We start from the raw sequence: 227711 nt of genomic DNA, 5'->3' as shown, positions 1-227711 counted from the left end.
TGTAAGGGATTCCAAAGGGACTGTGTTCCTTTGGCGGAGTCCAGAGGCAGCGCCTCTGGTCGTCGCTTTCAGCTTTTAAGGCGACGAAATAAAACAAAGCGCTCCGCAAGGGGTGAATCAAAAAACAGTCCGGTGGACTGTTTTTTGAGAGGGGACGCCCTGCAAGTGAGGGCGTCCCTTAACGGCGGATGATATCCGCCCCTACAATACAAATTTCGTGGGACGTCGAGGACGCCGTCCCCTACATTTCCAATTTTTCGCGTATGCGCTAAATAATGATTTACATTAGTACCCAATATAACACTATGCACTGATCACTAACCTCTGCTAACCATTTTCGGTTGACAAATGCCCGTATAGGTAGTACAATAAAGATATAACATATAGTGGAGGTGTTTGTATGAAAAAGAACAGAAAAACTGCTCTTATGGCAGCTGTGCTCACAGGTGCGGCAATGCTCACGGGCTGCGATCCCGGAAGCGATGATGTACAGGACGTTTACGGTCCGCCTGTTACGGAAAATTCTTCCGCCGCCTACACGGTCCCTGCCGTATACGGACCGCCGCCCACTGATGAATTCGCTACCGACCCCATCACTCAGCCCGATACCACCGAATATGAACCTGCAAAGGACAGTATTCAGCTTGTATACGGTCCGCCTGAGTCATTCAATAACTGACAAAAAGGAGGAAACAGCCATGAACAGGGTGAAAGCTGCGCTTATTGCGGCTCTGCTTTCAGGGACGGTCTGCCTTTGCGGCTGTGATCTCCTGAGAGATAAGGAAGTGCTTGATACTGCAGACCCTTTTCAGACAGAGGAGGAAGCCGAGGCTCCCGATGAGACCGACGCCGACGATCAGCAGGGATTGGCGATAAAAGGCTTCCGCGACATGATAGCAGACAAGTACGGCGAAGCAGATAACAGCGGAGAAAACAGCGATGGAACGCTTGATTACGATTCGCCCGATCTGTTCACGGAGTAATACTGCACAAATCAGACTTCACAGCTTTGTGCAGGTCTACAAAGTTGAAAGAGAACGAAAAAAACTGCGCCCATTTAGGACATTTATTTTATAGCACTGTGGAACCGTGACAGCCGACCTTATATATAGATCACTTGCTAATTCGGCTGTCACGCCATAGATTATTGAAGGGAGTGTTTGATCATGAAAAAAACTTTACGAACCGTCGTCACCGCTGCAATGTTTGCTGCTGCCAATCTGTCAGCTCTTCCTGCAAATGCGGATGATAGCTTTGAGGCGCCCGATCTGAGAAACAACGTAGAAAGAGAAATATACAGTGAGTTCTACGGCGCATACGGTATGCCTCCTACGGAAAATGTAACTACAACTGCGGCAGACTTTGAGCAGACATTTACTACTATGACTACCACTGTCCGCCCTCAGCCTGTTTACGGTCCTCCTCCGACAACCTCGGAGCAGCTTGACACCACAACTTCAACAAGTCAGCAGATCGAGACCACTACTACAACAAGTCAGGAGCTTGAGGAGCTCTTTACAACTACCACCGCTGAGCCTGTTCCTCAGCCTGCTTACGGTCCGCCTATCGTACTTTGCTTCGGAGATGTAAATGTTGACGGCAATGTTGACAGCTTCGATGTGCTTGCCGTAAGGAAAATGCTCCTCAATAACGAGATAGATTACAGAAAGCTTCGCTATGAGCCTTACTACGGCGATATGAACGGCGACGGAAAGCTGGGTGTTTCCGACCTTATCCTCATTCAGAAGCTTGTTCTGGGCAAGGTTACGCAGAGAGAGCTCCAGAATGAGTTCGGTATCAGCTACAATATGAATGTTGAGATAGAGGGTATAGCTCAGCCACCTGCCGATCCCGATGACCCCAATGTGGCTAAGCCGATAGACGAGTACGATCCGGGCAAGGATATCGTTGTGACTCTTTACGGTATAAGACCCACGGATGATATAACAAAGGATATGCTGAATCCCAACGGTCAGGAGAAGTAATATGCTCAATGTTGATATGAAGCGCTCCCATCTGGAGCAGATGAGGGAGTACAGAAAAAGACTGATGGTAAAGCCTCAGCTTCGCAACCTCTTTCTGGAGCTGACACTGCGCTGCAACGAGAGATGTATGCACTGCGGAAGCCACTGCGGAGAGGTGTTCTCCGAGGAGCTCACCGTGGAGCAGTATCGCACATTCCTTCAGCAGGTAAAGGAGGACATGGGTACAGGCGGCAAAATGCTGGATATCACAGGCGGAGAGCCCCTTCTCAGGAAGGAGTTCTTCGATATCATGGGCGCCGCTCATGAGCTGGGCTTCAGCTGGGGCATGACCAGCAACGCCACACTCATAGACGACAGCGTTGCCAAGGACCTTAAAAAAGTGGGTATCGGCACTATCTCCGTCAGCATCGACGGTCTGGAGCAGACCCACGACGAGTTCAGAAGAACTCCCGGCGGCTATAAAAAGGCTATGGAGGGCATAGAGTCTCTGCTGCGCTGCGGCGGTCTGGAGCACGTTCAGGTCACCACCGTTGTTACCCACAAGAATATCGGCGAGCTTGACGAGCTTTTCAGGATATTCAACGATATGGACATCGACTCATGGCGTGTTATCAATATGGAGCCCATGGGACGCGCCAAGGAACACCCCGAGCTCATCCTTACTCCCGATGATTACAGAACCATGTTCGAGTTCATCAGGAATAAGAGAATGCAGGGCGAGCCCGTAAGCTACGGATGCAGCCACTACCTCGGTATGGAGTACGAGCGCGAGGTCAGGGACTGGTATTACCTCTGCACCGCAGGTCTGTATACCGCAAGCATCTGCGCTAACGGCGATATCATCGCCTGTCTTGACATTGAGCGCAGACCCGAGTTCATTCAGGGAAATGTGCTCCGCGACAGATTCAGCGAGGTCTGGAACAATAAATTCAGTATTTTCAGACGCGACCTCTCCGATGATAACGAGGTCTGTTCAAAGTGTGACCAGAAGGACTTCTGCCACGGCGACGCATATCACAGCTGGGACTTCGACAACAACCGTCCTCAGGTGTGCTTCAAGGACATTCTTTTCTGAGCACGATAATAATTCTTTTCTTTCAGATAAAGGTACGGGAGCAGTAGGCTCCCGTATTTTTCGTCTGTCTGGATAAAACCGCATAAATTATACCTGAAGGCTATTGAAAAATATGTGACTTTCTGATATAATATATAGTGATCTGTTTTATTCTGAGACGAAAGGAGTTAATGCAATGGATCTGAAAAATACCATCACTCAGCTGTCCGAGGCGTCGGGGGCGTCGGGAAGCGAGGAGGACGCCGCAGGACTTGCTCTGGCAATGCTCCGTGAATACTGCCCCGATGCAGCTGTTTTCGGCGGCAATGTCATCGGAAGCTTCGGCGTTCAAGCTGAGGGGCGTCCCAAGCTTGTTCTCGATGCCCATATCGATCAGGTGGGCTTTGCCGTGACAGCCATCACCGATGAGGGCTTCATCAAGGTGGGGAACATAGGAGGTCTCGACCGCAGACTTCTGCCCGCACAGCCCGTTGTCATTCACGGAAAAAGCGATATCAAGGGAGTTATATGCTCCGTTCCGCCCCATCTTACCAGCGGAAGTACTCCCGTGCCCGAAATAAGCGATATCGCCATCGACACGGGCATGACAAAAGCCGAGCTGGAGCAGACAGTCTCCCTCGGTGACAGTATCACATTTGACGTTACCTGCCGCGACCTCCTTGGCAGCCGTATCACAGGCGGCGCTCTGGACGACCGCTGCGGAGTTGCCTGCCTGCTCTACACCCTTGAACTGCTGAAAGGGCAGGAGACCGCCTATAACGTCACCGTTATCTTCTCCGTGCAGGAGGAGGTGGGGGAGCGCGGTGCCAAGACAGGCGCTTTCACCATCGATCCCGATATCGCGCTGGCTGTGGACGTCAGCTTCGCCTATGCCATAGGTGAGGACGAGAGCAAGTGCGGATATCTCGGCGGAGGTCCCATGATAGGAGTTTCACCCTCTCTGTCCCGCGAGATAAGCGACAGCCTTATGGCAGCTGCCGAGGCTGCGGATATCCCCTATCAGACAGAGGTCATGAGCGGTCTTACCTCCACAAATGCAGACCGCTATTCAGTCAGCCGTAGCGGTGCAAAAGCCTGCACTGTCTCCATACCGCTCCGCAATATGCACACTCCCGTTGAGGTCATAGACCTTACAGATGTGGAGCTTACCGCAAGACTCCTTGCGGAATTCATAAAGGAGGGCTGATCATGAAGGAGCTTCTGAAAGAATTATGCCTTACCGACGGCATTTCGGGCGATGAGGGAGCTGTACGCGACCTTATCATAAGCAAGGTCAAGGACTATTGCCAGTACAGCGTGGACGACCTTGGCAACCTTATCTGCTTCCGCAAGGGAAGAAAGTCCCCGAAGAAAAAACTGATGATATGCGCCCACATGGACGAGGTGGGCTTCATGGTAACATATATCCGCGCAGACGGAACTCTCCGTTTCGACTGCGTGGGCGGAATAGACCCCTCTGTCATCATCGGCAGACAGGTCCGCGTTGGAAAAGACCGTATCAGCGGAGTCGTGGGTTCTACGGCTGTGCATAACCTGAGCAAGGAGCAGCGCGAAAAGGCTCCCTCGGTGGACAGTCTCTACATCGACATCGGCGCCGCAGGCAAGGAGGAGGCTGAGAAGTTTGTCTCCCTCGGCGACTGCGTTTATTATGACTCGGAGTTCACCGAGCTTGGTGAGCACTGCGTAAAGTCAAAGGCTATTGATGACCGCGCAGGCTGCGCCATAATGATAAAGCTCATGCAGGAGAAGCCCGACTATGACACATATTTCGTCTTCAACGTACAGGAGGAGATAGGTCTCCGCGGCTCGGCGGTGTCCTCATTCTCCGTAGCTCCCGACTTTGCCATAGTGCTGGAAGCTACGACCGCTGCGGATATCGACGGCGTCACAGGCGAAAAGAGAGTCTGCGAGCTGGGCAGAGGTCCCGTTGTGTCCTTTATGGACAGGCGCACTATCTACGACAAGGAGCTTTATAAGCTCGCCTTCGACCTTGCTACCTGCCAGACCAAGACCATGATAGCAGGCGGCAATGACGCAGGCGCTATACATATAAGCGGAAAGGGAGTCCGCACCATATCCGTGTCTGTACCTTGCAGATACCTCCATTCTCCCTCATCTGTCATTGATATGTCAGACCTCATAAGCTCCTATAAGCTTGTGAAAAATCTTTCAAAAAGGATACCTTTATTATGATAACACTTATTGAACATGAATACGAGCTTGACCGCGTACTGCTGAACAAAACGCTGTCGGGCAAGAAAATGCTCGCCTATATGAGAGCATACGGTCCGAATTATGAATTCTGCCGTTTTTACAAGATAACTGACGAAACAGGCGTGGGCTTCATGTTCATCATCAACTCTACCCTGATAATCTGCGGCGACGGAAATCTTGAACCAAATCAGGAGATAGACCTGTTCGTCAGCATGAATGTGCCATTCCGTATAGAGGGCGACCAGAAGATACTGGAGGGTATAACCATCCCCGAGAGATATCAGGTCCTCAACCGCACTATCTTTGAGCTCATTCCCGATGATACGCCGCTTGAGGCTATTGAGGAGCACGTTGAGTTCAACCCCAATCTCCCCGATGTGTACAAGATACTCAGCGAGGGATTTCCCAATATCGCGGATTTCTCACTGTGGTACACCGATACCTCACACCGCTGCCGCCACGGTATAAGCAGAGTGTTCACCTACCGCAACTCCACAACAGCTTCGGCGGTATTCGATATCGGAAGCACCGTCCTCATCGGTCAGGTGGCTACAAATAAGGCTGCAAGGGGCAGAGGCTATGCAAGGGAGTTCCTGAAATGGCTTGCCAAGTTCTTCAACGGTCTCGGAAAGAGAGCCTACCTGCTGGCACTGGACGTCAGAGTCAGCTTCTATAAGGAGATAGGCTTCCGCGTTGCAGGCAGAGAGATAGTTCTCGAGCGTATCGACATCGAAAAGGACAGCGCTGCAAAGGGACGCCTTGAGGAAAGAAACTGAATTATGGAAAAGCCCGTGAGCTGTCACGGGCTTTTTTCTTATATTCCGATGTACTTTATGTACATCTCCGAGGGCTGTATCTCGGTTTCCGCAGTGATGATGTTGGTACCGATGAATGTGGGGATAGTGGTATGTGTGGACGAAAAGCTGACGGTGTCGTTCTCGCCGAGGAGGTTTTTCCCAAGGTCAATGGCGACTGCCGCAGACCGCTCTCCGCAGCGAACTGTCAGAGGGAGTACCATTTTATAGGGCTCCCAGCAGCTCTCGCCTGTTATCTCGGGCTCACCCGTTATTGGCAGAGTAACGCTGAACTGTGAGGTCGGCGTGTCCGCAGGCACTATCATGTAGCGGAATACAAGATAGGGTGTGATATTATCAACAGCGTAAGAGCTGTCATACTGGAACATCTTGGAGAATACACCCACGTCGGTATCCTCGGTCACTGTGAATACAGACTCCTTTCGGGTCCATCTCCGCTGATTTCCGCTTCCGAAGAAGTTCTCCCAAGTTACTTCTATGAGTATATTTCCGCTGCTGTCCACAAGGTCGTATCTGGGGATATGGTTCCCCGGCAATGCGCTGTCGTTGCGGTATATGCTGTCCAGATTGGGCACGCGGACCGTTATGCCATAGGGATTTGCACACTCTGCAACAAGCTTGTATGTGCCTGCCGTAAGCTTGGCATACCAGTTGCAGTTGGCATAGGTGGGACTTCTGTAATCGTCCACCCAGTTTCCGCCCTCGTTGATATTTGCGCGGAGCATATACCAGCGCTGATGGTCGGAGTCGGCAGGTGCTCCGTCGGGGATACTGACGGTGTTCATTGCAACACCTGCAATGGTGCCGCTGTCTGTATATGTGCCGCCGGGTCCCGAGCCCCGAGCTATGGGCTTGTAGTCCAGCTTGTTGGTGCCGACACAGCCCACGCCCCCTGCCGCGCCCTTTATGCGCCAGTCCGCAAGGGGAGTGCCGTCGGAGAAAAAGCGCAGGGGAACTGCCCCCGTGCGCTCATGATATCCCATAGCCCTGACTGCCAGCCTTGTGAAAAGGTCGTCCGCGATGCCTGTTCGGCGGACTTTCAGTATCTCAAAGAGCATGGTCATTCCTCCCCGGCGGGATCATAGACGTCGCCTGTGGTCTGGTTGACCCATTTGCCGTCACTGCCCAGTCCGTATAGCTCACCTGTGGTTATCTCCCATGCCAGTGTGCCCTGAGAGAGCACTCTGCCGCTTATGCCGTCAGGCACAGGAAGGTCGGTCTTTACGTCTACGGCAAGCTCCGCCACGACTACCGACTTACTGTCTTCAAAGCTGCGAAATCTCTCCTTTAAAATAGTTACCATTTTGGTTCCTCCTTTATAGATTTTTGAAAGCGCTTTCATAAGTAGTCCGTAAAGGGGGTATTTCCAACGGAAAACCGTTGTATATCACAGAAAGTTTACAAAAAAATTTGTTTCCGCCCGTTTGACAAACTCTCAGATATGGAGTATAATATTCTGTGAATCTGTAATTAGGAGATGTAAGAATGAATCCAGAGGTATACGGAAAATATGAGATAATCGACGCACATTCGCATATTTTCCCCGAAAAGATCGCGGAGACAGCTACAGTCAGTATCGGACATTTCTATGACATACCAATGAATAATCACGGCTTCAGCGAGAAGCTCATCGAGGCAGGAAGTAAGATTGGGGTAACAAAATACCTTGTATGCTCAACTGCCACCACACCGAAGCAGACCAATAATATCAATCACTTCATCGCTCAGGAATGCGAAAAGCACTCCTGCTTCTACGGCTTCGGCACCACTCACCCCGATTCCTCAGACCTTGAGGGGGATATTGAGCAGATAATCTCACTGGGACTCCACGGCGTGAAGCTCCACCCCGATTTCCAGAAGTTCAATGCGGACTCTCCCGAGGCGTTCAGGATATATGAGCTCATCGAGGGCAGGCTGCCCCTGCTCATACACTGCGGCGATGCAAGATACGATTACTCTGCGCCCCACCGCATAAAGAAGATAAACGAGAATTTCCCCAAGCTCCAGCTCCTTGCCGCTCATCTCGGCGGCTATCAGCAGTGGGACGAGGCTGAAAAGACTTTGGCAGGTCTTGACAATGTAAGGTTCGACGTCAGCAGCTCGCTGGCATTCCTCACCCCCGAAAGGGCTGCACATATCGTCAGAAAGTATGGTATCGAGAACTGCTTCTTCGGCTCTGATTTTCCCATGTGGAGCCACGAGGACGAGCTCATGCGCTTCCTGCAGCTGGGCTTCACCGAGGAGGAAAACCAGAAGATACTTGCAACTAATTTCAAGGAGTTCCTCGGACTCTGAGGAGGAGACTGAATGATAACCGATAACGGCGAGTGGATAATGCTGGGCACAACTCTGCGTGACCCCAACAGGCTCAGAAATGTTGATGACCTTGTCAGCTTCGTGGAAAAGGTGGGATTTGTTCCCCTTTTCAGCAACAATATCGAGGACTTCTCCGTGGAGGAGCACTGTGCCGCCAAGTCGTGGTGGACAGGCAATGCTGCCACCGACCCGTGGGAGTGGAGAGCCGCTGCTGCGGCAGGGGGCAGAGTCGCTTACGGTAAGTTCTTCGGCGGCAAGGCGGGTTTCATCTCAGCGGAATGGCTGCCTTATTTCGCTAACTACCGCAGGGACGGCTACGACTTCGACAGCCTCTGCGACGAGGGACGCGCAGGCCGCCGTGAGGCTAAGATTATGGAACTGTTTGACAGCCATGAGGAGCTTTTCTCCTTTGAAGCCAAGGAGCTGGGAGGCTTCGGCAAGGGCGGAGAAAAAAACTTTCAGGGCATTATGACACAGCTCCAGATGAAGACCTACCTCGTTGTCAGGGACTTCCGCTACAGGCGCAACAAGCGCGGCGAGGAGTACGGCATGAGCGTGGCAGTGTATACAACTCCCGAGAGGATATTCGGCTATGACACCATTAGTGCTGCCTATTCCGAGGAGCCTGCGGATTCCCGTGAGAGGATAGTCGCAAGGCTGATGGAGCTTTATCCCCATGCCTCCGAGAAAAACATTAACAAGCTCATCTGAGCGGAACTTATGACAGCAAGCTTCAATCAACGTAAAATATGTTACCGAGCCTGAAATGATGGCTCGGTAATTTTGTTCAGCGATGCAGCAGAGGGGCTTCCCTACGCTCTTTGCATTGACAGGAAAGGAAACAGTTATGGTAAAGGATATTGTAAGAGATGAAAAGATACTCAGCGTCAAGTCTGAGCCTGCCACAAGGGCGGATATGCAGACCGTCAGGGACCTTCTTGACACGGTGCAGGCTAATTCGGAAAGATGCGTGGGTATGGCTGCAAATATGATAGGTGTCCACAAGACTATCCTTGTAGCGCTTATAGGCGAGGAGTATATTGCTATGATAAATCCCCGTATCGTGGATAAGTCCAAGGAGACCTACGAGACCGAGGAGGGCTGTCTCTCACTGAGCGGTGTGCGCCCCGTCACCAGATTCCGCACTATCTGTGTGGAGTATCTGGATAAGAAGTTCAAGCGCCGCCGCGGTATTTTCCGCGACTATGAGGCGGAGATAATCCAGCACGAAATGGACCACTTTGAGGGAAAGATAATCTGAATTCACAGAAAGTGCCGCTCCTTCATATAATACAGCGAGGGAGGGAAGTCTCCCTCCCTTAATACGGCGGTATTCCGCCATATGGAGGAATCACTATGGCAACTTTCTATAATCAGGCAACACTGTCCTACAACGGAACGGTGGCAAGCTCAAATATAACCGCAGGTGAGATACTCGAGGTGCTCTCGGCTTCAAAGACTGCGGTGCCCGACAACTATTCACGGGGAAGTGATAACGTTTTTGTGGTAAGTATCGTGAATACAGGCTCTTCCTGCTATAACGGCATTACTGTCACAGACGACCTCGGTGAGTACAGCTTCGGTGAGGCTGGCGGTGCTGCTGTGCCCCTGACCTACAAGGAGGGCAGCCTCATATACTATGTGAACGGCGTTCAGCAGCCTGCACCTGTGGTGACTTCATTGTCGCCCCTTACCATAACAGGTGTCAATGTGCCTGCAGGCGGCAATGCCACACTCATTTACGCTGCCGAGACCAACGAATTTGCTCCCATGGGCGCAGATGCGGTAATAACCAATACCGCCACAGTCAGCGGAGCAGGCTTTGAGGCGGTGACGGCTTCTGCCGATATCGCTTACACCGAGGGTATCGACCTTGCTATCAGCAAGTCACTCAGTCCTGCGGCTGTTGAGGAGAACGGCGAGGTGACCTACACCTTTGTTATCCAGAACTTCGGTACAGTTCCCGCAGAGGCTGCTGATAATGTCATATTCAGCGACGCCTTTACTCCTGCGCTCAGCGGTATCACCGCGGAGTTCAACGGAGCGGCATGGGCTTCGGGCACAAACTACGCCTATGACCCTGCTACGGGAGTATTTACCAGCCTTGACGGCATGATAACCGTTCCTGCGGCTCAGTTCGTTCAGGACGAGACCACAGGCGAGTGGAGCTCTCAGGCAGGTGTAAGTACTCTCATCATCAGAGGCAGACTGGTATAAAAGCACAGCTAAAATAAAAACAAGCGGACACATTTGTGTCCGCTTTCTTTATACCGTGTATCCCATTGCTCTGAAGCTGTCTATCAGTTCGCCCAGTATCTCCGCATTTGTGGAGGATACCGAGTGAAGCAGCAGTATCTCGCCGCCGTGTGCAGCTTCCGTAAGCTTTCTGAGCCCCTCCTGAGGAGATGGCTGCTGATCGGTCTTCCAGTCCACATAGGCACTGCTCCAGAAAAGGGTCTTATAGCCGCACTGCTGCGCGGTCTCAAGCGCCTTTTCGGAGTATTCTCCGCATGGGCAGCGGAAGTACTGCATCTGATAGCCGTAGTTGTTCATGACGTAGTTGTGGAGCGACATTATCTCTTCCTTTGCGTTCTCATCGGAGAGGGTGGGCAGACTGGCATGAGTCATGCCGTGATTTCCGAGGACGTGTCCCTCGTCTATCATTCGCTGCACAAGAGCGCTCTCCGTTTTTGCATAAGGACCTGTCAGGAAGAATATCGCCTGTACGTCCTTTTCCTTCAGTGTATCCAGTATCTTTGCGGTATAGCCGTTTTCATAGCCCTGATCAAAGGTGATGATTATTCGCTTTTCATCCTCCGACAGGGCGAAGGCATCAAGGTCGCCGTATCGGCTGTTGAACTGCACTGCGTCAACGGGACGGTTTTTCTCGTCCGTTGCCGTTCCCTGACCGTAGCCGATCTTCGTGCTATCGGCAGCATATACCGCCGTACACGGCATTACAGCCGCAGTCAGCAGGGCAGCGTATGGTTTTATCTTCATAAGCATTTACCTCTGATTAAGTTGGTGCGGATCGCTCCGCAAATGTATTATGAGCATCTGCAGCTTCAAAAAACATGGATAATTCTGCATTTTTCGCAATTTTTTGCATAATATTTACCGAGGTGATCTTATGGACGAAACTGAGGAGCTGACTGCGGAGGAGGATACTGTTGAGGTGATAGCTGAGGAGATATCCCGTAAGAAAAAGGGAAAAGCCGATGATATCATTGCTTTTCAGGCAGTGGTGTGTATATTGCTGGCGGCGGCGTTTTTTGTGGGAAATATGCTTTATCCCGAGGTAACTGCTCCCGTTTTCGGGAAGCTCCGCTCCCTGACCGCAGACAGCTCCGACATCATGCCAAATCCCATAGACATAGGAGCTTCTCTGATTGATAAGCTTTAAGACTTGCGGCGTTACCGTCAGGGTGGACTTCTCTTTTCTGGTGTTCAATGCTCTTGTGTTCCTTTTCCGTGACAGCGCTCTGGTGCTGGCGTTTTATACCACCTGTGCGATACATGAATTCGGTCATATACTTGCACTGTGGCTGACTGGGGGAAGACTCTCCGCGGTCAGTTTCAGCGGCGCAGGCATCCGTATGGAGACTGTCCGTGCTGCCGCGGAGCCCGTAAGAAGGAGCCTTGCGGTGCTTCTGGCAGGACCTGCCGCAAACCTTCTGGTGTTCGGGCTCATGAGGCTGGCGGACTGCGGCGGTACCTTTCCTGTGCTGAACCTGCTGGCGGCGGCGTATAATATGCTGCCCTTCCGCTGCCTTGATGGGGGAGCGGTCATAGCTCTGTTCACTGTGGGGACTCCTCACGAACGCACCGCGGAGCTGGTGCTGAACGCTGTCCGGCTGCTTATTATCGTTTTTGCAGCGTTGGCGTTCTTTAAGTTGAGAGTTGTGAGTTGAGAGTTGGATTTAAGCCGTTAGCCCATAGCCATTAGCCGTTAGCCTGATGTAGGGGCGGCGTTCCGCCGCCCGATAATAAAGCGGCGAAGCCGCTTCCTAATGGCTAAAAGCTAAAGGCTAAGGGCTTCGGAATTTAACACCGAAGGTGTTAAATTCCGATTTACCATAGCAAAAAACATTGCCCCGAGGTGCTTTGAAGCGCTTCGGGGCAAAACTTCTGTATGTGAATCCTTTTCTTATATCTCATCATAGTCCAGACCATACTGGTCGGCGTAGTAATGAGCTCTTGCGTCGTTGGGAGCAAGATACTCGCCGCCGTATTTATAGCAGGCTGCAAGGAGCTCCGCTGCCTCCTTGTCACCGCCTGCAGCTGCCTTCTGGAAGCAATCTGCGGCGTTGGCGAAGTTCTTGGCGGTGCCTGTTCCGTTTGCGTAGCAGCAGCCCAGTGCCTTCTGTGCCGCTGTATGCCGCTGTGCAGCAGCAAGCTCATACATCTCCTTGGCGGCGATGGGGTCCTTTGCTGTGCCCTCACCTCGTTCAAGGCACCAGCCGCAGGAGTACTGACCGTTGGGGTCATCCTGCGAAGCGGCTTCACGATACCATCTGTACGCTTCGGCAGTATTTTTTGGGACGCCTGTGCCGTTGTAGCAGCATTCTCCGTAGTTGTACTGCGCCTTGGCGTGACCAAGCTCCGCAGCTTTTCTGAAGCTGTCCGCGGCTGCTCTTGGGTCGCGCTGTGTGCCCTCTCCGCTGAGGAGACAGCTGCCCAGATTGTTCAGTGCGTCAAGGTCGCCCTTTTCAGCAGCCTTTCTGAACATCATTACCGCAGTCACTCTGTCCTTGGTGACTCCGTTGCCCGAGTAGTAGCAGCAGCCAAGGTCGAAAAGCGCGGCTGCGTGACCGTTGTCAGCTGCCTGCTTGAGCCAGTATATCGCCTTGGGCGGATCGTGCTCCACACCTGTTCCGTTGAGATGCATACAACCCAGCCTGAACTGTGCATTGGGGTCGCCAAGCTGTGCAAGCTTCATTATTCCCTCGGGAGTATCATCGTCTGCGTATACTCCGTAGCGGCGAGAGTAGTACTCTGCCCTTGCATTGTCTGGAGGGAAGCCGCTTCCGCCTGTGAGATAGCAGCGTATCAGCGCCTTCTGGGAGTCGTAGTCGCCCTGCTCGGCTGCCTGCTCGTAGCGGTAAGCCGCCTTTGCGATGTTGCGCTCTGCGCCCTGTCCCAGATAGTAGCAGTCCGCCAGCTTTTTCTGTGAGCTGCAATCGCCGCGGTCTGCCGCGACGGTGTACCACTTGACAGCCTTTGCGTAATCCTGCTTGACGCCCCTGCCGTAGAAAAATCGCTCTCCAAGATTGAAGCCGGCGTCATTGTCGCCGTTCTGAGCGCGGCGGAAAAGGTCCTCGATAAGCGATGAGGAAGCCATATATGCCTGCTGAGCAGGCTGTGCGGTCTGCTGAGTCTGTGAGACTGTCATCTGCCAGCCGAGAGCACCTGCGATACTGCGTACCACCAGCTCTGCCTTTTCGTCGTTGAGGTATTCGGTTATATCCGACATAGCCCTGCCCACTATGGCTTCGGGCGTTTTGTTGCCGTCGGTGACAGCACTGTTTTCCTTTATGAAGATAGTCCCCACGTTTTCGCTGAGCGCAACGAAGAACGCCTTGTTCTCCTTGCCCAGTCGGGGAGCAAAGTCTGAAAATGCCGAGCAGAACCTCTTGTGGTCCGCAAGAATATCTATGCCGAAGCGGTCGATGACCTGCTTTACGGCATCGGTGGTCTCGGCGAGGAGCTTGTTGTCCATATATCCCTCCGTATGAGTTTACATTATTCTGTTTTCGCTGCTGTTAAAAAATGGCTGAGGAGAGGCTTTTGCCTGTGCAATGCGGCTGCTGAGCCTGTCAAGGAGCTCCTTTTCCAGCTCCGCCGAAGATGCGAGCGTGCCTGTCCACTCGCTGAGGGCGGCATATCCCTCGCTGAGAAAGCGCTCTGCTCCTGCGATATCGTTGTAGATGCCAAAGGCGTAATATGCCATGACTCTTCTGCCGTTGGGGTCTGTATCGGCGGTGATGGTTTTCTCCATCTTGTTGAATATCATATCTGCGAACTCTCTGTTTGGCTCAACTTCGGAGAAGAAGAACAGGAGATTGTTATAAACTGCCGCATCAGACTTCAAAAATTCGAGACCGATCAGCTTGTCCATCATACGATGAGAGGGTACGCGCATACTCTCGTAATCGCCTATTGCCGCAAGGTATCCCATATAAATATTATAGTGCCGCTTTTTATCGAGTTCGCTTACATTTCTGAAGCCGAGCTGCTCAAGGGGCTTTACGTCAAGAGAGCTGTAGCTCTCGCCGTTTCTTAAACGCTGGAACAGAGAGTCCAGATATTTGTTCGCAGGGCTTGCACTCGAAACGAGAACGTAAATGAGTATGACGATATTAGAAACTGCAAAAAACGCCATTCCGAATCCAAATCCGTATAATGCTGCCGCTGCATATCCGAAGTGCATCCCGAAGACGGAGTACGCTGTTAAACATATCGCTGCGGCTGCTCCCGTCTGTACGGCAAAGAGGATCACAATTAGAAGAAATTCTGTTTTTTTATTATGGGGCTTGCGGGTTTCCGGAACAATTCTGACTTGTATAATGGGAGTGTAGTCTCCCTTTGATATCTTCCAGCCGTCATCGCTGTGTTTGAGATCAAGCCGGAGAAAAGATACCTCTTTCAGCCGCGTTCCGAACATAGGTCCGAAAATCAGGAATACAAGTGTCCTCAGGATAGTTTGTATGTACAGTGCTGGGAGTATGCACAGAACAAAAAGCATGATCTTCATTTAGTGGTTCTCCTTATCAGAAAAGGGCGGAAGACCGCCCCTGTGTATCAGAATATATCAAGATATGTGATTAGTTCGGCGTTCATTATTGTGGTGTAGGAAAGATACCAGCGTCCGTCCAGCTCTACAAAGGCGCAGCCGTTTCCGATGAAGGAATGGTCATCGTTGCCGTCCTTGTAGTAAACATATCCGCAGTCGGCGGCAGCTGTGAATCCCGTATTCAGAGTCTTGTTGAAGTCGGCAAGCTCGTTGTCGCCTGTGGTCCTCAGCAGGTCCTCGGTAAGGGAAACTGTCCACTTATCAGGGGCAACATCGGATTTTTCCTTCATTATATCGTGTATTGCCTGTATGGACTGCTTTATGGCGTTGATAACATTTGAACGCTTGAATACCACCTGTGGATTTTTGCCCTCCAGCAGGTCTGTGGAGCGCAGGTATGAGTGATAGGCTTCTATCTCCTCCTCGCAGAGCATATCGTATACGGCGTCAGCATTTCCCGTGAGATAGGCGCTGTAGTACGCCTTTGCCGCCTCAAAGCTGCTGTCGTAGCCCTTTTTCACAGCCTTTGTGGGAGCCTGCGGTGCTTCTGTTGCCGCAGGTGCGGTGGTCTCCGCAGCAGATGTGGTAGTCGTCCCGGCGGAGGTGGTGAGAGTGGTGGACTCTGCCGTTGATGCCGATGATGAGGTGGTGGCAGCTGCTTCCGTGTTTTCCTGAGAAGCGGCAGCAGTTTCCGAAGTGGTCTCTGTAATGGCAGAGGAGCTTTCCTCTGCGGCTCCGCTCTGTGAGCTTTTCTTGTTATCGCAGCTCCATAGTGCGGAGGATAGCACGGCAGTAAGAATAACTGCCCATGCGCGTTTTGTGAGCTTCATATTTATCTCCTTATAGTCAAGATAGTAATATTATAGCTCCAAAATCACTTTCCGTCAATACAAAACTTGTCCTTTTGTCAAAAAAGCCGAAAAACACAGCCCGGGGCATAAGGGCTACACTCATATAGAATGCTATAGCAAATTATCGGGGAAAAACCTTTCTGAGGAAAGGTTCTCCTCTGACGGAGGCGCGCCCCTCTGTCACTGCGTGACATCTCCCCGCACTGCGGGGAGTCACCCCGAACCCCTTTTCCAAAGACTTTATAACTGAATTTAGCCCAGACAGGGCGCTGCACACAAAATGTGAAAACCAGTATAATACTGGGAGCGCCCTGTCTGGGCTAAATTAAATGCTGAAAGTTTTAGGGGAGGAGTTTGAGGAGAGACCCTTTTTCAAAAGGGTCCTCCTCAATAATAAACTGTAAATCTTCTATATTAGTACCGCCCTTAATGCCCCGGGCTGATGATGTACTTGATTTTCAACTTTAAACTTTCAACTCCTGACTTCTCAGTATCAGTAGTCCTTTTTCTTGCCGCAGACCTTGCACACCTTGCTCAGGAGCTTGAAGTCTCCGCCGCAGTATATGCACTTTCCTGCTGCCTTTCGGCTGGCGACTACGGTCTCGTAGTAGGCGGGGAAGCTGACTGCATTGTCGGCAAGGTTAGGCCATGAGATGGTGGTGAGCTTGGGACAGTCTGTAAAACCGCCGCTTACCTTTTTCAGTGACGCTGGCAGTCTTATGCTCTCAAGGTTGGTACAGCCGCTGAAATCTCCTATGGCTGTTACTCCCGATGGGATATCCAGAGCTCTTAGTCCCGTACAGCCGCGGAAGCCGTCCACGCTGAGGACTCCGCCGGGTATCTCTACATTTTTAAGTGAGATGCAGTTCTGGAATGAGGATGCGCCAATAGACTTTATGGTCTTGGGAAGCCCCACTGCGGCGAGGGCGGTACAGTTAGCGAAGGTACACTCCTCGATGAGCGATACGCCGTCGGGAATGACAACGCGCTCTATCTGCTCACAGCCCGAAAAAGCGTACTTTCCGATCTGCGCCACATATTTCGGTATTTCTATGGCTTTCAGGTTCTTGCAGCCCGAAAACGCGAATGCGCCTATCTCAGTGAGAAGGTCGGGGAGCTCAACAGATGTGAGTGATGAGCAGTCCGCAAAGAGACAGTCGGATATATGTCTTAGCTGCGGCGGCAGCACCAGCTCCGTAAGGGAGGTGCAGCCGCGGAAAGCCCATGGTCCCAGAGTTTTTATGCTGTCGGGAAATTTTATCTCCTCCAGTGCGGTGCAGCCGCGGAAGGCATAGCCGCCTATCTCCTCCACCTTGTCGTGGATCACGACCTTTTTCAGCGTGGTGTTGTTCTCAAAGACGTTATCGCCTATTTTATGGACGTTTCCTGGGATAGTCACCTCTGAGGAGCTGCCCTTGTAGGCGGTGAGTACGCCCTCACTTACCTCAAAGTCTGTGCTGTTCTTCTTTACGGCTTTGACCTTTTTTGCCACATCTCTGTGCTGAGAGCGGTATTTCTTAATTGCTTTGTCAACTACAAATGGCGTACTGCAGTGCGGACACACCCATGCGTCCTTTGTATTGTCAACTTCAACGGTCTTATTGCAGCTTGTGCAAATAGCATTTACTAATGGCATACAGATCCCCCTTATTATGTCATAATTTTATATTATAATTGTATCACTTTGCCTGTCTGATGTCAACGAATTTACCGCAAAAACGACAAAATAAACATACTATGTTATCTTGATTTGTGCTGAATGTATATTGCGGCATAAAAAAAGAGCTGCATAAAGCAGCCCTTTTGTGGTACAATTTTTATTAGAGCATGGAAGCTCTGAGCTCCTCGCCGCTGAGCTTTGAAAGGTATGCAGGCGGAACGTCGAATGCTGTCTTGCAGCCTGTTGCGCCTTCAGCCTTCATTCTTGCAAGTGCTCTTGCGAAGCAGATGAGAACGCTTGCTGTGAACTCGGGGTTGGACTCCAGCTTCAGTGAATACTCGATCATCTGGTGAGTCTTTTCGCCGTCGCCTGTGAGACCGCTTCTCATTACGAAGCCGCCGTGAGGCATCTTGTTGTGCTTAGCGTCGAACTCCTCCTCGGTGATGAAGTTTACAGTTGTATCGTACTGGTCGAAGTAGTTCTTCATGGTCTTGATATCGTTCTCGATCTTAGCCAGATCAGCTCCCTCCTCGGGAACTACCCAGCACTCTCTGAGGTGCTTCTGGCGTGTTGTCAGCTCGGGCTGGCTGCCGCTGCGGACAGCTTCCATAGCGGACTCAACGGGAACTGTGTACTGGATACCTCTCTTGACGCCCTCAACACGGCGGATAGCGTCTGAGTGGCCCTGACTTACGCCCTTGCCCCAGAATGTGTAGCTCTTGCCGTTGGGGAGAATGGACTCTGCGTAGAGTCTGTTCAGTGAGAAGAGACCGGGATCCCAGCCCAGAGAGATGAATGCAAGGTGACCGTTTTCCTTTGCAGCCTTGTCAACGTTTGCAAAGTGCTCGGGTATTCTTGCGTGTGTGTCGAAGCTGTCGATAACGTTGAACAGCTTAGCCATTTCGGGAGTCTGCTTGGGAAGATCGGTAGCGCTTCCGCCGCAGATTATCATAACGTCTATGTCGTTTGTCATTTTCTCAGCATCTGCAATGCTGTAAACCTTAGCACCTGCTGTGAGGGGCTTGACTGTGGAAGGATCGCGGCGTGTGAAAATACCAACGAGTTCCATGTCATCGTTCTGACGGATAGCAAGCTCTACGCCTCTGCCGAGATTACCGTATCCTGAGATACCTATTCTGATTTTTTCCATATGGAAATACCTCCTTTGAAATACTGTGCTCGCCATTGAACACAGCTTACATACATTATAGCACCTTTTTTCAGAGTTGTAAAGCATTAAATCAGAATTTTGCTTTGCAAAATTCTGATTTAAGCCATTAGCCGTCAGCCGTCAGCCGTCAGCTAATGTAGGGGACGCCGCCCCCGGCGTCCCGAAAAATTGGAGTTGTAGGGACGAACCATGTTCGCTCGTGTTAAAATTGATGTGTATTTGTAGGGGGCGCACATTGTGCGCCCCCTACAAATGTATATTATTATCTGCGCTTCTTCTTTGCCTTGTGTCTGAGCAGCACCAGTCCTGTCAGGGCTGCTGCCTTTGCAGCGGTGACTGCTACCTTTTTCGGGTCTATCTTTGTGCGTATGTTCTGCGGAACATCCTGTGCGGTGTCCAGAGTGCCCTTGCCGGCGGTCTTCATGGAGCCGCCCTCAACGTGCAGGACGCCGAAATCCTTGCTGAATTCCATTATTTTTCCTCCGTTATTGGCTCTGCGATAAGGAACTTTATCTTTTTGCCCTCATCGGTGAACATCTTCTCATGCTCGGTGACGAAGTTCTCGTAGGGGCTCTCTGCGTGGAGGTCCCATGTCTTGTACTTTATCCTGAAGCCTGCCTCCTCGAAGTACTCGAAGGACTCCTCGAAAAGCTCGTCGTCATCGGTCTTGAACCACAGCTCGCCGCGGAGGAACTTCTTGTAGTTCACCAGCTGACGGGTGTGGGTGAGGCGGCGCTTCTTGTGCTTTTTCTTGGGCCACGGATTGCAGAAGTTGATATATATGCGGTCTGCACGGTCGTTCTCGTCCCATGCCAGCTCAAGGCGCTCGATGTTCTGGATGGCTATGCGGACATTGTCGGGAGCTTTGCCCTTTTCCTCATAGGCAGCCTCCAGCTTGCGCTTTGCCAGCACCAGCATCTCGTTCTTGATATCCATGGCTATGAAGTTGACCTCGGGGTGGGCGGGAGCAGCCTGCGATATGAAGCCTCCCTTACCGCAGCCAAGCTCCACATAAAGCGGCTTGTCGGGCTCCGCAAAGAGCTCTCTCCAGTGACCTATCTGCTTCTGGGGTTCGTGTATGTAAAAGGGACAAGCCTCAAGCTCGGGCTTTGCCCATGGTTTATGACGTATTCTCATGACGTACCTCCCGTGAAAATATACACTATTATAACATATAAGTGCGAAAATAGCAAGATGCGCGGAGAAAAACTGCCGTTTTATGATTCTTCGCCGCGAAACAGCCTGCGGGGGCTCCCCGCTTATAACATAAAAGTTTGATAATAGCAAGGGGCGTTTTTAATAGTGATTAGTGGTTAGTGCTTAGTGAGCAGAGGGGAGTGAGTAGAAAGTAGTGAGTAGAAAGTAGTGCTTAGTGAATAGTGGATTGAAGGGAGACGGCATATTTAAATAGGTAAGGGAGAGGAGTTCTCCTGACAGAATGTGCGGCTTTGATAGATTTTTCATATTTTACTTGACAAACAAACGGATTTATTGTATATTTAATATGTATAGGTACGGCATGGTGCTGTATCTGAATAATATTTAATACGAGAGGGGTATTAAAAATGATCTTAAAAAAGCTAACAGCAGCGGTTTCTGCTCTGGCTATGTCAGCAAGTGTGCTGGCTTACGTTCCCACAGGCACTGAGGGCAATGTTGCAGCAGCAGATTCCAAGTACAACTACGCAGAGGCGCTCCAGAAGTCCATGTTCTTCTATGAAGTTCAGCAGGCAGGCAAGCTTCCCGACTGGAACTATGTAACATGGCGCGCTGATTCAATGGTGAACGAGGACGGCGAGGAGACAGACGTCTGCAAGGGCGGCTGGTTCGACGCAGGTGACCACTTCAAGTTCACTCTTACAAACGCTTATTCCGCTTCAGTTCTCGCATGGGGCTACCTTGAGTACAAGGACGCCGTTGACAAGCAGGGACTGGGCGAGGTCTACCGCAATAACGTGCAGTGGGGTCTCGATTACCTCATGCAGTGCGACAGAGGAAACAAGATCATCGGTACTATCGGTGACTTCAAGGGCGGTTCTACCGACCATAACATCTGGTGCAGCGCAGAGGTATACCTCCGCAAGCATCATCTCAACGGCGGCGACTGGGATCGTCCCTATGACGAGATAGCAGACTCTACCACAATGGCTCTTTCCGCAGCAGCTCTTGCTGAGGGTTATCTCATGTTCAAGGACTCTCAGCCCGACAAGGCTAAGGCTTATCTCGATCAGGCTAAGACCTATTTCAAGACTGCCGATACTATCAGAAAGAACGAAAACGGCGCTATGGCAGATATGTACAAGCCCTCATCATGGGTAGATGACTGTATGTACGCTGCTATCTGGCTCTACAGAGCAACAGGCGATCAGTCCTATATGGACAAGGTAAAGAGCGATTATCTTCCCAAGTTCCCCCTTGAGGATCAGTCCACAGACCGCAAGTTCACATGGGGCTTATGCTGGGACGATACCTCTCAGGCTGCTGCTCTCCTCTATGCTCAGGAGACAGGCGACAAGGAGTGGGTGGACCATGTTTCACATCACCTTGATTACTGGATAGACGGATACCACAACAAGAAGATAGATTACACTCCCGACGGTATGGCTTGGCTGTTCAGCTGGGGCTCCGCCCGTCATGTAAGTGCAACAGCTTGGCTGGCTCAGCTGGCAAGCGATACCATCTTCAAGGATGACAGCGCTCACGCAAAGAAGTACAATGACTGGGCTAAGGGTCAGATGGACTATATCTTCGGCGATAACGGTCTGAAGATGAGCTATGTTCTCGGCATGGGCGACAATCAGCCTTCAGCTTTCCACCACAGAACAGCTTCCGGTATCCACGACGACCACTGGAACGAGCTTGGACAGGAAACAGGCGGCGCAGAGGGCTGGCAGACAGAGTATGCTCATACTCTCTACGGTGCTCTCGTAGGCGGTCCCGACCAGTCAGGAAAGTATGTAAATCAGGTTTCAAAATATGAGTATTCAGAAGTAGCTATCGACTACAACGCAGGCTATACAGCTGCTCTTTGTGCTCTCGTTGACGATTACGGCGGAACTACCGATCCTTCATTCCCTCCCACAGAGACTCCCAAGTGGGCTGAGTGGGAGATCGCAGCTACTCTCAACGGCAGCGGCGACAGCTACACAGAGATCAAGGCTTGGGCTATGAACCACACAGCATGGCCTGCAAGAGTTGCCAAGGATATCGAGTATCGTTACTACTTCGACATCTCCGAGGCTCTCGAAAAGGGTCTCTCTGCCAAGGATATCACAGTAGAAGGCAAGTCACAGCAGTACAAGCAGGGCGAGCAGGGCTACGCAACTGTTTCAGGTCCTTATAAATATGAAGGCGATGCTTCGGGCAACATCTACTACGCTCTCATCAAGTTCGAGGACGGCAGAGCTATTCAGCCTACAGGACAGAGCGAGCACAGAGATGAAGTACAGTTCAGAGTTTCAATTCCCGATGCTATCGACGGTCAGTCCACAAAGGGCGCTTGGGACCCCACTAACGACTGGTCCTACAAGGGCGGTATCTCAAAGGATACAGACCTGAAGAAGGCTAATTCACTCAATAAGAACATGACCATGTATGTTGACGGCAAGCTTGTATGGGGTACTGAGCCCGACGGCACTGAGCCCGAGCCCTACACAGTTCCCGGAAAGGAGCCCGTGAGTAGTACAACGACCACAACAACAAGTACAACCACAACAAGCACAACAACTACCACCGTTACCACCTCAACTACTTCCACAGTTGACGACATCCTTTGGGGAGACACTAATTGCGACGGCACGGTTGAGCTGGCAGATGCTATTCTCATAATGCAGTCACTGGCTAATCCCGACAAGTACGGTGTAGGCGGCTCATTCGAGAAGCCCCTCACAGAAAAGGGACGCCTGAACGGAGATGTAGACCCCGATGTTAAGGGACTTACAAGCAACGATGCTCTTGCTATACAGGAGTATCTCCTCCACATAATTGACGCACTTCCTAAAAAGTAATAATCAATTCACAAATAAGAAATAAGAGGAAATTCGTTTCCTCTTATTTTTTTTAGCTTTTTGTCAATCTGCACAATTATGCTTACCTGCCATTAGGAAAATGAACGAATTTCCAGAAAACTATTTACTTTTTTTTCACGATATAATATAATATGATTGATGAGTTAGGATTAGTGCAAGTTCTCTTCGGACACCAAGCTCATTTCTCGAAAACACGGTATAACCGCAATGTTTGCACTGGCATTGCGTTATAAATTTATATTTAAAAAATCAGGGAGGGTATTCAAATGCACAAGAAAATTGCAAAAGCAGTCACAAGCAGCCTGATGGCAGCTTCAATGGTTGCTTCAAGTGTTGCAGCTCTCATTCCTATGAGCGCAGCAGCAGGTAACTGTCTTGGACAGAACGACTTCGATGACGGAATCGGTCTTCCTTGGCATATTTGCGTAACAAACCCCGCAGAGCAGAAGTTCGATATCTCAGGTGGTACATATAACTGTACTATCGTTAACCCCGGCGGAAAAGAGCGCGGCGGTGACTCAAGATGGGACTGCCAGTTCAGACACAGAAGCCTTCACATCGAGCAGGGTCATAAGTATACTATCCACTGGGAAGTTGATGCTACCAGCGCAGGTGAGCTCCATACTCATATCGCACCTCTTAGCGGTGTAGGCGGCGTATGGCAGAACAATTCCGAGCAGTGGGAGCAGGGTTGGAACAACGTTAAGATCTCTGAGGGTCACAACGAGTTCGACAGCTCATTCACAGCTAAGGAAACTCTGGAAGTTGCTGAGTGGGCATTCCACTACGGCGGAGCTGGCCCATACCAGCCCAGCGACTGCTTCCCCAAGGATACAACTCTGAGTTTCGATAACATGAAGCTCGAGTGCGAGACCTGTGGTTCTGAATTCGTAAGCGCAAGCAAGACACCTTGTCTCTGGGATCCTACAAACGAACTGGGCGTTATCACTCCCAGAAGTGACGTAAGAATCAACCAGGTTGGTTACTTCGTTGGCGCTGACAAGAAGGCTACTTACGCTACAAGCGAAGAGAAGAGCGCTGTAAGCTTCACAGTTAAGAAGAACGGTACAGCTGTATTCACAGGTAAAGGTAAGCCCATCGGCTTTGATAAGGATGCAGGCGACTACTGCCAGATCCTCGACTTCTCATCAGTTGACGAGCCCGGCACATATACTATCGAAGTAGACGACACTTCAAATACATTCCTGAACAAGAAGACAAAGGAAACATACAAGAAGTACATCAGCCACGAGTTCAAGATCGGCGCTGGTGATACATATAAGGGCATTCTCAAGGATGCTATGAACTACTATTACCAGAACCGTTCAGGTATGGATATCGAGGAGAAGTACATCACTTCCTACAATCCTAAGGACGACAAGTCCAAGCTCGCTCATAAGGGCGGTCACGCACCTAAGGATATGGCTTATGTTCAGTCTAAGTGGGTAAGAGCTTACGGTCAGGAATTCGACGGAGACAAGGACTATCAGATCGACTGCGTAGGCGGTTGGTATGATGCCGGTGACCACGGTAAGTACGTTGTTAACGGCGGTATCTCTGTATGGACTCTCCAGAATATGTATGAGAGATCAAAGGCTCACGGTACAGATTCCAAGTGGATCGACAACGAAGATACAATGCTCATTCCTCAGAGCTACAAGGTTGGCAATATCTCATTCAGCGGTTCAGGTACTCCTGACGTTCTCGATGAGGCAAGAGTTGAGCTCGAGTGGATGTTCAACATGATCGTTTCATCAAGCGATAAGTCATGGTCTGACTGTGAAGGTCTTGTATATCACAAGATGCACGACCACAAGTGGACAGGTCTTGCTACAAAGCCTTGGGACTACGCTGGCGAGAAGCTCGCTGACGGTTCAGACGGTTGGAACACAACTCGTATAGTTAAGCCTCCTACGTATGCTGCTACATTCAACATGATCGCTTGCGCTGCACAGGCTGCACGTCTGTGGAAGGGATACGATGACGCATTTGCTGATGAGTGTCTCGAGAAGGCTAAGACTTCATGGAAGGCTGTAATGGCTAAGGAGAAAAAGTGGCACGGCGTAGACAACGGCAAGGATGCTTGGAAGACGGATCCTCAGTTCGCTCCTCTCGATCAGGCTATCGGCGGCGGCGGCTACGGTGATACATACGTAGACGACGATGCTTACTGGGCAGCTTGTGAGCTCTACTCAACAACAGGTGATGACGAGTACTACAACTTCCTCAAGGATTATAAGAACATCCACGAGGGCGACGGCCACGATAAGGCATTTGATCTTACTTGCAGCCTCGGCGGCGGTGAGAACAACGGTTCATTCAGCTCCTTCAACTGGGGTTGTACAGCCGGTCTGGGTACTCTTACCCTCCTCCTCAGCGACAAGACTTCTGCTGCTGATAAGGCTACAATCGAGAAGAACATTCAGACAGCTGCTGATACATACATCGACTTCGAGAACGGCTCATCCAACGGTATGGGTATTCCTTACAAGGGAACTAAGTTCACTGATGATATCAACGCTCCCGGCGTAATCATCGAGGGTTATGAGTGGGGTTCAAACTCATTCGTAATCAACAATGCTATCGTTATGGCTTATGCTTACGATGTATCTAACCACAACATGAAGTACGCTAACGGTATGGTTTCAGCTCTTGACTACATCTTCGGACGTAATGGTCTTGGCTTCTCATTCGTTACAGGTTACGGTACATATCACTCTGAGAATCCTCACCACAGATACTGGTCTTACGAGCTTGACCACAGCTTCCCGATGGCTCCTTCAGGAGTTATGTCAGGTGGTTGCGGCGCAGGACTCCAGGATCCCTATGTTGGTGGTCTCGGCTATCAGCGTGGTAAGGTTGCTTCACAGAAGTGCTTCGTTGACTCTATCGAGGCTTGGTCTGTTAACGAGGTTACCATCAACTGGAATGCTCCTTTCGCTTGGGCTATGTCATTCTTTGATGATGAGGCTAAGAACTTCAGTGGAGATGTTCAGACAACAACATCTACAACAACTAAAGTTACAACTACAACTACAACCACAACAGCTACAACTCCTGTTAAGGATCCCGTATGGGGCGATACAAACTGTGACGGTACAGTTGAGCTGGCTGACGCTATCCTCATCATGCAGTACCTCGCTAACCCCAACAAGTACAGCATCACTGAGCAGGGTAAGCTTAACGGTGACGTTGACAAGACAGTTAACGGACTTACTTCTAACGATGCTCTCCGCATCCAGGAGTACCTCCTCCACCTCAGATCAACACTCAATCCTAACGCATAATTTTAGGATAGTAAATACAATAAAGCGGCGCTTCGGCGTCGCTTTGTTTTATAAAATCAGGAGGGGATATTCTGGCTAATATTCTTGATTATATGGACTGGCGCGGCGATGTGCCCTTTTCAGCCGATCCCTTCAATGAGATCGACGGTCTGATACTGTCCCAGTTCTGTTATGTCATACTCGACGGTGTCGTCCCCGAAAGCTTTAGTGAGGAGATAAGCTTCCCCGAAGCCTACCGCAGCTACAACGCTGATGACGTTGACCCGAAGTGCAGGATACTGACCTTTGAGCAGGATAACCTGCTGTTCAGAAAGCTCGCTGAGTCAAGGCGCTTCCGCGGAACTACTCTCTGCGGCTACGTCAGCGACACCGAGCACTCTGAGGATATGCAGTTTTCGGCTATTACCTTCCGACTTTGCGACGGCAGCGGTTTCGTTGCCTTCAGAGGCACCGACGGTACAGTTACGGGCTGGAAGGAGGACTTTAACCTCAGCTATATGCAGCAGACCGCAGGTCAGCAGAGAGCCATTGAGTACATCAACGAGGCTTTTGCCGAGGGTGAATGTCCCATTAGATTGGGTGGTCACTCCAAAGGCGGCAATTCTGCCATTTACAGCTCGCTTTTCTGCGATGAAAGCATAAGGCAGAGGATAACCAATATCTATTCATACGACGGTCCCGGATTCAGGGACGAGATAATCTCGTCTGAGATATATCAGAAGATGCTGCCCCGTATAAGAAGCTTCATACCCGAGGCTTCCATTGTGGGAATGCTGCTGGGAAGCGGCTCCGACCCTAAGATCGTCAAGACCTCAGTCAACGGCATCAAGCAGCATTACGCCTATTACTGGGAGCTGCGCCGCAACAGGTTCGTACCTGCGGACAGACTGAAAAAGTCGGGGGACGTTATAAACAAGGCGATATCGGGACTTCTTTCCGACTTCAGCGATACCGAGAGGGAGATATTCACGGACTCACTGTTCGAGATACTGAAGGCTCCCGACAAGGAGACTCTGAAGGAGATCACCAAGCTGAGCTCTTACCCTGCTATAATCAAGGCGATATCAAAGCTTCGCCCCGAACAGCAGGCGGTAATGAAGGAGGCTTTCAAAAAGATCGCTCAGAACGGCACAGGTGCGTTCTTCAAACCACAATAACAAAAAGGCTTCACATTTCTGTGAAGCCTTTAGCTTTATTATTCAGTGATCAGACACCGTACTTAGCTGTAGCAACGGGAACTCCGGGGCCCATTGTTGAAGTAACTGTGCAGCTCTTGAGGTAAGTACCCTTAGCAGCAGCAGGCTTAGCCTTAACAACTGCTTCCATAAGAGTATTGAAGTTCTCCTCGAGCTTAGCAGCACCGAATGAAGCCTTGCCGATAGGGCAGTGGATAATGTTGGTCTTGTCGAGACGATACTCGATCTTACCAGCCTTAGCCTCTGTTACAGCCTTAGCAACATCGGGAGTTACTGTACCAGCCTTGGGGTTAGGCATAAGTCCACGGGGACCGAGGACCTTACCGAGACGACCTACGAGACCCATCATGTCAGGTGAAGCAACAACAACGTCGAAGTCCATCCAGTTTTCCTTCATGATCTTGTCAACGAGGTCCTGACCGCCAACGTACTCAGCGCCTGCAGCCTGAGCTGCCTCATACTTGTCTTCCTTGCAGAATACGCATACACGAACAGTCTTACCTGTACCGTTAGGAAGTACAACAGCGCCTCTGACCTGCTGGTCAGCGTGTCTTGAGTCAACGCCGAGACGGATGTGTGCCTCAATTGTTTCATCGAACTTAGCCTTTGCGTTCTTGCAAACTAAGTCAAGAGCCTCTGCGGACTCGTACTGCTTTGCATAATCAACAGCCTTTGCGCTGTCAACATATTTTTTGCCGTGTTTCATTATATTTCCTCCTATTTAAGTGGTAATACCGGGAGCTTATAGCTTACCCGATTAGCGGAATTTTCCTCCCACCAATAGAACTCCGAACGGGGAATAGCTCCCCACTTCATCATTCAAAAAATTGATTAGTCAACAACTACAACGCCCATTGAGCGAGCTGTACCAGCGATCATGCTCATAGCTGCCTCAAGAGAACCTGCGTTGAGGTCAGGCATCTTTGTCTCAGCTATCTTCTGAACCTGTTCCTTTGTGATGTTAGCGACCTTAGTCTTATTGGGAACTCCCGAACCGCTGTTGATGTTGCAAGCCTTCTTGATGAGGACTGCTGCAGGGGGAGTCTTTGTGATGAACGAGAATGAACGGTCTGCATAAACAGTGATAACAACAGGAATGATCATTCCGATGTCGTTCTTAGTTCTCTCGTTGAATTCCTTTGTGAATGCCATGATGTTTACACCGTGCTGACCCAGTGCAGGACCAACAGGGGGGGCAGGAGTAGCCTTTCCTGCTGCGATCTGAAGCTTAATGTAGCCAACTACTTTCTGTGCCATGTATTCGCACCTCCATAAATGTGGTAAATGGCGAGGCAAGAATTATTTTACCTCTCCCACGGAAACCCATACCTTGCGGGTTTCTTTTGACCTGAACTAATCCTCCACCTTGATTACCTGATTGATAGGCAATGTTGTGGGGGTTTCACGACCGAACATTGAGACGAGAAGGTCTACTGAACGATCGTCGAGATTGATGTTCTGAACGACACCGATAAATCCGTCCATAGCGGTACCCGAGATACGGACATTGTCGCCCACCTTGAAGTTTACCGAAACCGATGAAACCTCAACGCCGAAGAGCTTCTGTACTTCCTCTTCCGAGAGGGGAGTGGGCTCTGAAGCGGGGCCGACGAAGCCTGTACAGCCTCTGGTGTTTCTTACGACGTACCATGAATCGTCGTTCATGATCATCTTAACGAGAACGTAGCCCGGATAGGTCTTGCGTTCTACTTCTTTGGTTTTGCCGTCGGTGATCTCTGTTGCCTTTTCGGTAGGAACTCTGACCTCTTGGATAAGTTCATGAAGCTTACGGTTTTCTACAACCTTTTCAATATTCTGAGCTACCTTATTCTCATAGCCTGAATATGTGTGGATAACATACCACTTTGCTGCTTCTGACATAATGATCCTCCTGATCTCCTAAGAATTAGCCTGCGTTATAGATGAGACGCATAAGGCCAAGGCAGAGCTGATCGAAAGCACCTACCATTACTGCCGATGCTACGATAACACCGAGAACAACTGATGTGTTGTTGATAACAGTCTTTTTGGTCGGCCAAACCACTTTCTTGAATTCGATTCTGAGGTCCTTGAACCACTTGACAAGCTTGTTGCCCTGTTTCTTCTCGGACTTCTCCTTCTTTGAAGTTGTATTCTTAGCCATAAAAATACCCCTTCCGATTACTTTGTTTCCTTGTGAAGAGTATGCTTTCTGCAGAACTTGCAATGCTTCATCATTTCAATTCTGTCAGGGTCGTTCTTCTTGTTCTTCTTGGAAACATAGTTGCGCTGTTTGCACTCTGTGCAAGCTAAAGTAACCTTTACTCTCATATCGGCACCTCCTGAATTAGTACTTCCTTCGTTACCGAAGGTAGGTTGTTTGCCTCCCTCGCACGGGGACAAAAAAATAAACCCCCAACGAGGTACTAAAATTATAACATACATAAACCGAAAAGTCAAGCATTTTTCGCGAAAAAACTGAAATTTTCTTTTATAATAGTATAATGAGGGCACTTCTATTGACCGCGGGGGGGAAAAGTGATATAATTTAAGAAATGACTGCACGGGAAGGAGGGGGCTCATGTCTGATAACATCAAGGTCTCGGTGATAGTACCTGCTCACAACGAGGAGAAGTATGTCGGACGGTGCATAGAGTCCGTAAAACAGGCAGCTGCAAGGGTGAAATGCGGCGTGGAGGTCATAGTGGTCTGCAACAGGTGTACGGACCGTACTGCGGAGATTGCTCTTGCAGGCGGCGCCCGTGTGGTGTATGACGAGAGCCGCTGCATAGCAACTGTGCGGAATGCAGGAATTGCTGCGGCAAAGGGAAAGGTCATCATGACCATAGACTGCGACAACCGCATGACAGAGGGCACTATCCGCGAGGTGCTGGGAATGCTGAACAGCGGCAGATATATCGGCGGCGGAGCTCCTCTGCGCTTTGAGAGGTATTCTCCTGCATTGTGGCTCAACGACCTTATGTGCCGTGCAGGGTTCGGGCTCACGGGGCTGTACTGCGGTATTTTCTGGGCGGAGAAGCGGACCTTCGACGCCATCGGCGGCTTTGCAGAGAAAAAGGCAGGAGAGGATATCGCTACGGCTAAGGCGCTGAGAGCCTACGGAAAGAAGATGGGTAAGCGCTACGGCTGCCTAAGACGCAATCACCTTATCAACTCCACGCGGAAATACGATGATATGGGGGACTGGCTGTACTTCAGGCTCGCTTTCAGGAACGCAGGCGCTCTTATAAAGGCGGCTTTCGGCGACAGCAGCGAATACGACAAACTCATGGACGAGATGTTCTACGATTACAACGACAACAGAGCGAAAAGCTCGTAAGGAGGATATATATGAAGCTTGCAGAAGCATTACAGGAAAGAGCTGACCTCAACCGCAATATCGAGCAGCTCAGGGCAAGACTGGTAAACAATGCAATTGTTCAGGAAAACGAAAAGCCTGCGGAGGACCCCAAGGCTCTCATAAAGGAGCTGGACAGCTCGGCAGAGCGCCTTGAGGAGCTCATGCACCGCATAAACCGCACCAACTGTGCAACAGTCTCCGACGGAAAGACCATCACTGAGCTCATCGCAAGAAAGGACGCTCTCAAGGTGAAAATATCCGTATACAAGGACCTTGTTGCCAACGCCAGTCAGACAGGAAGGCGCGCCCGTATGACCGAGATAAAAATACTCAGCACCGTTGACGTAAAGAAGCTCCAGAAGCAGATAGACGATATGTCAAAGGAGCTCCGTCTCACCGACAACACCATACAGTCACTGAACTGGTCCACAGAGCTTCTTTAAGCTTTATCGGTGTAGCTCCTGCAAGGGCGAATGCAGAAAAAGTCTTTCCGAAAGGGAAGCATTTTGTATGGCAATGCCAAGAGCGGCATAGGGTCCGACTCCCTGTTCATCGTTACGCTCAGATACCGTACAAACGTATCGTTACAGCTTATTCTGTTATTTACCGTGCATTGACTTGAGGGAGCGAGGGCGTGGATCGGGGATATAGAAAAAATCATACTTCACGGAGGTATTTATGAAGCTTAAAAAGCTCTTTTCGGCGGCAGCTGCCGCCATGATAACAGTTGCGGCTCTGCCATGTGTTTCCTTTGCGGGAACGCCTGATCACTCCACTGTTATCGCAGGCAATATCACATACTACAAGTATTCGGACCACGTCGAGGTGGGCAGCGCTTTTCCGGCAAGCGGCACCGTTGATATCCCTGAAAGGATATCGGGACTTCCCGTTACTGCCGTGGGCGAGAAAGCCTTTTCGGGCTCAGATGTGGAAGTTGTCAATATTCCGGATTCGGTAAAAAGCATTAAGTCAGGCGCATTTGAAGCCTGTCCATTACTGTCATATGTGGTTATCCTCGGTGCTGACTGCCAGATCGCCGACAGCAGTACTACCATATCAAATAAGCTGAAGTCCGACGGCAAGACAGGGGAGTTCGGCGGTACTATCGAGGGTTATGACTCGTCGACAGCAATGGCTTATGCGAAAAAGTACGGTTATATCTTCAATTCTCTTGGAAAAGCTCCCGAAGCTGTTACTACTGCGACTACGGCGGTAAGTACAACATCGTCCACGACTGCCACTTCAACGACTACTGCAAAGGTGACGACCTCGACCGCTAAGGCAACTACTTCAACGACAAAAAAGACCACCAGCACCACTACTTCAACTACTACCACAACAACTTCAACCACTACTACCACCACCACCACCGTACAGCAGGGCAAGCCTGTTTTCAAGCTCAACAGCACAGAGGTGTACGAAAGCCGCTCCAAGGGCAGCGAGCAGCAGATGACCCTGTCGGTGGAAGGAGCAGACGGTCTTTACTGCGATACTGTGGTGTATGTGTACTTCGACAAGCGCCTGAAGAATTTTACGGCTGAGGCAGGAAGCGCTGTTGAAACGCTTACCAAAGCACAGGCTATGGGCGATACCAAGGATTTCGTGGTGCTCACTACCGCAGGCAGCGAGAATGCAGGCAGGGACGGAGAAATGTGGCGCTTTACATTTGCGCTTCCCGATGACTGCATGGCAGGGGACGAGTTCGACATAGAGGTAGGACTGTCGAAATATGGCGAAATAAAGCCGCTGTTCACGAATTTCGAGTACGATGCCAAGGGAACTGCCATGACGGAGCATATCTTCACAAAGGGACTTGCCAAGGGCAGTATCATCGTAGTTGAAGACCCGCCATACAAGCTTGGCGACGTTACCAATGACGGACTTATCGACTCTGTGGACGCTTCCCGTGTTCTGGCTGAGTACGCTGCGATATCCGCAAAAAAAGCGTCTACCTTTACCGATAAGAGACAGTACATTGCCGCAGATGTCAACGGCGACGGCAGTATCGACGCAGTGGACGCATCTGCTATACTTGCCTTTTATGCTTATCTTTCGGGAAAAGAACCTGTTTACGGCTTTGAAGAATTTCTGAAGAAAATGTAACGATTTAAGCCGTTAGCCCATAGCCATTAGCCGTTAGCCTGATGTAGGGGCGGCGAAGCCGCTTCCTGATGGCTAAAAGCTAAAGGCTAAGGGCTTCGGAATTTAACACCGAAGGTGTTAAATTCCGATTTATCTCAGCAAATAAATAACACAATGCCCCTGAGCTCTTTGAAGCGCTCAGGGGCAAATTTTTGTATCGGCATCTTTTTCAGCTTTATTTTCTGCTCACGGTCTTGCAGCAGCAGGCGCAGCTCACGGATGCAGCGCCGCTTCCGAGAAGTTCGGCTGTCAGCTCGCGGAGAGTGCTGCCTGTGGTGCATATGTCGTCGATCAGGAGTATATGCTTTCCCCTGACCTTGTCTTTGTCAGCGGCAAAGGCGCCGCGGAGATTTTGCGCTCTGGCAAGCTTGTTCAGTTCCTTCTGCGCCTTGGTGCTTTTTATCTTGCGCACAGCCTTTTCCTCAACGGCTATTCCAAGTTCCCTGCCAACCTCACGGGCTATGAGTGCAGACTGGTTAAAACCGCGGCGGAAGGTGTCCCTGCGGTACATCGGGACGGGAACTATCATATCTGCGCCCTCGGCAGCACCTTCTGCGCGGAGCCTGTCCGCAAGAGCGCCGCCGAGAGCATAGGCGGCATTGCCGTCGGTACCGTCCTTCAGCAGTATTATCGCAGGCTTTATGCTGTCATCGTAGTCAAATGCCGCGGTAAAGCTGACAGCTCCCTCAACGGAGAAGCCGCCCTTATAGATGCTGAGCTTTGCTGTGCAGTCGCCGCAGAAGCGGTCCATTGCGCCTATAAGGGCTCCGCAGACGGGACACCGCGTGGGGAAGAAAATGTGGAGAAGCCTTCGCTTCGTAATATATCTCATATCATCACCTATGGGAAAAGCTCCGTTTGCGGCGGAGCTTTTTTATCAGAAGTACATATATAGCTGGCATTTTATCATGCCGTTATAGAGCTTTCTGCGCTTGCGGGCTTCTGCACCGAAGAACTTCTCGAACTCCTCGTGAGGGGAGATGATATAGCTCTGTCTGCCGCCGCCCTTTCCGAGAACTCTGCCCATTTTGCGGTAGATGTCCTCAGCCTCTCTCAGCTCGAGAAGTCTCTCGCCGTAGGGAGGGTTGCAGATAACAATGGAGTTTTCGGGCTGAACGAACTTTGTTATATCAGCCTGCTCGATCTTCAGCCTTGATTTTATGCCTGCTTTGTGGGCGTTGTCGAGGGTGAGAGCAACTGCTGCATCGTCGATATCTGCGCCGATACCGTGGAACTCTGCGCTCCTGTCAACGCTGTCTATAGCGCGTTTGCGCTCCTCCTGCCATATCTTTGAGTCAAAGCAGCTCCATTTCTCGGCTGCAAATCTTCTGTTGATACCCGGAGCTATTTTCAGTGCCTTCAGCGCCGCCTCGATAAGGAGGGTACCGCTTCCGCAGAACGGGTCGCAGACTATCGAGTCCGAGCGCACCCTTGCAAGGTCGATTATGCCTGCTGCGAGGGTCTCCTTAATGGGAGCCGCGTTGGAATTGCGTCTGTAGCCGCGCTTGTGGAGCCCCACACCGCTGGTGTCGAGGTAGATGGAAACAACGTCCTTGAGGATGCTGAACTTTATCTGTACCGTGGGACCTGTCTCGTCGAACCACTCTATGCCGTACTTGGATTTGAGTCTTTCCACGGCTGCCTTTTTGATGATGGACTGGCAGTCGGGAACGCTGTGGAGGGCTGAATTAAGCGAATAGCCCTTGACGGGGAATGCGTCCTCGGGACCGATATAGCGCTCCAGCTCTGTTGCCTTTACGCCCTGAAAGAGCTCCTCAAAGGTGGTCGCCCTGAACTCTATGAGCTCGATGAGGACTCTCTCTGCGGTGGACAGACAAAGATTTGCACGGGCGAGGATATTCTCGTCGCCCGTGAAGCTTATCTTACCGTCGCTGACCTTTAGGTCAGTTCCGCCTATTTTTTGTATCTCGTATTTGAGTACGCTCTCCAGCCCGAAATGGCACGGACAGCAAAGTCTTATCTTGTTGTTCAAAATATCACCTGTTATCAGTATTCGAGTACACCTGCATCGCCGCCTGCACTGCCGCCGCCTGTGTCACCGCCGCCGCCGACATCGCCGCCGCCTGTGTATCCGCCGGTATCACCGCCGCCGCCGCTAACGTCGCCGCCGCCTGTGTATCCGCCGACGTCACCGCCGCCGCTTACATCGCCGCCGCCTGTGTATCCGCCTGTGTCACCGCCGCCTGTTGCAGTGCCGCCTGCTGCTGTGCCTGTGTCTGTACCTGTTGCTGTGCCTGCTGCTGCGCCTGTGTCGGTGCCTGTGCTTACATAGCCGTGTGCGCCGTCGCAGTAGGGAGGCGAGTAGGTATCTGTTATCTCGGACTTCCAGTAGCCCGTAACGCCCTTGCTGCAGTACTGGGAAGCTATTCTGCCCGTAGACTGACACATAGGCATTTCTATTACAGTCTTTACAGGCTCGAAGTCGCGTCCCGTATCGGGGTACATGGTGTTAGCGTACTCACCGATGATGTTCTGCCATACCAGAGCGGAGATACCTGAGGTTACCTGTATACCGTCGACCTTGTATTTGAATCCGATAGTAACGCCGCTGACGAAGTCGCGTGTAAGACCAACGAATGCCTCATCGAACCAGTCCTGTGTAGTACCTGTCTTACCGCAGACTACCTTATTGCTGAGCCTTGCGGCAGTACCTGTACCGTTTTCAACAACATTCTTCAGGAGACGGTTCATTACCCATGCGGTCTCGTCTGAGACAGCCTGTCTCGGGTTTCCGTTGTTCTCGTAGATTATCTGCTGTGAGCTGTCCTCGATACGGGTTATGAGGTGGGCTTCGTTGTAGATGCCCTGATTACCGTAGGGGAGGTAAGCATTTACAAGGTTTTCAAGAGGAACACCTATTTCAAGAGCTCCGAGGCTGAGAGGCGACGGACCTGATTTATCGACTACTGTAAGCTGTAATCCCAGCTTCTCCTTGGAGAATTTGTATACTTCATCGACGGTGTATTTTTCTACCAGCTGAGCTGAGCAGGTATTGAAGGACTGCTGGAGAGCGTAGTAAGTCTTGACGTTTCCGCCGCTTCCTGCCTGTCTTCCGTAGTTGAGAGGCCATGGCTGACCGTCATCACCTGTTCTGGTAGGTGCGTCCTTTATATCAGAGCCCCATGAAATGTCGCCTGTTTCGATACCGTAGGCATATCCTGCCACGGGCTTGATGGTAGAACCTACCTGACGGGGTTCCTTTACTGCGAAGTTTGTTACAAATGAGCCTTCCTTGGGACCTACGTTACCTACTGCACAGAGCACCTCGCCGTCGTAGTTGAGAGCTACGAAGCCGACATGAGGGAAATAGGTCTCGGGCTTGCCGTCGGGGTGTCCCAGAGGCTCGATATCTGCGGTAAATCCATTTATCTCACGGGCATATGAGGGATAGAAGTTATAGAGGTCGGAAAGCTTGTCCTCGACGTACTGCTGCATATTGTCGTCGTATGAGGTGTATATCTTGTATCCGCCGTTGTCTATCTTTCTTCTTGCTGTTTCCTCATCGGGGATGTCGTACTTCTCCATGAAGATGTCCTGAGCTTCATAGTAAGCGGCATCGAGTATCCAGCTGTATATCTTCTGCTGTGCCTCCATGTCCTCAGCCGCTGTCTCGGGGTGGTTCTTCTTGTACTCCTCGGAGTCGGTGAAAACAAGGGGGGTAACGATATACTGCTGATATTCGTCAAATGAGATAGCGCCGTTTTCATAGAGCTTGTAGAGAACGTACTCCTGACGGGGCTTGTTGTTGGCACGGCCGTCAACTACAAGGGGCTGGTTCAGGTCGTCGTCCTTGTGGTAGTAAACAAAGGGACCGTAGTCCTCGGGGCTCTTGGGGATAGCTGCCAGAACAGCCGCCTCGGGGATGGTGAGCTCCTCGGAGTTCTTTCCGAAGTAACGGATGGAAGCCAGCTGTATGCCGTTTGTGGAGCCGCCGAAGCTGATGTAATTGAGGTACTCCTCAAGTATCTCGTCCTTGGAGTAGGACTTTTCCAGCTGCATGGCGGAGAATATCTCTCGTATCTTACGCTGAGGGGAGTGCTTGTTGTCTCCCGTCAGGTTCTTGATGAGCTGCTGTGTGATAGTCGAACCGCCCTGTTCCGTATCATAGAAGTGGAGGAACATATTGAGGAAGGCGGAGAATGTACGCTTGTAGTCAACACCGTCATGGACGTAGAAACGCTCGTCCTCGGTGTAAACGAAAGCATTGCGGACGTGCTGGGGTATCTTGTCGATAGTGACAGGGATACGCTGGAAGTCGTTCTTGTTCTGGTGGAGGAGAACGAGTTCCTTCTCGCCGTTTGCGTTGGTCTTGTTGCCGTAGAAGTAGGTATCGCTTCCCGATTCAAGCTGCTGAAGTGTTATGCTGGTGGAGTCGTCCATGAAGTTGAGGACGTAGACCGTCAGCGCGGTACTTACTATGGTTCCCGTGATGATGATGACCAGCAGCAGTGACAGCAGGGTGGTGGCTATGACCGTCATCAGCTTCTTGAAGATGATGAAGCCCTTGCTGTGTTTCTTCTTCTTTTTCTTATGCGCAGGATCGCTGCGCACCTCCTTTTCGGCGGAGGGAGTTAATTCTTTATCCTTCATTTTGTCAGAATGACCGCCATACGCGGCGGCAGCTCCTTTCAAAGATTTATATATATTTTCTTCTTGTATATATAAATATACATTATACATTATAGCACGTTTGACGCAAAATGTTAAGTCCTTTCCGAAAAAATCGGCAATTTGTATAATATAGAAAATTCGGGAGATATTATTTACAGATATTTCGGCAAAGGAGTGGTATTATGACGCGCAGGAGCGCAAAAAGAGTGTATTTTACCATAGTGGCGGCACTGACCGCATCGGGCTTTCTGACCGTGTGTACGCTGGGACAGGTGGTCCGCAGGCACAGGACGGAGGCAAGACTTGCGGCGGCAGCCATTGAGGAGGGTGAGCCCCGTTTTCTTGTCCGCGAGAGCGGAGGGCGCATCGCCGTTTTCAGGGACGGCGGCGAAAAGCCATATCTGCTCCTTGATATGCTGCCCTCACTGCTTTCGGAGCAGGACAGAGAGCTGCTTACCGAGGGACTTTACTTCTCCTCGGAGCAGGAGCTCAGGCAGTTCATCGAGGACATCTCCTCATGAGGACTTCTGCGGCTTGCGGTGCTTTTTCTTTTTTCGCACCGAGAAGCCGAAGTCGCCAAGCTTTCTGCCGAGAGCGAAGTATTCACCGTGGGCGAATGCCATGAGTCCGCTCTGCTGGAGGTTCAGCTTTCCCTTGCTGTCGAGGTACTTTTCGTCGGCGTCTATGCCCACTATCTCCGCAAGGAACATGGTGTGGGAGCCCAGCAGCTTTGACTCCGTGACCCTGCATTCAAGGCTGACGGGGCACTCCTCGATAAGGGGAGCCGATACCATTTTTGCAGGAACGGTGTGCAGTCCGCATACCTCTATCTTGTTGACGTCCCTGCCGCTTTTTACTCCGCAGAAATCGGTGATACGGCACATTGACGAGGTGGTCAGGTTTATGACGAATTCCCCCGACTCCTTTATGATGTCGTGGGAGTATCTCTCGGGACGGACGGATATATATGTCATGGGCGGACGGGTGCATACTATGCCCGTCCAGCCTATGGTGAGGACGTTGGGAGAGTCCATAGTGCCGCAGGTCACAAGAGCCGGAGGCACGGGAGCGAGAAGGGTGCTGCCCTTCCAGAATTGTTTAGCCATTTTTTCTCCTTTTGTAGTCGTGTTTCGGGGCACTGTCAGACCTTGCACCCGAGGTGAAGCGTTTGTCCTTCAGCACATCCCTGTGGTCGGCAAAGCTGTACTTGCCCTTGACCTTTGTTATCTCGCCGTACTCGATGGCGTCGGTGGGACAGTTGCCGATACAAGCCATGCAGTGGGTGCAGCTGGTGCCCCAGAGGGGCTTTTTGTCCGTGATGGAGATATTGTTCAGGGGACAGACCTTCTCACACTTGCCGCAGCCCACGCACTTCTCATTGGCGAAGAAGTCCTTGGTTGGCATTTTGTACTTCGCCCACACGGGGTTGAATGGCAGGGTGATGACCTTTTCAAAGAGGAATACATATCTCGCCTTCAGTCGTCCGCCGTTTCTTATGGTGGCGGCTATATCGTCAAGCTTGCTGTATGAGCTGAGTATGCGCCTGCGTATCTCCTCGCTGCTCTGTACCGGGTAGTGACCGATGTAGTAATTCCTCGGCATCACCAGCTCGGAATAGCCCATGAACTCCATTTTCTTTCTGCGGAAAAGCTTTTTTGCAAGGTATCCCGTGATACCGCTGTAGCCTGCGCTGTTTGAGATGAAGTAGACCCTGCGGCTGCCTGTGAGCTGTGCCTTTTTCAGATACTTGCTGAGAAAGCGCGGCATCTCGCAGATATATACGGGAGCGCAGACCACAAAGGGCTTTTCGGAGCGTATTTCCGAGTAGTCGCCCTTTTTTATCCTGCTGAGCAGGTCAACGCACTCGTCGTCCAGCTTCTTTGCCAGCTCTGTGGCGAGAAAGCGTGTATTGCCTGTGGCTGAAAAGTAAAGGATCATATTTTTTCCCCCTGATACAGAAAAGACATCTTTCATATCCGTATGATGACATACACTATCATTATACCATCAGACCGCTTTTTTTGCAATCCTTTTTGAAAATTTGCTCAGCCGACGGTCTGCGACATTTTTTGCGGCTCGTTGGTGGTATCATAAGGCATGAAAAGGCTGCGCGGTGCAGCAAAAAGGAGGAAAGGACATGAATATTGACATAAAAAACGACAACGGAGCGGCAGTTGCGAGGCTCAGCGGTGAAATTGACCACCATAACGCCAAGGAGCTCCGCGCGGAGCTGGACCGCTTTATCGTAACGGCTCAGCCCAGAGAGCTTGCCATAGATTTCGGCGGCATCACCTTTATGGACAGCTCGGGCATAGGGCTCATAATGGGCAGGAGCAAGCTCATGAAGGAGTGCGGTGGAAGGCTGGAGGTACGCAATCCACAGCCATATATACGCCGTGTGCTGAAGCTTGCAGGCTTGGAGCGTATCGTCAGAATAAGATAAAAGGAGAATGACTATGGAAATACTCAACGAAATAAAATTCATCATGCCGTCCCTGTCGGTGAATGAGGGCGCGGCAAGAGCGGTGGTGTCCTCATTCCTGATTCAGGCGGACCCCACCGTGGAGGAGCTGTCCGACATACGCACGGCGGTATCGGAGGCTGTGACAAATGCGGTAGTCCACGGATACAGGCACCAAAAGGGAAACATCGAGCTTACGGTAAGGCTCCTCCCCGACAGGGTCATATACATAAAGGTCAGGGACAAGGGCTGCGGCATTGCAGATGTGGAGCAGGCTATGGAGCCTCTTTTCACCACCGCTCCCGAGGAGGAGAGGTCGGGGCTGGGCTTCTCGGTCATGCAGTCCTTTATGGACAGGCTGACCGTCAGGAGCGCTCCCGACAAGGGCACTACTGTCACCATGAGAAAGAGGCTGTCTGCCAATGGAGACTGAAGTCAGGAAGCCCCTTGCAGAGGAAAATCTGGGACTTGTCCACCTCTGCGCCAACCGTTTCCGCGGACGGGGCATCGAGTACGATGACCTTTACTCCGCAGGCTGCATAGGGCTGCTGAAGGCGGTAAAGGCTTTCGACAGCAGCAGGGGAGTTAAGTTCTCCACCTATGCCGTACCCGTCATACTGGGGGAGATAAAGCGGCTTTTCCGTGACGGCGGCGCGGTCCGCGTCAGCAGGAGCCTCAAGGAGCTGTCCATGCGCCTGAGCCGTATCTGTGAGGACTTCCGACAGCGTGAGATGAGGGAGCCCACTGTGGCGGAGCTGTCACAGCTTTCGGGAGAGACCGAGTCTGCCGTGGCGGAGGCGCTTTGCGTAAGTCAGCCCACTGTGTCCCTTACCGCAGGGGACGATGACGAGGGTCAGACCGATATCCCTACGGAGTCTCCCGACGAGAGCATAACCGACCTGCTGGCACTTAGACAGATAATGGCACGGCTGCCCCATGAGGACCGCGCCCTGCTGGAGCTCAGGTACTTCCGCGGACTCACCCAGACAAAGACCGCTAAGGCGCTGGGAATGACTCAGGTGCAGGTGTCAAGGCGCGAAAAAAAGCTCCTCACTCAGATGAGGGAGGAGCTTCTAAGCTGATATTTACTGTGCCATCGATAAGAACTGCTCGATGGTGAGTTCGTTATTATTTTTATTTGATGAGATAAATGCGTAGTAGGAGAGCACCTTGGAGGCGTCAACTGCGTCAACGGTACCGTTCTTGTCGATGTCGCCTGCCCGTCTCTGAGCGAAATCCATCTCCGGTTCCTTGTTTGTTGAGGTGCGTGAGTATTCCGCAAGGATATGGGAAGCGTCAACTGCGTCTATCTTGGAGTCTCTTGTGACATCGCCTGTTTCCTTTATGTAGGAGCCTGTGAGAAGAACTATCCGGAGAGCTCTGTTATCTGCCCATTTGTATGCGGTGGAGTCCATGTATGCCATGATAACGCCCTTGTATGTGTTCAGCGGAACTTTGGGATCATAGCTGTTGCAGACGGTGCATTCCGTTTTTTCGTTCATTATACGGGCTTCACCATTGTAAACGGAGACCTCTTTAAGTGCGGGGCACTCCGCGAATGCGCCCTCGCATATGGTGTTGACCCATTCGGGACACACGATGTTCTCTATGTAGGCATTGCCTGTGAAGGCATTGGGCTCGATCGCCTGTATACCATTGGGGATGGAGAAGAATGTGTTCTTTTTGCCCGAGGGATATACCGCAAGGTCACCCATATCCGTACGGTAGATCACGCCGTCCACGATCTTGTATGTTTTATAGATATTTGAGCTGTCCATGCCTGTGAATGCCTCAAGAGAGGTACAGCCTGCAAAGGCTCTCGGACCGATACGTCCCGGATCTCCTGTGAACTTCACTGTTTTCAGGTCAGTGCAGTTTTCAAACGCGCTGTTCTTTACATCGCGGATATTCTTTCCGATAGTTACCGAGACTAAGTTTTCGCTGCCCTTGAAGGCGTTCTGTTCAATTTCGGTAACAGGGACATCGCCTATGGAGTCGGCAATGGTGAGACTGAGATCTTTCTGATTGGTTGATGCGCCGATAGCGGTGTAATGGTCAAGGAAATATGAATAGATAACATTGTCCTTTTCTGTGTCCAGAGCGTCCAGCTGAGTCTTTCTGCCGTGGGCGATGAGCTCCATGTGGTCGTACTTTTCTTTTTCCTGAATGTATTTGGTCTCGGAAACTTCCTTGCCGTCGATCATGTATACGATATTTGTTTCGCCCATTTCTTTAAGCTCGGAATTGTCATTGAAGGATATCTCTCTGGTGAAAACTCCCTTTTCAAGCTTGAAATATGTGAGGCTCACTTCGCCCATGTGCCTGTCATAGTTAACGAGGTAATGAGCGTTGGGATCGGCAAAGGCGTTGCCGTAGGTGCCGAGAACAACGGGCTGTGACAGCTTGTTGTTATAGAACGAGTAGACTACACAGCGTCCGCTGCGTCCCCCATTCTGTGAGACAAAAAGCTCGGGCACTCTGTCGTGGTCGATGTCGTACAGCTCGAAGCGTGAGCCGGAAGTAATGTCCTTGTCGGTGAAGTCGAACTCCTCCGAGCCGAAAAAGTCCGAGAGCACCACATGGTATGCCGCCTGCCACGAATCAAAACTGATATTGTCATAGTTTTTTGTCTCGATAGCCTGTGCTGTCAGTGGTAATGCTGCTGTGAGCAGCGCTGCTGCGGAAAACGCAGCTGTGATCTTTCTGATCTTCATGGAAAGTCCTCCTGAATAAATATTACTGCCATAAGGCAGCCCCTTAATGTAAATAATTATACATCATGCACACGGAATAATCAATGCTTTTTTAAAAATTTTTCAGGCACACTCAGTAAAAAATTCCCCATTTATTGCTGAAATCGACAAACGGCGTTGACAAGGTATGTGAAAAGATGTATAATAATGATGTTAATAAACTCGTAACAATGCCAATATTTAATAAGAGAGGGGTTTCTTGATATGGCAAAAAATCTATTCAAAAGAGCAGCTGCTGTTGTATCGGCTGCTGCCGTGCTACTTGTTCCGTCAGTGAACAAGCTGCCAAAGGAAAAAGCAGTCGCAGCTCCCGACGAGTATCATGACGACTGGCTCCATGTCAACGATAAGGCACAGATCGTTGATATGAACGGCAATGAGGTCTGGATGACAGGCGTCAACTGGTTCGGCTACAACGTAGGAAGCCAGATATTCGATGGCGCATGGTCGGCTAACGTTCACCACTGTCTCGACCTTATCGCAGACCACGGCTTCAATCTTCTCCGTGTTCCTATGTCAACGGAGATACTTCTCCAGTGGAAGGCAGGCAAGCCCGACCCGATCATCAAGCTCAATGAGTACGAAAATCCTGAGCTGACCGTTGAGGGCGTTGAGGGCGGTACTCCCATGTACAGCTTCGACATCTGGAATCAGGTAGTCAAGTGGTGCCGCGAGAACGGTATCAAGATCATGATGGACGTTCACTGCGCTACAACCAATGCCGCAGGTCATAACTACGCTCTGTGGTATGACACAAACTTCAGCGAGAAGGACTGGCTGGACGCTCTGGCTTGGTTCTCCGACTACTACAAGGACGATGACACCATCATCGCTATCGACCTGAAAAACGAGCCCCACGGCAAAAAGGACGACGGTATATTTGCGAAGTGGGACGGCTCAAAAGATGCGAATAACTGGCGTTATGCCGCTGAGAAGGGCGCTAAAGCCTGCCTCGACCAGAATCCCAACCTGCTCATCATGGTAGAGGGTATCGAGGTATATCCCAAGACCGAAAAGGGCTTTGACTGGAATTCACCCTCCACTGACTACGGTCATTATGGCGATCCCGAGTATCAGCCCTATTACGGCGCATGGTGGGGAGCTAATTTCCGCGGCGTAAGAGATTACCCCGTTGACCTTGGCGAGCATCAGAGTCAGCTGGTATACTCTCCTCACGACTACGGTCCCGAGGTATACAAGCAGACATGGTTCTATCTTGAAGATCCTTCCAAGACCTTCAGCAGAGAGACTCTCCTTGACGATTACTGGAGAGATACATGGGCATTCCTCGTTGAGGAGAACATCTCACCCCTGCTCATGGGCGAATGGGGCGGCTGGGTCGATGAGGAGCACGACAAGACCGGTGAAAATGTTCACTGGATGCAGGAGCTCCGCGACTATATGATCGACAAGCATATCCACCATACATTCTGGTGCTTCAATGAGAATTCATCTGATACAGGCGGACTTGTTTACGATAACTTCCAGAAGTGGGACGATGTCAAGTACGAGTTCATCAAGCCTGCTCTCTGGCAGACCACAGACGGCAAGTTCGTAAGCCTTGACCACACTATCCCGCTGGGACGCGCAGGCAACGGTATCTCGCTTTCCGAGTACTACGGCGGCGCTTCAACTCCCAGACCTACGACCTCTACAACTACAAGCACTGCCACATCGTCAACAACTACCACTTCTGTTACAACTACAACAACTGCCGATACAACAACTACCACCACTGCTACATCAGGTCCTACTATCCACCCCGGCTATGACTTCAAGGGCGTTGATTCCTACCCCGAAAAGACAGTTTATGAGCAGGGTGAGGAGCTCGACCTCAGCGGTCTTATGTTCGGCGGTACTCCACAGAGCGGTGCAGGCTCAGGAGGCGGAAGGTATACTGACGCCGATGTCAGCGACAGCATCGTGACCATTAAAGACAGCAGCGGCAAGGAATACACCAAGGATAAGTTCAAGACACTTCCCGCAGGCGAGTACACTGTAAATATCAAGGGCGGCGTTGGTAACTATTACAAATACACCTACTGCTACGGCGTGGATATCTCCTATAAGGTGACTATAAAGGGCGGCAGCAGCGAAGCAACAGTCTGGGGCGACACAAACTGCGACGGAACAGTTGAGCTTGCAGATGCTATCCTCGTAATGCAGTGCCTTGCAAATCCCAATAAGTACGGCGAGGGCGGAAGCTACGAAAAGGCTCTTACCGCACAGGGCAGAATAAATGCCGATGTTGATAAGTCCACAGTGGGACTTACTTCAAATGACGCTCTCAGGATACAGGAATTCCTTCTCAAGAAGAGAACTACTCTCGTTCCCGAGTAATGAGCGGAATATAATACGATAAAACAGTTCAGCCATATGCATTAGATCTCCTTTGATATCTGTGCATATGGCTGATTTTTTGCAGCAAAAACTCTTTACAAACCGCGGCGTTTCTGATATAATTATACTGAGTAAATATGTTTGAAAAGAGGTAAAGCTTTGGCTAACGACAAGATCAGAAATTTCTGTATTATAGCGCATATAGATCACGGCAAGTCCACCCTTGCCGACCGTATCCTCGAAAAGACCGAGACCGTCGCTATCCGCGATATGGAGGATCAGCTCCTTGACAATATGGACATCGAGCGTGAGCGCGGCATCACCATCAAAGCCCGTGCGGTCCGTCTGAAGTATACCGCTCAGGACGGCGAGGACTATATCTTCAACCTCATCGACACTCCCGGTCACGTTGACTTCAACTACGAGGTGTCACGTTCTCTTGCAGCCTGTGAGGGAGCTATCCTTGTGGTGGACGCTTCACAGGGTATCGAGGCGCAGACCCTTGCCAACACCTATCTTGCCATTGAGCATGACCTTGAGGTAGTGCCTGTGGTCAACAAGATAGACCTTCCCTCGGCTGACCCCGAGAGAGTCTGCAATGAGGTGGAGAACGTCATAGGCATACCTGCCATGGACGCTCCCCGTATATCTGCAAAAATGGGCACCAACATCGAGGCGGTGCTGGAAAAGATAGTAACGGATATCCCCGCTCCCAAGGGTGACCCGGAAAAGCCCCTGAAGGCGCTTATCTTCGACAGCTACTATGACTCCTACAAGGGCGTTATCATCTACGTCCGCATCAAGGAGGGCAGAGTCAAGGTGGGGGACAATATCCGCCTTATGGCTACGGGAGCTGTTTTCAACGTGGTCGAGGCAGGCTTCATGGACGCCACAAACCTTGTGAACAACGGCAGTCTCGAAGCAGGCGAGGTAGGCTATATCGCCGCTTCCATCAAGAGCATAGGCGATACTCAGGTTGGCGATACCGTCACCAATGACGAATTTCCCTGCGACGAGCCCCTCCCCGGTTACCGCAAGGTAAACCCAATGGTGTTCTCGGGTATCTATCCTGCTGACGGCGCCAAGTACGGCGACCTCCGCGACGCACTGGAAAAGCTCCAGCTCAATGACGCATCGCTTTCCTTCGAGCCCGAGACCTCTGTGGCACTGGGCTTCGGATTCCGCTGCGGCTTCCTCGGACTCCTCCACATGGAGATAATACAGGAGCGCCTTGAGAGAGAGTACAACCTTGACCTCATAACCACAGCCCCCTCCGTTATCTACAAGGTCACCATGACCAACGGCGAGGTGCAGTATATAGACAATCCCACCAACTATCCCGACCCTGCTCTTATTCAGGTGGCTGAGGAGCCCATGGTTAAGGCGAGCATTCTCGCTCCCTCGGACTACGTCGGCAATATCATGGAGCTGTGTCAGGACAGGCGAGGCGTGTTCAAGGACATGAAGTACCTTGACGATACCCGTGTGGAGCTCCACTATGAGCTTCCGCTGAATGAGATAGTATACGATTTCTTCGATGTGCTGAAGTCCCGTACCAAGGGCTATGCTTCCTTTGACTACGAGATGATGGGCTATGTTCCCAGCAAGCTGGTCAAGCTGGATATACTCCTCAACGGCGATGTGGTGGACGCTCTCAGCTTCATCATCCACGCTGACAAGGCTTACGGCAGAGCCCGTAAAATAGCCGAAAAGCTCAAGGAGAACATTCCCCGTCAGCTCTTTGAGGTGCCTATTCAGGCTGCCATCGGCGGCAAGATAATCGCCCGCGAGACCGTAAAGGCTGTGCGTAAGGACGTTCTTGCAAAGTGCTACGGCGGCGATATAACCAGAAAAAAGAAGCTGCTTGAAAAGCAGAAGGAAGGTAAAAAGCGTATGCGCCAGCTGGGTACTGTAGAGGTGCCGCAGGAGGCGTTCATGAGCGTTCTGAAGCTTGACAGCTGAGAACGGGAGGCTTATTATGATAAACTATATCATCCTCGGACTGCTCTGTGCGGTCCTGATACTGAGTATCATAACTGTTATGACCGAGTTTTTCATCGGAAAGAATACGGGCGCTGGACGATTTTTCCGCGCCATAAGGATAAGGCTCCGCGAAAAGTCGCGGACAAGCTTCTGCGTCACAGCCATAGTCCTGCTTATCTTCGGACTTGTAGCAGGGGACGACAATAAGCTGATGCTGCTTGCGGCTCTGGGGATAATGCTGGTGACTCTCATGGTCCTCCACCCCGAGGACTTCCTCAGCATTTTCCGCACAAGACGCAAGGCAAAGAAGAAAACTCTGCTGCCGCTGACACCCAAGCTTGCGGGAGAAGTACCTGCGGCAAAGCTTGCAAAGGTGCTGGAGCCCATTGAGACTGAGGTAATTGCAGAGGAAGGAAAGGAATAAATATGAGCAGTATATACAAGTGCCCCTGCTGCGGTGAAAAGACCTTCAATCCGCTTAGCAAGGCAATGGCAGGGACGATGAAGTCAAAGGGAAAGAAATGCACGAAGTGCGGCAAGCGCTGCGTCAACGGAAAGGGCGCAACTGCTTTCGCGGCACTGTACTTCACCATATCCTTTATCTGCATCGTCATCGTCTTTATCCACGGACAGGACAGTGAATGGTGGTACACCCACGAGGTGCCTATCGTACTGGGACTGATACTGAATATGCTCATCGTGCCGAGGATAGTCAACGGCTTCTTCTTCAAGATGATGGAGACCGTCCGCATTGACGCCTACGATAAAGAGAAATGACGCTGGGACTTTATATCCATGTGCCCTTCTGCGGAAAGAAGTGCGCCTATTGTGATTTTTACTCAGTGGGATGGACAAGGCAGAGGGCAGAGGACTACACAGAGGCGGTGCTGAGAAATATCCGCCATTACAGCGACAAGGCTCAGACCGTGGATACGGTCTATTTCGGGGGAGGAACTCCCTCTCTGCTGACATCGGCTCAGCTTCAAAGCATAATAAAGGAAATAAACGGCAGCTTCGCACTTGACGGGGCTGCCGAAATAACTATTGAGGCAAATCCCTGCACTCTTACGCCGCAGAAGCTGTCGGAGCTCCGCAGTATCGGCGTGAACAGGCTGTCTGTGGGAGTCCAGTCCATGAGAGACGAGGAGCTCCGTGTGCTGGGGAGAGTCCATACTGCCGAAAGAGCGGAGCAGGCTGTGCTGGACGCAGCCGCCGCAGGCTTCGGGAATATCTCCTGCGACCTGATGATAGCCCTGCCCGACCAGACCGCGGAGAGCCTGCGCTATTCCATCGAGCGCATGACCACGCTTCCCGTGCAGCATATCTCAGCCTATATCCTCAAGACCGAGGAGGGGACGCCCTTTGACTGCGAGGAGATAAGGGGACGTCTCCCCGATGAGGAGACTGCTGCGGAGCTGTACCTCGAAATGGTAAGACTTCTGGAGGAGAGGGGCTTTGCACAGTATGAGGTATCCAACTTCGCCAAGAAGGGCTTTGAGAGCCGTCACAACTGCCGCTACTGGAAGTGTATGGACTACCTCGGCATAGGTCCTGCCGCCCACTCCTGCTATAAGGGGAAGCGCTTTGCCGTAGAGCGTGATATTGACGGCTTTATAGCTGCTCCGTTCCAGCAGGTGACTGTTACCGATGAAGCTCCCTGCGGCTTTGAGGAGTTCGCCATGCTGCGGCTGAGACTGAGGGAGGGGCTTTCCCTTTGCGATGTCGGGGAGCACAGGGCAGAGATAATGAAGAAGCTGCCGCCCCTTGTGAAGGAGGGCTATGCACAGACCGACGGCGAGAGGGTATGGCTGACGGCAAAGGGCTTTCTCATGTCAAATTCGGTGATAGAATATCTTATTTTCTGAGAAATGCAACACTCCGCTGAAACTTTCCGTATGTTATAGTGAAAGGGAAACGTTTCCGATATATACGAAAGGAGTGTTACTATGAAAAAGATGAATGGTTTTATTGCAGCGGCTGTTTGTACGGGACTTCTTGCTGGCTTAGGTGCCATGACATTCAGTGCAAGGGCAGCAGAGAATGAGACCGCGGATATTCCCGAAGCAATCGAGGAATACACGGGAACACTGCCCGTTGCATCCGAGTCTGTCGTAACTACGGTCACAGCTTCAGATGAGAACAGCGAGCTTGAGGAACTGAGGAGCAAAGGTCAGAGAGCAGCAGGTGAGTACATCCGTCAGGAGAAGATACTTCTCGGTGAACTTGCTCCCGATGCGCCACGTATCACACTTGATGAGGCGGAAGATATAATCAGCGGCGGCGGTACTGTTTACGAGATAATGGAACGCTTTAACAGCATACACGGATATCCCGATTTTTTAGGCGGAAGCGGCATTACCCGTGCGGAGTACTGGCTCGGTGAGGACGACAGCAGTATGCTGCTGATGTATATTGAGGAACCGAAGATATGGTTCATTGATGAAAGCGGTGAACTGACAGCATACCGGCTCGATTCTGACAGAGGTATAGCAGGTGACGCCAACGGTGACGGCTTTTTCAATATCTCCGACGTAGAGCAAGATATCCAAATAGTGTTAATCAATCCGAATTAAGCACAACATCTTTTGAAGGAATAAATGATTATGATAAATTAAAAAATTCATATCATAACGCACTAAATTGGTATAATGTAAAAAACATACTATGAATAACAGTATTAGGAGGTTTTGATGAATATAATTAAAAAGATTATTATTGCAGCATTATTACTAAATATTGTTAGTTTAATATTATTATTTTTCTTGGAAAAGGCATATATTGTTAAAGGAATTTATTTAGCATATCCGATTTGCGGTATTCTTTTCTCCATTGCATTTCTAATTATACTGAGCATAATAAAAAAAATGAGTTCAAACAATAAATTTTTGATGTGTTTTTTTATAATAGGTATATTATTTATCTCTCTACTGTTTTCTTTTACACTCTTTGAAATCAGAAAACAATTAATCAATAATGAGAAATATTATAAAATAAGTGTAGATGGACTAGCGGATGGAGATTCTTTATTTGTTTATGAATATAATGCAATGATGGAGAATCGAGGTTGTTTATGTATTAAAATTAACGATTACATATACAAAAAAATTCCAGATACAATTTATCAAATTGATTCAGGATATTCACTTTCGAAACCTGATAGCCTTATAATAATTTATAATTCGGAAACCAAATTACTTAATATGAAATACAAAACGAACGAGAATAGTGACTACATTGAAAAAATAATAACAATTGATAATTGAGCTTACATATAGCATTATAATATTTTGTATTCGTCCACTATTATCTCATGAAGAATTTAATAGGGGCGTAAGAGAATACAATTAGGATTAATCTTCAATTTTAAAAAGTAACATGATAATTAAAGCCGATACGTAATGTATCGGCTTTATTACTATTCGATTTGGTTTGTCAATTATTCCGCTAAGAGTAGCTCCCATAAAGCTCCGCTTTTTTACTTTGAAAGGTCGTGTATAACTCTGTCGAATGTAGGGAAGTCCTTGTCGTAGGTCTCCTGCATATCCTCCTGACTTGCATTGATAAGACCTCTCGGTCTGCGCAGTGCAAGGTACATATCATCGGGGATATCCGCCTTGCTTACGCCTATCTTGTCCGCAAAGTCGGTATCTTTCAGATAGTAGAAGTACTTTCCGCTGATGTGGGTATCATCGGGGTAGAGCTCCGAAAGGTCCACAAAAGACTCCTCGGGTTCAAGAAGCTCGTCCGAGGTCTTTTTGTTGCCGATGATGACTACGGACTCCTCATTGCCGAGGAAGTTGGTCAGCTTGTTGGTGACGCCCTTGATGTAGTTCTGGTAGTCGTCATCGCTGTAGGGAATGTAGTACACCGAGACTAAGACCTTGCCGTTGCCGTTGGAGTCCTCGCCGAACTCGGTGAAGTACTCCTCCAGATAGGCTGAGTTGCCGACGGCGTCGTTGTCGCAGAGCATGAGTATGACCATGTCGGGATTTGGCTTCGTCAGCAGGTCGTAGGCAAGATAGCCGCCCAGCGCCACGAAGAACACTCCCAGACCCAGCCACCACTTGTTGTGGTAGAAGAAGTTGCCTATCTTTTTCCAGAATGACAGCTTTACTTCCTCTTCCTTTTCCTCGTGGATGGTGGACTCGCTTTCCTCCACGATGCCCTGCTTCAGACGCATGAGCTCGATCTTTTCGTCCTGAAGCTGCTTTTCGTAAGCCTCGCGCTTCTGCTTTTCCTTTTCGGCATAGCGGCGTTCAGCCTCGCGCTGCTGAGCCTCAAGCTCTGCCTCGCGCTGCTTTCTGAGGTCCTTGTTCACCTGAAAAAGGCTCTTGTTTATCTCAAGCTTTTCATCATTTTCAGGAGCTGCCTTGGGTGTGTTTTTTTCTTTTTCTTTCATACTTTATTCCTTACGATAACGGGCGGCATAAGCCGCCCGTACTGTTATTATTCCTCTGTCTTGTCTTCCTTTTCCTGACGTCCGCCGTTTGTAGGGAGGGACTTGAGTGTGGGGAAGAGAAGCACGTCTCTGATAGAAGCGCTGTTTGTCAGCAGCATTACCAGACGGTCGATACCGTAGCCGATACCGCCCGTAGGAGGCATACCGATCTCCAGTGCATTGAGGAAGTCCTCATCTGTGCGGTTAGCTTCCTCGTCACCCTGACTGAGAGCTTCTTCCTGAGCCTTGAAGCGCTCACGCTGGTCAATAGGATCGTTGAGCTCTGAGTAAGCGTTGCACATCTCACGGCCTGTGATGAACAGCTCGAAACGCTCAACATAGTCGGGAGCGTCGGGCTTCTTCTTGGTAAGGGGAGATATCTCGATGGGGTGATCCATGATGAATGTAGGCTGGATAAGGTGCTCCTCAACGAATGCCTCGAAGAAGAGGTTGAGGATATCGCCGCGCTTGTGGCGAGCTTCGTATTCTACGCCCTTTTCATCAGCTATCCTGCGTGCTTCCTCGAGGGTCTTTATCTCGCTGAAGTCAACGCCCGAATACTTCTTTACAGCGTCGATCATGGTAAGTCTCTCAAAGGGCTTGCCAAGGTCGATCATGTACTCGCCGTAGGGAACGCAGGTAGTACCGCATACTTCCTGAGCAACGTGGCGGAACATATTCTCTGTGAGGTCCATCATGCCGTAGTAATCGGTGTAAGCCTGATACAGCTCCATGAGTGTGAACTCGGGGTTATGACGGGTGTCAACGCCCTCGTTTCGGAAAACTCTGCCGATCTCGTAAACTCTTTCAAGTCCGCCTACGATGAGTCTCTTGAGGTAGAGCTCCAGACTGATTCGGAGCTTAACGTCCTCGTCGAGAGCATTATAGTGAGTCTCGAAGGGCCTTGCAGCAGCGCCGCCTGCGTTGGATACCAGCATGGGAGTCTCAACTTCCATGAAGCCCTGTGCATCGAGGTAGCGTCTGATGGATGAGATTATCATTGAGCGCTTGATGAATGTGTCCTTTACCTCGGGATTGATAATGAGGTCGAGGTAGCGCTGACGGTATCTTGTATCAGTGTCCTTGAGTCCGTGCCACTTCTCGGGGAGGGGCAGGAGGGACTTTGTGAGGAGGGTGATGCTCTTTGCGTGGACAGATATCTCGCCCTTGCGTGTTCTGAAAACATATCCCTCAACGCCGATGATATCGCCGATATCCCACTTCTTCTTGAACTCCTTGAAAAGGTCTGCGCCGATATCGTTGGAACGAACATATACCTGTATACGGTCGGACTTGTCGCGGACGTCGATGAAGTTGGCCTTGCCCATATCTCTCCAGCTCATGATACGGCCTGCGATACGGACGATATTCTCGTTAAGCTTTTCAAGCTCGGCAGCCTTCTTCTCCTCGTCGTCGCCCACAGCAGCGAGTATCTCGGCTTCCTTTGCCTCGTACTCAGCCTTGTACTGAGCAGCGTGACCTGTAACGTCGAACTTGGTGATAGTGAAGGGGTCGTGACCCAGCTCGCGGAGATCAGCCAGCTTGTCGAGTCTGTCCTTCTTGAGTATATTTATATCCTGAGCAGGCTCCTCATCAGCCTGAACAGGTGAATTGACCTGATTTTCGCTCATATTTATATCCTTTCGATTACTTGGAGATCTCAACGACCTCGAACTTCAGCTCGCCTGCGGGAGCTTCAACGATGAAGATATCGCCGACTCTCTTCTTCATGGCAGCCTTGCCGATAGGAGACTCGTCCGAAATGAGACCCTCTCTTACGTTTGCGTGGTTGGTACCAACGATGGTGAATGTTTCGATCTTGCCTGTATCGAGGCGCTTGATAGTGATCTTTGAGCTCATACCGATCTCGTCAACAGAGATGCTATCGTCGTCAACGATCTCAGCGTTGTCGATGGTATACTGGAGCTCCTGTATGTGAGCTTCGAGGATAGCCTGTTCATTTTTTGCCTCATCGTACTCAGCGTTCTCGGAGAGGTCTCCGTAAGAACGGGCAACTTTCAGTCTTTCGGCAACTTCCTTACGTTTATTGATCTTAAGGTCATCGAGTTCAGCGACGAGCTTGTCGTAGCTTTCTCTGGACATCTTCTTTGTAGCCATATCAATGCACTCCTTATATGATTTATTTCGGGAGAGAATCAACACAGAGTTCCCCGAAGCTTAAATAGCATTACATATTATTATACTATATCATGCGGAAAAAGTCAACCCTGAAAGCTGAGAAATAGGTTGTCCGCGGTAAAATGCAGTGGCACACACTGTGCGCCACGGGAACAAGAAAGGAGACAGCATTTGCTGTCTCCCTGAATTTTACTGTATAGCCGCCATAGCAGCGTCAACAGCTGCTGCGTACTGATCGTCGTAAGCCTCGTCGGTGTTCTCAACGGAGATATCGGGAGTAAGTCCCACGCCGTCATAGCACTCCGAGCGCTCTGTCTTGTACTTTGCAACGGTAAGAACTACCGCGCCCTTGTTGTCGAACTCGGTGGTCTGCTGCATAACGCCCTTGCCGAAGGTCTTTTCGCCCACAAGCTGAGCACCGCCGAAATCGCGGAGAGAAGCTGCAAAGAGCTCCGCAGCGCTGGCAGTCCTGCCGTTTACCAGCACCACCATTGGCAGGTCAAGTGCAGCCTCGTCTGAGTAGACCAGAGTCTCGCTGTGACCGTCCTTATATTCCGCAGTGGCGATAACGCCCTCGGGAAGCAGCGGGTCAAGGCATTCTGACAGTGATTCCACTATTCCGCCGCCGTTGTCTCGGACGTCGAATATAAGAGCCTTTGCACCGTTGGAGGTAAGTCTCTCAAGAGTCTCCACGAACTGCTGGGGAGTATTTTTCTTGAAGCCTGTTATGGTGATACAGCCAACGTACTCGTTGACCATCTCGCCGCTTACGGTGATCACCTCGATAGAGCGGCGTGTGAAAGTATAGTCCTTATCGATACCGCCTCTGCGGACGGTTATGTTTATCTCTGAGCCCTCAGTACCGCGCATAGCCTCGATAGACTCATCAAAGCCTGCCGAAAGAACGTCAACGCCGTCGATAAGGGTGATTATATCGCCTTTGCGGAGACCTGCCTCCTCAACGGGAGAGTCGTCCATGATATCGGCGATGCGGATATAGCCGCTTTCGTCCTCATCGAGAGTGAGACCAAGTCCCACCAGCTGACCCTCGTCCTCGCTCTGTTCCTCCAGATATTCCTCCTCTGTCAGATACTTGGAGTACTGGTCGTCGAGTCCCGAGATATAGCCTTTCAGAATACCGTCGCTGAGGTCGCCCTCATTGATATCGCCGAGGTAGTGTTCACGGACGTAGGAGTCAAGGGTCTGGAGCGAGTTGTACTTCTTACCCTTTTCGTTGACGTCTACCACCTTTTTGTTGAAGCTCTGCAGTGAGAAGAATGATGTGAGTATAAAGGTGACCGCAGAAGCGATAGCGATAAGGCTCAGCGCAAGGCCAAGGCTGATTTTCTTATTCATATTATCATCGCTTTCTGACAAAAATTCGGGCAGTTGCAAAGAACTGCCCTGAATCTGATTGTTGCATTTTTACGGACTAACGTAGCCCAGCGGGTCATTTGCGACACCGTTCACGCGGACCTCAAAGTGGAGGTGAGCGCCGGTAGACCAGCCTGTTGAGCCGATGTAGCCGATGACCTGTCCCTGCTCTACATACTGACCAACGGAAACAGCTGCCGATGACAGATGACCGTAGAGTGTCGAGTATGTACCGTCGTGGGAGATTATAACGTAGTTTCCATATCCTCCGCCGCAGCCGCAGCTGGAGTTCTTGGCATAATTGTGTGAGCATGAGTTGTTAACGGCAATAACTGTACCTGCCTTTGCAGCACAGCAACGTCCGCCCATGATACCTGCATCGCCCACGTCGATACCTCTGTGGGTGGTGCCCCATCTGTAGCCGTAGCCGCTGGAGATATAGCAGAATCCGGGTGCGGGCCATGAGAAGCCCGATGCGGAAGGAGCGGGGACATAAGCGGGTTCGCTTGTTACAACGGGAGTGTATGATGTATCGCCCTGCTGTGCAGCCTGCTGAGCGGCAGCAGCTTCTGCGGCAGCTCTCTCCTGAGCAAGTCTTGCCTGTTCAGCCTCATATGCAGCCTGTGCAGCCGCAGCCTGACGGGCGATCTCAGCCTGGATCTCAGCTTCCTCGGCGTCCAGCTGATCGATGTAGTCCTGAAGCTCAGCCTTATCCAGCTCAAGGGTCTGCTGTTCCATAGCGATACGGTTGATCTCGTCCTGAGTCTGGCTCATCTTATCATTAAGGCTTGCCATTTCGGCGTCCTTTTCTTCCTTACGCTTTTTCTGATCCTCAAGTCTCATTTCGAGAGTGAGCTTTTCCGACTCAAGGTCCTTTTTGGACTGCTCCATGCTGTCGATCTCTGTGAGGATATCTGTGATGAGCTCCTCATCGTAGGAAGCGATACGGTTTACCATCTCAACTCTTGAGAGCATATCATAGAAGCTGGATGTACCTACCATTACGGTAGCGAGGTTATCATTTCCTGTAACATACATAGCGCAGAGACGCTTCTTGAACAGCTCAACGTTCTCGTCGATCTCCTCCTGCTGGTCTACGATAGCCTGATCGAGGTCAGCGATATTGTCCTGAGCGGTCTCGATATCTGAATTGATGCTTTCGAGCTCCTTGTTGAGGAGGTCGATATTGTCCTGGATATAGCCTATCTGCTCATAGAGAGTTGACTGATAAGCCTGTTCGTTTTCCTTATCGCCCTCAAGTGAATTGATCTGTGACTGTAATTCTTCGATCTTTGCTGTGTTGGCTTTTCTTTCTTCCTGTATCTCGGCAATAGTCTTAGCCGAAGCGTTGTTCCTGCTGCCTTTGATGGCAGGATAAGCTGCTACAGCTGCGATTGAGAGGGCAGAGCAGGTGACGAATGAAATTACCTTTTTGAATATGTTTAGCTTTTCCATAACTAAGCTGCGTATCGGACGGGGATAATGCTGTCCGAATGCACACTCCTTTCATAAAAAAATTCACATCTTCGGTTTTTGGCGCACATCATACATCGATATGCTTTCTTGTGCTTACCACGCTTCCCAATGCGCCGATAAGAGCGCCGAACACGAGATATGCAAGTGCAAGGGGAAGGCGGATGTCTGAGAACGGGATAAGGCTCTTTACACCGAAGGTGTTCATGAGCATGCCCTGTTCGGTTATCATGTTGTATACCGCACGGTATACAGCCCATGTTATAAAGTATGCGCCTGCGCCTGCGAACAGACCCGTTACCATACCCTCAACGAAGAAGGGCATACGGATGAATGCGTTTGTAGCGCCGACATACTTCATTATCTGGATCTCCTCACGGCGGGCAAAAACGCTTGCCTTTGTGGTATTGGAGATAATGATCATAGATACGACAGCAAGTGCGATGATGATAGCACCTGCGATGAGAGATACGACCTTACGGAGCTCTCTGAGGAACTCAGCTACCTGAGGAGAAGCGGAAGCGCTCTGGATATTGGCGATAGCGCTGATCTTGTCGGTAGTCTCGGTAATGAGATCGGTATCCTTTACGGTGACGCTGAATCCGTCGGGCATAAAGCTTGCGTCAGTGCCGATGTATTCGTCGAATATCTTCTCGGCATTGGGAAGGTTAGCCTTCTGTCTTGAGAGAGCGTCCTCCTTGGATATGAAAGTTACCTTATCAATATTGGGGAGTTCCTTTATAGCGGCTTCCGCAGCGGAATTCTGTTCCTCGGTAGTGCCCACGTTCATAATGACAACTACCTCGTTCTGGCTGCCCAGACCCTTTATCATGGAATTGAGGTTGATATAGAACAGACCTGCGATTCCCACGAGTAGAAGGGATATGAGCAGAACGCAGAATGTTGCGAACGCCATCATTTTATTTTTCCATATGTTTTCCACGCCCTGATCGGCGAGGTATTTGATACCGCTTAGCTTCATTCCGCACCTCCTTCAGTCTTTTCTGTAAGTGCGGCGAGAAGCTCCTCGGGAGTTTCCGCTTTTCTGACGTTATGGGTATCGTCGATATCCACGTCTATGTTATCGGCTAGCTTCTGCATGAGCTGGGGCTCATCCGCTGAGCTGCCGTCGGGGATGCCTCCGATAGCGGAGATGATATCATCAGCGGTCATATTCTCGATGGGGAGGTCGATAGCCTCCTCAGTGTTTGTGAGCTGAGGCTCCTCCTCGGCGGCAGGCTCGTTTACCCGCTCTGCATCGCTTATAGCAGCAGCCATTGCCTCTGTGGGCACCTCTGTATCAATATCGGCAAGGAGCTCGTCTCCCGTACCTGTAATGACCTCATCGAAGACGATCTCGCCCTCGGTGATATTGATGATACGTCCGCCGAAGTGACGGACCAAATCGTGCTCATGGGTAACCATGAGTATAGTAGTACCCTGATCGTTGATGCCCTTGAGGAGCTCTACGATCTCGTAGGAGAGCTCGGGGTCGATATTACCCGTAGGCTCGTCTGCGATGATGAGCTGGGGGTCGTTTACCAGTGCTCTTGCAATGGCAACACGCTGCTTTTCACCGCCCGAAAGCTCATCGGGGTAAGAGTTTGTCTTTGCGTGGAGTCCTACCAGACTTATAACGTAGGGAACTCTCTTGCGTATGTATTTGATGGGGGCGTCGATAACTCTGAGAACGAAAGCGATGTTCTCATATACCGTCATCGACGGGATAAGTCTGAAATCCTGGAATACGAAGCCGAGAGTACGGCGGAATTCGGGGATCTTTCTTCTTTTAAGCTTGTTGAGGTTATAGCCGTTTACGGTGACAACACCGCTTGTTGCGTCTATTTCCTTCAGTAGAAGCTTGATCATAGTACTTTTTCCCGCACCTGATGAACCTACCACGAAGGCGAAATCGCCGTCGTTTATCTTGAGGCTGACGTTATTGAGGGCGTCAACACCGCTTGAGTAGGTCACGGATACGTTTTTAAGTTCTACCAATGGGTCACACCTACCTTAATCTGTAAAGGGCGGAAATGATCCGCCCAAAGTTCGATATAATGCCTGTGAAAGAGGCTTTATCAGAACTTGACAGGATTAGCAGACAGGTACTTCTTTACCATGAGGGCGATCTTGAAGATGATAGCGTGATCGAACTCACGGAGATCAAGACCTGTAAGCTTCTTGATTTTTTCCAGTCTGTAAACGAGTGTATTTCTGTGAACGAAGAGCTTTCTTGAAGTCTCGGATACGTTCAGGTTGTTTTCAAAGAACTTCTGGATAGTAAAGAGAGTCTCGTGATCCAGTGACTCGATGCTGCCCACCTTGAATACCTCGTGGAGGAATGTCTCGCAGAGAGTTGTGGGGAGGTGGTAGATAAGACGGGCGATACCGAGGTTGTCGTAGCTTACGATGACCTTGTCTGTATCGAATACCTTGCCGACCTCAAGAGCCATCTGAGCTTCCTTGAAGGAACGGGCCAGATCCTTTACGCCGACAACGGCTGTACCGATACCAACGTTAACTCTTGTATAGAACTCACTGCTGAGAGTGTCAGCGATGGAACGAGCCAGCTTCTCCAGATCCTTTGAGTCAACAGCGCTCTTGAGCTCCTTGACGAGAACGATATCAGTCTCGGTGATATTGAAGACGAAGTCCTTGTTCTTGTCAGGGAAGAGGTTCTGGATAACATCATAAGCCGAGATGTCGTTAGCGGAGATGATCCTGATAAGGAATACAGCGCGGCTGATCTCAGCGTTGAAGTGGAGCTCTCTTGCCTTGATAACGATATCTCCGGGGAGAACGTTATCGAGGATGACATTCTTTATGAAGTTGTTTCTGTCGTACTTCTCATCGTAGTACTGCTTGATATTTGAAAGCGCAATAGCGAGAATGCTTGCATACTTTGCAGCAGCGTCGTCAACGCCCTCCACGAAAACTGCGTAATCGGGCTTTACTCTTGAGCCGAAGGGCTTGTAGGTGAAGCCGTCACGGATAAAGATATCGTGGGAATCGCTGAGGTCCAGTGAAACGAATTCATTAGTGGTACCCACGCGGGTAAGGTCGCTGCAGGCGATGATAGTTGCGGTCTCATCCACTACACCGATGGTAGCGTCGATAGAGTCGCGCATCTGATGAACTAAACCCTGAAATAATCTGTTGGACATGATTAACATCCTTTCTCTTAATAAGATCTTATTTTGAGCGGACCTTCAGAGAGAGTCGGGGAGCATATTGCTCCTCAACATATTACAAATTGTAACACATTTTTGCCTGTAATTTGTTAACAAAGTGTTAACTTTCGTCCGAAGGCTCACAAACATGACTTACATATATGTTGAATTTTGTTTATAATTGCCAAAGTTGGCGATTTTTTTGTAACCAAACCGTAATTTTTACGGTGAAAAAATGTAATTTCTTACATCTTCTCAGGTCTGTCGATATTGAGTATCTCCAGAGCATTCCTGAGTGTCTGGCGGACTGCCACACAGAGGAGGATACGAGCGTCCCTGAGCTGCTCATTTTCCGCGTTCTTTACGCTGCAGGCGTCATAGAAGCGGTGGAATAGAGTTGCCAGATCAATGGAGTACTTGGTGATCTTCGAGGGATCATAGCTCTTTGCAGCCATGTCGATCTCTCTCGGGAGAGAAGCAAGATGGCGGATGAGCTCGATCTCGCGGGGATTGTCAAGGAGATCAAGATCGGCAGTCTCGGGTATCGCAACGCCCTCCTCACTGAGGTTTCTCAGCAGGCTGCAAATTCTTGCGTGGGCGTACTGAACGTAGTAAACGGGGTTCTGTGAGGACTTTTCGATAGCCAGATCAAGGTCGAACTCAAACTGGGAGTTTGCCTCACGGAGATTGAAGAAGAAACGTGCTGCATCTATCGGTATCTCGTCGAGGAGAGTTACAAGGGTGATAGCTTTGCCGCTTCTCTTTGAGAGCTTTACCACCTCGCCGTTGCGGACCAGCATTACCATCTGCATGAGCACTACATCCAGCTTGTTGGCGTCAACGCCGAGAGCTGTCAGAGCAGCCTTCAGTCTTGGAACGTAGCCGTGGTGGTCGGCGCCCAGTACGTTTATCGCCTTGTCGAAGTTACGGGTCACCAGCTTGTCATAGTGGTAGGCGATATCGGGTACTATATAAGTATAGAGACCGTTGCTTCTCCTGAGAACGAAGTCCTTGTCAAGACCGTATTCCGTAGCCCTGAACCAGATCGCACCGTCCTGCTCGTAAGCCTTGCCTGCCTCCATGAGCTTGTCAACGACCTTCTTTGTCTCGTTCTTTTCGTGAACTGTGCTCTCGCGGAACCAGTTGTCGTAAACGATGCGGTACTTTTTAAGGTCGCGCTCGAGACCGGCTATATTAATAGGAAGCGCATAATCTACCAGAGCCTTTCTGCGCTCCTCCTCGCTGAGCTCCTGAAGCTCGAAGATATGATCGTGATAGTAGTTTGCAGCGTGCTCGATGATGTCGGTGCCGAGGTAAACGTCCTCGGGCATCTCGAAGTCCTCACCCTCACCGCTCTTTGCGTATATCTCTGAGCAGAGCTTCTCGGTGTCGTCCCTGTACTCATAGATGAGCTGCTGACCCTTTTCGGAGCAGAGCTGCATATAGCGGAGGGAGAGAGACTTGCCGAACTTCTCGATCTGATTTCCTGCGTCATTGACGTAGAACTCGCGCTCGGCATGATAGCCTGCCCACTGGAGCACGCTGGCGAGACAGTCTCCGATAGCGCCGCCTCTTGCGTTGCCGATGTGCATGGGACCTGTGGGGTTTGCGGAAACGAACTCCACAAGGACTCTCTTGCCCTTGCCGAGGTCGGTCTTTCCGTAGTTTTCTCCCTCGTCAAGAACGTTTCTCACAACGTCCGAGAACCATTTCCTGCTGAGGAAGAAGTTGAGAAATCCGGGACCTGCCACCTCGGCTCTCTCGAAGATAGTTCCCTCAAGGCTGAGCTTTTCACAGATGAGCTCGGCTATCTTTCTGGGAGGCATCCTGAGTGTCTTTGCGCATACCATAGCGGTGTTTGCGGCGAAATCGCCGTGGGACTTGTCCGCAGGGATCTCGATATTGAATGGGGGGAGTGGCTCTGCGGGGATCTTCTCCTCAGCCACAAGTGCTCCGAGAGCTTCCATGATGACTTCACGGAGGCGGAGCGAAGCGGAATTGATAAGGTCTGACATTTGATCTATCCTTTCTTTTTGGCTCAGTTCTGAGCCTGTACTGTCATTATAATCTCGTTATCAGATAGATACGAGGAATTGAGATCGAGAGTATATTTAAGGTAGAGCCTTCCGTTTTCGGCTAAGGTGTTTTCGATAGCGTGGGTGTATACGCCGATCTGAAGGTTGCCGTAGGGAGTTCCGTACTGGCAGAAGTGTTTGCGTCCTATTTCCAGAGAGAGCACGGAATTTGCCGTTCCCTCGCGGGTGATGGAGACGTTCCTGCTGTCGTCCACCTTGATGGTGGTCACCGAGCCATCGAAGCCCGTAGCGGAGGTATCCTCGTAGGAGATGATATCCCAGCCGTTCTCATGGGTCATTTTGGCTTTGGTGAGCAGCTCTGTTTCGTTCTTTTCGTCTTCCTGCCACTGGATACTCGTCAGTGAGATCAAAACGTTATTTTTCAAAGCAGTCTCCTTAATATATTTTATCGGCTCAGTAAGTTCTGTCGGCGTTGTCCATAGCCTGTTCCATAAGCCCGTCGATGAGCTCATCGTGTGAGTAGCCAAGCTCCTCCATAAGTCTCGGGAACACGCTGTTCTTTCTGAGTCCGGGCATAGTGCCTATCTTGTTGAGCAGGAGCTCTCCGCTGTCCGTGAGGAACATATCTGCTCTTGCCATTCCCTTGCATCCCAGAGCCTTGAAAGCTGTAACAGCTGTCTCGCGTACCTTTTCCTCGATGTCCTTGGGGAGATCGGCAGGGATGGTCAGGTCGTCGCCTGTGCTTACATTGAAGTTGTTGGGGTCGTAGGGGATATCGGGATCGTTTATCTCGCCGATAGCCGAGCAAATCGGCGAATCATAGCCGTATACAGCTGCTTCCAGCTTGCGTCCGCTGATGTATTTCTCTATTACCACCTTGTTGTCGCTGGAGAATGCCAGCTTGACTGCGGCGAGGAGCTCCTCGCTGTTATGAGCGAAGCTCACTCCTGCGTTGCTGCCGCTGTTTGCAGGCTTTACCACAAGGGGGAATCCCAGCTCGGAAGATATCTCTGCGCACTTCTTGTCGAGGTAGTTTATCTCACGCTGAGTGATGAGTCTCCACTGAGCGGTCTTTATATCGTAGTCGTCCATGACCATGTGGGTGTGGGACTTGTCCGTACATGAAGCCGAAGCCAGAACTCCGCTTCCTACATAGGGGATGCCCGAAAGGTCCAGCAGACCCTGTATAGTTCCGTCGCCGCATCTTTTTCCCATGAGTATGGGAAATACCACGTCTATCTTTTTCAGCGAGGTCTCACCGTTCTCGATGGTGATGATGCCCCTGTGGAGCGGGTCGGGAGAGATGAATGCGGAAGTGCAGTCGGGGTCCTGATCCCATGTTCCGTCAGCGATGCTCTCGGCGTCGCCGGGGAAATAGAGCCAGCGTCCCTTACGGGTGATGCCGATGCAGATCACCTCATATTTATCTCTCGGGATACTGCTTATGACCTCAGCGGCAGATGCCAGTGAAAGGTCATGCTCTCTTGCTGTGCCGCCGAAAATAACAGCGGCTTTTATCTTTGCCATATGTTTCTCCTTTTAAATAGTATCCCTGAAAAATCTATTGTCATTTTCCAGTATCACTCTATTTTATCACAATTCACAAAAAACTGCAAGTATTTTTTGCGAAAATGCAGAATAGCACAGTGAAATTCGCAAGGATAGCACATAGCGGACAATTTTCAACGCGATTATTTGTGCACAATTACAATGAAATAATCCCGTTTTCATCAATTTGACGGAATACCCCTTAGTAAAAATGACGAAGAAAAATTAGGCGAATGGTACGATATTGACTTTTGAGCGTAAATGTTCTATAATTTGATTTATGATATCGGGAACAGATCGAAGGGGGTAATCAACTATGAAAATGCTAAAACGAACGATCATCTGGTTTGTGCTTCTGACAGCGATATTCCTGATTGTCAATGCTGTCGGCTCGCTATTTGTGGATAAGCTTCTTGTTGGACGTATGACCGACTCGATGAAAGGCTACTCTGCAAAAATAGATATGATGATACATCCTGAGTACAAGGAGCCTGAGGCGGAGGGCAAGAGCAACGGACTGCTGGGACTTAATATGCGAAGTCTGCTCGACAATTCCTGCCTTGACTGCAAAGAGAACTTCCTGAGCACTTTTATTTTTACCAATGTTCAGATGGACCAGTCTGTGATAATGTTCGATGAAAATGGCATGAGCAGGCTTTCTGACGGCATTTTTGCCGTTGCCTATGAGGATAATGGTCTTGGAGCGGATAAGTTCAAGAGCGCTGTTGGAGTTATCGATGTCAACGAGTTTATAAAGACGAGTGCCGCCGGAAAGATATACAGCATAATGGAGAAAAGCGACGATATACTGTTAAGGCTTGACTCTTATACTGTGAGTGCGAGTTATGTTGTTTCACCTGTGAAGATTACGGTGCTTCACGAGGGCGGCGCGGAGATCGAGTCCTTTGACTTTCCTGCAAGCGGAGAGGTCATAAACAGCGATAATACCTATATTGATCATGACAATAAGGACAAGACTCATTCGGGTTACAGCTTTTATCTAAAGATTAAAGATGCTAAGAGAGGCGAGCGCAGGTCCGACAGGATCGCAAAACGGCTTGCGGATAAGGTGGTTTTTGCCAACGGTGACCAGAACGACTACGAAAAGAGCTACGGTAACGGCGTTGTGAACTCAAAGATGGTGGAGGTCAAAGACGGCAAAGCCATGGTAACGGTACTGCGTTTCAGGTTCCTGAGATGCGTGTTTGCTGATACAGCTGTTCTCGGCGCCATAATGACACTGATAATGGTGCTCATCTGCCGCCATAAGGATAAGAAAAAGATGAGTGTAGGATACGGCTGTCAGGGCGGCGGTTATCAGAACGGCTTCCCCGATAATTACAACAATTACCGCCGCTGAAGTGCGGTGCAAAGCAGAAGCCCCGAAACATTGCGTTTCGGGGCTTCTGCTATATTAGTTATAAGTGATGGAATGATGTTATCTGGTTCCTGTGGTGTTGTCTCCCTCCTGAAGCTTGTCGTGTGCGAGTATGTAATCATACACTGTTTGGACAGTGGTGAATGCCACTCCCACATAGCTGTCCGCGCAACCGTAATAAATGGCTATACGGCCTGTTGCTGCATCAGTAAGTGCGGCGCAGGGGAAACACACGTTTGGCACGAAGCCGCGCTCCTCATACCACTCCTCGGGAGTGAGGATGTAGTTCTCGCAGCGGTGGAGAACTTTTGACGGTTCGTTTATATCCAGTATGGCAGCGCCTATGCTGTAAACATAGCCGTTGCAGGTGTTGACTACTCCGTGATAGAACATGAGCCAGCCCTTGTCGGTCTCGATAGGAGCGGCTCCTCCGCCTATTTTCAGGTTCTCCCACCAGTTGTCGGAGCGTCCCATGACATGGCGGTGACGTCCCCAGAACTCCATATCGGGGCTCTCGGAGATAAATATATCGCCGAATGCTGTGTGTCCGTTGTCACAGGGGCGGGACAGCATAACGAAGTTGCCGTTTATCTTTCTCGGGAATAGCACTGCATTGCGGTTGTAGGGGAGATAGGGATTTTCCAGACGGGTAAATGTCCTGAAATCCTTTGTCTCTGCGATGCCTATGGTGGGACCGAAAGCGTCCTGACACCACATGATGTAGTATGTGTCCTCCACCTTTACAAGGCGGGGGTCATAGGCATATATTGGCATGAAGGGCTCGCCGTTTTTGTCGGTGAACGGTATTTTCTCAGGGTCAAATTCCCAGTGGACAGCGTCCTTGCTCCTGCCAAGGTAGATGTGGGGGATACCGTTGCGCTGTTCGCCGCGGAAGACTCCGATAAAGCCGTCCTCATAGGGCATGACTGCGCTGTTGAATATCCTTGCTACGTCGGGCAGGGGATTTCTGCCGATAATGGGGTTCTCGCTGTATCTCCACACGGGAGCTGTACAGTCCGCAGGCTTTTCCTGCCAAGGGATAGTGGGCAGATCACTGCCTATCAATTTGATATCCGCCATATGGAACTCCTTAAATTAAAGTTAATAGTGATGTGTTAATTAAATTATACAGTAAAATTATGCCGCCGTCAAGTAAAAAATCGAAAAACTGTTATTTTCGTGAAAATGCACTATTTCAGCTCTGTTTTTTCTACATGATGATTTTACATAATGTTATAGAATAGGCGGCTTTCGGGGTGTATAATTAAATAAAAAGGAGGCTGACCATGAAAATAATTACTGATCGTACAATGCAATTCGGCAATATCCGCTTCTTCTGCGCCTCTGTGGGAAACAGTCCCATGTCCTGCTATGTTCTCAGGGGCAGGGACGGGGATATGCTCATAGATACGGGTATGCCCATTGTTTACAAAAGGCTTGCCGAGTACATCTCGGGCTTCGATATCCGATATATTTTCCTTACTCACGCTCATGTTGACCATGACGGCAGCGCGGAGAGACTTCGCCGCGAAACAGGTGCGGAGATCATTCTCGGCGAGCGTGACAGGGAGCTCATAGGGCACTACGGCAGACAACCCGTCAGGGCTACCTCGAGCCGTTACAGGCTCCGCAATATACAGCAGAATATCTGCGGCAGGATGAAGCTTTTCAGCACCCGTCCTTACGCTCCCGATATCCTTGTGGGAAGCGGTGACAGGCATATCCTCGGGGAGCTGGGCTTTGATGCGGAAACAGTTCCTCTGCCCGGGCATACCCTCGGCTCTATGGGAGTGCTCTCGGAGGGAGTGCTATACTGCGGCGACGCTTTCACGGCAATGTGGGGAAAGCCCGATATAACGCCCCACGCCACTTCCATAGCTGCCATGGAAAAGTCTCTGCGAAGGATACTGGAGATCTCTCCCGAGTGGCTGGCAACGGGTCACGGGCTTCCCGTGAAAATGCAGGACGCAAGACCTGTCATACGGCGCTATCTGCTTATGCGCGGAGAACGGGTACTTAAATGATAGCTTAAAAGGAGGCGGACATATGAATATTTACGACCTTATAAGCGGTATATCCGAGGGCAGGTTCGACGAGCAGTTCCGAAAGCTTTACGGTGCTTCGGACAGAGCTGTGCTAAAGGCGAGAGCCCGTTATCTCAGCGCCGCGGAGAAGTTCTCGGTGATGTGTCCCGAGTGTGAGGAGATACACGTTTATTCGGCGCCCGGACGGACGGAGATAGGCGGAAATCATACAGACCACCAGCACGGCTGCGTTCTGGCGGCAGCGGTGAGCCTTGATATGATAGCCATTGTGAACTTCCACGATGAGGGAGTTATCCGTGTGCGCTCAGAGGGCTACATGGCTGACGAGATAGACCTGAGCAGCCTTGAGGTCAATCCTGCGGAGAAGGGGACCTCGACGGCGCTTATCCGCGGCATTGCAGCGAGATTTGCGGAAATGGGCGTTAAAACGGAGGGCTTTGACGCATACATGACCTCAGATGTGCTCAGCGGAAGCGGACTTTCTTCATCGGCAGCCTTTGAGATACTTGCAGCAACTATAATAAATGAGCGGTACAATGAGGGCAAGGCATCGTCGGCGGAGCTGGCGCGTATAGGCAGGTTTGCCGAGAACGCCTATTTCGGCAAGGCGTGCGGTCTCATGGACCAGACCGTGTGCGCCGAGGGCGGTGCGGTGTTTATCGACTTTGCCGATACAGAAGCGCCCGAAATGTCCAAGCTGGGATTTGACTTTGACAAGGCTGGCTATTCCGTCTGCATAACCGATACGAGGGGCAGCCACGCTGACCTTTCGGAGGAGTATGACGCTGTGTCGGCGGAGATGAGGAGCGTTGCCCGTGCAATGGGCTGTGAGTATCTCCGCGAATGCGACGAGGAGCGCTTTTATGCGGAGCTTCCCGAGCTTCGCAGGCAGTGTACCGACAGGGCGCTGCTCCGCGCTGCACACTTCTTTGCCGAGAACAGCCGTGCTGCCGAGGAGGCGGAAGCTCTCGCGGACGGCGATACAGAGCGGTTCTTTGAGCTTGTGGAGCAGTCGGGGACTTCCTCTGCGGAGCTGCTGCAAAATCTGTACTCCACAGGCGAGCCGCAGGTACAGCCTGTGCCCCTTGCCATAATGCTCAGCAAGCGCTTCCTTAAAGGAGCAGGCGCGGTGAGGGTCCACGGTGGAGGATTTGCAGGTACTATACAGGCGTTCGTGCCGACTTATCTTGCAGCGGATTACGCTATGGAGATGGAGCGGATATTCGGAGCAGGCTGCTGTTATGTGCTGACGGTCCGTCCTGTCGGCGGCTGTGAGCTGATGCTGTAAATTGCTATAAATAGGGTGCTGACCGCAAAAAGTGGTCAGCATTTTTTTATTTGAGTTATTGTGCAGGGCAATAAATGGGAGGAAGCTGCATCGGAAAATAGCCATTTGTTTTACTGATCAGGTTGTAGAAGGATTTGCTTGGAAACATGATACACTTTCTGTAAAACGGCTTGAAATCGTTGAAAGTCCAACCGGATGAACTACAAGTTATGTATAATGCACGAAAAAAGTTGGTGAAAATGAGCAGTAACCACAAATTGATGTTAACCTAATGCAACAAAATGAGCGGCAACACGAAATGAGCAGTATAATTACTGCGGAGACGTCAGTCTCGTCAAAAAAATTTATTCAGAAAGGAATTATCCAACAATGAAAAAAACAATCGCTAAAATCACCGCAGCTCTCTCTGCAGCAGTAATGTGTGCACTTCCTATGGCAAACGCTATCACTTCAAGCGCTGCTACTTCATCTGTCAAGACTTTCAGAACTTACATCGACATCGATGCAACTGATTACGACCTCCACGAGTTCGAGTATGACAGACGCTTCGGCGGTTCTTACAAGAACACAACAACTTTCCGCGGATACAAGGTATTCTTAGCAGGAGACATCGATCACACAACACCTCAGACAGGCAGAAGCTGCCTCTTCATCGAGTCAGACGGACTTCGCCGCTTCCAGGGCACTGTTGCAACAGAGACCTATGACTGCACATATGCAAACGCTAGTGTCAATGGTTTCAAGAACAGCATCACAAAGGTGATCTGGGCATTCAACGACTGGAAGAACGCAGGTCACACTGATTACTATGATGATTTCGAGGATAAGGTAACAGAGGAGATCGTTCTCGTTGGTGATACAAACCGCAATGGCACTATCGAGCTCAGCGATGCTGTTTATATTCTTCAGTATGTTGCTAACCCCATCAAGTACTCAGGTATCGACAAGAAGGCTGCTGACATTGACGGAAACGGCTATGTAAATAGTTATGATGCTCTGCTCATCCAGAGATACCAGAGCGGTCTCATCAACAGCTTCGGCGACGTTCAGGCTTGATCGGATAAACTTCAATAATTCTATATGCTCATACGGTGCAGACCCCATTCGGGGTCTGCCTTTTTTGTTGTGGACAGCGCTGCGCCGTTTGCTTTATCTGTAATAATATGCTATGATGTATTTATACGTTTGCGGACTGTTTGAAAACAATGGAGGATACTATGAAAGACTTTCCCGAATTTATGAAACGAGCTGCCAACAGGATACCGTCCGAGCAGCAGAATACTCCCGATATCGAGGGCTATTACTATACCGCTCCCGACGGCAGCCAGATGGCTTTCTGGAGCTATCCCTGCGACAGAGTGTCAAAGGAGCACGTTCACGACTATGACGAGTACATGATATGCGTGGAGGGTGAGTATACCGTCACCATAAACGGCGAAGCAACTGTTCTCCATGCAGGGGACGAACTTTTTATCCCCAAGGGTACAGTGCAGGGCGGAAGCTGCAGGGCAGGCACAAGGACTATCCATGCCTTCGGCGGAAAGAGAGTAAAATAATAAAGCATATATCCAAGGAGCAGCTAAATGAACTACAAGGAATTACTGTATAATATGATGGACGAAAGCCGCGGCGATGCCGAAAGATACCTCTCGGGAGACAAGGCGGATTATCTTTCTTGCAGAGACAGCCGTCAGCTTTGCACGGAACAGCGGCTTTTCACAGATGGTTCTGGACACAGTTTCCGACTATGAAAGAGCGATGCGGCTCTATACGAAAATGGGCTTTAAGCCCATAGATCGATATAATTCCAACGAAAGGGCGGATGTTTTTATGTCCCTTGAACTTTAAATATTACATAATAAAAAACGTCCTATGATGAAATTTTATCATAGGGCGTTTTTTATAATTCGTCGATCTTATCCGCTATGGCGCGGATTATGGTCAAAAATGTCTTTACCTTGCGCTTATCTTTATTTTGAAGTATGGAGTTGATCGATATAAGCATATTTTCATCAGGAGCAACGGAGTCGAATATCAGGTGATCTATACTTACGCCAAGGGCTTGTGATATTCTGAAAAGCGTATCAAGTGATGGGATACGGGTGCCTCTTTCGATATGACCTATATGTGCAGTAGAAAGCTCGCATATCTCTCCGAGGTGTTCCTGCGTGACATGATGATCTTTTCTGGCTTTGCGGATACGCATTCCAAGTGCGACGTAATCTATTTCTTTTTCCATAGCTTCACTCCCTTACACTATTCATTATACATTATTTACAAAACGGAATAAATTAATTTGTAGCATTAAATATTGACTATAAGCATTATAAATGTTATAATGAATATAATAAAATCAGGGGGGATGTACAATGAATTATTTCAATGTCGGAGTGAAATTCGGCGGGACAGATGATATGTGGCATTTGTTTTCTGAGAAAAACTGTTGGTTCATGGGCTATCATGAGAATGAAAAGCCGGTTCTTGACCAACAAGCTGAAAAGGTTCGGGTTGGCGACATTTTTATTGCAAAAGCATATGGAAATACTGCACAGTCAAATTACTACGTCAGGGCAATAGGAATTGTTAAAAGCTTGGAAAAGCCTATGGATATACCTGAGAAATACAAGGATAGAAAAGGCTTTTCGGTTATTTGGATAAAGTATTTTGATGAGCTGATACCTCTTTCAGCGAGTGAATATGAACGTGGAGGTGCTTATACTTACACCATTCATATTGAGAAAAATGAAAAGTTTATTGCAAAAATCAATGAAATGATGAAATATGACTATCAAGGGGAGGTATATATATGATCTGTAAAAAATGCGGAAAAGAGATACAAGACGGTATAAATGTGTGCCCTTATTGCGGGATAGGTATAAATGGAGCTGTGCCTAATACTTCGGGTACAGCAGCTGTTGCCGAGAAACCAAAGAAAAAGCATAAGGGTTTGATGATCTTTTGCTATATAACGGCGATATTATTACTGTCAGTGATAGTAATAGCGATATTTGCTGATGATGAAGGTGAAAGCAAAACGGTTTCAGAAAAAGAATATATTATCGCTGCTGAAAATATTATAAAGAAGGATTTAAAGGCACCATCAACTGCTATTTTCTCCAATGAAAAAATAGCTGATGAAGATGAATATGGTCGTAAAATTGTTACTTTCACAGTTGAATCTCAAAACTCTTTCGGAGGATACGTAACAAGTAACTGTTATGTTTTGATTACAGGCTATGATTCAAATGATGATTCCTTCACTTATAATGCAGCAACTGGAGTGATAACATCAGAACAGGGATTTGATTTTTTAGAGGAATCATATATAAAAAAATTAAAAGAAAGTACGGAATGGAATCAACCCCAAAAAGAAGAGTAAATTTTAAAGCACTTCACGATATGTGAAGTGCTTTTTTGTTGACTTTTTACTTGTGTGTGGTATAATTATTGAAAAGGAGGCGGTTTTATGATAAGAGAAATTACAAATAATGACCTTGACGGACTCATGACCCTTTATATGGAGCTTCACGATAATCCGTTTCCCGAAAAGGATCAGCGGTTCATGAAAATATGGAACAGGATAATCAGCGACCCCGACCACCATATAATAGTTGCCGATGTGGACGGAATTATCGCCGCTTCATGTGTCTGCGTCATTATACCCAATCTGACCCGAGGACAGCGTCCCTACGCCTTTATCGAGAATGTGGTCACATCCGCTCCCTATCGCCGCCGCGGTCTTGCCTCTGCCTGTCTTGACTTCGCAAAGGAGATCGCTGTAAAGGAAAATTGCTACAAGATGATGCTCCTGACAGGCTCAAAAGAGGCAGGAACTCTTCGCTTTTACGAGAATGCAGGCTATAACAGCAGCGATAAGACTGCATTTATACAGTGGCTTTGAGGTGAATGTATGGTACTCAGAGAGTTCATGGAAAGTGATGCCGAATATATTACCTGCTGGATCGGCTGCGAAAGAGAGTTCAGAATGTGGTGCGCCGACAGATACGAAAACTATCCCGTTTCTCCACAGGATATCATTGATAATTACATCGCCTGCTCGGAAAACGGAGACTTCTTTCCCATGACTGCCGTGGATGAAAGCGATGTTCCCGTGGGACACCTGATACTCCGATACACCGACGCCGAGAGGACTGTGGTTCGATTTGGCTTCGTCATTGTTGACAGGTCGCACCGCGGGCGGGGACTCGGCAGAAAAATGTTGGAGCTGGCTAAGGGGTATGCGAGAGAAAAGCTGTGCGCGAAAAAGCTGTCCATTGGAGTTTTTGATGAAAATTCCTCTGCTAAAGGCTGCTATAAAGCTGTTGGGTTCAACGAGTGCGGCAGCTCTGAGAGCTTTTCGGTACTTGGCGAAACATGGAACTGCATTGAGATGGAATTGCCGCTCTGAGAGATCAACGATTGTTAAAATAAAAAAATATCTTTTCTGCTGTTGACATCACATTCTAAATGTGGTATACTAATATAGTCGCAGATGATACTGCACTATATATCGCGGTGTGGAGCAGCTAGGTAGCTCGTCGGGCTCATAACCCGAAGGTCGTTGGTTCAAATCCAGCCGCCGCAACCAACGTAATATAGGCACTTTCGAGCATTCGGAAGTGCCTGTTTTTATGTCCGTTTTTATACAATTGCAGCAACCGTGCAGCAACGCGTTTATTTTTCCTCGAAATATCGCCGAGAATCACTGAGTGTTTTTTAGAGTTTTTGAAGTATATTGCAGTTTGTTGTTAACCAAGGTTAACAAAAGAAGGGCTTAGTGTTAATAAAATAGATAGTTATAAGAAATGCACCCGTAAAGGGTGTATATTATTATCATTTTCAGTTGTTCTCAAAAGCTTCCAACTCTTGACAAAGTGCAACAAAATCCTCATATACAGTTATTGTTTGCAGATAGCGGAAATCAAGAATGTAACCTGAGGCTCTGTGCCTCAGGAAGTCTGCATCCCAAAGATGTACAGAAATAAATCCGTCCTTATAATGATACTTTAATGGTTCAAACTTATCTATGTTAGCACGGAAATACTTTACCTTGGCCATGCAGAGTTTATTGATCCTGAACAGCAGACCGATAACGTCTGTTCTTTCAAAGAAAGCATCCTTGAATATAAGGTGTTTATGTGAGTTCTCCCTGTCCGAGTACCATGCGTTGTTTTCATGTTTTAAGTGATACTTTTCAATCAGAAGATACTTGTCGTCCATATTTTTCTCCTTGGATTTATACATCGTAGATTATCTCGTAATCCTTTCCGAGCTCCTGACAAATACGCTCATAGCCTTCATGAGCTCGTTTATCAAATTCAGTTTCTTTTTCAGGAGTCCATATTTCAGGATCCGGTGGATCAGGCGGATATTCCCAGTTTAAAGCATCATCATGCATATCGCCTGTTTCATTAAGGAATATTACAAGTTCATGTGACAGCGGCATATCATCAATAGCAGGGGTGTAACCATATTTTTCGCTTGTTACTTTATCAGCAGCCCACAAGCAGTCACCGCGTGCATGCCATTCGAACCAGTACTTGAATTTATACTTTGCCATGTTTCCGCCTCCCTTGTTTGTGATATAACGTTTATGAAAGAAAATGTTACTTCTATGATCATTATACATTATTCTGATCTAAAATTCAATTGCTTTTTGCTTGACGGTATAGCAGTCTTATTTGCAGCGTAGTACTATGTTGAAACAAAAATCTGAATACAGATGAAAAAGAATAAAAAACCAGCCCGTTTCTGGGCCGGTTTGATATGATTATTTATTGTTTGCATCCGTAATATCATTACACTCAACATCAATGACATCAGGAACTTCATTACGTTTCTCTTCATCGTTAAAATGTAGAGTAACTTGTTCTGAAAGATCAAGAATGACCTTGGAGTTGTTTCCTCTGTGCTCCAGTGCGTGCTTTGCTGCAGAAGCACTTTTGATAGCATCATTTTTCTGCTTCTCTGTCATCATAGGAACCTTTTTTATGATGCTTTCAACTTCATCAGGTGGGATGGTCTCTGGAACATGAATATCATAATGTTTACTATAGTCGATGAACAAGCCTGAACCGTATTCGCTCTCATCATATGCGACAGTTTGCGGAGAACTGTCGCGAACAATGATGGCAGGCGTAAAGTCTGCCGGAGAGAAGGGGCTGATGGGGACGCATTCACTCGGGGGAGAGAAAGCGTTATCGAAGGTTGTATCGCGGCAGTAGTTGTTACCTATGCTGGAGAGCATGTCCCAGGCTTCCTGATAGCCAGGATAGTTAGCAGCGAAGAAATGATTGTATCCACCTTCACTCGGCCAGTCGGGATTGTCATACTTGCTGTTATGTGAGACAGAGGGAGCTTCCACAGTAGGTACAGGAGGAGCTTCGCAGATGTTGTAGAAGTTGAATGCGATATCATCAGCGATCTCGTTGTAAGCTTCCAAAAAATCGTATCCGTCAGCAAAGGAATACTCCTTTTTGTCTTCAATCATTTCAGTAGCTCTGCAAATGGGGTCAAACCCATATTTTGTTAGAACTTTATTGCAATGAAGCTTGAAACGATTCAGCTGACTTATACTCTGTGAAAATTTGTGCCCGTCAACAAAAGAAACGCAGTTCTGCAATAGATGTAAGTGTCGTTTCCCAGTGTCAAAGTGCACTGTAATAGTGCAGTGAAATCCGTTCTCATATATTGGGATTGCAATTTCCTTGGACATTTCAAAGAAATCCTCGTCGGCAATCTCGTTACCGATAGGCGTCGGTGATAGTATCATTTGTGTGTACTGTCTACCACCTGTTTTGCCGAAAACTGTTTTTACAGCAAGCATTTCTGCGAACGGATCATCTGTGACCGCTCCGAAGGTGTAGACAAAATGCCTATCTTTCGTCTTGAACGGATCAGTTGCGTAGTCGTACATCGTTTTGAAGTCGTTGATGGTACGATTATCGCCTTGACGAGCAATAAGTAGTGACATTATGCTCCCTCCTCGTCGCAGTTGTTGATTATTGTAAGCTGTTGTGATATTTCAACAAATTTTGTCATTATCTCCTTTATTCCTGAGAGCAGCTCATGACCAAGAGCATCTGAGATTTTACCATTTCTTAATGCTCCGTTGATCTTGTCATTTATTTCTATGAGGCCGCGAGGAATATATCCTCCCTTGTCGAGGAATATGACCTTCCCTTCTTCAGTTGCTATCGTTCTAAGGTATTTACTGAGGTCAGTGTTGGCTCTAGCTGAATTATCAAGCATGATCTGCTTTTCTTCAGGTGACGCCTTAAATTGGATATTCTCTGTGCGCTTCAAAATAACGCCCTCCTTAGTCATGAATTTTCGGAATAGAACTACTTTTTTCATTAAGTAGTACATATCATTACTTTTTCTTTAGAGGGCTGAAAAAAAACAGCCCTCTTATATGCTTACGAACGAAAAATATTGTTTATTTCGTCACAGTATTGTTATCGCCTGGGGTATCGAATTCATCGGATGTCCTCAGTCGGATACCACGAAATCCCCATACTCTCTTGCTTCTGGGACCTACCTTTTTATATTCGATATTTGGAGCGAAAGCAAGGACTGACTCCTTGAATTCAGCTTTGTCATCAGCGTCGAGGGCATTTTCATCACACCACAGCTTATACGCCTCGAAGAGATTTGCAGCAGATACTGAACCCTTTTCATCAACAATGGTGCGATCTTCTAAGAAACCGTCAACTGAGTGGAGAGCGGCGATACGGCTTTCAAGATACGCCTTAGCCTTCGGTGACATTTTGAAATCGTACCTCGCCTCCACGAAGCTTTTCAAGGTTCTAGCTGCCAAGGAGAATACAACATCGCGTTCCGCCTCAAGCTTATTGAGAAGCTCCTTGTCCTGTTCTTCAGGAGGAACACTGTACTCGAACGGGATGAATACCATACGACGATATAAGGCCAGATCCGGGTTCTTGTAGGTATAAGGCTTGTTCGATCCAAAGAAAAGCTTCGCTGTAGGGACGAACTGTACGGGATTCTCACGGAGAGCTCTTGCTGAGATGCGTTCCCCGGCAACTATTGACTTGAACATTTGTTCGTTGTCCATTGCTTTCGAACTATTATCGTAGGAGATATTCAGTTTTTTTCCGAGGAGCTGGATCACGAAATAACCGCTTCCCAGTTGCTGGAAATTTATGTTGGAGATGAGCTCCGGAGATACGGCAGTGGCAAGAAAGTCCAGAAGAGTGGATTTTCCGCCGTCAGTTTCGCCGAATAAAAACACCGCCTTCTTCACTTTTGTTAGTGAAGAGATTCCGAAGCCTAAGGAAATAAGTATGCACTGAAGATTCTCGATTCCAGCTGAGGTGCTTATGAATTTCATAAACACCGGACAGTCTTTCTCCGTACAGCGTTCTATGTAGTTAACATTGAGGACGTAGTCGAATATCCATTTACTGCGGTCCGTGGTGAATTCCCCGGTGAGGATATTGAGAACGCCGTTTTTGAAGTTGATCAGGTATTCCTGCGCCTTATTCGCCGCTTCAATGCTGAATTGAAGAGAAACGTCCTCGGCGAGGCGCTTTGCAACTTCTGCTATAACTCTGCTTCCGACTTCGAATCTGTCTTCGGGAGCGATAAGATTACGTATTACCTTGAGCAGCTCCACACGACCGATTTTCTGCCAGTGTGTCTTGATGTTGATATATGCCGTTTCACCGTCAAATTTGATGATTTTAAGACGACCTATATCTCTGGTCAGTTGAGTAGATACGTCTTTTTCAGTAATACTTATCAATGAAATGCCGGCAAGAAATGCCGTGATTAAAAATGCTATTGCAGCCATATTATTTCCTTTCTGGCGGGCATTTCGCCCGCCCATAGATTATTTTTTAAATGTACTTTTAACTAACTCAGACATAGCAGCCTGAGCGTTAGCACGTCCCTCTAAGTCAAGAGTGACGTACACTTTTGCGGTGAATGAGGTGCTCTCATGACCGAGAATATCACTCAGGTATGGGAGCGGAACACCGCATTTTACCGCCTTACTGGCGTAAGTATGCCTTAAGCAATGAGGATGAAATGCCGTAATGCCGATGCTCTCAGCAACTGCCTTCAGCTTCTTTCTTACCGTCCCAGGGTCGAGAAAGTGTCCAAGCTCGTTGGATACGAGATATGGATTTTCCTCGTAAAGACCATAGGATTTCTCCGCCTGCTCTTTCTGCCAGCACATGTGCGAGAGTACCTTGTCAGCTACTTCCGGCAGCAGTGGTACCTGTCTTTTACCCTTTGATGTCTTGGTTTCCTGAATCCTGAGAAGTGTCTTCGGCTCCCCGTCCCTAGCCTCGAAGTTGGATATGCGGTTTAGCGACTTGGTAATACTGAGATAATGGATTCCGTCATCACAGCGAACATCATCATGCGTCAACGCACAAGCTTCGCCGAGTCTAAGCCCGCAAAAGAGCATCAGCACAAGCGCTATTTGGAGCGAATCTCCTTGCATTGCGGCAACGAATCTGCCTATTTCATTTTCTGTAAGTACACGCATCATCGGTGTAGTGACACGAGGTAACTGTATATAGTCAGCCGGATTGTGGTATATGAGCTGCCTTCCTACTGCGTGGTCAAGTGCTTTGTGTACCATATTCATTATATTATGCAGGGTCTTAGCGCTGAGCGGTTTGTCGGTGTCCATTTGTCCAGCGCTTTGCAGGAACAAAAGGAAATCTTGAAGATCATCAGTTGTCAAATCTTTTAGCTTAGCATTTTTGATACAGTGCCGCTGAATATGCCTGATATAGCCATAATAGTTCATTTTGGTACTGTCTCGGATGGCCATACAGCCGTACTTCTCGAGCCACTGTACTATGTACTCGCCGAAAGTAAGCTCAGAACACAGTACGGGTCTTCCCGCCTGTAGATCTGCCTTTATTTTGGTCAGCCATTGGTCCGCATCGCGACGGGTTTTGAAACGCTTGCATGGGCGTTTTTTAGTCCCGTCTGGAAGCGTTACCGTAAGACTTCCCCTCCATTTGCCGTCCTTTTGGCGGAAAATGCTGCCTTCGCCATTTGAGGCCTTACTGCTCATCGCTTTCAGCATCCATGTTCTTAGACAACCATTCCTCGACGCTGCTTACTGGATATAAGACGCGTCTTCCGACACGGAGATAGGGAATCTTTTCCTCGCGAGTAAGCTTTCTGATGAACGAGAGCGATAATCCCGTTTGCAGAGATAACTCGTGAGCACTCATACATAACTTTTCCTGTTTCATAATGCTTTCCTCCTTTCTGTTAAAATATCTATATAAAGAGCCGGATTGAAATAATATAGCTCGTTCTTAGAGAATACCACGGAAACGATCCTGTACAAATTTTTCGGAAATTCTCCGAAAAAAGCTTGATTTTTATTTGCAGAGTGTGATATAGTAAGTTCAGAAAAGGTAAATATACTTTATAATAGTATAGGGGGATTAAGAAGTGGGAAATTATGTTATTCCTGAAAAAAAGAAAGAAGGGGAAGACATCAGGCAAACTTGTTTGCGAGAGCTGGTGAACGACATATTTGGTGTATTGTCAGTTAGCATTGAAAAGAGTGACATTAATACTGAAATAGTTTTAGGAAGAAAAAAAGATTTTACAGATTGTAGTTTTAAAGTAACATACCGTGTTAGATATGAAGATCTTTTCAATTTGACATTTACACATAAGCAATGTAAATTTAAATATGTTGGTAAACAAAAGAAGGGTTATACGTTTAATAGGGATATTGCTGTAAATAATGCGGTTGCTTTTTTTAAGAAAAAGGGTGTGGATATTGATTACATCTTTCATTCTCAGGCTGAACAGTATCTTTTTTCAAAATTACTATATAAATATATAAGTATGCTTATTGGTGTTTTGTTTGAAGACTTTGATTGCCTGGGCAGCGCAAGGAATAACCTTTTTAAAAAGAAATATGATGAAGTCTTCAGGAAGATAAGAAAAGAAGTGAAATCCAATGATATCATAGATCTGATTTATAATGTTGCTAACATTAGCGATATAGAGCAGGTAATAGATGAAAGATATGATATAACTGAATGTAAAATAGCCTATTTAATAGATACTTCTAATTTTCAGGATGGTTTCTCAGGATTGAAAAATGAAGTGATATGTAATATGAAGGACTATGATTCAGCTATTGCAAGCAATATCGTCATGAACAAAGCAGGTATGAAGTATCAGATCTTTCCATTCAAGAAGAACAGCAGATTTTCAGTTGAAAAAGATACTCATATTTTATCTCTCAGAATTTGGGAAAATATATGTAGAGAAATATACTGCCCCAGATACTTCTGGTATATTACCAAAAATACTGGATATGACAGTAATAGTGAAGAAGAAACTTATTTATATGACTACAGGTTTAATAGAAGTAAAGCTGAAATACTCGGTGCTGCTATTAGAGCTTTGGAAAAGAAATATTTCTATGATAAAAGGGCGAGATATCTTCAGTGGATGAATTCCTTGAATGCAGTACTAGAGCGCGTGTATACCGAAAACTATGATCTTTATTTTTCGATAGATAAAGCACAAAAGTCGAAAAAGGACAGGTATAATAATCTCAAAAGTTTCCTGAAAGACAATACTATTGATGGTTTAGATCCTAAAATTATATACATTTACCTTGTTTCTGTCGCTATCGATAACCTTTGCGAGAAACTGAATTTTTTCAACCATGAAGAGATGAAGAAATATATCAGCAAGGATGATAAAGCATATAAGCAGCATTGCAAATATCTGAAGGAAATTTGTGATTCCAAGAACTTAGAAACAGCAATCAATAAATATACAGCTTTTTATAATGATAATAAGAGTGTTATTTATGCTTTTGCTCAAAAAGTAGAGATTTCCAAAATCTCATGCGATGAGACGTTACTATCTACGGAATATAACCCTTATCTCTTCTTGAAGAATTCTTTGCAAAGGTACTATAAATGTCTATGCAATACACAACAGGAGCCATTTATATATTTTGATATTGGCAGTTCATCCATAGAATCCTCTGATGATAATAACAAGGGAATTCTTTACTTTGAAAACGGTAAAAACTACAGGATAGAATTTGAGGCTTGCGGGTGCAGTGATGATCCCTTCAGCTTTATTATCATAAATAAAAAGACTGATGGAACATTGGTATCTGTATTCGATAAAAGCGACATTATTCTTACATCAGATATGCAGAAGTATACTTTTGAATTCTGTTATAACGGTTCGGATGATGATATGTGTTTTTTGACATTTGGTTACGGAACATTTTTGCGTGGATTTAAACTTCAGAATTTTAGTATATTCGAGATACAATAGTATGTGTCCAAGTGTCCACGTTTTTTTCTAATAAAAAGGAAAAAATTCACTCAAAAAAAGCTAGGGTATAAATCATATTTTGCAGGTGATGATATGTTTGATTATAAGAATATATACGGCATAGACGTTCTTAAGGAAAAACTCCCGCCAGAGCTTCAGAACTGGCATTGTTTCGGAAATATAGTGGAACTTAATTATTGCTCAAAGGATATTGATGAATTTTACTGCGATTATACTAATAAAATCACTTTACTGCTTACAGATAATACTCGACAGTATCAAATCGAGCTTTCCTTATATAATATAAGAGGCAATCTGAATTTTGATATGATGAACGGACTATACAGCGGCTTTATGATAGAGGAGTTATCACCCTTTGGTAGCGACAATAAATACCATCTTTATTCAGATGAACAGGATATTGAGTTTAACTTGTATTGTGAAAAAGTAAAAGTTGCTTTGATGTAAAGGCTTTTTCTCTGCGCATATGTAAGAGGTAGTTTTATTTATTCTTTCCTTCATTCATTCTGCGTTATAATTCAATAAAATAGTGAGAGGTGAAAAATTGTCAGTTGAAAACTATATTGACCTTTATGCAGATAATTCTTCTGAGCTGATCGAGCTGATGCAGAATCTATATCCGTCCATCCCGAATGAAGCAATAAGCGAAAAGAGTTTTTTCAACGGTCGTATCAAAGCATCTGTTCATGCATGGGATAACAGAACGATACAATGGATGAAAGAGGACTATGGTGTCAATGTTAATCATTGCCTTTCCTTTCAGTATTTCTCTTCTTCTGATTGCAATTCAGCTAATGAACTTTTATATGTTATGAAACAGCTGGTGCGTATGCTCAACTGTGATCTTCTTTACAAGCCAAACGGTGACAGTCCCGTCATGGTGCGGCGTTCCGGAATATTGCTGTTTGATGATTATTTTGACTGGTATTTCGGTGAAGGAGCTTCGGATTCCCTGCGTGAACAAAACCAAATCAAGATCACTGACGATATGTCCATGGAAGATATCATGAAGTGCTGTGAGGAAAAATTCGGAGATGATTTCAACTGGTGGATGCTGCCAGAGGAGAAACGCGAATCCCCCTTTGTTCAAGAACTGAAGCTTGAACTCGGTGAGGATGATCCGTTTTTTGACGGTCGGGTGTATGCGATATACAAATGCGATGCCAATGATGATATGCTGTTCCAATCAATAAGGAATGACGGAACTGCGCTATGGCGCATTTATCATCTGACCTACGCACATCGGCGTGAACGAGAGGGATTTCCCATTCGTTGGGATTTTGAAAGCGGACAAAAAGCAGCGGAATATATCATCAACCAATATGTTGAAGATAACGAGAGCTGTGGAATAAAACTATAGTAATCAATTAACTGAATATACACGAAGCACTTGCTGCGGCAGGTGCTTTTTTATACCTTATAAATGGTTGTATTTAGCGGAGTGTCCAAGTGTCCACAAAAAGCTTTATATATAAACGAAAAAGTTCATCCGTGAAGTTTGAGTATTTACGAATATAATGGTTAGGTTGAAGAAGCTTATACTTCTTCTGATTGACTTTTTCTCCCTGCTGTGCTATAATTCAGATGTTGAAATGCTAACGAGATCTATATACAATATCAGAAATATCGGGTGATTTTATGAGTAATGATTGGAAAAGTACCGAATGGCAGGATAAAGCATTCCGCAAACCTTTCAGATACTGGATACGTGATGAGATCGAAGAAATAATCAAAGAAGAAAACATAGACAGAAAACGTTTTTATGAAGCCTCAAAAAATAATTATCAGTCTATAATCAATAAGTTTTATTACAGTTTTATTGATTATGAAGATAAAAGAAAACCTGATTTCACAGAGTTAAGTTATCTATGGCTGATTTTTCAAAAGAATCTGAAACGATCTCCATTGATTCACTGGGGAAAGGATTATTATGAATATATCGGCAGCATAGCAGCATTAATACCGGATGAATATCTCAATAATATGCACTATCTGATACTGAGTCAGGGCTGGGTTTATGAAGGGTATATTCCTGAAATCATAGCAGTTTTAAGAGAGACCGATGGCTGGCTTGATGATTTTTATGTTGTTTCAAAAAAATACGACTATGTGATAGTTCATACCGATGATGGTGAATGTATGTATTCACTGACAAAATAGTTCTTTACTTATATTGCAATATTGTTTAATGTAAGCACTTGTTGAAAAGCAGGTGCTTTTTATGCCTCTGAAACGGCTATATTCAGCAGAGTGTCCAAGTGTCCACAAAAAGCTTTATATATAAAAGAAAAAGTTCATCCGTGAAGTTTGAGTATTTACGAATATAATAGTTAGATAGATTAAGCTTGTACTTCTTCTGAGTGACTTTTTCTTCCTGTTGTGCTATAATTCCGGTATAATGGAAGTACAGGAGGTGTTGAAGTTGAGTTTCGATTTTGATATCAGCGTACGCATCAAGGACAAGCGAACCGGTGACATCATCTCCGGTCCGAAAGTGATCCCTGCGCCTGCAAGTGATTATGCTGGCTATGAAGAAATCTGCTGGTGGGCCAGCAGTCTGTTCATTGATCTTCCACCGGCTATTTTCAGAATATGCGGAAAATATATGGGAAAACAGTATCTGCTTGAAGAAGGAGCAGAAGGAAATGCCTATACCTCTGTACCGAGAGTTGCTCTGCGTGAAATATGTTCCTATATATTTAGCAGAAGCTGTGTGCCGGATTCTGAACTGACTGAGGAAAGAAGCTGTTCGTGGTGGGAAGGTTACGAGGTTACAAACCAAGCCAAAGCAGAAGAACTGAAAGATTTCTTGTGGTCTCTTGAATATATTGAAAATCGAAATGAAGATGCTGGAATTGCAGAGAAGTTTATCACCGATCTCAAGAAAAGAGAAGAGTTTAAAAGCAATCCGCAGGGATATGAGTTTGAGTTTATGCTCAATTATCATTACTGCCGTCCCAGATAATAATTGTATTGCACGAAAACTTAATAAAAACTAAGCACTTGTCCAAACAGACAGGTGCTTTTTTATGCCTTATAAATGGCTGTATTTAGCGGAGTGTCCAAGTGTCCGCAAAAAGTCTCCTATATAATAGAAAAAACAGCTCGCCCGTGATGGGCGAACTGCAAATCATATTATTTCAGGAACATTTCAAGATTTGAAATATGTTCAAGCTGAAGCTGATCTGTGACATGAGCGTAAAGATCGAGGCTTATCTGAATAGAACTATGACCGAGTAATCTGCTGAGAGTCTTTATATCCATACCGCTCTCCAGACTACGGGTAGCAAATGTATGCCTGATTCCGTGAAAGTTGATGATACGGATATTATATCTTTTAAGCATACACTTGAAAGTTTTCTGGAAATTCCGCGGATCTATGGGCTGTCCGTTTTGCGATATAAACACAAGTCCGATATCCGGATAGCCGTTCTCAGCCAACCATCGCTCCTGCTCCTGACGATGAACATAAAGCTTTTGAGCTATCTCAGGCAGCAGAGGTATCGTCCTGACAGAATAGCTTGTCTTGGGAGTGCTGAATATAAGGAGCGTCTTTTGAGGACTACTTTTATCAGGGTTTCTGATACGTGAGATAGTCTGATCAATTTTGATGTAGCTTGTTCCGTTGAAATCGAAGTGGACATTTTTCCACGGAAGTCCAAGCAACTCACCCATACGCAGTCCGGTATAGAGATCAAGCAGCACCGCCATTCCAAGCCTCTCATCCGGCAGATGCTTTTGAAGCTCAGTCTGCTCTTCCACTGTGAAGAATTTGCGTTCATGTTTGACAAGCTTGGGCGGAGTCACAAAATCAGCGATGTTGCGGTTAATATATTGCATTTTGTATGCCTTGTCCAGAGATGTGTGGATCATCGTATGAAGATTATGCATCGTCTTTGGACTGAGACCGCCTTTGCCTATAAGCTTGCCATTCCTGAACTTTTCCTGATAAAAGCGCTGTACGATCATAGGATTCAGGTCGCATAGCTTGATATTGCCTATAGTAGGCTTTATATGCTTTTCTATGTATGTTTCGTAGTTGATTACAGTTGTCTGCTTTAATACACCGCGGCAATACATATCAAGCCAGATATTCATCCATTCATAAAGAGTGATTTTTGAAGGCTCAGTGTAGTCTCCGTACTTTACTTCATTCAATAATTTATTGACTTTTTCTGTGACCTCATGTTTTGTTTTGCCAGATAAGTATTTACGTTTTGGCACGCCGTTTTCGCAGTAAAGAGTAACAGCTCCACGCCAAAGCCCCTTTTTATCTTTATAAATACTACCTTCATTGTTTGCTTTTTTTGTCATAAGCATTTGCCTCTCTGGATATAGGTTTCCATTTATTAACTGTCCGAGAATGTGCCGGTGAAGCTTTAAAAAGCTCCGCAGTAACTCTCATACACATCCTCTCCAAGTATATACTTTACATCATGTAGAGCCTCTCGGAGCAGGTTGGTATCCATAAGCATCTCTTCGATTTCGTCGCAGGTATAGCCGTAGTCAAGCAAAAGTTCTACATCAGAGCTATCGACTCCATAGCAGCCACAGTAGGCGAGAAGTATTTCCTCATGTATGTTATAATAAGGAGAGTCCTCATAGTCATACCATGATCCGTATTTTGAGCAGTAAACCTTAGGCTCGAACTTTGACCTTGTGGTTTTTCCGTTCCTGTCGATGCGGAGAATATCACCTTCCTCAGTCTCTATACGCTTTGATTCGAACTTATGAAGCCCCATCTGTTTCAAAGCCTTCTTCATAATGCTTTCAGTGCTTGCATATACATATAAGCCTATTGTCTCAAAGTGGATCAGGTACATCGGATTGCTTCCTTTGACGATATATAAGCTATTATACTGGTCGAGCACCGTGAATGTGAAGTTGCCTTCGACTGTCTCCGCCATGTACTTGAGGCTGTCGAAGTCGAGCTTTCCCTGCTTCTCTATCAACTGTACGCCGATATAACTGTCGGTATCTATATATGTATTTGGGATTACTCCGTCCTTACGTAGCTCCTTATCATTCCACAGCACTCCATTGTGCGCGAAGGCGAATTCTGTATCAGCATGACCTGCGAAAGGATGATTATTGTAGTTTTGCTTCTTATCGCCCTGAGTAGCGAGCCTGGTATGTCCCATAACTGCTGTTGTTCCCTCAGGCGGATTAAGATGAAGCTTGTGAGCTGCTTTTGCGCGCTTGAATATTACTACCTTTCCGTCCTTTATGTAGGAGATTCCTGTGGCATCAGTGCCGCGTTCCTCCGCAGCAACTGCAAGAGATTGAGTCAACTTTTTCAATATTTTATGTGGGACTATGCCTTGGTAGTCAAGATAACCAAACAATGAACACATTTTCATACCTCCTTATTTAAGCAAGTCTATAAAGTCATTCGGATGTTCCATTTTCTGTATCCTTTTCAGGACGCGGTTGATTTTTCCACTTAGATGGCAGGCCGCAATGATAGTCACAAGCCTGAGAATTACCTGGGCGTCTGAATATTTGAAGTTTGATATGGGTAATTTCGGGATTTTTTCCATAATTTCTGATGGTTTCATCATTATAATTCCTCCTGATCCTCAACGTCTTCGTTGATGTATAATTTCCTTTCTTTGAGATAGTGCACAAGCTCTGTGGCTTCTATAGTGCTGACAAAGTCTGACCATGATTGCTTTTCAATCTGATCCTCTGTCATGTTCATGGCAATATCGCATATAGCATCAACCAATTCTAAAGCCGCGATGAGTGTGTTATGCTTCAAAGTACCGCGGAACAGTCTGAATTCTATGGTTGCCCAGTTCATAACGTTGACAGCAGCATATCTGCCATTGTTGCCTTTTTTAGCCTTATCCAAGATCTCACGGCCTGTCTTTTCATAACCGTACCTGGCAGCCCAACGGTTCATCGAATACTCACTCCGCCTACTGAACTTCAAAAGCTCAGCCCAGTGCTTTTCAACGAAAAACAAGATATGGCTGATTACCAGTTCCTGCTCATCGGTTGTATCTCCGAAACTGCTTCTGTTTACATGGATATGGAGTCCACAGGTGCTTGTCTGATGGCTTCGATATCCCAGATATATAGCCTTTTTCATGATATCTTCCCAACAGAATTGCTTATGATATTCAAGGCTCATTGGATGCGTTACAATTTCAAGTCCGTCGTCAAGACTGCCGTCACCTTTGATGTAGATGTGTTCGCTGTTTCCATCTGAATTGGCTATTTTAAGCAGTTCATCAGCGTTATCTGAGTCTTTTCCCGCTCCATCAATCTCTAGCTCAATTCCGAAAAAGCGCTTAGAATCACCATGGAATATCGGCTCTGGCTTGTAGCCGTAGTCGTGGATACTACGCGATTTATCGACTTCATCGTGGTAACATTCCGAGCAGTAGTCGTATCCGTCGAGGTGATAGGCATCATCTTCGTGTAAAAGGGCATCACAGCAGGAGCAACGGGTATAATGATTCTCGTAACAGTGATGGCATAGAGTCGTATATTCATCCCCATAGCTATCATTTGTCCAGATAACTGTACCACAACGGTCACAGGCAGTTGTGTGGTGCTCATAACAGTCTGTACAGACTACCTCGCCGTTGACTTCTTCGTAGTCTTCATCTTCATCAATAAGTGCTCCGCAGTGTGAGCAATAAAGCGCATTTTTATTGTTTTCTTCCATTTTTAGACCTCCATAAAATAGTGAAGCCGTCCCGAAGGACGGCTATTTTGTTGATATTCATTTGTCGCTGCCGATAAGACCGATAGCTATTCTTGCTCCGAGTTTCAGTCCGGAGCGTATCCCTGTATTGAATGCCGCAGCCGTGAGATCAGCTGCAATATCCTCAATCTCAGTTGCCTTTTTTATCGGGAACTCCCTTACCAGCTCATTGAGCATTGCAGTTGCTTTCAGATAATCGCTGTTGTTGCAAAGCTGCGAATCCAGCGTGAGAGCGAACTTCTCAGCCAGTTCATCAAGTATATCCATTTTCCTCACCTCCCGAAAACCAGATATAACAGAAAAACCGCTCCCGAAGGAGCGGCATCAATGTTCAGTATTCACTTGCGAGCAGCATTGTGCTGTGGTCGCCGTCATCAATGATGTACAGCTTTTCGGTTATCGGTGTATCTGACGGTATCATGTAAACCTGTCGATATTCAGGTTCTTCTGAGCTGTGTATTATAGACTGCATTGGACCTGACCGACTAAGCTCAAAGACCTGTAGATAGTCTTTCGGAGCAGGCATACGCTCAACACACTCCCAAAGGAATAGCTGCAATTCAATAGGTATAGTGCTGTCAACTCCGCAGGTCAGATATCGCTTATTCATGAACATTGTCGTTTCCTCCTTTCTCTGAAAATGAATAAAGATAGTGGTGATAATAATTACTATCATTGAAATAATATATACTTCAGATTCGGAAAAAAAAGGAATTATGCATGTGATACTGCTTTTGCTTGACAGTCATTTACTTAAATGCTATAATTATGCCAAAAGAGGAGGTGCCTTAGAAATGTACAATAAGCTTTTAAAACCAATATCTTTATTAATTGCTGCAGCAATGCTGCTGCCGACTGTATCTTGCAGCAATAAGAAATCAGATGATATTTTTTCAGACATTAAACTATCAGAATCCGAGCAATCGTGGTCGAATAAAAACGAAAAATATTCAGAACTCCTTGAAACTTATGGCTCAAAAAAGTGTAACGGTGTCATGGCAGTTGCAACAGATGATGATATCGTGTATCTGTATTGCGAAGATACTGCTGAAAAAGACGGTAAAACGCCTGTATCTCAGGATACTGTTTTTGACATTGCTTCAGTAAGCAAGACATTCACCGCTGTATGTATATTGCAGCTTCAGGAAAAAGACAAGCTAAGTATTGATGATACTCTTGACAAGTATTTCCCTGAGTATGAAAAAGGAAAAGACATTACGATATATAATCTCTTGCACATGAATTCAGGTATCCCTGATTATATGAACAATCCCGATCCATTCTGGAATATTTCGGGTGCTGAAGCGGCAGACAAACAGCTTAGCGATATCCTTCAGGATAAAACCACCGATGAACAGTTTCTTGAGGCGTTGTATAATGCACCATTAATGTTCGAGCCCGGCACTCAATTCAGCTACAGCAATACGAATTACCGCCTGCTGGCGTTCATTATTGAACAGGTAACAGGTATGAAGTACTGCGACTATGTTCAAAAGAATATATTTGATAAGTGCGGCATGAAAAAGACCACTTCAATGGCAAAGGACGATATGACATATGTACCTGTGGATTTTGAGGAGCAGGCGGCTTACGGCTTTACTGACGAAAACGGTTATCCTGTCTGTCCAAATAACTCCAGAGGTGACGGCGGAATACATTCATGTGTTTCAGATATGATAGCTTTTGACCGTGCTCTGTTCGGAGGAAAGCTTCTCAGCAAGAATTCTATGGAGATACTTCTGAAAGATGATGACAGCTATTGCTGCGGACTTAACCAAGATAAAAACGGCTACTCTCATGATGGTTCATCGCTTTCCTGTTCTGCAAATAACAAGATAATTGAATCCGACGAACTCGGATATGTCTATGTGATAACCCTTGAACGTACAGGCAATTCGGTTCAGAACGGTGCCGATATTATTGCTGAGCCTTTGGAAGATACAGGCTATACCAGAGGAACTGTAAAAGACGGCGTGTATATCAATGAATATGCAGATATAAAAATGACTTTACCTGAAGGATATGAGAGCATTGAAGTCGAAGATTTGCCTTCGGTAATGTCAGGCTTTGAAAAAGAAGATAAAAGGATCGAATCTGCTAAAAGGTGTGACAACCTGTTTTATGATGGCAACGGCAGCGGAAATGCCATAGAGATCAGTTTTCTGAATACAAAGCTGGGTGTTCCGGATGACAGTGACTATACCGAAGAAGAATACCTTGATGATTACATTGAACTTATGGCTCGTGCAGGTGAGGATGATGAAGACGGATGGACTATAAAAAGCAAAGACATAAACAAAGCCATACTAGGAGGCAAAGAATATGTCAGGGCAAAGTCCGTTATCGACTATCATGGTAATACAGAATTCAATTACTTTGCGAGAAAGATCGATGATGAGCTTATGTATATTATTACCATGAGTATCAATAATGACGAGTCCGTTTCCGATTTTGAAAAGCTGTTTGAATAATCATGTAATAATAACCATTATGTCAAAATATTACCGCCCCATTACGGGGCGGCAAAACGATATATAACAAATAAAGGCGGTGATACTTTAGTATCACTGCAAAATGAAATGAGGCTAATTTATCAGCTGTAAAGGGGCATATCTATGGACTATACCGGAATATTTACTAAAGCGATCGAGAATAAAAGCAGCTATGATTTTGAAACTGTACGAAAGGACATAAACTCCCATAGCAGTTTTTACTGTGGTGACTGGGACGCATGGGCGGATATTCACTGGTATAGACTTACTCCTGAAAGAGTTGTCAGCTATGATAAATGCTACGGCTTTCTTTGTGCAGAATATCCTGTTGCGCTGCTAACAGAGTACTGTCCGCAGGAATTGAAAAGTTTATTAGATGAACTTCGTATTCTCAATACTATTCTTGAAGAACCAATGAGCTGTGATGAGAATATTCTTCGTCAGTATATTCGTTACCCTATGGTCTTTGATGAAACGTTTATTGATAAATGCGATTACAGTTGTGATGATGAACGTTTTGCGATGGTGCTAAAAAGGCTGGAAACAGGCAAGAAGTATTATATCGATTCAAGTTGTTTTATGATGGATGAGATACGATAGGAGCTACATTGTCCATGATAGAAAAGCTCTCTTTGTTATACTGAATATTTTGAAATCCTCTCGATAATTCGGGAGGATTTTTTATTCTGAATTTTGTACTAATATGTAAATTCCGTATTACGTTTGTTCTATACTTATATCCTGTAATTAATATATTTAATATTAAGATGTATTCCAACTGGGTATAGTCCGAGAGTATAGAATCAACACATATGGAATTAATACTATGTTAGGAGTGATCTACATGAAAGATCAGAAACAAACAACAATCAAAAGAGAACCAAAGGATCCAAAGGTACCTTTACCGCTGAAAGTACCGCTGTCTCTGTTTAACGAGTTGGATCAGGAAGCAAAGGAAAAGGGAGTTCCAAGATCCGATGTAGCATTAGACAGACTCAAGCACTATCCAGTTCCGCTTACACCAGCTTTGATGTATGAACTGGAGAATGCAAAGAACAAGAAATATGGCGATTTAAAACCAGATATGCCGCAGGAGGCACTACAAACATATGAGGAGGTTGCAATACTATGGAGACGTTTAAAGTGATATACCACACATTAGGGGATGATGAGTGCTTAAAACATGTCGTGAATTATCCTATTGGGAAGGATCAGGTGCTGAAAGAAGGCTTTGGTGTCAATCCTAATGATTCTTTGGAAGCCATGCAACAGTTCAAAAAGGTTTCAGAATATTGGGGTAACCAGGATAAAACTCCTTGCTTTCATTACATGACCTCATTTACAGAGGAAACTGCTCCTACTGCTGAAAAAGCTATGGAGCTTACAAAGGAGATATTCAAGGATATTTCAGAAAGTCATCTGACAGCGATGGGAACGCACTATAAGGTCCGTGACGGGGGTATATACCACTCTCATACAGTTACAAGTCCCACCAATATCAATGACGGTTCAATGCTTTATGGTGATTATAAAACTAACTATGCATTGGCACAGAGAGTTGCGGACGTTACCGGTCAGCCTACTAAGTTGGTCATCTATAAGGAAAACGGCGAAGAAAAGGAATGCCCTATGATATTCGTTCCTCGTGATATTGAGGAATAATCGTATGGTTTTATCAAAGCAGCAGTGAGACTGTAAAGACGTGTGTTTATAATAATCAGCTTTTTCATTGGTATATATTCTCCTTTGGTTACTACGGCTAAATATATCTTTTTCCCGATTTCTGCATGACTGAAGAACATGGAGACACCTTGAAAACTTAACAATTGCATGGTATAATGAATGAAAATACGATGATCATTTTGCAGAAGGGAGATCGGACATGGAGCTGACAACTGACGAACAGATCACAATGATAAACGGGCGGTCCTTTTTCGGCATGGGCGAACTGCCGCATAAGGAAGTCCCTCGTATTCAGATGCTTGACGGAGGAACAGGTCTCAATTTTGAGCAGCTGTTCGGTGATATAATGGAAAAGGCTGATCGTCCCGAAAGAGGTACAGCTGTATTCAGAAAAGTGCTTGAGAATTTCTATAGACCTGATCTGCTTGATACTCGGGAAGAGGTTGAATTATACAACTGGCTCTGTGAACAGCTCCGGTCAATAATACCCGAGAAGACAGCCCCCGGCTGTTATCCGCCGGGTATGCTGCTTGGTGCATCATGGGATCCTGAGACAGTTTATCAGGTAGGTCAGACACTTGGACATGATGCACGGGCGTATGGTATTCATGTGCTGCTTGGTACACCGAACATAAATCTTCATCGGGACCTCAGGGCAGGACGACTGTTTGAAGGCTACTCCGAGGATCCTTACCTTATTACGAAGCTTGCTCCCGAGCTTGTAAAAGGTGTACAGTCTCAGGGAGTTGCGGCAAATGTGAAGCATTTTGCAGCCAACAATCAGGAGACTAACCGTCAGGGGATAAATGAGATAATTCCGGAGAGAGCCCTTTACGAGCTTTATCTTCCCGGATTTGAGGCTTGTGTCAAAGCAGGCTGTGCAACCGTAATGGCTGCATATAATCAGATAAACGGTGTACCGTGTACTGAGAACAAGTGGCTGCTGACAGAGCTTCTCCGTGAAGACTGGGGCTTTAAGGGGCTTGTTATGAGCGATTGGGGAGCCGTGTATCATCCTGCCGAAGCAGTTAATGCAGGCTGTGATGTGAATATGCCGGGGCCTGTTTCACCTGAAGCACTCAGAAAAGCACTGGCAGACGGAACGCTTGAGCCTGATAAGCTTGCAGGATCGGCAGAACGTGCCGCTAATCTTGCACGGAAATATGTATTGCCGCCAACAGGGCATATTGATACAGAAATGACCGACCGAGCCGCTTATAAAGCTGCAGCAGAGGGTATTGTCATGTTGAAAAACTCCCCCTGTTCAGCCGACTCCGAACAAAAATGCTGTCCGCTGCCTGCTCCTTCGAGAATTGCACTTATGGGTACAATGGGCGGAGAACTGCTGACCTGCGGAGAGGGGAGTGCATGTGTCCGTACTGATCGTAATACCGACTTATGTTCAGAATTGCACAGGCATTTTGAAGATGTCCGTCAGGGACTGTATGACGGTTCTGATACGATCATATATGTCCTTAATGTTGCAGGGCAGGAGGGCAACGACCGAAAAACTTTATCCGTTGATAATGATGAAGCGGAACGTATAAGCGAGATTTGCGGATATGCAAAGCAGAAAGGTATGCGCTCCGTTCTTATACTGAATACATCAGGACCTGTTACAGGTGAAGTATTTGATCTGTATGATGCTGTATTCTGGGTCTCGCTGCCGGGAATGCAGGGAGCTGCCGCAATTGCTGATATACTCTGCGGAAATGTAAATCCGTCAGGACGTCTGCCGCTGTCATTCCCGTACAGTGAGGATAATATGCCGACGTATCTTAACTTTCCCGGTGACGGTATGACTGTAAACTACGGAGAAGGTATTTTTGTTGGCTATCGTTATTATGCAACACGCTTTCATCGCAATCCCAAAGTCGATTATGCCAGGTACTATTTGGGTTACGGACTTTCCTATTCCACTTTTGAGGTGCGTGGCCTTCGCGTCGAAAGCGGCGATATCGAAAACGGCCTTGAACTGACAGCAGATGTGAAAAATACAGGCGAGATCGCAGGAAAGACTGTAGTACAGATCTATGTGCATGATCCTGAGTCAACCCTGACAAAGCCTGTATGTGAACTCTGTGCATTTAAAAAGGTATATGCAGAACCACATCAGACAGTAACAGTACACCTTCATATTGACAGGCGCTCCTTTGAAAGCTGGGATCCTGATCTTCATGAATGGACGCTTGAGGACGGCGAATATCTACTGAATGCGACAGTTGAGTCTCCTGACTCCATCGACTGGGACAATTCTTACGGTATAATTCTGAGATATGACGGTGAATCACCATACAGCTGGGGTGAGCATACAAGCATAAAGGAAATATATGAAAATCCTGATCTGAAGTCTGCACTCTTCAGCTTTTATCAGTCTCACGGTCTTTCATGGGAGAGCATACTCTCAACGTACCAGTACACTGCAATGGATAGCATCGGGAAGGTGCTGAATAACTCGGGATGTTCTGCTGAGGTGTATGCAGAGTTCATCAGTACATTACGACAGATGCGCTATTTGAAACCATGACCGTATTGCAAATGCCGGAGATTATGGTATGGAGCAGGCTTTATACCTGATACTATGCTCATTGAGAACCGTCAGAAAGGCAGGAAGTATTATCTTTTTGACCTTTATGAAGCAGATTAATTTTTGAAGATCAATATTACGGTACCGCCTGCGGGCGGTACTTCTGCTTATATATTCCTTTGCCTGTTATTTGAGTTTCTGAAATAGATATTATTATAGTGAATAAGAGCGAATAATAATCGCTGAACAGGCGAAAACATAATAATCCTCCCTTCGGGGAGGACAGCTGTGACAAGTTGGATTCTAAATCAGTATATCCAGAGGATTAGGAGGTTAACATGAAAATATGAGAGAGATTTTGGTTTCCCGGTTTGAGACGTTTACTGATGACTTTCACTTCGACGATAACAAAAGCATCTGTAATATTGCTGTCAATACCAAGGAGCAAACTATCAGTTTCACAGTGGAATCTGGAGATCTTCCAAAGATATATGTGATTCTGATGATCATGAGCGTCAACAAGACGTGGCTCCAAATAGTAGATATCTTCGAAGTGCCTGCTGATATGAGCCGATACTTCTTGCTGACGCGCTGGCTCAGCTTTGACGCATCCGACTACTATCTCTGTCATGAGGGGGATAATGGAGTGCCTGTGATAGATAGGTGCCTGTTCAAATGTGGCGATGATAGAGGCATTAGTTTGTGTATCTTGTCGCCGTTAGATTACCTGATGCTCGTGGAATATGATTCCCGTTTTGGATTTTCAACGCCCAAAAGCAGGCTCAAAGAGCTTCGAGAAGACTATGGCTTTAGATACATTAAATAGAAAAGCAGGGGCTCATATGAGCCCCTGCTAATTCTTAAGCATATATGATTGCTATTGTATCTTGCTGCCACCCCCATTCAACCACAGTGAAGTCTTTTCTTTCAAAGGTATTGAGCTGCTGCGGCTCGATGTTTACTGCATCTTCAAAGGGAACATATGCCATAAAGATACGGAGCAGGCTGTCATGGGCGGGATTGATGTTCAGCTTGACTGAATTAGTATAGGCATCGCCTTGAATCTGAGACGTAAAATAAGTATAACTTGGCGATACCCATGAAAAGTTATTCTTATCTGCAATCAGAGTATTGAATTCGTTTTCGCTTATGTTTGGGTCATCATGAGAATACTGTCCTGCATATGATAATCACGGAATTTTTGCTGATAAAGCGCATCTCACTAAGAGAACGGTCACACAGAAATATTCAAGTGATCAATTTGATATGTAAGAACATATTGCTTCTAATGTATCATCAGAATAATGGAGACCGTCATCGATAAATCCAGCCTTACCTCCGACTATATCCTGAACTGTTGTGAATCTGCCTTGCAGGGAAGGACTTGATGAGCAGGCACTTCCGAGCTTTTCATTATACTCCTGAACGTAACGGTTGAAAACGTCCTGAGGTGTGCCAAACAGATCACCGATGAGCCAGCATCCGTCAAATCCGATAACATAAACCTCCGGGTGATATGTGATACCATTCATCTCATATGACATAGAAGCAAGCTTTTCAGCGGTATTTATTGCTGCGCTGATATATGATGAATTATTATTGTTCCAGCAATCATAGTCGTTTACTGTAGCAAAAAAGAATATTGTACTTTTTTGACAGCTTCTGATCTGTGACTGGAAACACTGTTCAACATCTCGGAGATGTTCGTCAGTCATTATACCTCCATAGCCGGAAATATAGTGACCTCCCCAGACAGCAAAGTCTGCAAAATCATTCAGACCTGCTCGGTACTGGTAGATCCCAAGCTGACAGCATCTGCTGTCGCCAATAACTATCCTTCCGGAATTATAGGCGGGCGAGCTGTCAGGTGTATGGAAATAGTCCTGATTTATGCCGGTTGCTCCTTCTGCTTCAAGCAGTCCGTCCGGATAACCGGTGTACTCTGCCCATAAAGTATAATCAGAGAATGCGTCAAATCTTGTGATCTGATCGTTCTGAGCTTCTGTTGCTGCTTCTGCAGGCTGTTCAGTTGTAAAATCCGGGGGTATGTCAGTATCCTCAGGCACAGTGGTATTTACCGTAACAGCTTCTGCATGAGTCTGAGCGGCAGTTTGACTGCCGCTCGTGGTAGTTGATGTTACAGTTGTTGAAATAAAATGCGTTGTGCCTGCAGTTGTGTTAACCGCTGCAGTAGTCTGCTCAGTGCCGGTTACAGTGTTTTCCGGGACCTTGCCGCAGGACGCAAATAAGCCTGCAAGCGCAAAAAGTATAACTGCGATCTCAATATGCCTCATATCATTACCTTTTCATCACTCAAAATCGATAAACGAACCGTCTATCCAGCCGTAGTAGTCACCGTCGTCAGCGTCCTTTATCTCATACCATGTGATACCCATTGTATTGCAGTATCTTGTGGCTTTGATATGCCAGCCGTTTCCGAGGCTGTCCCGTAGAGTCTGCCATTCTCCGCCGGTTATATAATCCAGAGTAATACTCGGCAGAGTTCCGCCGCGAGTATTTATCCTGCCATATTTTGAGCAGTCATAAAGTGTTACACCGTTCACTTCTGTGGCTGAGCCGCTTGGTTTTGTTGAAACATACTCAGAGCTTACATAGCCCTTTTCATTTTTGTAATAAACGATATACCAGCCGCTGACACCGGATTCATAGCAGTTGATCTTGGCGTTTCTCGGGATATTAGCGAGGATCGGTGAGCTGATGTTGGGCTGAGAACGCAGGTTGAGGCCTGTGGATTCTGTGGTGACATATCTTTCGCCTATTCTCTTTAAACTGAAATCGATAAACTCGGAATCCACCCAACCGTAATAATCTCCGTCATCTGCATCCCATAACTCATACCAGATCAATCCATAGGCTGAACAGAAGCTTTTTGCTGAAATGTTCCAGCCGTTTTCGAGGTCAAGACGCTGTTCGGCCTTCTTTCCGCCGTTAAGAACATAGTCTGTTGTATAGCTGTAAACATATTTTGCACCTTTGCTGTTTATAACACCTGACAGATCCACTGATTCTTTCGATGTCTGGTTTGTTGGGGCAGTGACTGTTTCCTGTTGGATAGCCGGTTTTGTTGCTGCATTATCTGTGGAAATTTCGGTATCATCAGGTTCGGTTGTCGTATATGATGTAACATTTTCAGGAACAGTCGTTTCTGTTGTCGTGACTACGGCAGCTGTATCTGAATTATCGTCTTTTTTCTCCTTTTTCTGAGAAATAAAAACACCAAACAATATGCCGAATGCAAGAACTAATACGATCAAAGCAACAACAAGGATTGGAACAAGAGGTGATTTTTTCTCCTCTTCATAGCTGAATTGTCTCGGTGCAGGCTGAGGCTGCATAGGTGCAGGCGTGGCAGGCGGTGGATATAGGAGAGCAGCTGCAACAGGTTTCTCAGCTCTATTGCTTACATAGCCCATATCTGTTTCATCAGATTCATCGAAGGCGGGTGCATCAGATGTTTCTTCCTCATCAAGGGCGGGGACATCAGAAGATTCATCCTCGTCAAAGAAGGCGCTTTCATCAGGAATATCTTCCTCATCGTAAGCCGTATCGTCAGAAGCTGCTTCCTTGTCCGGAGTATTCATAGCCTTTTCATAAAGCTCGTCAAAGCTTTCAGCGCCTGCTGCTTCCTCAATAAAGCCGGCTGTGTCTGTTGCTGCATCTGAATCATCATAAGCTTCATCGATAGCGTCATTTACGTCCTCTATGACATCATCAGCAGGAGAATTGCTGCTGTCAGCTTTTTTTCGCTGAGCAGCTAATGCTGCTGCCTTGCCTTTAAGTCCTGCAAAAGCTGCTCCGGCTTTTTCCTTTGCAAATGCAGCTTTTTCGGCAGCATCGTCAGATTTGGCGTATTCAACGGCACTGCCGGCAGCATTTTTAGCAGCTCCGCCGATCTTTTTAGCAGCACCTGCAAGCAGACCGGCACCTTTATGAGCCGCTTCTGAAATATTGAAATTGCTGCCCGGAGCTTGATCCGTTTTTGATTTTGCTGCAGATGAATTGCCCGAAGGCCATATGTTACCGGCACCGGGGCTTTGTTTTCCCCAATTCTCCGGAAGACTGTTTCCTTTTTTCCATGAATCGGGAACGCTCTTATTCTGTCCCCAGCCTTCCGGCATTTTATTGTTATTACTCATTTAAATCACCCTTTAAGGTTCATCAAGCCCTCCGTTAGGAGGACGACATCTTCTCAGTCTTCTGAAGCCTTTTTTCACACCTTTGAAAACACCGTATTTTAGTACTGAGATACGCATATATTCAGAACAGCTCGGTGTAAAAAGACAGGCTGCCCGAATAGTTTTAGGGGCGAATCTCTGATACATGAATATCATAAGAAGTATGATGTTTTTAGTCTGCGTGATAAGGAAAAGCAGTATCACGACTGTCAATAAAATGGTATACTGCCATGTTCGGAGACTTCTGCAAAAAATCACTGTCAATGCTATCAGCAGTGAGAATATCACTATTTGAAGTGCCTCTTTATACAGCCCGAATTTTGGACGGATAACTGCTTTTTTGATATCGTCCTTACGTTTATTTCTGAAGGCTTCAATTATTTCTTCATCTGTCATTGCTGATCATTTTTGTTGAACATTCCCTTTACGGAATTAAAATTGTTTAAAGCACCCTGCTTTGCCGACTGGAATTTGCTGCCTATTGTCGGCTTTTCTTCCTCAGGTCGGTTTATCGGGTATGTATTGCCGCAGTGAGGGCAAAAACCGTAATTAACATTTGTGTATTCTTCTTTTGTATCATAAAGCGGTATTCCACTTATGATAGCCCAGCAGCCACCAGTAATGGTCAGCAGACAGCCGTCCTTTAATCCTATAGCTGCACATCCGATCCTCGATTTGCTGCTTACAGTTTCGCTGATGATAACGGCAGAATTAGTGTCGCAGAATGGACAATACATATCTCTTTCAATTACTACAAGTTTACTTCTCTCCATAATAGTGCCTCCTTTGGTGACATAACAACGTGAAAATGTTATAATTGTTTTAATGATGCCGCAAATTTCTACAATTTACGACATCATTTTTATATTTAAATTATAACATTTATATTCGATATAATCAAGAATATTTTGTTAATAATGTACATCTTATTGTGATTTCGTCCATTTTTACAATAGAAATACATACTAATTGTAAAATATGCAGTATAGAAAAGGAGAATAAACCGTCATATTTATGGTCAATTATACTGGAGGGAAAATATGCCAAGAAAAGGTGAAAACATATACAAGCGCCGCGACGGACGCTGGGAGGGAAGATATATAATCGGGTACAGCGAAAGTGGTAAGGCGAAGTATCGCTCTGTATACGGTCATAACTATACAGAAGTTAAAGAAAAACTCCTACCAATGAAAATATCTTCCGCTTCTTCAATAGTACCTTGTCATGTGACAGTCGCAGAGCTTTTTGGAGAATGGCTCTCGGTAGTGAAGCTTCGCGTCAAGCCATCAACATACGCAAACTATACTATGAAGGTCGAAAAGCATATCATACCTGCATTTGGCGGATTACGATATGATATGCTGACGGTGCAAATGATGAATAACTTCATTCAAGAAAAGCAGGATTTGGGGCTATCAGCAAAATATGTTTCCGACATTGTAATTGTCTTTAAGTCTATGGCTAAGTATACCGCTAAGATTCATGGATTTCGCAATATACTGGCAGATGTTGAACTCCCAAAGATGCACAGAAGTGAAGCTGTACTCCTTACACGAAATCAACAGTTGCACCTTTGGAGATATCTCCAAAGAAATCCGTGTACGACTTCGCTTTGCGTACTCCTGAGCCTTTATACCGGACTTCGTGTCGGTGAGGTCTGTGGTCTGATGTGGAGAGATATAGACTTTGAAAAGAGCGCTTTAACCGTCAGATGTACAGTGCAGCGGATACGAAACGGCAATCACAGGACAATTATTATAGCTGATAGTCCAAAGGGCCGGACTTCCAAGCGCACTATCCCTATACCAAAATTTCTTATAAAGCTGCTGCGGTAATCCCGTAGCAATGAAAATTGTTATATTCTCTCAGGCTCAAACCATATTATTGAGCCTCGTACCTTACAGCGGCGCTTCAAATCCATTCTGAAAAAAGCTGATTTGCCGTCAGTAAACTACCATTCTCTGCGCCATATGTTTGCAACCAACAGTCTACAGGCAGGCTTCGATGTAAAAACGCTGTCAGAGATATTGGGACATTCCAGCGTTGAAACTACTATCCCCGTTCCAAATAGTAACACAAAAAACACGCAGTACCTACCGATAGTATAATTCAAATAATATAAGTGCTTCTCAGATAATGGGAAGCATTTTTTTCGCAATAGTAGAATAATGTTCGGTTTCTAATTGACTATTTGCACAAAATATGATATAATAAAAAGATAAATAACGAACGACTGTAAATATAACAATTAATTATTTTCACCTGTGAAAGAGGTGTTATATGGGAAAAGAGTATACGAAACAGCATATTGTTCCATCTTGTTATATTGCAAACTTCGGAGCAAATGGTAACGAGGGCAGAAAGAGCAGTATCTATTACTATTTAAAAGAAAAAGGAATTTCAGGATGCGGTTGTGCAGGAGACTTTCCAGTTGAAGGCAATTATTATGATATACCGGAATTAGGTGAAAACAAGAAAATCCTTGAGCTGCTTTTTCAGAAAATTGAAACTGATTTATCGGATTTGTTGAAAGAGCTAATATGTTCCATAACATTTGAGAAAAAAGATCGTAAGGGATGTTATGTTGATTATCCTCTTTCAAAGCGACAGGCATTAAGTGCCCAATTTGCGATGCAAATACAGCGCACTAATTTATTACGTAAGCAGTTTGAGTACATCTATGATCAATTAAAAGCCCATGTTCCTTGTGGTTCTATTCCTGATTACGACAAGTCAGACTATAAGAGGTTGCAGAATACTCAAATCTTATCTTTTGATTTAGCTCATTTTTATGCCAATATATTCAATGACAAAAAATGGGTTATTATAGTCAATCACACAGAATTACCGTTCCTTACATCTGATAACCCGTTAATAGCAGTAAATCACGGTAAGAATGTCCATGTTTCGGCTGCATCTGATGATCTCACATATTACATTCCGATTTCGCCGTTATTTGCTATTGAGATGTATCCTAAATCTGTTAAATGGAACGATTTATTTTGCTTTGATGAGTACGATGTTAAAAATATAGCTCTTTACAATATGTATATTGAACGTGAATGCACAAGAATGCTTTTCTCTAATAAGGACTTTGGCTTCATTAAAGAGCTTTTGGACAAAGAATTATCTTGAAAGGATTAACTATGGGATTAACGTTTATAAATCACACAGGTAATTTATCTGTTCTAAAGCACAGAACTCTTCCTATGATTATGACAGGTGAGTTCGATTTTTTTAGATGTATCGAATTTGATCCAAGTATGTATGGCAAGACTGTGAGTGAACTTCATGCAGGAAATCTTCGTCTTAGCAGAACTGATAATCGTTATTCAAATTTATTTCCGGGGCAGAAACTCTCATATTGGGCTGATAGCCCTGAAACAAGCCGAGCTGAGATCAAACGATGGGGATCAGGGAATAATATTATAACATTTTGGGCTTATGATGATGGAAGCAGTTTTATTCCAACGGTTTATCCACGTAAGGAGTTACAAATAATTGATGGTACTCAATTGGAGTTCAATAAAATACTGAAGAAACTCGAAAAACACGAGCGCATAACAAAAGGTGAAAGAGAGCTTATAGATGAGATTGCTTATCAGGAGCCGGATTGTTTAGCATATGAATCAGAGGCTCGCAAAGGAAGTATGAATTTTCTTTTCTTTGAACATGGCTTCAAGAAATTATCATTAAAAGAAGTAAGGTTACGTCTTGGAGATGAAAAGGGAAAGAATCATAACAGGATTGTATGTGCCGATACAAGCGACTATTCTCCAAAACTGTATTCCTATGGAGATATGTTCCTTCCCATTGCTCGTCTAGGTAAAGACGAGCAATACAATGAGACTGATGAGTTTAAATTGCGTTTGCAGGTGTATATGGACGAGATACAACGTATAGTAGATGAACGCCCAAAAAAGAATTCGGAGGATTGATTATGTATAAACTCGATGATTTGTTTAAAGACAGTATTCATAAGGGAACATTGTTTTCAAATGAGGCAATAAGTGCAATCGAAGCAATGATTTTTATGAAAAAGGTAAAGGGAAATGATTCGCCTTATATAAAGTGTCAGGTAAGAAATAAAGATATAAAACTCACTCCTGAAGAAGCTGTACGTCAGCTATATATCTATTCGCTTGTACATGATTACGGCTACTCTGTTGATCAAATGGAGCTTGAACGCCATATACATTTTGGAAGAGAGGTTAAGCGAGCTGATATTGTTGTATTTGAGAAGGATCATCCTAATACTGAATACATAATAATAGAGGTCAAAAAGCCCAAGCTTTCTGACGGAAAAGAACAGCTCCGCTCATACTGCAATGCTACTGGTGCAACAATGGGCGTATGGACTAATGGTCAGTCAATTTCTTACTATCACAGAAAAGATCCAAATTATTTTGAGGATATCCCTAATATCCCTAACTCTACACAAAAGCTTAAGGATATTCTTACCGAGCGTTGGACGATAGATGATCTTGTAGCAAAAGATAAGCTTGTTAATGAGAAGAAATCGCTGAAGGGACTCATCGAGGAAATGGAAGATGAAGTTCTCGCAAATGCTGGCGTAGATGTTTTTGAGGAAGTATTTAAGCTTATCTATACTAAACTATATGATGAAATGGAAAGCGGCAGAGATCACTCAAGAACTTTAGAGTTCCGTAATTACGGTGATACTGATGACGATCTCAAAGCAAATATACAAAAGCTTTTTGAAAAGGCAAAGAAAAAATGGCCAGGGGTTTTTTCTTCAGACGAAAAAATCACTTTGACTTCATCGCACCTTTCTGTCTGTGTATCCTCCTTACAAGATGTTAAGCTTTTCAACTCAAACCTTGATGTTGTGGATGATGCCTTTGAATATCTTATGAGCAAATCTCAGAAGGGCGAAAAAGGACAGTTCTTTACACCAAGATATGTCATAGATATGTGCGTTAGAATGCTTAATCCTACTAAAGATGAAAAGATGATTGATACAGCTGCAGGATCATGTGGTTTCCCTGTACATACCATTTTTTATGTCTGGAAGAAGATACTTGCTGAAAAAGGGCTGCCTCAGAGCCATCTTTTTACAACTGAAAAGAAGCCTGCGGAATGTGAAGACTATGTTCAGGAAAACGTTTTTGCTATCGATTTTGATGAGAAAGCTGTGCGTGTTGCAAGAACGCTCAATCTTATTGCCGGCGATGGAAGAACCAATGTTATGCATCTTAATACTCTTGATTATGAGAGATGGGATGATGTCACTAAACAGGAAGAGTGGCAGGATAAGTATTATGAGGGCTGGAAGGGGTTACGCAAACTTCGTGCAAAGAAAGATGAAAACCGTGATTTCCAGTTCGATATTGTAATGGCAAATCCGCCCTTTGCAGGTGATATAAAGGAAAGTCGTATCATCTCGAAATATGAATTAGGCAAGAATGCTAAAGGAAAATATCAGTCTAAAGTAGGCAGAGATATTCTGTTTATTGAACGTAATCTTTCTTTTTTGAAGCCCGGTGGCAGAATGGCTATCGTCCTTCCGCAGGGAAGGTTTAATAACTCAAGTGATAAGTATATCCGTGATTATATTACAGAAAATTGTCGTATTCTTGCAGTTGTCGGACTTCACGGAAATGTATTTAAGCCTCATACTGGAACAAAGACTTCTGTTTTATTTGTTCAGAAATGGGACGATGAACTCTGCCCGAAAAAAGATGATTATCCTATTTTCTTTGCTACTATGAAAAAGCCGAGTAAAGACAATTCCGGTGAGAAGCTTGTGAGGGTAGATGATCAGGGACAGATCATTCTTGATGAACACGGACATTTAATCGTTGATCACGATCTTTTCAATCATGATGGATTAACAGAAGACGGTATTGCAGAAGCTTTTGCTGAATTTGCTAAAAAGGAAGGTTTAACTTTTTTTCAATAAGCCCATCCATTGAACCTTTCAATGAAGCAAAATATAATGCTTTAATGGATGGGCTGGAATGTAAAGAGCTTTTATTTAGTATAGTTAAGAAAGCCAACAAATCGACACGTTTCGATCCGGAGTATTATTCTAAACTTGCATTGAGTACAGAGAGCTTTATTCTAAGTAAACCTCATTATTTCCTTGACGCGAGAAATGTTGTAAGCGGTCCTTTTGGTTCAACATTGAAAAGCTCGTCATACTTGGAAAAAGGAGATGTTCCATTTGTACGAATAGAGAACATAAAGGGAGGCTTTTATATTAGCCGCAGCAACCTTGTATACATATCTTCATTTGATAATAGCCGTATTGCTAATTCACAGCTTTCGGAAGATGACATTGTTCTATCAAAGGTTGGAAACTCGATTGGTTTTTTTGCGAGGGTTGATTCTGTATTAAAAGGATGCAATATAAGCGAGAACAATATTGGCATTAAACTTGAAGGTTTTTCCACAGCACAAAAACACACCATGCTTACTTATTTCAACTCTAAATATGGTCAAATTCTTCTTTTAAGGAGAAGAAGCGGAAATGCTCAACCAAAGTTGAATGTTGATGATGTTTGTTTTATTCCAATTCCAGTATTTGGAGAAGTTTTTTGTGAGAAGATCAGCAATATTATCATTCAAAGCGAAATGCAAATGCATCAGTCTCAGGATATATATGAAAAGGTTTCCAATTATTTGTTGTCTGAATTAAAATATGATGTAGCTACAATATCTACTAATACTATTGTATCAAAAGATATATCAAATTCATTTATGGTGTCTGGAAGATTAGATGCCGAATACTATCAAACAAAATATGAAGATGTAACAAGAATAATTAATACATCAAATACGGTAGAGAATTTATGCAACATATATGATAGGAGCTTTACACCTCTAAACAATTCATATTATCAATATATAGAACTTGCGGATGTTGGACTTAATGGTGTAATCGATGGTGTAGAAACTATCTGTGGATTCGATTTACCAACAAGAGCAAGGCGAATTGTTAAAACAGGACAGGTTATTATTTCATCAATTGAAGGATCGTTACAAAGCTGTGCACTGATACCTGATGAATATAATAATGCATTATGCTCTACAGGCTTCTATGTTATAGATTCTAATGTAATGAATTCTGAAACCTTGTTGCTACTGTTCAAATCAGAACCTATTCAGTTGCTTATGAAGCAAAGATGTTCTGGTACTATACTGACAGGTATTTCAAAGAATGAGTTTTTGAAGATGCCATTACCTCTTATTGACGAAGACGTTCAGAAACACATTGCAACAGAAGTTCAGGAATCATTTGCTATAAGAAAACAGTCTCAGCATTTAATTGACACTGCCGTTCATGCAATTGAATTGGCAATAGAAACTGAGGAGGATGCTGCATTAAAATGGCTCGAAACACAGGTGGACTAAATTATGCAAATTGAAAAGAAATACGAACAATGGAAATCCATTACGGAATCTGATTTTGTTACGCTTTTTATCAAAACATGGTTTACATATATTGCTACACTAAGAGAGCTTAATCCAGATGTTTCTGTTTTCACTGAAGATGGTATGCCGAGAGGCGATAAGCCGTTTCTAAATGCATATAAAAGCGGTATTATGCCGATTGTTCAGAAACGGATGAATTCAGATGAAACGTTGGACGAATTATATCGGCTCTATCCTGTTGCAATGAAGAAGGTTTTGGAAGTTTTTCCGCAATACTTTTTTCAGACTTTTTATATTTTGAATAGGGAGTTTAAATATGCAGATAAAGACATACAAAAGGATGAGAACGGAAAACTAAAAGAACGCTATCAGGTTAGCTTGCATATTTGTGATCAGTGGATTATCAAGGTATATATAGGTTTATCTGGATATTATAGAACAACATCTTACAATGAAGAAATCAAATTTGATATAGATACCCGTGATATTTTTAAACATACTACTGAATACATAAAAGCAAATAAGAGTATAGATGAACTTTCCATTCTAAAAGAATTATATGATAAACTACTTGAAAAGATAGGTGATAAATTATCTAACAAGGACTATACAAATAAATACAACATAACTATATGCAGAAAGATACAATCACAACTTAACCGTTTCTTTACAAGTATTCGACTTAATTTCGAGAAAAACTATCGGTTCCCAAATGAAATAAACGGCATTTATGAGATTAACACTTATGCCGTTTTCAAGCAATTACCGTATAATTTGTTTTCCAAATCTTATATTGATGGTTTGACTAATAAAGAACAATATTTTTATCATCGGCTTTTACAAACTAATGGAATTGAGTGGTTTGCAAGTTTTGTATATTCATTAAGAAACGCTCTATTTCATGAAATAATAAGTCCTCTCGATGAGGATTGGCAGCTTATTTTCAAATCAGCATATCTTATCCTTAAAAAGATCAGCGATATTTGCATTGATACAATTTATAGGATTTTCTCATTAAGTGAAATTGATGAAAATCCAATAATAGAATATGTAATGAATAACCCCATAGATTGTGTGAATCGTCTTGCAGATCATGTTGAAATATTAGAGGTATCACAAATATCAATAACTCATTTTGAATTCGACAATTCGTTGATCACAGTATCGGGAATAATTAAGCTTAAAGCAAAGCTTCAAAAGGGTGAATCAGATGACATTAGAGAAGAAACAGGAGAAATACTCTCTGAAGAACCTGTAGTAATAAGTTTTGAGGCAAAACTATATGATGATACTCTTGAAATAATGAGTTCTGATAATGGACAAAAAGAGATAACGTTTTCTATAGCAGGCACATAATAATCATAAAGCATCCTCTCGAATAGTTTCTGAAAGGATGCTTTTCTTATTGTTTTAGTTTATAAACTGTCAGTTCAGATAGCATTGAGAAGTATTTCTGTCCTCGGAATGGAATAGCCAAAGCTCTGCATTTCTGCAAAGCCTTTATGCGCTGCTTATTCGTCCTCGTCGCTGCACTCGCCAAGAACGTTCAGGAGCTGAATGTATACGCACTCTGCTCGGTCGTGTTCCTCGCCCTCGGTAGTCATCATGAGTTCAAGGAAATATGCCTTTGCTTCCTCATAGTCCGTCCAGACCTGTCTGTTATCGTTGCAGACGGTAGTGACCTTGCGTGATCTTGGCATTGCCAATTCAGGTGTTTTCAACATAGCTGATACCTCCAAATTTTTATCGTAGATTCAGTATATACCATAATCATGCAGGAGTCCAGCATATCGGAGTAATTGTAATAATTCTTGTGCAGGGCGCAGCAATAAATGTTTTTCCCTCAGTGCATAGCGCTTATAGCATAACAATGAATTATGCAACTATTTATCATCCGATTCGTTCATCGTTTGAAATAATCTTGAAAGTAGTATCTGAGAGTGATAACCTCCGTTTGCTCCAGTACCCTTAACTACTATGTAGTTCTTTTTAAGTATGTCAAATAAATTCGTCATTTCAAAGCAAGGATGCTTGGGAAAATTCAATAGATTATAAATGAACTTATCATCTGATAATTCATATACAACACCCTCTTCAAAAACAGCTTTACCAGTACCTATATCTTTTAAGCCCAAAATATCAGATGAAAAATCTCGTGTGACAAAGTAGATGTTCCAAATGCCAGTATATTCAGTTTGTTCTTCATCTTTTACAAAATTGACGAAATCAAAATCTTCTTCCAGCGCTTCAGGGATAGATAAAAATTTTCCAAAAATAGATTTGATTATTTGGAGTTTTGTTATAGGCTGAAAACCTTTTATGCTTCGAGGATCACCATCTGAATTAAAAAATTTCAAATACGCTTCATCATATTTTCCTAAGAAAGTATTACAATTCCTGCAAAGAGTTCTCGCCGTTCTACCTCTGGGATACAGCGTTTCAGAAAGCTGATTATCAAAAACATCATCTATAACATTTTCAAGTTTTTCACCACTTTTTACTCTGTTGCTTATTTCGCTCGACTGTATACTATCTATCATTTTAACAAGATCAAGTTTTACTATATCGTCATTACCTACACTATGAGCAGGATAGTGTTCTTCACTCATTTCTGATATTAGGAAACTTTTCCCACACAATCTGCAAATCATTATAATTCCTCCACACTGAAATACTATCATACAAAGGTATTATACCATAATTCTGATAATAATTCAATCATTGCAATTACTGGATAAGACGAATAGCATTTTTTCAATGCTTCAACTGCAAGACCTTCTTTTGCAGAAACAGCAGAGGATCAATGATCTGACCTGCAAGGCTCTCGACTTCCTCGATGTCTTCCTTGTAAACCTTGTTCGTTACATTTGCTCGACGGGCAATTTGGTTAATATTGTTTGCAACATTATTGGCGATGCGAGTGAGTTCCTTCAGCTCATTTTCGTTGACCTGAGCAATATATCCCTCAAAAATCATGGCTCTAACAAATGTGCTGAGACTGCTCATACCGCTGTTCTCAAACTTCTTCTTGATAGCCGCCATTTCTTCGGGGCTGACACGCACTTTCAGGTACAATGTACGCTTCTTTTCATCTTTCATTTTCTTTTGTTCTCCTTTTTTATTTTTATCAATTCGGGGTCGTAGGGGCAGCGCCCTCTGCCAAGCCTTGTGAAGTGTGTGTAGTCGCATTTTGCGCCCACACTTCACCGTGCTTGCTACTCTAGTTTCGCCCCTGTGGGGCGAATGTCATTTCCGAGCTTTTCGGCTCGGTCTTTTTTCTCGATTCCGAGAATTGGAGCTGTGCGACTTTCTCTATATCGTCGCTCCCCATTATCAATATAGCGCACTTTCCCGATCACGTCAATAATAAATTTCAGATTTTTATGTTCGCTCAAAATCGCTTCGTCAAAATGCCCGGATAGCGTAAACGGCGTAATAGCGTACTTTCAGTTTTTTGAATCGTAAAATTCCCCGGTTTATTGTTAACAAGCTATGAACAAAAGTTTGTGCGCAATGCGGCTTGTATTTCAAATGTAGAGCGCGCTATAATTGGATCATGGCAGTTGAGCTTCGTTCACTCGGCTCTGCCTGCTGAGAACAAAAAATGAAAGGTTGTGATTTTTCTATGGGCATCTATACAGAAAAGAGAGATCAGCTCATTGAGAAGATCAAAGGTTTGGAAAAGCGTATCGCCAGCGATACGGCTAAGAAGAAAACGCTGGAGGACAAGCTGAAAGAAGTTTCTCGTCTGGCGATGGCGGAGGAATACAACTGCAAGCCTCGTGAGCTTGACGAGATCATCACCTCGGAGCATCAGCTTTTGGAGAAGCTGAGAGCCAGCGGTCTGTCCGATGATGAGCTTCTGAAACTGGTCGGCGGCGGAAATGCTGAAAATGAGAAGACCGATACCGCCGATCTTCCCGCTGACTTCGGACAGCAAATGAGCTTTTCGGATAAAGCGAATCCCTATGAGGATTAAAACTATCCGGTAACAAAAAATGTAGCCGTAAAATACTCAGTCGGCTCAAAACACTGAGCCGACCTTACGGCTATTATGAGGGTGAGAGATAGAAAGCGAAGCCCTCGACTCTAAAGCATAGAGACAGAGAAGCTAAAGGAGTAAAATTCGCTATGAATAAAAATGATACTGCCGTAGAAAGAGAGAAGGCAGGAAAGATGTTTGAGCTGAACGAGAAGTACAAGGATTTCCCTGAACGTGTCTCGGAATATGAGATCGACGGGAAGAAGTACATCGTTCACAGCCGCTTCGTCGGAGAGAAAAATATCGACGAAGTGATCAGCAGGCTCGCCTTTGAAAGAGCCGTAAAAGAAACACTGGCGTAATTTTGTCGGCAAGGCATTGACTATACTGGCATTTTGCGCTATACTGAAGATGTCGGTATGGTACTGCTTTGATTTGAAAGGAGTTACTATGGCAAAGCAGACCATTTATAATGCAGGAATTTACGTCCGCCTCTCGCAGGAGGATATGAGAGCCGGCGAATCCCTGTCAATAGAAAACCAGAAACTTATCCTCACCAAGTATGTCAAGGAGCAAGGTTGGAATCTTGTGGATACCTACGTCGATGATGGTTGGAGCGGTACGGACTTCGACAGACCTGCGGTGCAGAGATTGCTGTCTGATGCTCAGTCGGGAAAGATCAATCTTATCATCTGCAAAGACCTCAGCCGTTTTGGTCGTAATTATATCGAAGTCGGCAGATATGTGGATTACATTTTTCCAAGTTATAATATCCGCTTCATTGCACTGAATGATAATGTGGATACCGCAAGCAAGGATACCTCCGCACTTGATATGATGCCGATCGTCAACTTGTTCAACGAATGGCACGCCGCTTCTATGAGTAAGAAGATCAAGGCAGTTATCGAAGCCAACGCAAAGGCAGGCAAGTACCGCACGACCTGCGCTCCGTTCGGTTACACGAAAGGCGATGATCCGAATCATCTGCCTGTGATCGATCCCGATGCCGCACCTATCGTCCGCAATATCTTTGAAATGCGTGCAAGCGGTATCAGTCCGCACCACATTGTTGATAAGCTCAATGAGGACGGTGTGCCGATTCCCTCTGATTACTACTACGCAAAACTCGGCAAGCCCAATCCTCGCCGTACAAGACATATGTGGAGTCCCGAAACGGTACGGCAGATACTTCACAACTACACCTACCTCGGACATCTTGTTCAGCTCCGCACAAGAACGGTCAGTTACAAGAATCACAAGGTCATCAAAAATGATGAGGAAGATATGATCGTTGTGAAGAATACGCACGAAGCTATTGTTTCTCAGGAGCTTTGGGACAGGGTGCGTGAGATGGAGCAGTCTGTATCGCAGGGCAAACGTAACAGCAGCGGATATGTTGCAAATCTCAGCGGTTTGATCTACTGTCAGTACTGCGGAAACAAAGTAAGGCTGTGTTGGAACAACACCCGTCATCAGCGTGGCGGTCCTCGTGAATTCTATCGTCACAACTTCAACTGCACATCATATCTGAAATACGGAAAACGCTATTGTCCGAGTCACTACATCAAGATGAAAGACATGGAACGTATCGTGCTTGAAGATATTCGCAGCCTTGCACAGCTTGTTGTAGAGAACGAGGAAAAGGCAAAGAAGGATTTCCTCGCTCGCAAAGCGAAGTACCACGAAGAACAGTATTCCGTTGACACCAAGAAGCTGACAGAAGGCAGATACCGCTTGCAGGAGCTTGACACGGTGATTCAGAACATCTATGAGGACAAAGTCCTCGGCAAGGTGTCAGAGGTCGTGGCGATGAAGCTGATAGCGAAATATGAAGCAGAGCAGAAAGAGCTGTCGGCAGAAGTTGCTGACCTTGAAGAAAAGTTCGCAACGATCAGGCAGGACGAGGAAGATGTGGCTATGTTCATAGAGCGACTGAGAAAGTACACCAATGTGCAGGAGCTTACCCGTGAGATGTGCTTGGAGCTTATCGAGTATACCACCCTTGATGCCTATGTGGAGGGACAGCCCCGTGAGATCTACATCTACTACAAGCTGCTCGATGAACCGCTGAAAGACAAGAGAAGCCTGTTTTAAGGCTTATTTACGTTGCTTACACACCATACGAAAGTGTGTTACTATTTGGCAAGGGGACTACACTAAATCGTTATGTTCACTCTTCTATGGAACGCAAGAGAGCTTGTATGGAACTTATAAAATCATTGCATAAAAATATTAGCCGTCAGTATTAACGTCAAAATGCATATTCTTATCGTAAAATCCGATAAAACGGATCTATTGCCGTAAATTCAAGAAATTTGCGACTTTTTTATTGCAAAAAGCACTATCATAGTCGTAATTCAGGCTATATATAATTATAGTCTAAATTACGACTATTTTCAAGTAGTCGAGTATATTTTATAATGGTATTGGTGATATTTTTATGATTACATACAAGCCATTATGGGATACTATGAAGAAAAAAGGCGTTTCTACCTATACGCTGATCAATAAATACAACATCAGCAGCAGTACGATACACCGCCTGAGACATGATCAGGGGGTAACCACTCAGCTGATAGATGACCTATGTGGAATTCTTAATTGCAATGTTGAAGATGTTATAAAATATGAATCGTCTGACGAAAGCAAATGATTGTTATCGTCAGACGATTTTTTACATAATAAAAAGGAGCATCTATTGTATTCGTTACTTGAGATAAACTTAAATCAGTTTTTCTCGGATATCGATTAATCAGAAATACGAATATAACGAAGAATATAAGCTTGATGAACGTTTCGAAGTTAAAACTCAGAAGAGCAGGCTCAAAGAGCTTTTGGAAGACTAAGGTTTTAGATGCTTAAATAAATATACAAATATAATATCGAATTATTAACAGTTGATGTGTAGAAAATTACAATTACTATTGACAAATAGACGAATAATATGTTATAATTAAACCAAGAAAGGGGGGAGATGCCTATGTATATTAACAAAATTATTTGTCAATATGCTGATGATGAGGATGACGCTAACAACACAACGTGTTGGAGTTCTCTCAAGCCTGTTGACGAGATGGACATGGACGATATGGAGGCTATCTTCAACGAGTACATGTAACCATATAACCATAAAAAGAGGCTGGTGATCTTAGATATCACCAGCCCTTTTATATTATATAGAAAGCAGAATTAATATGTCTGTAAATAACATTGCTTCGTAATTGATAGGGATTATTTACAAAGAGAGCGTTGTTCTGATTTGCTGTACTGATATGTGTTGACATTTGCGTTTGAGAGTGATATAATCAAAATATAAAACGCAAAAATATCAATATTTGCGTTTTACCTTGGAATACTATTACGTGTTGACTCAATGCATATTGGAGTTTGAGCTTCAGATAATAACAACGGCACTGTCAGAAGGAGATGAGATATATGTCAAGGAAAACACTAAAAGCTCTATTCCATATGGGAGCTAAAGAATACAAAGATGAGTACAACAGCAGGTATAACGCAGATACGACAATACACCTGAATGTAACTATCGGGAATGACTCTGCTTTTATCTGTCAGACTCCTGAGATATACAAACAGATTATTTCGATAGAGCGTTTGGACAAGGCTGTTGACGCTGTGGCTAATACACTTCCTCAGCTTGCAATATCTCAGTTCACTTCCAAGTGTCTTATAGACGAAATACTTCTTACCAACAACATCGAAGGTGTTCATAGTACAAGAAAAGAGATCGGTGAGATACTTCAGGATCTGTCAACGCGAGATAAACGCAACCGATTCGTTGGACTGGTTGCTAAGTATGCTGCGCTGGAAGATAAACAAACTATGACCTTTAAGACTTGTCAGGACATACGCAAGGTCTATGACGATATCTTCTACGAAGAAATAAAGGCAACTGATCCTGAGAATTTGCCTGATGGTGAAATGTTCCGTAAATCCGGCGTTGAAGTACAGTCAGCTACTCAGAAAGTTATCCACAAAGGATTATCACCAGAGAGTAAGATAATCGATATCATGAACCAGAGCCTTACTGTATTGAACAATGATGATATTGATATCTTCATCAGGATAGCTGTATTCCACTATCTGTTCGGATATATACATCCATTCTACGACGGTAACGGCAGAACGAGCCGATTCATCAGCAGCTATCTGTTATCACGTCAACTCAATCATCTGATAGGATACCGACTTTCTTATACTGTAAAAGAGAATATTTCAAAGTATTATAAGGCTTTTGAGGTATGCAACGATGCACACAACAAAGCTGAACTTACGCCGTTTGTGGAGATGTTCCTGAATATAGTGGAGATATCGCTGCAGCAGCTGCTGGAAACTCTTGAAGAAAAGAAGTATAAATGGGAATACTACTGTCAGCGTATCGGCATCTTACCAAATGCCGAAAAGACCGATATTGCTCATTTGTACGAACTTCTGATTCAGGCAGCATTATTCTCTAATATCGGTATCTCCCGTGAGGAGCTTCTTAATGAACTGAAACTGTCAGAGAATACATTACGGAGCAGGTTAAGGCTTATTCCTGAAATTCTGCTCATTGAGAATCGTCAGAAAGGCAGGAAGTATTATCTTCTTGATCTTGATGAAGCAGATAAACTTTTTGAAGAGTCATAATGAATGTGCCGCCATTAATGGCGGCACTTTTTTCTATGTAATTATGATTGATCACCGGCTTCTTTTGCCTTTTTTAACTGCTGTGTCTTTTCCTTTATTATGATATGCAAAGCCTCTGATTCATCCTCTTGCGTAATACCGTCCGCTCTCATCTTTTTGGTTTCTTCACGCTCATATTCTTCGCTGACGGTTTCTTCAATACTTTCCAGAACCTTAGTAATATAGCCAAGAAATGTTTCTGGGTGTGAGTCAAGATCCCAGAAAAGTTCGATCTCGCCGTCCTCCAATGACAGAGCAAGTCGTTCACTTGTCATACCGACATAACTCATTGCAAGATATCCATCGGGAGTGTATTGATCGTTTGCACCTATATCCTCAAGTCCATATATCGCCTCGTCTTGACTGTCAAACTTTATCGTTCCTGTCAATCTGACAAATTCTTTGTATTCCTGTGGGAGCATAAAGCCAAGATCAGTTTCAAACGCAATTATCTCTTCTTCAGTTGCAGAACGACCGAAGGTCGCGTATGTGTCATATCCGTAATTATTTTCAAGTATCTCGGCAGCTCGTCTTATCCTCTCAACACATTCCTTAACACTTTCCGGTTTTTGGCAAGTGTTGACAGGACAATTTTCCATTTTCTTTTTAATTCTTTCAACAAGAGCGTCCATTTCTCTTTTTACAGTTTCAGGATCCTTTGCATCACGCTCTTTCTGATGTTTTATCTTATCTGCTTCATTTTCCAGTCTTTCCAGCAGACGGAATATCTCGTTATCGAATAATGTAAATGTAAAACCGGAGCCACCCTGCATGGAATAAGCCTTACCATCAAATTTCGATATACCGACTCTGTATGTTGATCTGTCAATAAGACATACTGCATAGAACCTGTCAGGGACGTACTTATCATAAATACCAAATCTGTCTGTTCCGAGGACTTCAGTATCTATAAACTTAGCACCGTTTGCGATCATCAGAAATTCTTTGTATTTAACGGGAAGAACGATATTCAGCCTACTTTCAAGTGCTGCTATTTCCTCTTCTGAAGCTGGAGGAGAAAAATAGAAATTCTCCTTAGATAAGCCACCCTCGCTGCAAAGGTATTCACATACTTTTACCAGACGTTCAAAACAGTTGTGAAAGCTTGTTGGCATTCTTTCATATGAGAACATATTGTATTACTCCTTTTGATGGTATTGGAATTGTATTCTGGGGTATTCTGATTATTATTATACGTGAAATCGCTCTCATAGTCAAGTTGAATGAAATGAGGGACAAGAGTTTTTTAAGTCAACTCGCATACAAATGGTTCGATGTATTTTCTTATGAAATCAGCTCTGTCCATTACAGTAGGCTTGAAATAGGACGCTACCGCAAAAACGATATTCTTTTCGGGATTGATATAAATTACGTTTCCGCTGTTCCCGAGAGCAGCGTATATATTCTTTTCACGGTTCAATATCCACCACAGATAGCCATATTCCATGTCCTGCCAGTTCTGATTTTCAATAGCTCTGGGACAAGTCATTTCTTCTATCCAACTTGCTGAGATTATTCGCTTTCCGTTATAAACGCCTTTGTTCAGGCAAAGCTGCCCTATCTTAGCCATATCCTCAGCCGACATACAAAGTCCGTATCCGGGAGTTCCAAGACCGTCTGTATCGCTGAACCAGACGTTTTCTTTAGGAGTTTTCTCTATCGTAAACTGCTTATGTTCTTCAGCTGTTTCAGCATAATAGTTTGTGTGCGTTTTGATTCCCAGCGGTTCAAAAAGATACTTGTTAGCGTAATCAACAGTCTTTATATTTGTTGCCTTGTATAGTATTCCAGTAAGGATATGCAGGCACACCGTCTTATAGTTGAACTCGTCTGTCAGCCCGTTCCTTCCACCGAGAAAGTCAAGTGAAGCGTATGTCCAGTTATCACTTGAACACACCTTTGACCACGGATCACCCTTGCCTTTATATGGGGCTCTCATTGTCAGCAGATGCTTGATAGTAACATCGTATATGGTCTTTTCGCCGCGTTTGACTTTATAATCAGGGAAATAGTCCAGAACTTTGTCATCAATACTTCCTATCTTTCCTTTATCAAGGGCAATACCTATAAGCAGCGACATAATGCTTTTTGTAGCGGACATTATATGTACGCAGTCGTTTTTCTTGTAATCATGCCATGTGTCGCTGTAGACCATTTTGCCTTCTTTGTAAGCGCAGATCTGGCAGATGTTGCTCTCATTGCCCTTGCTTTCCTCAATATATCTATGAAGTTCGTCTTTGGTCATAATATACCTCCGCATAATTAGAGTCTGTACATTCGATCGAAGTTTCATACAGTATCTTTATTGTAGCAATATCATTTTTAATTGTCAATACTTTTTTCTAAACAAGGGTGAACCTAATACATGAATCATCATATGGAGGATAAATGCTTGTACAAGAATTATTCGTGTAGATATCTGCTGATATCTTTAATATTATTCGCGGATTATTACACGAATAGATTCTAAATTAATGCAGTAATTGACACGAGAAGTAATTCTAATCTGAACAACTGTGAGCAAATAAGTGATTGAAAAATACATATTCTCATGATATAATGAAGAAAATATGTTTTCACACAAGTGGGGGAGAATAATGGACAGAATAAAGAGATCACTTAAGAATATTAATGGAAGAATGTTCCTTGCTTTGCTTATAATGGGACTTTGCCCGACGCTGTACACAACGCTGCGAACCTTTTTCCTCGGACAGCTTCCCGGAGATTGGTCCTACTCAATAGCAGGACAGCTTTCGTGGGTAAACCTGCTGTATGAGGTCATAAACGAGGCAATAGTCCTGCCGCTGTACTTTTTTATGGGGCAGGCTGTTTCGGATAAAAAGGAGTACTCCAACAGGATACGAAGCGGACTGCTCGTATCACTGGGAATATATACGGTTTGCTCCGTTCTTGTGATGATATTTGTTAATCCGCTGCTGAGATTCATGGCAGTATCACCTGATATATTATCGGAGTCCGCAAGCTATATCAGGATAGAATGTGTAGCAAATATCTTTGGCATACTGTATAGCTTCATCAGCGTAGCTCTTATTACCATAGGAAAGGATAAGCTGGTCTACGCAATAACCGCTGCAAAGCTTATGCTCAGCCTGCTCCTTGATACATTACTTGTTTCAACGCTGCCTGTATCGCTGAATTGCGGTGTTAACGGCATAGGTATTTCCAACATAATCTCAAATCTTATCTTGTTCATCATAGCTGCTGTACTCATTAGCAGATGCGGCTATCCTCTGTTCAAGAAGGGAAATCTGTCCTTTACGTGGATGAAGGACTTCCTCAAAATTGGCGGTATCTCAGGACTTGAATCCTTTGTGAGAAACATAGCTTATATGCTTATGGTCTCGCGTATGGTGAATATGGTCGGAGAGCAAGGTACATACTGGGTAGCAAATAACTTTATCTGGGGATGGATGCTGCTGCCCATAACTCAGCTTGGGGAGCTTATAAAGCAAGAGACTGCCAAGGACAAAAATGCTGTAAAGAATAATACGCTTGGCTATTTTACGATAACCACTATAACCTGTCTGATATGGGTGATAACAATTCCACTGTATAAGCCGTTTATGCAGCATATTCTCGGATATAGCGACGTAGATAAACTGTTCAGGCTTGTAATGGTATTGTTCGTATTCTATGTTCTGTACGCATTCCAGAATGTATTCGACGCAACATTCTACGGCAGGGGAAAGACCAACTATATGCTTTTCGAGTCTGTAGTGACCAACAGTGTTTATTACGGAGCGTTCTTCATTCTTTACCTCTGTGGAATATGGAAGCCTACGCTTATTGGTATTGCTCTAATGTTCGGCTGTGGAAATGCCTTTGATACAGTGGTATCATATCTTGCGTATCGCCATTTTCTTAAAAAAGAGAATATCAGAGCATGATCTGAAATTAACTGTGCCGCCTTTTGAGGCGGCACTTTTTCTGTTTTATTACGTTTGCTTGTCGACTTATTCTCTGTAGAATGGACTAAGGTTGATAAAGAGCTGATTGATCTCATCATCCGACAGTATATCCCCCTTAATAAGATACTCCAATAATTCCTCCTGTCGTGGTTGTCCGAGAGCAAGTCTGTAAAGAGAAAGAATTTTTATAAGCCTTTCATAAGTATTCTGATCTCTGCTGAAAGGATACATAGGTACAATTCGTTCGATTTTCACCATATCTTCTGTGCTTTTCAGTCCCCAGAATGGTATCAGATCAGAACCGTTGGCGGCCTTTTCTTCAGAACAAGCTTTTTTGAACATTTCGTTCCAAACATCTTTGTTGAAGCGAATATCACTATACCTTTTAGCGATATTTTGTCTGATGGCAAGACATTCAAAGCGATTGATCCTTCCTTCTCTTTGCTCAATATCTATAGGATTTGAGGGGAGATTCCAGTGAACTATCCTGCGGCAGTAATTATGAAAGTCAAGACCTTCCTGACCTATCGAGGTAGAAGCAAGTACAAATGGACGGAATGGCGAATTAAACGCATTTCTTACGCTTTTTTTACGATCATGATCACTCTTATCACCTTCGCCTTTAGTGAAAGAAACAGCAAAATGAGTTCTCAGCTTAATGTCTTTATTTTTTCCTGTTCTTACATAATTGACAAAGCTATCATAAGTATCAACTGAATAAGAAGCTGTTCTGACTATCATTGAATCAAGTACTATCTTGTGTAATTCTTCAACATTGACATTTCCTTTTTCAAAGTTATTGCTCATAAGATGTACATATTCATCGAACATTGCCTGGAAGTTTCCATCTTTACAATATGTCAGTACATTCTCCCAATGTGCATCATCTGACTTTTTTCCGGTTGATAGCATGATAACTGCTGTTGATTCAGGAGTATTCATCCTGTTGATAAACTGCCTTGCAATTTCGCTTGGAAGAGAACTGTCTATATCTTTGGTTCTATTGTAATACTGTTTGTATGTGCGATAAGCGCAAACAGCAGGCGATGCTATAGCCATTTCAGTAAGGATTTCAATAAGGTCATCAGGCATTTTTCCAAGCTTTTCATTATGCGGCGGATAATATAGGTCATAATATAGACGTTTGTATTCTGAGATATGTTTCAAATATGCACTTCCGCTTGTTTCATCATCGCCCTTTTTCTTATTATCTTTGGCAGCCCATTCTTCGCATTCAAGCCAACGATTTACGTATTTAAAATCATCCATCAATAACGGTGCCATATAATACCAGCGAGCGTCGGCTCTTCCGTCTGAACTACCTTTCAACTTGCCCAGTTTCTTCGATATCTTCTCTTTAATTGATTCTTCGATCTGTTTCAGTGTCATATTGTGGCGCAGACAGTACATAGGCTCATAGCAGTTAGCTAAGAACTCTGATGGATATATAAGGCAGAACAGAGTCATAGCAGTGGGTTTCTTTTCACGCACGGCAAAATTCAAGCGAGCCATAGGATAGCGCTTATTGCCTGATAAGAAATACTTTGCTTCACGCTCAGGGTTCTGTTTAGCAATTTTTCCTGTAGTTTTTCTCTCGGCTTCGTAGGATAAGAGCGTTGAGAGCATACGTGGCACCATTTCCCATGATGAGAATATAAGTGTTTTAGAGAAGTTTTCTGTATTTTTGAATACTCCGTCAGGTGGATAATATGGCAGAGAAGGCGGTACCCATAACAGAAGTTCAGCATTGCAGCTGAATACCTTATCCATGATACGGTCAAGCCTTGCGTTGTTATTAGGGATCTTATCAAATTTATCGATCGTTCTCTTATTCAACCAGAACGTTTCGCGTTTCATTTTAGAAACTTCATCAGGATTCTGTTTGAAGTGCTTTTCAATAACTTTCTTCAGCTTATAGTCATTCATAAATGACATAAGATATGGAGCAGATTTTACAAAATCGACAGGTGTACTGTATGTTTCATCAATTGAGCTCAGCAGCTCCTGAATTTGGAGATATGATTTGATATCAGCTTCATTGACATCTAAAGGTACTTTAACATCAGAATCATCTATCATATCAGCACTTTGATGTTCAGAGAGGCGCTCAGTACGGCAGATTCGTTCATACAATGCGTTTTCTGCATTCTTCTTGACCTGAAGTATGGCTGTGTCACCCTTGACAAGCTCTTTGAGCTTAACGGAATAATCCTTCCAGATTGTCTGAAAATCATCAAAAGAACTTCCGGTATCATTGCATAGGAATTTTATTACATTGAAGAACTCGTGATAATGCTCATCAACTTGCTTTTCATCTATTTCTTCTATTGTAGAATACATTTTATATGGGGTAGCTGAAAGGAGCAGAATACGGAGTTCATTATTACTTGAATTAAAGAATTTTTTAGCAAGCATTGAGATTTCTGTTTCTTCATCTGAACTTATAAGGTATTTGAAACGCTGAAATTCGTCCATTATGACCAGATCGGGTTTGAGTTTTTCAATGCTTATCTCTGCGAACATATGCCTGAGTTTTCCAATGATGTGTTTATTGTAATCCTCGCCTTTTCTGATGCGTTTTAGCTCATTCTTTAATTCGTCAAGGTATGAACGATCATTTTCTCTTATGATCTTCATTTCTGTGCCGACTTTTTCTTTCATATACTTCAGATATTTTCTTTTTGACTGTTTATCGCATTTCTCAACTTGTTGTATGTAGTATTCTCTGCACCAGTTATCCCATGCAGAATAAGCACGATTAGCCATTAATTCATCAAGCTCGGGAGTATAGCTTTTTAATTCGGGAATATGTCGCAGAATAGCAAACATAAGAGCACGTTCCGAAACAGTACCGCAACCTGAAGTCATGCGAAAGGAAGTATCCGGAGTAAGAGGTATCAGTTGTATATACCTCTGATGAAGGTCAGGATCACTTTCTTGTTCAAATATCTTTAAATGCTGCATTGAAAGACGGGATGAACTTGTATCGTCTGTTGTTATTTCAGTGGCGATACGAAGTTTGCGTAGGTTCTGATCTGCAATAGTCCCATTTGAGCATATATATACAACCTTAACGAGATCATCGCCTTCTTCTTTTCGTAACTTTGCAAATTTAGCGATAGTTCCTCTGGCTATAAGCGTTTTGCCTAAGCCGACTTCGTCTGAAACAAGAATACGATTCTGCCCTTTTCTATATAGATCATCTATTCTTTCGACAGTTGCTTTCTGAAAATCCTTTAGTCCGGACATTACATTTGATTCAATGCTTTCAAGTTCATTAGCAATATTTCTCATTACAGTTTCACCGCCTTTTTGAATGTGCTATAAAGCTTTTCAAATTCTGGAATAACATTGTCCTCTGCGATAGAGTCTATCAGGTATCCTATTTCCTTTAATTTTTCAGGTGATATTGCTGCTGTTTTCAGCATTTTTTCATAAAGCGACGGAAGCATGACCGGCTTTCGGTTATCTCCTGATGCAGTGCCGCTAAGATCCATGTTTTCGATTTCGAGAGAGCTTGAAACATAGTTATCACCAAGAAGAAATGCGATATATCGATAAAATGCTTCCTTGTTGTTTATTACATCAGCAACTATTTTTCTCTCGCGGTCTTCCGGTATTCCTTCTGTGTCGATCTTGATCACTCTGCAAACGCTTTCATCTGTATTGCTGACCTTAACTTTATAGAATTCGGAAAGCTTTGTAAGCTCTATATCCTCGAAAATGACCTCTTTCGACAGCACCGCAGTTTTCTTTGATAATAAAGGCGATATTTCTATAGCAATATCTTCAGGGGAATGCGGCAAAGATTCAAAAGACACTGTTAGCCTGTATCTTTCGCCGGTTTCTTCAGCTATGGCATGATGCGGACATCTGCACAGTTCTTTTATGTATTTATCAAGCTTAGGAGATTCTTCTTCTTTTGCGCCTTCCGGAGGATATACCTCTATGAATGGATTTTCACCATCTGAAACGTTGAATAAAGCTTCCTTCATTTTATCGAGATTCAGATAACGATTTTTGCTGGATAGCTTTATCATAAATTCAATATTACCATACAAAGCATTTTGAGAGGCGTTAAGCGATCCAAGGTACAGTTCTGAACTACTGCCTTTTCGAGTCATATACAGTTTAGCATGAATATCATGTTTGGCAGTTACGGTGTCACTTTCTTCAGATATTACCGATTCTCCGTCTATAACTTCGTCTCTAAGAGTATATATTGAGAAATTACTGCAATCATCATCTGAAAGCTTTGCAAGGGAATCAGCGCGTGTTATGAGTATATTACTATTATGATCACAGGAGGCATTATCATTAAGCTGTCTTATAACTCTTTTGCTGAGGAAAGGTGTAATAACAAGGAGCTCGTCAAAACGTTCATTGAATAGCGAGTACTGTGAAGCAGTAATATCATATTTGCTGTTCTTACCCTTTGGAATGCCAACAGGTATAAATTCAAAGTCATTGAATTCTTTGGATTGTAGATCAAAAGCGATGTATGGAAGCTCTTTTATAATAGCTTCGATCTTCTTTCGTTTATTATTGGTCATATCACTATCAGGGAAATTAATAAGGAGATATTTTAAAAAGTCGCAGACAGGGCTGTTTTGGGAACTTCGTTTGCTGCTTTTTTCTCCTTCCATAGAAAATGTTACATCCCAGCTTTGATCAAATGTAAGATTTCTGCTCATAACAGCTATTCTGTATTTGACAGCTCCTGTTTTACAATGAAGAAATCTCAGAAGCCAGAATTTGGGATGAAATGAAGGATAATGAGACAAGCCCTTAACTTTTTCAGTTATTATCTGATATACCATCTGCTCAAGGAGTATATACAGTGGAGACGGTTTGCTGGGGAGATGTATCTGTCCGCCTTCGCAGAATAAAGCGATATTATCGCCTGTAAGTCTCAGAGCTTCAAGCAGACATACAGGATTATGTACAAGATCACTGTCTGTTTCGGCACCAAGTCCCAACGCCAGAGATATTCCTACAAGTGCATCAAGATCCAGGGAATATGTTGTTCCTATAGCAAAATCAAGCTTATAATTCTCAGGGCATGAAAGAAGTTCACCATAATCTACACGGTCCTTATTAGGTTCAAGCATTTGCAGTCACCTCACCATCAAATATATCCTTTATTATGCGTCTTGCAATATAGAAGCGGTAATCTAGATATCCTCCACCGTACCAGCCTTGTTCGAGTTCGCCCGGATGAGTAGTTTTAGCGCGATTATCGCCTTTTAATGATACCTCTCGTTTTATTATAAGCTCTTTCATCTTTTCGGTATTACTATGGTGCATATATGCCTTTAGTGTGTTCAGGAAGGAAACAAGACTAATATCTTGTATTTTTAATAGTTTATATATAGCTTCAAGGTCAACTTCTGCAATATCTGAAAGGTTAGGGGATAAGAGTTCTAATTCATTAAATGCATCTGAATTGTGTTCATCAATAATAATATTGAACAGTACTCTCGCAACATAAACGAATTCAGAAAACTTCGCTGCAAGATAATAATCATCCTGCATACTTGTAGGAAATGAGCTGATAATCGAATCTATATCGAAAAAACTATCCAGCGCAACAAATTCCTTTATATCATGATTTAATATGTATCCAATCATACTGTCAGGGCAGCTTTTGATAATTTGCTGTTTCAAAAATGTAGACTCATCTTGTGTAAGCTCCATCGACAGTGTATCAAAACATTTTTCTTTGTAAGTGGGGATATTCCAGAAGCTGTTGTATGAGAGATCATCAGGATGATCGTCATCGTGATCTTTATCATCAGAAATATCATTTGCATTTCCAAGCGAACGTATGAAATTCTTTGATAAGCGTTGGTGACTTGTTGCACTTATGTATTCATCTCTTGACATTTTCCCGCCTGTAAAGATTCCATATCTACGCAATCCTGCCCAGTAAATGTCGGACGGAGAGCGTTTGACCCAGTGCCCGGCATTTAATGAACGTTTGCCTATAACGCCTTCTTCATTTGCATTGTTTTCAAGAAATTTATATCCACATTGCTTTTCGCTTTCTTCAAGCTCCTTCTTGAATGCGGAATTATTAAGATTGCCGTTTTTTTCTAACTTCCTCATGGCATAAGGGACTATAAAGAAATACTTTGCTCTCGTCTGGATAGTAGATGTACCGGGAAAAAATATGTTTGCGAAACCATCGCGAATCGGTGAGATACCAAGCTCATCCAAAGTCCCTTGCGGAACAAGTAAGTCCAGAATACTCAGCACTTTGCTGCGATCTGTATTTGAAAAATCAATCCAACCTAATTGCATAATATCACTCCTAAATTGAAAAAACAGGTTCCTATTCTTTAATTGTAACACTATTTACCAAACAGCTTCAAGGTGATTTTGTTAATAATAACGCTGCATATTCATTTTGGAGATTTGAACAAACAAGAATCTATTTGCTTGTATATTATGCTGTGTGTAACGTGGAATAATATCGATTCTTATTTGATAAACTTAGGGAGTAAATATGTCTGTTTGTATACTAATAATGGTTTTGAAAAATCCCCTCCGATCGGAGGGGATTTCTTAGTTCTGTTTATCACAAATTAAAGAGGAATAACCGGCTCAAAAGATTTTCTTCAATTCCTGCTCCGCAGCTTCAAGCTGTTTCTGCAGCTCTATGACTTCCTGCTGCTTTTTCAGGTACTTATCGGCTATTTTCTTTTGCTCAGACATAGCACGCATAGGTATCTGCATTTTTTTCAGTGCTTCAACGGGGATGTTCAGCAGTGAAACTCCCACGCAGATACTTTTGAGCTGAGCCTGTCCCTTGTCGCTGTCAAAGTAGGCTTTGAGGTAATATGGTTCGACCTTTGATCTGTCAAGCTCGATTATATACAGATTACCGTTGACGAGAACCTTTTCCTTGCCGGAAATGCTTGTAACTGCTGTTTTTACCGGATAGCCGTTCTTGGAAAGAATAATATTCCCGTCGTTTGCACAGTATTTTTCATAACGCTTTTCAAGTTTGCTGAGATACGGAAGCTTTTCGGAAATGATACCCTTGCTCATATCAGAGAGCATAAGCAGTCTTGTGTTAGTTTTGGTTTCGCAAACGAGTTCGTCAAGCTCGATTGCCTTTATCTGTGCTCCTCTTGTAATGCGGGTAATGAGCTCTGAAAACTGCACAGCATTCGCAATATCAGGCTTTTTCTTTGTATAGTTTTCAGGATAGAGCTCATAATCATTGGCAGCTATTTCTTCGTTTGATACTATGCAGCTTATGGGACTTGTTGTGCCGACAGCCTTCAGTATCTCAGCGATATTGTCTTCAAGAAGCAGATTTGTTCTGCGAGAGGATGTGAATATATTGGAAGCGTCAATGAGATTGACCTCTTTGTTCCCCTTGCTCAGGACCATAAGTGCGCTTGAAATAGCAGTGTTGCTGTATATTTTTGCAGGCAGTGCGACGATAGTTTCGATAAAACCTGATCTTATGAATTTCTCGCGCATTTTCAGGTCGCACTGATTCCATGTACTTCCATTTGTCATTATACAAACTGCTTTACCGCCGTTATCGAGAAGCTCAATGCATTTCTGAGCAAAAAGCCAGTCTGCGGAAGCAAGATGACCGCAGTCAGGGTAATAGTATTTCCATTTCACGCCAAAAACACTGTGACAGAATACATAATCGTATTTCCCGCTAAGTTTAAGAGAATCCTCGTGAGTGACAGTGATATTTCCGAGAATATCGGCACGCAGAGCGGCGAGATTATAAATAGATGTTTTTATTTCGCTGCCAAGGAAATCGCAGTCTATTCCGAGCGCTTTACAATCGCGTATAAAAGGGATCGTGCCTGCACACAGATCTGCGACCTTTTTCCCTGATGATATGTTCATGAGTTTTGCAGCGAGAACAGCTAATCCCGATGGAGTCTCACCCAGACGTTCTGTCTGTGAAAATGAATCGTCAAATAACAGCAAGGCTTTGCACGCATCAGGGGAACAGGTCTTTGAAAGCTCATTTACTGTATCCCATTTGTCCCTGACAGGAGCAAGGATATGATAAAGCTGCATTTCTATCTGATATTCATCAATAAAGGAACGGAAATCTTTGGTTTCTTTGCCTTCTGTTTTAGCTATAATGTACGCTATCGGATATATCCATTCCCATGGAGCATCATCAATCGCGGACATGAGGGCATATTTTATTCTTATCAGATCTATTTCGCTAAGTTTTTTCAGCTCTTCCTTGGTCATGATACAAGTCCTCCTTTAGCTTGATAAGTAGTATCATTATTCATAGTATATCAAATGATGATTGGATTGTCAATATCAAGTGTGAATATTAAATGATTGAAATATATGAAATAAGGCTTGACAAAGTGAAAAACAGCTGCTATAATCAAATTAAAGAGGACGTCTGGTTATATATAACCAAGAAAAATGAAAGAAGGGGAGCTGTATGAGATATTTTGAGTTCACTGTCAAATTGAAAACTGCGTTTGATGCGTATTCCAAAGAAGGCAAAATGGTGTGCGAAGCTGTCTCTGACAAGTGCATCAATTACTGTGATGAACAAAACGAATTCAATGTGTATATAAGTTCTTTGAATAAAGGCACTTGCAAATTCGTTCTGAGCGGTAACGGATATGATGATGAGCTGCTTGCGGAAGGAGAGCGATTCTGGAAATCCCTTGAAATTGACGGCGAAATGTCCGAATTTAAAGAGATTTCAGCTGATAAGGTTAAAAAGATCGTTTACTCAAGATACAGATCTGAAGTGGATAATCATGATGATATCGAAGAATTTATGCAGCTTGATACTTTTTCCCTGAGTTGGTGCGAAGAACGCATTGTAGCACCGATCACGCCTGCTGAATTAAGAGAAATGGCCGGGAGACGATACATATCTGAATTATGCAGGGAGACGGACCGAATAGAGCAGTCCCATACAGACAAGTTTATCGGACATCCGGTCCATTACGTCATTCAGGATTCCAATGATGTGTCTTTTAATAATGTTGCAAATGCCTTGATCGGCTGCCTTTTTAACGCCAAAAGGCTGGAGTCTCAGCGAGTGATGACGATAAACAGGATGAACAGATATCACATGGAAGATATAGAGTCTATGTATGAGAATATGTTCGGCGGAACTATAATCTATTCTATAGATCAGGAAAAAACTTCTTCTAATTATGCTCATTCTAAAGAAGAACTGACAGAGATCATTTTCAAAAATGCTGTTAAATACAAGGATAAAGTTCTGACATTATTCCAGATAAGACGTCATGACACGATCGCGGCTAATAAAATAGCATCAGCGCTTAATGATAAGCTCTCGCTTATCACCTTTGAAGAGTCCCTTATGCCCAGGGAAAAGAGCCGGGAGTACATCTGTAAACTTGCGGATGAAAAGGGTATATCCGATAAAAGCGAGCTTCTTGATCGTCTGGATTCGGGATCGGATAAGTATTACGCCAGCGATATTGATCAGATATTTAGTGATTACTATTCGGAATATCTGAGGTCTGCTATTTACCCTGCTTACTTTAATATCAGTAAAACCGAGAAGAAAGAGCCCTGCATTGAAGGTCGCGCCGCTGATGAACTCAATAAAATGATAGGTCTTGAAAGCGTGAAGAGGGTAATACATAAAACGGTGGCATTCTTTAAGCTCCTCGATATGTACAAGGAAAGAGGGCTTTATATTAATATGCCTGCGCGGAGCATGATATTTACCGGTAATCCCGGTACTGCCAAAACAACAGTTGCTCGTCTGGCAGCTAAGATATTCAAGGATAATGGGATTATCGAAAGCGGCGATCTTGTTGAGGTCGGACGTGCAGATCTTGTCGCGATGTATGTAGGTCAGACTGCTCCTAAGGTAAGAGAGGCTTTTCGCGAAGCTAAAGGCTCTATCCTGTTTATTGATGAGGCATATTCTCTTGTTGAAGACAAGGACGGTCTCTACGGTGATGAAGCTATAAATACCATTGTTCAGGAAATGGAGAATCACAGAGAGGATACTATAGTTGTTTTTGCAGGATACCCTGATAAAATGGAAGAATTCATGAAAAAGAACCCGGGTTTGCGAAGTCGGATAGCTTTTCACGTCGATTTCCCTGATTACAATGAAGATGAACTATATCAGATACTTTGCCTTATGACAGAGGAAAAAAGCATGAGATTATCCGAAGATGCTGAGGAAAAGGTGAAAAGTATATTAGCTAAAGCAGTTAAAAGCGAGGATTTCGGCAATGGCAGATTTGTGAGAAACCTGATGGAGCAGGCTGTCATGAGCCTTGCTGAGCGTCTTTCTTTAAAGCCTGCTAATTTGATAAGCGACTATGAACTGACTACGCTTATAGCTGATGATTTTATAATGCCTGAACTGCGCGATGTGAAGAATACAAATAGGATCGGATTTTAAGGTGATAACATGAATGTATTTGCCGGCGGCTCAAAAACTATTACTTATCTTAAAGATGAAGTGAAAACCTCGCTTGATACACTGTGCGATATGGGGGCGGAGTTCCTGATAGGTGACTGCTTCGGAGCGGACAAGCTCATGCAGCAGTATCTTTATGATAAGGGATACAGAAAAGTTTCTGTGTATGTCAGCGGTGAAAGGACCAGAAACAATATAGGCGGCTTTATTGAGAAGCATATCAATGCAGAAGGACTTTCGGGTTTTGAATTCTACAGGCAGAAAGATATTGTCATGGCTGAAGACTCAGACCGAGGATTGATGCTGTGGGACGGCAAAACTATGGGAACATCGGCAAATATCCAGGACATGAGAAGAATGGGGAAAGAAGTTACAGTCATTAGATATGAATAGGGAGGAGCACGTTATGGATGTTTACAGTTTCCTAAATTCAAAGGACGTAGAGGCTCATTGCCGCAAACTGGATCATCAGTTTAACTCTATTGAAGCATCCTTTGTTATCAGCAGATGCTACAGACTGAGCATAAAGGAGAAACATTCAGCCTTTTGCAAGCTTATGGAGACTATGCCTGATATGAAGCTGCCCGAAAAGCTCTCATTCAAACTTGATGATCTTTCGCTTTTTCACTCCCTGAGTGAAAAGATAAAGCTTGAAGCTGCAATGCTTGATAAGATCAGCCGCGGAAATGAAAAAACGGTCTATACATATTCACTGTTTAACGCCGAAACTAAAGATGAACGCCGAAATGATCAGGTGTTTTCAACGTTTGAAAGGGCAAAGAAAGCGGCAGAGGATAATGCTGAAAATGAATTGATAATAATCCGTATGGCAGAAACAGACACCCAAAACACAGTCAAGTGTTATCTGAATAGGGAGCACGAAATAGGGGAAATAGATGTAAGAGACGAAGAATACAACGATGCTGTCTGCTTTCTGGAGGATATATGGATATTCATTCCGACTCCGTTTGAGAAAGGTGATCTGCTGTATATGCCTGTAAAGGACATCGCCTTATCAGCTATATGGAGCAATATTCCGATGCTCCTTACGTTCATAGATCATTGGAACAAAGACGAAAAACACATAAAACACAGAAAAGAGTACGGCGATTCCTCTGATATGACCGCATTTGGCTATTGGATCGATCCAGATGGTAAAGTTTATCACGATTGCTGTCACGCATATCAGGATCTTGAATATTACAGAGGCAAGCTTATAGAGGTGCATGAGAAATGAAAAGAGGAGTTTTCTGGCTCATTGACGGTAAGCTGTATTGCTATCCCTTTGACGGCAGCATCAGTGAGGGTATCGCTAAATCCGGCAACACCTATAATCACAAAAAGCTGTGGGAGCATTTACGTCCCTGTGGAAGTAAAGCCGGATTTGACTATTATCCGAGAGGACGTGTGGAAATAACTGCAAAAGGAAAGGCTGTTATATACATGAGCCTGCATATCGGAAGCGAATATGTCTCCGAGATATGTAAAGCCTTTGAACTCGATAATGTGCCTGTCATAAAATACGATCACAGCGAGCATTATCACTGTTATCTTGATAGGGAGGAATAATATGAAGAATAATGTTCTTGACTTTATTGAATCGAAAACACTCCGCCAACACCTGAGCAGAAAGCAGCTTGAGCCCGCTATAGAGTGTATTCTTATCGCTCAGTGCTATAACAGGACTCTTGAAGATAAGCTTGAAGCCTTGCAGGAAAGATATGATGCATACTCAGCCGAAGAATTCAAAAAGGGTGTATATAATAGCTGCGCTGACAATTTTCGAGAGGCCTTAAAGGGGTATATCAGTTATAAAGAAATGCTTCTGAAAGATATAGAAATAGCTGATGAAAACACTGTTTATGTATTAGCAACTGAAACATACGCGATTGACAGAGCGACATGGTCAACTCTTGATGATGTTTTTAATGTAACGAAAAGACTATCGGATGATGAGTCATTTACGATAATTAAACAAAAAATGAATATTCCGCTTTATGACAGGAAGGTTATCACATTCGATCCAAAAATAGGGATATTGAACATATTCATATTAGGACGTGCAGAGGAAGAACTGCAAATAGAGAATGCTTATGCAGAGCTGCCTCATTTATATGAAAAAGGCGATATAGTGAGATGCGGCGATGACTATGCAGTTGTAGCTGATGTAATAAGACATGAAACACTTCCGCCGTATATGATTCATAGCGATGACATAGATATGTGTCTGTTTTGTCTTGGATATTATGAAGATAAAATGCATTCGTGCGGAGGTTCATTCGTTCATGAGCATATTCCTCTGCTAAAAGCCGAGATATGTTCCGAAGAAGAACTCCCAGAGAAATACAGACCGCTTATAGCTATAAGCCGTCTTTTTAAAGGAGAAATACGAATTGTTGACTTTGTCGAAATGTACAGCAACAGAGATATTGATTCTCTGATAAAGTGAAAGGAGCACTCATCATGAAAAAGCCGAGAATACTGGTAACTTCCGCGCGAAATGCTCTCCATTATTTAATGAGACATTTCAGTGAGCCCGGTGTTACTGAATATCCTGAGAAGACTGATACCTACGCAGCTATCTCCATACAGGACACCTGCGGCGGCGGTTTCGGCTTTGAATTCAAGAAAAACAAGTACTGCAAGGACGTTCTGACACTTTATTTTGATGATATCGAGGAGCCTGAACATGGACTGAAACTTATTTCATTTCCGCAGGCTATCGCTATCGTTAAATTCATAAAAGCTCACGCAGAGGACGTTGATACGCTGCTTATACACTGCTTTGCAGGTGTTTCACGTTCCCGTGCAGTCGGAGTATTTGCCCGTGAAATGCTTGGAATCCCACCGACAGATGAGACGGACTATAATGAGTATGTGTATGCTATGCTTTACAGAGTATGGAAGGAGCTTGAAAATGAGGATACTTAATTTACACGGCTTTATGGGAAAATCAGATAATCGTACATATAGTGCACTGTGTAAGCTTATGCCAAAGGAAGATATAGTTTCACCGTCTCTTGATTTTATGAACGAACGCCCTCAGGAGTTGCTTGCAAAGCTTGCAAAAAAAATTGAAGATGAGCATATTAACATTGTGATCGGTCAGAGTCTCGGCGGATTTTATGCACTTCCTCTTGCGGTCAGCTTTGGTATTCCGTGTATTCTTACAAATCCCTGTTTCTTTCCAGCTGAAACAGGAGTTATTGTCAATTCCGAACTGAGCAGGGTCATTCTCGAAGAATACAAGAAGAATTCAGATATCAGCTTTTACAGTAAGGCGTATATCCTGATAAGTGATAATGATACTATTATCCCCGGAAACTTTGAAAAGTGCAAAGCTATAACTCCGAATATCAGGCAGGTAGAAGGAACGCACAGCAATATCAAAAATCTGAAAGAGGAGCTGTTTGAGATACTGAAAAATCTGAATGAGTATGAAGGGAAAGGAGAATAATTATGATGGAATTAAACGAAAAGTACGATACCGCAATACAAATTGAAAAGAAGAAAATAGAGATCGAGCTTTTTTATAATGCTAATAATGACGGCAAATATGATCTCAATGAATATGACAGAAATGATTTAGATATTTTTGTAATGGGTTTATCAGGTATTATAGATACTGATGTCTTTCGGAGTATACACAGTGATTATTGTTTTACCCCCGGAAAAACTAATGTGAATTCTTTTATGCTCGAAAGCGAGATAACTGATGAACTAAAGGCTGTATTGGAAGTGCAGATAAAAATCAGTATTCTAGATGATACGTCGAAAAAGCGTCTTATGGAGCTTGGATATGATGAAAAAGAGGCGGCCTTAAAGCATAGAGGAAACACTGTGCGGAGATTCAACTGCGGTTTATGTGACAGTAAACTTTCATACGATTATGAACTTGATGATTTCTTGGATCATATTGAACATTCTGCTGAGAAAATGCTGATTGAATTCAGAAATAAAGAGTCATTGTACTTCATAAAAAATGAAACCTACCGAAAATGGCTCATGGAACTTAAGGGATGGTATATAGATCATGATGATATTATAATTAGTGCCCCGATAGATATAAGTGAAAAGGTGAAGCTTCTCAAAGATATAGAAAATGATGAAAGGAGAAAAAAACACAGAGCACCTGATCTTACCTTTGAGGCTTTGATCCAGTACGAAACGGCACTTAAACTTATCTCGGAAAATTCACCTGTATCAGCTTATGTTCTGAACGAATATCATCGTGTAAATGAGAAGGATAAACCAGTTAAAAACCGGATAACGACTCATCGTACCTTCCAACAGGTCAGAGATGCTATCGCTGAGAAGTACCACGGTGAAGAACCAGATGAATTTGCTGATCGCTGGAATATAGTAGACCGATACGACCTTAAAGACGGAAATTATGCCCAGGTTGCTAAGTTCCTTGTTAGCGAAAAGGGCAATATATGGCACGTTAAATGCAAGAATGTCACTTTTGATTGGTATGGTCATTCACGACCGGCTTCTGTAAGATTTGTAGGGCTTGACCTGCCTGCGCCATATAAGTCCGGTGACATAGTTGCGATAGATCGACGCCCATTTAATGAACCTTATCATGTATTAATAATAGAGGAAAGCGAAGGCGAGTACAATTCCTCGCCATATTGTCTGCGTAAAACACGAGAAGGAGTGGAACTGAATTGGTGTGAATTTTTTGAATTTGATTTCTTTGGTATCTCTCCGTTTTTTAGTATGGAGCTTTATGAAGGAGAGCTTTCTGAAGACGAAAAAATTCTTGGAGAACTCAGTAAAAGGATCAGAAATAATGAGGATTTTCTCGGAGAAATATATAAGGTGGTAGAACTAAATAAACCAGAGGATGCAGAGAAAAAACTTTGGGAAGTTTTAGCAGAGAAATGAGAACCGGAGGTGAATTGAATGATAGAGCTCACAAAAGAAATTGAGGTATTCTACGAGCGAAACAGGAACGGATACTACTTTGAAGAAGACGGAACTGAAAGAATAGGATGGACTGAATACGCGAACGAAATAGGTAATATTTTCGGCGCAATCAATCATGACCTTAAATACTTGGGATTCATAAAAATCTTTGATGAAACCCATGACAATATCAACAGCGTTTCAAGGAAAGAATACTTCAGAGAAAACGAGTATTCTCATGAATTCGATATTCATATTGAAGTAAATATAAGATTGACTGAACTGACAACTGATGTCGTCATGCGGCTTAAAACATACGGGTATGATCAGAAAAAAGCAGAAGAAGAGGAATACGGATCCAATGAGCGCTTATACTGGAATCTGCGAGGCAGCCTTTTTAACGATAAAATTGAATATTATATACCTTTGAGAACTATAAGTGATGAGATAGAAAAAGAGGCTGAACAGTTAATAGGTGAAACTACAAAGAATTATGAGATATTTCTGTTGTTAAAAAATGAGGAATACAGAGAATGGCTTAAAAATCGAATTGATCACCCTGAAGATATCATAATATATGCGCCGCTCGAGATCCAGAAGAAAAGAGAGCTTCTGCATAAACTAAAATTTGTTCACTCGTTCTCTGACGGCTGTGGTTCTTATGATTTGAGTACATCGCCAGTTTCAATGTTTGTGCTCCATGAGAAAATGCGTGCCAACGAGAATGGCATCCGAAATATAAGTGAGCGTGTAACAATACATCGCACATATTCAGAGGTCCTCGATACTATAAAGGAAAAATACTCTGAAAAAGAACCTGATGAGTTCGATCATTGCTGGAATATTGTAGAACGTTTTGACCTGAGAAATGGAGAATACTGCAAAACAGGCGTATATCTTGTAAGTGAAAAAGGGAATATCTGGAATGCTTATGATCCTGCTGATCTTACCGAAGGAAACGTTCCTAAACAGCTTTGTCACACATCATTCGTTCTTCCTGCACCATTCAAATCGGGAGATATTTTAACAATCGACTGCCGTCCTTTCCGTGAAGTCTGTCATGCTGTTGTGATCGTATCAGGAAATGACAGCGGTGGGGATGATGACGGAGTTCGCACACCATACTGTTTGTGGATACAGGACAGCAAGCTTATTCTTGATGAGCTATGTTGCATTTGCGACGGATTGGAGTCATTTTCACCATTCTACAAACTTAAACGGATTGAGAGCGAACTTACAGCGAATGAAAGAATACTCGATGAAGTAAGCAAGTGGATCAAGACTCGGAACGAGGATGAGGCAAAGATATACGCGGAACTTCGGAAAATTGCAAATAGTGGAAACAACTGGGATGAAGAACTGCATAAGCTGCTGAATCACTCAGAGAAGTGAAAACAATGGACGATAACTGATATTGTTAAGATGAGGAGGATGTTTATGGAAAACGTTAAATTTGTATGCAGTAGAAAGGGATATGTACCGCACACTTTGATATACGTGTTTAAGCTGTCTGATGATATTGCTGATACTTTGCGATATTATACGAATTATCCTGATAAAGATTTAGAAATTGAATTGTCTAAGGATAATGAGGTGGAATTAAGGATTGGCAGTTTGCTGAATGAAGACCCTGAACCACTTGACGAAAGTGTTATGGAGACTATTGAAAGGATAAGCAATTCTGTTGATGAGGAAACATTTTTGAATCATTTGCTGACCGAAAACGGTATATTCCGTGCACCTGCTGAAGTACATGAGCTTATGATAAATGAATACGGAGTAAAAGAAGACGATGAATGGTGGGTAGCGCATTTCTTTATTCATTTGCGTTCTATTTTGTTTGATCCTGAATATGACTAATGACAGATAGCCGCATATAAAAAGCGGCTATTTTTTATTCTTCAATTTTCTTTATGGATTACAGCACTTGCAAGGTTCATATATTTTGAGTGCGATGGAGTATCTTGATTGATTCTTTTTATTTACTGGAAGCGAAATGATGGGGATAAGAATCGAAGGTTTGATGCTAAGGTTTTTGCTGCCATCGAGCAGTGCTTTTTTGAATATATTGATTTGAATTAAACACTACTCTTATCAAAAACTGCTTTTGAAAATGAACAAATAGTCGGAATAATGTTAACGAAATATAAATTTTTCTTACGTGCGAATGTCGTTGTTTTGTAATTATTGACACAAAATGCAAAATGATGTATAATTATTTTATCGAATACGCCACAAGGTATACGCGGCGACAAAGCTAGTACATAGATGTCATGTGGTAAAAAAGTTATCGTTCATATCCAGAAATCGGAGGTTAACAATGACATATAATAATCTATATCAAATAGAAGTCTCACATAGTGGGTTAAACAAATATAGAATAGTTAAAGGAAGTACGCGCTGGGAAGCAGAGCAGAAAGCTAATGCATTAAGAGCACAATGGAATGAGCAGTGGAAAAGAAAACAGGAACAAATGAAAAAGCAGGAGATCCGTCAACAAAAAATCCAGGTTAACGAATATGGTTTAAAATATGCTGAAGAAATGACTGATGAGGCTAATGATATTCAGGCAAAACTGGACAGGATCCTTGTTGATTCATTAAACAGTGTGCAGTTCGATTTTGATTCGTTAAAGGATCATACAAAATTTACTGCAGCAAAGCCTAAGCCGCCTATATATGGGCAGTATCCCAGAGAACCGCTGCGTACTGATCTTATATATAATCCGAAGCCGCCGCTGCTTGCTAAACTATCCAAGAGCAAGCTTGATGCGTTCAATCAGGAGAATAATAATGTATTTATTAAGGATCATATGAAGTGGGAGGAAGAAGTCAGACAGATAGATATATCAAATAATAATCTTAGGGGTAATTACGAAAGCGCGGTTAACAAATGGGAAAGTGACAAAAAGGCTTTCTATGATAATCAGGATGAGAATAACAGATCAATTGACGAATTCGAGGAAACGGTTAAAAACGGCGATAATCAAGCTATTGAAGGCTTGTTTTCGTTGATCCTAAATGATATAAAGTATCCGTTTGATTATGATAAGGATGTAGATGTTCAGTATTTCCCGGATGAACATCAGTTGATAGTTGAAATGTTCCTGCCTGTTCAGGAGGATATTCCCAATAAAAAAGCGGTTACGTATGTAAAGTCAAAGCAGGAAATCAAGGAATCTTTTTATCCTGAAGCTTATATGAAAAAGAAATATGACAGTGTTGTGTACCAGATCGTTATGCAAACCTTGAATTACTGCTTCAATCTTTCAATTTGTGACCTTAGTATTGAATCAGTTGTGTTAAATGGTCGAGTTAGGACAATTGATAAATCAACCGGAAACGCAATCGAACCATGCATACTATCGGTTTCATCTAAGAAAGAAGATTTTTGTAAGCTGAATCTTGAAACAATAGATCCAAAAGCATGGTTCAAGAGCTCGAAAGGTGTTTCTGCAGCAACACTTGTTAACCTTACTCCGGTTGCTCCAATTGTGGAAATGAATAAAGAGGACAAACGCTTTATCGATTCCTATGAAGTGGCTGATCATCTTGATGAAGGCGATAATATAGCGACAATGCCATGGCAGGATTTTGAAAATCTTATCCGTGAATTGTTTGAAAAGGAGTTCAATGCTACGGGCGGAGAAGTTAAAATAACTCAGGCAAGCCGGGATGGCGGTGTCGATGCAGTCGCATTTGATCCTGATCCGATAAGAGGTGGAAAGATCGTTATTCAAGCCAAAAGATATACAAATGTTGTCGGAGTTGCTGCTGTAAGAGACCTCTATGGCACAGTTGTAAATGAAGGCGCTATTAAAGGAATATTGGTTACCACTTCTCATTACGGTAATGATGCTTACGAATTTGCTAAAGATAAGCCGTTGACTCTTATGAACGGTGCAAATTTATTATACCTTATGGAAAAACATGGGTACAATGTCAGAATTGATATTAATGAAGCCAAAAAAGCTCTTAAAGAAAAGCAGTGATCAGGATATCAGAGAATATTAAGCCCTTAATCAGGGCTTAATATTTTTAAAGTACAAGGGGGAAAAGAAATGGCACGCGTTAAAATTATTAGTAATCCATACGAGAATGTCATTACATATAAGAAATATAATGCTAATTCAGGAGCATGGGAAGAAATTGACACTAATAGCGATCTTTGGAATGAGAAGTACAAAACAAGTGTCTTTCCGTTTGTGGTCAAGAATATAGTCGATGTTATTTTTGAGGAATTCAGATCAGGTAATGAGCAGATAACGATTATGTTTGAAGGTACTGATGACGAGTTCAAAGAACTTGAATCAGTATGCCAAGATGAAGCATATAGCGGATTATTGCGCCCTGTTGCTTCTGTGAGATATCTTCGCAATGCTCGTGATATCCTTCCTGATGTCAAGGCGATATTTGATCAGATGCAGCCTCTTATCTCTGAGAGCGTGAAAGACAGTGAAAAGGTCGAAAGGGAAAAAAGACAATTTGCAGATGTTTCAAAAGAAGCTATACCGATCTGTGTAATCGGAAATTATAGTTCGGGTAAATCGACTTTCATAAATGCGCTTATCGGCTATGAGATCCTTCCAAGTGGAGACGAGTCGCTTACTGCAAAGATACATAAGATAGAGTGGTCAGGTTATGATGACCGTGCTTCTATCGGCTTTGAGTATAAAGGCAAGGCCATAAAGCTTGTGTTTGAAGAAAAGGGAATCCCTGCATTTAACACAGGAGAGGAAGATCCTTTATTTGATAAAATACAGAATGCACTTAAAGGAACAGAGAATGAAAGCATAATAATCAGAGTTAATAAGGTTCTGGAAGTGCTTAATGACGGAGAACACGCAGAGCTTCTTGATGATTTGTCAGATATTATTGAAATAAAGATACCTTTTAATCGTAAGGGCGTATTCGGGCAGTCAAAGAACAAGTTCGTTATTTTTGATACTCCGGGTTCTAATTCTGCTACAAATTACGAAAAGCATTTCGAAGTCCTCAGAAAAGCTATGGAGGACCTTTCAAACGGACTGCCAATATATATCTCTGAATATAAAACCCTTGATACAAAGGATAACCAGTCTCTCTGCGATAAGATCAATAACATGAGAGAAATGGACAGCAGATTTACGCTTATAGTGGTTAATAAAGCTGATGACGCTAATCTTGAAAAGAGCCAGTTTGATCCTGTTATTATTCTTAATCAGACTGTGCCAAGGAATCTTTATGCGGGTGGTGTGTATTTCGTTTCATCTATAATGGGACTGGGCTCTAAGAATGATGGTGAATTCATAGGAAAACACCTGAAGCGCATATATAAAAAGTCTTATGAAGAGTTTTTTGATCCTGAGGATGATTTCTATCAGCAGCTATATATCCATGATATTATGCCTGATCAGATAAAGAAAAAGTCATTGGAGGAGTCAGAAAAGCAGCAGAATACTATTTATGCAAACAGCGGTTTATACTGGATAGAAGAGCAGATAGAGCAGTTTGCCGGTATATATTCTCCGTATAATAAGTGCCACCAGTCCATGCTTTTTCTTGATAAGGTTATTAAGATAACTTCTGAGGAGATTGCAGAAACAAAGCGCATTTGTGAAAATCGTAAGAAAAATATGGAAAATCAGCTTGAACGGGATAAGGCAACTTTGCTTGATGAGCTGACGAGTAAGGAAAATGAGCTTCTCAAAAGATTCTGTGAAGAATACTATCCTGATATGAAGACTTCCAGAGATGATGCGGAAAAGAAGATATCGAAAGATAAACTGGCAGTACGAGAAGATGAACTAACAAAAGTTAGAAAATCACAGACTGCCTTTGATGAGCAAAATATTAATGTTGAGGTTTCTAAAAAAGCTGTTAAAGAAGAAGCAAAGAAGCTTACAAAGGCTGATTTCGCAACGCTTCTTGGCAGTATAAAGGATTCCAGAGACAGAGGCAAGGAACTTAAGGAAACTCAGAAGAGTATCAATATTCTTGTTGCTGATGACCTGCTTTCTGAAGTAAAATCTGATTTTAATAAGAATATAAGCAATGCACAGGTTCTGCTCAACAATTCATCTGTTAAATATTGGAATAACAAGTGCAATGAAATGAAACAGTGCCTTGCTGAGCTTGTAACGGGTTCCAAAGCTCTTTCAAATGAAAAGCGTGAGGAACTAACAGAAGTAATTATGAATTATGATTCTATTAGTTTTGACAAGCAGATAGATAAAATATTCATAAAAACTGAATTTGAGCGCCATGTTATTAGTATATTTGGAGTAAAGCTCTTTGACAATAATAAACTTAATCTTGGAAAACTATCAAGGACTTACAATTCTGAGTTGAAAGAGGGTATAGAAAACATTTCTCGTAGGCTTCAGAAGAGTCATGATTTAAGTTTCAGGTCATGGACATATAATCTTATGAATGTTATCAGAGAAAACATAACTAAATACAATCCGAAATTAAAAGAGATTGTAATTGGAATTAATGACGATGAAAAGCGCATCAATGATCTGGCTAAAAGGCAATTGCGGCTGACACAGTATACACATGATATTGAAGACATGATGTCATGGAAAGAACGTGAGATAAAAGATCCCGAAAACGAAGAATAATATTTATTATCAGGGGGAACGGATATGGGTGTGAAAAATTGGCTTACTAAAAAAGCACAAAAGGCGAGTGACAGGATAGCAAAGCTTTCAGCTTTAAGTCCCGAACAGCTTGACCAGATCGAAAACAGCAAGGAACGATATTATGCTCTTCTGAGAGAGGCTGATCCTGCAGGAGCAGTAGATCTGACTGAAAAACTAATTGCTGCAAGTGCGGTGGAGATTTTCAACGCATATCTTCCGCAGCTTTCAGAGCTTTATGTGCCTGTCAAAAAAGAAATAACTGCAAAAGAAACGGCAGACAATATCGAGTTTGTTGAAGAAGTATTCAATCCGAATTATAATATCCGCTATTTCAATATAACGAAGTGGGTTACTGACAAAGAGGAAAACAGCCTTGAAAAGCTCATAAATGTTTATGGTGTATTATCTAATGAGGACTGCAATATCGCCCTCATCTTTCATCGCACCTGCGATAATACACAGGTTTTTCTTGCTGTAACCAATAATGGTAATGCAGACAGCAACAAGGCTGTTGATTATTATTATCAAAGATTAAAAGATGCAGTCAAAGGTAACTTCCCCGGTTCTGAATGGGGAAAGGAAAAGGGGATCGGTATACCTGATTTTCTTGATAATAATTATCGTTATTCTGTTGCAGCCTGCTCCAATATTCCAACTGAAAAGTCAGAGAAGTTTATAAGCCAGACTATTGAGAAGCTTCTTGATGGTATAGTTCCGGAAAAGGCTATTCAGAATTATACCATAATTCTGCTTGCTACGCCTATACAGGACGTTGAAGAACGAAAGATACGTCTTGCAGAACTGTATTCGGGACTTGCTCCCTATGCAGGCTGGCAGACTAATTTCACATACACTGAATCAGGAGCACAGAGCTCTATGGCAACGTTTGGCGTTAATGTCGGTGCCAGTGCAGGTGTTCAGAATGGACAAAACCAGAGCGTTAACCAGAGTCAGGGGCAAACCTCTTCCGAAAATGATTCCAACATGACACAAGAAGGAGAATCAAAGTCTAAGGGTGAAGGAAGCTCCGAAACTGATTCAAATGCTGATGTAACTAATGACACAGTTGGCGATGGAACTAATAGCTCTGTAAGTGACGGAACTAATGAAACAACTTCAAATACGAAAGGTACTAATTCAAGTCATTCAGCTGGAAAGCAAACTACAGATAGTGTAGGTGCAGAAATACGTGTAGGAACTTCAGGAACTGGTGCGTCAACTAATGCAAATCATTCATGGGGGCAAAACACTTCTGATACAACTGGAGAAAGTTCAGCAGAAACAATTGCTAAAGGAATCGTAAAGTCAATTCAGGAAGGCACAAGCCATAATGTATCACATACTGACGGAAAGGTTGTAACAAAGGCAATTGGCAAGTCAATACAGAATACAGTTGCAAAAAGTACATCACAGGCAGTAACTAAAACAATCGGGAAGGCAGTAACTAACACGATAGGCAAAACAGCAGGTACATTCAAAAGCGTTAACCTTGGTACTAATTTTGGCGTTAATTTTGCAAGAGCTTCGAATGTTACTGCTACTGTCGGTAAAAATGAAGGTATCACTCAGAATTTTACCAATTATAACATAAAGCACGCACTTGAAAAGCTTGAAGAGCAGATGAAACGCTTTGAAGAAAGTACGGCTCTCGGAATGTGGGATTTTGCTGCCTATGTTCTGAGTGAGGATATTAATATCGCTAATAATGTAGCTCATACATACCTTGCGCTTACACAGGGCGAGAAGTCCTATATGTCAACTGCTTCTATCAACCTTTGGCGCGGAGATACTGCGGATAGTGATGATGCTAAGGAGATATGCGGTTACCTGAGAGAACTGCGTCATCCTGTTTTCGGTTTAGCTCCAAATGTAGTTGAGGAAGATCCCGAGTTCAATGTGTATCCGTCAGTTGTTACTGCAACAACAAGCCTTTCCGGCAAAGAATTGGCGTATTCACTTAATTTCCCAAAGAAATCAGTAACAGGACTTCCTGTTATTGAGTGTGCGGAATTCGGACGTAATATCACATCGTATGCTGATAAAACCGATAATTCAAAATGCTTCAATATCGGAACCATTTTCCATATGAATCACCCGGAGAAAACAAAAGTTGAATTATCCGCGAATTCTCTTGCTTCTCACACTTTTATTACCGGATCAACAGGTTCTGGTAAGAGTAATACGGTATACAAGATACTTAGTGAGGCAAAGACTAAAGAAGTGAAGTTCCTTGTAATCGAACCTGCTAAGGGCGAGTATAAGAACATATTCGGCTCTGATGAAGATGTAAGTGTATATGGAACAAATCCTAATCTTACACCAATGCTCAGAATTGATCCCTTCAGCTTCCCTAAGGATATTCATGTACTTGAGCATCTCGACAGGCTTGTAGAGATATTCAATGTATGCTGGCCTATGTATGCAGCAATGCCTGCTGTTCTGAAAAGTGCTATTGAGAAGTCTTATGAGGACTGTGGCTGGGATCTTACTGAATCCGTAAACAAATATGGAGATAAGCTGTATCCGGCGTTTGCGGATGTTGCAAGAAATGTTAAGCAGATAATTGACAGCAGCGAATATGATACGGAGAATAAAGGCGCATATAAAGGCTCACTGCTTACAAGACTTAATTCCCTTACAAACGGAATAAATGGAATGATTTTTACGGGTGACGAATTGTCAGAAAAGCAGCTTTTTGATGAAAATGTTATAGTAGATCTGAGCCGTGTAGGCTCAGCTGAAACCAAATCTCTTATTATGGGAATGCTTGTGCTTAAGTTACAGGAGTATCGTATGACAAGCGGATGCATGAATTCTCCATTGAATCATATTACGGTATTGGAAGAAGCTCATAATCTGTTAAAGAGAACATCAACAGAACAGCCTGTAGAAGGCGGTAATTTACTTGGTAAGAGCGTTGAGATGATCTCCAATGCAATTGCGGAAATGCGTACTTATGGTGAAGGATTTATTATAGCAGATCAGGCGCCCGGTCTTTTGGATATGGCTGCTATCAGAAACACCAATACGAAGATCATATTGCGCTTACCTGATCAAGGTGACAGAGAGCTTGTAGGCAAAGCTGCTAACCTCAACGATGATCAGATCAATGAGCTTGCAAAGCTTCCTTGCGGAGTAGCAGCAATATATCAGAATGAATGGGTACAGCCTGTGCTTTGTAAAGTAGAACGGTTTGAACATAAAAATGATAAGTTTTGCTATACAAAAACTGATATCAAACAGGAAACGAAGTTAACTTCAGAGAGACTTCGTATTGCTGAGCTCCTTAGTAATGGTACAAAACTTGACCATGAAGCTTTGCTGAATGATATTCGTCCTGAACTGGATAAGCTTGATATATCTGCGTCCGCACAGGTGCTTATATGTAAACTTCTGGAGAATCCGCCAACAGAACCTCGTATGACTAAGCTGGCTCCTATAATGAGTGAGTTGTTCCCCAATGTAAGAACAGCAGTGGAGCAGGCTTATTCCGAATCAACAGTTGCTGAAGAATGGACAAGAAGTGCTGAGAATGCGTTGTTTGATGGAACAGCGCATGATATTTCGGCTCAGGTAAGGCGAGATATAATTCAAGCTGTTATAACCGATTATATCTTTAATAAGCTTGGAAAAGAAAATGACATTCAGAAATGGACTCTGGAAGGAGGATTAAGATGAGCATAGAATCATTATCTCGTGAAATCACCGAAGCGTCTAAGAACGATAATAGCACGAAAGGCTTTGATCCGGATAAACGAATTGATATTAATGAGAATAATGTAACGGATAAGCCCACTGCTGGATTTGATCCTGATAAGAGAGTTGAAACAAATGAAAACAAAGATAATCTTCCAATACAAAACAAGAAAGATGGGTTAGAAAGAGAGAAACAGGTTGCTGAAGAATTAAAAGAGCAATATTCGTCTGAAAGTGGATACAATATTGTTCCGGAAGCTACTTTGCGTGACCGTGATGGAAATGTAGTTAAGGATCCAGAAACAGATAGCTATAGAAGAATAGATTTTGTTGTTATTAAGGATGGTAAAGTAGTTGATTCAGTTGAAGTTACTTCGATGAATGTTGATAAAAGAGCGCAAATGTCTAAAGAAGATAGAATTAGAGAAAATGGAGGTAACTATATTAAGGATAGTAATGGTAAGCTTGCTGAAATGCCAGATAATATTCATACTCGTATTGAAAGGAGAGAATTGAATGTTAATTTTTGATAAGCCTAAGTGGCATATAGATGCAGGAATGAATATTAAAGATGTGCTTGAAAAATTTAGGATAGTCTTTGATTTTTTATTAAGTAATGATATGTTATCAAATGATGGTATAGAACAAATAGAAATAGGCATTGATGAAGAATGTTCACTGAATGAAATGGCTGTAAATAAGAAAGGAAAAAGCTTTTTGGAATACTGTTATAATGATATAATAAACTATAATTCAGAAGATATAGCTACTGCTTTATATGAAAAGCTTTTATCTTTCAACAAACTACAAGAGCATTGTTAATTAGAAAGCGGAGATGATGTATATACGCACCAGATGATGAACCTGAGAGTATATTATTGGGGTGCAAAGGTTATTACGATATGAGTTGAAAGAAGGAGTGTTGAATGGGGGAATACTATTGTCCAAATTGTAATGCTGATTTAGATGATCAAATTGGTTTTGATCCATCAAATGGTACATGGACTTGTACAGAATGTGGACAGTTCCTTATGGATGATGATATAGCCGATGGTGATAGTTTTGAAGGAGTGGCTTGGTTTTGTGATAATTGTAATGCACTTTTGAATCGCCAAAGTGGTTTTTCTGATAGTGATGGTACATGGACCTGTACAGAATGTGGACACATAAATGGAATTACAGATGAAGATATACTCGAAGATGAACATACATGTCCTAACTGTGGTGCAAATTTAAAGAAACAATATGATTATAGTAAATATTCTAATGAGTATACATGTACAGAGTGTGGGGCAGATCTTTACCGTGATTACAGTGACGATGAGTTTGATGTGATCGATGAAAAGGATAAGTGCCCAAACTGTGGTGCGTTCTTAAAAAAGCAAAGTGGATACAGCGATTACGATGATGATTGGACTTGCTCTGAGTGTAATACTGAATTGCATCGTGCTTTGAGCAGTGATGCTTTTTCAATAGTTGAGGATAAGAATATATGTCCAAATTGTGGTAGTAGTTTATTAAAGCAATCTGGATATAGAGAATACTCTTGTGATTGGACATGTACTGAGTGTGAGGCTGATCTTTATCGTGATTATAGTTTTAAAGAATTTAATATAGTTAATGATGACGATGATGAAGATGACATTGGTGATAATAATGAAGATGACATTGAAGATGATACTGATGACGAAGTCGCTGATACAGTAACTGTTTCGAATTATAGCAGTTATGCAGAGAAAGGAACAAATATTGTAATTCCTTCTGATTATAATCAAAGCGATAGAGAATATAGCGAATCATTATTTACAGCAACTCCTATGTTGTCTAAAAGCGAAGTGCGTAAAAAGAGAATCAAGGCTTTTATCTTTAAAAAGAAGAGGATTCCAATCGGTTATAGTAGTGATATTTTAAAGACAAAAAGTGCTGAAGATGTTTATGCAATTTTGCACAACTGTGGATTCAAACATATTAAGCAGGTTGAATTGAAAGATATTTACGTTGGTTCTAATTATATTGAAAATGAGATTGATAAAGTTGAACTTAATGGTCAAGCGAATTATGCAGCAGAGATTTTATTTCCGTATGATGCAACTGTTATTATTACAATTCATAAAAAGAGAGAAATTTCTATTCCATATAATTCATCATCACTAAGAAGATTGAACTATAACGAGGTTTGTTCCAGATTGTCATCTTTAGGTTTCACAGAGATTAAACTTGTCCCAATAAAAGATCTTGTTATCGGACTATTGACCAAAAATGGAGCAGTTGAAAAAGTACTTGTCAATGGAAGTAAATCTTTCAAGAAAAATACCTTTTTTAAGTATGATACTGATATAATTGTATATTATCATACATTTAAAAAGGGATAAGTTGCGATTATATTTCTTCGAGCCTCCTTATGGAGGCTCATATTGTAAAAAATCTTGAATCAACGATATATGTATGGTATAATAAAGAAAAAAGCGGAAGCAGGTGACTCCATGAACAGCATAGGCAGAGATATCTTCAAAGCAATACACGAAGGCAAATGGCTCAGCATCGAATACCGCAACAAACATGGCAGCCTTACAAAGTACTGGATAGGCATATATGACATTGATGTTCGTTATAAAAGAATGCGTGTTGAAGGACTTCACCTTGGCAATTTTCAGAATATGGAGCTGACTATCTATATTGATAAGATTGAGTCATCAAAGCTCCTTGACGGCACATTTCAACCAATAAATGAAAGGTTAATTGAAGATATAAAGATGAACCCGAACAAATATGCCTTTATCTTTACAAATACTGCCAATCTGAAAATACTGAATTATCTTGCCGACTGCAATAAGCTGGATTCGATACCATACAAGTCTGAGTATGACCTTATTGGGCGTATTGACGGTGATAAGCTTACACCTGCCGGATATATCCTTGACGAAGAACAGTTCAAGGCTATCGTCAAGAGCTTCCGTAAGCGTTTTGAGAGTGAATATCAGCGGCGTAAAGTAACTCAGCTTTGTTTGAATCTGCTCAGTGTAAACACAAAAAGAGGTCTTTATGTTCTTGCTTATCGCAGACTGGAGCTTGATGTAAAAAGCCGAACTCTCCGTCCAAGCGAGGATATTACTATCTGCAAGGAGTTCACTATTGCTGGTGAAAAGGAAAGTATCCGTCAATTTCTTGATGCAGATGACTACTACCTGCTTGAAGATTTTGAGGAGTATTCAGAGGTGATAAAGGACAGAATAACCGCTTCAAATAGCCAGATAAACGGTGTCGATGATATGCCGTATCTCATCTGTATTGAAAGCGAGCATCTTGTTGATCTTTCGATAGAATACCGTGAAATACTTGATATGTATGAAGAGGACAGAGTTACAACGCCAATAAAGGCTTTTTTCGGCGACCTTACGGCACCTTCACGCCGACGCAAGGATTATCCGATAACGCTGCTGAATAACAAGATAAATCTGGATCAGCTCCTTGCTATACATAACGCATTGAAATATCCTGTGACCTATGTTCAGGGCCCTCCCGGAACAGGTAAAAGCAATACCATAGTCAATACAATAATCTCAGCTTTTTTCAATGAGAAAACAGTTCTTTTCTCTTCATATAACAATCATCCGATCGACGGAGTATTTGATGTTATCCGAAGTCTGAAGTATCGTGAGCGTATTATTCCATTTCCTATTCTCAGACTTGGCAGCAACGCTAAAGTTGACGAAGCTATTGAGCGTATCAAAGGACTTTACGATTATACAAAAAGCTTGAATATCTACGAAAAAACGCTGAATAAGAATAAGACCGATAAGACTGAACAGACACAAAAACTCACTGAACTTCTGAAAAAGCATGAGGAGCGTCTTGAGCTTAAAGAACGCAAAGACGCAATTTCTGACCTTTATAAGCTCAATGACAATATGAATTTCCAGACTGATCTTGAGCAGAGACAGCTGTATCAGGTGGAGCAGCGTATGAAGGAGATCGGTACTGTTACCGATGAAGAAGCACTGGCTCTTCTTACAGACGATCAGGAGGCTTTCCGTAAGTACCTTTTCTATACTTCAGCTATGTTTATCAAGCGGCTTGAAGAGCCGAAATACGCTGACTTTATGAAGATACTTGATATGACTGACAAAGAGGAACGGATTAACGAATTCAATCATTGGGTAAGCGATGAGGATAATCTCCGAAAGCTGCAAAGAGTATTTCCTGTCATCGCAACTACCTGTATTTCGGCTCATAAGCTCGGTAAGCCGGCGCAGTATTTTGATATGGTCATAATGGACGAAGCAAGCCAATGTAATACTGCTATGTCACTGGTGCCTATACTTCGTGGAGAAAATCTCATGCTTGTAGGTGATCCGCAGCAGCTGAATCCTGTAGTTCTTTTGGATCAGAGCGTAAATGAAAGTTTGCGTAAGAAGTATAATGTTGCTCCTGAGTATGACTATATTGCCAATTCGGTGTATAAGACCTTTCTTGCCTGTGACTCTGTCAGCGATGAGATACTGCTCAGGTATCATTATCGCTGCGATAAAAAGATCATCGAGTTCAATAACAAGAAGTATTATAACGGCAGATTGAAAATAAAAACCGGAGACAAATCAGAAACTCCGCTTATATTCAGCGATATTCAATGTAATACAACGGATTATAAGAATACTGCTCCCGCAGAAGCAGATAAGATAGTTCAGTTCGTGAAGATGAACAAGGATAAGTCTATAGGCATAATCACTCCATTTGCCAATCAGCGCAACTGCATACAAAAGGCACTTCATGAAGCTCGTCTTGACAATATACCCTGCGGAACTGTTCATGCTTTTCAGGGAGATGAAAAGGACATAATCCTGTTTTCGCTTGCTCTTACAGATAAAACAGGTCCTAAAACTTATGACTGGCTGAAAAATAACCGTGAGCTTGTAAATGTGGCGGTTTCAAGAGCAAAGGAGCAGCTCATAGTTCTTTCAAGTAAAAAGGAACTTGAACGACTGCACGATCCTGACTCGCCTGACGATATATATGAGCTTGTCAATTATGTTGGAAGCAATGGCAGAACTGAGGTAACTCCGAAAGATGTATCTTCTCGTGCTCTCGGAATAAAGCCTTACAGTACGGAAACTGAGGAGGCATTCCTTCAGAATCTTAATCACGCACTTGATAATATCCTTCTGAACGAAGGCAGATGCAGTGTTGAACGCGAAGTCGCTATATCACAGGTGTTTTCAGATAATGTGCCCTGCTCCGATCTGTTCTACACAGGTAGATTTGATTTTGTCATTTACCAACGTGATTACAGCAACCGAAAAATGCCAGTGCTTGCTATCGAGCTTGACGGCAAGGAGCATATTGAGAGTGAGATAGTTCGAGAACGTGACCGCAAGAAGAACAAGATATGCCACGATCATGGCTTTGAGCTTATCCGTGTTGAAAATTCATATGCCCGTCGATATAACTTCATTAAAGGTGTACTTATCGACTACTTTGGAAAGAGAAGATAATGTATATTCATTAGGTGCCATATATCATTAAATAATTATTAATTGTTATTTAAAAATGCTTGCCTGTATAGAAATAGTAGGAGGATATTATGAGTCTATGTAATAAGATAAAACAAGAATATTCTGTGTTATCAGAAAAAGAAAAGAATAATTTTAAAGGAGTGATGGTTGAGGCGTTAGCGTTTGTTCCGTTAGTCGGACAAGCGACGAACTTATTTAATTCGGTTTCTGAGTGGAATAAATATAAAACAGATAAAATTATTCCTCAAATAATTGCAATAGCTAAACCAGATAATATCGATGAAGATATACAGAATAAAATAGCATATGCTTTAAAAAATGTTTTTTCAAATAATAATACAATAATATCCAAATATGCCTCGGTAAAGAGAAAAGAATTTGAAAAGCTTATTTATGATAAGTACAATGAATGTTCGCTTGTGGAATATGATTCACCTGAAGTAAAAGACTACATTCAAAAAATTATTGATACTATTCTAAATAATATCGATATGCTTGAAACTCCTGAATCTTATGGAAAGACTGCATTAAAAACCACTGCTGATCACGAGGAAAGGATAACTGCTTTAGAAGAGGATAAACATAAGGAACAAGACAAAATTAGTGATGATAATGAAATATTCGTAAAAAAGTATACCGCAACTGAACTATTCCTTGATAAAGGAGAAAGAAAAATATATCTTAATGATGTATATGTATCTCCAATCATAAAAGGAAAAGATACAGATATTGATTTGTATACGCAACTTAATGAATGGAGAAAAAAGCCAGATCCAACAAGGGAATATACAGATGCTGACGCTAAAATTCTTTTATTATACGGAAAGGCAGGTATAGGAAAAAGCAGTCTTGTTGCTAAGCTGATAAGTGATAATTTTTTTAATGATGCCGCTCATGCAATTATTCTGAATAAGAAAGCTGAATTGTTAGATCATGAGGATCCGTGGGGATCAATTAAGAGAATTTACGGCTGTGAGAATGATATCTGTTATAATAACAAGGTTCTTATACTTGACGGATTTGATGAAGTATGTGTTCTAAAGAACGATGACTTTAAGGGAAATGTTTTTTTACAAAAACTTGCTAATTCTATACCTTCCACTGTATGGGTTAAAGTATTGATTACTTCAAGAGAAGCAAGAGGTTATTTTGAGAGAATTGAGGAGGAAAAAGGAGGTATAATAATCAGGTATGTTGATTGGAATGAAGATTTGCTATTCCAGTGGTGTGAGAATTATTTATATAGTCGAAATGGAGATAAAACGGTCGAAAAATGGGTTGATGATTTTAAAGATAAATTCGATACATTAGACGATAAATTACAGGATGCTTTTTATTCGCCCATAATCCTTTATATTTGCTGTCATGAAAATATAGAAATATTTGAAATGGATAGTATCGCTGAAATATACTATAATGCATTTCATAAAGTTGCAAAAAGAGAATATATTACTTCTGATTTGTCAAGTAAACTGTGTAAAACAGATGAACAAAATGAAAAGATACTTTGGCAGTATTTAAAAGAAATTGCTTTTCAAATTTTTCTGACGCCAAATCATACTGATACTGCAGAAAAAGCCTTAATAGATAAAGCCCGGTCTTTTATGGGTGAATATAAAGAATGTATTAATCCTGATGTGTTTGAAATGTTGCCAGCTATTTTTCATTTTTCATCTGGCAATGATGATGGTGGAATAGTATTTGTTCATAAGACTGTTGCCGAATACTATATTGCTGTAAAGATTTTTGAGGATTTTTTTAAAGATATAAACGCTGAAACAGATGATGAAAAAGTATGGAACAGTATTTATTCGGCTTTGAGTCTTAGGAAAGTGCCATATGATATTATAAAGAATATCTGTGCAATGATGACTAGTTCAAATCCTTCTATTTTAGGTGATTTTGATAAAGAAGCTTTCTTTACTAAATTTGAATCTGGAATGAAACAAGAATTGATATTAAAATCATCAATAGATGCCGAAGAAAAGTATGCTGATTGCATCGCTTTAGAGGAATCTATTATTCCAAGTGAACTTCGTGCATCACTAATAATCGATAGAAATAAAATTGTAATAATGAATTTAACGTGGCTCTTAAATGAGTTGGGTTATAGAAATAAGTCGTTTACATTGCTTTTTAAATATCTTATGCCTTATTTGGATTATAACTTGAACCTATCTGACTTGTATTTAAATAGTATTTTATATCCGCAAACTGAAGCAATTATTTTCAGCGGCACAGATTTTTTGATTGATTGTCCTGATGGGATAGCAGATTATATAAAAAAGAATGAAACGGAATGGGTAAAAGCAAGAAATGATGTGAAACTCAATAACGGACCGGCAGAAATAATAGTTCCTGTATGGAATTATAAGAATCTAGCTGGATGTTACTTTCAGAATACACACATGGAATTCATACAGATTGAGAACTCAAATCTTTCTTGGTGCCATTTTGAAAATGCATATTTACATGGGGCAAGTTTGAGAAACTCAGATTTTTCTCGAAGTTGCCTTAATGATTCAGATTGTAGCAATGCAAATTTCGAAAACGCCGACTTAAGCTTTTCATATTTAACTAATACTAACCTTAAAAATGCTAATCTTAAAGGAGTTGATTTTACAGGAGCTTATTTGACAGGAGCTGATCTGACCAGAGCAAATTTAGAAAATGCTATTTTTAAAGTAACTTATTATAATTCTAAAACAAAATTTCCAGAAGGATTTGTGCCTGATCCTGATAAGATGAAATGCATATGTTGTGGACAGAATTGATTGTATTACCAAGAAATATATATAAAGCACAGTGTAATCATATAATTACAGCCAGAGAAATATAGATGAATAAAACCGGGGTAATAACTCCGAATATAACTTCTGCTTGTTTTTTGTGAGGATATGTGCTATAATATTATTATGCTTTGAAGGGAGGCGGAACAATGTACTACATAATGAACAAAAACCGAATAATAGCTGAATTTGACTACATTAAAAACGAACTTGGTACAGCTGTTCCACAGCTTGTATCTGGAAGCCTTCCGGAAATTTACAGCGATATTAAGCTGAAAAGTTGGCTTGAGACACGTCGCAGTGCAAAACATAGAGCTGAGATAGCTCGTTTGCTCCGTAATCTCGGTATGACTGATCTCAAAAGCTTTATTGATGTATCGCTCGGATTAACGCTCACAGATACACTGTGGGTAAAAGAAGAGCATTCCGACAGCAAGTGGGCAGATGTTAACTTATATGACAACGAATTCAGTGAGATAGTTTCACAAACTGCTTTTATCGGAGGTATTTCTGACCTTAGCTTGAAGACAACTTCACCTGAGTATGGTACTGACGGTATGCTCCCTAAGTGCTGGGTGAGACGTAATGATGGTGTATACCTGTTGAAGGGTGGAACAAAAGGATTTAATGGTGCAGGATTTGAACCATACTCCGAATACTTTGTTTCTCAGTTGGAAAATGCACTTGGTATAGACCATATTGAATATGACCTTGACTGCTATCATGATCGTATCGTAAGTACTTGTAAGCTTATAACATCTAAAGACGTAAGTATGATTCCTTCAGTTTACTACTTCAAGAATTGTTCGGAATTGCCCGAATATCTTGCCTGCGCTGATAGACTTAATGTTGGTGATAAGCTGCGAGAAATGCTCGTTCTTGATGCTTTGACATGTAATTACGATCGCCACTTGAACAACATTCAATTTCTTGTAGACTCAGATACATTCGAGATAATTAGCCTTGCACCTGTATTTGACAATGGTATGGGATTATGCAGTCATTGCAAAGAAGAAAGTGTTGACGCATTTATTGAGTATGGCAGTGATCATGTTCCGTTTGCATATTATAGCTTTGATGATCACATTCCTCAGCTTATGAGCAAGGATATGTACAACAAGATTGGGGATGTCCGAGAGTTCTGTTTTGTAAATCATAAGAACTATCCTGTCTCAGATGAGAGACTGACTGCACTTAATGGATTCATACAGCATAGAATAAACAGATTGCTTGCACTATATAAAGAATGACATGAAATCGGGACTCGTTCCCGATTTTACTTGTTTAGTGTCAAGAACTCAAAATACGGGTATAAAAAGGAAAACATCTACTACTTTTCATGCGGCAAACTGAAAGAATTATAATTTCGGGAGAAATAGATGGCAACAAAACAACAGTTAAAAAACGCTTTGGCGGAATTAGGCATTAAAAAAGGAATGACATTGGAAGTTCACAGCTCGCTTAGTAGTTTCGGGGAACTAGAAGGCGGGGCATTGACCGTTATTAATACTCTGAAAGAACTTGTCACTGAAGATGGCAGCATTTTTATGCCTGCTCTGAGACTCAGCAAAGAACTTGAACTGACCGAAAATGATAAAAAGCTTGGGATAACTGTGAAAATCAAAATTCTTGAACCCGATACAGAACGTACTGCAATGGGTATCGTAGCTGATACGTTCAGAAAAATGCCTGATACATATACCGGACGAGATGTGATCAGTACCTCCGGCTGGGGAAAACATGGCAAAGAAGCTTTAACAGGCGGACTAGACTACGCTATTCACAATGATGGAAAAGCGCTTCTGCTTGGAGTTGATATCTACAAACTGACGGCAATGCACTACGTTGAAACGATAACTCCCGATGATATCAATGCACAGTTTGCACCGAGTGATGAGATAAATCGCATATATCCTCCCGATGAATGGTTTATTGAAGCAGGTCATCCTCCTGTGAAAGCATGGTACAAAATACAGGCAATGGCATACGAAAAAGGATTTATCAAGGAAATGTACATTGGCGATTGTAAGGCCATGTTCTTTGATATATGGTCAGTTGTGTCGCTGTATGAAAATGAACTCAGAAATGATCCCTATGGATTATGGGGGATGAAAAGGGGATAGAGCTGTTAAATAATCTTGGTAGCTACAATATTATGGATTAACAAATAAAATCGGGGCACGTCCCCGATTTTACTTGTTATGCTTGATTTATTCAATGAATTGTGGTATACTCTTAATAGATTAACAAACTTGATATTGACTTACAATGCATGATATATAGCGAGAAGAAAGTGACTAGCGATGAATAAACGCTTTAATATAACCGGCTCTTGTATACCTGAGCAGCATTATATGGTCGATATACATGATCGTCTTGAGAAGATCAGAGATATGATAGACAAGGGAAACTATTTTGTTATCAATCGTGGACGTCAGTACGGCAAGACGACTACCCTGAATGCACTTGAGACATTCCTGACTCCGGAGTATCTGGTTATCAATCTGGATTTTCAACTGCTCAGCAATACTGATTTCAGTACTGAAGGGAGATTCGTATCATCTTTTGCTCGTGAGATGTACAGGAATAATGCATTCAGAAGTCTTGTGAGCAAAGATGTGGTTGATGCTATTAAGCGTTTGAAAAACGATAATAAGAGCTTTGTACTTGCGGACCTTTTTGATGTTTTCTGCGATATATGCGCTGAGACTGAAAAGCCTGTGGTTCTTATTATAGACGAGATCGATACAGCTGCAAATAATACAGTATTCGTTGACTTCCTTAGTATGCTGCGTGGATACTATCTTCGCCGTAACAAGATAACTATATTCAAATCAGTTATACTTGCAGGTGTCAGGGACATTCGTAACCTTAAACTGAAAATAAGAGATGATTCCGAGCATCAGCATAATTGTCCTTGGAATATTGCTGTAGATTTCAATATTAACATGGACCTTACCGCAGATGGTATAATTGGAATGCTTTCGGATTATGAGAAGGATAATAATACAGGTATGGATGTCGCTTTGATCGCTCAGCTTATCTATGATTACACTTCCGGCTATCCTGTGCTGGTATCAAACATCTGTAAATACCTGGATGAAGAGATCGGCGACTGGACAGAGGCAGGTGTAATAAAGGCAGTAAACCGCATTCTTGCGGCGAATACTCCTCTGTTTGAATCTCTTATTAACAGTCTTGAAGATTATCCTGAGATGAAGAAAAGTCTCTATCAGATACTTACTAAAGGCGAAAGATTCTCATTTAATCCTGATCACGAACCGACAAAGCTGCTTTTGATGTTCGGCTTTGTAAAGGTTGAGGATGGAGCAGTAGTAATAGCCAACAGGATATTTGAGACAAGGCTGTATAATGATATGCTTACCTCCGAGGAAATGAAGTCAACACCTATCTCAAAGGCGGGATTATTTGATAAGCCTGAGTTTGTGAAAATGGAGCAATACAATTAGGACGCAAAAAGATATAACTATAAGGGAAGAACAAGTTTAATCGTTAGATGAATAAGTATCATATTCATTTGTATTGCTTTTTGTTATTGATTATGATATAATATATTTAATGATAACAAATGAAGAGGGGATCATCATGACAGAACTAAGAAAAGAAATCAATTACGCGGTTGCTTGCGTAAGCGAATTTGCTGACAGACATAATATGTCACAACAGGATGCATTTCAGTATCTGTATAAATATAAAGCAATAGCTTTTCTGAAAGAAAATTACGAAATAGAACATACTCTATCACTTGATGATGCACTTGATGATTTATTTATTATTTGCCGGAATAATGGAGGAACATTATAATGCTGCTATATCATGGAAGTAATACTGACATAAAAAGTATCAGTTTAGCGATGTGTCGTCCATATAAGGATTTTGGCAGAGGATTTTATTTGACTGAACTCAAAGACCAAGCAGTATAAATGGCTAAGAGGGTTGCAAAGATTTATGGAGGCAATCCTATAGTCAATGTTTATGAGATTAACGATGGCTTTTTAAATGAACATGGTTTGAATATTCGCAAATTGGATGATACTCCTTCAGAAGAGTGGGCGAGATTTGTTATGAATAATCGTAGCCATAGTTTTACGGACTATTCAAATTCTGAATGTAATTTGGATAATAAATACGATATTGTTGTTGGACCTGTTGCAAATGATGACATGGCTATGCTATTCAGGCAGTATCAGAATGAACTAATAACATTTGAGAACCTTATAAACGGAATGACTTTTCGTAAGACAACAAATCAGTACTCTTTTCATACGGATAGGGCGATAGCGTTGCTTAGAAAGGTTGGTGTTGAAAATGACTAAACAAGATCAACTAATGGAGTTTTGCGTACAGGATATTATCGAAAGAATTGTTAAAGAACATAATATCGATTATGATGAAGCAATGAATCTTTTTTATTCATCTCAGACATTTGCTAAGCTTAATGACATTGAAACGGGATTATATCTTGAAAGCTCAGATTATGTGTATACGCTGTTTCAGGACGAACTTAATTTTGGGAAAATTATTCAGACAGAGATCTGAAAAAGCATCATTCACGGAGATTTGAAGTAGTGAGCTCGATATAGTTTGAATCGGAATGTTTTATCATCACAAAAGGTATTAAAGGTGATATAATAACATTACAATTTAAAGATGAGGACAGTATTGCTTTTGAATGACAGAATTGCGGTAGAGTAATATAATACAAATCAGGTTTTCGTTATTCAAACAATATTGCTCCAGTGTTTTCAAGACAATTTTTTTCGGCGTTGTGCAGCAACTGGTAACAAAAACGCTTCGCGATGCTCCATTGAACAAATATGAAAAATGCCTATTTTACGCATTGTGTGACACTTAGTGATCCTCAGTGAAATATAAAATAGGAAGCTACGTCCCGAAAAGTTCGGTATCACTGGACTTTTCGGGCTTTTTATGGTATAATCTGAAAGTGATATTGATTCCGGAGGTGAGTTCAGTGATAGAAAAAGGTAATATGACAGATGCAGAATTTATCGCTGCACTCATTGCCGAAAATAAAAAACTCAAGGCTGAACAAACAAAACTGGAAAAAGCAATTGATATCCTTGAAAAAAAGAAAAGTTGTCCTTAGAAAACGAATATGCCTGTATTCCTTCATGGATTTGTGCCTGCACCTGTACTTCCGCATTCACTTGCATCAGCATCAACAGTATCATGGGTGATGTATCAGAAGTATGTGAATGCAGTGCCGCTGTATCGTCAGGAAAAAGACTGGGAGAGGCTCGGATACACGCTCAGCAGAACAACAATGGCGAACTGGGTGATACGATGCAGTGAAGATTATTTCAGCAGATTTGTCACAAGACTGAAAGAAGAAATGCTGAAGGAGAAAGTTCTGCGCTGTGATGAAACATACGTCAAAGTCCTCAGGGAAAAAGATGTTGCCGACAACAGTAAGCAATATATGTGTGTATACCGCACAGGCAAGTATTCCGAAAGACAGATAGTGATCTATGATTACAACAAGTCAAGATCAGGAGATGTTGCCAAAAAGTTTCTGGGAGACTTCAGCGGATACCTTCATACAGACGGATATGCAGGCTACAACAAGCTTACGAAAGTCAAACACTGCAATTGCTGGGCTCATCTGAGACGAAAGTTCCACGAAGCCATTGTCGTTGACAGCGAAGACAGCATAGCTAGGACAGTCAGGGACTTCTGTGACAAGCTGTTTTCAATAGAAGCAGAGCTTATCAACCTGACAAGTGAAGAAAGGTACAATAAGCGTCTGACACAGGAAAGAGAAGTGTTTGAGGCTTTCTGGTTATGGGCATAAAAAATATCCACAACAGTACTTGCGAAATCTCAGCTTGGAAAGGCTTTTGAATATGAATTTAAACGCAGAGAATATCTCGGTAATTATTTTGAGAATGGCAACTGCGCTATCTCAAATAACATAGCCGAAAATGCTATCAGACCTTTTACAGTTAGCAGAAAGAACTGGCTGTTACTATATTTCACAGCATTATAGAAATAGGAGTTGTTTTAAATATGGGAAGAAAAAAGGCGAGAAACATAATTGTTATCACAGTATTATTCTTGTTGGGAATTATTCTATCCTCTTTTAATATCAAAATGGACAAGGGGCCAGTCTTAGAAGTTACCGAGACTATCGAAAGCTATTCGTTTTTACTGGCAATTGCACTTATATTGGGATTTTTATGTAGCCTTACATATAAAAAAAGAGGAAAATATCTCAAATTGATGTCCGGACTGACTCTATTTGCGGGAACTGTCGTCATCGCTTTACGCTGTATCAACGGAAACATAAAGTTTGATCTGAGTTCAGTCGGTTTATACTGCTCTACGGTATTGGGAGAATATTTTTCTTTCCTTAAAGAGAAATATATTAACCCCAACTCAATTAGCGGTTCACCGATTAAACGGCTCTTTAAGAAGGAAAACGGAACTGATATTGAATATTATGAAAGAACAACTCTGCCTGCTTCAAGTCATGATCCAATAGTTGATTACTCGCAATTATATAAAAACCGTACAAGTCAATGCGAGCTGGTTATAAGCATTATCAAGGACATCAAATATATACGCGAAGGATACTCTATATGTATATCAGGAGAATGGGGCAGTGGAAAAACATCTTTCATTAAGGCTGTACTCAGCAAACTCCAAAAGGAAGAAATACCGTATTCCGAGATAAGGATAAATGCTCTTGAGCTTGAAAGTGTAAGTACACTTATTGAATACTATTTCAGTTCATTGAAAAACATTCTGGATGAAAAAGGTGCTTATTCCGGCTTCAGGAGCGAATATAAAGAGCTGGTGAATTCTCTCCTGAAGTTAGCATCGAACGATTCTGTAGCCAATTATGTTACAAACAAGCTATACTCTCACAACGATTACAGAAAAAGCATAGATGATCTTAAAGACCTTATCAAAGATGTCGTAAAGGATGAAAGAATAATCATAATCGTGGATGATATCGACCGTTGCAGCGACAAAAAAGCAGTGGAAGTCCTATTCTTCATCAAAGAGATAGCAACAATGAGCAACTGCATTTCCTTTTACCTTGTAGATTATCACAAATTTAAAGAAATGAAAACCATATATGATTTCGGCGAAGGATTCCTGGACAAGTTCTTCAACAGAGTTGTTTCCTTAAATACAGCTGATTATTCTGAAATAATCAATAACTTTGGTGATGATAAGTTTTCAGAAAATATTAATTCGGTAATTGAGTTCTACCAAAACAAGGTCGATTATATCAAAAATAAAACAAACACAAAAGAGGATGCGGACAATCTGAAAAACGCAGAGAAAAAGCTTAGGGATCTGAAACAGCAATTCTCTAATCCGAGAAAGTTCATCAAGGCTTATGAACACTATGTCATATTGAACAAAGTATTATCAGAAATATCACGTTCTGTTGAACGCGAACGCCTCGATAAATATTTAAAAAAGATCGAGCATCATAAACAACTGACCTTGATTTCTTTATTATATGGCTTTAATCCGGAAGCATATACCTATCTGGAATGTGACAGCTTCAGAAAAATGATCAGTATAAAACCGCAAGAAAACATATTCTGTGATGTATTAATAAATGAATGGAATTCTTTAGGACGAGCAAGATTCAGTGAAGAAAAAAGAGAATTTGCTGAATTGATCGTATCAGACTCAGAAAAGATCAAGAATATAATAGATCCTTATGATACCACCTTTGCCAGATATATCGATTACATAGATAATTCTGACAAAATATCACTGTTAGACAGAAAAATTGATCTGAAAGATTATATTAAAACATTATATCAATATTCCAGGGAAATTGATCTTGATAAATACATCAGAAAAGTTTTTGAACAGTATCAGACAAGAATATCTTTTGATGAAGCTCTTTCGGCATGTCTGTCACCTGATATCAGGTTTTATAATAATAGTTTTACTATGACGATCTTTTATGAATTCTTTTGTAAAGAAATAAGCAGCATTAAAGATATCAATGCCTGCCAAATGCTCTTTAACGAAAGAAAACTTAATGTTATCTCCGCACTGAATCAAATTTATGTGCATTATTATCTCATTTACAAATCGCATAATAATACTGTGGATAAGCTGAGGCACATCGCAGATGATATCATGTTGGATAAAAAGGTCCGTGAAAATATGGAAATACTAACTGATAAAATATCTGTGGTATTAAATATGCGACATGAAATCACTAAAAACGATTCGGTAAAAGCAATGCTGAAGATGCTGGATATATGTGATAAAAGATTAGAAAAAAAATATGGAGATCTGACAGAATATGAAGATGTACAGATAATACGAAAAAAATCAGAACGTGCGGTTAGAGAAATGGAGGCTTTGGCAAAGATCGAAGAATTCATCTTTGAACTGAAAGCAAATGATACGGAAAACGAAAAAAACAGCCTCAGTTTTTATGATCGGCTAAAAAGGCTCAGCGACTCAATTAATTCTGAAAAAGAATACTATGATAACAGCAATGAGATTTTTAATATTGCGAACCTGCTCTTAAAGACCAATGTAGGCGCTAAGACATCAGAGATATTAGAGCTATTAAACACTATCATAACTAATATCGCTAAATACGATAGTAATGATGCATTCCTATTACGATGCATTTATTTTGATTTAATGTGGAGCATAGAAATAAGTAGAAAAACAGAGCCTGATACTCAAAACTCTGACCAACACGAATAACTAATGATAAAGGCGGCAATGCCGCCTTTTCCGTTCTTCAACATCATCGAGGACAGAATCATAACGGTTTGCTACGATACAGCCACACTTTTTCTTGAGTTTCTTCAGATCGTTTACTACTAAGCTACCGAAGAATATGCTGCCATTTTCAAGTGTCGGCTTGTAGATGATAACTGTAGCGCCCTTGTGTTAGTCTTACCAAGCTGGGCAACGGATCTCGTAATGAGTTAATAAATGCAAGATATATTCCGTGCCCCAAAATGTAATCCTTAAAATATTGGATAAATATGCAGCCTCAATCCAAGTGGATAATACATAAAACAGAACCGCCTATTCAGGCGGTTCTGTTTTATGTATTTACATGTTATCATCAATGTGATATAATAAGTAATAATGAACTGCTAATATTATTCAGAAAAAATAAGTTGTTATACAGTAACCTCTTTATTGCTAAAAATAATAATCGAGTAGATCAATTTTGCTTAACTTGTTACTAATACTAATTAAATATAGTAGATGAAGGATTATATTACAATATAAAGAAAATAGGTGGAGAATATTATGGGTATAAAGAAAATGCTTAAAATGGAATATGATTCTTTAACAGATAAAGAAAAAAACAATTTTAAATCTTTTATGATTGAGGCATTATTATTTATTCCGATAGTCGGTCAAGCGGCGAATTTCTTCAAATCAGTTGAAGAGTGGAATAAATATAAAATAGAGATAATTATTCCCAAAATAATGACAATAGCTAAACCTGGAAGCATCGATGAAGATAGGCAAAACAAAATAGCATATGCTTTGAAAAAAGTATTTTCAGATAATTATACCAAAATCTCTGAGTATGTTTCAGTAAAGAGGAAAGAATTTGAAGAGCTTATTTATGATAAGTACAATGAATGTTCGCTTTTTGAAGACGATTCTGCTGAAATAAAAACCTACATCAAAGATATAATAGATGTTATTTTAGACAATATCGATATGATCGAAACTTCCGAATCTTATGGTAAAACTGCGTTAAAAAACACCGCAAACCATGAGAAGAGGATAACCGCTTTAGAAGAGGGAAAACAGCAGGAAACCAGCATAATTCATGATAATAATGACATCTTTGTTCAGAAATATAACGATGTACTGTTTCTTGATAAGGGAAGAAACCCGAAAATCTTCCTTAGCGATGTATATGTTGATCCTATAATAAAAGACTCTAATATCAGTCTGTATGAGCAGTTGAGAGTATGGGAAAAGAAGCCTGACGAAACTTCGAGATTCTACAGTGAGGCTGATGCTAAGGTATTGTTATTGTTCGGTAAGGCAGGAATAGGGAAAAGCAGTCTTGTTGCTAAACTGATAAGCCAAAACTTCTTCCAGAATATAGCTCATGCCATAGTTCTGAACAAGAAAACAGAGAAGATAGACCATGATGATCCATGGGGCTCGATAAAGAAGATTTATGGCTGCGATGACGATAGTTGCTATAATAATAAGGTGCTTATTCTTGACGGATTTGATGAAGTATGCGTATTAAAGAACAAGGGTTTTAAAGGTCATGATTTTCTTAAAAAACTTACTACAGCCATACCTGAAAATATTTTCGTAAAAATACTCATTACTTCAAGAGAACATAACGGATATTTTGAAAAAGTCGAAGAAATAAAAGAAGGTATCATAATCAGGCAGATCGAATGGGAAAAAGATCAACTTTTCCTATGGTGTAAAAACTATCTTAACTGCCGCGATGATGATCCTAATATTAAACAGTGGACAACAGACTTCAAAGATAAATTTGAAACTTTGGAAGATAATCTACAGGATGCGTTTCGTTCTCCGATCATACTGTATATTTGCTGTCATGAAAATATTGAAGTTTTTAAGCTGGACAGCATTACTGATGTGTATTATCAGGCATTTCATAAAATCGTAAGGAGAGAGTATATGACGTCCGGTCGATTCGCTGAGCTTAATAAAACGGATGAAGAAATGGAGGCTCTTCTCTGGCAGTATACTAAGGAGATAGCTTATCAAATATTCCTTAATTCTAATGAAATAAGTACTGCAAATGCTGACATGATAAAAAAAGCAAAATCATTTGTTAATCTTGAAAATTCAGAGTTCGACAGTAAAATCCTTGATATACTGCCTGCGGTTTTTCATTTTACATCTGAAAAAGGGGATGGTGCGGTTGAATTTGCACATAAGACTGTTGTAGAGTATTTTATCGCAGTTAAGATATACGAAGACTATTTTAAAGAATTAGATAAAGAAAAAGACATCGATGAGGTATGGTGCTGTATCTACGAGGCCTTTTGCTATAAGTTTATTCCGTTTGATATTTTTAATAATGTTTTTAACATGATAGCTAATCCTGATCCTGTTATTCAAGGGAATTTTGATAAGCAAGCATTCTTTGAGAAATTTGAATCAGGCATGAAGCGAGAAAAGCTGATGAAGTGTGCTGTGAATTGTGATGAAAAGTATCTTAAATGTATAAACTATAATATTGATCTGTTGCAAGATTTAGCAGATCAAACAAAGAGCAAAATGATAGATGAAACATTCAGAAATCTCACATGGTTTTTAAATGGTTTAGATTATAGAAACGACTCTTTTACGCTTCTGTTTAAGTACCTGAAACCATTTCTGCATATTGAAAAACTGAATTTGTCCAATCTGATTTTTAATCATATCATGTATCTTAAAACAGAAGATACTCAACAATTTGACGATTTTGAAATTATTTCTGATAAAAACATATATGATTACATCAGTCCCAAAGAAGCCAAATTAAAAAATGAAAGAATCGACATCAATTTTAATAAAGCGAATGCAAATATAGTTGTTCCTCGGTTGGATTATTCCAATCTAATAGAAAGTGTATTTATTAATTCACATATGGAATATATCATAATGAATAGATGCAATCTTAAGAATTGCTCATTTGAATATGCTGATCTTAGATATGCAAATCTTAACGATGTAAATCTTAATGATGCTAATCTTAGCAAAGTAAATCTTAGAGGTGCTAATCTTTGTAATGCTGATCTTAGCAAAGCAAATCTTAGCGGTGCTAATCTTTGTAGTTCTGATCTTGTTAAAGCTATTCTTAGCAGTGCTAATCTTTGTAATGCTGATCTTAGCAAAGCAAATCTTAGCGGTGCTAATCTTAGTGTTACTAATCTTAGTAATGCTGACCTTAGTAATGCTGATTGTAGCATAGCTAATCTTATCAATGCTGATCTTAGATATGCAAATCTTAGTGATGCAAATCTTTGTAATGCTAATCTTATCAAAGCTAATCTTAGCTTTGTTAATCTTAGTGATGCTAATCTAAGCGGTGCTAATCTAAGCGGTGCTAATCTTAGAGGTGCTAATCTTATCAAAGCTTGTCTTATCAATGCTAATCTTAGCTTTGTTAATCTTAGTGATACTAATCTTAGCTTTGTTAATCTTAGTGAAGATAATCTTAGCTTTGTTAATCTTAGTGATGCTGATCTTAGCCAAGCTAATCTTAACAGTGTTGATTTGAGTTTTGCTAATCTTAGTGGTACTAATCTTAGTGGTACTAATCTTAGTAATGCTGACCTTGAAGGCGCTATATTTGAGAATACACGTTACAATTCTAAAACGAAATTTCCAGAAAGCTTTGAAATTGATCCTGATAAGATGATATTTGTTGATGAAAAAAATTATTAAAGAATGTTTGATATTTTTGAACTTATATTATGTTAACGAGAAATATGATAAATTGCGTTTCTAACATTTGTAAAGCAATATTGTACAAATAATAAGCCTCTTTTACGGAGGTTGGAAGGTAATATTTTAGATACAGTTTAATACGATTAATGCCTTGACAAAAGGTGTTAAATGTGATATGATAACGTTACAACTTATTGGATAGGACGATGTTGCTTTTGAATGATATAATTGCTGTAGAGAAATATAATCCGGATTGGATTTTGATTATTAAAACAATATTGCTCCCTTGTTTTCAAGACAATGTTATTTCAGTGTTGTGCAGCAACGCGTGCAGCAACCAGCGACAAAAACACTTCGCGGTGCTTCATTGAGTATATATGAGAAATGTCTATTTTACGCATTATATGATACTCGGTGATTCTCGGTAAAACATAAAATAGGAAGCTCATAACCCGAAGGTCGTTGGTTCAAATCCAGCCGCCGCAACCATATGAAAGAGGCTTCAAATCTGAACCATTAGTGTGAGATTTGAAGCCTTAATGCTTTATAAGCAGCTATAAATAGCCGCTTTTTATGTTTCTCAAAATGAACAGATATTGCGAAAACACTAAAGTTGGAAATCAAAACGCTGAAACGATTCTTTTGCGAACCTGTTGTGTTGTGTAAAAACTATTGTATAAGGCTGTATAATGCTATATTTAGTTTAAATGTTCAGTCAGACTGATGCCTTTGGTAATAATTGTTTTCTGCCTCATCAGGAGTTTTGTTATTAAGATAGTTATGAGGCCGCTTTGTATTATAGAATTCGATATATTTATCGACAGCTTTCCGGAATTCAAATTCAGAATGGTATCTTGTGCGATATAGTTCTTCTGCTTTCATATTTTTGAAAAATGATTCAACTACTGAATTATCATATGGAACGCCTGCTTTTGAAAATGATTGCTCCACATTGTAGTCTCTGAGCAATTTCTGATATGTTTTTGATGTGTAATTCGCACCTTGATCGCTGTGAAATATGAGCGGCTTGTCAGTGTTTCTTGATGCGTATGCGGCTTTAAAAGCTGATGAAATGAGTTGGGTGCTGTTATGCAGAGACACTCTGCAACTGATGATCTTTCTTGAAAATAGATCAAGAATCACACAGATATAATAATTCTTTTCCTTAAAATTGTAATATGTCACATCGCCGACCCATACTTCGTTTGGACGGTTTACATTGAATTGTCTGTTGAGCAGATTCTTTTTCTTTGCCTGTTCTTTAAGGTAAAGCTTTTTTGAACTTGTTCGGATAGGAAAAAGTCCATTTTCATGCATTATATCTGCAACTGTTTCTTTAGAGACTTTGTATCCGCGGTCTTTTAGAATGGCGTGTATCTTACCGGAGCCGAATATTTCATTGTTGTTATGGAATATCGTCTCTATTATCGGCTTGAGTTCTTCTCTTTTCTGTGCTGCCAAGGTGTTTCCGTTTTTGTTCCTGAGCAGATAATTGAAGTAGCTGCCTTTAGGAACATCAAATGATTCACATAGTAATGAAACGCTGTACTTAGATGAAAGCTCTTTGATAGCTTCATATTTTTCGATTCGTGGAGAGTTTACTGTGCATGGAGCGGTTTTCAATATTTCTACCATTTGAGTTAGTCTTTCACATTTTTGCTTCATCAGATTGAAAGTGTGCATATTTATCGGCTTGAGTTTTTCTTTCTTACTCTGATTCAGCCATGAATAGATGGTGCCTCGTGAAATTCCTGTCTCTTTTGAGATCAGTGCTATTGTTTGACCTGATTCGTAGCGTATAATAACTTCATTTTTATCTTTTTCCGTATATTTACTCATCTATAAACCTCATTTCTTTGAATTAGCATTAAAACATATCATTAGGATAACACATTCATATCGGAAAATCAATATTGCAATAAATCGGATAGTATGTTATAATGCATGATATAGGAGGGCAGGGGTATGGATACTTTCAAAAATCTTCGGATAAAAGATAACGAATTCAAAATGCTGTCATGTGATTACGAACTGAAAAGAGGAATTATCTATGCTTTTGAGTGCTTGTATGGCAATGATAATTATCTTATAGACAATGGAGTTGGCAGCCATGTTGACGAAAGAGCTATCGTATTCAGATTTGGTTACTATTTCCAGACTTTTCTTGAACATCTTAGACCTTACAGTTATTATGTAGTCGATGTTGAGTATAACAGAGACGGTAGCATTTCTAAGCGTGTTAACGGAGATCTTAAAATACCTGATTTAATATTGCATAAGCGTGGTACTAAAGATAATCTCTTAGTAATGGAGTTCAAAACTTACTGGAATGTAAATAATGAGCATGAAGTAAAAGAGGATATAAATGAGCTTAAAGAAATAACTAAGCAAATAGGCGCTTATAAATATAGATACGGCTTGTTTATCGTTATCAACAAAGATAAGCCGCTGGTAACTGTGTTCAAAAACGGCGATTATTACAGTGGAGTTAATGAGAGATCATACTTTGATAATAAAATATGATAATAAAAACCTGTTTTGGATAAAGGAGAAAAATGATATATACGATTAATACTGCTACAAACGTTATGTTTCCGGTTATAAAATCTGTCTTTAAGCTTTCAGACGAAGAAGTTTATAGAATGATAAACAATGAACATTCTAAACTCTTAGACAAACTTCAAAAGAAAGGCATAAATTATTCAGAGCTTAAACGCGCTCTGATTCCAAATCAGAAAAAAGAAAATAATGAAGTATGCCTTGTATTTGATACCATGCAAATAAAAGAAGATTTTTATGGAAATGAAGTATTTGATAAGCTGCTTCCGCTTATGGATAAAGATAGTACTTATAGTGTATTGATCGGTGATTATATTGATATATTGGGTGAAGTAAAGGATTCTCAAAAAATGCTTTTTCAAAACCTGAAAGAATCAATTGAACTTGTCAACGAAACTATATTCAGGTACAGTAATCAGTACTTTATAGTTTACATAAATAGTATTACTGACGGACAGCTGTCATCTATTATAGGAGGATTGAAGGAGTATAAGGCTTTTACAGGCTATGCATTTCTGAGAACAGATTCAAAATTCAAATCATATCTTTCCTACATCCTATCAGATCTTTGTGTAAAAAATAAGAATACTGTTATTTGCTCACATCCTTCAGATCTTGATGATAATACAAACATAAATCAAAAAGGATATCATTTTGAAGAAAATGGTTTCAGGCTAAAGAGCATTAATGAAGATTATTATGGGACTTTCCTTAGTTACAAAATTGAAACTATTTTGCCTGATCCTGAAGATGTTAGCTTTTCTTTCAATGCTCTGTTTCCGCGATTTGACAGCATGGAAAAACTTGCATTGGATATCCCCGAAGGAAAATGGGGATATATCAACGACGAAGAAAAAGGGAAAGGTAAAATACTGCATACGATTGGATTTGACTATCAGAAAAAAAAGAAATTTTTCCGAAATGGTATTCAAAAAAAGCTGTGGTAACTATATTTACAACATCAATAGAAACGAATATGGTGATCTGATGTTTGATGTATGTATTGAATTGCCAACAGTAAATGGTAATATACGCAGAACTACGATAGGTCTGAAATATCATCCTGACACGGATAATATATCACTCGTTACAATTACTTAATAAAAACATATCTTTTGTTAGCAGCGCGAAACAACGATGATAAAAAAGACTCAGTATATTTCAAATGAAACGATTATTCGTATTATAATATTTCGTGGATAAATGAATGTCATCAATTTTGTTATGCTCAGACATAATTGGCATAACAAAATTGATGACATGCCCAAAAAAGCCTGAAATATCGGGCTTTTTTACTACCTAAATCTCGAAAAATTCACTTCGATTTTCATAGATGACATTGGGGCATTTTAGGTCTCTGGCTGGATTTGAACTCTTAAAAGTGCGAATTCAGCCCCCTCCAAAGGTCGAAATACAGGCAAATCTCGATTTTGTTGGCGAAAAAAAGTATACAAAGTTTCGGACTCGGTTTTAGTGGTTTTCACGAAATGTGAAAGCACTGGGATCGAGTCCTTTTTTGTTTCCTCGAAAACCAAGTGATAGAAAACCTATCAGCGATTTGTGAGCCGTTTCTGACGGCATCGGTGGCAGGTCGGGAAGCTGCACCACCGAGGGCAACAAAAGCCGCTGTGAGCAATTTTTGAGCCCATAAAAAGCGACAGGAAAACCTGCCGCTTTTTCTAATTATTAAATATTACTTTCTTTTGTTTTGGTTTGTTAGTTCCAGGCGCATGGATTAAGCTCGCCTCTGTCTCTCAGTGATATGAGTATACTGAGCGTTTCAGATGTAAGATCAGCTTCTTCGGGTTCTGGTTTTCCGTTGGTTGGATTTCTTCTCCATATCTCTTCTTCAGTAAAATTGACCTCAAAAACAATGCCTTCTTTATCCTGTATCTGATATTCAGGCAATCCGTCACAGGTCATTGGCTGATAATTCAGAGCGTTGAGCTTTCTGAAAAGACCTGATTCAAAGATAAGGTCATCTGTAGATGTTGGTGTTTCATTTACAGTTCCTTGCCCATATATCATATTAAATTGTTCAGGTGTAGCGAGCGCAGCTCTCTGGCTTATGAAAAATTTTATGTTTTCAGTAATTTCCGGTGTCAGTGATGCTTGTAGGTTTGTATCATTTCTTTGAACATAAGTATGAAGATGCCGCTGCCGCTTCTAAGGCTTACGAAGCAGCTATCGCAAAGCTCGATGAGTTTGAAGCAGGCTAACTGAAAAGCAAACAACAGAACTGATAGAAAAACTTCTGAAAAACGTTAGTGTATATACTGCAAAGCGAATAAAACCAATGATTCAGTCACCAACAGGCAGTAAAGTGTCTGATTCCAGCATATATGTTGCTGATATGATCAATTACGCTATTTCTAATAAAAAGCAGATACAGTTTCAATATTTTGAATATAACGAAAAAAAGGATAAGATACTAAAGCATAATGGTTACATATATGAAGTGAGTCCGACATTTTATGCATGGATATTTCAGTTTGAAGGCGATATCATCATTCAGTCTCCTCAGAATGCGATAGATGATTTTATAAAGACAGCGGAAATAATTATTGAGGTACATAAAAGAAAGGGCACAATATAACGAAATATCTTGCAAAACGGAATAAACTGTGCTATAATATGTTAGTAAGCTCTAACGGATATATGCTTTAAATTCATTGAGTATCAAAGCATCAGAAATAAAATGTAGGTGAACAGCGATGAATATTTACGTTATAATTGTTGTGATCGGTATTATCAGCGGGATCCTTTGTGCTCAGGCAGATGTACCGCTTGCATGGTCGGGCAGGAAAGAAGACTCTCTGGACTCAAAGGCTGTAGGACGCATCTCATCGTGGTGGACTCAAACCAGTATTCGGCATTTTGACAAGGCGTTCTGGCTTTCCTGCATAGGGCAGCCGGGAACATACCTGACTACATGGTTCCTTGCGGAACTTATCTCAGAAAAGAATGCGACTCTTGGGATACTGCTGAAAATCTGCACGTTCATCGGTGCATATACGGGACTTCTGTTCCATGCTGCAGCCTGCATAAAGCCCGTTGTTTATCGTGCCATATCAAAAGAAGTTTCGGCTGAGACTGCTCAGAAAGCAATGGATCAGATCGACAGATACCCGAAAATTCCGTCTGCGGTCAGCGGCATAGTGCTGTTTCTTGTGGAAACGGTTATCATGATAATTGCGATACTGACCGGCGCTCTCGAAGTGCCGAAGTGGTTCGTATTGCTGAATCCCGTCGGTGCTCTGCCCATACTGCTCATAGCAAGGAAGCTGAACATCAAAGTCGGCGGAGCAATGGGTATAGGCTTCGCATTTTATGGAATTGTGCTTATAGTTGCAGGAATTTAATGAAAGGAAATAATTATGAAAAACAAAAATGCTGTTATTTACGCAATTACGGCGGCAGTGTTCTATGCACTGAACGTGCCATGCTCAAAACTGCTGCTGGATAAGGTGAGCCCGACATTTATGGCAGGACTGCTGTATCTCGGTGCGGGTATCGGTGTCGGTATAATGTACCTGTTTCATCATAAAATAGAACAGCCTGCGGAACGGCTTACAAAGCCTGACCTTCCGTACACGGTGGGCATGGTAGTGCTTGACACCATAGCTCCCATACTTCTGATGCTCGGTGTAAAACTGGGAACTTCCGCCAACGCTTCACTTCTTGGTAATTTTGAGATAGTTGCCACAACTCTCATCGCTCTGCTGATATTTAAGGAAAAGGTGAGCGGAAAGCTATGGACTGCTATCGGCTTCATCACGCTGTCAAGCATTATCCTGTCTTTCGGCGGCAGGGAGAGTTTTAGCTTTTCAATCGGTTCATTATTTGTTCTCGGAGCAACTTCCTGCTGGGGACTCGAAAACAACTGCACAAGAAAGATCTCTGAAAAGAGTACCTATCAGATCGTGACCATAAAGGGACTATGCTCGGGAACGGGCTCAGTGATAGTAGCGATGATAATTGGCGAAAAACTGCCGGATTTCCGATACATACTGCCTGCGCTCCTGCTTGGATTTGTTGCATACGGACTGAGCATCTTCACTTATATCAGGGCGCAGAAAGACCTGGGAGCTGCTAAAACAAGCGCTTACTATGCAGTCGCACCATTCATCGGAGCGTTCCTGTCTTTTGTTCTGCTCCATGAGAAGCTGACTGCCGCTTATATCGCCGCACTTCTTGTTATGATAGTCGGAACAGTATTTGCGGCGGCTGATACTCTTGCACAGCACCACACTCATGAGCATATCCACACATTTACTCATACTCACGACGGCACTACACATACTCACAGTGTGTCACATAGCCACGGCCATGACCATTACATCAGTGTTGATTCTCACGGACATAATCACAGTATAGCTGAACTGGAGAAATTACTGAACGCACATTAAGGAGAGTAATATGGATATTTCAAGAACTATTCTGGACGGTATCGTCATGTGCGTTATTTTCAATGCAGTTGTGGGAATGTTTTTCTTCGTATTCCCACAGGCATACAGCACGATGTTTCCGAAAGGTTTAAAGAAAGCGGCAAGCCCATTCGTTGAGAAGTCGGATGTCGTGAAAATGTACTTCGTCCTCATACCGCTTTACCTGCTGATGTTCCTTTATATGGCAGTCAGCGCACATATGGCAGGCGTCAGCGGTTTCAAGGCTATGTTCTGGACTGGCTACACCGAGATGATGTTCGTGAACTTAGGTGACTTTTTCCTCCTCGACGTGCTTGCACGAATATATGTCAAGGACAAGGGACTCATCAAAGGCGCTGAAAATCACCCTGACTGGGAGTGGAAAGGCTGGTGGAAGCTGGCTGTTCCCGAACACGGTCTTGCCTGGCCTGTACTGGTGTGTCCGCTGACCGGACTTATCGTTGCATGAATCGGAGCACTACTGAGATGAAAGAAATTATATCAAAAGTACGAAGAAGGTGAATTATGCTGAAAATATGCTTGCTTACCGCATTTATCGGACATCTGCTATGCTGGTACTGCGACTGCCTCATCACATACACACCAGACGGCAGATTCTCTGCGAAAATGCTGGAGGACAACACTCAGTTATCGGAACTGATGAAAAGAATGCCGCTGAAACGCCCGATGATATCCATAGTGCTTGGTATATTTGCGCTTATCATGTCATTTTGCGGCTTTCTATCGCTTTGTGAGTGGATGCGGCAGTTTTCGGGAGTTTATTCGGCATTGATGCTGGCAGGCGCAGTGGCATTCACTACCTGCGTTATACCTCATCATGTGATATGCGGACTTGTGGAGTGGTTTTACATACGTTTCGGACGAACTGACGAAGCCCGGAAAGCGGTGCTTGAATTCTTTCGCAAAACCTCTGCAACAATGGTGATATGTTATCTGGGACTGCTGCTTTTCTCGGTATCATTTTTCATCGCAGTAGTTACGGGAACGACTTCACTTCCACGGTGGACGTGCGCTTTCAACACACTTCCGCTCTTTCTGGTATTGTCGCCGTTTAAGATCGCAGGAAGCGGAAATATAGCCAACGGGCTGATGTTTCTTGCCCTATTTTTCATAATATGAAGGGAGTTTTTATGTATCTGGTTTTCTCGATTTTAGGACTTATCGGAGGTCTGCTCTGCTGTGTAGGAGATGTTCTTTTTGACCTGAAAGGCAAGGGCAACGAAAAGCTGGGCACGTCAAAGAATATCGACAGCAACTGGGTAAAAATGGCAGACTGGAGATTCGGACTTTCCATAGCCCTTGCACTTGTCGGCGACGCAATGGTGGGACTTGGCTTTTATTCTATCGGAATGCAGATCGCCGAAACTCATTCGCTGCTTGGCTATCTGACCATAGGCTTTGGATATTTCGGCTCAATGGCAGGTATCTTCATTCATTCCTTTGTGTGCATACAGGCACTTATTTACAAGGGGGCGCTGATAAACGGCAGTCTGCAAATTGCCGATGACATTCTTGAAAAGCTGTACAAGCAGATAATACCTACATTTGCAACCGGCTATATTTCGCTGTTAGTGCCGACAGTTCTGGTAATTATCGCCATTCTGAACGGTGCGCTTGATGTGCCGAAAATATGCGTGATACTGAATCCGATAGTATTCCTGATGATCGGCATTACCTGCCGTAAAATCGATCCTGTGAAGTTTCAGGATCTTCCCGGTATCATCATGCCCAGCTTCGGACTTTCAATGTTCGGACTGATAGGGATACTCAACCTTATATGACGAAAGGAGCAGACAATAATGAAAAAATACGATATTTCACAGAAGATCAATTTCAAAACAGGTACATATGAGCTGAACAGCGATGCTAACTTCAATTATCAGCTCAACCGTGTCATTATGTGGGACGGCGGAGATGCAGATGAGGTTGCGGCAGTATCACATAGCATAAGGACAAGCTCAGACTGGGTAAACGCTATGGAAAAACTGGCGGAAAAGGCTCACGCAGATGGCAGGACGGAAAACGAGATAGCTTATCTGCGAATGTCGGAATTCTTCATCTATGACACCGACCCGAAGAAAAAACAGCGCTATGAGGAGGCTCGTGAACTGTTTTATGAATACTATTCCGACTACTTCGACAAGGGCATCGTAAAGCGATATGAAGTGCCATATGAGGGTGGATATCTGCCTGTTATGGTGACAAAGACAAATGGCAGAAGCAAGGGGAATATCCTGCTTCACGGAGGTAATGACAGCTATTTCGAGGAGCTTTTCTTTCCGATGCTGTACCTTGCCGAAAATGGTTTTGATGTGTATCTGTATGAAGGTCCCGGACAGGGCGGAGTTCTCCGCTTGCAGAATATGAAATTCACACATAAATGGGAAAGACCGACTAAAGCTGTGCTGAATTTCTTCAAACTGAAAGATGTGACCATAGTTGGTGCATCTCTCGGCGGATACCTTGCACCCCGTGCGGCAGCTTTTGACAAGCGTATAAAGCGAGTGGTGGGCTGGTCAATATTCCCCGATTTCTTCGACGTTGTTATCTGCGATCACCCGAAGCCTGTGCGTGATATCATAGACTTCATGTTTCGTATGGGAATGGACTCAGCTATGAATAAGCTGTACACGAAAATGATGGAGAAGGAGGAGATCGTCAAGTGGAATCTCCTGCATGGTATGTACGCTTACGACGCAAAGACTCCCAGCGATTATGTACGGAAGATACGCAAATTCACACTGAAAGGCATTGCTGACAGGATAGATCAGGACGTGCTGATTATCGGTGCAAACAAGGATCATTTCATAATGCCGTATCTGTTCCATGAGGAATATGATATGCTTCAGAATGCCCGTTCACTGACTCTGAGACTTCTCACTGACAAACAGGACGCAGGCGCTCACTGCAATGTGGGCAACTCCAAACTTGTGCTGGATTCTATAATAAAGTGGATAGAGTGCTGTACCTAATAAAAAGCAGGCATTATTTCAGTAAAGGAGCAAAAATATGAGTTTTACAGACAATTTCGGAAATCCCAAAGGATTTCTCGGCCGAATGATGCTTGTCAGCATGGATAAGGAGCATCTGCCAATGGCACAGTGGGCTTTGGAGCGAATAAATATCCCCGGAAACGGCAAGGTCGCAGACCTTGGATGCGGCGGCGGTTACAACATCAGGCGAATGCTGGAAATGAGTGCAAAGGCGAAGTTCATAGGTCTGGACATATCCGATAAGAGCGTAAAAAAGGCACAGAAAGTAAACAAAGCCGAGATCGGCAAGCGGGTAAAGGTCATCAAAGGCAGTGCTGAAAAGCTGTCGTTTAAGGATAACAGTATTGATCTTATCACCGCTTTTGAAACGGTCTTCTTCTGGAAAAAGCCCGAAAAGGCGTTCAGTGAGATCTACCGTTCACTGGTAAAGGACGGCTGCTTTGCGGTCATAAATAATTACGGTGATCCGAATGTGGATTGGGAAAAGAAAGTTCCTTGCATGACCAGATATACGGCAGAGCAGATCGCTGATATGCTGAAAGCAGCAGGATTTTCTGATATATCAATAAATAAAAAGGAAAACCTGTTTTTAGTAATGGGATATAAAAGATAAAGTATCATAGTTCTAACAGTTTAAAATCAAACAATAGGAGATGTTTTTATGACTGCAAAGGAATACAAGGACCTGACCATGAACGAGTTCACAAAGGCGGCGGAGGTCTATGAATCGGACAATGCCGGGGTCCATAATATGTGCAAGAAGGACTATCCCGATGTGCTTGCGGAGCTTGAAAAGGAGCCTTTCAATGACCTTCTGGACTGCGGCTGCGGAACAGGTCCCATGCTGACTCTGCTCCACGAAAAGTACCCGGAGAAGCACTACACGGGAATTGACCTGACACCGAAAATGATAGAGGTCGCCAAGCGAAAGGCTTTGAGAAACGTGGCTTCTGCTGCCTGCACTGCGTTGTAAGAAAGCCGGAATGAGGAGGAAAATATGTACATTCACAAACATGGGAACAATACAGATCCAACGGTGATCATACTTCATCCTATGGGGATAACGGGTGAAAAGATGTATGAAGCTGTTGGACAAAAACTTGGGGACTATTGCGTTATTGCTCCTGATATGGGAGATCATGGCAGCGAAAAGAGAGACTTCCGCTCAGCCCGTGCAGAGGCAGCGGCTCTCCACGACTACTTGTTGAAGTCGGGAAGAATGAAGATCAAGCTGCTTTACGGGGCGTCGCTTGGAGCGGCAGTTGCTCTGAAAATGCTGGACTATACTGACCTTGAGATAGAGAACGTCTATCTTGACGGCGCCCCTGTTGCAAGGCTCGGACTGGTTATGCGGAACATCTTTCCGCCTGTTCTGGTCTGGCAGAAGAATATGATCGCAAAAAACAGAGAAAAGGGTATATCCGACTTTGTAAAGCGCTACGGCAGAGACATTGCCGAGCACATGGCGGACACCTTTCTGCAATTCAACAAGACCAGTATCCGAAACATCGGAAATGCCTGCGTTGTGGGGAATACCCCTCTTCTTACCGAGGATATGCAGAAGCGTATCTGGTTTGACTGGGGCGATAAGGAGCTTTACACAAAGACCAGCAAGCCTCTTGCGGAAAAGCTGTACCCTCACGCCCATATCATTGTGCGTGAGGGCTATGAGCACTGCGAATACATGATGAAGGAAAACTATGATTATGTCCGCAGTTTACAGAAGATCATTGAAGGATAAGGCACATTGATACGGCAGAAGCGCTGAAGTGCATGGAATGATATATACCTAACAGTAACAGAGCGTCGGGAAGCAGGAAGTGCTTTCCGGCGCTTTTTTATGTCAGCATCATTCGTTTTACTTTTTTTGAAAAGTCTGAAAAAGTGGTTGACAAAACAATGGATATGTGGTAAGATAACATTGTTACGTAACAATGTTATCTTGTGAGGTGGATCTATGGATAATGAAAATGAAAGCCGTGAAAAGCTCATTATATGTGCAAAAAAAGAGTTTATGGAAAAAGGCTTTGAAAAGGCTTCTCTGCGGGCGATCTGCTCCGCGGCAGGCCTGACAACAGGAGCAATATACTTCTTTTTCAAGGACAAAAACGGACTATTCGGCGCAGTTGTCGATGAACCGCTGCAACGTATTATTACAGCAATAGAACAGCACTTTTCAGAGGATATGGAAACAGATATTGCTGATTTTCAGCACACCTCAGGCGACCATGATGAGTTTGCCGAGATGATGATATCAGCATTATACGCCGACCGTGATGCTATGCTTATCCTGCTTGAGAAGTCATCAGGCTCACGGTATGAAGGGATCATCGACCGTTTTGTGGAGATGATAGAGAAGCATAATATGGCTCTTGCAAATTATTATCTTGCGGCGTTTCCGGATAAATGTGTGAATGAATATATGCTGCACTGGTTTTCTCACGTGCAGATAAACGCATTTGTGCATCTTCTGACGCACGTTGAGGATAAGGAAAGTGCTGTCAAGGCGATAAAACCGGTCATGGATATGCTCGTTGAAACATGGCTGAAATATGTTATTGAATAGTATAAAGCAGGGAGGGAACTCCCTTTGCTTTTGATAATGTGTTAGCGAATACTTACAATTGGAGGGATATAAATGTATCTTCAGGTGAAAGACGTTAAGAAAAGCTATGGTAAGGATACAAGCTACATTCAGGTGCTGAAAGGGGTTTCCACGGGACTTGAAAGAGGACAGATGTGCGTCATCCAAGGCACAAGCGGCTCGGGAAAATCCACGCTCCTTAACTGTATCGGCGGACTTGATACTATGGATTCGGGTTCGATAAAAGTTGATGGGACCGAGATATTCGGGATGAAGCCTGCACAGCTTTCGGATTATCGGCGTGATAACCTTGGATTTATCTTTCAGTTCTATAATCTTGTACCAAATCTCACTGTCAGGGAGAATATACAGATATGCCGGTATATAGCTGAAAAGCCTCTTGACATAGATGAGCTTCTCGAAACTCTCGGACTTACAGAGCATCAGAATAAATTCCCTGCACAGCTTTCGGGCGGACAACAGCAGAGATGTGCTATTGCAAGAGCTCTTGTAAAGAATCCCAAGCTGCTTCTGTGCGATGAGCCCACAGGTGCGCTGGATTCAAAAACCAGCCGTGATATACTTGTTCTTCTTGAGAAAATAAATGAAAAATACGGTACTACAATGCTGATAGTTACTCACAATAATTCCATAAAGAATATGGTGCATAAGGTCATTATCATAAAGGACGGACTTGTGAAAAAAGAATATGAGAATGAAAAGAGAGTTCCTGCCGCAGAACTGGAGGACTTATAATGAATAAGATACTCAGCAAACGGCTTCTGCGTGATCTCAGAACGAATTTCGGAAGATATGCCGCACTGCTCCTCCTTATAGTGATGGGGATATTTCTTGTAGTTTCGATAGTCGGTTCTGCGGAAATGATAATTCGGGGAACTGAAAACCACAAGTCGGTGAATATGGTGGAGGACGGTCAGTTTACGGTATTTGTGCCGCTTTCTGATGAGGATATATCCGAGCTGACAGCTGACGGGACGCAGATAGAGCCGATGTTCTCTCTTGACCTTAAAACAAAAGATAATGAAACTCTCCGTATGTTCAGGAACAGAGAGATCATCGACCTCATACAGCTTGACGAAGGAGAGCTTGCTGCAAAAAACGGCGAAGCTGTCATTGAAAAGGGATACGCCTCCGCACATAATATCCATATCGGTGATACGGTCATAGCAGGCGGAACAAGCTTTACTGTCACCGGTATAGGCTCTGTCCCCGATTACGATATGTGTATTGCCAATTTCAGTGATACTGCCGTTGAAAGGAGCTCTTTCGGACTGTTGTTCACAACCGCTGAGCAATATGATGAACTGAGATCGGCAGACGGACTCAATGCGGAGGAATACACCTATGCCTACCGTCTGGGAAATACTTCAAATGATGAACTAAAGGAAAAGATAAGGGACATAAAGATAACTCCGGAATCGGTCAAGGATAAGTATTTCCGTGAAACGATCGAAGAAATACTTGATGAACGCAATGAGATAGAAAACGGAGTAAGCAAGCTCAATGATGGAGCAATGGAGCTTTCCGAAGGACTTAAAAAACTCAGCAGTCATAGTTCGGAACTGCGTGATGCGGCAGATAAGCTGTTTGAGGGGTATCTCGCTCAGGCGAATACATCGCTTGCAGCAACGGGACAGAATATCGTTCTGACCGAGGAGAACTATCACGACACTCTTGAAAAGCTGACTGCCGCCACACATTCGGAACAGCTTTCTGCTCTGATGAAGAGTCTTGATGATATATCCGAATTCAGGAATGGGATATCCGAATATACAGGGGGAGCGGATTCTGCGGCTGAGGGCTCTGAGGAGCTTTCTGACGGCGTTAAGGAATTCAAAGACAAAACAGACAGGCTTCTTGACGAAATATTTGATGTAGATATCGAAAACCTGACTTCATTTGTTACTGCGGAGGATAATATCCGTATTGAAGGTGCGGCAGGAGATATGGTAATGGATAAGAATGCAGGTCTTATCGCAGGCGTTATCGTTCTTGCACTGTTTGCCTATGTTATATCAGTATTCGTAGTTCATCAGATAGAGCAGGAACAGAGCGTTATCGGAGCTTTGTATGCACTGGGCGTAAAGAAGAAAAACCTTATGCTTCACTATATCACAATGCCTACCCTTATCGCTTTTATAGCAGGCGTGATTGGAGCAGCTCTTGGATTTTCACCGCTGGGAGTCAGCACACAGGCTCAGGATTCGTACAGCTATTTCTCTATCCCCGAATTCAAAACGGTATATCCGCCTTATCTTATCGCTTATGCGGTGATCCTTCCGCCTGCGATATGTGCTGCTGTAAACGCTTTTGTGATCAACAAAAAGCTCTCAAGGACAGCTCTTTCTCTTATGAAGAACGAGCAGTCAGTAGGCAGTTACAAGCAGTTCACACTTAAAACAAAGAGCTTCCCAAGACTGTTTGCTATTCGTCAGTTAGTCAGGGAATCACGTTCTGCGGTGACGATGATCTGCGGGATGCTTGTTGCGATAATGGTCGTTATGCTGGGACTTGACTGCTATGTGATGTGCAGCAATGTCAGGGACTATACTGTCAGCGACACAAAGTACGGATACCAGTATCTGTACAAATATCCCGAGAAAACAGTCCCCGAAGGCGGAGAGGCTGCATATATCGAAACTCTCAGTACAGACTGTATGGGATATACACTTGATGTGACTGTTATCGGCATTGACGGTAAAAGCAAATATTTCGATGCCAGACCCGAAAAAGGCAAGACAAAGGCTGTTATCAATTCTTCACTGGTGGAGCGTTACGGCTACAAAGTGGGCGACAGAGTTGTGTTCAGCAACTCCGCAGCAGACGCAGATCACAGCTTTACTGTGACCGGTATCAGCGAATATTCCGTTGGCTTTACGATATTCATGGACATTGGAAGTATGCGTGAGCTTTTCGGGAAGGACGAGGACTACTTCAATACAGTTTACTCAGATAAGAGGCTGGATATTGACGAGGGCAGACTGTACTCGGTCACAACAAAGGAAGACGTAGAGAGAAGTGCAAGCGTATTTGTAAAGCTGATGTTCTCACTTGTGGTAACATTGATCGCCGCAGGAACAGTGGTATTCTGCGTAGTGATGTATCTTATGCTGGGGGTCATGATAGACAGGTCAGCAATGGGCATATCGCTTATCAAAATATTCGGCTATCGTCCGAAGGAGATACGGTCGCTGTATTTGAACGGAAATCTTTTTGTAGTTGCAGTAGGAGCAGCAATTGCCGTGCCTCTCGCAAAAAAGGCTATGGATATGATATTCCCGAGCTTTATCCCGAATGTTGCCTGTGCTATGAAACTTTCTTTTCCGTGGTATCTGTATGTAATAATATACTTTGCTATCATTCTTGTTTACACAGTCATCAACAGCCTGCTTATAAGAAAGATCAGGAAAATATCCCCTGCGGAGATACTAAAAAACAGAGAATAAATATGGAAAAGAGCTTATACAGCTATGTATAAGCTCTTTTTGATGCATAAAAGCTGTGAACGCATTTCAAAAATGATAATATTTCTCTTGACAAACAGCAGAAGATGTGATAGAATGATAATCAGATTATCGATAATACAAATATCAAAGGAGTGAGCTGATGTCTACACCTGATAAAAGCATTGATCCGAGACTGCTTGCGAGTGCGGAGGCTGAGTTCAATAAAAACGGCTTCATAAAGGCTGAACTTAAAACTATCTGCGAGAACGCAGGCATTACCACAGGTGCGCTGTATAAGCGATATAAGGGCAAGGAGGAGCTCTTCTGTGCTGTTGTTGACGGCATAGTTTCTGAACTGAATGACTTTGTTGAAAACAGATCGGATATCGACTTTTCTGCACTGAGCAATGCTGAGATCATTGCATCATGGACTATGACCTATGAGTCGTTTATCCCTATGTTCAGGCTGCTTTACGACAACAGGATCACATTTGTCCTGCTTATTGACAAAGCCGCAGGTACAAGATATGAGAACTTCAATCATGATTTCGTGACAAAGCTGAGTTATGCTTACGAAAAATTCTACGACGAGGCGAAAAAGCGCGGTCTTGCCAAAGCTGATGTAACGAGACAGGAGTTCCATGTTCTTATCTCATCATACTGGACCTGTGTGTGCGAGCCCTTTATCCATAAAATGTCGTGGAAAAAAATTGAGGAGCATTGCCGTGTCATGTGCAGATTTTTCAACTGGAGAGATGTCATTCTGCTGAAAGGAGAAGATGATGTTTAAGAAAGTCAAGCCCTACATGGGCGAATACATAAAATACACCTACGGAGCGCTGGCGGTCATGTTTATTGCACTGATAGCGTCAGCGGTGCCGTTTTTTCTGGTGTATCGCATAATAAAGCCGCTTCTGGAGGGCGAAAAGCTCTCCGCAGGCTATTATACTTGGCATATCGCTTTTATTTTTATATGCTTGTTAGCATATGCTATCTTATATGTTCTGGGACTTAAATTCTCCCACATATCCGCATACAATACGCTGAAAAATATCCGCATATCCCTTCAGAAAAAGCTGGAGCGTCAGCCTCTCGGAACGATACAGGATATGGGGAACGGCAGGATAAAAAAGCTGTTCACCGATGATATCGAACAGGTGGAAATGCTCCTTGCACACGCAATTCCCGAGGGCATTTCAAACCTTGCAATGGCGGCGATAGCTATTATCTGTATGTTCTTTGCAGACTGGAAACTGGCGCTTCTTTCGCTCTGTTCGCTGCCTATCGGAATGTTTGCAATGGGCATGATGTTCAAGGCAGGCATGGAGCGTATGAATGACTATTATGCGGCATCTGCGAAGATGAACGCAACCATTATCGAGTACATCAACGGCATGGAGGTAGTCAAGGTCTTCGGACGTGACGGCGAGTCCTATCAGCGGTACGAAAAGGACATCAAAAGCTACCGTGATTTCACCCTTGAATGGTACAAGATATGCTGGCCGTGGATGGCTCTGTACAGCGCTATTCTCCCTTGCGTGGCACTTGTGATGCTGCCTGTGGGAACACTGCTGGTCATCAACGGAAGTTCGACCTTAGCGGACCTTGTGCTGGTGTTCTGCCTTTCACTTTCTGTGGGAGTTCCAATACTGAAAGCGCTGAACTTCGCAGGCAAATTCCCACAGCTCAACTACAAGATAGACGAGATAGAAAAGGCTATGGACAGTGAGCCTTTAAAAACTAAGGATAATTCGTTTATCGGTAATTCAAATATCGTTAAGTTTGAAGATGTTCACTTTGCCTACAAGGAACAGGAAGTTCTTCACGGTGTTTCACTTGAATTAAAGGAGGGCTCGCTTACTGCGCTTGTGGGAGAATCGGGAAGCGGCAAATCCACACTTGCAAAGCTGCTGGTGCATTACTATGATATAAACGGCGGAAAGATAACTCTCGGCGGACAGGACATCACCGACATGAGCATAGAGGCTCTGAATGACCGCATTTCCTACGTTTCGCAGGAGCAGTTCCTGTTCAATACCACGCTGTATGAGAATATCCTCATGGGCGACCCGAAGGCTACCCGTGAACAGGTGCTTGAAGCTGCGGAAAAGGCTCAGTGCAGGGAATTCCTTGAGCGCCTGCCTGACGGCATAGACACTATGGCAGGCGACGGAGGCAAGCAGCTTTCAGGCGGTGAACGTCAGCGAATTTCACTTGCAAGAGCAATACTGAAAAATGCTCCTGTGATAGTTCTGGACGAAGCCACGGCTTTCATAGACCCCGAAAACGAGGAGAAAATGAATGCGGCAATTGCTGAGATAATCAAGGGGAAAACTGTTCTCGTCATTGCTCATCGTTTGCAGACTGTCGTGAATGCGGACAAAATTTGCGTGATGAAAGACGGAAACATAATCGCTGCGGATACACATGAAAAACTGCTGGAAAGCTGCGATGAGTACAAAAAGCTGTGGAGCAGCAGCGAAGCGAGAGCAAGCTGGACTATCGGAAATGAGGTGAGAGCATGATAGGAATGATAAGGCGTATCCTCGGCATTTCGGGGAAATACAAGGGCAGAATTTACGGTGCATTCGTGCTTTCATTTCTGAAAGGAATGCTGATGAAAGTGCCGATAATCGTTATGTACTTCATAGCGGCGGCATTCATCGACGGAAATATTTCAAAGCGAGCCTGCATTTATGCGGCGGTCGCACTGGTGGCAAGCGTAGCAGTACAGGCACTTTTCCAGTACCTTGCCGACCGTCTGCAAAGTGCGGCAGGATATATGATATTTGCAGATATGCGAATGAAACTGGGCGAACATCTTCGCCGACTGCCAATGGGATTTTTTACAGAGGGCAACATCGGCAGGATAAGCTCCGTACTTTCAACAGACATGGTTTTCATTGAGGAAAACTGCATGATGGTAATTGCAGACATGATGAGTTATCTGTTCTCGCAAGCTATAATGATAATCTTCATGTTCGCATTTGACTGGCGGCTGGGACTGGTCTCACTGCTGTTTACGGGTATCATCATCACTATCGGTATACCAATGCAGAAAAGCGATCTGAAGCACTCCGATGCCCGTCAGGAAGCCTCGGAGGTGCAGACTAAGGCTGTACTTGACTTCACCGAGGGTATCGGAATAATCAAGACTTACAACCTCCTTGGTGAGCGTTCAAAGGAACTGACCGATAGCTTTGACACAAACTGCCGTGTGAACCTCGGCTTTGAGGAAGCCCATATGCCATGGAAAACCTCTGTGTACATAGTCTACGGACTGGCAACTGCGGCGGTGCTGGCTGTGTCGGCGGTGATGTACAGAAACGGTACTCTGCCGCTGAATTACTTCATCGGAATGCTGCTGTTCCTGTTTGATATGTTCGTTCCTATCCGCACATTCTACGATCAGGGAACAAGACTGACGGTCATGAATGCCTGCATGGACAGGATAGATGCACTTTTTGCAGAAAAGGAGCTTGACGACAGCGGTACTCAGACTCTTGCGGAGAATAATTCTCCTGAGATAGAATACAGAAACGTCACCTTTGCCTACGACAAAAAGGACGTTCTGAAGGACGTTTCGTTCAGTGCTGAAAAGGGAACAATGACTGCTCTTGTAGGACCGTCAGGCGGCGGTAAATCCACAATTGCAAGCCTTTTCGCACGATTCTGGGATATTCAGTCGGGAGAGATACTTCTGCGTGGCACGGATATACGAAATATACCGCTTTCTGTGCTTATGGACAACATCAGCATGGTGTTCCAGAGGGTGTATCTGTTCCGGGATACGGTGTACAACAATATCGCACTTGGCCGTCCTGATGCAAACCGTGAGGAAGTAATTGAAGCTGCGAAAAAGGCAAGGTGCTACGACTTCATCATGGAATTGCCGGAAGGTTTTGACACTGTTATCGGTGAAGGCGGAGCGTCACTTTCAGGCGGTCAGGCACAGCGACTTTCAATCGCAAGGTGCATACTGAAAAATTCGCCTATCGTCATTCTTGACGAAGCTACCGCAAGTGTGGACGCTGACAATGAAAGCTATATCCAGCAGGCTATCTCCGAACTGTGCAAGGGAAAAACGCTCCTTGTTATCGCACATAGGCTGAATACTATCGCTCATGCTGACAGGATAATGGTGATAAAAGACGGTCAGATAGCGGAAGCAGGTGATCACGGCAGCCTCATGGCTAAGGACGGTATATATCGCTCAATGGTGACTAAACGTGCAGTCAGCACAGGCTGGAGGAATTAGACTGCGAGCGCTCAGTGCGAAATACAGGCGATCACTGAGATCCTGTCAAGCACAGCATCTGTCTTGAGATCATCGAAAAAGTCATCATCGTACCACGGACGGCGTTCGTGTATCTTACCCTTGATGAAAAATATCAGTCCAACAGAGAAAAGAATCAGCAGTATGATACCGATGATCTTCAATGTCTTATGACCTCTTTTTCTTATTTGTTTCCATTTCTGACCTTTCCATTCTGATATTCCTTATCCATCAGAAGAACACAGCAGAGCATGATACACGGAAACACAATACCGCATAAGATACCCCTGTGCAGATCGCTCCCCAATAAGGCAGACGCTTTTCCTGCGATCGTCGGACCGGCACAGCACCCAAGATCGCCTGCAAGCGCCAGTAATGCAAACATCAGCGTTCCACCGTTTCTGAGCCTTGCGGCTGAGAGACTGAAAGTTCCCGGCCAGAATATCCCGACTGAAAATCCGCACAGCATACAGCCGATCAGCAGATAGCTCCCAACGCATAAAACAGACGATGCGAGCATTACCTTTTGCAGCGGTATCTTCTCCCCAAATTTGCCAAACATCGCTCTTGCACTGCCCATACATATTGCAAATCCCATAGTCCCGATCAGGTCTCCTGCGGATTTTGAGATGTGCAGTCCCGATTCGGCAAATGCAGATGCCCACTGACTGACCGTCAGCTCACAAGCACCTGCACAAAGCATCATCAGGCAGAAAAATAGGAATTGTGGTGTTCTTATCAGTTCGGCAAATCCCGATGCTTGTCCTCTTGTTTCGGATAGTGTGGCAATGGGTACTTTCAGGAAAAGAATAAAATTCAACATCGGTACGATCGACCATAATGCGGCAAGAATGCGCCAATGCTCTATTCCTGCGATAGCAAAAAATACAGTCGATAACAGCACAGTAGCCGCCTGTCCCCAACAGTAGAAGGAGTGGAGCAAGGACATCGCAGTCTCTTTGTTGTCTGTCGGACAAGCCTCGACGATGGGGCTTACAAGCACTTCGAGAAGTCCTCCGCCGACTGCATACATCGCTATGCAGATCACAAGTCCTGCAAAGGGTGACGGGAGCTTGTCTGGCAAAACTGTCATCAGCAGAAATCCCGATGCAGACAGGATATGTGCAAGCTGCATAGATACCCGATAGCCGATCTTGTCCGCAAAGGCAGGAGCAACTGCATCAACTGTAAGCTGAACGGCAAAATTGATCGTTATGAGCCATGTGATCTGTGCCAATTGGATACAGAATTCCGACCGAAACCGCAGAAACAGCAGCGGTACAAAGTTGTTGACGATCGCCTGTATCACATAGCCGATGAAACAAGCAGTCAGTGTTGTTTTATATGTTATATTCTTAATGATCCTCACCTCAAAACGATTTATCAAGCAGTTCAAGCCCGTAGGTCTTTACATCACCGTTCACTGCGTCAAATATCCATTCACCGATGCTTCTGTCGTTTCCGAGCTTGTCAAACACATTTGCAGAGATGATCGTATGCTGGGTGTTGTGGGTGTCGCCATCCTCTCCGCAGCTCCAGATATAAATACCCACATCGGGGATATTCGTCTGCAAGCCGTTTACCATTTCTTTCAGATCGCGCTGGAAGTTATCGCCAAGCTCTTTGGTCTTATCCATTTTTCCGCTGTCGATATAGGACTGATACTGCATCAGGGTATCATCACGATAGAGCGCTTCACGCAGACAGTCAATGATGAACTGATGTGAGCGTTCATTGTGCTGATCAGTCAGTTCCTTCCGCAATTTGCGGTATTTCAGTCATTTTTCGCATTTGGAATGGTAATATACCTTTTTAACAACAAAATGGATTCCCCTGCAAAACTCACATTGCTTGCGCTGATCGCAGTTCTTCCAATATTCGGAGCCTTTCTGCTTGCCTTTACACAGAGAAACCTCGGTCATCGGAATATGCAGAAGAATATGGACAGGATCATAAAGAATACGAAAAAAATGCTCCCGCAGGACAGCACCGTTACAGAAAAGCTGTCAGGTGATATTTACTGTACCAACGATTTGCATAGCTGCCTTATGATGAAAATCGGGATATCCAATAAAAATTTGACTTTATGTAAATAAATAAGATGAAAAATGATGAATATTTAGATATAAATAAGACCGTTTCAAAAAAAGCTTGACTTTTATTTGTCACTGTGCTATAATTTTTGATTGTTAGGATATACTAATTTATATTTTAAAAAAAGTATATAATAGAAGCACAGCATTAATACGTTGATGGCGTAAATTAGCGATATCAACAGTTTTGCTGCGAAGGAATATTGTATAATATAAAGTTAGCATATTATAACGAATTGCATTTTTGGCTGAACTGCCTTTCTTCAGTGAGCTCTGTCATTTTAAGCAACACATTGGTGAAACGGTCTGAGCTTGACAGATATCATATCAAACTCGGATCTGTGCATCAATAAGATATGGAGGTATTTATGTCACTTTTAAAAATGGAAAATGTCGTAAGACGATACGGAGATGAAAGCAATGCTGTTTATGCGCTCAATGGAGTTTCTCTTGAAATCGAGGAAAAAGAGATAGTGATAATTTTAGGCTCATCGGGTTCGGGAAAGAGCACACTTCTCAACATCATCGGCGGTATTGATGTAATGACCGACGGTAAATTTGTTTTCATGGGCAAAGAGATGAGCGGCAAAAAGAGCAAAGACCTTCTTATGTACAGACGTGAAAACATCGGATTTGTATTTCAGTTCTATAATCTTATTGCAGATCTTACGGTAAGAGAGAATATCAAGGTCGTTGCTGAATATTGCAGTTCTCCTCTGGATATTGATGATGTTATGAAAACGCTGGGAATAAACGAATTTGCCGACCGTTTCCCTAATCAGCTCTCGGGCGGTCAGCAGCAGCGCGTAGCTATCGCAAGAGCGGTAATAAAAAATCCTAAGCTCCTGCTTTGCGATGAGCTTACAGGCGCGCTGGATTCAAAAAGCTCGGGGGACGTATTGAAATTCATCGAAAAGATCAATGCCGAATACAACACAACGATAATAATAATAACTCATAATAATGAGATCGCAAGAATGGGTGATAGGATAATCAGGATTCATGACGGAAAGATCATTTCAAATGAGATAAACACAGCAAAAGTCAAGGCAAGCGAACTTGAACTTTGATCATAGAATATAGCGAGGGTTAAAAATGCTTACATTAAACAAAAGATACATAAGAAGCATCAAGAAGAATTTTTCATTCTACTTTTTCTCTTCGCTTCTTACGGCAGTGGCTATATGCCTTTTTTTATGCTTCCATGCGGGAGTAAACGGCGAAAAAGCATATATAGACGATATAAGAGAGAACTACTGCGTCGAAGACGGTGAATTCACACTTCCTGTTTCGCTTGATGAAGATGCTGTGGCTGAACTTGAAAACGAAAAAAACGTTACTGTTGAGAAGAACAGATATGTTAATTTCGAGGACGAAAACTATGCTATCCGCTGCTTCTCAAAGACAGAAAAGGTGAACAAATACTGCGTGACAGAAGGTTCGGATGCTGAGAAGGACAACGAGCTTCTTATCAGCAGGAATTTTGCGGATGCCAATTCGATAAAGCTCTCTGACAGTATAAAGATATTTGACAGGGATTTTGTTGTTAAGGGATTTGTTGAGCGTCCCGATTATCTGTTCATGCTTGAAAATCTTTCGGACAGCTATCATACCGACTCGGAATTCGGTATAGCTGTAATGTCTGATGAAGCGCTTGAGTCTCTTGGCGAAGAAATATCGGAGTATTACTCGATAGTTTACAATGATAATGATGACGTAAACAGTGTTAGAAGATACATCTATGATGAATACGGCACACTTACATATATGCCTGCTGATATGAACAGGAGGATCACAATGCCTCTTAATCTCTGTCAGCAGCTCGGTATGTATGCGAATTTGATCCTTCCCGTCATCCTGCTCATAGTTATTATCCTTACTGCCGTGGTATTAAAGAGACATCTTCTCAATGACGCAAAACAGATCGGTGTACTTCTGGCGCTTGGTATGAAAAAGTCTCAGATATACCGACATTATATGCTTTTTGCGCTTATACCCGCGGCGTTGGGCAGTATATTGGGCGTGACAGCGGCATTTCTCTTTAAAGACAGCGTGGCGTCAATGTGCTTTTTTAAGATAGAAAAGCTTCCTGTGGATTACAGCTTCAACACATCGGATATACTGATGTCGCTTCTGTTCCCTGCGGTTCTGTATTGCCTGTCTGCACTGCTTCAGACTATCGGCATAACACGGAAAAACGTTACGGAGCTTCTCAGGAACAGGCTCGGCTCGGGAAAGAAGAGAAGAAACGCTTCTTCTTCAGTAAATACTCCTGTAAGACGAAAGTACATATTCAGGACTATATTCAGCCATTTTTCGCGTACTCTCGCGTTTGCTGCCGGAGTTATCATAAGCGGCATAGTTATGGTTTATGCTCTTTATATGATAGATTCATGCAAGCATTACCGCGATCATGCAGTCGATATAGTCGGAGATTTTGAATATGAGTATTTCCTTGACGACTTCACAGATGATGAACTCCCTGAAAAAGCGGTGGGTTCCGTGGGACTTGCTTTTGAGGTTGAGGGGAGCAACGGCACCTTCAATATCATAGGCGTAGATGATGACCGCTATCTTAAATTCAAGGACGATGACGGAAATGAAGCCGATCTTGATGACGGAAAGTATTACCTCAGCAAAATGGCCTCCATGCAGTACGGAGTAGTCGAGGGCGAGACCCTGAAATTCTTCCAGTCGGCTTCTATGAAGGAGTACGAAGTGAAGATAGACAGGATCATCGATAACGATGTTCAGTGCGTGCTTTATTCGTCCAGGAGTAATATCTGTGATATGTTTGATATCCCCGACGGAATGTACAATGTTGTAATGAGCTCGGATAAGATCGGCTATTCTGACGACGAAGTCACATCAACGATCACCAAAAAGTCGTTCAAGGACCAGATACAGAGCGTTATCGACGGTATTATACCGTCAATGACAAGTACGGTCGTTATCGGCTGCCTGATCTGTATCATAGTTATTTATCTTATGGTAAATATGCTCATACAGGAAAATACGGGAATGATATCGATGCTCAAAATACTGGGTATGAAAAACAGAGAGATCAACAGGATGGTGCTCAATGTTTATTTTGTTATCCTTGTGATATCATCTGTACTTGGCTTGTATCTGGGATATCTTTTCTCTGATTTTTATTTCAAGGGAAATGTAGAAAGCTTCCAGTGCTATATAAGCGCATGGATATCGCCTGTCAGCATAGCGGTCTATTTCGGCTGTATCCTTATCAGTTACTTTTTGTCGCTGCTGCTGCTTCGCCGAAAGGTAGACAAGGTGGATGTAAGCGAGAGCCTCAAGTATAATCAGGATTGAACAGGCTTCGGGATAATGATAAAAATTTAAACAGCTTATGTTATGGGAGATCTGAATGGAATTTGTTGACAAAATATATGAGATCGGAGAGCGTCCTCCGTTGGGGATCGTGCCTCGAAGGATGTATGCGTGGACGATAAGGAATGAACGGCTGGGTTCGCCTGAGACCGCATTCGGCGTGGAGCTGGTTGACGTTCCGATGATACGCGATGATGAGCTTCTTGTTTATAATATCAGCGCGGGAATCAATTACAACGGTATATGGGCGGCAACCGGAAAGCCAAAGAACGTTATAGACAGTAACGGAGATTATTTTGACGAGAAGCAGGATTTTCATATCTGCGGCTCGGAATCATGCGGAATAGTTTATGCAGTCGGAAAAAACGTTAAAAACTATAAGGTAGGAGATATTATCTGCGTCGGGGGCTCGAAGTATTCCTCTGATGATAAGGATATACAGTCGGGAATGGATCCCTGCTTCAGCCCTTCTTATCATATATGGGGTTATGAGAGCAATTACGGAGCATTTGCTCAGTTTTCAAGGGTTCAGGAGTGTCAGTGCGTCAAAAAGGCAGATAATCTTGATTTTGACGAAGCTGCCTGTGCCTATGCAACTGGCGTTACTGCATACCGTATGCTGAATGGCTGGAAAGGCAATACCCTGAAAAAAGGAGATGTTGTTCTTATATGGGGCGGCGCGGGCGGCCTCGGTATATCAGCTATCCAGATCACAAAGGCTCTCGGCGGGATCCCTGTTGCGGTGGTATCCTCCGAGGAAAAGGGCGAACTGTGTAAACAGCTCGGAGCAGCGGGATATATAGACCGCTCGAAGTTTGACCATTGGGGAAGCGTAAGCGCTCTTTCTGACAAGGAGTACCGCAGCTGGATAGCTCAGGCAACTAAATTCAGACGAAGCATATGGAAGATAGTCGGAGAAAAGCGTTCACCTGCTATAGTACTGGAGCATCCGGGCAGAGATACTCTTCCCACATCGCTGTTCGTGTGCGAAAATGGGGGAATGGTAGTTCTCTGCGGTGCCACATCATCGTATATGGCGGATATAGATCTGAGGTTCCTGTGGCTTAACCAGAGAAGGATACAAGGCTCTCATGCAGGCACTCAGAAGGACGCGGCGGAGTACATCAAGCTTGTGGAAAAGTACGATATTCACCCCTATATAGGAAAAAAATATGACTGGAGCGAACTGCCGAAGGCTCATGAGGACTGTGCAAAAAAAGTCTATAAGGGCAAGCTGGTCGTCAGGATTGGAGCGGAATAATAGAATATGCAGAATGATTTAAGGTTTAAAGATACAGATGTAGCTGTTATAGGGTATTCCTGCCGTTTCCCCGAAAGCAGTTCACCTGAAAGGTTCTGGCAGAACCTTAAAAACGGAAGGGACTGTATCACAAGGGAGGACGGATCAGATCTCCGCAGAACGTATGCTTTCGGACGTATCAATGACGCATACAGCTTTGATCCCGAGGCATTCGGACTCAGCGAATTGTCCGCAAAGCTTATGGACCCTCAGCAAAGAATGATGTTCAAGCTTTGCGCCGAGGTGCTTGAGACAGGAGGATATTCCGAAAACAGGAAAAATGTGCGTGTCGGGCTTTTCTGTTCGCTTTATGAATTTGTTTATGTCTGGAAAGGCTATTTCACCACCTCGGAAGATACTGCCGAAGAACAGAGCCTGAGAAAAACATTTCTTGACGGCTCGTCTGCGTCAAGGATAGGTTATCATATGGACTTTACAGGTCCTTGTGTGCCGATAAAGGCGTCGTGTGCAAGCTCGCTTTATGCGGTCCATGAAGCTGTGAACGCTCTCATAAACGGAGAGTGTGATATAGCTATCGCAGGCGGAGTTAATATCCTTGAAAATCAGGAATACTATATGAACGCTGAAAATACACTGTCTAAAAACGGTTATACGAAGCCATTCAGCGCCGATGCAGACGGGTTCGTCCCGGGCTGCGGAGGCGGTGCAGTGCTTCTAAAAATGCTCAGTGACAGTATTGAGGATCATGATGTTATCCATGCGGTAATAAAGGGCTCCGCTATAAATAACGACGGAAGCGAAAAGGCGAGCTATGCTGCTCCGAGCGTCAAAGGCGAGTGCAGAGCAATGTCTGACGCACTTTATATAGCAGAGCTTGAAGCTGATGATATCGGCTACATCGAAGCTCACGGAACGGGAACAAAGCTTGGCGACGCAATAGAGATCACCTCGATAAACAAGGTGTTCGGCGACAGAACGGAGAATCCCTTGTACATAGGCTCAGTCAAATCAAATGTCGGACATCTTAATTTTGCGGCAGGTGTTGCAGGTCTGATAAAAACTGTTCTTATGCTTGAACACAGTACAATAGTCCCGTCATTGTACTGTGAAAAGATCAATCCCGAGCTTTCGATGGAGAAATTCGGATATAAGGTGGCGGACAGCTGCGAAAGAAATGATGATCTCAGGTATGCGGGAGTAAGTGCTTTCGGAGTCGGAGGCAATAACTGTCATGTCGTTCTGTCGGCATATAAAGCTGAAAGCAGCGGTATCTCAGAGGATCGGAGCGGATATGGCATTATCATTTCATCTGATGATAAGCAGTGCCTGAAAAAAGATTGCAGCGAGCTCGCTTATTATCTTGAGCATGAGCCCGAAACACAGCTGAGGGATATAGCGTACACGATCGCTTCAAGAGCTCCTCTGAAAAAATACCGCGTCCCGTTTGGCGCAGGGAGCACCGAAAGCCTTGCAGGTATGCTCAGACAGCCGTTCATTACTTATGAGGAACCGGTCGGGAAAAAACAGCAAAGTGTCATATGGCTTTTCCCCGGCAGCAATGTGTTGGGGATTGATGAAGTCAGAGCTGTATACAATATCTCGCCGAAAATAAGAGAATGCTTTGATGCTGTTTTCGATGATGTAGAGTCCGAATGCGGTATTGATCTCAGGAAAACCCTTAGCGAAGGTGAGCTTACCGATGCACAGCTCAATTCAGCGCTCCTGCCGCTCTGTGTACAGTGCGCTGTGGGAGATATGCTGAAAAAGGCGGGAGTTGCCTGCGACGCTGTTATCGGATACAGTGCAGGCGAATATACAGCGGCATACTTTGCCGGAGTCATTACAAGAAAAGAACTGATAAGGCTCTATTATCTGAGAAATAAGCTTCTTGCAAAGCTTCCCGAGGGAAAGATACTGACCGTTTTAGGTGATCCCGATGAGTTTGAGCTGCCGGAAGGCATATATATTTCGGCTCGGAATACTCCGAACAGATTTATGATAACAGGACTTGCGGATGACGTTGACAGCTATAAGAAGGTACTGGAAGAAAAAAACATTTATTGTACGGAGCTCCCTCTGAAACGTGCGGGACACTGTAGTATTGTTGATGGGATAATACCCGATTTCAGGAAGCTTCTTGATACTATCAGCTTTAAACCTCCGAAGGTCAAATATATATCCTCGTATACGGGGCGTATCGCTGATACGGAGCTTGTATCCGCAGATTACTGGACAGAACAGCTGAGAAGCAAGGTCGATTTCTACAATGCGGCAATGGTGTTCGATACATTTGAGAGCATGGCTGCAGTTGAGATCGGTGTTGGCGGACAGCTCTCTTATTTTGCCAAAAAATCGGTGAAGAACCGCAGCGGAAAAACATTCATCAGCATGATCTGTGATGACATAACGGATCGCGGTGAAGCTTTGCTATATGGTTTGTCTGCACTAACATCTGTAGGATTACTTGACAGAGCGGTTCCCGATGGCAGAATGATATATCTTCCTCCTTCTTCGTTCAATGAAAAAAACTATAACGAGTTAGAGGAAAAACGTGATGAAACGCCGTTTATTCAGAAGAAACAGGTGATACTGGATGGCTGCTCAAGGGAAATGTCAGAGCTCGTTTCATTCCTTGGCAAAAAGTGCGAGACCGAAGTGCTCCAGTATATGCCCGATGAAACGGGATGGAAGGATACAGAGACCTTATATGCCGGGTTTGCAGATACAGAAAGCAGAATGCTCGAAGCTTCCGATATAAAGTGTGTAAAGGAGAATAAAAACCTTGAAGCTTCTTTGGATATGCTTTGCCTTTCAGCTTCTGTGGGCTACTTCAAGCATTACGGCCTGTTCGTCCGTAAGGACAGTGCTTTGAGCTGGGCGGAAATAAAGGATAAGCTCGGTATCGTTGAGGAATATTTGCCTTTTGCTATGCTTATGCTGTCATTCCTGAGGGATAACGGTTACATTGCCATTGATAATACAGAGTATGTACAGGACATAAGCGACAGTGACATTATCAGATGCATCAAGAGCATATCCGAAGCTGATACTATTGAAGCTGTACTGGAAAAGGTAAGGAAGCTTGAACCTGATTATATACCGTTTTTTGAGCTTTATGCCGATGCAGCCGCACATTATCCGGAAGTTCTTGAAGGAAGGGTGCTCGGTAAGGAGATACTCTATCCCAACGGCTCCTACAACAAGCTTTTTGATATGTATAAAAAGATACCCGAAATGAATAAGGTGAGACTTTATTCATCGATCTTTGCCGAAATGCTGGAAGAGCTTGCCGCAGAAAGTGCGCGACCGCTGAAGATACTGGAAATAGGTGCGGGTACAGGACTTGTTACATGGAATGCCGTAAAGGTGACAGAAAAACATAACGGTGATTACTGGTTTACCGATATCGGAGCTTCATTCATTGAAAAAGCAAAGATATATGCAGCGGAAAACGGCTATACTTCACTTGAGTTCTGCAAGGTTGACGTCACCGTGGGTTTCAGGGAACAGGGCGTGCCCGATGAGTATTTCGATGTTATCGTATCCTGTAATGTTATTCAGGCAACGGGAGATATGAAGGGGGCGCTGAAGAATTGCTTCAAGGCTCTAAGAAAGGGAGGCTATCTGGTTCTGCTCCAGACTATCGATGGTCACCATATAAGCGAGATGCTTTACGGCCTTACTCCCGAGTGGTGGAACTATTTCAACGATCCTCTCAGACGGTACAGTCCGATAATGAAAAAGGAGCATTTCTGCCGTACACTTGAGGGCGCGGGCTTTGAAAATATACGTTTCTTTGAGGGAAATGAGAAAAAAGCTACTGACGCGGCGCTTATATTTGCTCAAAGAAATGCTGAGAATACCCCGATGGATACGAGTATGGCAAAGGCTGTCACGGGGTATGAAAAAAGGTATATCTCAGGATATATCGGTGAAAACAGGAACGCTGACCTTATCATGCCCGAAAGCTGGGAGAAAAGATGTCATATAAGGCGTACTGACGGTGATTTGCCTGTTAATTATAAGAGCGAGACCGAAAAAAGGCTTTGCGGCATGATAGAAGGGATAACAGGCATAAAGATCGATGATACAGATTCGTCGATATATTCATATGATATTGATTCCCTCTGCGGACTTATGATAAGCTCGCAGATAAAAAACGGATTCAGTATAGATTTTTCAGTAAAGGATCTGCTCGGTTGTACTACTGTGAGGGAAATTGCAGAGATAATCGACGAAAGAACAGGTCATTGACCGCATAACGTAAGGAGGAAAAAATGAAGGTAGATATTGAAAGAGTTATTGAGATCATACGCGAAGAGCTTTGCGTTGATGATGATGTCGAGATAAACGGGGATACCAAGCTGCGTCAGGAGCTTGAAATGGATTCTCTTGATACTATAAGCCTTATTTCCGCTCTCGAAGATGAATACGATATCAATGAAGAGCTCAACTATACCGATCTTATAACTGTCAACGACATAGTTGATGTTATAAAGCAGTATGTCTGAGCTCGGCGGAGCAGTGTATAACGACTTTGTGTACGGACCTGATAATGATAATAAGGGGCTGAGGCTCATCAAGTATATCGGAAGTGCCTGCAAGGTCGAGATACCTGCTGAAATAAACGGAGAAAGAGTCGTATCCTTAGGTCCATACGTCTTTGTGGATATTGATGACGCAGGAGAGGGCAGGTTCAAGGCGGATGTTGCGAAAAACGGCAAAGCAACGCCGTATGAGATAATCCTTCCGCAGGGACTTGAATACATAAGCTACTGCGCTTTCTACGGCTGTGAGAACATAAAACGCATCCTTATCCCCGAAAGCGTGACCGAGATCGGAAGTTCTGCATTTGCATTCTGCCAACAGCTTGAAAGTATAAAACTTCCGTCAGGTATCAGCATACTTAACAGGAGTATGTTCAGGAACTGCTTTTCATTGAAAGAGGCAGTACTGACAGGAAAGGTCGGGAGCATAGGGTTTATAGCTTTTGAGAATTGCAGGAGCCTTGAAAAGGTGGTATTGCCTGACAGCGTGAGCAGTATTGAAATGCGTGCCTTCTGCGGGTGCAGCTCTCTCAGGAACATAAAGCTTCCGGATAATGATATAGAATTCGGCAACGGAGCGTTTGCGGAAAGCGGACTTGTAGAAGTTTCCATACCGCACACGTCATTTATTTCGGAAGCTATGTTCCATAACTGTCGGGAGCTTGAAAGCCTGAGGGTATCAGAGGGGCTTGAAGAAATCAGAGCCGATGCGTTTAACGGCTGTATTTCCCTTGAAACGGTTTATTTCCCGGAGAGAGTAAGAATGATCGGAAGCAGGGCTTTTTGCGGCTGCGAAGCCTTGGAGAGCCTGTCGCCGATAGAGCCTGATGCCGTTTACGGGGACGATGTATGGAAGGGCACGAATTTTTGTTGACATTGAAAGGAAGGAATAATGGTATCAAATAATAATACAGAACTGGCGCCTGAAAATCAGGGAGCTGTCGCTGCCGGAAAGACACTTGATCATTCGGGCAATCTCATAATGAATTTTCTAAGTTCGGCTCGGAAACATTCTGATAATATTGCGGTTTACGGCAGAAAAAAGCTCACTTATTCCGAATTCCTTGCCGAAGTAAGGAAAAAAGCGGCTGTTCTTGCCGAAAACGGCATCGGACAGGGAGATAAGGTGGGCGTTTATTGCCGTCACACGGAGGAAACAATAGCACTGATATATGCTGTGCTGTACATAGGTGCGGTATATGTGCCCATAGGTGCGGATTGTCCGCCGGAAAGGATAAAGCATATCGTTGGGACGAGCGGCGTAAAAGCGGTTTTCAGCGCAGAAATGCCTGAAAGCGATGCAGGTGTTGATGTTATAGCCTTAAATGATATGCAAGGCTCAGGCGATGAGCTTCCCGAACCATGCGAAAGCACGGATCAGTATGCATACTGTATGTTTACATCGGGTACTACGGGCGAACCGAAGGGAGTGCTTATCCGTCAGGAATATCTGCTGAATATGTGCGAATGGTACGGAGAAAGATTTAAGCTTGACTCTGATTCAAGGCTGATACTTCTGAATAATTTCGGTTTTGACGGTTCGCTCAAAACTATATTCACGCCGCTGCTTTACGGTTCTTCCATAGTTCTTGCGACGGACTCCCTTTTTGACGTCAAGACTGACGCTGAGATCATAAAGAAATACGAAGTAACTCACTTTGCCTGTGTTCCGAGTCTTATGCAGGGAATTATAGAATACTGCGGCTGGAACGGCTACAAGGAACTGGAAAGCGTAAAATATGTTATAAGCGCAGGTGAGAAGTTCAGGAGCAGCGCGGTGCTCAAATGGCTGAAAAACGGGAATTGCAGTGCTGAATTCGTCAATCTTTACGGACCTGCCGAATGCAGCTGCTGTGTATCGTATCACAATGTTACGGAAGATGATCTTGAAAAGGATATCATACCTATCGGAAAGCCGATATACAACAAGCGTATGTATATACTTGACGATGATCTTGCACCGTGCCCTGTCGGTACGGAAGGAGATATATGGATAGCAGGACTCGGTACCTTCGGCGGATATATAGGAATGAGCCCGGAGGCTTCGGGGCTCAGTGCAGATATAATGGACAGTGCTTCATTCATGTATATGAGCGGCGACAGAGGAAAAAGACTTGATAACGGAGAAGTGCTGTACTGCGGAAGAAAGGATAATCAGATCAAGATAAGCGGTCAGAGGATCGAGATCGAGGAGATAGAACAGGTCCTGATGAGACATGATAATATAACGTCGTGCGGACTGTTTGTCAAAAATGAAGATCAGGCTGTAAAAACAATAATGTTCTATTCAACAGCTGATAAAAAGGAAATGACATACGATGAGCTTTCCGGATTTATGGAGAAAAGTCTCCTGAAGGGTGTCATCCCCAACAGATTTGTTTATCTTGAAAAGCTTCCGGTATCGATAAACGGAAAGCTTGACAGAAATGCTCTTGAAGGCCTTATACCTGCAGGCAGTGAAGCAGGCGGTGAGGAGACCGATGAGCTGACACAGAAGCTTGTCCTTGCCTGGAAAAACACCCTTGAGATCGACGAGGTGCCGCTTGATAAAGGCTTTTTTGAACTCGGCGGATATTCAATGCTGCTATATCATTTGCAGAGTGAGATAAAACAGCTTCTTGGTAAAGACATTTCTCCCATGGAGATACTTGCTCATCCTACCGTAAGAAATATGGCAGCATTTCTGAAGGGTGAGGATACTGCTTTGGAAGAAGCTCCGAACAGAAACAGACGTATAAGAAGAACACGCAGATAATGGTCGTTGATTGGAGGAAAAAATGATAAGCGTAAAAGAATACTCTGATGATATCTATGTTATAGACTCAAAATATGCACAGTTATGGGTAGCAGAAAGAGGACAGGTAGAAAATGCTGATTACTATTACGGCGGCACAAGGACTGTTCCGTATGACAGTACAGATAAGGAATGCGAGAACCGTATCTCATACCTGAAAAACTATGAAAGTGGTTTGAAGAACGTCTTTATCAATGATGTTATCGCATCGGGCAGCCTTGAAAAAGTGAAAAAAGACCTTCCCGAGGGATATATCGGAAGCAAGGTAGGCGGCGGACGCTGCATTATCAGACCGAAATCAAAGGAAACATATGATATAATCATGGATACCTCGCATCCTCGGCATTGCGAGATAGTTGACAGTATGTTCAGAGATCTCGGGGAATTCCTGAATGATAAGAACGGTGAAATAAAGCTTACGCCTGATTTCGGCAGATTTGTAGGACTTGCGGATATGCTCCACAAGTATACGGAGAATGTGCTTGGAGTTAAATGCGAGGACGGAGGCTGCGGCGGAAAGGCTTCATATACATCTACAGGCATAATCGAGGCGATAGAGTATCTTGGCTTCGGAAAGGATAAGAGCATACCCGTAACGCTGGTAGGCTCGGACGGAGCAGTGGCTTGTGCGGTCCTTGAGTACCTTATCAACGAGAAGTATACCGATATTGCCGTTTGCGATATATCCTATGACACAGAAGAACGCAGACAGGAAGCCGAAAGACTCAGAGCGCTGGGCATAAAGATTCTTCCCGCAGAATACGGTAAATTCACCGCTCCCTGCCTTGAAAGAGGCGGTCTGTTCATTGCTGTGACAGTGGGCGGAGAATTGCTCAATTCGGACCTTTCTGTCGTAAAAAACGGCACAACTATGCTTATGGCGCATAATGAGGTAATAACGGTTAATGAGGAGTCTCTTTCCGCCATTGACAAGCTGCTTGAGGAAAAGGATATCAAGATAGTTCCGGGACAGCTTCTTACATTCGGCGGAGCGATGACTTCAAGACTCGAGTGGTTCTTCAGACGCTCGCATAACGAAGGAGAGACCTTCAATAAACCTGTTGCTCATAAGGTTGTAAGGCTTGCGGTCGATTATCTTTTTGAAAAGTATTGCATGGGAGATAATAAGACAAATATATTCCGTTCGGTTTATGATCTTGTATGAGTTTGGATAAGGGAGAGCAAGGATGAGTACGATCTTAAAGGCTATCAATGTGAAAAAAACTTATGCTGTTGACAGCAGGACTCAGGAGGTACTGAAGGGCGTTGATTTTCAGATAGAAAAAGGAGATTTTGCTGTTATAATGGGTTCATCCGGTGCCGGAAAATCTACGCTTCTTTACGCTCTTTCCGGAATGGATAATATAGATTCGGGAAAAATCGTTTTCGGCGATCAAAGTATCGAGAATTATTCAGCCGATAAAATGTCGGTTTTCAGGCGGAAACACTGCGGATTTGTCTTTCAGCAGAATAATCTTCTTGACAATATGAGCATTCTTGATAATGTTGCAGCTGCCGGTATGCTGTGTACAAGCTCAAAAAAAGAGGTGCTTTCAAAGGCTGAAAAGCTGTTTGAAAAGGTGAACATTTCAAAGGAGATACAGAAGAAATTCCCTTCGCAGATATCGGGCGGAGAGGCTCAGAGAGCAGGTATAGTCCGTGCGTTGATCAATGATCCCGATGTAGTGTTCGCGGATGAACCTACTGGCTCTCTTGATTACTCCAACGGTCAGGTGGTGCTCGATCTGCTTACCGATATACACAAAAGCGGGCAGACTATAATAATGGTCACACACGATATACGCTCGGCATTCAGAGGCAATAAGGTGATATTTGTCAGGGATGGTATGACGGGCGGTATATGTGAGCTGGGCGAATACGATGAAAAAGATGAAGAAAGAAAAGAAAAGCTGAGAAGCTTTCTTGAAGAAAGAGGCTGGTAAGATGAGGCGCATACTCCTTTTGACCTTTGCAAATCTTCGCAGATCCGGAGGGCAAAACGCCTTTCTGGCTTTTCTTATCACACTCATCACACTGTTCTGCGTGCTCAGCCTTACGGTTATGATGGGCTTTATGAACTGCTTCGATAATGCGGCGGAAAAGGCTGACGCTCCCGATATATTTGCAGCCGGACAGAATGAACTGTTCGATAGCGATAACAAGAATATAATCGATACTGACAGCAGAGTCGAGAAAGCTGTATACAGTGATGTTCTTTACCTTGACAGTGCTCAGATAACCTTTGCAGGCACAAAGAAAAGTGTCACACTTATTGCGATGCCTCTCGGGAAACAGGATTACATGAGCTATGAGATAGTCGAGGAAATGGAAGATATCCCCGAAAACGCAATATATGTATCAAGATATTTCAAGGAATCAGGCGATTATGAGCTCGGAGAGCGCTTTGATATAAGATATGATAAGATAGTATATCATTTTGTCATTGCAGGCTTTACAGAGGATATATACCTCGGCTGTGTCCATTCGGGAACTCAGACGGGAGTTGTGCTGCCTGAAGAGGAATATATCGAATTTGCCAACAGGTTTTCATCAAATGAAAACGGAAAGGTAGCTGATATATATATCCGTGATAAAGCTCAGGCTCAGGCTGTTCTCAGCGATTTTCTCAATAAGGCTGAAACAGGGACTTCAAAATACTGTTCCATGACATATGATGTATGCCGTAATTATGCGACTATGGAGCCCTCTATAATGGCGATCCTCCTTCTTGCATTTGCTGTACTTCTTCTTATAATAGCACTGGCGGTGACTATTTATATTATAAGAGGAAATCTTGTAAGAGAGGTAAAGAATATAAGCATATTAAAGTCTATCGGCTATTCGAGCAATTCGATAACGCTTTCATTTGCCTTGCAGTACACTCTGCTTACGCTTGTGGGAGCGTTCATCGGCGGTATCCTTTCCTTTGCTATTTATTCAAGGATAGCGGATTCTATGCAGTCCCTGACCTGGATAACCATAAAGACTGCGATATCTCCTGTTATGCCGCTTTGCGTTATGCTTGTGATAATGGGCATTTTCTTCATCGTATCGTATCTTGCTGCCCTGAAGCTCAGGAAGGTATCTCCCTGCAAGGCTTTCAGCAGCGCACAGGAGCAGGTAAAGACTTTCAAGAGGAACATAATGCCTTTTTCGGAAAGCAGGCTGCCGTTTCATGCGTCAATGTCCGTAAAGATGTTCTTTGGAAGCTTCAAGCAAAATCTGCTTATGATGACGGTGTTGTCGGTCATTTCATTTGTTCTTGGCTATGTAATGGTATTGAATTACAATATATCGGTGGATACCAAAAAGTTTGTCGATGTACTGATGTATGAATATGCAGATATAACGGCATATGCAAATCCGACTAATTACTATGATGATCTTGACGGTATACTTGCTTCCGAGGAAGGCGCAGACGATGCCATATTCTTTGAGACATTGCAGGTCCAGACAGACGGCGTGAATATGTATGCGTATGTTACCGAGGATTACGGAAGGACAAGGAATGACAGTATAGTTTATGACGGAAGACATCCCTCGGCGGATAATGAGATCGCCATAGGAGGAAAAAGTGCGGAATACTTCAATAAAAGGATCGGAGATGTTTTTTCCCTTGAGAGCTCGGGAAGCAAATATGAATATATCATTACAGGTCTTATACAGACCTCAATGGATAACGGATTTGACTGCGAGCTCACAACAGAAGGATATAAAAGGATAAACAGCAGCTTCAAGCCGAACACTGTGTTCATATACCTTGAAGATGATGTGGATGCCGATGCCTTTCTTGATAATCTGATCACTGAGCATCAGAGTAAGATAAGCGGAGCTGTTAATACAAGGCTCACCATTGATCAGACCATGGGAAGCTATGTGTCATTGGTCGATGGACTGCTGATATCCTTCTCGTTTATATCTGTAGTCATAATATGGTTACTTCTGTATCTTCTTATAAAGGTACAGCTGAGAAGGAATGACAGAAATTTCAGGATACAAAAGGCAATAGGCTTCACATCATGGCAGATACGCCTTGAGGTGTTCCTCTCCTTTATCCCCGTAGGAGCGGCAGGGGCTGTCATTGGAGGACTGCTTGTATTGCTGCTTTCAAACAGGTTCTCGAACATGATATTCGGAACAATGGGTATCATGCAGGCTGATTTTATAATCCCATATCCCATGATATTGGGTATTCTTTTAATGCTTATGACAGTAACGTTTTTGCTGATATTTATAATAACGGACAGGATAAAGTATATCGTTCCCAAAAGCGATAGTATGATGTAAGAAGGAGGAGCGGAATGATAGATGTTAAGAAGATCTGCGCTCTGACCGCAGCATTTGCTTCGTTTTTCTCTGTACAGATGAATTTACCCTCCGCTAAAGCGGAAGGCAGGGAGCTTCCTGATCTGAGGGAAATAGTGGAGGCAAATAACTTCATAGCCTACTGCGATCTGTATGATAATATATATATGGATTACAAGGCGGAAAAGGACTCGTGCAAAGCGTTCTATACCGAGGAGAGCGGAAGCTCGTTTTATATAAAATACAATGACCGGGGAGACTATGAGGTCGTTACCTCCGATTATGCCGTAAGCAGCAACGGCGCAGACGGGAATGCCGAGTATTATCTGTTCAGAAGACCAAGTGACGAACTGATGTACCGTATGTCTGTTGCTCCCGAACCGAGACCAAGGGCGCTGCTCAGCTCATACATCAAAAACGTTGATAATGATGAGTATAATGCTTTTTTTGAAAACAGCGACAATTTTAAGATTGAAAACACTGAGAACGGTGTTTTGTGGACTATTGATTACTCAGGGATAGATTGGCTGAACGGTAAGGATGTGTATCTTCTCGATCCTGTTGATCTTACTTGCAGGGAGTTTACTTATTTTGACGAAAACGGAAAGGAATTCAGCAAATGGACATCGGAATTCGATCTGAAAGACTCCCCCGTTCCTTCGGAGCTTACATATAAACAGTATACCGAACCCTCCGATACAGTAAGAGTTGAGCTTTATGATTCAAATAATCCCGATACTCCGATCGGTTCATGGGATACGGCAGCAGGCAGTACAGTAAATATTTACGGTGAAACTGTTTATACTGATGCAGAGCTGAAAAATAAATTTGACGGCAAACTTGACGGAAGTAAGATACAACGGCTTTATTTGCAGGAGAGCAGCATAAAGAAGAAGCATACCAATATACTCCTTGTTCTGGCAGCTATTACCGCTGTCATGCTTGCTGCGGCGTATATTATTGAGAAGCTGATGTGTATAAGGCTCAGAAAAACGGTGAAAAATGATAGACGTTGATATGTGCTTCGGATGCGGAGCTTGTAGTGCAATCTGTCATTCGGAGGCGATAGTGCTGAAAAATGGCATATGCGGAGCATATATCCCCGTCGTTGACGCAGAAAAATGCGTGAACTGCGGAAGGTGCAGAGAAGTTTGTCCGTATAACGAGCGTAACATCATACGCAGCGTAATGGAGGAACAGGAATACTACAGTGTTTACTCCTCTGAGGAGATATGCATGAAAAGCGCTTCGGGAGGCGCTTTCAGGAGCATAGCCGAGTATGTGATCAAAGACGGCGGGATAGTATACGGAGCTGCATATGATACTTCCTCCAATGATGTCAGACACAGGTCCGCGGCTGATATGGAAGGGCTTGAAGCTTTATGCGGCAGTAAGTATGTGCAGAGCTTTATAGCAGCAGATATTTACAGATCTGTAAAAAAAGAGCTTGAAAGCGGCAGGAAAGTTCTGTATTCGGGGACACCCTGTCAGGTAGCGGGACTTGTCCGTTATCTGGGAAAGAAGTATGAACAGCTCTATACAGCGGATATTGTATGCCACGGAGTTCCCTCCGCATCATACTGGAAAAAGTATCTTTATGAGCTTGATGATAAAAAGACAGTAAGCAAGGTCTGTTTCAGATCAAAGGAGAAACAGACCAATGCTATGGAAGGATACAGGCTGTCCGTAGAATATGATGACGGCATTGTCACAGAGATACCTACGGAGAAATGCTTTTACTATATGGCTTATTTTTCCGGGCTTAGCCTCAGCAGCGTCTGTACGGGATGCAGATTTGCAGCAGCTGAAAGAACGGGAGATATAACTCTTGGCGATCTTATCCCCGAAAACGGGCATCAGCATTTAAATCCAAAGGGCAATTCGCTCGTTATAATCAATAGCTGCAAAGGAAGGAAGCTGTTCGATGAGGTAAGCCGCTCTGATGAAAGAATGACGGTAAGGAAGATAGCTCAGCGTGAAGCCGTTATAATGAATCACAGCCTTTACAAGCCTTCTTATGAGGCAGCAGGAGCCGCAGGATTTCGCAGGGACATTGAAGAAATGTCATTTGAGAAGGCTGTGAAAAAGAATATCGGTACAAAGTATGATGTGCTGCTTTTTATGCCGTTTTACAGCGGAAAGCCTGAGAATGTATTCCGCACGCTGGCTGTTTATTCCATGCTGAAGGAGTGGGGAATGACCGCTGTATTGACAGAGCTGCCGTTACAGCTCAGAAGCAGTGACAGCAATGCACATTATAAAAAGGATTACATACAAAGGCTGATATATCGCAATTGTCCTGTATTGCCTCCCCTTAATGATATAAGGTACAGCCTAAAGCTGACTCAGTCGGCAAGGATGTTTGTACTTGCCGATGAGCCCTTATGGGAGTATTCCGAAGCTGACAAATGGCATTTGTTCAGCTATGCGGGAGATAATATCTCCCGCATAGTATTGGGCGCAGATCTTTCGGAAAGACTGGAAAAATGCAGTAATGATCTTAGAGAAGAGTTTTATGACCTTTTATATCTGTTTGACGGGATTTTTGTTTCGGACGCTTCGATGTCCGAAAGATTGTCGGATATACTTGATATGGAAACAGAACTCCTCCCCGAGCTGCTTTTTCTGAGGGACGCTGATTTTTATTATTCCTTTTTCGGGGATCTATCAGCAGCAGAACCAGAGCTGCTTTATGTTGCTGATAATGAGATTTTATCGGATACCGTTAAATGTATGTCGGATATCTTTGGTGCAGAAACTGTTTTTACGAATTCGTATTTCGCAGCTGTTCTGTGTATACTGTCGGGAAAAAATTTTTTTGTGAGCAGTGAAGCACCTGACAGACTCCTTGAAATGATGAAAGGATATGGCCTTGGCGGAAGGATACTGAGCGATGACGCCATACCTGATACGGACAAAAGCGATATCTGTTCTGCTCTGGAACAGATAAAAAAGGAACGTTCCGTGCTGCTCTCAAAGATACGGAACAGTATTACGGAGTGCCTGAAAAAATGATATACATAATGAAAAACGATGAGGAAGGCTTCTTTTTTTCACAGGATACCACAGCATGAATTACTGAACATATGTGAAAAACTATCTGTTTAGAAAGGCGTTGATAAAATGAATGATGATGTAAAAAGACTTTTGCAGGAGAAATATATAAACGAAGGCTACTGGAAACAGGAGACATTTTCGGATATGCTCAGGAGCTGTGCGGAAAAGTACGGAGATAAAACAGCAATATGCGACAGCGGCAGTTCCGTCACATATTCCGAGCTGGACAGATCGGCTGACAGATATGCGGCTTTTTTTCTGTCCGAAGGGATCAGGAGCGGAGACAGAGTTATAATACAGCTCCCTAATTCCGTTGAATTCGGAGTTATACTCTTTTCTCTTTTCAGGCTCGGTGCAGTTCCTGTGCTTGCTCTCCATACCCACAGGAAAAAGGAGATCGCTTCGTTTATTGAAGCTGCTTCTCCTGCTGCTTATATAACCGTAAGATCACATCTCGGATTTGAATATGAGGAGATAGTGAATGAATGTGTGAAAGGTACGGGATGCAGACATTTTTATGCCGATGAGATATTTAAGGTTAAAGCTGATACAGCCTTCGACAGCTCCGAAAATGACAGGATATTTACCGATATCGCAGTATTGCAGGTGTCAGGCGGCACTACCGATGTCCCTAAGCTGATACCGCGTACAAATGCTGATTATATTTACGATGCGCGGACTTTTGCAGAAGTCTGCGGCATGAACGAGGATACCGTATTCCTTGCGGCAATACCTGCCTCGCATAATTTTTGCTTTGCTAATCCCGGTATTATCGGAACAATGATATGCGGCGGAAAAATAGTCATGGCAAAAAACGGCAGTCCTGACGAGATACTTGAACTGATCGGGCGCGAAAGGGTGAATATAACAGCAATGGTGCCCTCGCTGCTTTCGATATGCAGTGAAATGGCAGAATGGGAGGAATGTGATCTCAGTTCTCTTGAAACGGTACTTGTAGGAGGATCGCTGCTTACTTATCCTGTGCTTTTGAAGGCAGAGGAAAATCTCGGCTGTAAAGTCAGACAGGTCTATGGTACAGCCGAGGGACTCAACACGATAACCGACGCCGATATGTGTGCGGAGCTTACAGCGGGCTGTCAGGGTAAAAAGATATCATCGGGAGATGAGATGATGATAGAGACCGCAGACGGAGACTTTGCTCCTTGCGGAGAAGAGGGAGAGCTTCTGTTAAGAGGTCCGTATACGATAAGGAATTACTATAATAATCCCGCCGCAGATGCAGATTCGTTCCGTGATGACGGATTTTACAGAACAGGTGACAGAGCTTTTATAGACACGGAAGGAAACCTTCATATTACAGGAAGAGTCAAGGAACAGATAAACCGCGCTGGCGAAAAGATCATGCCTTCCGAGCTCGAACGCATACTCGATGATAATGAAGAGATCGAAAGATCGGCTGTGGTAGGCGTTCCTGATGAGCTTATGGGAAATAAGATATGTGCGGTAGTTGTGACCGATAATGCTTCCGTTGATCTGGCATATATCCGCGGATATCTCGAAAGCAGAGGCGTGGCAGCCTATAAGCTGCCCGATATTGTCATGAAAACACGGCAGATACCGTTAACGGCTGTCGGCAAGCCCGATAAGAAAAAGATAGCTGATATGATAGAAAATGAGGAAATGGAAAGGATATAAGTATGAATGCACGAGAACTTGTGATGGAGTCTGTTAAAAAGGTGATAGGAAGCTGTGACGGCCTCACAGAGCAGTCAAATATGATAAGATACGGAGTAAGCTCGCTACAGGTCATGAAAATATCCGGACTTCTCCGAAAGAACGGGATACGGCTGACGTTTGCGGATCTCATGGAAAATAAGACGCTTGGAGAATGGATATCTCTCGCAGAAAGCAGAATGACGGGAAATGCTGTCAAAACTCCTGTTGATGTCGGCAGTACCCGCAAGGAAGCGTATCCTCTCACGGATGTGCAGTATTCGTATTGGGTAGGCAGAGAAAACGATCAGCCTATGGGCGGAGTAGATTGTCATGCTTACTACGAATTCGATGGCATGAACGTTGACGCGGCAAAGCTTGAGGAGGCGTGGGATATCGTCATCTCATCCCATCCCATGCTACGTACACGTTTTACAAATGACGGCAGACAGGTAACAATGGATAAGCCTTTCTCCGAATCCTTCAAAAAAATCGATCTTTCAGCTCTCGATGAAGCTGAACAGGAAAAACAGCTCCTACAGCTCCGCAAAAAGATGTCTCACAGACGATTTGATCTTGAAGCAGGAGAAACGGCAGGCATGAGGCATTGTATCCTGAGCGGCGGAAGAAGCGTTACTCTTATAGATTTTGCGCTTATCGTCTGCGATGTACAGAGTATAAAGATAATATTCCGCGACCTTGCAGCATACTGCAAAAGCGGAAAAAGACCTGATGTTCAGAAAGACTGGGATTTCGGCCGTTACATAGAAAAAATGCGCGATTTGCGTTCGGAAGAGGAAAAAGAAGCCTCCGTATACTGGAAAAAAAGAGAAAAGGAAATGGCGCTTCGCCCCGAACTGCCAATAAAGAAAAAGCCTGAGAATATTACTTCTCCAAAATATACGCATCATACGGCATCATTATCTGAAAAGCAGTGGGCAAGCATAAAAAAGCGTGCGGCCGATGAAAATGTTACTCCCGCAATGGTGCTTCTTACAGCGTATTCACAGACACTACATTGCTGGACTTCAAATGACAGCTTCCTTATAAATCTGCCTCTGTTTGACAGATGCGATGATCTCGGTTCGGTCAGCGATGTGGTTGCGGATTTCACAACTCTGCTCCTTGCTGAGCAGGACCTCAGCCAAAAGCGGACTTTTTCCGAAAACATCAGGAAGGTGAGCGGCGATTTTATCAGAGATATGCGTTATGCGGCATACAACGGCGTACAGGTGCAAAGAGACCTTCAGGCGCTATATCCGGGACAGAGAGATTTTGCGCCTGTGGTATTTGCCTGCAATATCGGCATGGAGCTCATAAATGATGATTTTGCGGAATGCATCGGCGATATAAGGTATATGGTATCGCAGACTCCTCAGGTATGGATCGACTGTCAGCTTTTTGAGAGAAGCGGAGAGCTTGTTCTTGTATGGGATACGGCTGATGAGCTTTTCCCCGAGCAGATGACAGATGATATGTTTGATACCTTCATGCGCTATCTTAATACTCTTTCTGATGAGAAAACCGACTGGAACAGCTTCTGTTCACCCGAGATACCCACAAGATATGTGAGAAAAACGCTTGATGAGCTTAAAGAAGAGCTCCCGCACAGAGAGCTGCTTACAGACGGGCTTGTGAGATATGCAGCTGAAACTCCTGACAAGACAGCTCTTTATTTTTGCGAAAACGGAAAAAGGGTCACATATTCCGAGCTTTACGGCCTTAGTCTGAGAATAGCTGCCGCGCTTCAGGAGCACGGCTTCAAAAAGGGAAATCTTGCTGCCATAATACTTGAGCGCGGTATCGGGCAGATAGCAGCTGCTTATGGTATCCTGCTTGCAGGAGGCTGTTATGTCCCCATAAGCTACGGCCATCCCGATAAAAGGATAGAGAAGATAATATCATCGATGAAGATAGGCTTTGCAATTACCGACAGCAGGGAGCGGTTTGAAGGCACTGATGCTGTTTGCATTGCTTACGATGAAGCTGTTAACAGCAGCTTTGAATACAGTCCTACAGATGTTACAGCCGAGGATAGTGCGTATATAATCATGACTTCCGGATCAACGGGTATGCCGAAGGGAGTAGAGATACAGCACGGAAGCGCTTATAATACGATATATGATATCAATGAACGCGCAGGCGTGACATCAGATCATGGCATTATCGGCGTATCTGCTACGGATTTTGATCTCTCTGTGTATGATATCTTTGGTATGTCAGCCGCAGGAGGAACGCTGTATCTTCTTTCTCAGCAGAATGCAAAGGACGCTGATGCGTGGGTGGACATTATACTTGAAAACAACATAACTTTATGGAACAGCGTCCCCATACTATTTGATATGCTTCTTACAGCAGCCGAAAAGCGCGGAGCTGAGCTCCCCATAAAAACAGTAATGCTTTCAGGTGACTGGATAGGGATACCGCTTGCAAAGCGCTGTTATAAAATGCTGCCGCAAAGTGTTATATTTGCAATGGGCGGAGCTACAGAGGCGTCCATATGGTCCAATCTGTTTATTGTTTCGAAGGATATACCCGAGGACTGGAAAAGCATACCCTATGGATTTGCTCTCAGGTCGCAGATGTACCGTATCGTAGACAGAGACGGAAGGGACAGACCTGACTGGGCAGAGGGAGAGCTCCTTATAGGCGGTGCGGGAGTAGCCAAAAGCTACTATAATGACCCTGAGCTCACAAAAAAGAAGTTTACGACCGAAAACGGTATTATATGGTATCATACGGGCGATAACGGAAGATTTTGGGACGACGGAGCTATTGAGTTCCTTGGAAGAAAGGATAATCAGATAAAAGTCAGCGGACATAGAATCGAGCTTGGCGAGATAGAGTACGCTGCTGTACAGTGCAGAGGGATAAGCAGAGCGGCTGCACAGATATATAAAGCAGGAGGCTCGGCAAGGATAGCTCTGTTCTATACTGCCGACGAAGAGGTATCCGAGAAGGAACTGACCGAGCAGATGAAAAAATATCTGCCGAATTATATGCTCCCGAAGAAATTCATACATATAGATGATTTTTCTGTTACCTCCAACGGAAAGCTTGACAGAAAAGCCCTGATAGTTCCCGATGAAGCTGACGTATCCGATGCTGTATCCGCCGAATTCACAGAGACGGAAAGCAAGCTGAGCAGGATATGGGAAAGCAGCCTCGATGTAAAGGTCGGGAGCAGTTCAGATGATTTCTTTGAGCTCGGCGGCAACTCTCTGAAGGCAACAAATATGCTGTATGATATCGAGGAGGTCTTCTCGGTAAAGTTCAGGATCGGTATGATATTCAGATATCCGAGCCTTGGCGACATGGCGGCTCAGATAGATAAACTCAGCAAGGGGAGCAGATAAATGATAGAAAGTATAAATGATTTATTCGACAGGCTTGATGAGACAGCGGAAGAACTTCCCGGATGGCAGGAGGATATGATGTATGACGCAGAGGCGACCAACAGATTTGTAGACGCCTCTGTCAGGAGACATTCCGATAAAAAGGGCATAGAAGTAAAAAACACAGCAGCAGTATCAAAAAGAAGATCGGTACGCAGCTTTTCGGACGAACCGGTGAGCTTTGATAGCTTTTCGGCAGTGCTTTCGTGCCTGAGTGCCTATGAAAAGGACGGAAAGATACGCTTTGCGTATCCGAGTGCAGGAGGATTGTATCCTGTTGATGTGTATGTCTATGTCAAGGAGGGCAGAGTCGAAAACGTCAATGGCGGTATATACCTTTATCTTCCGCTTCAGAATGAGATCATGCCTGTATCGGAAGGAAAAATACCCGAAAAAGCACATTATTTCGGAAACAGAGAGATTTTTTCCTCATCGGCGTTTTCCGTTTACCTTGTTTATGACGCCGAGCGTTCAATGCCGAAATACAACGGTATGGGGCTGTACTATGGCATTGTTGATTCGGGAATAATGCTGGGATACCTTACGGAGGCCTGCGAGGCGAACGGTATCGGTTCTTGTATAATAGGTGATATGAATTTTGCATCAATAAGAGACAGCTTTGGACTATCTGAAAACATGATATATCTGAGCTGCATGGAGGCAGGTAATTTCAATGGACGAGACAAATAAATGGCTTTTTCAGTATCATAAGAAGCCGGATGCTGCCGTGAGGCTCATATGCTTTCACTATGCGGCAGGGAATGCCTCATGGTTTTCAACATGGGAGAAGTACTGTGGTGATGATACAGAGCTCTGCGCTGTACAGCTTCCCCAGAGAAACAGGCGCAGAGATGAGGATATGCCGGATACGATAGAGGAGCTTGTCGAGGATTTCATAAGTGATAATCAGCAGCTGTTTGATATCCCGTTCATAATATTCGGACACAGCATGGGAGCCATGATAGCTTATGAGACCGCATTCCGCCTTAAAGAAAAATACGGGCTCGATCCCGAACTTCTGGTGGTCTCTGCCTGCGGAGCACCCGTGTATCCGGAAGTACAGTTCACGGGGCAGAGCATACTTAACGCGTCTGATGACGATATAAAGCTGATACTGAATGACTATGGCCAGATAGAGAGCAATCTGCTTGATTCACAGGATTTCTGCGATTACTATTTCCCCATTGTGAGGAGCGATTTCCATGTATGCGAGATATACAGCAGAAAGCCTTGTGCCGCACTTGACTGCGGTATACTCGTTTTGCGCGGGAGCTTTGACTCAAAGGTTTCGGAGGAGGACTGCGAAGCATGGAAAAATTATACTTCTTCCGAATGTGTGATCGAGAAATTTGTCGGCGGTCACTTTTTTCCCGAGGATCATACCAAGGAGATAGTTGATCTTATTTGTGAAGGGATAAAAAGCAGAAAGGCGGTAAAAAATGCAGACAGGTAATGAACGTTTTCCCGTTGGAGATATGCAGATGACCTACCTGATAGGACGACTTGAGGGTATGGAAATGGGCGGAGATCCTATCAGAGCATATTCCGAGCTGCGGTGCAGAGATTACGATCACGGGAAATTCAAAAAAGCGGTGGATATGCTTATTGAAAGCAATGAGATGTTAAGGTGTGCTGTTTACCAGGACGGTACGCAGGAGATAACCGACTGCGGCATTGAGGATATAAAGCTTAATAAGCTCAATATTACGGAAAATGAAGCTAAGGAGTACATCGAAAAGAAGCGTTCTGAAATCTTTTCGGTTTTATTTGACCTTGAAAAGCCTCCGCTGATATATTTTGAGGTATCGCTGTTTTCGGACGATACCGCTATAATACATATGTATCATGATGGTATAATCGCAGACGGCTGGAGCCACGAGATGCTGATTCGTGAGCTTGACGAATTCTACTGCGGTGACAGGACCGTGCCTTTAGAGCTCAGCTATTCCTACAAGGATTATGTTGACAGCATAAACAGACGCAAAAACACTGAGAAATACTCGGAATGCAGACAGTTCTGGCTTGAACAGATCAAGAGCTTTCCGGAAGCTCCCGATCTCAGATCAAGGAATGTTCCCGAAAAAATGACGGAAACAAGCAGACAGATAACCAGGGAATTTTCAAAAGAAGAATATGAGTCTTTGAAAAAGAACGCTTTTTCAAGGCATCTCTCCGCATTTGCGGTTTTTCTTACGGCTTACGGCAAGGCTATATCAAAATACAGCAGCGAAAATCCGTTTCTGCTCAATATCCCTATGGCAGCAAGAGATCCGAAGATACCCGATATGACCTATACTATAGGAGAGTATTCGGATTTCCTTATATTTGACTGGACCGAAAAAACGGATGAGAGCTTTATGGACCGTGCATATGAGGTACAGGACAGGCTTTTTGAGCTGATCGAGAACCGTATTTTTACGGGAATAGAGGTGGTGCAGGAGCTTCAGAAAATGCGCGAGGGAGCGCTTATTGCGCCGATAGTTCTTACAAGCACTCTTGATATCCCTTACAAAAGCTCAAAAAAGCTTGAAAAAATATACAGCAAGACTCATACAAGTCAGGTATGGCTGGATTCGATACTGATGTACACTCAGGATTCGGTGCTCCTGACAATGGATTACATCGAGGAAAAGATCGGTACCGTGACTATCAACAAGATCGCAGACATATTTATCGGTCTTATAAAGCAGTTTGCGGCAGATCCCGAAAGCTGGAACGATATATACGATATCCCGCTGGATGAAGATGAAAGAGCGGTATCGGAGCAGCCCTTCAGCGAGGTCACGATAACCGATAACTTTGGTGCGCTTATGAAGGAGAGCTTCAGAAAGTGCAGGGATCGTGCAGCAGTTATAAGCAGCATGAAAACGCTGACATACAGAGAGCTGCAAAATTACGCAGGTGCTCTGCGTGATGAGATAATAAGCAGATGCGGCAGCGATAAGCATAAAAGAGTGGGCATACTTCTTGAAAAGGGCTGGAAACAGCCGGCCGTTGAGGCTGCTTGTCTCATAACGAATATGACTTTTGTACCTGTTGAAAAAGATAACAGTGATAAGGTGCTCCTTAAAATGTTCGATAACCTTGAGATATCATGTATTGTTACAGAGCACTCTCTTGTCCGTAAATGGCAGGATATGACATCTGTGCCTGTTATAGACGCTTCGGAGATATCCTGTGAAAGAGAATACGGTGATGATATCTTCGCAGTTAATTCACGAGACCCCGAGTGCTACTGTATACACAGCTCAGGGACCACAGGTACTCCTAAGGCGATAATGCTCAACGAAGAAGGACTTGTAAACTGTGTTTTGCAGACAAAGGCAGAATTTGATATCAACGAAAATGACAGATGTATCGCTGTTACAAATCTTTGTCATGATATGTCCGTATATGACAGTGCAGGCATATTGTCTGCGGGAGGAACTGTGGTTATCCCCGAGGGCAGTGAGGAGGAGAAGGATCCGTCCGTATGGCTAAGGCTGATAAAGGAGCACAGGGTAAATATCTGGAACGGAAGCCCTTCTGTAATGGAGATGCTCATGACTGAGGGAGAGGCTCTTGAAGCGGTAAAGGGACAGTTTAAAGCAGTAATGCTTGGCGGAGAGGTATTCCCGACTAATCTTGCGGGAAGGATCAGGGATATCCTTTCGCCTGAGTATATCTACAATGTCGGCGGACCTGCCGAGACAACGATATGGAGCATATGGCACCGTGTTACAGATGACGATATAAACAGCACCATGATACCTTACGGTCACCCTTTAAAGGGCGTAAGATATAGGATATTTGACAGCTTCTTACGAAATTGCCCGTGTGGGAAAGCGGGGGAGATGTATGTTAGCGGGATAAGCCTTGCTGTAGGTTACCATAATATGCAGGAGCTGACCGAAGAGAAGTTCGTTATGATAGACGGCATTCGCTGGTATAAAACAGGCGATCTCGGCTGGTATATGCCTGACGGCGAAATAGCGTTCGGAGGAAGAAAGGATCTTCAGGTAGAGATAAACGGAAAACGTGTAGAGCTTGAAGGCATAGCGAGTATACTTATGGATCATGGCGCGATAGAACGCTGTGTTGTGGTTACGACCGAAAAAAGCGGACTTCTTACGGCTTTCTACAGCGCGGAAAAGGATATCCCGGAATACGAGCTTGAAGTATATGCAAATGAAAATCTGCCGCGTTATATGAGACCGGCTCGCTATGTGCGCCTTGAGGAGTTTCCCATAACTCCAAGCGGGAAAACCGATATAAAGAAGCTCAGGGAATATGAGTGCGAGGTATCAAGCTCGGTTATTGCGGTTACAGAAGATGAAAAAAAGCTGGAACGCATATGCTGTGAGCTTATAAACGATGATTATGATATAAGCAGGAGTCTTTATCAGAACGGCGGAAACTCCATAAGCGTGATAAAGCTGGTCAACAGGATAAGGACCGTATTCGGAGCAAGAATAAGTGCGGCGGACATTCTTAAAGCCCCGTATTTTTCTGAATGGATAAGGCTTATCGGGAATTCGGAGAATGTAGGGAAACAGGAAAGCAGCAAAAAAGAGACACAGGATTCATATCCGCTTTCGCCGGAACAGCAGGATATGTGGATATATGATGATCTCCACAAAAATACGAGATATGTTATCTCTGCAAGGCTATCTATAAACGAGACTATGGACGCCGATAAGCTGAACCGTTCCATAAGATCGGTATTGTCTGATGAACCGATACTGCGGGCTGTATTCAGGATAGATAAGAATAAGATGCTCAGGCAGCTGATACAAAATGATATCCCCGAGGACTGTCTTAGTACATTCCGCATTGCCGGTAAGGGAATGGATGATTTTATCATGACCTCTCTTGCGGATATGCCTATGGAGCTTGACAAGGGCCCTCTTTACAGGTTCATGCTTTTCAGCTATCCCGACGGACACAGTGTCTTTATGATAACCCTGCATCATATCATATCCGATGAACAGTCCTTCGGTATATTGTACAAGCATATCCTTGACAGATATTACGGAAAGACTTCGGAAGATGACAGGAGCAATGATTATTTCAGCTATATCCTTGAAGGTGCGGAGAATGCTGAGGGATATGATCCTGAATGGGAGGAGCTTAAAAATGCTGAGCCCGCAGATGATATATATATGCCCGAGAAGCTGACTGTTGATCACAGCTGCCTTGAAAAAGACCATGAAATTGACGAGGCGGTCTTTAATAAGCTCCAAAGGCTTTGTGTATCAGAAAATGTATCCCTGTTCTCAGGCTTGCTCGTACTTTTTACAAGACTGATAAACGAATTTACCGAACAGAAGAATATATGGATATCTGTTCCTGCTTCCGACCGTGCGAGCGGTGCTTATGAGAATACGATCGGAATGTTTGTCAAGAAGCTGATAATAAAAATGCCTTCCGATACGGAAGATATGCGAAGCTCGCTGCATACCGCTCAGGAAGCGTGGCTCAAGGCATCATCTCAGACCAGCGCCTCCTTCAGGACTTTTACACGCAGGAATAATATCGTACAGAAGCTGAATGAGATATACGGCGATATGGTGCTCAATCTTATAGATTCGGGAGACGATACGGGATACGGCGCGTTCGATTATATCAGGAACAAGGCAGAGAGCAATGCTACAAAGCTTCAGCTTATGATCGATATAAATGAAAATGCAAGGGTATACAGATTTTATTATGATAAGGATTATTTCAGCGATGCAGAAATGACGTTCATAACAAAAAAGTGGCAGGATATCCTTGATGATATCAGTAAAATGGAGGTTTAAATGTTTATCGAACAGAATAATACCGTCATTTTTGAATATCCCGACGGAGAAAGGATACAGGTTTTTCCGACGGCAGACAGAGAGTTTCTCAGCCTTCTGTCGCAGTCGAGGATAATGATAAAGGGCTGCGGAAATCAGCTGATCAGAAAGCTGAAGGACGATGAATATTTGGACGATGAGCTTCTGAATAAGGGCATATCGGTCTCGATCATCGGAAATAACAATACGGTCAGTCTTGACAGGATAAAGGTAAATTACTATCCCGAAAGAGACCTGAAGGGTCTGAAGATAAATATCGGAGGCGGTCCCGATGACTGGCTTGAAAAGGAGGTATTCCGCAGTGCTGATGACTGCCGTGTAAGTATCGGAGAGAATACCCAGATCAACGGGGCAATGATATATCTTCAGGATAACGGCTCCTGTGTTGATATCGGAAGAAATACAATGCTCTCATGGGGGATAGATATCTGGTGTACTGACGCACATACTATCTTTGATGACGGCGGGAATATACTCAATGAAGGAAGATCCATTGAGATAGGTGACAGAGTATGGATAGGAAAAGATGTAAAGATAGGAAAAAACACACGGATATGCTCTGGAAGCATCGTAGGCTGGGGAAGCATAGTCACAAAAGCTTTTGATGAGGAAAAGATACTCATAGCAGGAGTTCCGGCAAAAAAGGTAAGGGATAATGTCAGCTGGGATCCGCATTGTATCAATCTTTTCAGAAAGGGCTTCAGATCGGAGTAAATATAAGATAATGCGGACGGCTTTTGACCGTCCGCATTGTCTTATATATCATCTTTTATGAGAACAACAGCGAAGTTCCCTTACATACGAAACGGCTTGAAAATGCCGCCGCATATGCGTTTATCCGCGAAACGGAAACATAGCAGGGGTAAGGCAGATTATCATAAGCATAGAAGTGAGCTGTATGCTCCAGCCGTATTTTATGTAATCCTTGAATTTATATCCTGCGCGCATCGTCATTCCTATGAAGCCGCAGGAAAGCGGAGTCATGATGGAAAGACCTGCTGCCATAGTGACAGCTATAACGAAGGGAGTGGGGGAAAGTCCGAATTTGTCAGCGATTTCGATCGAGAACGGAAGTATCATTATTACCGTTGTGGTATTTGCAAGAAGATTGCTTATCAGAACGGTGATAATGACAAATATCGCAAGCAAAACTATTGCGGGAGTATTTTCGGGAAATATACTGCAAAGACGGGACGATATTTTCTGAACGGCGCCGCTTTCACAAAGTGCGCCTGCAAGACCGATACTGCACCCAAGCCATATTATTATATTCCAGTCAGTCTGTCTGAGAGCTTTTTTTTCGTCAACAGCCCTGCCGAGAAGACATATCAGAGCCCCGATAACAGAGGCAGCTCCAACCGAAACTATACCGCTTATAAAAAGCACAAGCATTACAAGAGCTGCAAAAAGAGTTACCGCTGCCTTTCTTTTGTCGAGCTTACCGCTTACAGGCTCGAAATCGGGATCATCCGAAGGAAGATCGGCTTTGCCCCATATCTCGATACCTTTTCTGTATGAAAAAAAGTACATCATCAGCATGACTGCGGCAAAGATCGAAAGTCCCAGCGGAAGCAATTCAAACATAGTGATACCGTTTCCGGTTGAATCCAAAGCCATTGATGAGGCGATCAGTGTGGCTGGAGCGCCGATGAGAGTACACTGTCCTCCGAGGATAGCGCAGATTATGACAGGCAGTATTATATTTTTGGACGCTATGGATCTCGTTGTTTTGGAAATGCTTAGGCATATCACCATCATCATCGAGCATACCACCTGATTGTTGAGAAATGCGGACAATATCGCAGCTGTACAGCCTGCTGTCACGATAACTCTTTTTTCCTTTCCTTGCGAAAAACGGATTATCCAGGAAGCTATCAGACCTCCGAGTCCGCACTCAAAGAAAGCGACACCGAATATTTCAGTACCGAAAACAATTAGAACGATATCATTTGTAAATCCTGAAAGCGCTTTTTCAGGAGAACATACTCCAAAACAGATCATGAGTATACAGCCAAGCATTGCAACTGTCGATGGCTTGAATTTGTCTGTTATAAACAGAATGATACACACTGTAAAAATAATGATAGCCGTATTCAAATTTTTTCTCCTTTGTTTTATGATACTAACAAATATTATACCACACAAATAATATGGAGTCAATAATTATCCTGAAAACTATTGATTTCACTAGTTTTATTGGCAATGTGTCGGCGATAATGAATAATGTGATGATTTCTGTAACTGCATTATTTAAGAAGAAAAGACGGTCATGGCATCAAATAAGAAAGATATAGATCTGAAAGAATTTCTATGTTTTGCTATTGACATATTAACCGAAATTGTTACACTTTCTATTTGAACGGTAAGCTGATACACAAGGCTTCCAATATGTTAAAGCGTATGAGAGCTATTTTACAATAGAGTCTTGATGTAGTTTATGATTTGATGAAGTTATTAAGAAATGCAGCGATAAAATCATATTACTAAACTATTTGTAATAAACGTGCCGGTTATTACTTCCAATTGTCGAATATTACACATTATATTGACAAATGGCTGTGTAAATGATATAATATTCATAATATTTATAAGTGGATTTGACGTATAATTAATTACTTTGAATTAACTAATATCAGGAGTGTATGAGCTTCACTGGAGGTGGATAAATGTTTACGGCGCATATTTCAACAGATATGAAACGTGAACAGTCGGTACAGGAACACTGTAGAAATACAGCTGAACTGTGCGGAGGATACTGTAAACTATTCGGCGCTGAAAATATCGGAAGACTTTCGGGCTTGCTTCATGATATCGGCAAGCTGTGTTCTGATTTCGATAATTATATCAGGGGAATATCAGGATTCAGCCGTGGAGAGATCGACCACAGTTATGCAGGTGCAAAATTCATAACTGAGAATTCTGATAAAGCTCATGCAGGTGTTGCACGGCTTATAGCAAGAGTTATCATTTCTCATCATGGACTGCATGACTGGGTAGACGATAATTGCAGGGATTATTTTCATATCCGAATTGCGAATGATAAGAACTATGAGCAGATAAAAGAAAACACTTCACTGATGATCAGCGCTGACGAGTTTGATGGACTTCTGGAAAAAGCTGATGATGAATACAGAATAATATGTCAGAAAATAAAGAATATCTCAAAAAACAAAACTGACTGTGCTTTTTATCTCGGTTTGTTTGAACGTCTTATAGAATCTGCACTTATAGATGCTGACAGAACTGATACGGCGGCATTTATGGATGATGAGGAATATCCCGAATACTTTGCATTGCACGATCTATGGCTTTTCATGAAGAATAATATGGAAAAGAAGCTTGACAGTTTTTCGGACAGAACGGATGTCATATCAGATCAGAGAAAAAGCATATCGGAAAGATGTGCTGATTTTGCAAAGAATGATGTGAAGATTTGCAGATTGATCGTCCCCACAGGCGGTGGAAAAACCCTTTCGTCACTGCGTTTTGCCATTGAATATTGCCTTGAACATGGCATGGAAAAGATCATTTATACTGCTCCTTTTATGTCGATACTGGAACAGAACAGTGCAGAAATAAAGGGGATTGCCGGTGAGGAGAATTTCATTGAGCATCATTCAAATGCTCTTTCGGAAAAGTCTGATAATTCCGAAGAATTGTCTGCGTATGAACTGCATACCGAGCGTTGGGACAAGCCTGTTATCGCAACGACAATGGTCCAGTTCCTTAATTCGTTGTTTTTGGGGAAGTCAGCTTCAGTCCGACGTTTTCACAGACTTGCAAAGTCGGTGATAATTATTGATGAAGTGCAGTCGATGCCGCTGAAATGCGTGAATATGTTTGACCTTGCCGTGAATTTTCTCTCAAATATTTGTGGTGCCGCAATTGTGCTTTGTACTGCAACTCAGCCTGTGACGGATGATGTCAGATTTCCAATGCTTTTGGATGAAAAAGAAAGCATGACAGGTGATTTTAAGGCAGATTTCGAGATATTCAGACGTACTGAAATTATCCCGAAAACAGATGAATATGGTTACTCCAATGAAGAAGCGGCAGATTTCTGCATTGATAAATTTACATTGGCAGGTGATCTTCTTGTTATAGTAAATACCAAATCATCAGCACTGAAAATATATGAGCTTATAAAGGAAAAATGCCAAAATGATGCTGAGGTAGTGCATCTCAGCACGAATATGTGTCCTCAGCACCGCCGTGACAAAATAGAGGCTATCCGAGTATTATTGAATGAAAAAAAGCCCGTAATATGTGTAACTACTCAGCTTATTGAAGCGGGTGTGGATATATCGTTCAGATGTGTTGTGCGTTCACTTGCAGGACTTGACAGTGCTGTGCAGGCGGCAGGAAGATGCAACAGACACGGCGAAAATAATGATATATGCCCTGTTTATCTTATAAAGCTGAAAGAAGAAAAACTTGGAAATCTAAAAGGAATATCCACAGCGCAGTACATAACACAGCGTATAATAAATAAATATGAAGATATTTCATCTCCTGATGTGGTTTCGGATTATTTCAGGGAATTATATAATAATGAAAAAGAAAAGCTTTCATATTCTGTTCGTGAAAATGAAACTCTTGTGAATTATCTTTCTTTGAATACAAAAAGATATGAAATGCTGCCGGATCCCAAAACGTGCAGTCAATTTGAATCACAGGCATTTAAAACGGCAGGGAAGTTGTTTAATGTGATCGATGAGAATACACGGGATGTGATAGTTCCATATAATAAGGAGGCTGAGGAGATCATCAGCAGACTCGAAAACAACCATGAAAATATATCGCTTCTCCTGAGAAAAGCCCAGAAATATACTGTAAGCATTTATATCGGAACTGAACGAAAACTGTATGAAAATAATTCGCTCCGTGATATTTCCTGCGGTGCAGCAATTCTGGACAGATCTCATTATAATAGTGAAGTCGGAATTGATATTGAAGGAGCAGAAAAGGAATTATTGGTATTCTGAAAAAGCCGAACGGGGTGATCCGTGCGGCTGAGTCAGAGAAATAATATAATCAGAATTATCTCGATCCAAGACTGTTAAGGACACTATTAGTTTATCATTTATTAAACGGATAATTGTAAAATAGTGTAAAAATACTTTATTCAGATCAAAGAATATACCATAATCTAAAAAAGGAGGTCGGAAAATGCCAAAAGAAATATTCAGAAACACAGTGGAATTTGCAGTCCGCGGACGTTATGCACTGTTCTCGGATATCCTTACAAGAGCCGGAGGTGAGAAGTCGAGCTATCCTATACCGACGTATGAAGCGCTGAAAGGTATTCTTCACAGCATTTACTGGAAACCGACAATAGTTTGGTGTGTAGACAGCGTGAGGATAATGAATCCTATACGCACAGCCAGAAAAGGCATACGTCCGATAAAATACGGCGGAGGAAATGACCTTGCATATTACACCTATCTTGAAGATGTTTACTATCAGGTCAGGGCGCATTTTGAATGGAATCTCAATCGTCCCGAACTTGCACAGGACAGGAATGAGAATAAGCATCATAATATTGCCAAGCGTATGATAGAACGCGGCGGACGGAGAGATGTATTCCTTGGTACAAGGGAGTGTCAAGGCTATGTTGAACCATGTGAATTCGGTGAGAGTACAGGAGCTTATGACAACTGCGGAAAGATACCGTACGGACTTATGTATCACGGCATAACATATGCTGATGAAGCAGTCAATGAAGATGACATGTATATGCTGACTGTGCGTTTATGGCAGCCTGAAATGAATAACGGAGTTATAGATTTCATACGTCCCGAAGAATGTACGCTGAAACGTCATATCAGAAAAATGCCCATAAAGCCTTTTGGTAAGGAGCTTGATAACTTTATCGGACTTGATGAATTTGTCGGAGGTGGTATAGGTGAGCTGGACTGACGAATTATACAAGATATACGAATTCAACTGTGACCGTGAGTTCGGTGAAAATGAGCCTGTTATGCTTCCTGTGGCACATTCAACTGCAAACGCACAAATAGAGATAATGATCGATCTTGAAGGTAACTTTAAAGGCGCAAAAGCTGTTGAAAAGTCTGACGCAGTCACAGTTATACCTGCTACCGAGGATTCTGCCACAAGAAGCAGCGGTATCTGTGCAATGCCTTTTGCTGATAAGCTTATATATATCGCAGGGGATTACAGTACCTATGCAGACGGGAAAAAAGCTGATAATTCGGGACATTTTATCAACTACATGAATCAGCTGAGAAAATGGATGGCAGGAGAATACAGTCATCCGTTCGTCAGGGCTCTTTATATGTATCTTGATAAAAAATGCCTTATCTCCGACTTAGTCAGGGCTGATGTCATAAAAACGGATGAGGTCTCGGGAAAATTTAAAGAAAAGCAAAAAATATCCGGTATTGCACAAGAGGACAGTTTTGTACGCATAATAATTTTTACGAATGATTCTGTTGTTGAGACATGGAAAGACAGATCATTGCAGGATAGTTTCATATCGTTCAACAGCAGCCTTATGGGAGAAAAACAGCTTTGCTATGCCTCCGGGGAGTATGTTCCGTCAACATACAAGCATCCGTCAAAGATACGCAATAGCGGCGATAAAGCAAAGATAATGTCCACAAACGATGAAAGCGGATTCACCTACAGAGGAAGATTTGCGGATAAAGAACAGGCTGTATCGGTAGGATATGAGTATTCTCAGAAGATACATAATGCATTGCGCTGGTTAAGGGAAAAACAGGGAAAGAATATCGACTCTTTGACTGTGATCGTATGGGCGAGTGCAATGCAGGATATTCCTGATAGTTCTGAAAGTTTCTTCGATGATTCGTTTTTTGATGATCTGTCTGATGAAAAACAAGAAGATATTCCATCAACTATGCCTATGTATATGGATATGCTGAATAAACGTATCTTCGGTGTCAGAGAGAAACTTGAACCCAATACCAAAGTAATGATAATGGGACTTGATGCTGCAACAACAGGCCGTATCAATATCTCTATGTATTCGGAGCTGGAAAGCTCTCGGTATCTTGCAAATATCGAGAAATGGCATTCTGAGACTGCATGGCTGAGATTCTATGGTAAATCAAAGAAAAAGATGATAAATTCATTCAGTGTCTATGATATTATCAGATATGCTTTTGGTACGGAGCAGGGAGCATTTGTTGACTGCGACAAAAAGCTGATGCGCGATAATATTCTCAGACTTCTGAATTGTATCACAAACGGAGCAAAACTGCCGTCGGATATCGTTTATGCGTTATATCAGAAAGCATCGAATCCGCTGGCATATGATAACAATTACAATCATCGCAGTGTACTGGAAACGGCCTGCGGTATGATACGAAAAAACATAATTGACCGAAAAGGAGATGTTTCAATGGCTTACGATCCGAGTATTACCGACAGAAGCTATCTTTACGGCTGTCTGCTTGCTATTGCTGACAAAGCTGAAAGTGAAGCCTATGACGAACAGGAAAGAAATGTCAGGGTAACGAATGCAAGAAGATACTGGAATGCTTTCTCTCAGCGGCCGTATATGACATGGGGCGTTATTGAGGAAAGACTCCGTCCGTATATGGATAAACTTGGCAAATCACAGGTAAAGTACAGTAAATGGATAAATGAGATCGTTTCAAAGATGGATGAAAAGATATTCATGAATAACAGTCGTCTTGAACCGTTGTACCTTCTTGGTTACCATCATTTTACAGAATATATGTACAACGGCAATGTTAATAAGGAGGAAAAATAAATGGGAGTTTTACAGAATAAGATAGACTTTTCACTGCTTGTCACAGCAAAGAATGCAAATCCTAACGGTGATCCGCTCAACGGCAACCGTCCCCGTGAGAATTATGACGGTCTTGGCGAGATCTCCGATGTATGCATCAAGAGAAAGATACGCAATCGTTTGCAGGACATGGGAGAGAAGATATTTGTACAGTCAGATGACAGGTGCGATGACGGATTCGACAGCCTTCGTGCAAGGGCGGACGGAAATGAAGCTATCAAGGCTATAAGCAAGGGTAAAAATACTGACAGAGATGAATATGCTAAAACTGCCTGTGCTGAATGGATAGATGTCCGCAGTTTCGGTCAGGTATTCGCGTTCAAGGGTGACGCTGTATCCGTAGGTGTAAGGGGACCTGTTTCAATACAGCAGGCTGTAAGTGTGTCTCCTGTTGATATTGTGAGTATGCAGATAACAAAAAGTGTCAACAGTGAAGGAGGAAAGGAAGGCAAGGCTTCTGATACAATGGGAATGAAACACCGTGTCGAGTTCGGACTCTACGTTATAAACGGAAGTATCAACTGTCAGCTTGCGGAAAAAACAGGTTTTACCGATGAGGATGCAGAGAAGATAAAACAGGCTCTCCTCACCCTTTTTGAGAATGACACTTCTTCCGCCCGTCCTGACGGCAGCATGGAGGTTTGCCGTCTTTACTGGTGGAAACATGAGGGGAAAACTCCTAAATATTCATCAGCTAAAGTCCACAGACAGCTTGTTGTGAAGCTGAAAGACGGTGTCAGCCGTCCGACTTCGTTTGATGATTACGATGTTGAGCTTAATGAGCTTGACGGACTTGCCTGCGAGAAATATGAAGATCTGATATAATGTACAGCGAAGATGAATATCTCATGCTTTCAGGTGTTCAGCACTTTGCCTTTTGCCGCAGACAGTGGGCACTGATACATATTGAACAGCAATGGGAGGAAAATTCACGGACAGTTGACGGAAATATAATGCATGAACGAGTACATGATCCGGAGCTTCATGAAAAGCGCGGAGAGCTGGTCATAACCCGTGCAATGGCTGTTTCGTCTGCAAGGCTCGGTATTTCGGGCGAATGTGACGCAGTTGAACTGCGTAAGTCTGATAATGGCATTGAGTTATACGGACTTGAGGGGAAATATACTGTGACTCCTGTTGAATACAAAAGGGGAGAGCCAAAAGAGGATGACTGCGATGCAGTCCAGCTAATGGCACAGGCGCTTTGCCTTGAAGATATGCTTTGCTGTGATATCCCGTTCGGCTATCTCTATTACGGTGAGATACGCCGCAGAGTAAAGGTCGTGTTTGATGATGAGCTGCGTAAACGGGCAGAAGAAATCATCCAAGAAATGCACGAACTTTATAAAAAGCAGTATACTCCGAAAGTGAAGCGGAGAAAACGCTGTAATGCCTGTTCGCTGAAAAATATCTGTCTTCCGGTTATATGCGGTAATAAAAAAGCATCGGACTATGTTGAGCAAATGCTGGATACGGAGGAAGATAAATGAAAAAACTGCTGAATACTGTTTATGTGAATAGTCCTGACAGATATCTTTCTCTTGACGGCGAAAATCTCGTAATAAGTCAGGATGGGACTGAGATCGGCAGAGTTCCGCTTCATAATATCGAGCGTATCATGACATTCGGCCATGCAGGCGCAAGTCCTGCTCTTATGGGGAAATGTGCCAAAAATGGTATAGAACTTGTATTTATGAGCAGGAACGGACACTTTATTGCACGGGTTGAGGGTGAAGTGAAAGGAAATGTTCTTCTCCGCCGCCAGCAGTACAGAATTGCAGATAATGAAAAAGGCTCGCTTGATATTGCACGAAACATTATATCTGCAAAGCTGTTCAACAGCCGGTGGGTACTTGAAAGAATGATACGCGATCACGGTGCAAGAATAGATACCGAATTGTTCGGCAAAAAGTCCGAGTTTCTGAATAATTCCATAAAACAGGTGAGAAATTGCAGCGATATGGATAGTCTGCGCGGTATTGAAGGAGAAGCGGCATCAGTCTATTTTTCCTTGTTCAATGATATGATATTACAGCAGAAGAATGATTTCAGATTCGATACAAGAAACAAGCGCCCCCCTCTTGATAATGTAAATGCTCTGCTTTCATTTGCGTATTCAATGGCGACAGGAATGTGTACAAGTGCACTGGAAAGCGCGGGACTTGATCCGTATGTGGGATTTATGCATACCGATCGCCCCGGAAGACGTTCACTTGCACTTGATATGGTGGAAGAGATACGTTCGGTGCTGTGTGACCGATTTGTGCTGACGTTGATCAATAAGCGGCTTGTAAGCAGTGATGACTTTGTAAAGCGTGAAGATGGTGCAGTTCTGCTAACAGAGGATGGACGCAAAAACTTTTTCAGTGCATGGCAGAAGCGGAAATCCGAAGAATTGAAGCATCCGTTCATTGAAGAAAAGGTGGAATGGGGAATGCTTCCTTATGTGCAGGCTATGCTTCTGGCACGATATATCCGAGGCGATCTGGACTGTTATCCGCCATTTATGTGGAAGTGATACTATGCTTATACTTGTAACATATGATGTAAATACACAGGATAGGGATGGGCGTAAACGGCTCAGGAGAGTTGCGAAGCAATGTACGAATTACGGTGTGAGAGTGCAGAATTCTGTATTTGAATGTGTAGTCGATCCCGCTCAGCTGAAGCTGTTGAAGAAGGCTCTGACCGATGAAATAGATGAGAAAAAAGATAGTCTGAGAATTTATAATCTCGGTAATCGTACGAAATCAAATGTTGAACATTTCGGCGCGAAAACTGCCATAGATGTTGAGGGTGAACTGATTTTTTAGTGCGAACCCTGAGTGAACATGAATTTGTCGGTTCATTCGCACCTTTATAATACTTATTATTATGCTCAAACGGCTCTTTTTTCGGTTTGTGAGGATATATAAACAAACCGATTTTGTCAGAATTGTACTTTGGATTAATTCGTTTTATTCAGCTATTGTACAATTTTGCTGTCTCCCTCCGCACGGAGGGAGTGGATTGAAATA

At 43.6% G+C, this 227711-nt stretch carries 196 protein-coding genes, 1 tRNA gene and 5 pseudogenes; 135 read left to right on the top strand and 67 right to left on the bottom strand.

Annotation, left to right across the window (positions count from 1 at the left end; translation table 11 throughout):
* The first annotated feature begins 400 nt into the window (after positions 1-400).
* The 7 genes from DSZ37_RS10170 (at position 401) to DSZ37_RS10140 (ending at position 6050) form a co-directional block, all read left to right on the top strand.
* Positions 401-679: a hypothetical protein gene (locus DSZ37_RS10170; RefSeq protein ID WP_109726796.1), complete on the top strand. Its 279-nt coding sequence runs from the start codon at positions 401-403 to the stop codon at positions 677-679.
* A 19-nt stretch (positions 680-698) separates the two neighbouring features.
* The gene (locus DSZ37_RS10165; protein ID WP_109726795.1) at positions 699-983 is read left to right on the top strand and encodes a hypothetical protein; all 285 of its coding nucleotides are present in this window, start codon (positions 699-701) and stop codon (positions 981-983) included.
* A gap of 183 nt (positions 984-1166) precedes the next feature.
* Positions 1167-1985 carry a dockerin type I repeat-containing protein gene (locus DSZ37_RS10160; protein ID WP_109726794.1) on the top strand — a complete coding sequence of 273 codons (819 nt, stop codon included), beginning with the start codon at positions 1167-1169 and terminating at the stop codon, positions 1983-1985.
* Position 1986: 1 nt separating this feature from the next.
* The gene (locus tag DSZ37_RS10155; RefSeq protein WP_109726793.1) at positions 1987-3060 is read left to right on the top strand and encodes a radical SAM/SPASM domain-containing protein; all 1074 of its coding nucleotides are present in this window, start codon (positions 1987-1989) and stop codon (positions 3058-3060) included.
* 175 nt (positions 3061-3235) lie between these two features.
* Positions 3236-4246, top strand: a complete 1011-nt coding sequence (locus DSZ37_RS10150; RefSeq protein ID WP_109726792.1) for a M20/M25/M40 family metallo-hydrolase — start codon at positions 3236-3238, stop codon at positions 4244-4246.
* Between the two features lie 2 nt (positions 4247-4248).
* Positions 4249-5253 (top strand): M42 family metallopeptidase, encoded by a 1005-nt coding sequence (locus tag DSZ37_RS10145; RefSeq protein ID WP_109726791.1) that lies wholly within the window; start codon positions 4249-4251, stop codon positions 5251-5253.
* Positions 5250-6050: an N-acetyltransferase gene (locus tag DSZ37_RS10140; protein ID WP_109726790.1), complete on the top strand. Its 801-nt coding sequence runs from the start codon at positions 5250-5252 to the stop codon at positions 6048-6050. The genes DSZ37_RS10145 and DSZ37_RS10140 overlap by 4 nt, the downstream gene beginning before the upstream one ends.
* A gap of 38 nt (positions 6051-6088) precedes the next feature.
* Here DSZ37_RS10140 and DSZ37_RS10135 read toward each other — a convergent pair whose 3' ends face one another.
* Both DSZ37_RS10135 and DSZ37_RS10130 read right to left on the bottom strand, forming a co-directional pair.
* On the bottom strand, positions 6089-7147 hold the full coding sequence (locus DSZ37_RS10135; protein WP_109726789.1) for a hypothetical protein: 1059 nt from the start codon (positions 7145-7147) through the stop codon (positions 6089-6091).
* 2 nt (positions 7148-7149) lie between these two features.
* The gene (locus tag DSZ37_RS10130; protein ID WP_109726788.1) at positions 7150-7392 is read right to left on the bottom strand and encodes a hypothetical protein; all 243 of its coding nucleotides are present in this window, start codon (positions 7390-7392) and stop codon (positions 7150-7152) included.
* A 182-nt stretch (positions 7393-7574) separates the two neighbouring features.
* Between DSZ37_RS10130 and DSZ37_RS10125 the strand changes: the two genes are divergently transcribed.
* From DSZ37_RS10125 to DSZ37_RS10110, 4 genes are all read left to right on the top strand, one after another.
* Complete coding sequence (locus tag DSZ37_RS10125; protein ID WP_109726787.1) at positions 7575-8384, top strand: amidohydrolase family protein; 810 nt, start codon at positions 7575-7577, stop codon at positions 8382-8384.
* 12 nt (positions 8385-8396) lie between these two features.
* On the top strand, positions 8397-9116 hold the full coding sequence (locus tag DSZ37_RS10120; protein ID WP_109726786.1) for an AlkZ-related protein: 720 nt from the start codon (positions 8397-8399) through the stop codon (positions 9114-9116).
* 136 nt (positions 9117-9252) lie between these two features.
* Positions 9253-9666: a peptide deformylase gene (locus tag DSZ37_RS10115; RefSeq protein WP_109726785.1), complete on the top strand. Its 414-nt coding sequence runs from the start codon at positions 9253-9255 to the stop codon at positions 9664-9666.
* A 95-nt stretch (positions 9667-9761) separates the two neighbouring features.
* The gene (locus tag DSZ37_RS10110; protein WP_109726784.1) at positions 9762-10622 is read left to right on the top strand and encodes a hypothetical protein; all 861 of its coding nucleotides are present in this window, start codon (positions 9762-9764) and stop codon (positions 10620-10622) included.
* Between the two features lie 48 nt (positions 10623-10670).
* Here DSZ37_RS10110 and DSZ37_RS10105 read toward each other — a convergent pair whose 3' ends face one another.
* Positions 10671-11405, bottom strand: a complete 735-nt coding sequence (locus tag DSZ37_RS10105) for a polysaccharide deacetylase family protein (protein ID WP_109726783.1) — start codon at positions 11403-11405, stop codon at positions 10671-10673.
* 130 nt (positions 11406-11535) lie between these two features.
* Here DSZ37_RS10105 and DSZ37_RS10100 point away from each other — a divergent pair, with 130 nt between their 5' ends.
* Together DSZ37_RS10100 and DSZ37_RS10095 are read left to right on the top strand one after the other, a co-directional pair.
* Positions 11536-11808 (top strand): hypothetical protein, encoded by a 273-nt coding sequence (locus tag DSZ37_RS10100; RefSeq protein WP_109726782.1) that lies wholly within the window; start codon positions 11536-11538, stop codon positions 11806-11808.
* On the top strand, positions 11795-12316 hold the full coding sequence (locus DSZ37_RS10095; protein ID WP_109726781.1) for a hypothetical protein: 522 nt from the start codon (positions 11795-11797) through the stop codon (positions 12314-12316). The genes DSZ37_RS10100 and DSZ37_RS10095 overlap by 14 nt, the downstream gene beginning before the upstream one ends.
* A gap of 236 nt (positions 12317-12552) precedes the next feature.
* Here the strand turns inward: DSZ37_RS10095 and DSZ37_RS10090 are convergent, their stop codons facing one another.
* The 7 genes from DSZ37_RS10090 to trmB form a co-directional block, all read right to left on the bottom strand.
* Entirely contained in the window at positions 12553-14124 is a 1572-nt protein-coding gene (locus DSZ37_RS10090) for an SEL1-like repeat protein (protein ID WP_109726780.1), read from the bottom strand.
* A gap of 18 nt (positions 14125-14142) precedes the next feature.
* Complete coding sequence (locus DSZ37_RS10085) at positions 14143-15159, bottom strand: hypothetical protein (RefSeq protein WP_109726779.1); 1017 nt, start codon at positions 15157-15159, stop codon at positions 14143-14145.
* Positions 15160-15206: 47 nt separating this feature from the next.
* Positions 15207-16028 carry a hypothetical protein gene (locus tag DSZ37_RS10080; RefSeq protein ID WP_109726778.1) on the bottom strand — a complete coding sequence of 274 codons (822 nt, stop codon included), beginning with the start codon at positions 16026-16028 and terminating at the stop codon, positions 15207-15209.
* Positions 16029-16542: 514 nt separating this feature from the next.
* Complete coding sequence (locus tag DSZ37_RS10070; RefSeq protein ID WP_109726776.1) at positions 16543-17685, bottom strand: leucine-rich repeat domain-containing protein; 1143 nt, start codon at positions 17683-17685, stop codon at positions 16543-16545.
* 184 nt (positions 17686-17869) lie between these two features.
* Complete coding sequence (locus tag DSZ37_RS10065; RefSeq protein WP_109726775.1) at positions 17870-18859, bottom strand: diaminopimelate dehydrogenase; 990 nt, start codon at positions 18857-18859, stop codon at positions 17870-17872.
* Between the two features lie 283 nt (positions 18860-19142).
* On the bottom strand, positions 19143-19352 hold the full coding sequence (locus DSZ37_RS10060; RefSeq protein ID WP_028519208.1) for a hypothetical protein: 210 nt from the start codon (positions 19350-19352) through the stop codon (positions 19143-19145).
* Positions 19352-20017 (bottom strand): tRNA (guanosine(46)-N7)-methyltransferase TrmB, encoded by a 666-nt coding sequence (trmB, locus tag DSZ37_RS10055; protein ID WP_109726774.1) that lies wholly within the window; start codon positions 20015-20017, stop codon positions 19352-19354. Before trmB ends, DSZ37_RS10060 begins: the two co-directional genes overlap by 1 nt.
* Positions 20018-20445: 428 nt before the next feature.
* Between trmB and DSZ37_RS10050 the strand changes: the two genes are divergently transcribed.
* The 3 genes from DSZ37_RS10050 (at position 20446) to DSZ37_RS10040 (ending at position 27352) form a co-directional block, all read left to right on the top strand.
* Entirely contained in the window at positions 20446-22887 is a 2442-nt protein-coding gene (locus tag DSZ37_RS10050; RefSeq protein WP_109726773.1) for a glycoside hydrolase family 9 protein, read from the top strand.
* 287 nt (positions 22888-23174) lie between these two features.
* Entirely contained in the window at positions 23175-26195 is a 3021-nt protein-coding gene (locus DSZ37_RS10045; protein WP_109726772.1) for a glycoside hydrolase family 9 protein, read from the top strand.
* A 92-nt stretch (positions 26196-26287) separates the two neighbouring features.
* Entirely contained in the window at positions 26288-27352 is a 1065-nt protein-coding gene (locus DSZ37_RS10040) for an Mbeg1-like protein (RefSeq protein WP_109726771.1), read from the top strand.
* 49 nt (positions 27353-27401) lie between these two features.
* On the opposite strand, the gene rplA is transcribed toward DSZ37_RS10040, so the two are convergent.
* The 5 genes from rplA to rpmG form a co-directional block, all read right to left on the bottom strand.
* Positions 27402-28097 carry a 50S ribosomal protein L1 gene (gene rplA / locus DSZ37_RS10035; RefSeq protein ID WP_028520847.1) on the bottom strand — a complete coding sequence of 232 codons (696 nt, stop codon included), beginning with the start codon at positions 28095-28097 and terminating at the stop codon, positions 27402-27404.
* A 125-nt stretch (positions 28098-28222) separates the two neighbouring features.
* The gene (gene rplK / locus DSZ37_RS10030; RefSeq protein WP_019680811.1) at positions 28223-28648 is read right to left on the bottom strand and encodes a 50S ribosomal protein L11; all 426 of its coding nucleotides are present in this window, start codon (positions 28646-28648) and stop codon (positions 28223-28225) included.
* Between the two features lie 96 nt (positions 28649-28744).
* Positions 28745-29272 carry a transcription termination/antitermination protein NusG gene (nusG, locus tag DSZ37_RS10025; protein WP_109726770.1) on the bottom strand — a complete coding sequence of 176 codons (528 nt, stop codon included), beginning with the start codon at positions 29270-29272 and terminating at the stop codon, positions 28745-28747.
* A gap of 25 nt (positions 29273-29297) precedes the next feature.
* A complete protein-coding gene (gene secE, locus DSZ37_RS10020; protein WP_109726769.1) occupies positions 29298-29534 on the bottom strand; it encodes a preprotein translocase subunit SecE in 237 nt (78 codons plus the stop codon).
* A gap of 17 nt (positions 29535-29551) precedes the next feature.
* The gene (gene rpmG / locus DSZ37_RS10015; RefSeq protein ID WP_009984160.1) at positions 29552-29701 is read right to left on the bottom strand and encodes a 50S ribosomal protein L33; all 150 of its coding nucleotides are present in this window, start codon (positions 29699-29701) and stop codon (positions 29552-29554) included.
* 250 nt (positions 29702-29951) lie between these two features.
* On the opposite strand from rpmG, the gene DSZ37_RS10010 reads away from it, so the two are divergent.
* The 3 genes from DSZ37_RS10010 (at position 29952) to DSZ37_RS17510 (ending at position 32834) form a co-directional block, all read left to right on the top strand.
* The gene (locus tag DSZ37_RS10010; RefSeq protein WP_109726768.1) at positions 29952-30710 is read left to right on the top strand and encodes a glycosyltransferase; all 759 of its coding nucleotides are present in this window, start codon (positions 29952-29954) and stop codon (positions 30708-30710) included.
* Positions 30711-30721: 11 nt separating this feature from the next.
* Positions 30722-31174 (top strand): DIP1984 family protein, encoded by a 453-nt coding sequence (locus DSZ37_RS10005; RefSeq protein ID WP_109726767.1) that lies wholly within the window; start codon positions 30722-30724, stop codon positions 31172-31174.
* 235 nt (positions 31175-31409) lie between these two features.
* A complete protein-coding gene (locus tag DSZ37_RS17510; protein WP_146198176.1) occupies positions 31410-32834 on the top strand; it encodes a dockerin type I domain-containing protein in 1425 nt (474 codons plus the stop codon).
* A 214-nt stretch (positions 32835-33048) separates the two neighbouring features.
* Here DSZ37_RS17510 and DSZ37_RS09990 read toward each other — a convergent pair whose 3' ends face one another.
* The 3 genes from DSZ37_RS09990 to DSZ37_RS09980 are packed head-to-tail and all read right to left on the bottom strand — an operon-like array spanning position 33049 to position 37484.
* Positions 33049-33705: a ComF family protein gene (locus tag DSZ37_RS09990; RefSeq protein ID WP_109726764.1), complete on the bottom strand. Its 657-nt coding sequence runs from the start codon at positions 33703-33705 to the stop codon at positions 33049-33051.
* A gap of 45 nt (positions 33706-33750) precedes the next feature.
* Positions 33751-34866 (bottom strand): THUMP domain-containing class I SAM-dependent RNA methyltransferase, encoded by a 1116-nt coding sequence (locus tag DSZ37_RS09985; RefSeq protein WP_181380296.1) that lies wholly within the window; start codon positions 34864-34866, stop codon positions 33751-33753.
* A gap of 14 nt (positions 34867-34880) precedes the next feature.
* A complete protein-coding gene (locus tag DSZ37_RS09980) occupies positions 34881-37484 on the bottom strand; it encodes a transglycosylase domain-containing protein (RefSeq protein ID WP_181380295.1) in 2604 nt (867 codons plus the stop codon).
* A gap of 203 nt (positions 37485-37687) precedes the next feature.
* Here DSZ37_RS09980 and DSZ37_RS09975 point away from each other — a divergent pair, with 203 nt between their 5' ends.
* On the top strand, positions 37688-38026 hold the full coding sequence (locus DSZ37_RS09975) for a hypothetical protein (protein WP_109726762.1): 339 nt from the start codon (positions 37688-37690) through the stop codon (positions 38024-38026).
* Here DSZ37_RS09975 and DSZ37_RS09970 read toward each other — a convergent pair.
* Together DSZ37_RS09970 and DSZ37_RS09965 are read right to left on the bottom strand one after the other, a co-directional pair.
* The gene (locus DSZ37_RS09970; protein ID WP_109726761.1) at positions 38021-38611 is read right to left on the bottom strand and encodes a flavin reductase family protein; all 591 of its coding nucleotides are present in this window, start codon (positions 38609-38611) and stop codon (positions 38021-38023) included. The two genes, DSZ37_RS09975 and DSZ37_RS09970, sit on opposite strands and share 6 nt — an antisense overlap.
* Positions 38604-39443: an EFR1 family ferrodoxin gene (locus DSZ37_RS09965; RefSeq protein ID WP_109726760.1), complete on the bottom strand. Its 840-nt coding sequence runs from the start codon at positions 39441-39443 to the stop codon at positions 38604-38606. Before DSZ37_RS09965 ends, DSZ37_RS09970 begins: the two co-directional genes overlap by 8 nt.
* A 199-nt stretch (positions 39444-39642) precedes the next feature.
* On the opposite strand from DSZ37_RS09965, the gene DSZ37_RS09960 reads away from it, so the two are divergent.
* From DSZ37_RS09960 to DSZ37_RS09950, 3 genes are read left to right on the top strand one after another with little or no spacing between them, the layout of a single operon-like run.
* Positions 39643-39948 (top strand): STAS domain-containing protein, encoded by a 306-nt coding sequence (locus DSZ37_RS09960; protein WP_109726759.1) that lies wholly within the window; start codon positions 39643-39645, stop codon positions 39946-39948.
* 13 nt (positions 39949-39961) lie between these two features.
* The gene (gene spoIIAB, locus DSZ37_RS09955) at positions 39962-40399 is read left to right on the top strand and encodes an anti-sigma F factor (RefSeq protein WP_109726758.1); all 438 of its coding nucleotides are present in this window, start codon (positions 39962-39964) and stop codon (positions 40397-40399) included.
* On the top strand, positions 40389-41048 hold the full coding sequence (locus DSZ37_RS09950; protein ID WP_109726757.1) for a sigma-70 family RNA polymerase sigma factor: 660 nt from the start codon (positions 40389-40391) through the stop codon (positions 41046-41048). The genes spoIIAB and DSZ37_RS09950 overlap by 11 nt, the downstream gene beginning before the upstream one ends.
* Before the next feature lie 3 nt (positions 41049-41051).
* Here DSZ37_RS09950 and DSZ37_RS09945 read toward each other — a convergent pair whose 3' ends face one another.
* Positions 41052-42680 carry a leucine-rich repeat protein gene (locus DSZ37_RS09945; protein ID WP_109726756.1) on the bottom strand — a complete coding sequence of 543 codons (1629 nt, stop codon included), beginning with the start codon at positions 42678-42680 and terminating at the stop codon, positions 41052-41054.
* A 243-nt stretch (positions 42681-42923) separates the two neighbouring features.
* Here DSZ37_RS09945 and DSZ37_RS09940 point away from each other — a divergent pair, with 243 nt between their 5' ends.
* The 7 genes from DSZ37_RS09940 to DSZ37_RS09910 all read left to right on the top strand — a co-directional run bounded on the left by DSZ37_RS09940 (position 42924) and on the right by DSZ37_RS09910 (position 50305).
* Positions 42924-45059, top strand: a complete 2136-nt coding sequence (locus DSZ37_RS09940) for a cellulase family glycosylhydrolase (RefSeq protein WP_109726755.1) — start codon at positions 42924-42926, stop codon at positions 45057-45059.
* Between the two features lie 159 nt (positions 45060-45218).
* The gene (gene lepA, locus DSZ37_RS09935) at positions 45219-47021 is read left to right on the top strand and encodes a translation elongation factor 4 (protein WP_109726754.1); all 1803 of its coding nucleotides are present in this window, start codon (positions 45219-45221) and stop codon (positions 47019-47021) included.
* A gap of 16 nt (positions 47022-47037) precedes the next feature.
* A complete protein-coding gene (locus DSZ37_RS09930; RefSeq protein WP_109726753.1) occupies positions 47038-47466 on the top strand; it encodes a hypothetical protein in 429 nt (142 codons plus the stop codon).
* A gap of 2 nt (positions 47467-47468) precedes the next feature.
* Complete coding sequence (locus DSZ37_RS09925) at positions 47469-47819, top strand: hypothetical protein (RefSeq protein ID WP_109726752.1); 351 nt, start codon at positions 47469-47471, stop codon at positions 47817-47819.
* Positions 47816-48907, top strand: a complete 1092-nt coding sequence (gene hemW / locus DSZ37_RS09920) for a radical SAM family heme chaperone HemW (protein WP_109726751.1) — start codon at positions 47816-47818, stop codon at positions 48905-48907. The genes DSZ37_RS09925 and hemW overlap by 4 nt, the downstream gene beginning before the upstream one ends.
* An 81-nt stretch (positions 48908-48988) precedes the next feature.
* Positions 48989-49615, top strand: a complete 627-nt coding sequence (locus DSZ37_RS09915) for a hypothetical protein (RefSeq protein ID WP_109726750.1) — start codon at positions 48989-48991, stop codon at positions 49613-49615.
* A gap of 117 nt (positions 49616-49732) precedes the next feature.
* Positions 49733-50305 carry a hypothetical protein gene (locus tag DSZ37_RS09910; protein WP_109726749.1) on the top strand — a complete coding sequence of 191 codons (573 nt, stop codon included), beginning with the start codon at positions 49733-49735 and terminating at the stop codon, positions 50303-50305.
* Between the two features lie 212 nt (positions 50306-50517).
* Here DSZ37_RS09910 and DSZ37_RS09905 read toward each other — a convergent pair whose 3' ends face one another.
* The 11 genes and pseudogenes from DSZ37_RS09905 to DSZ37_RS09855 form a co-directional block, all read right to left on the bottom strand.
* The gene (locus DSZ37_RS09905) at positions 50518-51441 is read right to left on the bottom strand and encodes a cell envelope integrity protein TolA (RefSeq protein ID WP_109726748.1); all 924 of its coding nucleotides are present in this window, start codon (positions 51439-51441) and stop codon (positions 50518-50520) included.
* 47 nt (positions 51442-51488) lie between these two features.
* Positions 51489-53111: a lysine--tRNA ligase gene (gene lysS / locus DSZ37_RS09900; protein ID WP_109726747.1), complete on the bottom strand. Its 1623-nt coding sequence runs from the start codon at positions 53109-53111 to the stop codon at positions 51489-51491.
* A gap of 16 nt (positions 53112-53127) precedes the next feature.
* The gene (greA, locus tag DSZ37_RS09895) at positions 53128-53598 is read right to left on the bottom strand and encodes a transcription elongation factor GreA (protein ID WP_109726746.1); all 471 of its coding nucleotides are present in this window, start codon (positions 53596-53598) and stop codon (positions 53128-53130) included.
* A gap of 210 nt (positions 53599-53808) precedes the next feature.
* Positions 53809-54975 (bottom strand): S41 family peptidase, encoded by a 1167-nt coding sequence (locus tag DSZ37_RS09890; protein ID WP_109726745.1) that lies wholly within the window; start codon positions 54973-54975, stop codon positions 53809-53811.
* A gap of 69 nt (positions 54976-55044) precedes the next feature.
* Positions 55045-56448: a murein hydrolase activator EnvC family protein gene (locus DSZ37_RS09885; RefSeq protein ID WP_109726744.1), complete on the bottom strand. Its 1404-nt coding sequence runs from the start codon at positions 56446-56448 to the stop codon at positions 55045-55047.
* 88 nt (positions 56449-56536) lie between these two features.
* A complete protein-coding gene (gene ftsX, locus DSZ37_RS09880) occupies positions 56537-57448 on the bottom strand; it encodes a permease-like cell division protein FtsX (RefSeq protein WP_109726743.1) in 912 nt (303 codons plus the stop codon).
* Between the two features lie 335 nt (positions 57449-57783).
* Positions 57784-58464: pseudogene (gene ftsE / locus DSZ37_RS09875) on the bottom strand (cell division ATP-binding protein FtsE); the annotation flags it as partial.
* A gap of 80 nt (positions 58465-58544) precedes the next feature.
* Positions 58545-59630, bottom strand: a complete 1086-nt coding sequence (locus DSZ37_RS09870; RefSeq protein WP_019680782.1) for a helix-turn-helix domain-containing protein — start codon at positions 59628-59630, stop codon at positions 58545-58547.
* Between the two features lie 251 nt (positions 59631-59881).
* Positions 59882-61651 (bottom strand): arginine--tRNA ligase, encoded by a 1770-nt coding sequence (gene argS / locus DSZ37_RS09865; RefSeq protein WP_109726741.1) that lies wholly within the window; start codon positions 61649-61651, stop codon positions 59882-59884.
* A gap of 23 nt (positions 61652-61674) precedes the next feature.
* Positions 61675-62097 carry a DUF1934 domain-containing protein gene (locus DSZ37_RS09860; protein WP_109726740.1) on the bottom strand — a complete coding sequence of 141 codons (423 nt, stop codon included), beginning with the start codon at positions 62095-62097 and terminating at the stop codon, positions 61675-61677.
* Between the two features lie 28 nt (positions 62098-62125).
* Positions 62126-63199, bottom strand: coding sequence for a D-alanine--D-alanine ligase family protein (locus tag DSZ37_RS09855; protein WP_109726739.1), 1074 nt, complete (start codon positions 63197-63199; stop codon positions 62126-62128).
* A gap of 337 nt (positions 63200-63536) precedes the next feature.
* On the opposite strand from DSZ37_RS09855, the gene DSZ37_RS09850 reads away from it, so the two are divergent.
* On the top strand, positions 63537-64580 hold the full coding sequence (locus DSZ37_RS09850; protein WP_109726738.1) for a hypothetical protein: 1044 nt from the start codon (positions 63537-63539) through the stop codon (positions 64578-64580).
* Positions 64581-64658: 78 nt separating this feature from the next.
* Here DSZ37_RS09850 and DSZ37_RS09845 read toward each other — a convergent pair whose 3' ends face one another.
* Positions 64659-65678: a glycoside hydrolase family 130 protein gene (locus DSZ37_RS09845; protein WP_109726737.1), complete on the bottom strand. Its 1020-nt coding sequence runs from the start codon at positions 65676-65678 to the stop codon at positions 64659-64661.
* Between the two features lie 206 nt (positions 65679-65884).
* On the opposite strand from DSZ37_RS09845, the gene DSZ37_RS09840 reads away from it, so the two are divergent.
* From DSZ37_RS09840 to DSZ37_RS17725, 5 genes are all read left to right on the top strand, one after another.
* Complete coding sequence (locus DSZ37_RS09840; protein WP_109726736.1) at positions 65885-66622, top strand: MBL fold metallo-hydrolase; 738 nt, start codon at positions 65885-65887, stop codon at positions 66620-66622.
* Positions 66623-66644: 22 nt separating this feature from the next.
* The gene (locus DSZ37_RS09835) at positions 66645-67931 is read left to right on the top strand and encodes a galactokinase (protein ID WP_109726735.1); all 1287 of its coding nucleotides are present in this window, start codon (positions 66645-66647) and stop codon (positions 67929-67931) included.
* 369 nt (positions 67932-68300) lie between these two features.
* Entirely contained in the window at positions 68301-68987 is a 687-nt protein-coding gene (locus DSZ37_RS09830) for a dockerin type I repeat-containing protein (RefSeq protein WP_109726734.1), read from the top strand.
* A 161-nt stretch (positions 68988-69148) separates the two neighbouring features.
* Positions 69149-69487, top strand: coding sequence for a cupin domain-containing protein (locus tag DSZ37_RS09825; protein WP_109726733.1), 339 nt, complete (start codon positions 69149-69151; stop codon positions 69485-69487).
* Between the two features lie 27 nt (positions 69488-69514).
* On the top strand, positions 69515-69682 hold the full coding sequence (locus tag DSZ37_RS17725; RefSeq protein ID WP_181380294.1) for a hypothetical protein: 168 nt from the start codon (positions 69515-69517) through the stop codon (positions 69680-69682).
* Positions 69683-69831: 149 nt separating this feature from the next.
* On the opposite strand, the gene DSZ37_RS09820 is transcribed toward DSZ37_RS17725, so the two are convergent.
* Positions 69832-70170, bottom strand: coding sequence for a helix-turn-helix domain-containing protein (locus DSZ37_RS09820; protein ID WP_109726732.1), 339 nt, complete (start codon positions 70168-70170; stop codon positions 69832-69834).
* A 130-nt stretch (positions 70171-70300) separates the two neighbouring features.
* On the opposite strand from DSZ37_RS09820, the gene DSZ37_RS09815 reads away from it, so the two are divergent.
* From DSZ37_RS09815 to DSZ37_RS09795, 5 genes are all read left to right on the top strand, one after another.
* Positions 70301-70741 carry a hypothetical protein gene (locus tag DSZ37_RS09815; RefSeq protein ID WP_109726731.1) on the top strand — a complete coding sequence of 147 codons (441 nt, stop codon included), beginning with the start codon at positions 70301-70303 and terminating at the stop codon, positions 70739-70741.
* Entirely contained in the window at positions 70738-71310 is a 573-nt protein-coding gene (locus DSZ37_RS09810) for a zinc ribbon domain-containing protein (RefSeq protein WP_109726730.1), read from the top strand. Before DSZ37_RS09815 ends, DSZ37_RS09810 begins: the two co-directional genes overlap by 4 nt.
* An 87-nt stretch (positions 71311-71397) precedes the next feature.
* Positions 71398-71832: a GNAT family N-acetyltransferase gene (locus DSZ37_RS09805; protein ID WP_109726729.1), complete on the top strand. Its 435-nt coding sequence runs from the start codon at positions 71398-71400 to the stop codon at positions 71830-71832.
* 9 nt (positions 71833-71841) lie between these two features.
* Complete coding sequence (locus DSZ37_RS09800) at positions 71842-72339, top strand: GNAT family N-acetyltransferase (RefSeq protein ID WP_109726728.1); 498 nt, start codon at positions 71842-71844, stop codon at positions 72337-72339.
* 103 nt (positions 72340-72442) lie between these two features.
* Positions 72443-72519 (top strand) — tRNA-Met (locus tag DSZ37_RS09795).
* Positions 72520-72770: 251 nt separating this feature from the next.
* Here the strand turns inward: DSZ37_RS09795 and DSZ37_RS09790 are convergent.
* From DSZ37_RS09790 to DSZ37_RS09760, 7 genes are all read right to left on the bottom strand, one after another.
* The gene (locus DSZ37_RS09790; protein WP_109726802.1) at positions 72771-73151 is read right to left on the bottom strand and encodes a hypothetical protein; all 381 of its coding nucleotides are present in this window, start codon (positions 73149-73151) and stop codon (positions 72771-72773) included.
* Between the two features lie 16 nt (positions 73152-73167).
* Positions 73168-73491 carry a hypothetical protein gene (locus DSZ37_RS09785; protein WP_109726727.1) on the bottom strand — a complete coding sequence of 108 codons (324 nt, stop codon included), beginning with the start codon at positions 73489-73491 and terminating at the stop codon, positions 73168-73170.
* A gap of 210 nt (positions 73492-73701) precedes the next feature.
* Positions 73702-74904, bottom strand: a complete 1203-nt coding sequence (locus DSZ37_RS09780; RefSeq protein WP_109726726.1) for a relaxase/mobilization nuclease domain-containing protein — start codon at positions 74902-74904, stop codon at positions 73702-73704.
* Entirely contained in the window at positions 74904-75236 is a 333-nt protein-coding gene (locus DSZ37_RS09775; RefSeq protein WP_109726725.1) for a plasmid mobilization protein, read from the bottom strand. The genes DSZ37_RS09780 and DSZ37_RS09775 overlap by 1 nt, the downstream gene beginning before the upstream one ends.
* A gap of 133 nt (positions 75237-75369) precedes the next feature.
* Positions 75370-76746, bottom strand: a complete 1377-nt coding sequence (locus DSZ37_RS09770; RefSeq protein WP_109726724.1) for a DNA primase family protein — start codon at positions 76744-76746, stop codon at positions 75370-75372.
* Between the two features lie 39 nt (positions 76747-76785).
* Positions 76786-77988, bottom strand: coding sequence for a tyrosine-type recombinase/integrase (locus tag DSZ37_RS09765; RefSeq protein ID WP_109726723.1), 1203 nt, complete (start codon positions 77986-77988; stop codon positions 76786-76788).
* Entirely contained in the window at positions 77978-78172 is a 195-nt protein-coding gene (locus DSZ37_RS09760; RefSeq protein WP_109726722.1) for a helix-turn-helix domain-containing protein, read from the bottom strand. Before DSZ37_RS09760 ends, DSZ37_RS09765 begins: the two co-directional genes overlap by 11 nt.
* 205 nt (positions 78173-78377) lie before the next feature.
* Between DSZ37_RS09760 and DSZ37_RS09755 the strand changes: the two genes are divergently transcribed.
* The 5 genes from DSZ37_RS09755 (at position 78378) to DSZ37_RS09735 (ending at position 83232) form a co-directional block, all read left to right on the top strand.
* Positions 78378-80246, top strand: a complete 1869-nt coding sequence (locus DSZ37_RS09755) for a hypothetical protein (protein ID WP_109726721.1) — start codon at positions 78378-78380, stop codon at positions 80244-80246.
* Positions 80247-80339: 93 nt separating this feature from the next.
* Complete coding sequence (locus DSZ37_RS09750; protein ID WP_109726720.1) at positions 80340-80714, top strand: hypothetical protein; 375 nt, start codon at positions 80340-80342, stop codon at positions 80712-80714.
* Between the two features lie 97 nt (positions 80715-80811).
* On the top strand, positions 80812-81627 hold the full coding sequence (locus tag DSZ37_RS09745; protein ID WP_109726719.1) for a hypothetical protein: 816 nt from the start codon (positions 80812-80814) through the stop codon (positions 81625-81627).
* 278 nt (positions 81628-81905) lie between these two features.
* Positions 81906-82427, top strand: a complete 522-nt coding sequence (locus tag DSZ37_RS09740; RefSeq protein ID WP_109726718.1) for a DUF6756 family protein — start codon at positions 81906-81908, stop codon at positions 82425-82427.
* A gap of 262 nt (positions 82428-82689) precedes the next feature.
* Entirely contained in the window at positions 82690-83232 is a 543-nt protein-coding gene (locus tag DSZ37_RS09735; protein WP_109726717.1) for a hypothetical protein, read from the top strand.
* A 170-nt stretch (positions 83233-83402) separates the two neighbouring features.
* Here the strand turns inward: DSZ37_RS09735 and DSZ37_RS09730 are convergent, their stop codons facing one another.
* The 6 genes from DSZ37_RS09730 to DSZ37_RS09705 form a co-directional block, all read right to left on the bottom strand.
* Entirely contained in the window at positions 83403-84581 is a 1179-nt protein-coding gene (locus tag DSZ37_RS09730; RefSeq protein WP_109726801.1) for a site-specific integrase, read from the bottom strand.
* 65 nt (positions 84582-84646) lie between these two features.
* Positions 84647-85621, bottom strand: a complete 975-nt coding sequence (locus DSZ37_RS09725; RefSeq protein WP_109726716.1) for a class II glutamine amidotransferase — start codon at positions 85619-85621, stop codon at positions 84647-84649.
* Positions 85622-85633: 12 nt separating this feature from the next.
* The gene (locus tag DSZ37_RS09720) at positions 85634-85828 is read right to left on the bottom strand and encodes a hypothetical protein (RefSeq protein WP_109726715.1); all 195 of its coding nucleotides are present in this window, start codon (positions 85826-85828) and stop codon (positions 85634-85636) included.
* On the bottom strand, positions 85828-86943 hold the full coding sequence (locus tag DSZ37_RS09715) for an amidoligase family protein (protein WP_109726714.1): 1116 nt from the start codon (positions 86941-86943) through the stop codon (positions 85828-85830). The genes DSZ37_RS09720 and DSZ37_RS09715 overlap by 1 nt, the downstream gene beginning before the upstream one ends.
* A 57-nt stretch (positions 86944-87000) precedes the next feature.
* Entirely contained in the window at positions 87001-87249 is a 249-nt protein-coding gene (locus DSZ37_RS09710; protein ID WP_109726713.1) for a hypothetical protein, read from the bottom strand.
* A 64-nt stretch (positions 87250-87313) separates the two neighbouring features.
* Positions 87314-87598, bottom strand: coding sequence for a DUF960 domain-containing protein (locus DSZ37_RS09705; RefSeq protein ID WP_109726712.1), 285 nt, complete (start codon positions 87596-87598; stop codon positions 87314-87316).
* A gap of 379 nt (positions 87599-87977) precedes the next feature.
* On the opposite strand from DSZ37_RS09705, the gene DSZ37_RS09700 reads away from it, so the two are divergent.
* From DSZ37_RS09700 to DSZ37_RS09675, 6 genes are all read left to right on the top strand, one after another.
* Positions 87978-89453, top strand: a complete 1476-nt coding sequence (locus tag DSZ37_RS09700) for a serine hydrolase domain-containing protein (protein ID WP_181380293.1) — start codon at positions 87978-87980, stop codon at positions 89451-89453.
* A 144-nt stretch (positions 89454-89597) separates the two neighbouring features.
* Positions 89598-90074: a hypothetical protein gene (locus DSZ37_RS09695; RefSeq protein WP_109726710.1), complete on the top strand. Its 477-nt coding sequence runs from the start codon at positions 89598-89600 to the stop codon at positions 90072-90074.
* 244 nt (positions 90075-90318) lie between these two features.
* Entirely contained in the window at positions 90319-90621 is a 303-nt protein-coding gene (locus DSZ37_RS09690) for a hypothetical protein (RefSeq protein ID WP_109726709.1), read from the top strand.
* Positions 90603-91136 (top strand): relaxase/mobilization nuclease domain-containing protein, encoded by a 534-nt coding sequence (locus DSZ37_RS09685; protein WP_109726708.1) that lies wholly within the window; start codon positions 90603-90605, stop codon positions 91134-91136. Before DSZ37_RS09690 ends, DSZ37_RS09685 begins: the two co-directional genes overlap by 19 nt.
* Positions 91137-91356: 220 nt before the next feature.
* A complete protein-coding gene (locus DSZ37_RS09680; RefSeq protein ID WP_109726707.1) occupies positions 91357-93684 on the top strand; it encodes a glycoside hydrolase family 3 N-terminal domain-containing protein in 2328 nt (775 codons plus the stop codon).
* A 346-nt stretch (positions 93685-94030) separates the two neighbouring features.
* A complete protein-coding gene (locus tag DSZ37_RS09675) occupies positions 94031-94510 on the top strand; it encodes a hypothetical protein (RefSeq protein ID WP_109726706.1) in 480 nt (159 codons plus the stop codon).
* A gap of 430 nt (positions 94511-94940) precedes the next feature.
* Here DSZ37_RS09675 and DSZ37_RS09665 read toward each other — a convergent pair whose 3' ends face one another.
* Genes DSZ37_RS09665 through DSZ37_RS09650 form a run of 4 tightly spaced genes read right to left on the bottom strand, consistent with a single transcriptional unit; the run spans position 94941 to position 98653 of the window.
* On the bottom strand, positions 94941-95978 hold the full coding sequence (locus DSZ37_RS09665; RefSeq protein WP_109726705.1) for a hypothetical protein: 1038 nt from the start codon (positions 95976-95978) through the stop codon (positions 94941-94943).
* 15 nt (positions 95979-95993) lie between these two features.
* Positions 95994-97841, bottom strand: a complete 1848-nt coding sequence (locus DSZ37_RS09660) for an SH3 domain-containing protein (protein WP_109726704.1) — start codon at positions 97839-97841, stop codon at positions 95994-95996.
* Positions 97842-97853: 12 nt separating this feature from the next.
* Positions 97854-98276: a membrane protein insertion efficiency factor YidD gene (yidD, locus tag DSZ37_RS18225; RefSeq protein WP_109726703.1), complete on the bottom strand. Its 423-nt coding sequence runs from the start codon at positions 98274-98276 to the stop codon at positions 97854-97856.
* On the bottom strand, positions 98273-98653 hold the full coding sequence (locus tag DSZ37_RS09650; protein ID WP_109726702.1) for a hypothetical protein: 381 nt from the start codon (positions 98651-98653) through the stop codon (positions 98273-98275). The genes yidD and DSZ37_RS09650 overlap by 4 nt, the downstream gene beginning before the upstream one ends.
* Positions 98654-98920: 267 nt before the next feature.
* On the opposite strand from DSZ37_RS09650, the pseudogene DSZ37_RS17990 reads away from it, so the two are divergent.
* The 6 genes and pseudogenes from DSZ37_RS17990 (at position 98921) to DSZ37_RS09615 (ending at position 106634) form a co-directional block, all read left to right on the top strand.
* Positions 98921-99988 (top strand): annotated as a pseudogene (locus DSZ37_RS17990) (tyrosine-type recombinase/integrase).
* A 172-nt stretch (positions 99989-100160) separates the two neighbouring features.
* Positions 100161-101015 carry a DUF4238 domain-containing protein gene (locus DSZ37_RS09635; RefSeq protein WP_109726699.1) on the top strand — a complete coding sequence of 285 codons (855 nt, stop codon included), beginning with the start codon at positions 100161-100163 and terminating at the stop codon, positions 101013-101015.
* An 11-nt stretch (positions 101016-101026) separates the two neighbouring features.
* Positions 101027-101818: a hypothetical protein gene (locus DSZ37_RS09630; RefSeq protein WP_109726698.1), complete on the top strand. Its 792-nt coding sequence runs from the start codon at positions 101027-101029 to the stop codon at positions 101816-101818.
* A 2-nt stretch (positions 101819-101820) separates the two neighbouring features.
* Positions 101821-103803: an N-6 DNA methylase gene (locus DSZ37_RS09625; RefSeq protein ID WP_109726697.1), complete on the top strand. Its 1983-nt coding sequence runs from the start codon at positions 101821-101823 to the stop codon at positions 103801-103803.
* A gap of 44 nt (positions 103804-103847) precedes the next feature.
* The gene (locus DSZ37_RS09620; RefSeq protein WP_109726696.1) at positions 103848-105257 is read left to right on the top strand and encodes a restriction endonuclease subunit S; all 1410 of its coding nucleotides are present in this window, start codon (positions 103848-103850) and stop codon (positions 105255-105257) included.
* Positions 105258-105260: 3 nt separating this feature from the next.
* The gene (locus DSZ37_RS09615) at positions 105261-106634 is read left to right on the top strand and encodes a hypothetical protein (RefSeq protein ID WP_109726695.1); all 1374 of its coding nucleotides are present in this window, start codon (positions 105261-105263) and stop codon (positions 106632-106634) included.
* A 155-nt stretch (positions 106635-106789) separates the two neighbouring features.
* On the opposite strand, the gene DSZ37_RS09610 is transcribed toward DSZ37_RS09615, so the two are convergent.
* The 3 genes from DSZ37_RS09610 to DSZ37_RS09600 form a co-directional block, all read right to left on the bottom strand.
* The gene (locus DSZ37_RS09610; protein ID WP_109726694.1) at positions 106790-107002 is read right to left on the bottom strand and encodes a hypothetical protein; all 213 of its coding nucleotides are present in this window, start codon (positions 107000-107002) and stop codon (positions 106790-106792) included.
* A gap of 159 nt (positions 107003-107161) precedes the next feature.
* Positions 107162-107929: a hypothetical protein gene (locus DSZ37_RS09605; RefSeq protein ID WP_109726693.1), complete on the bottom strand. Its 768-nt coding sequence runs from the start codon at positions 107927-107929 to the stop codon at positions 107162-107164.
* 103 nt (positions 107930-108032) lie between these two features.
* Positions 108033-108377 carry a plasmid mobilization protein gene (locus DSZ37_RS09600; protein ID WP_109726692.1) on the bottom strand — a complete coding sequence of 115 codons (345 nt, stop codon included), beginning with the start codon at positions 108375-108377 and terminating at the stop codon, positions 108033-108035.
* A 505-nt stretch (positions 108378-108882) separates the two neighbouring features.
* Here DSZ37_RS09600 and DSZ37_RS09595 point away from each other — a divergent pair.
* From DSZ37_RS09595 to DSZ37_RS09575, 6 genes are all read left to right on the top strand, one after another.
* Positions 108883-109257: a hypothetical protein gene (locus tag DSZ37_RS09595; RefSeq protein WP_242978611.1), complete on the top strand. Its 375-nt coding sequence runs from the start codon at positions 108883-108885 to the stop codon at positions 109255-109257.
* 152 nt (positions 109258-109409) lie between these two features.
* Positions 109410-109622 (top strand): hypothetical protein, encoded by a 213-nt coding sequence (locus DSZ37_RS09590; RefSeq protein WP_109726689.1) that lies wholly within the window; start codon positions 109410-109412, stop codon positions 109620-109622.
* Positions 109623-109710: 88 nt separating this feature from the next.
* Entirely contained in the window at positions 109711-111354 is a 1644-nt protein-coding gene (locus DSZ37_RS09585; protein WP_109726688.1) for a recombinase family protein, read from the top strand.
* Positions 111355-111700: 346 nt separating this feature from the next.
* Complete coding sequence (locus DSZ37_RS09580; RefSeq protein WP_109726687.1) at positions 111701-111913, top strand: helix-turn-helix domain-containing protein; 213 nt, start codon at positions 111701-111703, stop codon at positions 111911-111913.
* A 327-nt stretch (positions 111914-112240) separates the two neighbouring features.
* Positions 112241-112378 carry a hypothetical protein gene (locus DSZ37_RS17720; RefSeq protein WP_181380292.1) on the top strand — a complete coding sequence of 46 codons (138 nt, stop codon included), beginning with the start codon at positions 112241-112243 and terminating at the stop codon, positions 112376-112378.
* Positions 112379-112695: 317 nt separating this feature from the next.
* Positions 112696-113907 carry a Fic family protein gene (locus DSZ37_RS09575; protein WP_109726686.1) on the top strand — a complete coding sequence of 404 codons (1212 nt, stop codon included), beginning with the start codon at positions 112696-112698 and terminating at the stop codon, positions 113905-113907.
* Positions 113908-113948: 41 nt separating this feature from the next.
* On the opposite strand, the gene DSZ37_RS09570 is transcribed toward DSZ37_RS09575, so the two are convergent.
* Positions 113949-115079, bottom strand: a complete 1131-nt coding sequence (locus tag DSZ37_RS09570; RefSeq protein ID WP_109726685.1) for an SMI1/KNR4 family protein — start codon at positions 115077-115079, stop codon at positions 113949-113951.
* Between the two features lie 113 nt (positions 115080-115192).
* Positions 115193-116191 carry a serine hydrolase domain-containing protein gene (locus DSZ37_RS09565; protein ID WP_109726684.1) on the bottom strand — a complete coding sequence of 333 codons (999 nt, stop codon included), beginning with the start codon at positions 116189-116191 and terminating at the stop codon, positions 115193-115195.
* Positions 116192-116543: 352 nt separating this feature from the next.
* Here DSZ37_RS09565 and DSZ37_RS09560 point away from each other — a divergent pair, with 352 nt between their 5' ends.
* Complete coding sequence (locus DSZ37_RS09560) at positions 116544-117854, top strand: MATE family Na+-driven efflux transporter (RefSeq protein WP_109726683.1); 1311 nt, start codon at positions 116544-116546, stop codon at positions 117852-117854.
* Positions 117855-117920: 66 nt separating this feature from the next.
* On the opposite strand, the gene DSZ37_RS09555 is transcribed toward DSZ37_RS09560, so the two are convergent.
* The 4 genes from DSZ37_RS09555 to DSZ37_RS09540 all read right to left on the bottom strand — a co-directional run bounded on the left by DSZ37_RS09555 (position 117921) and on the right by DSZ37_RS09540 (position 126116).
* Positions 117921-121169, bottom strand: a complete 3249-nt coding sequence (locus DSZ37_RS09555; protein ID WP_109726682.1) for a DEAD/DEAH box helicase family protein — start codon at positions 121167-121169, stop codon at positions 117921-117923.
* Positions 121169-122986, bottom strand: coding sequence for a phospholipase D family protein (locus DSZ37_RS09550; RefSeq protein ID WP_109726681.1), 1818 nt, complete (start codon positions 122984-122986; stop codon positions 121169-121171). The genes DSZ37_RS09555 and DSZ37_RS09550 overlap by 1 nt, the downstream gene beginning before the upstream one ends.
* On the bottom strand, positions 122979-124178 hold the full coding sequence (locus DSZ37_RS09545) for a DUF6361 family protein (RefSeq protein WP_109726680.1): 1200 nt from the start codon (positions 124176-124178) through the stop codon (positions 122979-122981). The genes DSZ37_RS09550 and DSZ37_RS09545 overlap by 8 nt, the downstream gene beginning before the upstream one ends.
* A gap of 303 nt (positions 124179-124481) precedes the next feature.
* A complete protein-coding gene (locus DSZ37_RS09540) occupies positions 124482-126116 on the bottom strand; it encodes an N-6 DNA methylase (protein ID WP_109726679.1) in 1635 nt (544 codons plus the stop codon).
* Between the two features lie 205 nt (positions 126117-126321).
* Here DSZ37_RS09540 and DSZ37_RS09535 point away from each other — a divergent pair, with 205 nt between their 5' ends.
* The 27 genes and pseudogenes from DSZ37_RS09535 to DSZ37_RS09400 all read left to right on the top strand — a co-directional run bounded on the left by DSZ37_RS09535 (position 126322) and on the right by DSZ37_RS09400 (position 160574).
* Positions 126322-128289, top strand: a complete 1968-nt coding sequence (locus DSZ37_RS09535) for an AAA family ATPase (protein ID WP_109726678.1) — start codon at positions 126322-126324, stop codon at positions 128287-128289.
* A 9-nt stretch (positions 128290-128298) separates the two neighbouring features.
* Positions 128299-128700, top strand: a complete 402-nt coding sequence (locus DSZ37_RS09530; RefSeq protein WP_109726677.1) for a hypothetical protein — start codon at positions 128299-128301, stop codon at positions 128698-128700.
* 13 nt (positions 128701-128713) lie between these two features.
* Positions 128714-129544, top strand: coding sequence for a hypothetical protein (locus tag DSZ37_RS09525; RefSeq protein ID WP_109726676.1), 831 nt, complete (start codon positions 128714-128716; stop codon positions 129542-129544).
* Entirely contained in the window at positions 129541-129876 is a 336-nt protein-coding gene (locus DSZ37_RS09520; protein ID WP_109726675.1) for a hypothetical protein, read from the top strand. The genes DSZ37_RS09525 and DSZ37_RS09520 overlap by 4 nt, the downstream gene beginning before the upstream one ends.
* A gap of 1 nt (position 129877) precedes the next feature.
* The gene (locus DSZ37_RS09515) at positions 129878-130756 is read left to right on the top strand and encodes a hypothetical protein (protein WP_109726674.1); all 879 of its coding nucleotides are present in this window, start codon (positions 129878-129880) and stop codon (positions 130754-130756) included.
* A gap of 14 nt (positions 130757-130770) precedes the next feature.
* Positions 130771-131238 carry a hypothetical protein gene (locus DSZ37_RS09510; protein ID WP_109726673.1) on the top strand — a complete coding sequence of 156 codons (468 nt, stop codon included), beginning with the start codon at positions 130771-130773 and terminating at the stop codon, positions 131236-131238.
* A complete protein-coding gene (locus DSZ37_RS09505) occupies positions 131225-131764 on the top strand; it encodes a YqiA/YcfP family alpha/beta fold hydrolase (RefSeq protein ID WP_181380291.1) in 540 nt (179 codons plus the stop codon). Before DSZ37_RS09510 ends, DSZ37_RS09505 begins: the two co-directional genes overlap by 14 nt.
* Positions 131765-131766: 2 nt before the next feature.
* Entirely contained in the window at positions 131767-133197 is a 1431-nt protein-coding gene (locus DSZ37_RS09500; protein WP_109726671.1) for a hypothetical protein, read from the top strand.
* A gap of 18 nt (positions 133198-133215) precedes the next feature.
* Positions 133216-134610, top strand: a complete 1395-nt coding sequence (locus DSZ37_RS09495) for a hypothetical protein (RefSeq protein WP_109726670.1) — start codon at positions 133216-133218, stop codon at positions 134608-134610.
* A 45-nt stretch (positions 134611-134655) separates the two neighbouring features.
* Positions 134656-135078 carry a hypothetical protein gene (locus DSZ37_RS09490; RefSeq protein ID WP_109726669.1) on the top strand — a complete coding sequence of 141 codons (423 nt, stop codon included), beginning with the start codon at positions 134656-134658 and terminating at the stop codon, positions 135076-135078.
* 460 nt (positions 135079-135538) lie between these two features.
* Positions 135539-137209: a restriction endonuclease gene (locus DSZ37_RS09485; protein ID WP_109726668.1), complete on the top strand. Its 1671-nt coding sequence runs from the start codon at positions 135539-135541 to the stop codon at positions 137207-137209.
* A gap of 69 nt (positions 137210-137278) precedes the next feature.
* Positions 137279-139819, top strand: coding sequence for a dynamin family protein (locus DSZ37_RS09480; protein WP_109726667.1), 2541 nt, complete (start codon positions 137279-137281; stop codon positions 139817-139819).
* A gap of 24 nt (positions 139820-139843) precedes the next feature.
* A complete protein-coding gene (locus tag DSZ37_RS09475) occupies positions 139844-143518 on the top strand; it encodes a helicase HerA domain-containing protein (protein WP_109726666.1) in 3675 nt (1224 codons plus the stop codon).
* On the top strand, positions 143515-144066 hold the full coding sequence (locus DSZ37_RS09470) for a hypothetical protein (RefSeq protein ID WP_242978610.1): 552 nt from the start codon (positions 143515-143517) through the stop codon (positions 144064-144066). The genes DSZ37_RS09475 and DSZ37_RS09470 overlap by 4 nt, the downstream gene beginning before the upstream one ends.
* Positions 144053-144358 carry a hypothetical protein gene (locus DSZ37_RS09465; protein WP_109726664.1) on the top strand — a complete coding sequence of 102 codons (306 nt, stop codon included), beginning with the start codon at positions 144053-144055 and terminating at the stop codon, positions 144356-144358. Before DSZ37_RS09470 ends, DSZ37_RS09465 begins: the two co-directional genes overlap by 14 nt.
* A gap of 104 nt (positions 144359-144462) precedes the next feature.
* Positions 144463-145908 (top strand): hypothetical protein, encoded by a 1446-nt coding sequence (locus DSZ37_RS17715; RefSeq protein ID WP_109726663.1) that lies wholly within the window; start codon positions 144463-144465, stop codon positions 145906-145908.
* 111 nt (positions 145909-146019) lie between these two features.
* Positions 146020-149025: an AAA domain-containing protein gene (locus DSZ37_RS09455; protein WP_109726800.1), complete on the top strand. Its 3006-nt coding sequence runs from the start codon at positions 146020-146022 to the stop codon at positions 149023-149025.
* An 89-nt stretch (positions 149026-149114) separates the two neighbouring features.
* Entirely contained in the window at positions 149115-151820 is a 2706-nt protein-coding gene (locus tag DSZ37_RS09450; protein ID WP_109726662.1) for a pentapeptide repeat-containing protein, read from the top strand.
* A gap of 164 nt (positions 151821-151984) precedes the next feature.
* Positions 151985-153085, top strand: coding sequence for a hypothetical protein (locus tag DSZ37_RS09445; RefSeq protein ID WP_109726661.1), 1101 nt, complete (start codon positions 151985-151987; stop codon positions 153083-153085).
* A gap of 129 nt (positions 153086-153214) precedes the next feature.
* On the top strand, positions 153215-153958 hold the full coding sequence (locus tag DSZ37_RS09440) for an AAC(3) family N-acetyltransferase (RefSeq protein ID WP_109726660.1): 744 nt from the start codon (positions 153215-153217) through the stop codon (positions 153956-153958).
* Between the two features lie 231 nt (positions 153959-154189).
* Positions 154190-155305, top strand: a complete 1116-nt coding sequence (locus DSZ37_RS09435; RefSeq protein WP_242978609.1) for an AAA-like domain-containing protein — start codon at positions 154190-154192, stop codon at positions 155303-155305.
* A 136-nt stretch (positions 155306-155441) separates the two neighbouring features.
* Entirely contained in the window at positions 155442-155660 is a 219-nt protein-coding gene (locus DSZ37_RS09430) for a DUF3791 domain-containing protein (protein ID WP_075424075.1), read from the top strand.
* Positions 155660-156172, top strand: a pseudogene (locus tag DSZ37_RS09420) (DUF3990 domain-containing protein). The gene DSZ37_RS09430 and the pseudogene DSZ37_RS09420 overlap by 1 nt, the downstream one beginning before the upstream one ends.
* Positions 156165-156395, top strand: a complete 231-nt coding sequence (locus tag DSZ37_RS09415) for a hypothetical protein (protein ID WP_109726656.1) — start codon at positions 156165-156167, stop codon at positions 156393-156395. The pseudogene DSZ37_RS09420 and the gene DSZ37_RS09415 overlap by 8 nt, the downstream one beginning before the upstream one ends.
* A gap of 433 nt (positions 156396-156828) precedes the next feature.
* Complete coding sequence (locus tag DSZ37_RS18120) at positions 156829-156963, top strand: hypothetical protein (protein WP_278298548.1); 135 nt, start codon at positions 156829-156831, stop codon at positions 156961-156963.
* A gap of 9 nt (positions 156964-156972) precedes the next feature.
* A pseudogene (tnpC, locus tag DSZ37_RS09410) lies at positions 156973-157863 on the top strand (IS66 family transposase).
* Positions 157864-157883: 20 nt separating this feature from the next.
* Positions 157884-160574 carry a P-loop NTPase fold protein gene (locus tag DSZ37_RS09400; RefSeq protein WP_109726654.1) on the top strand — a complete coding sequence of 897 codons (2691 nt, stop codon included), beginning with the start codon at positions 157884-157886 and terminating at the stop codon, positions 160572-160574.
* Here the strand turns inward: DSZ37_RS09400 and DSZ37_RS17985 are convergent.
* Positions 160575-160760 (bottom strand): annotated as a pseudogene (locus tag DSZ37_RS17985) (hypothetical protein); the annotation flags it as partial.
* A gap of 375 nt (positions 160761-161135) precedes the next feature.
* Here DSZ37_RS17985 and DSZ37_RS09390 point away from each other — a divergent pair.
* On the top strand, positions 161136-164270 hold the full coding sequence (locus DSZ37_RS09390) for a pentapeptide repeat-containing protein (protein WP_109726653.1): 3135 nt from the start codon (positions 161136-161138) through the stop codon (positions 164268-164270).
* Positions 164271-164984: 714 nt separating this feature from the next.
* On the opposite strand, the gene DSZ37_RS09385 is transcribed toward DSZ37_RS09390, so the two are convergent.
* A complete protein-coding gene (locus DSZ37_RS09385; protein ID WP_109726652.1) occupies positions 164985-166112 on the bottom strand; it encodes an IS3 family transposase in 1128 nt (375 codons plus the stop codon).
* Between the two features lie 126 nt (positions 166113-166238).
* Between DSZ37_RS09385 and DSZ37_RS09380 the strand changes: the two genes are divergently transcribed.
* Both DSZ37_RS09380 and DSZ37_RS09375 read left to right on the top strand, forming a co-directional pair.
* Positions 166239-166796, top strand: coding sequence for a hypothetical protein (locus DSZ37_RS09380; RefSeq protein WP_109726651.1), 558 nt, complete (start codon positions 166239-166241; stop codon positions 166794-166796).
* A gap of 32 nt (positions 166797-166828) precedes the next feature.
* Entirely contained in the window at positions 166829-167779 is a 951-nt protein-coding gene (locus tag DSZ37_RS09375; RefSeq protein WP_109726650.1) for a hypothetical protein, read from the top strand.
* A gap of 769 nt (positions 167780-168548) precedes the next feature.
* Here DSZ37_RS09375 and DSZ37_RS09370 read toward each other — a convergent pair.
* Positions 168549-168860: a hypothetical protein gene (locus tag DSZ37_RS09370; RefSeq protein ID WP_109726649.1), complete on the bottom strand. Its 312-nt coding sequence runs from the start codon at positions 168858-168860 to the stop codon at positions 168549-168551.
* A 686-nt stretch (positions 168861-169546) separates the two neighbouring features.
* Here DSZ37_RS09370 and DSZ37_RS09360 point away from each other — a divergent pair.
* The 15 genes from DSZ37_RS09360 (at position 169547) to DSZ37_RS09290 (ending at position 184582) form a co-directional block, all read left to right on the top strand.
* Positions 169547-170194 (top strand): DUF6796 family protein, encoded by a 648-nt coding sequence (locus tag DSZ37_RS09360; RefSeq protein WP_109726647.1) that lies wholly within the window; start codon positions 169547-169549, stop codon positions 170192-170194.
* A gap of 15 nt (positions 170195-170209) precedes the next feature.
* The gene (locus DSZ37_RS09355) at positions 170210-171241 is read left to right on the top strand and encodes a DMT family transporter (RefSeq protein ID WP_207655910.1); all 1032 of its coding nucleotides are present in this window, start codon (positions 170210-170212) and stop codon (positions 171239-171241) included.
* A 10-nt stretch (positions 171242-171251) separates the two neighbouring features.
* Positions 171252-171728 carry a hypothetical protein gene (locus DSZ37_RS09350; RefSeq protein ID WP_109726645.1) on the top strand — a complete coding sequence of 159 codons (477 nt, stop codon included), beginning with the start codon at positions 171252-171254 and terminating at the stop codon, positions 171726-171728.
* Between the two features lie 56 nt (positions 171729-171784).
* Positions 171785-172399, top strand: a complete 615-nt coding sequence (locus tag DSZ37_RS09345; RefSeq protein ID WP_109726644.1) for a DUF6796 family protein — start codon at positions 171785-171787, stop codon at positions 172397-172399.
* Between the two features lie 11 nt (positions 172400-172410).
* The gene (locus DSZ37_RS09340) at positions 172411-173061 is read left to right on the top strand and encodes a DUF6796 family protein (RefSeq protein WP_109726643.1); all 651 of its coding nucleotides are present in this window, start codon (positions 172411-172413) and stop codon (positions 173059-173061) included.
* Between the two features lie 18 nt (positions 173062-173079).
* Positions 173080-174252 (top strand): alpha/beta hydrolase, encoded by a 1173-nt coding sequence (locus DSZ37_RS09335; protein WP_109726642.1) that lies wholly within the window; start codon positions 173080-173082, stop codon positions 174250-174252.
* 37 nt (positions 174253-174289) lie between these two features.
* Positions 174290-174886 carry a class I SAM-dependent methyltransferase gene (locus tag DSZ37_RS09330; protein WP_109726641.1) on the top strand — a complete coding sequence of 199 codons (597 nt, stop codon included), beginning with the start codon at positions 174290-174292 and terminating at the stop codon, positions 174884-174886.
* 48 nt (positions 174887-174934) lie between these two features.
* Positions 174935-175246, top strand: coding sequence for a class I SAM-dependent methyltransferase (locus DSZ37_RS09325; protein ID WP_347504525.1), 312 nt, complete (start codon positions 174935-174937; stop codon positions 175244-175246).
* Between the two features lie 24 nt (positions 175247-175270).
* Positions 175271-176014: an alpha/beta fold hydrolase gene (locus DSZ37_RS09320; protein WP_109726640.1), complete on the top strand. Its 744-nt coding sequence runs from the start codon at positions 175271-175273 to the stop codon at positions 176012-176014.
* Between the two features lie 216 nt (positions 176015-176230).
* Positions 176231-176839, top strand: a complete 609-nt coding sequence (locus DSZ37_RS09315; protein ID WP_109726639.1) for a TetR/AcrR family transcriptional regulator — start codon at positions 176231-176233, stop codon at positions 176837-176839.
* A 72-nt stretch (positions 176840-176911) separates the two neighbouring features.
* Positions 176912-177613 carry an ABC transporter ATP-binding protein gene (locus DSZ37_RS09310; protein WP_109726638.1) on the top strand — a complete coding sequence of 234 codons (702 nt, stop codon included), beginning with the start codon at positions 176912-176914 and terminating at the stop codon, positions 177611-177613.
* Positions 177613-180324: an ABC transporter permease gene (locus DSZ37_RS09305; protein ID WP_109726637.1), complete on the top strand. Its 2712-nt coding sequence runs from the start codon at positions 177613-177615 to the stop codon at positions 180322-180324. The genes DSZ37_RS09310 and DSZ37_RS09305 overlap by 1 nt, the downstream gene beginning before the upstream one ends.
* A gap of 160 nt (positions 180325-180484) precedes the next feature.
* Positions 180485-181114 carry a TetR/AcrR family transcriptional regulator gene (locus DSZ37_RS09300; RefSeq protein ID WP_109726636.1) on the top strand — a complete coding sequence of 210 codons (630 nt, stop codon included), beginning with the start codon at positions 180485-180487 and terminating at the stop codon, positions 181112-181114.
* Complete coding sequence (locus DSZ37_RS09295) at positions 181107-182849, top strand: ABC transporter ATP-binding protein (protein WP_109726635.1); 1743 nt, start codon at positions 181107-181109, stop codon at positions 182847-182849. The genes DSZ37_RS09300 and DSZ37_RS09295 overlap by 8 nt, the downstream gene beginning before the upstream one ends.
* The gene (locus DSZ37_RS09290; RefSeq protein ID WP_109726634.1) at positions 182846-184582 is read left to right on the top strand and encodes an ABC transporter ATP-binding protein; all 1737 of its coding nucleotides are present in this window, start codon (positions 182846-182848) and stop codon (positions 184580-184582) included. Before DSZ37_RS09295 ends, DSZ37_RS09290 begins: the two co-directional genes overlap by 4 nt.
* An 11-nt stretch (positions 184583-184593) precedes the next feature.
* On the opposite strand, the gene DSZ37_RS17710 is transcribed toward DSZ37_RS09290, so the two are convergent.
* The 3 genes from DSZ37_RS17710 to DSZ37_RS09280 form a co-directional block, all read right to left on the bottom strand.
* Entirely contained in the window at positions 184594-184764 is a 171-nt protein-coding gene (locus DSZ37_RS17710) for a hypothetical protein (RefSeq protein WP_181380290.1), read from the bottom strand.
* Between the two features lie 20 nt (positions 184765-184784).
* Positions 184785-185909, bottom strand: a complete 1125-nt coding sequence (locus DSZ37_RS09285) for an MFS transporter (RefSeq protein ID WP_347504543.1) — start codon at positions 185907-185909, stop codon at positions 184785-184787.
* Between the two features lie 61 nt (positions 185910-185970).
* Positions 185971-186363, bottom strand: a complete 393-nt coding sequence (locus tag DSZ37_RS09280; protein WP_242978608.1) for a hypothetical protein — start codon at positions 186361-186363, stop codon at positions 185971-185973.
* Positions 186364-187061: 698 nt separating this feature from the next.
* On the opposite strand from DSZ37_RS09280, the gene DSZ37_RS09270 reads away from it, so the two are divergent.
* The 18 genes from DSZ37_RS09270 (at position 187062) to DSZ37_RS09185 (ending at position 217607) form a co-directional block, all read left to right on the top strand.
* Positions 187062-187763 carry an ABC transporter ATP-binding protein gene (locus DSZ37_RS09270; RefSeq protein WP_109726632.1) on the top strand — a complete coding sequence of 234 codons (702 nt, stop codon included), beginning with the start codon at positions 187062-187064 and terminating at the stop codon, positions 187761-187763.
* Between the two features lie 25 nt (positions 187764-187788).
* Entirely contained in the window at positions 187789-190023 is a 2235-nt protein-coding gene (locus DSZ37_RS09265) for an ABC transporter permease (protein WP_109726631.1), read from the top strand.
* Between the two features lie 55 nt (positions 190024-190078).
* A complete protein-coding gene (ccrA, locus tag DSZ37_RS09260) occupies positions 190079-191302 on the top strand; it encodes a crotonyl-CoA carboxylase/reductase (RefSeq protein ID WP_109726630.1) in 1224 nt (407 codons plus the stop codon).
* Between the two features lie 6 nt (positions 191303-191308).
* On the top strand, positions 191309-195556 hold the full coding sequence (locus DSZ37_RS09255) for a type I polyketide synthase (RefSeq protein ID WP_109726629.1): 4248 nt from the start codon (positions 191309-191311) through the stop codon (positions 195554-195556).
* A gap of 23 nt (positions 195557-195579) precedes the next feature.
* The gene (locus tag DSZ37_RS09250; protein ID WP_109726628.1) at positions 195580-195813 is read left to right on the top strand and encodes an acyl carrier protein; all 234 of its coding nucleotides are present in this window, start codon (positions 195580-195582) and stop codon (positions 195811-195813) included.
* Positions 195814-195826: 13 nt separating this feature from the next.
* Positions 195827-196723, top strand: a complete 897-nt coding sequence (locus DSZ37_RS09245; RefSeq protein WP_181380289.1) for a leucine-rich repeat domain-containing protein — start codon at positions 195827-195829, stop codon at positions 196721-196723.
* Between the two features lie 18 nt (positions 196724-196741).
* Entirely contained in the window at positions 196742-198604 is a 1863-nt protein-coding gene (locus DSZ37_RS09240; RefSeq protein WP_109726626.1) for a non-ribosomal peptide synthetase, read from the top strand.
* A gap of 22 nt (positions 198605-198626) precedes the next feature.
* Positions 198627-199808 (top strand): hypothetical protein, encoded by a 1182-nt coding sequence (locus tag DSZ37_RS09235; protein WP_109726625.1) that lies wholly within the window; start codon positions 198627-198629, stop codon positions 199806-199808.
* A 22-nt stretch (positions 199809-199830) separates the two neighbouring features.
* Positions 199831-200586, top strand: coding sequence for an ABC transporter ATP-binding protein (locus DSZ37_RS09230; RefSeq protein ID WP_109726624.1), 756 nt, complete (start codon positions 199831-199833; stop codon positions 200584-200586).
* Positions 200567-202930, top strand: coding sequence for an ABC transporter permease (locus DSZ37_RS09225; protein ID WP_146198174.1), 2364 nt, complete (start codon positions 200567-200569; stop codon positions 202928-202930). The genes DSZ37_RS09230 and DSZ37_RS09225 overlap by 20 nt, the downstream gene beginning before the upstream one ends.
* A 14-nt stretch (positions 202931-202944) precedes the next feature.
* Positions 202945-203964 (top strand): hypothetical protein, encoded by a 1020-nt coding sequence (locus tag DSZ37_RS09220; RefSeq protein WP_109726622.1) that lies wholly within the window; start codon positions 202945-202947, stop codon positions 203962-203964.
* The gene (locus DSZ37_RS09215; RefSeq protein WP_109726621.1) at positions 203951-205963 is read left to right on the top strand and encodes a Coenzyme F420 hydrogenase/dehydrogenase, beta subunit C-terminal domain; all 2013 of its coding nucleotides are present in this window, start codon (positions 203951-203953) and stop codon (positions 205961-205963) included. Before DSZ37_RS09220 ends, DSZ37_RS09215 begins: the two co-directional genes overlap by 14 nt.
* A 108-nt stretch (positions 205964-206071) precedes the next feature.
* Positions 206072-207661, top strand: coding sequence for a (2,3-dihydroxybenzoyl)adenylate synthase (locus DSZ37_RS09210; protein WP_109726620.1), 1590 nt, complete (start codon positions 206072-206074; stop codon positions 207659-207661).
* A 2-nt stretch (positions 207662-207663) separates the two neighbouring features.
* Positions 207664-211035 carry a non-ribosomal peptide synthetase gene (locus DSZ37_RS09205; RefSeq protein ID WP_109726619.1) on the top strand — a complete coding sequence of 1124 codons (3372 nt, stop codon included), beginning with the start codon at positions 207664-207666 and terminating at the stop codon, positions 211033-211035.
* Complete coding sequence (locus DSZ37_RS09200; protein ID WP_109726618.1) at positions 211036-211764, top strand: SagB/ThcOx family dehydrogenase; 729 nt, start codon at positions 211036-211038, stop codon at positions 211762-211764.
* On the top strand, positions 211748-212527 hold the full coding sequence (locus DSZ37_RS09195; RefSeq protein ID WP_109726617.1) for a thioesterase II family protein: 780 nt from the start codon (positions 211748-211750) through the stop codon (positions 212525-212527). The genes DSZ37_RS09200 and DSZ37_RS09195 overlap by 17 nt, the downstream gene beginning before the upstream one ends.
* Entirely contained in the window at positions 212514-216854 is a 4341-nt protein-coding gene (locus DSZ37_RS09190; protein WP_109726616.1) for a condensation domain-containing protein, read from the top strand. Before DSZ37_RS09195 ends, DSZ37_RS09190 begins: the two co-directional genes overlap by 14 nt.
* Positions 216855-217607 (top strand): acyltransferase, encoded by a 753-nt coding sequence (locus tag DSZ37_RS09185; RefSeq protein WP_109726615.1) that lies wholly within the window; start codon positions 216855-216857, stop codon positions 217605-217607.
* A 120-nt stretch (positions 217608-217727) separates the two neighbouring features.
* On the opposite strand, the gene DSZ37_RS09180 is transcribed toward DSZ37_RS09185, so the two are convergent.
* Positions 217728-218990, bottom strand: a complete 1263-nt coding sequence (locus DSZ37_RS09180; RefSeq protein ID WP_181380288.1) for an SLC13 family permease — start codon at positions 218988-218990, stop codon at positions 217728-217730.
* Positions 218991-219559: 569 nt separating this feature from the next.
* On the opposite strand from DSZ37_RS09180, the gene cas3 reads away from it, so the two are divergent.
* From cas3 to cas2, 7 genes are all read left to right on the top strand, one after another.
* Positions 219560-221878, top strand: coding sequence for a CRISPR-associated helicase Cas3' (cas3, locus tag DSZ37_RS09175; RefSeq protein ID WP_109726613.1), 2319 nt, complete (start codon positions 219560-219562; stop codon positions 221876-221878).
* Positions 221879-222062: 184 nt separating this feature from the next.
* The gene (gene cas5c, locus DSZ37_RS09170) at positions 222063-222812 is read left to right on the top strand and encodes a type I-C CRISPR-associated protein Cas5c (RefSeq protein ID WP_109726612.1); all 750 of its coding nucleotides are present in this window, start codon (positions 222063-222065) and stop codon (positions 222810-222812) included.
* Positions 222799-224655 carry a type I-C CRISPR-associated protein Cas8c/Csd1 gene (cas8c, locus tag DSZ37_RS09165; protein WP_109726611.1) on the top strand — a complete coding sequence of 619 codons (1857 nt, stop codon included), beginning with the start codon at positions 222799-222801 and terminating at the stop codon, positions 224653-224655. The genes cas5c and cas8c overlap by 14 nt, the downstream gene beginning before the upstream one ends.
* Entirely contained in the window at positions 224656-225519 is an 864-nt protein-coding gene (gene cas7c, locus DSZ37_RS09160) for a type I-C CRISPR-associated protein Cas7/Csd2 (RefSeq protein WP_109726610.1), read from the top strand. It abuts the gene before it with no gap.
* The gene (gene cas4 / locus DSZ37_RS09155) at positions 225519-226184 is read left to right on the top strand and encodes a CRISPR-associated protein Cas4 (RefSeq protein ID WP_181380287.1); all 666 of its coding nucleotides are present in this window, start codon (positions 225519-225521) and stop codon (positions 226182-226184) included. Before cas7c ends, cas4 begins: the two co-directional genes overlap by 1 nt.
* Positions 226181-227212, top strand: coding sequence for a type I-C CRISPR-associated endonuclease Cas1c (gene cas1c, locus DSZ37_RS09150; RefSeq protein WP_109726609.1), 1032 nt, complete (start codon positions 226181-226183; stop codon positions 227210-227212). Before cas4 ends, cas1c begins: the two co-directional genes overlap by 4 nt.
* Positions 227213-227216: 4 nt before the next feature.
* The gene (gene cas2 / locus DSZ37_RS09145; RefSeq protein ID WP_109726608.1) at positions 227217-227507 is read left to right on the top strand and encodes a CRISPR-associated endonuclease Cas2; all 291 of its coding nucleotides are present in this window, start codon (positions 227217-227219) and stop codon (positions 227505-227507) included.
* Positions 227508-227711 lie beyond the last annotated feature (204 nt).

The sequence above is a fragment of the Ruminococcus flavefaciens genome (assembly GCF_900116855.1).
GTDB lineage: Bacteria > Bacillota > Clostridia > Oscillospirales > Ruminococcaceae > Ruminococcus > Ruminococcus flavefaciens_R.
This window is presented reverse-complemented; position numbering and strand designations above follow the sequence as displayed.

Excerpts from the sequence above, each read along its gene's own strand:
- DSZ37_RS09390 (WP_109726653.1), top strand. The coding sequence starts at position 161,136 with ATGGGTATAAAGAAAATGCTTAAAATGGAATATGATTCTTTAACAGAT.
- DSZ37_RS09335 (WP_109726642.1), top strand. The coding sequence starts at position 173,080 with ATGAAAAAATACGATATTTCACAGAAGATCAATTTCAAAACAGGTACA.
- DSZ37_RS09885 (WP_109726744.1), bottom strand. The coding sequence starts at position 56,448 with ATGGAAAAGCTAAACATATTCAAAAAGGTAATTTCATTCGTCACCTGC.
- DSZ37_RS09350 (WP_109726645.1), top strand. The coding sequence starts at position 171,252 with ATGGATATTTCAAGAACTATTCTGGACGGTATCGTCATGTGCGTTATT.
- ftsX (WP_109726743.1), bottom strand. The coding sequence starts at position 57,448 with ATGAAGCTAAGCGGTATCAAATACCTCGCCGATCAGGGCGTGGAAAAC.
- DSZ37_RS09780 (WP_109726726.1), bottom strand. The coding sequence starts at position 74,904 with ATGTCACTACTTATTGCTCGTCAAGGCGATAATCGTACCATCAACGAC.
- DSZ37_RS10135 (WP_109726789.1), bottom strand. The coding sequence starts at position 7,147 with ATGCTCTTTGAGATACTGAAAGTCCGCCGAACAGGCATCGCGGACGAC.
- DSZ37_RS09455 (WP_109726800.1), top strand. The coding sequence starts at position 146,020 with ATGAACAGCATAGGCAGAGATATCTTCAAAGCAATACACGAAGGCAAA.
- secE (WP_109726769.1), bottom strand. The coding sequence starts at position 29,534 with ATGGCTAAGAATACAACTTCAAAGAAGGAGAAGTCCGAGAAGAAACAG.
- DSZ37_RS09630 (WP_109726698.1), top strand. The coding sequence starts at position 101,027 with ATGGGATTAACGTTTATAAATCACACAGGTAATTTATCTGTTCTAAAG.
- DSZ37_RS09675 (WP_109726706.1), top strand. The coding sequence starts at position 94,031 with ATGAGAGAGATTTTGGTTTCCCGGTTTGAGACGTTTACTGATGACTTT.
- DSZ37_RS09480 (WP_109726667.1), top strand. The coding sequence starts at position 137,279 with ATGGCACGCGTTAAAATTATTAGTAATCCATACGAGAATGTCATTACA.
- DSZ37_RS09685 (WP_109726708.1), top strand. The coding sequence starts at position 90,603 with ATGGAGACGTTTAAAGTGATATACCACACATTAGGGGATGATGAGTGC.
- DSZ37_RS09720 (WP_109726715.1), bottom strand. The coding sequence starts at position 85,828 with ATGATGAAACCATCAGAAATTATGGAAAAAATCCCGAAATTACCCATA.
- DSZ37_RS09330 (WP_109726641.1), top strand. The coding sequence starts at position 174,290 with ATGAGTTTTACAGACAATTTCGGAAATCCCAAAGGATTTCTCGGCCGA.
- DSZ37_RS09310 (WP_109726638.1), top strand. The coding sequence starts at position 176,912 with ATGTATCTTCAGGTGAAAGACGTTAAGAAAAGCTATGGTAAGGATACA.
- rplA (WP_028520847.1), bottom strand. The coding sequence starts at position 28,097 with ATGAAACACGGCAAAAAATATGTTGACAGCGCAAAGGCTGTTGATTAT.
- DSZ37_RS10120 (WP_109726786.1), top strand. The coding sequence starts at position 8,397 with ATGATAACCGATAACGGCGAGTGGATAATGCTGGGCACAACTCTGCGT.
- DSZ37_RS09690 (WP_109726709.1), top strand. The coding sequence starts at position 90,319 with ATGAAAGATCAGAAACAAACAACAATCAAAAGAGAACCAAAGGATCCA.
- DSZ37_RS09300 (WP_109726636.1), top strand. The coding sequence starts at position 180,485 with ATGTCTACACCTGATAAAAGCATTGATCCGAGACTGCTTGCGAGTGCG.
- DSZ37_RS09665 (WP_109726705.1), bottom strand. The coding sequence starts at position 95,978 with ATGAGGCATATTGAGATCGCAGTTATACTTTTTGCGCTTGCAGGCTTA.
- DSZ37_RS09930 (WP_109726753.1), top strand. The coding sequence starts at position 47,038 with ATGATAAACTATATCATCCTCGGACTGCTCTGTGCGGTCCTGATACTG.
- DSZ37_RS09790 (WP_109726802.1), bottom strand. The coding sequence starts at position 73,151 with ATGGACGACAAGTATCTTCTGATTGAAAAGTATCACTTAAAACATGAA.
- DSZ37_RS09375 (WP_109726650.1), top strand. The coding sequence starts at position 166,829 with ATGATATATACGATTAATACTGCTACAAACGTTATGTTTCCGGTTATA.
- DSZ37_RS09370 (WP_109726649.1), bottom strand. The coding sequence starts at position 168,860 with ATGATATATGGGCAAGGAACTGTAAATGAAACACCAACATCTACAGAT.
- DSZ37_RS09490 (WP_109726669.1), top strand. The coding sequence starts at position 134,656 with ATGGAAAACGTTAAATTTGTATGCAGTAGAAAGGGATATGTACCGCAC.
- DSZ37_RS09625 (WP_109726697.1), top strand. The coding sequence starts at position 101,821 with ATGTATAAACTCGATGATTTGTTTAAAGACAGTATTCATAAGGGAACA.
- DSZ37_RS09315 (WP_109726639.1), top strand. The coding sequence starts at position 176,231 with ATGGATAATGAAAATGAAAGCCGTGAAAAGCTCATTATATGTGCAAAA.
- DSZ37_RS09980 (WP_181380295.1), bottom strand. The coding sequence starts at position 37,484 with ATGAAGGATAAAGAATTAACTCCCTCCGCCGAAAAGGAGGTGCGCAGC.
- DSZ37_RS09965 (WP_109726760.1), bottom strand. The coding sequence starts at position 39,443 with ATGATCCTTTACTTTTCAGCCACAGGCAATACACGCTTTCTCGCCACA.
- DSZ37_RS09600 (WP_109726692.1), bottom strand. The coding sequence starts at position 108,377 with ATGAAAGATGAAAAGAAGCGTACATTGTACCTGAAAGTGCGTGTCAGC.
- DSZ37_RS09230 (WP_109726624.1), top strand. The coding sequence starts at position 199,831 with ATGAGTACGATCTTAAAGGCTATCAATGTGAAAAAAACTTATGCTGTT.
- yidD (WP_109726703.1), bottom strand. The coding sequence starts at position 98,276 with ATGACAGATGAAGAAATAATTGAAGCCTTCAGAAATAAACGTAAGGAC.
- DSZ37_RS09725 (WP_109726716.1), bottom strand. The coding sequence starts at position 85,621 with ATGTGTTCATTGTTTGGTTATCTTGACTACCAAGGCATAGTCCCACAT.
- DSZ37_RS09385 (WP_109726652.1), bottom strand. The coding sequence starts at position 166,112 with ATGAGTAAATATACGGAAAAAGATAAAAATGAAGTTATTATACGCTAC.
- cas7c (WP_109726610.1), top strand. The coding sequence starts at position 224,656 with ATGGGAGTTTTACAGAATAAGATAGACTTTTCACTGCTTGTCACAGCA.
- DSZ37_RS09785 (WP_109726727.1), bottom strand. The coding sequence starts at position 73,491 with ATGGCAAAGTATAAATTCAAGTACTGGTTCGAATGGCATGCACGCGGT.
- DSZ37_RS09850 (WP_109726738.1), top strand. The coding sequence starts at position 63,537 with ATGAAAATGCTAAAACGAACGATCATCTGGTTTGTGCTTCTGACAGCG.
- DSZ37_RS09240 (WP_109726626.1), top strand. The coding sequence starts at position 196,742 with ATGGTATCAAATAATAATACAGAACTGGCGCCTGAAAATCAGGGAGCT.
- DSZ37_RS09925 (WP_109726752.1), top strand. The coding sequence starts at position 47,469 with ATGAGCAGTATATACAAGTGCCCCTGCTGCGGTGAAAAGACCTTCAAT.
- DSZ37_RS09270 (WP_109726632.1), top strand. The coding sequence starts at position 187,062 with ATGTCACTTTTAAAAATGGAAAATGTCGTAAGACGATACGGAGATGAA.
- DSZ37_RS09340 (WP_109726643.1), top strand. The coding sequence starts at position 172,411 with ATGTATCTGGTTTTCTCGATTTTAGGACTTATCGGAGGTCTGCTCTGC.
- DSZ37_RS10170 (WP_109726796.1), top strand. The coding sequence starts at position 401 with ATGAAAAAGAACAGAAAAACTGCTCTTATGGCAGCTGTGCTCACAGGT.
- DSZ37_RS10110 (WP_109726784.1), top strand. The coding sequence starts at position 9,762 with ATGGCAACTTTCTATAATCAGGCAACACTGTCCTACAACGGAACGGTG.
- DSZ37_RS09805 (WP_109726729.1), top strand. The coding sequence starts at position 71,398 with ATGATAAGAGAAATTACAAATAATGACCTTGACGGACTCATGACCCTT.
- DSZ37_RS17510 (WP_146198176.1), top strand. The coding sequence starts at position 31,410 with ATGAAGCTTAAAAAGCTCTTTTCGGCGGCAGCTGCCGCCATGATAACA.
- DSZ37_RS09835 (WP_109726735.1), top strand. The coding sequence starts at position 66,645 with ATGAATATTTACGACCTTATAAGCGGTATATCCGAGGGCAGGTTCGAC.
- DSZ37_RS09295 (WP_109726635.1), top strand. The coding sequence starts at position 181,107 with ATGTTTAAGAAAGTCAAGCCCTACATGGGCGAATACATAAAATACACC.
- DSZ37_RS09825 (WP_109726733.1), top strand. The coding sequence starts at position 69,149 with ATGAAAGACTTTCCCGAATTTATGAAACGAGCTGCCAACAGGATACCG.
- DSZ37_RS09575 (WP_109726686.1), top strand. The coding sequence starts at position 112,696 with ATGTCAAGGAAAACACTAAAAGCTCTATTCCATATGGGAGCTAAAGAA.
- DSZ37_RS10080 (WP_109726778.1), bottom strand. The coding sequence starts at position 16,028 with ATGAAGCTCACAAAACGCGCATGGGCAGTTATTCTTACTGCCGTGCTA.
- DSZ37_RS10150 (WP_109726792.1), top strand. The coding sequence starts at position 3,236 with ATGGATCTGAAAAATACCATCACTCAGCTGTCCGAGGCGTCGGGGGCG.
- DSZ37_RS09815 (WP_109726731.1), top strand. The coding sequence starts at position 70,301 with ATGAATTATTTCAATGTCGGAGTGAAATTCGGCGGGACAGATGATATG.
- DSZ37_RS09710 (WP_109726713.1), bottom strand. The coding sequence starts at position 87,249 with ATGGATATACTTGATGAACTGGCTGAGAAGTTCGCTCTCACGCTGGAT.
- DSZ37_RS09820 (WP_109726732.1), bottom strand. The coding sequence starts at position 70,170 with ATGGAAAAAGAAATAGATTACGTCGCACTTGGAATGCGTATCCGCAAA.
- lysS (WP_109726747.1), bottom strand. The coding sequence starts at position 53,111 with ATGAGCGAAAATCAGGTCAATTCACCTGTTCAGGCTGATGAGGAGCCT.
- DSZ37_RS09615 (WP_109726695.1), top strand. The coding sequence starts at position 105,261 with ATGCAAATTGAAAAGAAATACGAACAATGGAAATCCATTACGGAATCT.
- DSZ37_RS09255 (WP_109726629.1), top strand. The coding sequence starts at position 191,309 with ATGCAGAATGATTTAAGGTTTAAAGATACAGATGTAGCTGTTATAGGG.
- cas5c (WP_109726612.1), top strand. The coding sequence starts at position 222,063 with ATGCCAAAAGAAATATTCAGAAACACAGTGGAATTTGCAGTCCGCGGA.
- DSZ37_RS10065 (WP_109726775.1), bottom strand. The coding sequence starts at position 18,859 with ATGGAAAAAATCAGAATAGGTATCTCAGGATACGGTAATCTCGGCAGA.
- DSZ37_RS09235 (WP_109726625.1), top strand. The coding sequence starts at position 198,627 with ATGATAAGCGTAAAAGAATACTCTGATGATATCTATGTTATAGACTCA.
- DSZ37_RS09470 (WP_242978610.1), top strand. The coding sequence starts at position 143,515 with ATGAGCATAGAATCATTATCTCGTGAAATCACCGAAGCGTCTAAGAAC.
- DSZ37_RS09715 (WP_109726714.1), bottom strand. The coding sequence starts at position 86,943 with ATGGAAGAAAACAATAAAAATGCGCTTTATTGCTCACACTGCGGAGCA.
- DSZ37_RS09440 (WP_109726660.1), top strand. The coding sequence starts at position 153,215 with ATGGCAACAAAACAACAGTTAAAAAACGCTTTGGCGGAATTAGGCATT.
- DSZ37_RS17725 (WP_181380294.1), top strand. The coding sequence starts at position 69,515 with ATGAACTACAAGGAATTACTGTATAATATGATGGACGAAAGCCGCGGC.
- DSZ37_RS10145 (WP_109726791.1), top strand. The coding sequence starts at position 4,249 with ATGAAGGAGCTTCTGAAAGAATTATGCCTTACCGACGGCATTTCGGGC.
- DSZ37_RS09910 (WP_109726749.1), top strand. The coding sequence starts at position 49,733 with ATGAATATAATTAAAAAGATTATTATTGCAGCATTATTACTAAATATT.
- DSZ37_RS09975 (WP_109726762.1), top strand. The coding sequence starts at position 37,688 with ATGACGCGCAGGAGCGCAAAAAGAGTGTATTTTACCATAGTGGCGGCA.
- argS (WP_109726741.1), bottom strand. The coding sequence starts at position 61,651 with ATGTCAGACCTTATCAATTCCGCTTCGCTCCGCCTCCGTGAAGTCATC.
- rplK (WP_019680811.1), bottom strand. The coding sequence starts at position 28,648 with ATGGCACAGAAAGTAGTTGGCTACATTAAGCTTCAGATCGCAGCAGGA.
- DSZ37_RS09185 (WP_109726615.1), top strand. The coding sequence starts at position 216,855 with ATGTTTATCGAACAGAATAATACCGTCATTTTTGAATATCCCGACGGA.
- DSZ37_RS09700 (WP_181380293.1), top strand. The coding sequence starts at position 87,978 with ATGGCAGTTGCAACAGATGATGATATCGTGTATCTGTATTGCGAAGAT.
- DSZ37_RS09565 (WP_109726684.1), bottom strand. The coding sequence starts at position 116,191 with ATGACCAAAGACGAACTTCATAGATATATTGAGGAAAGCAAGGGCAAT.
- DSZ37_RS09380 (WP_109726651.1), top strand. The coding sequence starts at position 166,239 with ATGGATACTTTCAAAAATCTTCGGATAAAAGATAACGAATTCAAAATG.
- DSZ37_RS09220 (WP_109726622.1), top strand. The coding sequence starts at position 202,945 with ATGATAGATGTTAAGAAGATCTGCGCTCTGACCGCAGCATTTGCTTCG.
- DSZ37_RS09205 (WP_109726619.1), top strand. The coding sequence starts at position 207,664 with ATGAATGCACGAGAACTTGTGATGGAGTCTGTTAAAAAGGTGATAGGA.
- DSZ37_RS09450 (WP_109726662.1), top strand. The coding sequence starts at position 149,115 with ATGAGTCTATGTAATAAGATAAAACAAGAATATTCTGTGTTATCAGAA.
- DSZ37_RS09770 (WP_109726724.1), bottom strand. The coding sequence starts at position 76,746 with ATGGCTGCAATAGCATTTTTAATCACGGCATTTCTTGCCGGCATTTCA.
- DSZ37_RS10050 (WP_109726773.1), top strand. The coding sequence starts at position 20,446 with ATGATCTTAAAAAAGCTAACAGCAGCGGTTTCTGCTCTGGCTATGTCA.
- DSZ37_RS09760 (WP_109726722.1), bottom strand. The coding sequence starts at position 78,172 with ATGAAACAGGAAAAGTTATGTATGAGTGCTCACGAGTTATCTCTGCAA.
- DSZ37_RS09505 (WP_181380291.1), top strand. The coding sequence starts at position 131,225 with ATGAGGATACTTAATTTACACGGCTTTATGGGAAAATCAGATAATCGT.
- DSZ37_RS10160 (WP_109726794.1), top strand. The coding sequence starts at position 1,167 with ATGAAAAAAACTTTACGAACCGTCGTCACCGCTGCAATGTTTGCTGCT.
- DSZ37_RS09945 (WP_109726756.1), bottom strand. The coding sequence starts at position 42,680 with ATGAAGATCAGAAAGATCACAGCTGCGTTTTCCGCAGCAGCGCTGCTC.
- DSZ37_RS10085 (WP_109726779.1), bottom strand. The coding sequence starts at position 15,159 with ATGAAGATCATGCTTTTTGTTCTGTGCATACTCCCAGCACTGTACATA.
- DSZ37_RS09445 (WP_109726661.1), top strand. The coding sequence starts at position 151,985 with ATGTACTACATAATGAACAAAAACCGAATAATAGCTGAATTTGACTAC.
- DSZ37_RS09970 (WP_109726761.1), bottom strand. The coding sequence starts at position 38,611 with ATGGCTAAACAATTCTGGAAGGGCAGCACCCTTCTCGCTCCCGTGCCT.
- cas3 (WP_109726613.1), top strand. The coding sequence starts at position 219,560 with ATGTTTACGGCGCATATTTCAACAGATATGAAACGTGAACAGTCGGTA.
- DSZ37_RS09535 (WP_109726678.1), top strand. The coding sequence starts at position 126,322 with ATGAGATATTTTGAGTTCACTGTCAAATTGAAAACTGCGTTTGATGCG.
- DSZ37_RS09290 (WP_109726634.1), top strand. The coding sequence starts at position 182,846 with ATGATAGGAATGATAAGGCGTATCCTCGGCATTTCGGGGAAATACAAG.
- DSZ37_RS09210 (WP_109726620.1), top strand. The coding sequence starts at position 206,072 with ATGAATGATGATGTAAAAAGACTTTTGCAGGAGAAATATATAAACGAA.
- DSZ37_RS09830 (WP_109726734.1), top strand. The coding sequence starts at position 68,301 with ATGAAAAAAACAATCGCTAAAATCACCGCAGCTCTCTCTGCAGCAGTA.
- cas1c (WP_109726609.1), top strand. The coding sequence starts at position 226,181 with ATGAAAAAACTGCTGAATACTGTTTATGTGAATAGTCCTGACAGATAT.
- DSZ37_RS09845 (WP_109726737.1), bottom strand. The coding sequence starts at position 65,678 with ATGGCGGATATCAAATTGATAGGCAGTGATCTGCCCACTATCCCTTGG.
- DSZ37_RS09195 (WP_109726617.1), top strand. The coding sequence starts at position 211,748 with ATGGACGAGACAAATAAATGGCTTTTTCAGTATCATAAGAAGCCGGAT.
- DSZ37_RS09485 (WP_109726668.1), top strand. The coding sequence starts at position 135,539 with ATGACATATAATAATCTATATCAAATAGAAGTCTCACATAGTGGGTTA.
- DSZ37_RS10045 (WP_109726772.1), top strand. The coding sequence starts at position 23,175 with ATGCACAAGAAAATTGCAAAAGCAGTCACAAGCAGCCTGATGGCAGCT.
- DSZ37_RS09905 (WP_109726748.1), bottom strand. The coding sequence starts at position 51,441 with ATGAAAGAAAAAGAAAAAAACACACCCAAGGCAGCTCCTGAAAATGAT.
- DSZ37_RS09915 (WP_109726750.1), top strand. The coding sequence starts at position 48,989 with ATGAAAAAGATGAATGGTTTTATTGCAGCGGCTGTTTGTACGGGACTT.
- DSZ37_RS09510 (WP_109726673.1), top strand. The coding sequence starts at position 130,771 with ATGAAAAAGCCGAGAATACTGGTAACTTCCGCGCGAAATGCTCTCCAT.
- DSZ37_RS10010 (WP_109726768.1), top strand. The coding sequence starts at position 29,952 with ATGTCTGATAACATCAAGGTCTCGGTGATAGTACCTGCTCACAACGAG.
- DSZ37_RS10090 (WP_109726780.1), bottom strand. The coding sequence starts at position 14,124 with ATGGACAACAAGCTCCTCGCCGAGACCACCGATGCCGTAAAGCAGGTC.
- DSZ37_RS09705 (WP_109726712.1), bottom strand. The coding sequence starts at position 87,598 with ATGTTCATGAATAAGCGATATCTGACCTGCGGAGTTGACAGCACTATA.
- DSZ37_RS09890 (WP_109726745.1), bottom strand. The coding sequence starts at position 54,975 with ATGAATAAGAAAATCAGCCTTGGCCTTGCGCTGAGCCTTATCGCTATC.
- DSZ37_RS09320 (WP_109726640.1), top strand. The coding sequence starts at position 175,271 with ATGTACATTCACAAACATGGGAACAATACAGATCCAACGGTGATCATA.
- DSZ37_RS09620 (WP_109726696.1), top strand. The coding sequence starts at position 103,848 with ATGGATGGGCTGGAATGTAAAGAGCTTTTATTTAGTATAGTTAAGAAA.
- DSZ37_RS09960 (WP_109726759.1), top strand. The coding sequence starts at position 39,643 with ATGAATATTGACATAAAAAACGACAACGGAGCGGCAGTTGCGAGGCTC.
- DSZ37_RS10105 (WP_109726783.1), bottom strand. The coding sequence starts at position 11,405 with ATGAAGATAAAACCATACGCTGCCCTGCTGACTGCGGCTGTAATGCCG.
- DSZ37_RS09250 (WP_109726628.1), top strand. The coding sequence starts at position 195,580 with ATGAAGGTAGATATTGAAAGAGTTATTGAGATCATACGCGAAGAGCTT.
- DSZ37_RS10060 (WP_028519208.1), bottom strand. The coding sequence starts at position 19,352 with ATGGAATTCAGCAAGGATTTCGGCGTCCTGCACGTTGAGGGCGGCTCC.
- DSZ37_RS09810 (WP_109726730.1), top strand. The coding sequence starts at position 70,738 with ATGATCTGTAAAAAATGCGGAAAAGAGATACAAGACGGTATAAATGTG.
- DSZ37_RS09550 (WP_109726681.1), bottom strand. The coding sequence starts at position 122,986 with ATGCTTGAACCTAATAAGGACCGTGTAGATTATGGTGAACTTCTTTCA.
- DSZ37_RS10165 (WP_109726795.1), top strand. The coding sequence starts at position 699 with ATGAACAGGGTGAAAGCTGCGCTTATTGCGGCTCTGCTTTCAGGGACG.
- DSZ37_RS09740 (WP_109726718.1), top strand. The coding sequence starts at position 81,906 with ATGAGTAATGATTGGAAAAGTACCGAATGGCAGGATAAAGCATTCCGC.
- DSZ37_RS09650 (WP_109726702.1), bottom strand. The coding sequence starts at position 98,653 with ATGGAGAGAAGTAAACTTGTAGTAATTGAAAGAGATATGTATTGTCCA.
- DSZ37_RS10125 (WP_109726787.1), top strand. The coding sequence starts at position 7,575 with ATGAATCCAGAGGTATACGGAAAATATGAGATAATCGACGCACATTCG.
- DSZ37_RS09215 (WP_109726621.1), top strand. The coding sequence starts at position 203,951 with ATGATAGACGTTGATATGTGCTTCGGATGCGGAGCTTGTAGTGCAATC.
- DSZ37_RS09430 (WP_075424075.1), top strand. The coding sequence starts at position 155,442 with ATGACAGAACTAAGAAAAGAAATCAATTACGCGGTTGCTTGCGTAAGC.
- nusG (WP_109726770.1), bottom strand. The coding sequence starts at position 29,272 with ATGTCAGAAGCAGCAAAGTGGTATGTTATCCACACATATTCAGGCTAT.
- DSZ37_RS09355 (WP_207655910.1), top strand. The coding sequence starts at position 170,210 with ATGAAAAACAAAAATGCTGTTATTTACGCAATTACGGCGGCAGTGTTC.
- DSZ37_RS09940 (WP_109726755.1), top strand. The coding sequence starts at position 42,924 with ATGGCAAAAAATCTATTCAAAAGAGCAGCTGCTGTTGTATCGGCTGCT.
- DSZ37_RS09545 (WP_109726680.1), bottom strand. The coding sequence starts at position 124,178 with ATGCAATTAGGTTGGATTGATTTTTCAAATACAGATCGCAGCAAAGTG.
- DSZ37_RS09635 (WP_109726699.1), top strand. The coding sequence starts at position 100,161 with ATGGGAAAAGAGTATACGAAACAGCATATTGTTCCATCTTGTTATATT.
- cas4 (WP_181380287.1), top strand. The coding sequence starts at position 225,519 with ATGTACAGCGAAGATGAATATCTCATGCTTTCAGGTGTTCAGCACTTT.
- DSZ37_RS09870 (WP_019680782.1), bottom strand. The coding sequence starts at position 59,630 with ATGTCCAACAGATTATTTCAGGGTTTAGTTCATCAGATGCGCGACTCT.
- DSZ37_RS09530 (WP_109726677.1), top strand. The coding sequence starts at position 128,299 with ATGAATGTATTTGCCGGCGGCTCAAAAACTATTACTTATCTTAAAGAT.
- DSZ37_RS09730 (WP_109726801.1), bottom strand. The coding sequence starts at position 84,581 with ATGACAAAAAAAGCAAACAATGAAGGTAGTATTTATAAAGATAAAAAG.
- DSZ37_RS09590 (WP_109726689.1), top strand. The coding sequence starts at position 109,410 with ATGAATAAAAATGATACTGCCGTAGAAAGAGAGAAGGCAGGAAAGATG.
- hemW (WP_109726751.1), top strand. The coding sequence starts at position 47,816 with ATGACGCTGGGACTTTATATCCATGTGCCCTTCTGCGGAAAGAAGTGC.
- DSZ37_RS09750 (WP_109726720.1), top strand. The coding sequence starts at position 80,340 with ATGTTTGATTATAAGAATATATACGGCATAGACGTTCTTAAGGAAAAA.
- DSZ37_RS09515 (WP_109726674.1), top strand. The coding sequence starts at position 129,878 with ATGAAGAATAATGTTCTTGACTTTATTGAATCGAAAACACTCCGCCAA.
- DSZ37_RS09800 (WP_109726728.1), top strand. The coding sequence starts at position 71,842 with ATGGTACTCAGAGAGTTCATGGAAAGTGATGCCGAATATATTACCTGC.
- DSZ37_RS09360 (WP_109726647.1), top strand. The coding sequence starts at position 169,547 with ATGAATATTTACGTTATAATTGTTGTGATCGGTATTATCAGCGGGATC.
- DSZ37_RS09560 (WP_109726683.1), top strand. The coding sequence starts at position 116,544 with ATGGACAGAATAAAGAGATCACTTAAGAATATTAATGGAAGAATGTTC.
- cas2 (WP_109726608.1), top strand. The coding sequence starts at position 227,217 with ATGCTTATACTTGTAACATATGATGTAAATACACAGGATAGGGATGGG.
- DSZ37_RS10115 (WP_109726785.1), top strand. The coding sequence starts at position 9,253 with ATGGTAAAGGATATTGTAAGAGATGAAAAGATACTCAGCGTCAAGTCT.
- DSZ37_RS09525 (WP_109726676.1), top strand. The coding sequence starts at position 128,714 with ATGGATGTTTACAGTTTCCTAAATTCAAAGGACGTAGAGGCTCATTGC.
- greA (WP_109726746.1), bottom strand. The coding sequence starts at position 53,598 with ATGGCTACAAAGAAGATGTCCAGAGAAAGCTACGACAAGCTCGTCGCT.
- DSZ37_RS10130 (WP_109726788.1), bottom strand. The coding sequence starts at position 7,392 with ATGGTAACTATTTTAAAGGAGAGATTTCGCAGCTTTGAAGACAGTAAG.
- DSZ37_RS10140 (WP_109726790.1), top strand. The coding sequence starts at position 5,250 with ATGATAACACTTATTGAACATGAATACGAGCTTGACCGCGTACTGCTG.
- rpmG (WP_009984160.1), bottom strand. The coding sequence starts at position 29,701 with ATGAGAGTAAAGGTTACTTTAGCTTGCACAGAGTGCAAACAGCGCAAC.
- DSZ37_RS09200 (WP_109726618.1), top strand. The coding sequence starts at position 211,036 with ATGATAGAAAGTATAAATGATTTATTCGACAGGCTTGATGAGACAGCG.
- DSZ37_RS09495 (WP_109726670.1), top strand. The coding sequence starts at position 133,216 with ATGATAGAGCTCACAAAAGAAATTGAGGTATTCTACGAGCGAAACAGG.
- DSZ37_RS09570 (WP_109726685.1), bottom strand. The coding sequence starts at position 115,079 with ATGTTCTCATATGAAAGAATGCCAACAAGCTTTCACAACTGTTTTGAA.
- DSZ37_RS09435 (WP_242978609.1), top strand. The coding sequence starts at position 154,190 with ATGGTCGATATACATGATCGTCTTGAGAAGATCAGAGATATGATAGAC.
- DSZ37_RS09475 (WP_109726666.1), top strand. The coding sequence starts at position 139,844 with ATGGGTGTGAAAAATTGGCTTACTAAAAAAGCACAAAAGGCGAGTGAC.
- DSZ37_RS10070 (WP_109726776.1), bottom strand. The coding sequence starts at position 17,685 with ATGCCATTAGTAAATGCTATTTGCACAAGCTGCAATAAGACCGTTGAA.
- DSZ37_RS09855 (WP_109726739.1), bottom strand. The coding sequence starts at position 63,199 with ATGGCAAAGATAAAAGCCGCTGTTATTTTCGGCGGCACAGCAAGAGAG.
- DSZ37_RS09465 (WP_109726664.1), top strand. The coding sequence starts at position 144,053 with ATGTTAATTTTTGATAAGCCTAAGTGGCATATAGATGCAGGAATGAAT.
- DSZ37_RS09840 (WP_109726736.1), top strand. The coding sequence starts at position 65,885 with ATGAAAATAATTACTGATCGTACAATGCAATTCGGCAATATCCGCTTC.
- DSZ37_RS09580 (WP_109726687.1), top strand. The coding sequence starts at position 111,701 with ATGATTACATACAAGCCATTATGGGATACTATGAAGAAAAAAGGCGTT.
- DSZ37_RS09325 (WP_347504525.1), top strand. The coding sequence starts at position 174,935 with ATGACTGCAAAGGAATACAAGGACCTGACCATGAACGAGTTCACAAAG.
- DSZ37_RS10155 (WP_109726793.1), top strand. The coding sequence starts at position 1,987 with ATGCTCAATGTTGATATGAAGCGCTCCCATCTGGAGCAGATGAGGGAG.
- DSZ37_RS09400 (WP_109726654.1), top strand. The coding sequence starts at position 157,884 with ATGGGAAGAAAAAAGGCGAGAAACATAATTGTTATCACAGTATTATTC.
- DSZ37_RS10005 (WP_109726767.1), top strand. The coding sequence starts at position 30,722 with ATGAAGCTTGCAGAAGCATTACAGGAAAGAGCTGACCTCAACCGCAAT.
- trmB (WP_109726774.1), bottom strand. The coding sequence starts at position 20,017 with ATGAGAATACGTCATAAACCATGGGCAAAGCCCGAGCTTGAGGCTTGT.
- DSZ37_RS09555 (WP_109726682.1), bottom strand. The coding sequence starts at position 121,169 with ATGAGAAATATTGCTAATGAACTTGAAAGCATTGAATCAAATGTAATG.
- DSZ37_RS09265 (WP_109726631.1), top strand. The coding sequence starts at position 187,789 with ATGCTTACATTAAACAAAAGATACATAAGAAGCATCAAGAAGAATTTT.
- DSZ37_RS09950 (WP_109726757.1), top strand. The coding sequence starts at position 40,389 with ATGGAGACTGAAGTCAGGAAGCCCCTTGCAGAGGAAAATCTGGGACTT.
- DSZ37_RS09345 (WP_109726644.1), top strand. The coding sequence starts at position 171,785 with ATGCTGAAAATATGCTTGCTTACCGCATTTATCGGACATCTGCTATGC.
- DSZ37_RS09415 (WP_109726656.1), top strand. The coding sequence starts at position 156,165 with ATGACTAAACAAGATCAACTAATGGAGTTTTGCGTACAGGATATTATC.
- DSZ37_RS09540 (WP_109726679.1), bottom strand. The coding sequence starts at position 126,116 with ATGACCAAGGAAGAGCTGAAAAAACTTAGCGAAATAGATCTGATAAGA.
- ccrA (WP_109726630.1), top strand. The coding sequence starts at position 190,079 with ATGGAATTTGTTGACAAAATATATGAGATCGGAGAGCGTCCTCCGTTG.
- DSZ37_RS09695 (WP_109726710.1), top strand. The coding sequence starts at position 89,598 with ATGGACTATACCGGAATATTTACTAAAGCGATCGAGAATAAAAGCAGC.
- DSZ37_RS10100 (WP_109726782.1), top strand. The coding sequence starts at position 11,536 with ATGGACGAAACTGAGGAGCTGACTGCGGAGGAGGATACTGTTGAGGTG.
- DSZ37_RS09305 (WP_109726637.1), top strand. The coding sequence starts at position 177,613 with ATGAATAAGATACTCAGCAAACGGCTTCTGCGTGATCTCAGAACGAAT.
- DSZ37_RS10040 (WP_109726771.1), top strand. The coding sequence starts at position 26,288 with ATGGACTGGCGCGGCGATGTGCCCTTTTCAGCCGATCCCTTCAATGAG.
- DSZ37_RS09595 (WP_242978611.1), top strand. The coding sequence starts at position 108,883 with ATGAAAGGTTGTGATTTTTCTATGGGCATCTATACAGAAAAGAGAGAT.
- DSZ37_RS17715 (WP_109726663.1), top strand. The coding sequence starts at position 144,463 with ATGGGGGAATACTATTGTCCAAATTGTAATGCTGATTTAGATGATCAA.
- DSZ37_RS09605 (WP_109726693.1), bottom strand. The coding sequence starts at position 107,929 with ATGATTTGCAGATTGTGTGGGAAAAGTTTCCTAATATCAGAAATGAGT.
- DSZ37_RS17720 (WP_181380292.1), top strand. The coding sequence starts at position 112,241 with ATGTATATTAACAAAATTATTTGTCAATATGCTGATGATGAGGATGAC.
- DSZ37_RS09520 (WP_109726675.1), top strand. The coding sequence starts at position 129,541 with ATGAAAAGAGGAGTTTTCTGGCTCATTGACGGTAAGCTGTATTGCTAT.
- DSZ37_RS09680 (WP_109726707.1), top strand. The coding sequence starts at position 91,357 with ATGGAGCTGACAACTGACGAACAGATCACAATGATAAACGGGCGGTCC.
- DSZ37_RS09500 (WP_109726671.1), top strand. The coding sequence starts at position 131,767 with ATGATGGAATTAAACGAAAAGTACGATACCGCAATACAAATTGAAAAG.
- spoIIAB (WP_109726758.1), top strand. The coding sequence starts at position 39,962 with ATGGAAATACTCAACGAAATAAAATTCATCATGCCGTCCCTGTCGGTG.
- DSZ37_RS09765 (WP_109726723.1), bottom strand. The coding sequence starts at position 77,988 with ATGAGCAGTAAGGCCTCAAATGGCGAAGGCAGCATTTTCCGCCAAAAG.
- DSZ37_RS09585 (WP_109726688.1), top strand. The coding sequence starts at position 109,711 with ATGGCAAAGCAGACCATTTATAATGCAGGAATTTACGTCCGCCTCTCG.
- DSZ37_RS09990 (WP_109726764.1), bottom strand. The coding sequence starts at position 33,705 with ATGAGATATATTACGAAGCGAAGGCTTCTCCACATTTTCTTCCCCACG.
- DSZ37_RS09660 (WP_109726704.1), bottom strand. The coding sequence starts at position 97,841 with ATGAGTAATAACAATAAAATGCCGGAAGGCTGGGGACAGAATAAGAGC.
- DSZ37_RS09610 (WP_109726694.1), bottom strand. The coding sequence starts at position 107,002 with ATGTTGAAAACACCTGAATTGGCAATGCCAAGATCACGCAAGGTCACT.
- DSZ37_RS09190 (WP_109726616.1), top strand. The coding sequence starts at position 212,514 with ATGCAGACAGGTAATGAACGTTTTCCCGTTGGAGATATGCAGATGACC.